This is a genomic window from Nocardia sp. NPDC058058 (genome assembly GCF_042885355.1).
Lineage (GTDB): Bacteria > Actinomycetota > Actinomycetes > Mycobacteriales > Mycobacteriaceae > Nocardia.
In genome coordinates, this window is record NZ_JBHVSA010000003.1 from 1,023,777 (window position 1) to 1,250,683 (window position 226,907).

Annotated in this window: 215 protein-coding genes, 3 tRNA genes and 1 pseudogene (2 of these 219 cut by a window edge); 116 read left to right on the top strand and 103 right to left on the bottom strand. The window is 65.7% G+C overall.

The window, feature by feature from the left end; all coding sequences use genetic code 11:
• From ACFVUS_RS28385 to ACFVUS_RS28405, 5 genes are all read right to left on the bottom strand, one after another.
• Positions 1–164: the 5' portion of a hypothetical protein gene (locus tag ACFVUS_RS28385; RefSeq protein ID WP_387772915.1), read on the bottom strand. 73 nt of this gene lie to the left of the window's left edge; the window shows 164 of its 237 coding nt (coding positions 1–164); it begins with the start codon at positions 162–164; its stop codon lies beyond the left edge, outside the window.
• Between the two features lie 90 nt (positions 165–254).
• On the bottom strand, positions 255–617 hold the full coding sequence (locus ACFVUS_RS28390; RefSeq protein WP_387772918.1) for a hypothetical protein: 363 nt from the start codon (positions 615–617) through the stop codon (positions 255–257).
• A gap of 133 nt (positions 618–750) precedes the next feature.
• Positions 751–1,317: an Imm42 family immunity protein gene (locus ACFVUS_RS28395; RefSeq protein WP_387772921.1), complete on the bottom strand. Its 567-nt coding sequence runs from the start codon at positions 1,315–1,317 to the stop codon at positions 751–753.
• Between the two features lie 422 nt (positions 1,318–1,739).
• Entirely contained in the window at positions 1,740–1,916 is a 177-nt protein-coding gene (locus ACFVUS_RS28400; RefSeq protein WP_387772924.1) for a hypothetical protein, read from the bottom strand.
• 284 nt (positions 1,917–2,200) lie between these two features.
• Positions 2,201–2,815 carry a hypothetical protein gene (locus ACFVUS_RS28405; RefSeq protein ID WP_387772927.1) on the bottom strand — a complete coding sequence of 205 codons (615 nt, stop codon included), beginning with the start codon at positions 2,813–2,815 and terminating at the stop codon, positions 2,201–2,203.
• Positions 2,816–3,261: 446 nt separating this feature from the next.
• Here ACFVUS_RS28405 and ACFVUS_RS28410 point away from each other — a divergent pair, with 446 nt between their 5' ends.
• Positions 3,262–3,576, top strand: a complete 315-nt coding sequence (locus ACFVUS_RS28410; protein WP_387772930.1) for a hypothetical protein — start codon at positions 3,262–3,264, stop codon at positions 3,574–3,576.
• Positions 3,577–3,711: 135 nt separating this feature from the next.
• On the opposite strand, the gene ACFVUS_RS28415 is transcribed toward ACFVUS_RS28410, so the two are convergent.
• A complete protein-coding gene (locus tag ACFVUS_RS28415) occupies positions 3,712–4,017 on the bottom strand; it encodes an immunity 53 family protein (protein ID WP_387772933.1) in 306 nt (101 codons plus the stop codon).
• Positions 4,018–4,395: 378 nt separating this feature from the next.
• Between ACFVUS_RS28415 and ACFVUS_RS28420 the strand changes: the two genes are divergently transcribed.
• Positions 4,396–4,920, top strand: coding sequence for an Ltp family lipoprotein (locus ACFVUS_RS28420; RefSeq protein WP_387772936.1), 525 nt, complete (start codon positions 4,396–4,398; stop codon positions 4,918–4,920).
• Between the two features lie 170 nt (positions 4,921–5,090).
• Here the strand turns inward: ACFVUS_RS28420 and ACFVUS_RS28425 are convergent, their stop codons facing one another.
• On the bottom strand, positions 5,091–5,825 hold the full coding sequence (locus ACFVUS_RS28425) for an SDR family NAD(P)-dependent oxidoreductase (protein WP_387772939.1): 735 nt from the start codon (positions 5,823–5,825) through the stop codon (positions 5,091–5,093).
• 150 nt (positions 5,826–5,975) lie between these two features.
• Here ACFVUS_RS28425 and ACFVUS_RS28430 point away from each other — a divergent pair, with 150 nt between their 5' ends.
• Together ACFVUS_RS28430 and ACFVUS_RS28435 are read left to right on the top strand one after the other, a co-directional pair.
• On the top strand, positions 5,976–6,590 hold the full coding sequence (locus ACFVUS_RS28430) for a TetR/AcrR family transcriptional regulator (protein ID WP_387772942.1): 615 nt from the start codon (positions 5,976–5,978) through the stop codon (positions 6,588–6,590).
• Between the two features lie 112 nt (positions 6,591–6,702).
• Entirely contained in the window at positions 6,703–7,596 is an 894-nt protein-coding gene (locus ACFVUS_RS28435; protein ID WP_387772945.1) for an esterase/lipase family protein, read from the top strand.
• Between the two features lie 21 nt (positions 7,597–7,617).
• On the opposite strand, the gene arr is transcribed toward ACFVUS_RS28435, so the two are convergent.
• Together arr and ACFVUS_RS28445 are read right to left on the bottom strand one after the other, a co-directional pair.
• A complete protein-coding gene (gene arr, locus ACFVUS_RS28440) occupies positions 7,618–8,031 on the bottom strand; it encodes an NAD(+)--rifampin ADP-ribosyltransferase (RefSeq protein ID WP_387772948.1) in 414 nt (137 codons plus the stop codon).
• Between the two features lie 65 nt (positions 8,032–8,096).
• Positions 8,097–8,381: a hypothetical protein gene (locus ACFVUS_RS28445; RefSeq protein ID WP_387772951.1), complete on the bottom strand. Its 285-nt coding sequence runs from the start codon at positions 8,379–8,381 to the stop codon at positions 8,097–8,099.
• A 197-nt stretch (positions 8,382–8,578) separates the two neighbouring features.
• Here ACFVUS_RS28445 and ACFVUS_RS28450 point away from each other — a divergent pair, with 197 nt between their 5' ends.
• From ACFVUS_RS28450 to ACFVUS_RS28460, 3 genes are all read left to right on the top strand, one after another.
• Positions 8,579–8,965, top strand: coding sequence for a hypothetical protein (locus tag ACFVUS_RS28450; RefSeq protein ID WP_387772954.1), 387 nt, complete (start codon positions 8,579–8,581; stop codon positions 8,963–8,965).
• 283 nt (positions 8,966–9,248) lie between these two features.
• The gene (locus ACFVUS_RS28455) at positions 9,249–9,827 is read left to right on the top strand and encodes a roadblock/LC7 domain-containing protein (RefSeq protein WP_387772957.1); all 579 of its coding nucleotides are present in this window, start codon (positions 9,249–9,251) and stop codon (positions 9,825–9,827) included.
• 31 nt (positions 9,828–9,858) lie between these two features.
• Positions 9,859–10,230: a hypothetical protein gene (locus tag ACFVUS_RS28460; RefSeq protein WP_387772960.1), complete on the top strand. Its 372-nt coding sequence runs from the start codon at positions 9,859–9,861 to the stop codon at positions 10,228–10,230.
• A gap of 36 nt (positions 10,231–10,266) precedes the next feature.
• On the opposite strand, the gene ACFVUS_RS28465 is transcribed toward ACFVUS_RS28460, so the two are convergent.
• On the bottom strand, positions 10,267–10,989 hold the full coding sequence (locus ACFVUS_RS28465; RefSeq protein WP_387772963.1) for a 3-keto-5-aminohexanoate cleavage protein: 723 nt from the start codon (positions 10,987–10,989) through the stop codon (positions 10,267–10,269).
• A gap of 287 nt (positions 10,990–11,276) precedes the next feature.
• Here ACFVUS_RS28465 and ACFVUS_RS28470 point away from each other — a divergent pair, with 287 nt between their 5' ends.
• Positions 11,277–13,313: a CocE/NonD family hydrolase gene (locus ACFVUS_RS28470; protein ID WP_387772966.1), complete on the top strand. Its 2,037-nt coding sequence runs from the start codon at positions 11,277–11,279 to the stop codon at positions 13,311–13,313.
• Positions 13,314–13,588: 275 nt separating this feature from the next.
• On the opposite strand, the gene ACFVUS_RS28475 is transcribed toward ACFVUS_RS28470, so the two are convergent.
• Positions 13,589–13,948 carry a hypothetical protein gene (locus ACFVUS_RS28475; RefSeq protein ID WP_387772969.1) on the bottom strand — a complete coding sequence of 120 codons (360 nt, stop codon included), beginning with the start codon at positions 13,946–13,948 and terminating at the stop codon, positions 13,589–13,591.
• A gap of 245 nt (positions 13,949–14,193) precedes the next feature.
• Here ACFVUS_RS28475 and ACFVUS_RS28480 point away from each other — a divergent pair, with 245 nt between their 5' ends.
• Positions 14,194–14,496, top strand: coding sequence for a hypothetical protein (locus tag ACFVUS_RS28480; protein ID WP_387772972.1), 303 nt, complete (start codon positions 14,194–14,196; stop codon positions 14,494–14,496).
• A 61-nt stretch (positions 14,497–14,557) separates the two neighbouring features.
• On the opposite strand, the gene ACFVUS_RS28485 is transcribed toward ACFVUS_RS28480, so the two are convergent.
• From ACFVUS_RS28485 to ACFVUS_RS28500, 4 genes are all read right to left on the bottom strand, one after another.
• Positions 14,558–14,968, bottom strand: a complete 411-nt coding sequence (locus ACFVUS_RS28485) for a DUF4189 domain-containing protein (protein WP_387772975.1) — start codon at positions 14,966–14,968, stop codon at positions 14,558–14,560.
• A 250-nt stretch (positions 14,969–15,218) separates the two neighbouring features.
• On the bottom strand, positions 15,219–16,244 hold the full coding sequence (locus ACFVUS_RS28490; RefSeq protein ID WP_387772977.1) for an aldo/keto reductase: 1,026 nt from the start codon (positions 16,242–16,244) through the stop codon (positions 15,219–15,221).
• Between the two features lie 46 nt (positions 16,245–16,290).
• Positions 16,291–17,634, bottom strand: a complete 1,344-nt coding sequence (locus ACFVUS_RS28495) for an FAD-binding oxidoreductase (protein WP_387772980.1) — start codon at positions 17,632–17,634, stop codon at positions 16,291–16,293.
• Between the two features lie 15 nt (positions 17,635–17,649).
• The gene (locus ACFVUS_RS28500; RefSeq protein WP_387772983.1) at positions 17,650–17,844 is read right to left on the bottom strand and encodes a hypothetical protein; all 195 of its coding nucleotides are present in this window, start codon (positions 17,842–17,844) and stop codon (positions 17,650–17,652) included.
• On the opposite strand from ACFVUS_RS28500, the gene ACFVUS_RS28505 reads away from it, so the two are divergent.
• A complete protein-coding gene (locus tag ACFVUS_RS28505; RefSeq protein ID WP_387772986.1) occupies positions 17,843–18,823 on the top strand; it encodes a helix-turn-helix domain-containing protein in 981 nt (326 codons plus the stop codon). The two genes, ACFVUS_RS28500 and ACFVUS_RS28505, sit on opposite strands and share 2 nt — an antisense overlap.
• A gap of 63 nt (positions 18,824–18,886) precedes the next feature.
• Here the strand turns inward: ACFVUS_RS28505 and ACFVUS_RS28510 are convergent, their stop codons facing one another.
• Together ACFVUS_RS28510 and ACFVUS_RS28515 are read right to left on the bottom strand one after the other, a co-directional pair.
• Positions 18,887–19,399: a nitroreductase/quinone reductase family protein gene (locus tag ACFVUS_RS28510; protein WP_387772989.1), complete on the bottom strand. Its 513-nt coding sequence runs from the start codon at positions 19,397–19,399 to the stop codon at positions 18,887–18,889.
• 158 nt (positions 19,400–19,557) lie between these two features.
• Positions 19,558–20,376, bottom strand: coding sequence for an AraC family transcriptional regulator (locus ACFVUS_RS28515; protein WP_387772992.1), 819 nt, complete (start codon positions 20,374–20,376; stop codon positions 19,558–19,560).
• Positions 20,377–20,549: 173 nt separating this feature from the next.
• On the opposite strand from ACFVUS_RS28515, the gene ACFVUS_RS28520 reads away from it, so the two are divergent.
• The 5 genes from ACFVUS_RS28520 to ACFVUS_RS28540 all read left to right on the top strand — a co-directional run bounded on the left by ACFVUS_RS28520 (position 20,550) and on the right by ACFVUS_RS28540 (position 26,448).
• Entirely contained in the window at positions 20,550–21,953 is a 1,404-nt protein-coding gene (locus tag ACFVUS_RS28520; protein ID WP_387772995.1) for an MFS transporter, read from the top strand.
• A 32-nt stretch (positions 21,954–21,985) separates the two neighbouring features.
• Positions 21,986–22,579, top strand: a complete 594-nt coding sequence (locus ACFVUS_RS28525; RefSeq protein ID WP_387772998.1) for a nuclear transport factor 2 family protein — start codon at positions 21,986–21,988, stop codon at positions 22,577–22,579.
• Between the two features lie 147 nt (positions 22,580–22,726).
• Entirely contained in the window at positions 22,727–23,368 is a 642-nt protein-coding gene (locus ACFVUS_RS28530; RefSeq protein WP_387773001.1) for a TetR/AcrR family transcriptional regulator, read from the top strand.
• A gap of 3 nt (positions 23,369–23,371) precedes the next feature.
• Positions 23,372–24,994 carry a GMC family oxidoreductase gene (locus ACFVUS_RS28535; RefSeq protein ID WP_387773004.1) on the top strand — a complete coding sequence of 541 codons (1,623 nt, stop codon included), beginning with the start codon at positions 23,372–23,374 and terminating at the stop codon, positions 24,992–24,994.
• Positions 24,991–26,448, top strand: coding sequence for a flavin-containing monooxygenase (locus tag ACFVUS_RS28540; protein WP_387773007.1), 1,458 nt, complete (start codon positions 24,991–24,993; stop codon positions 26,446–26,448). Before ACFVUS_RS28535 ends, ACFVUS_RS28540 begins: the two co-directional genes overlap by 4 nt.
• 92 nt (positions 26,449–26,540) lie before the next feature.
• Here the strand turns inward: ACFVUS_RS28540 and ACFVUS_RS28545 are convergent.
• Positions 26,541–26,613 (bottom strand) — tRNA-Arg (locus ACFVUS_RS28545).
• Positions 26,614–26,738: 125 nt separating this feature from the next.
• On the opposite strand from ACFVUS_RS28545, the gene ACFVUS_RS28550 reads away from it, so the two are divergent.
• The gene (locus tag ACFVUS_RS28550; RefSeq protein ID WP_387773009.1) at positions 26,739–27,728 is read left to right on the top strand and encodes a hypothetical protein; all 990 of its coding nucleotides are present in this window, start codon (positions 26,739–26,741) and stop codon (positions 27,726–27,728) included.
• Between the two features lie 188 nt (positions 27,729–27,916).
• Here ACFVUS_RS28550 and ACFVUS_RS28555 read toward each other — a convergent pair whose 3' ends face one another.
• Positions 27,917–28,432 carry a hypothetical protein gene (locus ACFVUS_RS28555; protein ID WP_387773012.1) on the bottom strand — a complete coding sequence of 172 codons (516 nt, stop codon included), beginning with the start codon at positions 28,430–28,432 and terminating at the stop codon, positions 27,917–27,919.
• 189 nt (positions 28,433–28,621) lie between these two features.
• Here ACFVUS_RS28555 and ACFVUS_RS28560 point away from each other — a divergent pair, with 189 nt between their 5' ends.
• Positions 28,622–29,074: a YybH family protein gene (locus tag ACFVUS_RS28560; protein ID WP_387773015.1), complete on the top strand. Its 453-nt coding sequence runs from the start codon at positions 28,622–28,624 to the stop codon at positions 29,072–29,074.
• Between the two features lie 51 nt (positions 29,075–29,125).
• On the opposite strand, the gene ACFVUS_RS28565 is transcribed toward ACFVUS_RS28560, so the two are convergent.
• Complete coding sequence (locus tag ACFVUS_RS28565; RefSeq protein ID WP_387773018.1) at positions 29,126–29,353, bottom strand: hypothetical protein; 228 nt, start codon at positions 29,351–29,353, stop codon at positions 29,126–29,128.
• 171 nt (positions 29,354–29,524) lie between these two features.
• On the opposite strand from ACFVUS_RS28565, the gene ACFVUS_RS28570 reads away from it, so the two are divergent.
• Both ACFVUS_RS28570 and ACFVUS_RS28575 read left to right on the top strand, forming a co-directional pair.
• Positions 29,525–29,932 (top strand): hypothetical protein, encoded by a 408-nt coding sequence (locus ACFVUS_RS28570; RefSeq protein WP_387773021.1) that lies wholly within the window; start codon positions 29,525–29,527, stop codon positions 29,930–29,932.
• A 254-nt stretch (positions 29,933–30,186) separates the two neighbouring features.
• A complete protein-coding gene (locus tag ACFVUS_RS28575) occupies positions 30,187–30,450 on the top strand; it encodes a hypothetical protein (RefSeq protein ID WP_387773024.1) in 264 nt (87 codons plus the stop codon).
• A 207-nt stretch (positions 30,451–30,657) separates the two neighbouring features.
• Here the strand turns inward: ACFVUS_RS28575 and ACFVUS_RS28580 are convergent, their stop codons facing one another.
• Entirely contained in the window at positions 30,658–31,296 is a 639-nt protein-coding gene (locus ACFVUS_RS28580) for an FMN-dependent NADH-azoreductase (protein ID WP_387773027.1), read from the bottom strand.
• Between the two features lie 206 nt (positions 31,297–31,502).
• Here ACFVUS_RS28580 and ACFVUS_RS28585 point away from each other — a divergent pair, with 206 nt between their 5' ends.
• Both ACFVUS_RS28585 and ACFVUS_RS28590 read left to right on the top strand, forming a co-directional pair.
• A complete protein-coding gene (locus ACFVUS_RS28585; RefSeq protein WP_387773030.1) occupies positions 31,503–31,925 on the top strand; it encodes a winged helix-turn-helix transcriptional regulator in 423 nt (140 codons plus the stop codon).
• 465 nt (positions 31,926–32,390) lie between these two features.
• Positions 32,391–32,636, top strand: coding sequence for a CsbD family protein (locus tag ACFVUS_RS28590; protein WP_387773033.1), 246 nt, complete (start codon positions 32,391–32,393; stop codon positions 32,634–32,636).
• A 90-nt stretch (positions 32,637–32,726) separates the two neighbouring features.
• Here the strand turns inward: ACFVUS_RS28590 and ACFVUS_RS28595 are convergent, their stop codons facing one another.
• Complete coding sequence (locus ACFVUS_RS28595) at positions 32,727–33,275, bottom strand: TetR/AcrR family transcriptional regulator (protein WP_387773036.1); 549 nt, start codon at positions 33,273–33,275, stop codon at positions 32,727–32,729.
• 196 nt (positions 33,276–33,471) lie between these two features.
• Here ACFVUS_RS28595 and ACFVUS_RS28600 point away from each other — a divergent pair, with 196 nt between their 5' ends.
• Positions 33,472–34,416 (top strand): SDR family oxidoreductase, encoded by a 945-nt coding sequence (locus ACFVUS_RS28600; protein WP_387773039.1) that lies wholly within the window; start codon positions 33,472–33,474, stop codon positions 34,414–34,416.
• Between the two features lie 79 nt (positions 34,417–34,495).
• Here ACFVUS_RS28600 and ACFVUS_RS28605 read toward each other — a convergent pair whose 3' ends face one another.
• The 3 genes from ACFVUS_RS28605 to ACFVUS_RS28615 all read right to left on the bottom strand — a co-directional run bounded on the left by ACFVUS_RS28605 (position 34,496) and on the right by ACFVUS_RS28615 (position 36,195).
• Positions 34,496–34,993 (bottom strand): nucleoside deaminase, encoded by a 498-nt coding sequence (locus tag ACFVUS_RS28605; RefSeq protein ID WP_387773042.1) that lies wholly within the window; start codon positions 34,991–34,993, stop codon positions 34,496–34,498.
• Between the two features lie 28 nt (positions 34,994–35,021).
• Complete coding sequence (gene cynS, locus ACFVUS_RS28610; RefSeq protein WP_387773045.1) at positions 35,022–35,492, bottom strand: cyanase; 471 nt, start codon at positions 35,490–35,492, stop codon at positions 35,022–35,024.
• A gap of 109 nt (positions 35,493–35,601) precedes the next feature.
• On the bottom strand, positions 35,602–36,195 hold the full coding sequence (locus ACFVUS_RS28615) for a carbonic anhydrase (protein WP_387773048.1): 594 nt from the start codon (positions 36,193–36,195) through the stop codon (positions 35,602–35,604).
• A gap of 133 nt (positions 36,196–36,328) precedes the next feature.
• Between ACFVUS_RS28615 and cynR the strand changes: the two genes are divergently transcribed.
• On the top strand, positions 36,329–37,231 hold the full coding sequence (gene cynR / locus ACFVUS_RS28620; RefSeq protein WP_387774735.1) for a transcriptional regulator CynR: 903 nt from the start codon (positions 36,329–36,331) through the stop codon (positions 37,229–37,231).
• Positions 37,232–37,313: 82 nt separating this feature from the next.
• On the opposite strand, the gene glsA is transcribed toward cynR, so the two are convergent.
• The 3 genes from glsA to ACFVUS_RS28635 are packed head-to-tail and all read right to left on the bottom strand — an operon-like array spanning position 37,314 to position 40,683.
• Positions 37,314–38,522 (bottom strand): glutaminase A, encoded by a 1,209-nt coding sequence (gene glsA / locus ACFVUS_RS28625; RefSeq protein ID WP_387773051.1) that lies wholly within the window; start codon positions 38,520–38,522, stop codon positions 37,314–37,316.
• The gene (locus ACFVUS_RS28630) at positions 38,522–40,030 is read right to left on the bottom strand and encodes an alanine/glycine:cation symporter family protein (protein ID WP_387773054.1); all 1,509 of its coding nucleotides are present in this window, start codon (positions 40,028–40,030) and stop codon (positions 38,522–38,524) included. The genes glsA and ACFVUS_RS28630 overlap by 1 nt, the downstream gene beginning before the upstream one ends.
• 53 nt (positions 40,031–40,083) lie before the next feature.
• The gene (locus ACFVUS_RS28635) at positions 40,084–40,683 is read right to left on the bottom strand and encodes a TetR/AcrR family transcriptional regulator (RefSeq protein ID WP_387773057.1); all 600 of its coding nucleotides are present in this window, start codon (positions 40,681–40,683) and stop codon (positions 40,084–40,086) included.
• Between the two features lie 83 nt (positions 40,684–40,766).
• Here ACFVUS_RS28635 and ACFVUS_RS28640 point away from each other — a divergent pair, with 83 nt between their 5' ends.
• Both ACFVUS_RS28640 and ACFVUS_RS28645 read left to right on the top strand, forming a co-directional pair.
• The gene (locus ACFVUS_RS28640; RefSeq protein ID WP_387773060.1) at positions 40,767–41,867 is read left to right on the top strand and encodes a Gfo/Idh/MocA family protein; all 1,101 of its coding nucleotides are present in this window, start codon (positions 40,767–40,769) and stop codon (positions 41,865–41,867) included.
• A 267-nt stretch (positions 41,868–42,134) separates the two neighbouring features.
• Positions 42,135–43,232, top strand: a complete 1,098-nt coding sequence (locus tag ACFVUS_RS28645; protein WP_387774738.1) for a DUF1254 domain-containing protein — start codon at positions 42,135–42,137, stop codon at positions 43,230–43,232.
• A 62-nt stretch (positions 43,233–43,294) separates the two neighbouring features.
• On the opposite strand, the gene ACFVUS_RS28650 is transcribed toward ACFVUS_RS28645, so the two are convergent.
• A complete protein-coding gene (locus ACFVUS_RS28650) occupies positions 43,295–44,296 on the bottom strand; it encodes an amidohydrolase family protein (RefSeq protein ID WP_387773063.1) in 1,002 nt (333 codons plus the stop codon).
• Positions 44,297–44,440: 144 nt separating this feature from the next.
• Complete coding sequence (locus tag ACFVUS_RS28655; RefSeq protein ID WP_387773066.1) at positions 44,441–45,100, bottom strand: TetR/AcrR family transcriptional regulator; 660 nt, start codon at positions 45,098–45,100, stop codon at positions 44,441–44,443.
• Between the two features lie 131 nt (positions 45,101–45,231).
• Here ACFVUS_RS28655 and ACFVUS_RS28660 point away from each other — a divergent pair, with 131 nt between their 5' ends.
• The 4 genes from ACFVUS_RS28660 (at position 45,232) to ACFVUS_RS28675 (ending at position 50,807) form a co-directional block, all read left to right on the top strand.
• Positions 45,232–46,362 (top strand): VOC family protein, encoded by a 1,131-nt coding sequence (locus ACFVUS_RS28660; protein ID WP_387773069.1) that lies wholly within the window; start codon positions 45,232–45,234, stop codon positions 46,360–46,362.
• On the top strand, positions 46,359–47,297 hold the full coding sequence (locus tag ACFVUS_RS28665; protein ID WP_387773072.1) for a fumarylacetoacetate hydrolase family protein: 939 nt from the start codon (positions 46,359–46,361) through the stop codon (positions 47,295–47,297). Before ACFVUS_RS28660 ends, ACFVUS_RS28665 begins: the two co-directional genes overlap by 4 nt.
• Entirely contained in the window at positions 47,294–49,210 is a 1,917-nt protein-coding gene (locus tag ACFVUS_RS28670; protein ID WP_387773075.1) for an acyl-CoA synthetase, read from the top strand. Before ACFVUS_RS28665 ends, ACFVUS_RS28670 begins: the two co-directional genes overlap by 4 nt.
• 82 nt (positions 49,211–49,292) lie before the next feature.
• A complete protein-coding gene (locus ACFVUS_RS28675) occupies positions 49,293–50,807 on the top strand; it encodes a bifunctional 3-(3-hydroxy-phenyl)propionate/3-hydroxycinnamic acid hydroxylase (RefSeq protein ID WP_387773078.1) in 1,515 nt (504 codons plus the stop codon).
• 28 nt (positions 50,808–50,835) lie between these two features.
• On the opposite strand, the gene ACFVUS_RS28680 is transcribed toward ACFVUS_RS28675, so the two are convergent.
• From ACFVUS_RS28680 to ACFVUS_RS28690, 3 genes are all read right to left on the bottom strand, one after another.
• Positions 50,836–51,240, bottom strand: a complete 405-nt coding sequence (locus ACFVUS_RS28680) for an ATP-binding protein (RefSeq protein WP_387773081.1) — start codon at positions 51,238–51,240, stop codon at positions 50,836–50,838.
• 35 nt (positions 51,241–51,275) lie between these two features.
• A complete protein-coding gene (locus ACFVUS_RS28685) occupies positions 51,276–51,590 on the bottom strand; it encodes an STAS domain-containing protein (protein WP_387773084.1) in 315 nt (104 codons plus the stop codon).
• A 238-nt stretch (positions 51,591–51,828) separates the two neighbouring features.
• Complete coding sequence (locus ACFVUS_RS28690; RefSeq protein ID WP_387773087.1) at positions 51,829–54,165, bottom strand: ATP-binding protein; 2,337 nt, start codon at positions 54,163–54,165, stop codon at positions 51,829–51,831.
• Positions 54,166–54,281: 116 nt separating this feature from the next.
• Between ACFVUS_RS28690 and ACFVUS_RS28695 the strand changes: the two genes are divergently transcribed.
• The 6 genes from ACFVUS_RS28695 to ACFVUS_RS28720 all read left to right on the top strand — a co-directional run bounded on the left by ACFVUS_RS28695 (position 54,282) and on the right by ACFVUS_RS28720 (position 59,991).
• Positions 54,282–56,222 (top strand): PP2C family protein-serine/threonine phosphatase, encoded by a 1,941-nt coding sequence (locus ACFVUS_RS28695; RefSeq protein WP_387773090.1) that lies wholly within the window; start codon positions 54,282–54,284, stop codon positions 56,220–56,222.
• A complete protein-coding gene (locus ACFVUS_RS28700; protein WP_387773093.1) occupies positions 56,201–56,617 on the top strand; it encodes a response regulator in 417 nt (138 codons plus the stop codon). Before ACFVUS_RS28695 ends, ACFVUS_RS28700 begins: the two co-directional genes overlap by 22 nt.
• Positions 56,618–57,085: 468 nt before the next feature.
• The gene (locus ACFVUS_RS28705; RefSeq protein ID WP_387773096.1) at positions 57,086–57,733 is read left to right on the top strand and encodes an MspA family porin; all 648 of its coding nucleotides are present in this window, start codon (positions 57,086–57,088) and stop codon (positions 57,731–57,733) included.
• Positions 57,734–57,801: 68 nt separating this feature from the next.
• A complete protein-coding gene (locus tag ACFVUS_RS28710; protein WP_387773099.1) occupies positions 57,802–58,086 on the top strand; it encodes a hypothetical protein in 285 nt (94 codons plus the stop codon).
• Positions 58,087–58,889: 803 nt separating this feature from the next.
• Positions 58,890–59,393 carry a hypothetical protein gene (locus ACFVUS_RS28715; RefSeq protein WP_387773102.1) on the top strand — a complete coding sequence of 168 codons (504 nt, stop codon included), beginning with the start codon at positions 58,890–58,892 and terminating at the stop codon, positions 59,391–59,393.
• 31 nt (positions 59,394–59,424) lie between these two features.
• Entirely contained in the window at positions 59,425–59,991 is a 567-nt protein-coding gene (locus tag ACFVUS_RS28720; protein ID WP_387773105.1) for a hypothetical protein, read from the top strand.
• A 198-nt stretch (positions 59,992–60,189) separates the two neighbouring features.
• On the opposite strand, the gene ACFVUS_RS28725 is transcribed toward ACFVUS_RS28720, so the two are convergent.
• Together ACFVUS_RS28725 and ACFVUS_RS28730 are read right to left on the bottom strand one after the other, a co-directional pair.
• On the bottom strand, positions 60,190–60,846 hold the full coding sequence (locus tag ACFVUS_RS28725; protein WP_387773108.1) for a response regulator: 657 nt from the start codon (positions 60,844–60,846) through the stop codon (positions 60,190–60,192).
• On the bottom strand, positions 60,843–61,976 hold the full coding sequence (locus tag ACFVUS_RS28730) for a sensor histidine kinase (protein ID WP_387773111.1): 1,134 nt from the start codon (positions 61,974–61,976) through the stop codon (positions 60,843–60,845). The genes ACFVUS_RS28725 and ACFVUS_RS28730 overlap by 4 nt, the downstream gene beginning before the upstream one ends.
• A 159-nt stretch (positions 61,977–62,135) precedes the next feature.
• Here ACFVUS_RS28730 and ACFVUS_RS28735 point away from each other — a divergent pair, with 159 nt between their 5' ends.
• A complete protein-coding gene (locus ACFVUS_RS28735) occupies positions 62,136–62,612 on the top strand; it encodes a DUF6326 family protein (RefSeq protein WP_387773114.1) in 477 nt (158 codons plus the stop codon).
• Positions 62,613–62,647: 35 nt separating this feature from the next.
• On the opposite strand, the gene ACFVUS_RS28740 is transcribed toward ACFVUS_RS28735, so the two are convergent.
• Positions 62,648–62,992 (bottom strand): hypothetical protein, encoded by a 345-nt coding sequence (locus ACFVUS_RS28740; protein ID WP_387773117.1) that lies wholly within the window; start codon positions 62,990–62,992, stop codon positions 62,648–62,650.
• Between the two features lie 51 nt (positions 62,993–63,043).
• On the opposite strand from ACFVUS_RS28740, the gene ACFVUS_RS28745 reads away from it, so the two are divergent.
• Positions 63,044–63,472, top strand: a complete 429-nt coding sequence (locus ACFVUS_RS28745; RefSeq protein ID WP_387773120.1) for a PucR family transcriptional regulator — start codon at positions 63,044–63,046, stop codon at positions 63,470–63,472.
• Between the two features lie 87 nt (positions 63,473–63,559).
• On the opposite strand, the gene ACFVUS_RS28750 is transcribed toward ACFVUS_RS28745, so the two are convergent.
• Entirely contained in the window at positions 63,560–64,492 is a 933-nt protein-coding gene (locus ACFVUS_RS28750; RefSeq protein WP_387773123.1) for a hypothetical protein, read from the bottom strand.
• Between the two features lie 11 nt (positions 64,493–64,503).
• Positions 64,504–64,716, bottom strand: a complete 213-nt coding sequence (locus tag ACFVUS_RS28755) for a hypothetical protein (protein ID WP_387773126.1) — start codon at positions 64,714–64,716, stop codon at positions 64,504–64,506.
• Positions 64,717–64,952: 236 nt separating this feature from the next.
• Between ACFVUS_RS28755 and ACFVUS_RS28760 the strand changes: the two genes are divergently transcribed.
• The 10 genes from ACFVUS_RS28760 to ACFVUS_RS28805 are packed head-to-tail and all read left to right on the top strand — an operon-like array spanning position 64,953 to position 74,138.
• Positions 64,953–65,642 (top strand): hypothetical protein, encoded by a 690-nt coding sequence (locus tag ACFVUS_RS28760; protein WP_387773129.1) that lies wholly within the window; start codon positions 64,953–64,955, stop codon positions 65,640–65,642.
• A gap of 30 nt (positions 65,643–65,672) precedes the next feature.
• Complete coding sequence (locus ACFVUS_RS28765) at positions 65,673–66,527, top strand: MlaE family ABC transporter permease (RefSeq protein ID WP_387773132.1); 855 nt, start codon at positions 65,673–65,675, stop codon at positions 66,525–66,527.
• Entirely contained in the window at positions 66,524–67,396 is an 873-nt protein-coding gene (locus ACFVUS_RS28770) for an MlaE family ABC transporter permease (RefSeq protein ID WP_387773135.1), read from the top strand. The genes ACFVUS_RS28765 and ACFVUS_RS28770 overlap by 4 nt, the downstream gene beginning before the upstream one ends.
• A 7-nt stretch (positions 67,397–67,403) precedes the next feature.
• Positions 67,404–68,426 carry a hypothetical protein gene (locus ACFVUS_RS28775; protein WP_387773138.1) on the top strand — a complete coding sequence of 341 codons (1,023 nt, stop codon included), beginning with the start codon at positions 67,404–67,406 and terminating at the stop codon, positions 68,424–68,426.
• Between the two features lies 1 nt (position 68,427).
• Positions 68,428–69,423, top strand: coding sequence for an MlaD family protein (locus ACFVUS_RS28780; RefSeq protein WP_387773141.1), 996 nt, complete (start codon positions 68,428–68,430; stop codon positions 69,421–69,423).
• On the top strand, positions 69,411–70,430 hold the full coding sequence (locus ACFVUS_RS28785; protein ID WP_387773144.1) for an MlaD family protein: 1,020 nt from the start codon (positions 69,411–69,413) through the stop codon (positions 70,428–70,430). The genes ACFVUS_RS28780 and ACFVUS_RS28785 overlap by 13 nt, the downstream gene beginning before the upstream one ends.
• Positions 70,430–71,464, top strand: coding sequence for an MlaD family protein (locus ACFVUS_RS28790; RefSeq protein ID WP_387773147.1), 1,035 nt, complete (start codon positions 70,430–70,432; stop codon positions 71,462–71,464). Before ACFVUS_RS28785 ends, ACFVUS_RS28790 begins: the two co-directional genes overlap by 1 nt.
• Positions 71,461–72,447 carry an MlaD family protein gene (locus ACFVUS_RS28795; RefSeq protein WP_387773150.1) on the top strand — a complete coding sequence of 329 codons (987 nt, stop codon included), beginning with the start codon at positions 71,461–71,463 and terminating at the stop codon, positions 72,445–72,447. The genes ACFVUS_RS28790 and ACFVUS_RS28795 overlap by 4 nt, the downstream gene beginning before the upstream one ends.
• Entirely contained in the window at positions 72,444–73,400 is a 957-nt protein-coding gene (locus ACFVUS_RS28800; RefSeq protein WP_387773153.1) for an MlaD family protein, read from the top strand. Before ACFVUS_RS28795 ends, ACFVUS_RS28800 begins: the two co-directional genes overlap by 4 nt.
• A 15-nt stretch (positions 73,401–73,415) precedes the next feature.
• Entirely contained in the window at positions 73,416–74,138 is a 723-nt protein-coding gene (locus ACFVUS_RS28805) for a TetR/AcrR family transcriptional regulator (RefSeq protein ID WP_387773156.1), read from the top strand.
• A gap of 67 nt (positions 74,139–74,205) precedes the next feature.
• Here the strand turns inward: ACFVUS_RS28805 and ACFVUS_RS28810 are convergent, their stop codons facing one another.
• From ACFVUS_RS28810 to ACFVUS_RS28840, 7 genes are all read right to left on the bottom strand, one after another.
• Positions 74,206–75,645 (bottom strand): cytochrome P450, encoded by a 1,440-nt coding sequence (locus ACFVUS_RS28810; protein ID WP_387773159.1) that lies wholly within the window; start codon positions 75,643–75,645, stop codon positions 74,206–74,208.
• Complete coding sequence (locus tag ACFVUS_RS28815) at positions 75,642–76,499, bottom strand: hypothetical protein (RefSeq protein ID WP_387773162.1); 858 nt, start codon at positions 76,497–76,499, stop codon at positions 75,642–75,644. Before ACFVUS_RS28815 ends, ACFVUS_RS28810 begins: the two co-directional genes overlap by 4 nt.
• A 59-nt stretch (positions 76,500–76,558) precedes the next feature.
• Positions 76,559–76,789, bottom strand: a complete 231-nt coding sequence (locus ACFVUS_RS28820; protein ID WP_387773165.1) for a ferredoxin — start codon at positions 76,787–76,789, stop codon at positions 76,559–76,561.
• 99 nt (positions 76,790–76,888) lie between these two features.
• Positions 76,889–77,113: a ferredoxin gene (locus tag ACFVUS_RS28825; protein ID WP_387773168.1), complete on the bottom strand. Its 225-nt coding sequence runs from the start codon at positions 77,111–77,113 to the stop codon at positions 76,889–76,891.
• The gene (locus ACFVUS_RS28830) at positions 77,110–78,588 is read right to left on the bottom strand and encodes a cytochrome P450 (protein ID WP_387773171.1); all 1,479 of its coding nucleotides are present in this window, start codon (positions 78,586–78,588) and stop codon (positions 77,110–77,112) included. Before ACFVUS_RS28830 ends, ACFVUS_RS28825 begins: the two co-directional genes overlap by 4 nt.
• A complete protein-coding gene (locus ACFVUS_RS28835) occupies positions 78,585–79,370 on the bottom strand; it encodes a nuclear transport factor 2 family protein (protein WP_387773174.1) in 786 nt (261 codons plus the stop codon). The genes ACFVUS_RS28830 and ACFVUS_RS28835 overlap by 4 nt, the downstream gene beginning before the upstream one ends.
• 157 nt (positions 79,371–79,527) lie before the next feature.
• Complete coding sequence (locus ACFVUS_RS28840; protein WP_387773177.1) at positions 79,528–80,895, bottom strand: ABC1 kinase family protein; 1,368 nt, start codon at positions 80,893–80,895, stop codon at positions 79,528–79,530.
• A gap of 111 nt (positions 80,896–81,006) precedes the next feature.
• Here ACFVUS_RS28840 and ACFVUS_RS28845 point away from each other — a divergent pair, with 111 nt between their 5' ends.
• Entirely contained in the window at positions 81,007–81,633 is a 627-nt protein-coding gene (locus ACFVUS_RS28845; RefSeq protein ID WP_387773180.1) for a TetR/AcrR family transcriptional regulator, read from the top strand.
• Positions 81,634–81,935: 302 nt separating this feature from the next.
• On the opposite strand, the gene ACFVUS_RS28850 is transcribed toward ACFVUS_RS28845, so the two are convergent.
• A complete protein-coding gene (locus tag ACFVUS_RS28850) occupies positions 81,936–83,132 on the bottom strand; it encodes a lipase family protein (protein WP_387773183.1) in 1,197 nt (398 codons plus the stop codon).
• Between the two features lie 840 nt (positions 83,133–83,972).
• On the opposite strand from ACFVUS_RS28850, the gene ACFVUS_RS28855 reads away from it, so the two are divergent.
• From ACFVUS_RS28855 to ACFVUS_RS28865, 3 genes are all read left to right on the top strand, one after another.
• On the top strand, positions 83,973–84,641 hold the full coding sequence (locus ACFVUS_RS28855; RefSeq protein WP_387773186.1) for a hypothetical protein: 669 nt from the start codon (positions 83,973–83,975) through the stop codon (positions 84,639–84,641).
• A 94-nt stretch (positions 84,642–84,735) separates the two neighbouring features.
• The gene (locus ACFVUS_RS28860) at positions 84,736–85,404 is read left to right on the top strand and encodes a methyltransferase domain-containing protein (protein ID WP_387773189.1); all 669 of its coding nucleotides are present in this window, start codon (positions 84,736–84,738) and stop codon (positions 85,402–85,404) included.
• A gap of 73 nt (positions 85,405–85,477) precedes the next feature.
• On the top strand, positions 85,478–85,984 hold the full coding sequence (locus ACFVUS_RS28865) for an SRPBCC family protein (protein ID WP_387773192.1): 507 nt from the start codon (positions 85,478–85,480) through the stop codon (positions 85,982–85,984).
• 602 nt (positions 85,985–86,586) lie between these two features.
• Here the strand turns inward: ACFVUS_RS28865 and ACFVUS_RS28870 are convergent.
• Positions 86,587–87,237, bottom strand: a complete 651-nt coding sequence (locus ACFVUS_RS28870) for an SDR family NAD(P)-dependent oxidoreductase (RefSeq protein ID WP_387773195.1) — start codon at positions 87,235–87,237, stop codon at positions 86,587–86,589.
• Positions 87,238–87,408: 171 nt separating this feature from the next.
• Here ACFVUS_RS28870 and ACFVUS_RS28875 point away from each other — a divergent pair, with 171 nt between their 5' ends.
• Positions 87,409–88,209, top strand: coding sequence for a helix-turn-helix transcriptional regulator (locus ACFVUS_RS28875; RefSeq protein WP_387773198.1), 801 nt, complete (start codon positions 87,409–87,411; stop codon positions 88,207–88,209).
• Positions 88,210–88,269: 60 nt separating this feature from the next.
• On the opposite strand, the gene ACFVUS_RS28880 is transcribed toward ACFVUS_RS28875, so the two are convergent.
• From ACFVUS_RS28880 to ACFVUS_RS28890, 3 genes are all read right to left on the bottom strand, one after another.
• Positions 88,270–90,303: a M13 family metallopeptidase gene (locus ACFVUS_RS28880; RefSeq protein ID WP_387773201.1), complete on the bottom strand. Its 2,034-nt coding sequence runs from the start codon at positions 90,301–90,303 to the stop codon at positions 88,270–88,272.
• A 309-nt stretch (positions 90,304–90,612) separates the two neighbouring features.
• Entirely contained in the window at positions 90,613–91,941 is a 1,329-nt protein-coding gene (locus ACFVUS_RS28885; protein WP_387773204.1) for a fatty acid desaturase family protein, read from the bottom strand.
• Positions 91,942–91,956: 15 nt separating this feature from the next.
• On the bottom strand, positions 91,957–93,054 hold the full coding sequence (locus ACFVUS_RS28890; RefSeq protein WP_387773207.1) for a ferredoxin reductase: 1,098 nt from the start codon (positions 93,052–93,054) through the stop codon (positions 91,957–91,959).
• Positions 93,055–93,869: 815 nt separating this feature from the next.
• Between ACFVUS_RS28890 and ACFVUS_RS28895 the strand changes: the two genes are divergently transcribed.
• Positions 93,870–94,277, top strand: a complete 408-nt coding sequence (locus ACFVUS_RS28895; RefSeq protein ID WP_387773210.1) for a hypothetical protein — start codon at positions 93,870–93,872, stop codon at positions 94,275–94,277.
• 75 nt (positions 94,278–94,352) lie between these two features.
• On the opposite strand, the gene ACFVUS_RS28900 is transcribed toward ACFVUS_RS28895, so the two are convergent.
• The 3 genes from ACFVUS_RS28900 to ACFVUS_RS28910 all read right to left on the bottom strand — a co-directional run bounded on the left by ACFVUS_RS28900 (position 94,353) and on the right by ACFVUS_RS28910 (position 97,599).
• Positions 94,353–94,922 (bottom strand): HAD family hydrolase, encoded by a 570-nt coding sequence (locus ACFVUS_RS28900; protein ID WP_387773213.1) that lies wholly within the window; start codon positions 94,920–94,922, stop codon positions 94,353–94,355.
• A gap of 18 nt (positions 94,923–94,940) precedes the next feature.
• Complete coding sequence (locus ACFVUS_RS28905) at positions 94,941–95,789, bottom strand: DMT family transporter (RefSeq protein ID WP_387773216.1); 849 nt, start codon at positions 95,787–95,789, stop codon at positions 94,941–94,943.
• A 211-nt stretch (positions 95,790–96,000) separates the two neighbouring features.
• Positions 96,001–97,599 (bottom strand): MFS transporter, encoded by a 1,599-nt coding sequence (locus ACFVUS_RS28910; protein ID WP_387773219.1) that lies wholly within the window; start codon positions 97,597–97,599, stop codon positions 96,001–96,003.
• A 161-nt stretch (positions 97,600–97,760) separates the two neighbouring features.
• Between ACFVUS_RS28910 and ACFVUS_RS28915 the strand changes: the two genes are divergently transcribed.
• On the top strand, positions 97,761–98,375 hold the full coding sequence (locus tag ACFVUS_RS28915) for a helix-turn-helix domain-containing protein (protein ID WP_387773222.1): 615 nt from the start codon (positions 97,761–97,763) through the stop codon (positions 98,373–98,375).
• 134 nt (positions 98,376–98,509) lie between these two features.
• On the opposite strand, the gene ACFVUS_RS28920 is transcribed toward ACFVUS_RS28915, so the two are convergent.
• The 5 genes from ACFVUS_RS28920 to ACFVUS_RS28940 all read right to left on the bottom strand — a co-directional run bounded on the left by ACFVUS_RS28920 (position 98,510) and on the right by ACFVUS_RS28940 (position 104,516).
• Entirely contained in the window at positions 98,510–99,355 is an 846-nt protein-coding gene (locus ACFVUS_RS28920; protein ID WP_387773225.1) for a hypothetical protein, read from the bottom strand.
• A 122-nt stretch (positions 99,356–99,477) separates the two neighbouring features.
• Positions 99,478–101,190: a hypothetical protein gene (locus tag ACFVUS_RS28925; protein WP_387773228.1), complete on the bottom strand. Its 1,713-nt coding sequence runs from the start codon at positions 101,188–101,190 to the stop codon at positions 99,478–99,480.
• A 229-nt stretch (positions 101,191–101,419) separates the two neighbouring features.
• A complete protein-coding gene (locus tag ACFVUS_RS28930) occupies positions 101,420–102,385 on the bottom strand; it encodes a TauD/TfdA dioxygenase family protein (protein WP_387773231.1) in 966 nt (321 codons plus the stop codon).
• A 16-nt stretch (positions 102,386–102,401) separates the two neighbouring features.
• Positions 102,402–103,580 (bottom strand): acyl-CoA dehydrogenase family protein, encoded by a 1,179-nt coding sequence (locus ACFVUS_RS28935; protein ID WP_387773234.1) that lies wholly within the window; start codon positions 103,578–103,580, stop codon positions 102,402–102,404.
• A gap of 54 nt (positions 103,581–103,634) precedes the next feature.
• The gene (locus tag ACFVUS_RS28940) at positions 103,635–104,516 is read right to left on the bottom strand and encodes a LysR family transcriptional regulator (protein WP_387773237.1); all 882 of its coding nucleotides are present in this window, start codon (positions 104,514–104,516) and stop codon (positions 103,635–103,637) included.
• Positions 104,517–104,862: 346 nt separating this feature from the next.
• Here ACFVUS_RS28940 and ACFVUS_RS28945 point away from each other — a divergent pair, with 346 nt between their 5' ends.
• From ACFVUS_RS28945 to ACFVUS_RS28955, 3 genes and pseudogenes are all read left to right on the top strand, one after another.
• On the top strand, positions 104,863–112,773 hold the full coding sequence (locus ACFVUS_RS28945) for an SDR family NAD(P)-dependent oxidoreductase (RefSeq protein WP_387773240.1): 7,911 nt from the start codon (positions 104,863–104,865) through the stop codon (positions 112,771–112,773).
• A 29-nt stretch (positions 112,774–112,802) separates the two neighbouring features.
• Positions 112,803–121,236 (top strand): annotated as a pseudogene (locus ACFVUS_RS28950) (type I polyketide synthase); the annotation flags it as partial.
• A 248-nt stretch (positions 121,237–121,484) separates the two neighbouring features.
• Positions 121,485–127,937 (top strand): type I polyketide synthase, encoded by a 6,453-nt coding sequence (locus ACFVUS_RS28955; RefSeq protein ID WP_387773243.1) that lies wholly within the window; start codon positions 121,485–121,487, stop codon positions 127,935–127,937.
• A 63-nt stretch (positions 127,938–128,000) separates the two neighbouring features.
• Here ACFVUS_RS28955 and ACFVUS_RS28960 read toward each other — a convergent pair whose 3' ends face one another.
• The 7 genes from ACFVUS_RS28960 to ACFVUS_RS28990 all read right to left on the bottom strand — a co-directional run bounded on the left by ACFVUS_RS28960 (position 128,001) and on the right by ACFVUS_RS28990 (position 135,446).
• Positions 128,001–128,426: an ester cyclase gene (locus ACFVUS_RS28960; RefSeq protein WP_387773246.1), complete on the bottom strand. Its 426-nt coding sequence runs from the start codon at positions 128,424–128,426 to the stop codon at positions 128,001–128,003.
• A gap of 51 nt (positions 128,427–128,477) precedes the next feature.
• Positions 128,478–129,245: an SDR family NAD(P)-dependent oxidoreductase gene (locus ACFVUS_RS28965; RefSeq protein ID WP_387773249.1), complete on the bottom strand. Its 768-nt coding sequence runs from the start codon at positions 129,243–129,245 to the stop codon at positions 128,478–128,480.
• Positions 129,242–131,116 carry a dipeptide ABC transporter ATP-binding protein gene (locus tag ACFVUS_RS28970; RefSeq protein WP_387773252.1) on the bottom strand — a complete coding sequence of 625 codons (1,875 nt, stop codon included), beginning with the start codon at positions 131,114–131,116 and terminating at the stop codon, positions 129,242–129,244. Before ACFVUS_RS28970 ends, ACFVUS_RS28965 begins: the two co-directional genes overlap by 4 nt.
• A complete protein-coding gene (locus ACFVUS_RS28975; RefSeq protein ID WP_387773255.1) occupies positions 131,113–131,880 on the bottom strand; it encodes an ABC transporter permease in 768 nt (255 codons plus the stop codon). The genes ACFVUS_RS28970 and ACFVUS_RS28975 overlap by 4 nt, the downstream gene beginning before the upstream one ends.
• A gap of 131 nt (positions 131,881–132,011) precedes the next feature.
• On the bottom strand, positions 132,012–133,091 hold the full coding sequence (locus tag ACFVUS_RS28980; RefSeq protein WP_387773258.1) for an ABC transporter permease: 1,080 nt from the start codon (positions 133,089–133,091) through the stop codon (positions 132,012–132,014).
• On the bottom strand, positions 133,088–134,770 hold the full coding sequence (locus ACFVUS_RS28985) for an ABC transporter substrate-binding protein (RefSeq protein ID WP_387773261.1): 1,683 nt from the start codon (positions 134,768–134,770) through the stop codon (positions 133,088–133,090). The genes ACFVUS_RS28980 and ACFVUS_RS28985 overlap by 4 nt, the downstream gene beginning before the upstream one ends.
• Before the next feature lie 181 nt (positions 134,771–134,951).
• Entirely contained in the window at positions 134,952–135,446 is a 495-nt protein-coding gene (locus ACFVUS_RS28990) for a cupin domain-containing protein (RefSeq protein WP_387773264.1), read from the bottom strand.
• A gap of 145 nt (positions 135,447–135,591) precedes the next feature.
• On the opposite strand from ACFVUS_RS28990, the gene ACFVUS_RS28995 reads away from it, so the two are divergent.
• From ACFVUS_RS28995 to ACFVUS_RS29050, 12 genes are all read left to right on the top strand, one after another.
• Positions 135,592–136,485, top strand: a complete 894-nt coding sequence (locus ACFVUS_RS28995; RefSeq protein WP_387773267.1) for a sulfurtransferase — start codon at positions 135,592–135,594, stop codon at positions 136,483–136,485.
• Positions 136,482–137,849 carry an FAD-binding oxidoreductase gene (locus ACFVUS_RS29000; RefSeq protein WP_387773270.1) on the top strand — a complete coding sequence of 456 codons (1,368 nt, stop codon included), beginning with the start codon at positions 136,482–136,484 and terminating at the stop codon, positions 137,847–137,849. Before ACFVUS_RS28995 ends, ACFVUS_RS29000 begins: the two co-directional genes overlap by 4 nt.
• Before the next feature lie 224 nt (positions 137,850–138,073).
• Positions 138,074–139,261, top strand: a complete 1,188-nt coding sequence (locus tag ACFVUS_RS29005; protein WP_387773273.1) for an LLM class flavin-dependent oxidoreductase — start codon at positions 138,074–138,076, stop codon at positions 139,259–139,261.
• Positions 139,258–140,430, top strand: a complete 1,173-nt coding sequence (locus ACFVUS_RS29010; protein ID WP_387773276.1) for an acyl-CoA dehydrogenase family protein — start codon at positions 139,258–139,260, stop codon at positions 140,428–140,430. The genes ACFVUS_RS29005 and ACFVUS_RS29010 overlap by 4 nt, the downstream gene beginning before the upstream one ends.
• Before the next feature lie 69 nt (positions 140,431–140,499).
• On the top strand, positions 140,500–142,191 hold the full coding sequence (locus ACFVUS_RS29015) for an ABC transporter substrate-binding protein (RefSeq protein WP_387773279.1): 1,692 nt from the start codon (positions 140,500–140,502) through the stop codon (positions 142,189–142,191).
• Positions 142,188–143,144 (top strand): ABC transporter permease, encoded by a 957-nt coding sequence (locus ACFVUS_RS29020; RefSeq protein ID WP_387773281.1) that lies wholly within the window; start codon positions 142,188–142,190, stop codon positions 143,142–143,144. Before ACFVUS_RS29015 ends, ACFVUS_RS29020 begins: the two co-directional genes overlap by 4 nt.
• Position 143,145: 1 nt before the next feature.
• The gene (locus ACFVUS_RS29025) at positions 143,146–144,033 is read left to right on the top strand and encodes an ABC transporter permease (RefSeq protein WP_387773284.1); all 888 of its coding nucleotides are present in this window, start codon (positions 143,146–143,148) and stop codon (positions 144,031–144,033) included.
• On the top strand, positions 144,030–145,712 hold the full coding sequence (locus ACFVUS_RS29030; protein ID WP_387773287.1) for a dipeptide ABC transporter ATP-binding protein: 1,683 nt from the start codon (positions 144,030–144,032) through the stop codon (positions 145,710–145,712). Before ACFVUS_RS29025 ends, ACFVUS_RS29030 begins: the two co-directional genes overlap by 4 nt.
• Entirely contained in the window at positions 145,709–146,446 is a 738-nt protein-coding gene (locus ACFVUS_RS29035) for a DUF1684 domain-containing protein (protein ID WP_387773290.1), read from the top strand. Before ACFVUS_RS29030 ends, ACFVUS_RS29035 begins: the two co-directional genes overlap by 4 nt.
• A complete protein-coding gene (locus ACFVUS_RS29040) occupies positions 146,443–147,465 on the top strand; it encodes a ketopantoate reductase family protein (RefSeq protein WP_387773293.1) in 1,023 nt (340 codons plus the stop codon). Before ACFVUS_RS29035 ends, ACFVUS_RS29040 begins: the two co-directional genes overlap by 4 nt.
• Before the next feature lie 174 nt (positions 147,466–147,639).
• Positions 147,640–148,380, top strand: coding sequence for an HAD family hydrolase (locus tag ACFVUS_RS29045; RefSeq protein ID WP_387773296.1), 741 nt, complete (start codon positions 147,640–147,642; stop codon positions 148,378–148,380).
• A gap of 179 nt (positions 148,381–148,559) precedes the next feature.
• Complete coding sequence (locus ACFVUS_RS29050; protein ID WP_387773299.1) at positions 148,560–149,219, top strand: sigma-70 family RNA polymerase sigma factor; 660 nt, start codon at positions 148,560–148,562, stop codon at positions 149,217–149,219.
• A 63-nt stretch (positions 149,220–149,282) separates the two neighbouring features.
• On the opposite strand, the gene ACFVUS_RS29055 is transcribed toward ACFVUS_RS29050, so the two are convergent.
• From ACFVUS_RS29055 to ACFVUS_RS29070, 4 genes are all read right to left on the bottom strand, one after another.
• Positions 149,283–150,032: a histidine phosphatase family protein gene (locus ACFVUS_RS29055; protein ID WP_387773302.1), complete on the bottom strand. Its 750-nt coding sequence runs from the start codon at positions 150,030–150,032 to the stop codon at positions 149,283–149,285.
• A 182-nt stretch (positions 150,033–150,214) separates the two neighbouring features.
• On the bottom strand, positions 150,215–151,534 hold the full coding sequence (locus ACFVUS_RS29060) for a hypothetical protein (protein ID WP_387773305.1): 1,320 nt from the start codon (positions 151,532–151,534) through the stop codon (positions 150,215–150,217).
• Positions 151,535–151,824: 290 nt separating this feature from the next.
• A complete protein-coding gene (locus ACFVUS_RS29065) occupies positions 151,825–152,466 on the bottom strand; it encodes a DUF3558 family protein (RefSeq protein ID WP_387773308.1) in 642 nt (213 codons plus the stop codon).
• Positions 152,467–152,511: 45 nt separating this feature from the next.
• The gene (locus ACFVUS_RS29070; RefSeq protein ID WP_387773311.1) at positions 152,512–152,721 is read right to left on the bottom strand and encodes a hypothetical protein; all 210 of its coding nucleotides are present in this window, start codon (positions 152,719–152,721) and stop codon (positions 152,512–152,514) included.
• A gap of 117 nt (positions 152,722–152,838) precedes the next feature.
• Between ACFVUS_RS29070 and ACFVUS_RS29075 the strand changes: the two genes are divergently transcribed.
• Positions 152,839–153,726 (top strand): LysR family transcriptional regulator, encoded by an 888-nt coding sequence (locus ACFVUS_RS29075; RefSeq protein ID WP_387773314.1) that lies wholly within the window; start codon positions 152,839–152,841, stop codon positions 153,724–153,726.
• 35 nt (positions 153,727–153,761) lie between these two features.
• Here the strand turns inward: ACFVUS_RS29075 and ACFVUS_RS29080 are convergent, their stop codons facing one another.
• On the bottom strand, positions 153,762–154,247 hold the full coding sequence (locus ACFVUS_RS29080) for a GNAT family N-acetyltransferase (RefSeq protein WP_387773317.1): 486 nt from the start codon (positions 154,245–154,247) through the stop codon (positions 153,762–153,764).
• A 376-nt stretch (positions 154,248–154,623) separates the two neighbouring features.
• Between ACFVUS_RS29080 and ACFVUS_RS29085 the strand changes: the two genes are divergently transcribed.
• The 8 genes from ACFVUS_RS29085 to ACFVUS_RS29120 are packed head-to-tail and all read left to right on the top strand — an operon-like array spanning position 154,624 to position 162,177.
• Complete coding sequence (locus ACFVUS_RS29085) at positions 154,624–155,169, top strand: MSMEG_0572/Sll0783 family nitrogen starvation response protein (RefSeq protein WP_387773320.1); 546 nt, start codon at positions 154,624–154,626, stop codon at positions 155,167–155,169.
• A gap of 7 nt (positions 155,170–155,176) precedes the next feature.
• Positions 155,177–156,235, top strand: a complete 1,059-nt coding sequence (locus tag ACFVUS_RS29090; RefSeq protein WP_387773323.1) for an MSMEG_0568 family radical SAM protein — start codon at positions 155,177–155,179, stop codon at positions 156,233–156,235.
• Position 156,236: 1 nt separating this feature from the next.
• Complete coding sequence (locus tag ACFVUS_RS29095) at positions 156,237–157,703, top strand: MSMEG_0567/sll0787 family protein (RefSeq protein ID WP_387773326.1); 1,467 nt, start codon at positions 156,237–156,239, stop codon at positions 157,701–157,703.
• The gene (locus ACFVUS_RS29100; protein ID WP_387773329.1) at positions 157,700–158,623 is read left to right on the top strand and encodes a carbon-nitrogen hydrolase family protein; all 924 of its coding nucleotides are present in this window, start codon (positions 157,700–157,702) and stop codon (positions 158,621–158,623) included. Before ACFVUS_RS29095 ends, ACFVUS_RS29100 begins: the two co-directional genes overlap by 4 nt.
• A complete protein-coding gene (locus tag ACFVUS_RS29105; protein ID WP_387773332.1) occupies positions 158,616–158,936 on the top strand; it encodes an MSMEG_0570 family nitrogen starvation response protein in 321 nt (106 codons plus the stop codon). The genes ACFVUS_RS29100 and ACFVUS_RS29105 overlap by 8 nt, the downstream gene beginning before the upstream one ends.
• Positions 158,933–160,189 (top strand): MSMEG_0569 family flavin-dependent oxidoreductase, encoded by a 1,257-nt coding sequence (locus ACFVUS_RS29110; RefSeq protein WP_387773335.1) that lies wholly within the window; start codon positions 158,933–158,935, stop codon positions 160,187–160,189. Before ACFVUS_RS29105 ends, ACFVUS_RS29110 begins: the two co-directional genes overlap by 4 nt.
• 3 nt (positions 160,190–160,192) lie before the next feature.
• Complete coding sequence (locus ACFVUS_RS29115; RefSeq protein ID WP_387773338.1) at positions 160,193–161,044, top strand: carbon-nitrogen hydrolase family protein; 852 nt, start codon at positions 160,193–160,195, stop codon at positions 161,042–161,044.
• A complete protein-coding gene (locus ACFVUS_RS29120; protein ID WP_387773341.1) occupies positions 161,044–162,177 on the top strand; it encodes an MSMEG_0565 family glycosyltransferase in 1,134 nt (377 codons plus the stop codon). Before ACFVUS_RS29115 ends, ACFVUS_RS29120 begins: the two co-directional genes overlap by 1 nt.
• A gap of 48 nt (positions 162,178–162,225) precedes the next feature.
• Here ACFVUS_RS29120 and ACFVUS_RS29125 read toward each other — a convergent pair whose 3' ends face one another.
• Positions 162,226–162,660, bottom strand: a complete 435-nt coding sequence (locus ACFVUS_RS29125) for an NUDIX domain-containing protein (RefSeq protein WP_387773344.1) — start codon at positions 162,658–162,660, stop codon at positions 162,226–162,228.
• Positions 162,661–162,853: 193 nt separating this feature from the next.
• Between ACFVUS_RS29125 and ACFVUS_RS29130 the strand changes: the two genes are divergently transcribed.
• The 3 genes from ACFVUS_RS29130 to ACFVUS_RS29140 all read left to right on the top strand — a co-directional run bounded on the left by ACFVUS_RS29130 (position 162,854) and on the right by ACFVUS_RS29140 (position 165,488).
• On the top strand, positions 162,854–163,888 hold the full coding sequence (locus tag ACFVUS_RS29130; RefSeq protein WP_387773347.1) for a Gfo/Idh/MocA family oxidoreductase: 1,035 nt from the start codon (positions 162,854–162,856) through the stop codon (positions 163,886–163,888).
• 246 nt (positions 163,889–164,134) lie between these two features.
• Positions 164,135–164,578 carry a hypothetical protein gene (locus ACFVUS_RS29135; protein WP_387773350.1) on the top strand — a complete coding sequence of 148 codons (444 nt, stop codon included), beginning with the start codon at positions 164,135–164,137 and terminating at the stop codon, positions 164,576–164,578.
• A gap of 148 nt (positions 164,579–164,726) precedes the next feature.
• A complete protein-coding gene (locus ACFVUS_RS29140; protein ID WP_387773353.1) occupies positions 164,727–165,488 on the top strand; it encodes a lysophospholipid acyltransferase family protein in 762 nt (253 codons plus the stop codon).
• 16 nt (positions 165,489–165,504) lie between these two features.
• Here ACFVUS_RS29140 and ACFVUS_RS29145 read toward each other — a convergent pair whose 3' ends face one another.
• The 3 genes from ACFVUS_RS29145 to ACFVUS_RS29155 form a co-directional block, all read right to left on the bottom strand.
• Positions 165,505–165,915: an RNHCP domain-containing protein gene (locus tag ACFVUS_RS29145; RefSeq protein ID WP_387773356.1), complete on the bottom strand. Its 411-nt coding sequence runs from the start codon at positions 165,913–165,915 to the stop codon at positions 165,505–165,507.
• Between the two features lie 9 nt (positions 165,916–165,924).
• Complete coding sequence (locus ACFVUS_RS29150) at positions 165,925–166,239, bottom strand: RNHCP domain-containing protein (protein WP_387773359.1); 315 nt, start codon at positions 166,237–166,239, stop codon at positions 165,925–165,927.
• Positions 166,240–166,560: 321 nt separating this feature from the next.
• Positions 166,561–167,259 carry a hypothetical protein gene (locus ACFVUS_RS29155; protein ID WP_387773362.1) on the bottom strand — a complete coding sequence of 233 codons (699 nt, stop codon included), beginning with the start codon at positions 167,257–167,259 and terminating at the stop codon, positions 166,561–166,563.
• A gap of 209 nt (positions 167,260–167,468) precedes the next feature.
• On the opposite strand from ACFVUS_RS29155, the gene ACFVUS_RS29160 reads away from it, so the two are divergent.
• The 11 genes from ACFVUS_RS29160 to ACFVUS_RS29210 are packed head-to-tail and all read left to right on the top strand — an operon-like array spanning position 167,469 to position 178,204.
• Positions 167,469–168,695, top strand: a complete 1,227-nt coding sequence (locus ACFVUS_RS29160; protein ID WP_387773365.1) for an ATP-grasp domain-containing protein — start codon at positions 167,469–167,471, stop codon at positions 168,693–168,695.
• Positions 168,692–169,570, top strand: coding sequence for a hypothetical protein (locus ACFVUS_RS29165; protein WP_387773368.1), 879 nt, complete (start codon positions 168,692–168,694; stop codon positions 169,568–169,570). Before ACFVUS_RS29160 ends, ACFVUS_RS29165 begins: the two co-directional genes overlap by 4 nt.
• Positions 169,558–170,616 (top strand): PLP-dependent cysteine synthase family protein, encoded by a 1,059-nt coding sequence (locus ACFVUS_RS29170; protein ID WP_387773371.1) that lies wholly within the window; start codon positions 169,558–169,560, stop codon positions 170,614–170,616. Before ACFVUS_RS29165 ends, ACFVUS_RS29170 begins: the two co-directional genes overlap by 13 nt.
• Positions 170,613–171,656 (top strand): enolase C-terminal domain-like protein, encoded by a 1,044-nt coding sequence (locus ACFVUS_RS29175; protein WP_387773374.1) that lies wholly within the window; start codon positions 170,613–170,615, stop codon positions 171,654–171,656. Before ACFVUS_RS29170 ends, ACFVUS_RS29175 begins: the two co-directional genes overlap by 4 nt.
• A complete protein-coding gene (locus ACFVUS_RS29180; RefSeq protein ID WP_387773377.1) occupies positions 171,653–172,969 on the top strand; it encodes an MFS transporter in 1,317 nt (438 codons plus the stop codon). Before ACFVUS_RS29175 ends, ACFVUS_RS29180 begins: the two co-directional genes overlap by 4 nt.
• Positions 172,966–173,811 (top strand): class I SAM-dependent methyltransferase, encoded by an 846-nt coding sequence (locus ACFVUS_RS29185; protein WP_387773380.1) that lies wholly within the window; start codon positions 172,966–172,968, stop codon positions 173,809–173,811. Before ACFVUS_RS29180 ends, ACFVUS_RS29185 begins: the two co-directional genes overlap by 4 nt.
• Positions 173,808–174,716: a hypothetical protein gene (locus ACFVUS_RS29190; protein ID WP_387773383.1), complete on the top strand. Its 909-nt coding sequence runs from the start codon at positions 173,808–173,810 to the stop codon at positions 174,714–174,716. The genes ACFVUS_RS29185 and ACFVUS_RS29190 overlap by 4 nt, the downstream gene beginning before the upstream one ends.
• Positions 174,713–175,582, top strand: coding sequence for an ABC transporter ATP-binding protein (locus ACFVUS_RS29195; RefSeq protein WP_387773386.1), 870 nt, complete (start codon positions 174,713–174,715; stop codon positions 175,580–175,582). The genes ACFVUS_RS29190 and ACFVUS_RS29195 overlap by 4 nt, the downstream gene beginning before the upstream one ends.
• On the top strand, positions 175,579–176,661 hold the full coding sequence (locus tag ACFVUS_RS29200) for a FecCD family ABC transporter permease (RefSeq protein ID WP_387773389.1): 1,083 nt from the start codon (positions 175,579–175,581) through the stop codon (positions 176,659–176,661). The genes ACFVUS_RS29195 and ACFVUS_RS29200 overlap by 4 nt, the downstream gene beginning before the upstream one ends.
• Before the next feature lie 38 nt (positions 176,662–176,699).
• A complete protein-coding gene (locus ACFVUS_RS29205; protein WP_387773392.1) occupies positions 176,700–177,680 on the top strand; it encodes an ABC transporter substrate-binding protein in 981 nt (326 codons plus the stop codon).
• Positions 177,677–178,204: a GNAT family N-acetyltransferase gene (locus ACFVUS_RS29210; protein WP_387773395.1), complete on the top strand. Its 528-nt coding sequence runs from the start codon at positions 177,677–177,679 to the stop codon at positions 178,202–178,204. Before ACFVUS_RS29205 ends, ACFVUS_RS29210 begins: the two co-directional genes overlap by 4 nt.
• A 35-nt stretch (positions 178,205–178,239) precedes the next feature.
• Here ACFVUS_RS29210 and ACFVUS_RS29215 read toward each other — a convergent pair whose 3' ends face one another.
• From ACFVUS_RS29215 to ACFVUS_RS29230, 4 genes are all read right to left on the bottom strand, one after another.
• Complete coding sequence (locus ACFVUS_RS29215; protein ID WP_387773398.1) at positions 178,240–178,926, bottom strand: MBL fold metallo-hydrolase; 687 nt, start codon at positions 178,924–178,926, stop codon at positions 178,240–178,242.
• Between the two features lie 101 nt (positions 178,927–179,027).
• A complete protein-coding gene (locus tag ACFVUS_RS29220; protein WP_387773401.1) occupies positions 179,028–179,579 on the bottom strand; it encodes a hypothetical protein in 552 nt (183 codons plus the stop codon).
• A 51-nt stretch (positions 179,580–179,630) separates the two neighbouring features.
• Complete coding sequence (locus ACFVUS_RS29225; protein WP_387773404.1) at positions 179,631–181,481, bottom strand: ABC transporter ATP-binding protein/permease; 1,851 nt, start codon at positions 181,479–181,481, stop codon at positions 179,631–179,633.
• Positions 181,482–181,662: 181 nt separating this feature from the next.
• On the bottom strand, positions 181,663–184,857 hold the full coding sequence (locus ACFVUS_RS29230; RefSeq protein ID WP_387773408.1) for a hypothetical protein: 3,195 nt from the start codon (positions 184,855–184,857) through the stop codon (positions 181,663–181,665).
• A 560-nt stretch (positions 184,858–185,417) separates the two neighbouring features.
• On the opposite strand from ACFVUS_RS29230, the gene ACFVUS_RS29235 reads away from it, so the two are divergent.
• A complete protein-coding gene (locus ACFVUS_RS29235) occupies positions 185,418–185,993 on the top strand; it encodes a hypothetical protein (RefSeq protein WP_387773411.1) in 576 nt (191 codons plus the stop codon).
• On the opposite strand, the gene ACFVUS_RS29240 is transcribed toward ACFVUS_RS29235, so the two are convergent.
• Positions 185,981–187,210, bottom strand: a complete 1,230-nt coding sequence (locus ACFVUS_RS29240; protein WP_387773414.1) for a hypothetical protein — start codon at positions 187,208–187,210, stop codon at positions 185,981–185,983. The two genes, ACFVUS_RS29235 and ACFVUS_RS29240, sit on opposite strands and share 13 nt — an antisense overlap.
• Positions 187,211–187,510: 300 nt before the next feature.
• On the opposite strand from ACFVUS_RS29240, the gene ACFVUS_RS29245 reads away from it, so the two are divergent.
• Entirely contained in the window at positions 187,511–188,035 is a 525-nt protein-coding gene (locus tag ACFVUS_RS29245) for a hypothetical protein (protein WP_387773417.1), read from the top strand.
• A 64-nt stretch (positions 188,036–188,099) separates the two neighbouring features.
• Here ACFVUS_RS29245 and ACFVUS_RS29250 read toward each other — a convergent pair whose 3' ends face one another.
• The 8 genes from ACFVUS_RS29250 to ACFVUS_RS29285 all read right to left on the bottom strand — a co-directional run bounded on the left by ACFVUS_RS29250 (position 188,100) and on the right by ACFVUS_RS29285 (position 195,228).
• Positions 188,100–188,711: a TetR/AcrR family transcriptional regulator gene (locus tag ACFVUS_RS29250; protein ID WP_387773420.1), complete on the bottom strand. Its 612-nt coding sequence runs from the start codon at positions 188,709–188,711 to the stop codon at positions 188,100–188,102.
• 93 nt (positions 188,712–188,804) lie between these two features.
• On the bottom strand, positions 188,805–189,806 hold the full coding sequence (locus ACFVUS_RS29255; protein WP_387773423.1) for an NADP-dependent oxidoreductase: 1,002 nt from the start codon (positions 189,804–189,806) through the stop codon (positions 188,805–188,807).
• A gap of 50 nt (positions 189,807–189,856) precedes the next feature.
• A complete protein-coding gene (locus tag ACFVUS_RS29260) occupies positions 189,857–191,080 on the bottom strand; it encodes an acyl-CoA dehydrogenase family protein (RefSeq protein ID WP_387773426.1) in 1,224 nt (407 codons plus the stop codon).
• Between the two features lie 2 nt (positions 191,081–191,082).
• The gene (locus tag ACFVUS_RS29265) at positions 191,083–192,117 is read right to left on the bottom strand and encodes a phosphotransferase family protein (RefSeq protein WP_387773429.1); all 1,035 of its coding nucleotides are present in this window, start codon (positions 192,115–192,117) and stop codon (positions 191,083–191,085) included.
• Positions 192,117–192,569, bottom strand: coding sequence for a MaoC family dehydratase (locus ACFVUS_RS29270; protein WP_387773432.1), 453 nt, complete (start codon positions 192,567–192,569; stop codon positions 192,117–192,119). Before ACFVUS_RS29270 ends, ACFVUS_RS29265 begins: the two co-directional genes overlap by 1 nt.
• Positions 192,570–192,589: 20 nt before the next feature.
• Positions 192,590–193,351, bottom strand: coding sequence for a 3-oxoacyl-ACP reductase FabG (fabG, locus tag ACFVUS_RS29275; protein ID WP_387773435.1), 762 nt, complete (start codon positions 193,349–193,351; stop codon positions 192,590–192,592).
• Between the two features lie 53 nt (positions 193,352–193,404).
• Positions 193,405–194,157, bottom strand: coding sequence for an SDR family oxidoreductase (locus tag ACFVUS_RS29280; RefSeq protein ID WP_387773438.1), 753 nt, complete (start codon positions 194,155–194,157; stop codon positions 193,405–193,407).
• A 246-nt stretch (positions 194,158–194,403) separates the two neighbouring features.
• Positions 194,404–195,228 carry an SDR family oxidoreductase gene (locus tag ACFVUS_RS29285; protein WP_387773441.1) on the bottom strand — a complete coding sequence of 275 codons (825 nt, stop codon included), beginning with the start codon at positions 195,226–195,228 and terminating at the stop codon, positions 194,404–194,406.
• A 236-nt stretch (positions 195,229–195,464) separates the two neighbouring features.
• Between ACFVUS_RS29285 and ACFVUS_RS29290 the strand changes: the two genes are divergently transcribed.
• A complete protein-coding gene (locus tag ACFVUS_RS29290) occupies positions 195,465–196,397 on the top strand; it encodes an alpha/beta fold hydrolase (protein WP_387773444.1) in 933 nt (310 codons plus the stop codon).
• Here ACFVUS_RS29290 and ACFVUS_RS29295 read toward each other — a convergent pair.
• Positions 196,394–197,059 carry a TetR/AcrR family transcriptional regulator gene (locus tag ACFVUS_RS29295; protein ID WP_387773447.1) on the bottom strand — a complete coding sequence of 222 codons (666 nt, stop codon included), beginning with the start codon at positions 197,057–197,059 and terminating at the stop codon, positions 196,394–196,396. The genes ACFVUS_RS29290 and ACFVUS_RS29295 overlap by 4 nt on opposite strands.
• 60 nt (positions 197,060–197,119) lie before the next feature.
• Positions 197,120–197,461: a DUF5713 family protein gene (locus ACFVUS_RS29300; RefSeq protein ID WP_387773450.1), complete on the bottom strand. Its 342-nt coding sequence runs from the start codon at positions 197,459–197,461 to the stop codon at positions 197,120–197,122.
• Positions 197,462–197,538: 77 nt separating this feature from the next.
• Here ACFVUS_RS29300 and ACFVUS_RS29305 point away from each other — a divergent pair, with 77 nt between their 5' ends.
• The 7 genes from ACFVUS_RS29305 to ACFVUS_RS29335 all read left to right on the top strand — a co-directional run bounded on the left by ACFVUS_RS29305 (position 197,539) and on the right by ACFVUS_RS29335 (position 202,965).
• The gene (locus tag ACFVUS_RS29305; protein ID WP_387773453.1) at positions 197,539–198,204 is read left to right on the top strand and encodes an alpha/beta hydrolase; all 666 of its coding nucleotides are present in this window, start codon (positions 197,539–197,541) and stop codon (positions 198,202–198,204) included.
• Positions 198,205–198,284: 80 nt separating this feature from the next.
• Positions 198,285–198,662, top strand: coding sequence for a hypothetical protein (locus tag ACFVUS_RS29310; protein ID WP_387773456.1), 378 nt, complete (start codon positions 198,285–198,287; stop codon positions 198,660–198,662).
• Positions 198,663–199,439: 777 nt separating this feature from the next.
• Positions 199,440–200,339, top strand: coding sequence for a LysR family transcriptional regulator (locus ACFVUS_RS29315; RefSeq protein ID WP_387773459.1), 900 nt, complete (start codon positions 199,440–199,442; stop codon positions 200,337–200,339).
• Positions 200,340–200,418: 79 nt separating this feature from the next.
• Positions 200,419–200,874 carry a nuclear transport factor 2 family protein gene (locus ACFVUS_RS29320; protein WP_387773462.1) on the top strand — a complete coding sequence of 152 codons (456 nt, stop codon included), beginning with the start codon at positions 200,419–200,421 and terminating at the stop codon, positions 200,872–200,874.
• Positions 200,875–201,015: 141 nt separating this feature from the next.
• A complete protein-coding gene (locus ACFVUS_RS29325) occupies positions 201,016–201,768 on the top strand; it encodes an SDR family oxidoreductase (RefSeq protein WP_387773465.1) in 753 nt (250 codons plus the stop codon).
• Positions 201,769–201,976: 208 nt separating this feature from the next.
• Positions 201,977–202,387 carry a hypothetical protein gene (locus tag ACFVUS_RS29330; RefSeq protein ID WP_387773468.1) on the top strand — a complete coding sequence of 137 codons (411 nt, stop codon included), beginning with the start codon at positions 201,977–201,979 and terminating at the stop codon, positions 202,385–202,387.
• 29 nt (positions 202,388–202,416) lie between these two features.
• Positions 202,417–202,965, top strand: a complete 549-nt coding sequence (locus tag ACFVUS_RS29335) for a ferredoxin (protein ID WP_387773470.1) — start codon at positions 202,417–202,419, stop codon at positions 202,963–202,965.
• Positions 202,966–203,000: 35 nt separating this feature from the next.
• On the opposite strand, the gene ACFVUS_RS29340 is transcribed toward ACFVUS_RS29335, so the two are convergent.
• A complete protein-coding gene (locus ACFVUS_RS29340; RefSeq protein WP_387773473.1) occupies positions 203,001–203,624 on the bottom strand; it encodes an isochorismatase family protein in 624 nt (207 codons plus the stop codon).
• 176 nt (positions 203,625–203,800) lie between these two features.
• Between ACFVUS_RS29340 and ACFVUS_RS29345 the strand changes: the two genes are divergently transcribed.
• The gene (locus ACFVUS_RS29345; protein WP_387773476.1) at positions 203,801–204,646 is read left to right on the top strand and encodes a class I SAM-dependent methyltransferase; all 846 of its coding nucleotides are present in this window, start codon (positions 203,801–203,803) and stop codon (positions 204,644–204,646) included.
• 117 nt (positions 204,647–204,763) lie between these two features.
• Here ACFVUS_RS29345 and ACFVUS_RS29350 read toward each other — a convergent pair whose 3' ends face one another.
• Positions 204,764–205,150 carry a winged helix-turn-helix transcriptional regulator gene (locus ACFVUS_RS29350; RefSeq protein ID WP_387773479.1) on the bottom strand — a complete coding sequence of 129 codons (387 nt, stop codon included), beginning with the start codon at positions 205,148–205,150 and terminating at the stop codon, positions 204,764–204,766.
• A gap of 152 nt (positions 205,151–205,302) precedes the next feature.
• Here ACFVUS_RS29350 and ACFVUS_RS29355 point away from each other — a divergent pair, with 152 nt between their 5' ends.
• The gene (locus tag ACFVUS_RS29355; protein WP_387773482.1) at positions 205,303–206,019 is read left to right on the top strand and encodes an alpha/beta fold hydrolase; all 717 of its coding nucleotides are present in this window, start codon (positions 205,303–205,305) and stop codon (positions 206,017–206,019) included.
• Positions 206,020–206,114: 95 nt separating this feature from the next.
• Here the strand turns inward: ACFVUS_RS29355 and ACFVUS_RS29360 are convergent.
• Positions 206,115–206,188: transfer RNA gene (locus ACFVUS_RS29360), tRNA-Ile, on the bottom strand.
• Positions 206,189–206,347: 159 nt separating this feature from the next.
• On the opposite strand from ACFVUS_RS29360, the gene ACFVUS_RS29365 reads away from it, so the two are divergent.
• On the top strand, positions 206,348–206,701 hold the full coding sequence (locus ACFVUS_RS29365; RefSeq protein WP_387773485.1) for a hypothetical protein: 354 nt from the start codon (positions 206,348–206,350) through the stop codon (positions 206,699–206,701).
• A gap of 102 nt (positions 206,702–206,803) precedes the next feature.
• A complete protein-coding gene (locus ACFVUS_RS29370) occupies positions 206,804–207,628 on the top strand; it encodes a hypothetical protein (protein WP_387773488.1) in 825 nt (274 codons plus the stop codon).
• Between the two features lie 86 nt (positions 207,629–207,714).
• Here the strand turns inward: ACFVUS_RS29370 and ACFVUS_RS29375 are convergent, their stop codons facing one another.
• Positions 207,715–208,308 (bottom strand): DUF1120 domain-containing protein, encoded by a 594-nt coding sequence (locus ACFVUS_RS29375; protein ID WP_387773491.1) that lies wholly within the window; start codon positions 208,306–208,308, stop codon positions 207,715–207,717.
• 190 nt (positions 208,309–208,498) lie between these two features.
• Positions 208,499–209,134 (bottom strand): TetR/AcrR family transcriptional regulator, encoded by a 636-nt coding sequence (locus tag ACFVUS_RS29380; RefSeq protein WP_387773494.1) that lies wholly within the window; start codon positions 209,132–209,134, stop codon positions 208,499–208,501.
• 137 nt (positions 209,135–209,271) lie between these two features.
• On the opposite strand from ACFVUS_RS29380, the gene ACFVUS_RS29385 reads away from it, so the two are divergent.
• Complete coding sequence (locus ACFVUS_RS29385; RefSeq protein ID WP_387773496.1) at positions 209,272–210,030, top strand: SDR family NAD(P)-dependent oxidoreductase; 759 nt, start codon at positions 209,272–209,274, stop codon at positions 210,028–210,030.
• Positions 210,031–210,084: 54 nt separating this feature from the next.
• Here ACFVUS_RS29385 and ACFVUS_RS29390 read toward each other — a convergent pair whose 3' ends face one another.
• On the bottom strand, positions 210,085–210,669 hold the full coding sequence (locus ACFVUS_RS29390) for a hypothetical protein (protein WP_387773499.1): 585 nt from the start codon (positions 210,667–210,669) through the stop codon (positions 210,085–210,087).
• A 221-nt stretch (positions 210,670–210,890) separates the two neighbouring features.
• Between ACFVUS_RS29390 and ACFVUS_RS29395 the strand changes: the two genes are divergently transcribed.
• The gene (locus ACFVUS_RS29395) at positions 210,891–211,274 is read left to right on the top strand and encodes a hypothetical protein (RefSeq protein ID WP_387773502.1); all 384 of its coding nucleotides are present in this window, start codon (positions 210,891–210,893) and stop codon (positions 211,272–211,274) included.
• A gap of 119 nt (positions 211,275–211,393) precedes the next feature.
• Here ACFVUS_RS29395 and ACFVUS_RS29400 read toward each other — a convergent pair whose 3' ends face one another.
• Entirely contained in the window at positions 211,394–212,494 is a 1,101-nt protein-coding gene (locus ACFVUS_RS29400) for a hypothetical protein (protein ID WP_387773505.1), read from the bottom strand.
• A 575-nt stretch (positions 212,495–213,069) separates the two neighbouring features.
• Between ACFVUS_RS29400 and ACFVUS_RS29405 the strand changes: the two genes are divergently transcribed.
• Complete coding sequence (locus tag ACFVUS_RS29405; protein ID WP_387773508.1) at positions 213,070–213,462, top strand: nitroreductase/quinone reductase family protein; 393 nt, start codon at positions 213,070–213,072, stop codon at positions 213,460–213,462.
• 80 nt (positions 213,463–213,542) lie between these two features.
• On the opposite strand, the gene ACFVUS_RS29410 is transcribed toward ACFVUS_RS29405, so the two are convergent.
• From ACFVUS_RS29410 to ACFVUS_RS29420, 3 genes are all read right to left on the bottom strand, one after another.
• Positions 213,543–213,929 (bottom strand): hypothetical protein, encoded by a 387-nt coding sequence (locus ACFVUS_RS29410; RefSeq protein WP_387773511.1) that lies wholly within the window; start codon positions 213,927–213,929, stop codon positions 213,543–213,545.
• Between the two features lie 147 nt (positions 213,930–214,076).
• Positions 214,077–215,024, bottom strand: a complete 948-nt coding sequence (locus ACFVUS_RS29415) for a decaprenyl-phosphate phosphoribosyltransferase (RefSeq protein ID WP_387773514.1) — start codon at positions 215,022–215,024, stop codon at positions 214,077–214,079.
• A gap of 183 nt (positions 215,025–215,207) precedes the next feature.
• Positions 215,208–216,242, bottom strand: a complete 1,035-nt coding sequence (locus ACFVUS_RS29420; RefSeq protein ID WP_387773517.1) for a YdcF family protein — start codon at positions 216,240–216,242, stop codon at positions 215,208–215,210.
• Positions 216,243–216,692: 450 nt separating this feature from the next.
• Between ACFVUS_RS29420 and ACFVUS_RS29425 the strand changes: the two genes are divergently transcribed.
• Complete coding sequence (locus ACFVUS_RS29425) at positions 216,693–217,901, top strand: FAD-dependent oxidoreductase (protein WP_387773520.1); 1,209 nt, start codon at positions 216,693–216,695, stop codon at positions 217,899–217,901.
• A 387-nt stretch (positions 217,902–218,288) separates the two neighbouring features.
• On the top strand, positions 218,289–219,125 hold the full coding sequence (locus tag ACFVUS_RS29430) for an SAM-dependent methyltransferase (RefSeq protein ID WP_387773523.1): 837 nt from the start codon (positions 218,289–218,291) through the stop codon (positions 219,123–219,125).
• Between the two features lie 6 nt (positions 219,126–219,131).
• On the opposite strand, the gene ACFVUS_RS29435 is transcribed toward ACFVUS_RS29430, so the two are convergent.
• A complete protein-coding gene (locus ACFVUS_RS29435; RefSeq protein ID WP_387773526.1) occupies positions 219,132–219,608 on the bottom strand; it encodes a MarR family winged helix-turn-helix transcriptional regulator in 477 nt (158 codons plus the stop codon).
• Positions 219,609–219,649: 41 nt separating this feature from the next.
• On the opposite strand from ACFVUS_RS29435, the gene ACFVUS_RS29440 reads away from it, so the two are divergent.
• Entirely contained in the window at positions 219,650–220,552 is a 903-nt protein-coding gene (locus ACFVUS_RS29440) for an alpha/beta hydrolase (RefSeq protein WP_387773529.1), read from the top strand.
• Positions 220,553–220,564: 12 nt separating this feature from the next.
• On the opposite strand, the gene ACFVUS_RS29445 is transcribed toward ACFVUS_RS29440, so the two are convergent.
• Positions 220,565–220,640 (bottom strand) — tRNA-Cys (locus tag ACFVUS_RS29445).
• Positions 220,641–220,728: 88 nt separating this feature from the next.
• Entirely contained in the window at positions 220,729–221,181 is a 453-nt protein-coding gene (locus ACFVUS_RS29450) for a hypothetical protein (RefSeq protein ID WP_387773532.1), read from the bottom strand.
• A gap of 189 nt (positions 221,182–221,370) precedes the next feature.
• Between ACFVUS_RS29450 and ACFVUS_RS29455 the strand changes: the two genes are divergently transcribed.
• The gene (locus ACFVUS_RS29455; protein ID WP_387773535.1) at positions 221,371–222,633 is read left to right on the top strand and encodes an erythromycin esterase family protein; all 1,263 of its coding nucleotides are present in this window, start codon (positions 221,371–221,373) and stop codon (positions 222,631–222,633) included.
• A 35-nt stretch (positions 222,634–222,668) separates the two neighbouring features.
• Here ACFVUS_RS29455 and ACFVUS_RS29460 read toward each other — a convergent pair whose 3' ends face one another.
• Complete coding sequence (locus tag ACFVUS_RS29460; RefSeq protein WP_387773537.1) at positions 222,669–223,619, bottom strand: NADP-dependent oxidoreductase; 951 nt, start codon at positions 223,617–223,619, stop codon at positions 222,669–222,671.
• A 248-nt stretch (positions 223,620–223,867) separates the two neighbouring features.
• Between ACFVUS_RS29460 and ACFVUS_RS29465 the strand changes: the two genes are divergently transcribed.
• The 3 genes from ACFVUS_RS29465 to ACFVUS_RS29475 form a co-directional block, all read left to right on the top strand.
• Positions 223,868–225,820 (top strand): hypothetical protein, encoded by a 1,953-nt coding sequence (locus tag ACFVUS_RS29465; protein ID WP_387773539.1) that lies wholly within the window; start codon positions 223,868–223,870, stop codon positions 225,818–225,820.
• Between the two features lie 90 nt (positions 225,821–225,910).
• The gene (locus ACFVUS_RS29470; RefSeq protein ID WP_387773542.1) at positions 225,911–226,837 is read left to right on the top strand and encodes a CPBP family intramembrane glutamic endopeptidase; all 927 of its coding nucleotides are present in this window, start codon (positions 225,911–225,913) and stop codon (positions 226,835–226,837) included.
• A protein-coding gene (locus ACFVUS_RS29475; RefSeq protein ID WP_387773545.1) for a sensor histidine kinase crosses the window boundary here: on the top strand, positions 226,834–226,907 show its start. It continues 1,165 nt past the right edge of the window; the window shows 74 of its 1,239 coding nt (coding positions 1–74); its start codon is at positions 226,834–226,836; the stop codon falls past the right edge of the window. Before ACFVUS_RS29470 ends, ACFVUS_RS29475 begins: the two co-directional genes overlap by 4 nt.

Genomic DNA, 226,907 nt, shown 5'->3' on the forward strand with positions numbered 1-226,907 from the left:
CTACTGTCGGTCAGGTCATACCCCGGCAGCATCACGTCCCCATACGTAATCGGGGGCGCGTTGGTCAATGCACCTCGTCGCTGCCTGCGCCGAACACTCCGGAACACCCACCAACACCCCGCCAGCACAGGGGCGATCACGGCGATCGTCAAGAGAAGTTCCATGATCATCGACCCTAACCCCGGGCTGCCAAACATCCGGAACTGCCGCATATCGTGTTGACTGAACCGGCCATGGCGATGCTCCGGGCGTGGTTAGGCGTGATCGCCCGAAAGGCGCCGTTTCAGCTCGTATAGCTGTTGCTCGTCTATTGGTAGTCGAGGATGCGAACGATATTCCGGGTCGAGGGGGACGAGTCTGACCTGATGACCCTCGTGTGTGTGGTGGACGACTTCGAACTCGGTGGTGGTGCCGGGGGCCGGCCACTGGTCCGGATTGTCAGGAAGATGGAGTACGTCGACGAACCCCCATGGCGGGTTGTTCGTGCCGAGGTCGACGAATAACCCCACCGTTCCCGGTCGGAGGATCAGCGTGACCTTGCCGGTCACGTGCTGTCCGACCGGGTAGAGCTGGCGGGCGATCTCAAGGGTAAGTTCGGTCGGGTCCTGGTCTGTCATGGTTCGGCCATTTCAACCGGCTGTCCGGTCAGCCGTCAACCAGGAGTTCCGACCCACCCGTCGAATAGGCACGAACGCACTAATCTGCCGCGACCCGCGCGCGGTGCACCGGCTGCGCCTGACGGTTTCTGGATTACTGACCGTTACGTGAAGCGAACTCGCGTTCCGCGGCTGCGATCTCGTCCAGGAACCTCTTCTGGACTCCGTCGAACTCCCCGGCCCTCAACCAGACCTCCTGAACAGGCACCCCGGACACCAGGACATCGAACTCATAGTGATCACGCGATTTCCATAACAACCGCCCACGAGTGTCGTCTTCGAACAGGAACAACCGCCACGGATCGAACTCGTACACTTGCGGTCCGACCGGAACCGACCCTACGGGCGCCCCCTCCTCGTGCATTTGCTCGAAGCTTTGTCCGCGGTCCTCATATATCGCCGCCATCACCGTGCGAAAGGCGACCTCGGCTGGCTCGTCGATCAGCTCCTCGCCCTGGCCTCCTCCCATTCGACGCAGGTGAATCTCCATGGGGACGACGGCATCGATCAGCTGGGCTTGCGGCTCGAAGATGCCGACCGACTGACCGCCGCACCACCAGCGAATGCGCCCCCACAGCCATCGGAAATAGTCCGGCTCGGACATCCTGCTGCTATCGAGCTCGAACTCAACAGCAAACCGGTCCGGATCGCCCACGATCACCGTTGACCGCCACCTTCCAGATGCTCGAATACCGCCTTCTCCTCGCGAGCCCAACAACCTCTAGGTGGGCAATGCCATTCTGCGCGATAGCAACACGGCCCGGCATATGCCACGCCAGCCACTGGCGAACGCGCTCAACTGCCGCATGGCGCGCTGACCGAACCGGCCAGTGCAGGCGGGCGAAGGTCAACGGGCCGAGCTGATCTGGTGCCGGCCGAACGCACCAACATGCCGATTACAGACTGTGGCGAGTCGCCGCGACGGGCGAAATGCGGTCGTGAGTTGGCCTCGATGGTTGGCACGGCGCACTTCGATCGACGGCTTGAGTGTCAACAGAACGGGCGAACGCTCGAGTGGATCAACTCCGAGTCCGGATGAGGAACGGTGTATTGCCCTTCGACTATCGCGCTTCGGGGATGGGATCAGATACCGAGGCTCTCACACAACACCAGCCCGTCTTCGCGATCGGACTTGAGCGCGAAACAGAGCTGCCTATCGCGCGCTCGCGGACCCGCACCCGAAAACCTGGACATCTCCTCGGACTGTGCCGCGTCCGCGGTATCGACGGTCAGGGGCGTGTAGGAGGCGTGCAGTTTCATTGCGGCTACGCCACCGAAGGTGATCTCGAGACAGCCGGGTGTGTCGAACCCGGTGCTTCGCAGAACCAGCCGCGAATGACCTGGCCCGAGACGCAGAACCACGAACTTTCGGTTGAACCGTGCGGGAAGGTCCGAGGGCGGTGAAACATGTTGCGGCACAGGCGAGCTCAATTCTCTGTGCTCTCAGTGATGGTTTCGTAGCGGTCGAGGGTCAGAGGTATCCGTTGGGCCAGCACCTCGGAGGACGACTGCCTGATTCCGCCCCACCGGCCAAGAACGCTCGACTAACGTGCACCTACGCCGATACGTTCCAGACGTTGCCGATCGCTTGGAACAGCCACCCTCGAATACAGGCCACGAACCCCCGGAGGGCGCGGTCCACGGCGTTCGCGAGTGAACAACATGTCCGTCGTCGGCCGACCCATCACCTCGGTGATCAGTTGATCTGTCCGAAGGATCATTCGACGAGTCCACACCACGCTCACCACGACAACGGTGCATCCCGACAACGCCAGGACCGCCGCAGCCCCCATCACCGCCGGCGAGCCGATCACAGCGAGAAAAACCGTCAGCGAAATAGTCACCCCGACAACGAAACCGATGAGTCGAAATATCCGATTGAACCCGGTGTTCCTGCTGCCCGCCGCCGCGGCGGCATCGCCCGCTGCCGCGACCACATACGCGAGCGCGCCCTCCTGCTCGAAGGCTGACAAACCATCGAACGCGTCCCCGACCACCAGCACGATGCGTCGTTTGCTTCGACGCAACCGCAAACCGTTCACACACCACGGCGGCACACCGCCCGACTCGACGTCGGGAGCTCGCACACCGAGCCGCGCCGCGAGTTCCTCGCTGCGACGACCAATCTCATCCACATCCACCTGCACATGATCGGCCATACGAACGCGGATCGCATACCAACGCCAAGGACCAGCCTGTTGCACCAAACAGCCGCATACCGCGCGGACCGAACGGCTCCGGCACCCCGAAAGACCAGCAGGCTGAACACCGCCCGGTCTTCGGCAGTGCACGATGACCGCCCGAGCCCGCCCCGATTTCCGGATGTCACTCCGCGTCCGCGTCACCTGCTGCCGACCGCAGTGGTCACCCGTCAGGTTGTCGATAAGCGGGCCACCGCCAAGCTGTTGGGTGCGACTGGGGTCAGCCGGGCTATCCGCCTCGGGATGATCAAACGTCCTCAACTGCCGCCGATCGTGTTGTTCGAACCGGCTAGCTCCGGAGTTGACGATCGACCGGCCGTGCAGATCCAGATCTGCAGACGTGCCTGTCCGGCAGCGCTGTCTTCCCAAAGTCACTGTCGGACCATCGCTTTAAGGTGCATGACATGTCTGTATGCGTTGTTCTCGACCTGTTCATCAAAGATGTCGCGAGTATGGATCACGCCGCAAAGCTGGTGCCGGCACTCAGAGAACTGCTCAGTCAGAAGGACATTGAGAACGAAGGGACCATCGAACCCCAGGGGGACGGAACGGTCACGATCTCGGTCGTGAGCTCACTCTTGAGCATCCGCGGCTTTTCGGAGTGGACCTCTGAGGTCGAGCAGGCCGTAGAACGGTTGGTATCGGAGCATTCTCCAGGAGCCTCAGCACACCTTTACTGGATGGATCCCGAGGACGGCCCCGAAGATCAGGAAGGCTGATCACGCGGAAAATCCGCTTCTGCCGCGCGGTTCGAGACGGCCACGCGGCAGGTCCGAAGATCAACGCGCCGAGGCGATCTCGGCCGGGCCGAACGTACTGAACAGCCGATGATCGGTACGGACGCATTCGCGCCTTCAGGCCCGCGTCGATGCCCAGGCACGAAACAGCGTGAGCGCCTCGGTCAGATTGCCTGGACCACAGGCCAGGTGGAACGTCTGCCCGGCGGTCCAGCCATGCACCCAGTCGTGCTCGCTCCGATCGATCTTCTGTCGGGGATGTTCCTGGTCTGCCAGCGGCGTTTCCCTGAGATCGATTTTGACCAGCCAGCCGGGGTTGTCGAGCGTTTCGATTCGCACACCCCATCCGTGTTCCCAGTCGCCGTCACACTGCGCGGCGTACCAGCTCTGCAGCCAGTCGAGGACATGTTCGTGCTCGGACATGGACGCCGATGCTAGTCGCGACTACGGATCGGCAAATGGCCGAGGCGTGTCCGTCGCGCCACGATCCATATCGGGCCGCTTCGTCGAAGCTAACCACTTGGCGAGACATTCGCTGCGCAGTTCGGATAGAACCGAACGGCGAAAGGTCAACCGGCCGTTCGGTTCTGAGCACATTCGCAGGCCGCCTGGTTGGGCCGAGTGCCGTGTTTCGTCGGGTCCGCGCGGGTCTCGTAGATACCCGGGGGACATGGACTGCCATCCCACCGACATCCTGTGCCTAACCGGTACCCACCGCACCTAACCGGCTAACAACACTCTGACGTCAGCAGATGGCACGACTGCACGATGCTCCACCCATCACCTGACGAATGGACACCCGTGAACACACCGACCCGCGTCGAGCCGTTCCCCGCCCCACAGCCCCGTTACCTGTCGGCCGCGGACGTGCCGAAGAAGCACAAGAAATGGGTGTGGTTGGTCGGCGCCCCGGTCGTGGCTCTAGCCCTGGTGGCACCCGCAGGGAACAGTGCTCCGGCTGCGGCCGAGGTCGCTCAGCCGGATGTCGCGGCGTCCGTATCGACGCTCGCGGTCGAATTCTCCCCGGCCAAGCAGGACATCACTTCCAGTCAGCGCAACGCCATCCGGGCTGCCCAGCAGTACCTCGATTACTCTGCCTTCTCCCGCAGCGGTCTGATTCACCAGCTCGAGTACGAGGACTTCTCCACCGCGGACGCTACGTTCGCAGTGGACAGCCTGAATGTGGACTGGAACAAGCAGGCGGCAAAGTGCGCCAAGCAGTACCTCGATTACACCTCGTTCTCTCGGTCCGGACTGATCGATCAGCTTGTGTACGAAGGCTTTACGCGCGCCCAGGCCGAGTATGGGGCCAATGCCTCCTACTGACAATCTCGTTCGGCGGTAGGCCCGGTTGCGAGAAGCGAGCACTGCGGCGCGTGGCCGGTCGCAGTGCTCGCGTGGTTTCGAAGTAATCCTTCGAAGCTGTTGCGGCGGTGTGGGTTCGGGCCACGCCGCCCGCAGCGTCCTCGAGTGTGCGTCGCCAGCTGGAAAGCGGTTCAGATCGCGGAGGTGCCGCCGTCGACGGCGAGCTCCATGCCGTTGACGAATGATGAGTCGTTCGAGGCGAGAAACAGTGCGACCGAGGCGATTTCCTCTGGCCGTCCCATCTTGCCCCGCGGAATCAAGGCTTCGAAGTGTGCCTTGGTCTGCGCGTCGAACAACTGTTCCTGGATCGGTGTGGCGATCTGGCCCGGACTCAGCACATTGACCCGAATCTGCCTGTCCTTCAACTCGTATAGCCATACGCGGGCCAGTGCGTGCAGTGCGGCTTTGCTCGCCGCGTAGACGCTGTAGTCGGGCCAGCCCTTGACCGAGGCGATCGACCCGGTCATGAAGATCGATCCGCCATCGTTGAACAGCGGCAACGCTTTCTGCACGGTGAACAACGTTCCGCGCGTGTTCAGCCCGAAAGTGGTGTCGAACTGCTCTTCGGTGATCTCGCCGAGCTTGGCTGGCACGGCCATCCCGGCGCTGGCGAACAGCACGTCGATGCTGCCATGTCCCTGTTCGACCGTCTCGAATAGACGATCCAAGTCGGCCAGGTCGGACGAATCACCTTGCACGCCGGTCACATTGCGCCCGATCCGCTCCACAGCCTCGTCCAATACCTCCTTTCGCCGGCCGGTGATGTAGACGTACGCGCCCTCCTGGACGAACAGTTCGGCGCTCGCGAGTGCCATACCGCTGGATCCGCCCGTGATTACCGCGATCTTGCCATCGAGCTTGCCCATGATCACTCCTTCACTTGCAGCGGCCGAAAATGCTGCTTCTAGCGGCGTAAACCAAACTATGTAAACGGTTCGGTGTACTTAAGCTAGCGGTTGCTCGACGGCTGCGCAAGCTAAGTACACCGACCGTTACCCACGCGGTAGTATCGAATGATGACCGAGCTGGACAAAGGCCCCCGCGGCCAACGTCGTGGAAGGGGTGCGCGCGAACGGATCCTCGACGCGGCACGAGGACTGTTTCGCGAACAAGGCATCAACAACACCGGTATGGACAAGCTGTGCGCGGTCGCCCAGGTGTCGAAACGCACTGCGTACCAACACTTCACCGGCAAAGACGAGCTGGTCACCGAGTATCTGCGCCGACTCGATCCCGACACCATGCCCGAGGTATTCGACCGCCCCGACCTCACCCCGCGCGAACGTCTGCTCGCCGCGTTCGACACGTCGCAGCTGCAACCACCGCAGGAGGTGACGCCGCTGTGTCCGTTCATCGCGGCCGCCGTCGAGATCACCGACCCGCACCACCCCGCACGTCGCCGCGCGCACGACTACAAGACTTCGGTCGCCGCCCGCTTCGCCGAAACCGCTCGCCAGGCCGGCGCCACCCACCCCGAACAACTCGGCGAACAACTGGCGCTGCTCCTGGACGGCGCCTCGGCCCGCACCCGGGCCCTCGACATCGAGACCCTCCCGACCGCCGCCGCCATCGCCGCGGTGCTCATCGACAATGCCCTGCCCGCAACGCAACCGGGAACGACCGAGGGCTGAGTACGCCGCTGCCCGACAGCAGCCAAAAGTGTGTATCGTCCTGTGCTGGTGCGGGATTCGCACTCGGTCGGGGGTCGATCACGAAGATGATGCCGAAGGGGCTGTTGCAGGCATGAGAATCGCCGCGAAATTCACGACCGCGCTGATCAGCGCGAGCATGGTCGCAATGGTGGCGGTGGGACCCGCCGCCGCCGCCCCGGACACCGGTTCCGGGGCGGCGGTTGTGCCCGCGGGCACCACGATCGAACCGTCGATCGATTGCACGCCGGACTCCGCGCACCCCCGTCCGGTCGTAGTACTACCGGGCGCGGACGGAACCACTTCCGACACCGCGACCCAATGGAACACCATGCTGACCACCGTGCGCGCCGCCGGCTACTGCGCGTTCCTGTTCCAGGGCGGAGTCATCAACGGCAACCGCTGGTCCGGCGATATTCCCAGCGCCGCACAGCAAGTCGCGGACTTCGTGACCGAGGTGCGTCAGACGACCGGGGCCGATCAGGTCGACCTCGTCGCGCACTCGGCCGGAACGATCGTCGCCAACCACTTCCTCAAAGCTCTCGGCGGTGCCCCCGTCGTCGCGCGTGCGGTGTTGCTCACCCCAGAAGCACGAGGCTGCGACGGTGCCGGGTTCCTGAGTGCGCTCGGCATCAAGAACTCACCCATCAGCCCGGTCCAGATGCTCTCCGCCCTACCGTTTCTGGGCACCGTCCTCGCGGCCATTGCCCCCGACAAGGCCAATCTCGTCCAAATGTTGCCCTCCTCACCGGTCTACCAGGCCGTCTTCAACGGCCAGATCACCCAACCGGGCGTCCACTATTCGGTGCTGTCGACCCGCAACGACGAACTCGCGACACCGGCGTCCGTGTGCACGAATCTCACCGAACCGGGTGTGAACATGAACTTCTACGAGGACTTGTTCCCGGGCGCCGCCCCGGTCGGGCACTCCACCCTGCGCTCGAGCCCCGACACCGCGAATTGGGTCGCAGAGCAACTCCAGGCCTGAACCGATGCCGGTTCCAGCCCATCAATTCAGAATCTCGCCACGCACCACGGTCGACAGGCGATCGCGCCAGGTCTGCAGCTCTTCGGGCGTGAGGCGGGTCCAGTCGGTGATCTCGCTGACGATGCGCAGCGGTGCGGTACTGCGGTACGAGCGGGTGGGGTTACCGGGGAACTTCTTGTCGGTCACGTTCGGATCGTTCTCGAATTCCCCGGTGGGCTCGACCTCGTAGACCCGGGGAGTCGCGTCACCTTCGGTCAGCTCTGCGGCGATCTCCGCGGCGAGGCCAGCCCCGTCGACACGCGCGGTGAAATAGATGTGGTTCATCACGATCTCGGGCCGGTAGTTGGATCGGCGGCCCGCGGTCAGCAATTCACCCACGCGCAGATCCGCGATCGTGCCGTGGAAGAACGGTCCATCATCGAGCTTGTCGGACACGTGAGTCCTTTCCTCTAACTGGTGGGTTGAGCGATTGTGCCGCATCTATCCGATGATGAGTCGGGTCAGGGTTCGGTCCTGCGATCAGTACGATTCGACAGCCGCTCGCTGAAAGTTTCCGCCCATGCGGCTGACTCGGACTCGTCGTCGCGCTCCGATGCGCGCTTGGCTGACTTCGCCTGACCGAGCTCGCCTGCCCGTTTCCCGCCGCCCGGGCGGGCCTGCACCGCGATGATCCGAATACACCATGAGGCGTATGCCTCCACCGACATGCCCGCGGCCTCGGCAGCATCTATCAATGTGCGCCAGTCCTCCTCGCCGACCGTCACCACAATCTCTTTGCTCACCATGGGAAGGAACGCTAGCCCCAACCATCGCCGACTCGGGTCGAAGGAGGGTGTGGCGGTGGCGATCGGCACAAATTGGGTAATTTGTCCGATACCGCCGACTCGGTTCGGCTTGTAGTTTCTGGTGGTATGCCGCGCCGATCGACAGCCCTGTTGGGCCTCACCGGTCACGGGTTCGAAGTGAGGAAAGAGAAATATCAATGCGGAGAACAGTTCTCGTCGTAATGGCGCTGGTGGCTGTCAACGGCGGGCTCACCGCGGTGGCCGGTAACGCGGGCGCGGTCGAGGATAAGGCGACCTGTGCCGCGGTCGATGCGGCGTGGACCGATTTGAATGCGCGGCTCGGAGCACTCGGCGGCAAGGGCTCGGTCGAGGACCTGCGGCCGATATATGCCGACACCGCGGCGAAACTCGATGCCGCCGCGGGCGCAGCGGACACCGGCGCGCTCAAGGATGCACTCGGTATCGCTGCGGTACAGATGAATCGACTCGCGACCGCGCGGGACCGCGACGATTTGAATCGAATGGCGCGAGATGCCGCGTTGAGCGATGCCATGGACAAGGTCGGCACACCCTGCGGATTCTGAACTTCTCGCAGCGGCCTCGCCCGTGCTGATTCCTGCTCTATCCGGGTTTGTAGCTCCGCATTCGCCATCGTCCCGCTATGCTGTAAATACGTAGCTACCGTAGCGAAAGGGTCAGTGCCCCAAAGGTACTGATCGGTTGCCGAGTTGCCTGTCTGGGTTGTCGGCATGATTGGAAGCGATGCTGTCCCCGGGTCCTGTCGGTCCCGGATTCGGAAGAACCAGTCTCCTATAACGCACGAATGGCACAGCGAGCCAAGAGGATTCGCTCTGCGGTGACACGGTTGTGGCCCGAGTCGCCCCCATCGGCACAGTGTGGTGTCCGAATGGTCGGCGTCGGTCGCGTGGCGGGGCAGATGATCCGGGCGAACAATCCAAAAGGGGTGATAGCTTGCACTCTCACCAGGCGCCGCCGAACAAAGAAATCGAAGTCCGACTATCTGAACTACGACAGTGCCTTCCGTACCTGATCGGCACGGTGGTGGCGTCGAGCGACGGCCTGCTGATCGCCAGTGATTTACCCGAGTCGATCGAGCCCACCGGTATCGCCGCCTTGGCGGCCGCGCAGCTGTCGCTGTCGCTGACATTCGTCGCGACGACCCACGGCATGGATTTGCACGAGGTGGTCATCGACAGTGGCGCCGGACATGTGGTCGTGTATTCCGCAGGTCCGACCGCGTTGCTGACCGTGCTGACCGCCGCCGACGCAGTGCTGGCCCGGGTGCACCTGGAAGCGCGTCCGGTGGCGCGAGTGATCGCGGACCTGTTGGCCCAATCCGTCGCTCCGGCCGAAACAGTGATGACCACTTCTGGATTCGCTTTGTCGTCCAACGGTTCCCGTCCGGAAGATCAGAAAACCTACTGAGCCGCAACGCAATACGTCAGAGAGGTGCGCGATGTCGAACCTGGATGTGGCATTGAAGGACATGATGAACATCGACGGTGTGCTGGGCGCAGCGGTCGTCGACGCCAGTAGCGGAATGGCCCTGGGTACGGCGGGAGGTTCTCGGACACTGGATCTTCAGATCGGCGCGGCAGGCAGCACCGAGGTGATGCGGGCCAAACTTCGCACGATCGAACAGCTGGGCCTCAATGACGGAATCGAGGACATCCTGATCACGCTCTCGGGTCAGTACCACATTCTGCGTCCCTTGGGCGCCCAGCGATCCAATGGCCTGTTCCTCTACCTGGCGCTGGACCGAGTCCGCGCCAATCTCGCTCTCGCACGCCATCATCTGCGCAAGATCGGCGATGAACTCGAGATCTGAGATTCGGTGCGATCGTGGTGTTGACAGCGCCATCGGTTATCGAGACTGGCCGATGATGTCCTCAGCGGCCCGGATCAAGCCGGCATTGCTCTCGGCGGGGGACTGGTCCGGCAGGAAAAGCACGTCCTCGAGACCGATCCGGGTATCCAGGCCCCGGGCGGCGGCCATGGCCAGGATGGTCCAGGCGGCGCTGTCCTCACCATGAAGCAGAATCGGTACGCCGGGCACCGCGGTCAAGGAGTCCAGAAGAACGGCGGCGGTCTGCCGCGCGGTGCGCGGGTCGGTGTCGGTGACTTCAGCCAATACGCGCAGTACGTGATGCGCGTGCGGCCAGTCGAGAAACCTTTGGGCGGAATCGGTTCCGGACCAGATCCCGGCCTCGATCCCAATTCCCTTGTCCAGCAGCGTCTCTGCGACCGCGACGGCACCGTCCTCGTGCCAGTTCACTGATGCGTGATCAGGCAGCACGGTCCACCCGCGCACCTGCGCGAGACGCTGCTCGGCACCCTGCGTAGTCCACGCCCCCGTTGTCACACCGACCCGGACGCCCGGCACCGCCGCACGCACGGCCGTCACTGCGGCCGCGACATGGCAGGGCTCCACGGTGTCGTACCCCGCAGAGTCCTTGGGATGCAGATGAATATCCGCGGCTCCAGCGCGAACCGCGTCCCGGGCCGCTACGGCCAGCTCGGCGGGTGTCACTGGAAGGGAGGCGCATTCGTCACGGGTTCGGACACCGTTCAGGCATACCTGCAACATGCGACCGAGTCTTTCAGATGACTGTGTCGACCCGCGCGATTCGAAGTGCCGTTGTACCGAGGGCTCGAAGATCCACGGGCAGAGCGCATCTCGACCGACAGGGCGTACTGCGATGCCGAGCCGAGGACGGTCCGGCTCGCTCGACCGACCAACAGTCTCAAACATACGCCACCGTCTGATTCGGTAGTGCATTTGATTCACAAGTGAATGAAACTGTGTTAGCGTCCGTTCCGCCACAGCGGCTCTCGGATATCGGAGCTCGCACAGCCCGTCTAGGGGGAACAAGAATGACGCGGTGGATCCGCTTGCTCCTGCGTAGTTCGATCGTGCTGCTCGCGCCGATCCTTATCGGTGCGGGGCTGGTCGTTCCGGCTCGCGCAGTGCCGGACGGTGGGGACCTGGCCGCCGCGTGGCTGGCGACTTACGAAGCGCCGCCGAAATATCCGTCGGTCTACATCGACTGGGATGTACCGATCACGATGAGTGACGGCACCGTGCTCAAGGCCAACATCTATCACCCGGCCGACGCCAACGGGCCGATAACCGAGCCGACTCCCACGACCGTCAGCATCACTCCGTACACCAAGCTGATGCAGATGCTGCTGGACTCGGCGGTCTCGATTCCGGTGCTCTACGACGCGATCGGCCAGCTGGCACGAATGCTGGACTTCTCCGCGGTCGGCCTCGGCGGGCTGACGGATATGCTCAAGATCGTGCCCGGCGGGGCCGCGCGAATGTTCGCCGGCGTGGACCGCAAGCTCATCCAGAGCGGCTACACCCAGATCGTCGTCGACGCCCGCGGCACCGGCTTCTCCCAAGGTTCGTGGACCGCCTTCAGCCCGACCGAACAGCACGATGGCACCGAAATCGTCGACTGGGCCGCGCGGCAGCCGTGGTCGACCGGCAAGATCGGTATGACCGGCTACTCCTACACCGGGATCAGCCAGCTCCAGACCGCCCAGCAGCAGCCATCGGCTTTGCGGGCATTGTTCGCGGTCAACGCGGGCAACGACCTGACTCAGGACTTCATCGCCACCGGCGGTGCGCTCGGAATGCCGTTCCTCGCCGGACTGCTGGCCGTGGTCAACGCGGCCAAATTCGTTCCCGATATGGTGGCGGTGCTCTCGGGCAAATTCGACTGGAAATGGTTCCAGGACAGAGTCAGTAGCCCCTTCAGCATGCTCGAGTTGTTCTTCGGCTACATTCTCGCGCTCAATCCCGACATGATGCCGCAGGCGACGAAGGATGTTCTCACACCATCGAGCACGCTGCGCACCGCCTGGGCGGGTGGCACCGACAAGATCCAGGCTCCGACGCTCATGGTCGGCGGCTGGCACGACCTGTTCACCTATTCGCAGGTCCGCGCGTTCAACAACATTCCGTTGCCCGCCGATCAGAAGAAGCTGATCATGGCCGACACCTATCACTTCAACGGGGGCAGTAACTTCGGCGCGCCCGGCCTGCCGCCGCGCTTGGATGTGTTGCAGCGTGCCTGGTTCGACAAATGGCTCAAGGACATCGACAACGGTATCGACACCTACGACCCGTATGTCGTGAAGCAGCAGGGCGGCGACTGGATCGGTCTACCCCAATTCCCTCGTCCCGAAGCCGAATACACGCGCATGTATCTCTCCGCGGCCCCCAGTGGGAACCCGTTCCCCGTGGTGCACGACGGCAGCCTCACCCCGGCGGTGACCGAGGACCGGACACGCCTCACCATCAGCCCCGGCATACTGCCCATCTGCTCGCGCGACGGCGCGATCATCAGCGGCGGCGCCATCGCCGCGCTGGATCTCTGCGGACGAGACAGCCGTGTCGCCGAAGCCAACGCACTCACCTTCACCAGCACCCCGGTAGCCGAACCGACGACAATATCCGGTCCGATCGCGTTGCGGCTCAACACTGTTCACGACACCAGCGACGGCGTCTGGACCGCGACAATCAACGACGTTGCCCCCGACGGCCAATCCACCGCACTCAGTACCGGCCAACTGATCGCCTCGCTGCGCAAGATCGACGACACCGCCTCCACCCGCTCACCCAACGGCGACTACACCGACCCCTATCCGGAGCTATCCCTTACCAACCGGCAACCGACCATCCCCGGCCAGCCCACGACGCTCGACATTCGCCTCAACGCTGTCGAAGCGATCCTGCAACCGGGCCACCGACTCCGCGTCGACGTCTTCGCCAGCAATTTCCCCCGCAGCCTCCCGCCCGGGCTCGTGCTCGCTGATTCCCAACTCGCACCACAACACATCCAACTCGACCCCGACGCACCGAGCTTCGTCAACGTTCCTCTCACCGGCCGACCCGGCTGGTAATCACCGACGCACGGTGTGGTGCGCGGAGTCCGCACGGCTTTGATCGTTGACCCTGACGCAGGGTCAACGATCCAACATGGTTCGTATGAATACGAAAACCACTGCGCCGCGGCACTTCACGATTCACCACGATGGTGTGACCATCTCGATGTCGCGGGGCGGCGAAGGCGCGATGGCCGGAGCTATCTCGCTCGGAGCGACTGGTCCAATCGGCTGTGCCTGGCGCGGAGCGGCCGAACATCAACCGGCAGAGCCGAATTGGGATCGGCGGAACATCAACAGCGTGGGTCTGCCACCGTGCCCATGATGAGGACGAGGAGATACCCGGCCATCATGAGCAGAATTCCGATGCTGGTCAGCCACAGTGAAGACCTGCGCGTGCGAACATGATTGGCCCACAGGGCGATCAGCAGGAACAAGCCGACAGTGAGCATTACGATGGAACCTGTGATCTGAATGCCCTCGACGACAGCGTAATCGCGATCACGTTGCCCGGAGCTGCCATGCGGACCCAGATCGCAGAAGTCACCGTTGGCCGAGGTGATCACGTATCCACCTACCGCGATTGCCGGTCCGATCAAGATCGAGCCGACAATGTAGATCACCGCGGATGGCACCGGCCAGTCTTTGATCATGGTCTCGGACTGTAATCATCGCTTGTGGGGGCGCTGCGGGGGCCTTGGGGAGATTCTGTGCCCGATACGCATCCGCTACTGCCTACCTGGCGCGCTGCCCGAACCGGCCAGTGCGGGCGGTCAAAGGTCAACGGGCCAAGCTGATCTGGTGTCGGTCGAACGCGCTGATCTGCCGGTCGATGTCCGGTCCGAGGTGCTGCCGCGACAAGATCGATCTGTCACCGCCGGGGCCTATCGTTGTCAGCGTGTCTGTGAATATCGGTGTTTGCTTCAGTGTCTACGACCTCAAAGTTGAGGACGCTGAGGTGATCTACAAATTGTTCGAAAAGGTTGTGAAGGAAACGCAATTGGAGCCCGAGGTGATCATCGCGCTTCGGGACAACGATGATGGGACTCGTGATGTTCGAGTGGTCTCCGAACAGCTAGTGGTTTTCAGCCGCTTCTACGAGTGGCGCCCGACCTTCGAGGAGTCATTGCAGCGTCAGGTGACAGAGGCCGTGCAATCCGCGAAGGTGTCCTTCGAATGGCACTACGCCGAAGAGGACTGAGGCCGAGGTCATCTAAACCTCCGGCAACGCGCCCAATGTCGAGAACTGTGCTGGACCTGGATCAAGGCTGGGTGCAGGCATGTTGGCGGTTGAACGAGCCGACGCTTCCGGTGCCGGTGGGGAGGTTGCGGGTGGCGTCCGCGTATGCCTCTCCCGGGTCTGCTCCCTTGCCGAAGCCGACGATCGGGAATCCTGCGACGATCGCGAGCGGACTCGTCACGACCGCACCGCAGCCGTTCGCGAACGTCACCATCATCCGGCAGTCGATGATGCCTTGACCCTTGCACGCTCGGTCGGCGGCTCGAATGGCGTCGGCTTCCGTCGGGTGATTGACCGAGAACGCGAAGACGTTGCCCCACGCGCTGAGGGAAACGGCGCCCCAGCTGACCGGGTCGGCGGCAGCGGGCGGTGCCGCGACAAGGGCAGCGGCGCTCACCGAGAGTGCGGCGGCCGCAAAGGATTTGATGAACATGTGGCGTGCTTCCTCTGCGCGCCGACCAGGGTGCGGCGATCGCATGGACGGTACCGCAGCGTGTTGATTCAAGATCGCCCCAAGTCTTGGGGGCATGGCAAAGACCATCATGAATTGAGGTATTGGTGACGGATCTGCCGAACCCGGTCCAGTTGTCCTTGGCTGCGGGAGCTCCCTCGTGGGCCGCGTCCTCCACCCGTGACTCGTGGTCATAGCTGTCGTGGGCGGAGAGCGTCCGGCACCCTGTGCGCTATATGGCGGGTGGGCTGAGGCGGGTGAAGTGCGGTAGGCGGTGGTAGGGCTCATGCGGGTATGAAGGGGTGGTCGCGCTTGCTTTGTCCAGGCGGGCAATCTGATTCGCGTCCAGTTCCCAGCCGACCGCGCCGAGGTTCTGTTTCAGTTGTGCTTCGTTGCGGGCTCCGACGATGACCGTCGCGACGGTGGGTCGGCGCAGTAGCCAGTTCAGGGCGATCTGCGGGACGGCTCGCCCGGTCTCCGCGGCGATCTCGTCGAGGACATCGACCACCGTGTACAGCAGCTCGTCGTTGACCAGCGGACCGGCGTCCGCGGTCTTGTGCAGGCGGCTGCCGTCCGGAAGCGGTTGTCCGCGACGGACTTTCCCGGTGAGCCGTCCCCACCCCAGTGGGCTCCACACCACCGCGCCGACGCCCTGATCGATACCCAAGGGCATCAGCTCCCACTCGTAGTCGCGGCCCACGAGCGAGTAGTACACCTGATGCGCGACATAGCGCGGCAGGTTGTGCCGGTCCGCCGCCGCGAGGGATTTCATCAGCTGCCAGCCTGCGAAGTTGGAGACGCCGACGTAGCGGATCTTGCCTGCGCGCACCAGATCGTCCAGAGTCGAAAGCACCTCCTGCACCGGGGTTCCGGCGTCGAAGGCGTGCAACTGGAACAGGTCGATATAGTCGGTGCCCAGGCGGCGCAGCGCGGACTCCACCGCGGTGATCAACCGGGACCGGCCCGAACCGGCGTCGGCGGGACCCTCGCCCGTGGGCAGGGATGCCTTGGTGGACAACAACACTCGATCGCGTCGCCCTCGAATCGCCTCGCCCAGAATCTGTTCCGCGGCACCGTCGGAGTACACATCCGCGGTGTCGAACATCGTGACGCCCGCCTCCAAGGCGATATCCACCAACCTGCGGGCAGCCTGCGCATCGGTATCACCGAACAGCTCACCGAGACCACCGAATGTGCCTGTGCCCAGGCTCAACTCCGACATGATCAGCCCCGAGGCGCCCAACCGTCGATACTCCATGACCACTCCTCCTGACTCGAACCCGTCGTATCCAGCAGTCCTGCGCTCATTTCGGCAGCGGCAACGCCGTGAACACCCCGTCGGGATCGTAGGATTCCTTGACCGCGAGCAGGCGAGAGGTGTTCTCCCCGTACGCATCCCGGGCGCGCGGATCATCCGGTTCCATGAGATTCGCCCAGCCACCTGGCAGGGCGTACGGATCCAGACGGTATCCGGTGTCGTCGACCCAGGACGACTCGGCGACGCCGTCGCCCTCGGCCCACGCGCCGATGATCTCCACGACGAGGTGATCGTCGCGGTAGGGGTAGGCCGTCTCGGTGACGGGGACGCGGGTCGCCGCGCCGTGTGCGTGGTGCACATTCAGCACGCAGGTGGCGGGCATCGCCTCCGCGGCACCGACGAAATCCTCGATGGCGGCGTCGGTCAGGCCCGGGAGCGTGCGGCTGCCGAGCCGGTAGTGCAGTCCGGCGGGGAATGCCTCGTCCAGGGCGTGGACGGTGTCGGCCAGTGCGCGCCGATCGACGTCGTCGAGCACCGGATCGCCGAGCGCGCGCACCGCGGCGATCTGCTGCAAGCCCTGCTCCGGATCGCCCGCCCACGTCGGGGCGGTGAACAGGACCAGTCCGGCGGGCGTGTGCATCGCACCGAACATCACGTCGAGAGCGTCGTCCGCCGACGCCGTCAGGTCTCGCCAGCCTCGCAGCACCGACCGCGCCTGATCCCACCCGAACGCGATAGTGCCGGTGACGACCGTGGCATGCGGATGCAGCCGCGTCCGGATCGCGGTGACGACACCGAAGTTCCCGCCCCCGCCGCGCAACGCCCAGAACAGTTCGGGCTCGTGGTGTGGATCGGCCGTGACGACCCGGCCGTCGGCGAGCACGACCTCCGCCGACAGCATGTTGTCCACCCCGAGCCCGACGAGGCCGATCAGCGTTCCGTAGCCGCCGCCGAGTGTCAATCCGGCGAATCCGACAGTGCTCACGGTGCCCACGGCCGCCGCGAAACCGTGCGGTCGCGCGGCATCGAGGACGTCGCTCACGGTCGCGCCGCCGCGCACCAGCGCCTCGTCGCCGTCGATGACGACCTCCCGCATCGTGGTCAGGTCCACCACCACCCCGCCGTCGCGGATCGAGCCACCGGCCCAGTCGTGCCCCCCGCCCCGCACGGACAGCGGCAGGTTCGCCGACTGGGCCGCGCGCACCGTCGCCTGCACATCGGCCGTGGTCTGGCAGCGAACCACCACGGCCGGGCGACTGCGGACCTGCGCGTTCCACGGCCGCACGAGACCGGTGATCGCCGCCGGATCGCTCACGACTCGGTCGGACGGAAGGTGCGAAAGCAACAGGGCGACAAAGGTTTCGATGCCGGTGCCCACGGAAGACGACATGGCGCGCGGTGCTCCTTACGACTGGATGACAATCCGTTTCCAGTATCGACCGCACCGTGCGATGCCGTCCTTGGCAGTCAGCGCGGCGCTCTTGGCAATGCGTGCGCAACCGGCCGCGGGCCACGCGGTGGGCCGCGTTTCCGCTGCGCTGATAACGTCGTCGACGTGCCGGTGTCCGCGCGCGGGGGTGATACGGGGAGGATCGGTCATGTCCGTACAGTTCCGATCTGACGACGAGCCCGCGCGAACACGCCTGGACTACTGGAAGAATGTGCTGTCCAACGCGCTGGCGCCCATCGAGGTCAGCGTCCCCGGCAATGACGTGCGCGGCCACATCCATCAGGCCGAGCTCGGACCGATCAGCGTGATGAGCTTCCATGCCTCGGCCATGCAGGTCAGCCGGACCCCCGCGCTCATCGGGCAGTCCGATCCGGACATGTGCAAGATCAATCTCTCGATCGGCGGCGAGGGGATCTTCGAGCAGGAGGGCCGCGAATCCCGGGTGCTGCCGGGCGAATTCGTGCTCATGGATCTCGCCCGCCCGAGTCATCTCGCCATCGAGCGATGGCAGCAGATCTCGATCGTCATGTTCCCCCGTCGACTGCTTCCGGTGCACCACAATCGGATTCGGGAGATCACCGCGGTCCGGTTCGCGGCGGATGATCCGTATGCCGCGCTGGTCGCGTCGCTGAGCCGGGAGCTGATCGCGCATCTCGATTCCTATGACAGCGCGACCGACGCTCGGATCGGCACCGCCTTCCTCGATCTGCTGACGCTGGCCGTCGCCTCGCGGGTGGATCGGGTCGCGACCGTGCCCGTCGAAACCCGGCAGCAGGCCATGCGGATGCGGGTGCAGGCGTTCATCGAGCAGCATCTCGGCGACCCCGACCTGTCACCCGCCACCGTCGCTGCGGCACACCACATCTCGACTCGTACGCTGCACACGCTCTTCGAGGGTGAGGACCACACTGTCGCCGCCTCGATTCGGCATCGACGCCTGGAGAACTGCCGCCGCGACCTCCTCGACTCACGCCTGCTCGACCGCCCGGTCGCCGCGATCGGCGCGCGCTGGGGATTCCGAGATGCCGCCGCGTTCAGCAGGGCATTCCGCGCGACGTACGGGGTGCCACCGAGCGAGTATCGTGCCACGCGAGCCAATTCCGGCCTCTGGGCCCAGCGCGCTCCCTGAGCGTCCCGCATCCCGCATCCCGCAGCAGATGCGGGGGAGCGGGGCGCCTCGCTTCGCGGGTGTTCAGCCCTCGCCGAGCAGGGTCAGCACGACCAAAGGAATCGGCCGGTCAACCTTGGACTGAAAGTCCGCCAGCAACGGGTTTTCCGCCAGCGCCCAGGCCGCGAACTCGTCATATTCCGAACCTTCGAGCACCGTGCCACTCGCCCGATAGGTCTTGTCCTCGAGCTCGATGGTGACCTGCGGATTCGCCTTGATGTTGTACCACCAAGCCGGGTACTTGTCCTCGATGAACGAGCTCACATACATGGTGTCGCCCCGATACAACGGACCCAGCGGAGTCGTGTGCGCCTTACCGCTTTTGGCTCCGGTGGTGGTGAGCAGGATCAGATTCCCGCCCGCATACGCACCGCCCACCTTGCCCGAGTTCTCCCGGAACTCGGTGATCACATCAGCATTCCAGTTGCCGATACTGCCGTCCTGGTCCCACGCTTGATTCCACGGCGCGTTCGGATCGTCGTAGTCGGTGATGTCGGCCTGATCGGTCTGTCCCACAGTCGATTCGGTTTCGCTCATGAGTTGAGTATGTCCGCGAATTAGGACAGCTACCGTCCTAGCTCGGCGACGATTTCGAGGCATTTCGCAGGGCAACATCCTGCGAGCCATTGAGTGTTCCGAGTCGGGCACCTGGCTTCATATGTACCGGTGCCGTCGATGATCTCGCGGCGAGGCATTCAGGACTTTCTAGCCGCAGCAAATGCGGACGGCTGGAAGGTGTTTCGCTGTCGCGCGTGCCGGAGATCGCTCTGGTAGTTGCCGGGGGTTTGGCCGATGATCGCGGTGAAGGCTTCGATGAAGCTGGTGGGATTGGCCCAGCCGCAACGCATTGCGGTGTCGGTGACCGTATGCCCGTGCCCGAGATGTACGAGGGAGTGTTGGACGCGGAGCAGGGTGCGCCATTGGTGGAAGCCCATGCCTAGTTCGTTGCGGAAGAGGCGGCTGAGGGTGCGTTCGCCGGCGCCGGCGGTGCGGCCGAGTTCGGCGAGAGTGGCTGGTTCGGCGGGGTTGGCGTGTAGGAGGGCGGTGACCGTGCGGAGTCGGTCGTCGGTGGGTTCGGGGAGGTAGAGCGACTGTTCGGGCAGGTCGGTCAGTTCATCGACGACCACCCGCAGTAGCCGGTCCGCGGCGTCGGGGTGCAGGGGGCTGCCCGCGGTCAGTTTCAGCACGGCCTCGCGGAGCAGGGCCGATACCGCGAAGACGTTCGGGTGGGTGGGCAGTGCGGAGCACAGGTCGTGGGGCACTTCGAGGATGCTGATCTCGGTGGTGCCGTAGGCGCGGTGATAGTGCTCGAAATGCGGTGGTGTCCAAGAGATTCGGTCGGTCGGTGACACCCAGGTGCCGCGTTCGGTGGTGGTGGCGAGTACGCCGCTGGCCGCGTACAGCAGTTGTCCGTGCGCGTGCGTGTGCGCGGCGACCCCTTCGCCGTGTGCGAGTGACCATCGGCCTTGGACGGGGTCGTCGCCCGACCAGTGGGTGTGGCGGCGTTCCGGCATCGATATTCAGATTACCGATTTCCGGCCCACCTGGCTGCGTGGGGAAATGTTGGCGGGAATCCGGAATCGGCTGTCCGGCAAGCGGTAGCGGGAGTGGTCCACCCAGCCCAGAGTAGTTAGGTAACCCTAATAACCGCGACGGTATCGCGGATGCTGCCGAGAGGGATAGCCGAATGTCGACTACGACGACCAGAACACCACTGAGCGCGGGGCACGGAGACGAGATACGCGTATGGCCGGTCTTGGTGCCGCTCATGCTGGGGACGCTGACATACGGCGTATTGGGATCGGTTGTGGTTCCGGCGCTGCCGCTGCTGCAACGGGACCTACACACGAACGAGAACGGCGCCACCTGGCTGTTGACGGCCTACTTCCTGGCCGCTGCGGCCGCGACGGCTGTTATCGGCCGACTCGGCGACATGTTCGGCAAGCGGCGGATGTTGTTGATCGTGCTGGCCGTGATGGCGGCGGGCGGGCTGGTCTGCGCGGTCTCGAACTCGCTCGGACTGGAGATCGCCGGGCGGGCGATGCAGGGTCTCGCGGGTGGGCTGTTCCCACTGGCGATCGGGATCATTCGCGACGAGTTCCCGCATGAGCGAGTCTCAACGGGCATCGGCGCGGTGACCGCCACGATCGGGCTGGGCTCGGTGGGCATCCTCCTGCCGGGTCTGATCATGCCGCAACTGAGCTGGCACTGGCTGTTCTGGATTCCAATGGTTTTCACGCTGATCACACTGGCCGCCACGTGGGTGCTGGTCCGGGAGTCACCGGTGCGGCCCGGCGGCCGGGTCAACTGGATCGATGCGGCGTTGATGGTCGTCGGAGTCACGGCCGTCGTGCTGGGGATCAGTGAGGGTGCGACGTGGGGCTGGTCCTCGGCGCGCACCATCGCCACGATCGCGGGAGGCGTTGTGGTGTCCGGTATTTGGGTCGTGGCCGAGGCGTCGAGCAGTAATCCGCTGATCACCATGAGGCTGATGCGTGTGCGCGGGGTGTGGACCACCAATGTCGTGGCGTTCCTGTTCGGTGCGGGCATGTACGGGGCATTCGCGATCTATCCGATTCTCGCGCAGCTGCCGGTGCATGCCGGATTCGGTTACGGCGCTTCGATTCTCGAGTGCGGCGTGTATTTCCTGCCCATGTCGATCGCCTCGATCGTGATCAGTCCGTATGCCGGGCGTCTGGCCGCGAGAATCGGAGTGAAGTCCGCGCTGATCGCCGGAACCCTGGTCACCGCAACCGGATTCGCCTATATGGCCGTGCGAAGCGATCATCCCTACGACATGATGATCAGCCTCGGCCTTATGGGCCTGGGCTTCGCCGTCGCATTTCCCACGCTGATGACCCTGATCGTGCATTCGGTGCCGGTCGAAAATGTCGCGGAGACAGCGGGTATGAACACCGTCGTCCGCATGATCGGTGGCGCGATCGGCACTCAGGTCGCGGCCACCTTGATCGCAGGTCCCGGTGATGTGCCGAACGCACACGGATTCACCGCCGCCTTCGCCACTTTGGCGGTCTTCACGGTCATGGCCGCCTTCGCCGCGGCGCTCGTGCATTCCCGGCACGCGTCCTGAACACAGCATTGGACACAAGGAGGCTGACAAGCATGCAGGACAATCGAATTGCCGACCGACAGGCGATCGGCGAACTGATGACAGGCTGGATTCATCGCGACCGACAGGACTGGGATGAGCTGGCTCGCCTATTCCACGCCGATGCCACAGTTCGGATCCTCTGGTTCTCAGGCCCGGCGCGCGACTTCATCGAAGGCTCGCGCCGCATGAGCGCCGGTCCACTGCGCAGCAAACATTTCATCGGTTCCCCGGCCATCCGCTTCGCCGGTGATCGTGCGTTCGTGGAAACCAACACGATCCTCATCGCCGATCACTTGGACGCGAATCTCGGTGCGACAGTTCACAATCGCTTCCTCGACCGCGTTGCGCGCATCGACGGCATCTGGCGCATCTGCCACCGCGATTCAATCTACGACATGGGCGGATTCGCCTACCCCTTCGGTACTTCCGGCGCCGAGCCCATCGATGCCGAAACCCTGCACCGTCACCCCCGCGAATACGCGGCGCTGGCTTACCTACTCGAACGCACCGGCCTCACGGTAACCGGCCCGTTCCCCACCCGTTTCAGCGATCAGGAACGAGACATCCTCGACGCGGGCCGAGCCTGGCTGGCCGAAAGCCCCTAGGTTCACTCGGTTCGAGAATCTCGGTGGCAAGGGACAGTCCCGGTCACCGAGATGGTTTCCGGCTGAGCTGCTCCGCTCGAATACCTATGTCCCGCAATAACCTTCGGCCTATTGACATATAGAGACCGATTGGTTGCAATCTGCTGTGTGACCGAAACCCAGCGTGTGCGCCGCACCCAAGCCGAGCGCACAGCCTCCACGAAGGCAGCATTGGTAGAAGCGACGATCGAGACCATCACCGAGATCGGCTACTACCGTGCTTCCCTCGGCGAGATCTGTACCCGGGCAGGGGTTTCCAAGGGCGGACTGTTCCGTCACTTCGACTCGCGGCTCGCGCTGGTCGTCGAAGTCGCCGAGGAGGTCGGTCGTCGACACCTCGCGGGCTTTCGCGCCCTCGGTGACGCGCCCGTCGGTGAGATGCTCGTGTTGACGCGGAACCAGTCGCGCGCGCAGATCAACGCGGTCTGGTTCGAATTGCTGATCGCCGCGCGCACGGATGCCGAGTTGCGCGAGCAGCTCACTCCGGTGGCGGCCCGGCTCTACGCCGCCGTCGACGAGCTCGCGGTGGTGCCCTCGGTGGGCGCGGGAGTCGATCCCGCGGTGCTCCGGTTGATGGGCACCTCGCTGGTGCACATGTTCGACGGCGAGGCCGTCCTGCGCGAAGTCCTGCCGCGACCCGAGCTCGAGGACGCTCGTTTGCAGGCCGCGATCGAACTGAGCAATGCCCTTGTCGCACTTCGCCGTAACTATCCGTCCGTCGCCATCGAGCGATCCGACAAGGAGAACTGACCCATGGTTCGAGAATTACCGCGCGACACATCCGCGGACTACATCGTGGTCGGCGGCGGCAGCGCCGGAGCGGCCACCGCACGCCGGATCGCCGATGCCGGTGCCGAGGTGCTGCTGCTGGAAGCGGGCGGCCGCAACGACTCTCAGCTTGTCCGGGTTCCGGGCATGGTCGGGGCGATGCACGGGGTCGGCGCGCTACAGCGCAGCGTCACCTGGCAACCGCGCACCAGCCCGCAGCCGCATGCCGCCGACCGCCGGGTATCGCAGATGCACGGACGCGGACTCGGTGGCGGCAGTGCTGTCAACGGGATGATCTGGTCCCGAGGGCATCACAAGAACTATGACGACTGGGCGGCGGCCGGTTGCGTCGGCTGGAGTCATGCGGATGTGCTGCCGATCTTCAAGCGCATGGAGGCGTTCGAGGACGGCGCGAACGACTACCGCGGCGGCTCGGGCCCGATCGGTGTCACCCGGGCGCGCGATCTCGCCGAGGTGACCGAAGCCTTCCTCGGCTCGCTCGCCACGACCGCGGGGGTTGCCCGCAACGACGATTACAACGCGGCTGAGCAGGAAGGCGTTTCGGTCGCCCAATGGAACGCGGCCGGTGGGCGTCGGCAGAGTTCGGCGGAGGCGTACCTGCGCGATGCGCCGCCGAATCTGCGGGTGCGGACGGGTGCGCAGGTCACGCGGATCCTGATCGACAAAGGCGCGGCCGTCGGCGTCGAAATCGCGACCAAGCGAGGCACGGAACGTCTTGTCGCACACCAGGAAGTCATCGTGAGCGCCGGTTCGTTCCGCACGGCTCAACTGCTCATGCTGTCGGGAATCGGACCGGCCGCACACCTGGCTGAACATGGGATCGCGGTACTCGGTGATCTGCCGGTGGGGGAGGGCCTGCAAGATCATGCCGTTGTCCCCGTGGTCTACAACGTGACCGAAGGGCCGATCCTGGGTCCGGCGAAATTCGTTGCCGCGATGGCAAAGGAGCGCATTCGGGCGAACTCGACCTTCCTGGGCGGTTCGTACATGGAGGGCATCGCGCACCTCAGGTCCGAGTTCGCCGATGGCGTGCCCGATCTGCAGTTGTTCGCGACTCCGCTCGGTCGCCGCGGCGCCGATGCCACGATCCCGGGAGTTCACCCCGATATCGACGGCGCCTGCTTCACGGTCTATCTGGTGCTGCTGTATCCGGAGAGCTCGGGCACGGTGCGGCTGGCATCGCGCGATCCGTATGCCGCGCCCGTGATCGACCCTCGCTACCTGAGCGCATCCGCGGACCTCGACGTCCTGATGTCGGGACTGGAGATTGTTCGCGAGGCGATGGCACACCCGGGGACCGCGCCCTATGTGCGCGCCGAAGTAGCCCCCGGCCGCGCCGGCACCACGCCTGCGGCCGCCCGAGAGGACGCACGCCGTCGGATCTCGAGCGTCTATCACCCGACCGGCACGTGCCGTATGGGCGTGGATGAACGAGCCGTGGTCGACCCCGATTTGAAGGTGCGCGGCATCGAGCGACTGCGCGTCGCCGACGCATCGGTGATGCCGTCCATTCCCGGTGGCAACACCAACGCGCCGTCGATGATGATCGGCGAGCGCGCCGCTCAATTGGTCCTGGAGGACGCATGACCCCCCTGTTCGAGGTTGCCGTGATCGGCGCCGGTATCTCCGGTCTCGGTACCGCGATCAAACTGCGCGAGGCGGGAATCACCGACTTCGTGGTGCTGGAGAAGGCCGACAGTGTCGGTGGCGTGTGGCGGGACAACACCTATCCGGGGTGCGCGGTCGACATCCCGTCCATCGCCTACTCGTATTCCTTTGCACCCCATGACAACTGGAGTCGAAAGTTCGCACCGCAGCCGGAGATACTGTCCTATCTGCGCGAGACCGCCGATAGCTTCGGCGTCAGCGAGCATCTACGCCTCGGAGTCGAGGTATTCGAGGCAAGCTGGGACGAACCGCAGCGATGCTGGGTGCTGGACACCAGCGACGGCGAGATCCGCGCCCGCTCACTCGTCGCCGCCGCCGGACCATGGCATGAGCCGAGCCTGCCCGACATCGACGGCCTCGACTCCTTCCCCGGGCCGGTGTTCCACACCTCGCGCTGGGATCACGAGGTCGATCTGACCGGACAGCGCGTGGCGATCGTCGGAACCGGAGCCTCGGCGATCCAGGTGGTGCCGAGCATTGCCGAACAGGTCGCCGAACTCCATGTCCTGCAACGGACTCCGCAGTGGGTGGTGCCCAAGATGGAGCCCACACCGTCCCGGCTCCTGCGCCGCCTGGGCGCGCATCGCCTGCGATGGGTGCACGAATTCAACCGTCGCCGTGAGGAATTGATCCTCGAACTCACCAATATCGCGTTCAACCATCGCTGGGGTCAGGCGGCCTTCAAGTGGCTCGGACGCCAGAACATCCACGGGGCCATCGAGGACCCCGCGTTGCGTGCGGCCCTCACACCCGAGTGGTCGGTCGGCTGCAAACGCCTGCTGATGTCGAGTGACTACTACCCGGCGCTCGCCCGCCCGAACGTCTCGGTCGTCTCGACCGGCCTGACCGCCGTTCGGGGTAATACCCTTGTCGGCGAAGACAATTCCAAAACCGAAGTCGATGTCGTGATCATGGCGACCGGATTCAAGATCCTCGATATGCCGATCGCGGGCAAGGTCAAGGGCAGTGACGGGCGCACCCTGTCCGAGCACTGGGACGGCAGCCCACAGGCCTACCTCGGGACCACGGTGCCCAGCTTCCCGAACCTCTATATCCTCTTCGGGCCTAACGTTTCTGCGGTCGCATCGGGGTTCCTGATCATCGAATCCCAACTGCAGCAAGTGATTCAAGCGCTATCTCATCTGCGCCGCAGCGGCGCGCAATCGCTGGAAGTCCGGCCACAGGTAATGCGGCAGTTCAACAACGACGTCCAAGCCGCACTGCAAAGCACGGTCTACAACTCAGGCGGATGCCGCAGCTACTACTTCGACAAGAACGGGCGCAACGGCTTCTCCTGGCCCTGGTCGGCCCGCCGCCTGCGCCGCATGACCGCACGCTTCAATCCAACGGATTACGTCGTGACGCGCGCGTAAGCGGGAAGGCCTTGCGCAGCGTTTCCGTTGCCGCACAAGCTCATCGATGGACCGGAACCGTTGATTGATCGTGGTGAGCGATGTCCTGACGGCGCCCCCGGCAGGATTCGAACCTGCGACCCACGCTTTAGAAGAGCGTCGCTCTGTCCCCTGAGCTACGAGGGCAGCCCGATCAGAAACATACCTGCTTCTCTGACGGGACGTAGTGCGACATGTCCACTCAACTATGCCGAGACAGTCGCAATGCTGCCGGGTAGCGTGACGATCCGGTTGTATTTCAGGGGAGATCAGTGCAGGCACAACGTATTACCACCGAGCGACGGGTATCAGCTCTGTCCTGGGAGGGCGACGATCTGGTCGACCCTTTCCATGGCCCGACCCGGTGGACAGCCGACGGCACCGCCGACTCGCCACAGATTTTCCGTATGTTCGGCGGGTCATTCGATCATGCGGCGTTCTCGCCATCGAGCGGATTTCAAGTCCTGTATGCCGAACGCGGCACCAAGGCCCTGTTACTGCGTGATGGGGAGTTGGTTCGTGAACTCGATCGAAGCTATTACCACGCAGAGGATTTCGACTATCCGGTCGCGCTGGGTGCGCTGCCCGATGGGCGCGAAGTCGTCGTGCATTGCCCCAACGAGTACAACGTTCTGCAGATCGAGGATGCCGAGACCGGTCAGCGGCTCACCGATGGACCCCGAACCCCGCGGGACATGTTCCACTCGCGACTCTCGATCAGTCCCGGTGGCCGATATCTCCTTGCCGCAGGCTGGGTGTGGCACCCATACGGTGTCGCGATGATTTTCGATCTGACTGCAGCGGTGCAGGACCCGGCGGTGCTCGACGGCGCGGGAATCCTGCCCGCCGACATATCCGACGCCGAGATCGAATCCGCGTGCTGGCTCGATGACGATCGTGTGGTGATCGCCGCCTCGAATGAAGATCCATTCGAGGGCGACTCCGGCAAGCTCGCGCCCGGGGAACTGGGCATCTGGTCCGCGGGCTCGGCTCGTTGGCTTCATCGCTCTCGCGTAAACCACAGGGTCGGGACAATGATCGCCTGTGGTGAACACGTCATGTCGTTGTATGGTCACCCGCGCCTGATCGATCCGATCTCGGGGCGAACGCTCATCGAATGGCCTGACGTAGACGCCGGAACCAAGGACGGTAGCTACGGGGTCAGACACATCCCCACACCGGTCGCCGCCGCACATCCGGACGGAACGCGCCTGGCCATCGCACAATCCGACCACATCGCCGTCCTCAAATGGGAGCGGTGACCCGCGATCGAGAGTGGGAACGACACGGATCGCACCTGGTGCACCGAACGTACGGAATCGCGAGGTGGCCGGTGTGACTCGACGGAAGATCAACGGGCGCTACCGATTCAGCGTCTTCCTGATGCACTGAAATGCCGATGAGCCAGCGTGAGCCGTAACTTCAAGATTGAACGAGACGATAACAGGAACTAAGTCCGGCGCAGCACAACGATGTCCCGTCCATGGCCGGCTTGCGTTGCCAGATCCACAATCAGATCCGCCTGGTGCATGTTGGTAGCCATTACTTCGTTGGAGTCGCCCCGCGTGAAGCTGATCAGCGCCAGACCGATCTCAAGGCTGCGCTGGCCGCATTCCTTGAGCAGATTGTAGGCGATATCGCCTGAGTCCCAGCCCTTCTCGATCAGGTCTGCTACGCGAGCATCGAACCAGTCCCAGCTCGGACCGTAGTCGGTGAAGCAGTGAATCAACCACTGCACTCCCTCGCGGATCCAGTCGGGGGATGCCTGCCAATCGAAGGTGACCAGGCGATTTTCGCCTGCGTCGCAGGGTTCCTGCATCTGGTCGATCAGAGCTTCCCAGCCGAGGTCGTCGCGATCTGCGCCGCCCATCCATGGGCGGTCCTTTACGTACGCATCCGGGTCGTCGATCGCGACCTGAACCGCGTCGACCAGTTGCGTTCTGTGCTCGAAGATCTCGCGAGCCATCGCGATAACCGGTGACTCGGTAGCCGATTTGAGGGTTGAGTCCGACACGAAGCCTCCGCAGCCTCACAAGTTCCACTGTGCCGCTACAGGTTACGGGCCAGGGCCGACAGCCGACAAAGTCCACATCGGGCCCTCGAGTGGATAGTGAACAGCTATGAGAGCCCTTACGGGTACACGTAGGTTGGAACCATGACTGTCGATTCATACCGGGAGCGTCCGAGAGCCGCCGTTGCAACGGATTCGGAGCGCGCGGTGGCTGCGATAACAGAGGTGTTCGGGAGTCTCGAAACCGCGCTCGTGGCAAAGGATGCCATCGCGTTCGACAGGGTCTTCACCGATGACGTGGTTTTCATCAATCCTGCGGGCTCGGTGTTTCAAGGATGGGATGAACTGCACGCCTACCACCTGGAGGCGATGCGGAACAGTCCGGACGCAGAGGCGCACTACACGATTCTGGCTGTGCGGCTTATTGGGGGTGGGCATGCGATCGTCACTGTCGAGCAGACGCTGCGGACGCCGGATTTCTCGGTAACCAACCGTGGCACATGGGTTTTCACCGAACGAGACGACTGCTGGTGGGTCTGTTCGGTACACAACACGAATGTGGCGGGCAGCGCTGTTCAGCTGGGCGCTGACCGCTAGTTTCGTTGTTGAGGGCATTTCGTAATCTGACCGAGTCGGTCAGTGACGCGGTTAGGGAGTGATCTCGATTCCAGTGGAAGACCACACTCGCCATCGGCTTGATGGCATGTAGACGATGATGCCTTCCTGACTGTGTTCCACATGAACGTCGTCGGTGAGACCGTTGGCGCCGTCGTACTCCACGATCATGTAGTCACCCGCTGCGAGTTGTCGCTCGTCGCCCTGGATCTCGAACGTCACGGTCATCGGCTGGTCGCCAGCCTGGATGCGCACCCTCATGATGCGAACCTATGGCATTGGCGGGCGAACGCCTGAGCCCAACCCCGCGCGCCCGTTTCGCCTAGCTGGAAGAAGTTCGATAGCTAGTGAAACGAATTGGCGTCCGGGAACGGTATGCCGGGCGGTCGGAACAACGGAAGAGAAAGAGCTCGCTATATGAGAAGCCGCCGCATGCTCGGTGTTGTCGCTGCCACTGCGCTGTTCACCACCGCCCTCGGGGTCAGCGCGTCGACGGCGAATGCGCGGGAACTGGCGGAAGGGGTGTCCTGCGAAGGGTTTACCTGCCGAAACGACACCGACGTCGCCTATCGCGTGGAGTCCATGGTGACCTGCTGGGCACCGACCGGCGTCCCTGCCATGTCGACGGCCGCGGCGACCACCTACGTCCGAGCTCATGACACGGCTCGGGTGATCGCGGTATGTCCCACGGTCATCATGCCCGGTGAGTTCGAGCAACAGCTGCCGATGCTGCAGCCCGACGGCGGTTTCGCGACGCAACCGCCGGTTTGGAAGCCGGGCCGGGTTGTTGCCGGCCTTCCCTACTCCGCCGATCACATCAGCGCGACCGTCGCCAAATAGTGAGACGCCAGAATGACCGGTGAATTCGGTTAGTTGCAAGATAGACCCAAACCTCTGGCGTACGAACGAGACGAGGGTCGGTGTGGGCTTTAGAACCGTGGTGATCTCTGAGGATCTGCCGTTTGCGTTGCCATCATGGTTCGTCGAGGCCCATCCCGACCTGCACTTCGGCAACGACGGGGACGGACTGCCTCGGCTGCCGATAGTTCTACGGCGCCAAGGACGATCAGCTCTTTCTCGACCTACAGCGGGCGTTGAACGAAACTTCGTCATGGAGCCACAATGTCGAGCTGATCCTGTTTCACGAGTGCGGTGGGATTACCAAGGTGATGGTCACGCGCGACCGGATACGCATGGCCGAACCCACGGGCTGGTCCGAGGTCGACGAGATCGAACACTGGTACTGCGGCTGCTCACTCGACACTCAAATCGAGCTGGGGCGCTCCGAACCCGAAGAGCGGAGCCGCTCCGAGATCGGAAAGGCCGTCGATCCAGGAGTCGGGTCGGATGAAGAGTGAGGATCCGAATGCCGAAGCTTGTCGGCAAGCCCGACAAGCGCATCAGGAAGACGTTCTCGACGTCCATACGTGAGGCCTAGGTGTCCTTCTATGCCGCTGACCGCACTGACCGAACCGGTCAGCGCGAGGCCTCGAAAGATCAACGGGCAGAGCGCTGTACGGCTACCGGTCGCCTTCGCCCGAGCAGGTTCGTCATCGAGATTGACGTTATGCGGCGCGGGCAGAGGTGACGGTTTCGGCGAGGCTGCGAGCTCGTTCGTGGGCGTCGGCTATGGATTCCTCGTGCAGAGCAAGGAGCGGGGTCAGTGCTGGGTTGTGAGGAGCCATGGTGAGCTCGGGAATTACCGTGATCACCTCCAGCCCCAGGAGCCGCCCGAGCACCGCCTCGAGCGTGGGCACCACGAAGTCCAGCCCTTCATTCGGAGTACCGGGGCCGTAGCCGCCGCCGCGCGCGGAGATCAGCACGGCCGGACGACCCGCGACGGGTGAGGCACCGGTGATGTTCAAGGTGCGGTCGACGACGATGATCTGATCCAGCCATGCCTTGAATGCCGACGGCATCGTCAGGTTGTACATCGGCACCGTGAACAAGTACGCGCTCGCACCGAGGAATTCCTCGATCAACTCGTCCTGCATCGCGGCGGCCGCGGCTTGCTCAGGGGTGTAGTCGGCAGGGTCGGTGAGACGGGCGGTGATGCCTGCGGCGCTCAGGTGCGGCACGGCGGTGGCAGCGAGGTCGCGATGGACGACGGCGCCCCGCCACTGGTCGAGAAAGGACTGCGCGACCTGGCGAGAGACCGATGCCTCACCGAGCGAGGACGAGTCGATGTGCAGCAGGTATGTCATGGGTGTGCCTTTCCGAGGGACTGCAGGGGCGGGATGCGAGGGGAAGCTGTGACCGCCGAGCCCGTACAGGCGAGATGACTGCCCAGATCTCCACCCGCATACCCCTACCTGCAATTCATACGATTTGTTCGTAGCGCCATGATGCGCCAGTATTGGAGGCGGTACAAAAGGCACTTTGGTGTGCGTGACGGAGTGGGATGGGTGCCATGCAGGACAACACCGCGATCGAGATGGCGGCCGCGAGCGGGCCGTGCGCGGGGATCCCCGCCGACCACATGGCCTTCATCCGGCAGGTGCTCGACCGGGTCGGCGACAAATGGAGCATGCTCATCGTCGCGGTGCTCCAGGACGGCCCCCTGCGCTACACCGACCTGCAGCGTCAGATCCCCGGCATCTCCCAGCGCATGCTCACCCACACCCTGCAACAGCTGAAGCAGGACGGCCTGATCACCCGGGCCGCCTACGCCGAAGTGCCACCCCGGGTGGAATACGCCCTCGCCCCGCTCGGCGTGGGCTTGCACGACATCGTCATGCAGCTCATCGGCTGGGCCGCCGACAACCACGACGAAATCCAAGCTAACCGCGCCCGCGCCGACATCCCACGCGCACGGCTGCGGTCGAGGTCGTAGCCGCCGTCGATGAGAACTGTTGGTCACTGTCATTCACGAAGCGGGGTCGGCTGTTTGCTATCGCATAACTTGATCGGAGATCACCTGCCGAAGGGGGACCGCTCTTGGGCGGAACGGCCCCCCACCGACGGCAAGGAAAGCCCGTCATGGGAATCCGGCATGCGGTTGCTGATCCCCACTCGAATAGTAGCCAGAAATGCACCAGACACTCCGATCTCTGCGCATTCCTGGCACTGACTGTCCGTCATCGTGCGCACAACGTCACCGGCCGGTCCTTTCCGGCGTGCTGTCCGGCGGTGGGCGTCGCTCGTTTCCATCGAGCGCAACCAGTGCCCCTGTGCCGAACAAGGGACGCACGGGTGTGATTGGGATCGCATGGACCGATTCCTCGGCCCGCGATTGGCATCCGTTTGGCCGGGTAGGTCTCGTTTGTCGATGTGCGGCAACATATTTCGGAGGTATGCGATGTCCGAGCACAAGAGCGGTCCCCTCGAAGCTGTTGAAGGGGTCGTCGAAGCGGTCAAAGGCAAGGTCAAGGAGGTCGCCGGCGCGGTTGTGGGGAACGACGATCTGCGCCAGGAAGGTAGCGCTCAGCAGGACAAGGCCGAGTCCCAGCGCGAGGCGGCGGCCAAGGAGGCCGAAGCCGAGAAAGCTCGCCTCGAAGCCGAGGTCAACGAGCAGCGCCAGCGCCTGTATCAGCAAGGGCAGTAACGGCCTGCGCGCCTGAGGAACTCGAACGGACCGGATGCCCGCCAGCGGGTGCCCGGTCCGTTCTCGGTATCGCACGCACGTACACGGCGATCAAGTGATCAGTCCGCGCAGGATCGTCTCGGCCATAGTGCCGCTGTCGTCGCTACCGTCTGGTTGGCCCAATCGCCGAGCCAGGGGCCCCTGCCCATACAGCAGCGCCGGTTTGGTGATTGCGAAAAAGAAGACGTGCCAAGGGATGTCGCGGATGCGCCCGGCGGCGACGAGTCGCTCGAAAACCGGCTGGACGGCCGTGGTGAACGGTGCGATCAGTGCAAACAGATAGTCCAGCCGATCCGATTCGCGGGCCGCTTCATAGTCGATCACCTGATTGAGATGGGGATGTTCGGCGCTGGCCCGGTGAAAGACGCGAACGGCCTCGGCCAACCAGTGCAGGTCGTCTTCGGGCTCGGATAGCAGTGCCGGTGCCAACTGGCCACTGAGAGCTTGGAATTCGTGATCCACGACCGACCGCCAGAAGACATCCTTGGAGCCGTATCGGTCATGGATGAATGTGTGTCCCATACCGAGTCGGTCGTTGAGCACACGGACCGAGACCGCGTCATAGCCCAGCTCCGCGAAGGCGCGCAGGCCCTTGTGCATCAATTCGGCGTGGTCCGGCGTCCGGCGTTCGCGTTTCGGCCGTCCCGGTCCCTGGCGCATGCCCTGTTCCTTCCCTGACCTGCCCCGACAGTTAAATCAGGCAGGTGCCTGATATTATAGGGTGTGTGGTCGGAAGCTGTGCCACTGCCTTTCACGACTCGACCTCGATCAGCGAGCCAACGACAGGAGTCAACCCATGGCACGCACACCCGCGGACATCACGATTCCCGACCTTTCCGGAAAGCGCGCGGTCGTCACCGGGGCCAGTGACGGTATCGGCCTCGGAATCGCCGCCAGACTGGCTGCGGCGGGAGCCGAAGTGCTACTGCCGGTGCGCAATCCGCGCAAGGGCGAGGAAGCGATCACCAAGATCAAGCAGCTGGCCCCGCACGCAGATCTCGCGTTGCACTCGCTGGACTTGTCCGCGCTGGACTCCGTCGCGGCCTTGGGCGAGACCCTGCGCAATGAGGGCCGTCCGATTCACCTGCTCATCAACAACGCGGGTGTGATGACTCCGCCCGAGCGGCAGACCACCGCCGACGGGTTCGAGCTGCAGTTCGGCACCAACCACCTCGGCCACTTCGCCCTGATCGCCCACCTGCTGCCACTGCTGCGCGCCGGGCAGGCCCGCGTGACCTCGCAGGTCAGCATCTCCGCCAATCGCGGTGCGATCAACTGGCAGGACTTGAACTGGGAACGCTCCTACAACGGCCAGAACGCCTACAGTCAGTCGAAGATCGCCCTCGGGCTCGTCGGTCTCGAGCTCGACCGTCGCAGCGCCGAAGCAGGCTGGGGCATCACGAGCAACCTCTCGCACCCCGGTGTCGCACCGACGAGTCTGCTCGCCGCGCGTCCGGAGGTCGGCCGCGATCGAGACACCGTGGGGGTGCGCCTCATCCGCGCGCTGTCCTCCCGCGGCATCCTGGTCGGAACCGTCGACACCGCGAAACTCCCTGCCCTGTATGCGGCAACCGCCCCCGACGCCCTCGGTGGCCGTCTGTACGGGCCGAGCGGACCCGGGCATCTCGGTGGCGCTCCCGCTGAACAGAAGCTGTACACGCGTCTGGCCAGTGTCGAAGCCGCACAACGCATCTGGAAGATCTCCGAAGAACTGACCAAGGTCTCCATCCCGGCTCGCTGACCGAACAGCCCGGCTGACTCTGCTCGACCACCCGGTCGTGAGCAGCCCTCTGACTGGTATTCGCCGCCTCGTGTCTATCTCAGGCGGTGAGGGCACCGGGAACGCGGCGCTGCCCGCCGTTGTGGTTCTGCCACAACCGATATACCTCGAGAGCGTCCTCGCGCGGCTCGTGGCGCATGGGTAGACGGCGCTGGTCGGGGGCCTTGGCGAATTCGGTGTAGAAGGTGTCGAGTTCGAAGTACTTGCGGTCATCGACGTAGTGCGGCTCGTAGGCCTCGCGGGTGGTCAGGAAGACCACCTCGTCGGGGGAGCAGTAGTACAGCGAGCCCAGGCACATCGGACAGGGATGGGCCAGCACGTAAATGGTTGTGCCGGTGAGATGCTCGGTGCCCAGCCGCAGGCAGGCCTGGCGGATGGCGAGGATTTCCGCGTGTGCGGTCGGGTCGCCGGACTGGGCGACGAGATTCGGGCTCTCGGCGAGGATTTCGCCGTCCTTGACGATGACGGTCGCGAACGGCCGCCCACCCGCGTCGACATTGCGGCGGGCCAGATCGATGGTGTGCTGAGCGAAGTCCATGAATGTGCTCCCGAGTGTGCCGAAGGTGTCAGAACGGTTTGGTGGGAAGGTATTTGCCGTCCAGGGTGATCACCGCGCGCTCACCGCCGTCGGGGTCGGCGACCTTGCGCACGTCGAGTTTGAAGTTGATCGCGGAGATGATGCCGTCGCCGAACTGCTCGTGGACAAGGGCTTTGAGGGTGGTGCCGTAGACCTGGAGCATCTCGTAGAAGCGGTAGATGGTCGGGTCGGTGGGCACGCGATCGGCGATCGAGCCGCGGGTCGGGATCGTCTGCAGCAGTCGCGCCGCGTCCGCGTCCAGGCCGAGCAGTTCGGTCACCGCCGTGGCCGCGTCCGCCGGCAGCGGATGCTGGCCCAGGACCGCGGCGGTCACGAATGCGACGGAAAGCCCTGCCGCATCAGCGATTTGCTGCCACGACAGATCCTTGACCATCTTGGCTTCGACAGCGGCGTTGGCCAGCAGTTGACGAGCGGTGGGATCGAACTGGGAGTGGATCATTGTCGGAACATCCTTTTCGTGGGGAGGCTGCTTCCGCAGGCGCGGAAGCATTCGGTGATGACGGTGCGCCAGGGGTGTTGGCCCCGAAAGGTGCACCGGCAGTGAGGGTTCAGGCCGCAGTTGTCGAGCCTGAATCAGTGGTGGATACGATCTCGATGTCGCCGCTGCCGATGTCGTAGACCCAGCCGCGCAGGGCGAGTCCGTGTTCGGACAGGGCGCGCGCGACAGAGGGGTGGGTTGCCAGATTCGCCAGCTGCGCACGCACGTTCTCGCGCACCAGGTTCGGCACGTCGCCGGAGGTGGCGGTACGGGCGACCGACGCGTCGGCGTGCCGCAGCCAGGCCGCGACCGCGGGTGCGCCACTCAGATCGTCGCCGTGCGCCAGCGCGGTCATCGCCCCGCAAGCGGAATGGCCACACACGATGATCTCCGATACCCCGAGCGCGGAGACCGCGTATTCGATGCTCGCGGTCACCGCGTCGGCGGCGGAATGATAGGCGGGCACCAGATTTCCGGCGCTGCGGATCACGAACAGCTCACCCGGCTGCGCGCTGGTGATCAATTCCGGGACGACGCGGGCATCGGAGCAGGTGATGAACAGGGTGTGCGGGGCGTGGTGGGTGGCCAGGTGGGCGAACAGGTCAGCCTTGGCCGGGAAGATATCGCGCTGGAAACGGGCGACGCCCTCGGCGAGATCCTGCATGGGTCACTCCCTTCGGTGCTCGCCGACCCGTGCGGGCCGGCACGACCTACTCTCCCCGACCTGCGGCTATAGAGTCCAAGACTTGATATCAATGGAATGCATTGCTGGTATCTATGATGGTGGGATGGCGACCGTGGAATTGCGACACCTGCGCTATCTGCTCGCGGTCGCCGAACACCGCAACTTCACCCGCGCCGCGGACGAATTGCACATCTCCCAGCCGACCCTGTCGCAGCAGATCAAACAGCTCGAACGCGCGGTGGGCGCCCAGCTGCTGGACCGCACCGGGCGCACGGTGCGGCTCACCGACACCGGCACCGTGTACGCCGCGCACGCGCGTCGCGCGCTGAGCGAGCTGGGTGCCGCGCAGCGTGCGGTGCGTGATGTCGGGGACCTGTCCCAGGGCCATGTGCGCCTGGGGGTCACGCCCACGTTCACCGCATACCTCGTCGGCTCGCTCGCCGCCGAACTGCACACCCGCCACCCGAACATCACCTTGCGCGTGACCGAGGATTCGCAGGACCGCATCGAGGCAGCCCTGCTCGCTGATGATCTCGACCTGGGTATCGCCTTCGCCGGACCCCATCTGCCCGGCATTTCTCCCACCGCGCTGTTCACCGAAACCCTCAGTCTCGTAGTGGGTTCCCGCACCGAACTCCCCGCGGCCGAATCCCTTCCGGTGCAGGCCCTCGGCTCCGAGCAGCTGGCGCTGCTCAGCGGTGACTTCGCCACCCGCGGGCACATCGACGACTACCTCGCCGCGCACGCTATCGCCCCACGAATCAGTGTCGAGGCCAACACTATTCAGGCGCTCACCGAAATCGTGCAACGCACCGCACTGGCTACGGTCCTACCCGACGCGATCACCCACGACCACCCGCACCTGACCCCCATCGCCCTGGATCCGCCCCTACCCACCCGCACCGTCGCGCTGCTGCACCGCGACGGCGCCTACCTCAGCGCCGCCACCCGCGCCTTCACCCGACTCACCCACGAGCTGGTCCACGCTCGTGGCTTCACCCCACCCTCGCGATGACCCTCAATCGGCAAACGGAATCGAGTACGCCGAACTGATTGCCGCGCAATATATTTGGACCGCCCCGCTAGGTTCCGTGGCGCTACGCGCCGAAGGGGTCCGATCGTTGGCTGGATGCCAGTGCATTCACCGCGATTCCGCGATCGCGCAGATCGGCGATCGTCGCGGCGACCAGTTCGGCGCCGACCGGGCGAATCGCGGTCACGTTCTCGGTGTCGAGCACGATCTCGTGCAGCGGGTAGGTGGCGGCCATTTCCTGTAGGTGCCGGGTAATGCGTTCCGCGGTAACGAAATCCACCTCGCCCTTGAGGCGGACCGACAATATGCCGGTGTCGATATCGCTGGCCGCGATCGGGGATCGCTGGTCGGCGGCGCCGGCGAAGACGTGCAGTCCGAGCCGCTCGGACATCTCGGTCAGTGCGGCCAGTCCGCGCACGCTGTTGCCCTGTTGGTCCAGGCGCGGGCTGAAGACTCCGATGCCGAACTCGCCGGGTGACACCGCGGCGATTCCGCCACCGACTCCGCTCTTGGCGGGCAGGCCCACCCGCACCATCCATTCGCCGCTGCGGTCGTACATGCCGCAGGTTGTCATGAGCGACAACGTGATTCGGGCAATATCGGCGGAGACGATGCGCCGTTTGGTGACCGGGTTGACGCCGCCGTTGGCCAGCGTCGCCGCCATCACGGCGAGGTCGGTGACGGTGACCTGTAGTGCGCACTGGCGGAAATAGATGTCCGTCGACTCCTGCGCCGATCGGCCCAGCGTGCCCTGGGACAACGTGAGATAGGCCAGCGCGCGATTACGATCGCCGGTGGCGGATTCGGAGGCGAAGACATCCTCGTCGACAGCGAGGGTGCGCCCCGCGAAACCGGATAGGGTGGTGTGAATGCGTTCGAAGCTCTCGGCGGGATCGCCCGGGACCAGCGAGGTCGTCACGATGGCTCCGGCATTGATCAGCGGGTTCGCCGGGCGACCGGTGCCTTCTTCGAGGCTGATCGCATTGAACGGTTCGCCGCTGGGTTCGAAACCGACATGGGCGGCAACGTTTTCCAGGCCTCGCTCGGCGACCGCGAGTGCGAACACGAACGGCTTGGACACCGACTGGATGGTGAACTCGTCCTCATAGGCGCCGGCCTGATAGGTGTCGCCGTGGATGCTGGTGGTGGCGACGGCGAACGCCTCCGGATCGGCGCGGGCGAGTTCGGGGATGTAGTCCGCGACCGCACCTCCGGTGTTGCCGGAGTGCCGATCGATCACGCGATTGAGTGCGGCGGTTACCGGATCGTCCATCAGCGCTCCCCGTCGGTGTGCGCGGCAGACCCTGCCGCCGTGGTGGTCCAGACCGTGGAAAGGTCGTGGGGGAGTGTCTGTTCGGTGAAGACCGGCCGTTTCCCGGCACGGTACTGGCGGTCCCAATCGTCGATCGCGGTGCGGGCGCGGGAGAACAGCAGCAGGATCGCCGCCAGGTTGATGATCGCCATCGCGGCCACCACGATATCGCCGATCGCCCACACCACGTCCAGGGCCAGCACCGCACCGATGAGGATCGCCGCCAGGATCAATGCGCGTAGCGCCAGCACCCCGCGGCCGGTCCAGCCGAACACGTTGGTGACGTTTCCCTCGCACATCGTGTAGTTCGCGATGATCGAGTTGAACCCGAACATGAACAGCGCCGCCACGATGAAAACCGTTCCGGCCGCGCCGAATTGGTTACCCGCCGCGACGCTGACCAACTGCGCCCCGTTGAGCCCGCCCTCGACGCCGGGTTGGTATGCCGCACCAGCCGCGAGCAGAACCACCAGCGCCGACAGGGTGCAGATGACATAGGTGGAGATGAACACACCGAAGGCCTGAGCCATACCCTGATCGGCGGGATGCGGCGAGGTCGCGGTGGCGGCGGCGTTGGGCGACATACCCATTCCCGCCTCATTGGAGAACAGCCCGCGCCGCACACCGGTGGTCACCGCGATGAGCATCCCGCCCGCCAATCCGGCGGCCGCCGGACCGACTCCGAACGCCGACTGCACGATGAGCTTCAGTACGTGCGGAATCCCGGAGATGTTGAGGAACAGCACCGTCAGGCCGAATACGATGTACGCCCCCGCCACCCAGGGCGCGATCGCGCCCAGGAACCGGCTGGTCCCCGCCGCGCCGCGGAAGATCACCCACGCGGTCAACGCCGCCATCGGCACCGCCACCGTGCGCGGATCGACCGACGCGACACCGCTGATGGCATCGGCGATCGTATTGGCCTGCACCATGACGAACGCGAACCCCACCGCGATCACGAACAATGCCGCGAACAGCTGCCCCAGCCGGACCGCGCCGAGCCCGCGTTCCAGATAGAACGCCGGTCCGCCGCGAAAGGACCCGTCCGGCATGGGCTGCTTGTAGATCTGCCCGAGCGTGTTCTCCACGACCGCGCACCCCATGCTCAAAACCGCCACCACCCACATCCAGAAGATCGCCCCCGGCCCGCCGACCACCAGCGCGACCGCCATCCCCGCGACATTCCCGGTCCCCGTGCGCGCGGCCAAACCCACACAGAAGGCCGCGAACCCGGAGATCCCCGTATGCGCCTGCGCCTGCTCCTGCTTGGTGAACACCCCCATCGACAGGGACAGTTGCGCGCCCGCGATGAACCGGCGCACTTGAACCGCCCTGGTTCGGATCGTGAAAACCACTCCGGTCGCGATCAGCAATGGCGCGACCACCCACAGATAGGCGATATCGGCCAATCCGATCAACCAGTCATGACGAAACCATTCGAAATCCGCCGCAACCATCCGGTTGTCCATCGACCCAGACTAGCCAGCTGTGGCAAATAATGAGCTATTTAACGAACATGTGCTCAGCGGTCGTGATTGCTCAGTCCCGCAAGGACTATGCGAAGGTTGCGGCTCCATTGGTCTGCGTCGGGCGTAAGGCCGATGGTGCCCGCGTCGGTCGAGATCCCAGCCAGCAGGAACGCCACGTCCTGCCAAACGATGTCTCGTCGCATCTGCCCGGCGGACTGTGCGCCTTCGACCAGAAGCCTTATCCGCGTGCGTATTTCGGCGAGCAGCTGATCCAGGCCCGGCATACCGGCGCCGCCCAGCGCGTCGTTGACGCCGCAGCTCTCCGCGCGCAGTCGCACATAGACCGAGGCGAATTCGGTGAATCCGTGCCAGGGGTCGGGGTCGGCGAGCGCGTTATCGGCGGTGCCGATGATCTCGTTCAGCACCTCCTCCAGCACCACCTGAAGCAGCGCTTCCCGTGAGGGGATTCGCCGATAAAAGGTGCCCTTGCCGACCCCGGCGCGCTGGGCGATCTCCTGCGCGGTCACCTCGACTCCGATCTCGGCCAAAGCTGAGCGTGCCGCGGTGATCAGGCGCTCGACATTGCGGCGCGCATCGGCGCGGGGGATCTGACCGCTCTCACTGGACAGGAGTCGGTCGACGGCACTGGTCACGTCCGCCAGCTTAGCAAGTGGACTCGCCGGGTCCGCTTAGGTATAAACGGACCTTGAGAGTCCGCTTATGTGAGGAGTGTCCAATGGATCCCATTCGAGTAGGCATCGTCGGCGCGAGCCCGGACCGCGGCTGGGCCGCGCGTGCGCATGTTCCCGCATTGCGGGCGCTCGCGGACTTCCGGATCACCGCGGTCGGCACCAGCCGCGCCGACAGTGCGCAGCGGGCACGGCAATTGTTCGGCGCGGAGCACGCGTTCACCGATCCCCGTGAGCTGGCCGAGCATCCCGAGGTCGATCTGGTGGCGATCACGGTGAAGGTGCCCGCGCATGCGGAGCTGATCCGCGCCGCCGTGGCGGCCGGAAAAGACGTCTATTGCGAATGGCCGCTCGCACTGAACCTCTCCGAGGCTCACGCGTTGACCCGACTCGCCGAGGACGCGGGGGTGCGACATGTGGTCGGTCTGCAGACCCGATACGCGCCCGCCGTCGCGCGTGCCCGTCAGCTGCTCGCGGAAGGGTTTGTGGGAGAGCCTGTTTCGGTAACGGTATATGGCGCACGGCAATTGGGTGCAGGCACAGGCGTGCCAGGTTGGGCGGCCTATACCCTCGATCGCAGCACCGGCGCGGGTGTGGTCGAGGTCTTCGGCGGCCACGCGCTCGATCTGGTCCAGTACCTGATCGGCGATGTCGTCGATGTATCGGCCCGGCTCGCCACTCCTCATCGCCAGGCGATCATCGAGGACACCGGCGAGAGGATCGAGGTCACCAGCCCGAACCATCTTCTGCTCGACGCCATTACGGCGCGGGGAATCGTGGTCTCGGCCCACATCCACGACTCCAAGGTCTCCAGCGGTCGCACCAGGATCGAGATCTCGGGCACCGCAGGAGATCTCGCGATCGTCTCCGGTGCCAACAGCCGGAGCGGTATCTCGCTGAGCGAGCTGCACCTGCTGGGTTCTCGCGGCGACGGCGACTGGGAGCCAGTGTCCGGTGCGGATTCGCCGGCGGACCTATCGCTCGGCACCGACGCCGACAACGTGGCACGGCTGTATGCGGCACTGGCACAGGATGTTCGGACCGGCACCACAGCGGTCCCGACCTTTCACGACGGAGTCCGCGTGCACCGCCTGCTCGACACCATCGCCAGCTCGGCGGACACCGGGAGACGATTGTCGGTCCCCTGAGGCCGGACCTGAGTCGTCACCGCGCGGATGATCGACCGGTTCTCTCGGGCAGACGTTCTGGATCGCCTGAAATGCCCTGTGTGACAGCCGGTATCCGCGCTGACCGACTCCCCATCGTGCGGAGTCGGTCCGATGGGGCGGAGCGGCCGAGACACGCCCTCGAATGTCACGTGTCTCATGTCTGTACTGCCTACCATCGGTGCGATAGCTGAATATTTGCCATCCCGCCGTAATTGGCGGCCCAGGAAGGAACGCTAGGTGAAACCTCTGCGATGGTGTGCGGTGCTGATCGGCGCGGCTGTGGCGAGTGCGTCGATGACCGGGTGTGGCAACGACTCGAATGAGGCGAACCGAGCCGGCACCACCGGCGGCCCGAGCGCGAGCACGTCAGCGGCACCGGTGTATCCGTTGAATCAGCCGGTCCTGGTCACTCCGGACAACTTCGCCCGGGCCGAGAGCGATCGCGAATTCGCGATCAGCGTCGGCGAGGTGGGGATCGGCAATACCCACCACATTCGCGAACCCATGCCGATCGACAATCAGACCGTGGTGCGCGCCAACCGCGACACCCTCTACTCTTCGGCGGTCGTCGATCTCGATGCCGGCCCGGTCTCGATCACCCTGCCCGATGCCGGTAAGCGGTTCATGTCGATGCAGATCATCGACGAGGACGAATACGTTCCCGAGGTCGTCTACAAGCCCGGCACCTACACCTATGACCGCGACAAGATCGGCACGCGCTACATGATGGTGGGGATCCGCACCTTCGTCGACCCGGGCAACCCGGCGGACGTGGACGCCGTGCACAAGCTCCAGGACACCGTCACCGTCAAGCAGGCCTCCAAGGGGACCTTCGAGATTCCGCAGTGGGACAAGCCCAGCCAGGACAAAGTCCGCGACGCTCTGCTCACCCTTGCCTCGACCCTGCCCGATACCAAGAACTCCTTCGGTCCCAGGGGACAGGTCGACGAGGTCCGCCACTTAATAACCTCCGCGTCGGCGTGGGGTGGCAACCCGCAGAAGGACGCGCTCTACCTCAATGTCACCCCGCCCGACCAGAGCGGGCAAGTCAACTACAAACTGAACGTGAAAGACGTTCCGGTGGACGGTTTCTGGTCGGTGAGCCTCTACAACGCCCAGGGGTACTACGAGGCCAACCCGCTCAATGCGTACTCGATCAACAATGTCACCGCCAAGAAGAGCTCCGACGGTTCGGTCGACATCCAGTTCGGCGGCTGCGACGGCCAGATCCCCAACTGCCTGCCGACCATGCCCGGCTGGAACTACATGGTCCGGCTCTACCAGCCGCACCAGAACGTCCTCGACGGCACCTGGACCTTCCCGCAGGCTCAGCCCCTCCCATGAACAACGGCTAAGCAGAGCAAGAACTCAGCGACGGTTGGCAACCGGACCCGCTGGGACCGAGCTCATGAAAACCGTTCCGCGCGAAGATGTTCGGGATTCGCGAGTCGCGGGAAGAGCCGCGACGCGTTGGCGGTGGTGAGGTCGAGCCAGGACTCAGCGGTCGAGGGTCCGGGAAACGCGGTGAACGCTGCGGTATGCAGTTCGGCGATCGGTGCGGGTGTCCACGGGTAGTCGCTGCCGTAGAGCAACTGGCTGGGGTCCACCAGCCGCAGCAGTGCCTCCAGGTGGCGGGGGAACGCGGTTCCGGCGGTGTCGTAGTGCAGGGACCGTAGCTGAGCGACCACATCGGGGGAGGTGGGGTCGCCCAGCAGGAGTCGAAAACCGTTGATGCGGTCGGCGATCACGGGCAGGGCGGCCCCGCAGTGGGGGACGATGAATTGCACTCGGGGATAGCGTTCCACGATCCCGGCCAAGATCAGGTCGGTGACTGTCCGCGTGGTGTCGAAGAGGAATTCGAGCATCGGCCGCGGTCGCCCCAGCGCGGTGTGTTCCCAGCACACCGGCGAGGTCGGGTGCAGCAGCACGGTGGTGTTGCGACGGTCGAGCTCGGCGAATACCGGTTCGAGCCGGGAGTCGCCGAGGTAGACGCCGTGTGCATTGGTCATCAGGATCACTCCGTCGGCGCGCAGAACGTCGAGGGCGTGGGCGAGTTCGGTGAGGGACCCGTCGATATCGGGCAGCGGCAGTGAAGCGAACAATCCGAACCTGCCGGGGTGCTCCCGAACCGCTTGTGCGCCTTCCTTATTGACATCGCGGGCCAGCGCACGGGCTTGCCGATCATCGCCGAAGTGGACTCCCGGTGAGGAGAGCGACAGCATCGCCGTGGCGATTCCGCTGCGATCCATCAGCGCCAGATGCGCCTCGGCCGACCAGGTCGGCCAGGCCGGCATGCCGTCGGGCAGCTCGTGCCCCGCCGCCCGCGCGCGCCGGAGGTAGGACTCGGTGAGGTAGTGGGCATGGACATCGATGAATCCGATGCTGTGCGCGGCATTGTCGTTCGGCACTGGAACTCGATCCTGTCAGAAGGTTCTCGCACACTAAGCCACTTGAACAATCGGGTCAATGATGACGATTTCTTCATTTAGGTGGGCATGACACGTCGAGTATCGGCCGGATAACTACCGGCGCAGGGGTTTTCGGTTCGTGGGCTATGCGGTCGATGCAGTGCGCGGCAGGTCGAGGGCGGGCAGCGGGCGTCGGCAGATCTCGTGGGCTTCGTCGGCGGGGAGGCCGAACATGCGCAGCAGGTCCTCGGCCACCTGATCGGTGGCCTCGGCGTCGTCGCGGTCGGGGTGGTCGTGCAGTAGCCGCCCCAGGCACAGTGTCGCGCCCGCGACGATGGTCATCGACAGTTCCGGGTCGCGGATATCGAAGCGGCCGGCTGCCGCCGCGGCCTCGAGGTCGCGCCGCGCGCGGGGGGCGAGGCCGCGATCCGAAATCGTCAGGCGCAGGCCGTCATTGAGCAGGACTTTGCTGAGGGTGGGGTGTCGGCGGTGCAGGCGGCCGGTGAGGCGGAAGCTCTGCGCGAAGACCTGGGCCGGATCCTCGATGCCCTCGCAGAGCAGGTCGAGCAAGGCGCCGTGACGGTCGAGCGCCTCCTCCACCGCGGCGTGGAACAGCTCCTCGCGATTCTGGAAGTGGTTGTAGAACGATCCCATGCCGACGTCGGCGGCCTGGGTGATCTCCAGGATGGGCACGTTGAGGTTGCCCTCGGCCAGTAGCGATTGGGCCGCGCCGACCAGTGCGGCGCGCGTGCGGGCCTTGCGGCGTTCCAGACGATTGGGTCCGGACCCGTTGCTCGCGGTCATCGATGCACCTTCCTGCTGTTCCGGCTCATCATCGTAGCCGCTCGAATCAATAGTGACGGAATCGTCAGAAGGTATTGACTGACGCGACACTCGTAAGTGACGATATCGTCAGTAATCGGAAGGAGTGGTCGATGAGCGGCCATCACGATGTGCACGCCGGTCTGCACAGCGAGCAGGGAGCGCGGACGGGTGAGCATCCGGGCCGGGCCCGAAATCCCGTGGTCAAGGTGCTGGATCTGGCCTGGCTGGAGTTCGAGAAACCCGACCTGGACCGGGCAGAGACCTTCGGCCACGCCTTCGGATTCGCAACCGCTATGCGCACGGCCGAGGAGTTGCAGCTGCGCGGGACCGACCCGGGCGGGCCGTGTGTGCTCATCCGGCGTGGTCGCTCGCGCTTCGTCGGTCCCGCCTTTCGTGCGGCCGACTCCGCCGATCTACTGCGGCTGGCGGCCGCGGCCGGCGCGCGAGCCGTGCCGCTACCGCAATCGCTGGGCGGACTGACCGTCGACCTCGTGGATCCCAGCGCGCTGCGCGTGCGAGTGGTCGCCGACACCCACGAACTGGAACCGTTGCCGACGCAGCAGCCCCACCTCTTCAACTTCGGGCACGAGGTGGACCGGGTCAACGCGACACAGCGGCCGCCGCGCGCACCCGCACGCGTGCGCAGGCTCGGACACGTGGTGATCCAGTCGACGCGATACCGGGAAACCCTCGATTGGTATCTGCGGAATCTGGGTCTGATCGTCAGCGACTTCCTCTATTACCCGGGCCAGCGCGAGCGCGGCCCGGTCATGAGTTTCATTCGCTGCGACCGCGGTTCGGTACCGGCCGACCACCACACGCTCGCGCTGACACTCGGACCGTCGAACCGATACGTGCACTCCGCGTATCAGGTCGCCGACCTGGACGCGCTCGCCGCGGGTGGTGAGTATCTGCGCGAACAGGGTTATCGCCGATCGTGGGGGATCGGCCGCCATATCCAGGGCAGCCAGATCTTCGACTACTGGCGCGATCCCGACGGGTTCATGGTCGAACACTTCAGTGACGGAGACATGTTCGACTGCACCCTCGAACCGGGCTGGGCGCCGATGAGCGCTTCCGGTCTGGCGCAATGGGGTCCGCCCGTGACCAAGGACTTCCTCGGCATCGCACCCGGCGCCGAATCGCTGCGCGAAGTGCGCTCGATCGCCGCGGCGCTGCGCGAGGACAACGAATTCGATCTCCGCCGCCTGCGCGGCCTGTTGAAAGTGGCCAGTACATGAGCACATCCATTCTTCGCACCGCCGACGCCTGGTGGGTGCGCACACCCGCCGGTGCGGCGCGCATCGATACCCCCGCGACGACCACGCGGGAACTACTCGCCGACCGTGCGGCGATCGCAGCGGCCACCTCCGGCGCGGAAACCGTGGCAGTGGAGAGCCTTTCGCTGATCTCACCGGTGACCGCGCCGTGCCGGGTGGTGGCGCAGATGACGAATTTCGCCTCCCACGTGAAGGATTCGGGCATGGACCCCGAGACGGTGCCGTTGACGTTCTTCCGCAAGGCATCCGGATCGATCAGCGGACCCCATGACGATGTCATCCGGCCCGCGCATGTACGGCTGCTCGACTACGAGGTGGAGATCGGGCTGGTGTTCGGTCGCGATATGCCTGTCGGGTCCGAAGTGTCGGCGGAGAACCTCGCGGACTACGTCGCGGGGCTGGTGATCACCAACGACGTCTCGGCACGCGATGTGCAGCTGCCGAAAACCCAGTTCTACGAAGCGAAGTCGTATCCGAGCTTCACCCCGACCGGTCCGGCGCTGGTGCTGCTGGACGCCGAGGAGCTGAAGCGTTTCGGGGATCTGCGGTTGCGGCTGTGGGTCAATGGGCAAGTCCGCCAGGACATGACGGTCGCGGACATGATCTACCGCCCGGTCGAGACACTGCGCGCGCTGTCCCGCTTCCAGCGCATGGACGCGGGGGATCTGCTGCTCACCGGAACCCCGATCGGCACCGCGCTCAGTGCCCCGCCCAAGCCGGTGGAGATCATCGGCGCGCTGCTGCCGCCGAAGATCAAGTGGAAGATGTTCTTCCAGGGCCAGGCCAAGAATCCGAAGTATCTCAAAGACGGCGACGTGGTCGAGGCCGCGATCGGTACCGATGACGGTGCCCTGGACCTGGGCCGCCAGCGGACCGTCGTGAGGTACGCCCGATGACCGGCAACCCAATGCTCGCGACCTCCGCCGAGGATGCGCTCTGGCCCCGGTACGCCGGTCCCGACGATCTGGCCGCCATCGAAGCGGTGCCGCTCGAGGCACGCGGCCTGCCCGAATCGACCTACGCCCTGCTCGTGCGCGCGGCGACGCGGTGGCCCGAGCGCACCGCGATCACCGTGCTGCCGGATGCGACGCGATGGCGAGAGCCGTTGCGGCGCAACTACTCCGAGTTGCTCGCCGACGTGCACCGGTACGCGAACCTGCTGCACGCGCTGGGTGTGCGGCGCACCGACGCGGTCGCGCTGATCGCGCCCAACTGCGCGGAGCTCATCGCGGCCACCCTCGCCGCACAGCTGGCGGGTATCGCCGCACCGATCAATGGCGGCCTGTCGCACGAGCATGTCGCCGAACTGCTGCGCCGCTCGGGTGCGCGGGTCCTGATCGCCGCCGGTCCCGAACTCGCGCCCGATATCTGGAGCGCCGCAAGCGAACTCGCGGCGCGCGGGCTGGTGGACGCCCTGCTGGTATTGCGCCCGTCGGGAGCCTCGGAGCCGCCACCGACCCTGCCGGGCATTGACGGCCTCCGGATCGGCTATCTCGATATGCTTGCCGCAGAACAGAATTCGACCCGGTACTACGGAGAATCGCCGAAAGCATCGGATCTGGCGGCGCTGTTCCACACCGGCGGTACGACCGGTGTGCCGAAGCTCGCGGCGCACCGCCACTCCGGCGAGGTCGCCAACGCCTGGATGATCGCCGCCAACTCGATGCTCGACCAGGACGCGGTGGTCTTCGCCGCGCTGCCGCTGTTCCACGTCAACGCGCTCGTGGTCACCCTGCTCGCGCCACTGTTCCGGGGCCAGTCGGTGGTGTGGGCTGGTCCACTCGGATACAGGGACCTCACGCTCTACGCGGAGTTCTGGAATATCGTGGCGCACTACCGGATTGCCGCGATGAGCGCGGTGCCAACGGTGTACGCGGTATTGGCCCAATGCCCGATCGACGCCGACATCACCAGCTTGCGCTACGCGATGGTCGGCGCGTCCCCGCTGCCGCCCGCGGTCCGCGAGAATTTTCAACAGCACACCGGGGTCACGCTGGTGGAGGGTTACGGCCTCACCGAGGCGACGTGCGCCACCGCGCGCAGCTTCCCGGACGCACCCCGGCCCGGCGCGGTGGGCCAGCGCATGCCCTATCAGCGGGTCGCGGTCATCCGCTCGGCTGACGACGAGGCGTGGGACAGACTCCCCGCCGGGGAGACAGGTGTTCTGGCCATCAGCGGCCCCACGGTCTTCGCCGGATACGTGACCGGCCGCGACCACCGCGGCCACCGCCTCGAGGCACTCGAGACCGTCGTCGACGGCTGGCTGAGCACCGGCGACCTGGCCCATATCGACCAGGACGGGTTCATCCATTTGCACGGTCGCGCAAAGGATCTCATCATTCGTGGTGGTCACAACATCGATCCCGCGAGCATCGAGGACGTGCTGCTGAGCCATCCGCAGGTCAGTGCGGCCGGGGCGGTCGGTCGTCCGGATGTGCACGCTGGTGAGGTCCCGGTCGCATATGTCGCCTTGACTCCCGATGCCGACATCGCCGAGGGCGAGTTGGTGCAATGGGCCGCCCAACGGGTGCACGAGCGTGCCGCCGCGCCCAAAACGGTCACCGTGCTGGACATGCTGCCGGTCACCGATGTGGGCAAACCGTACAAGTTGGGGCTGCGCGCGGACGCGGTTCGCCGCGAACTCCTCGACGCGCTCGCCGGGACGACCGGGGTGTCCGACATCGCGACCACGGTGGAGGACGGTGCGGTCACCGCCACCGTCACGATCGACTCCGAGGCCGTCCGCGACGGCATCGCAGCGATCTTGGGGCGCTACGCGATCTCCTCGAACATCGAGGTGCGGCAATGATTCTCGACGTTGATTCGGCGGCGGTCGAGGTTCTCGCCTCGGGTACCGGCCAGTATGCGGCCCCGTCGACGGGTACGGTCCGATGACCGCGTCGACGGTTCCGGTGGTGATCGTCGGTGCGGGCCCGTCCGGGCTCACCGCGGCCACGCTGCTGGCCCGGTACGGCATCGAATCGCTGGTGCTCGAACGCTGGGAAGGCGTCTATCCGCAGCCGCGCGCGGTCCACCTCGACGGCGAGGTCCGCCGCATCGTCGAATGTCTCGGTATCGGAGCGGGATTCGACGCGATCTCGCGCCCCGCACTGGGATTGCGTCTGGTGGATCCGCGGCACCGAGTGCTGGCGCAGTTCGATCGTGATCCGGCAGGGGACCGCAACGGATTCCCGGAGGCGAATCTGTTCGATCAGCCGGAGCTGGAGGCACTGTTGCGTGCCAATCTGGCACTGCACCGCGGAGTTTCGCTCCGCGGGGGAGTGGAGGTCACCGGGATCGCCGCGGAGACAGACTGTGTCCGAGTGGATTTCGATGATCGCGCATCCGGTGCGGCGGCGTCGGTGCGTGCGCGCTACGTGCTCGGTTGCGACGGTGCGAACAGCCTCGTGCGCTCCTCGATCGGCGCGCATATGCGGGACTTGCGATTCGAGCAGCGCTGGCTCGTGGTCGATCTGGCGACCACGGCCGATCCGGGGCACTGGGGCGGCGTGCATCAGGTGTGCGATCCGCGTCGAGCCGCGACATACATGCGGATCGGCGCGACGCGCCACCGATGGGAATTCCGGTTGGGGCCGGGCGAATCCGCCGAGGACTACCGCGACCTGGAACGACTGTGGCCGCTGCTCGCACCGTGGCTGACCGCTGCCGACCGCGAGCGTGCGGAACTGGTTCGGGTGGCGGAGTACACCTTTCGCGCGCAACTGGCCGACCGCTGGCGTGCCGGACGGGTACTGCTACTCGGCGACGCCGCCCACCTGACCCCGCCGTTCATCGGGCAGGGCATGGGCGCGGGCATGCGCGATGCCGCCAATCTCAGCTGGAAACTGGCGGGCGTACTGCGGGGCGAGCTGCCCGAAACAGTGCTCGACACCTACGAGCGGGAGCGGAAACCGCACGCGCACCTGATGATCCGACTGGCCAAGCTCACCGGCCTGACGATGTCCGCGGGTGGCGAACTGGGCAATCGACTGCGCGGCGTCCTCGCTCCACGTGTCCACCGTGTGCCCGGTCTGACCCGAACGCTGCTCAGCGGCGAGTCCCCACCGCTGCATCGCTCCGCACTGGTCACCGCATCACGCCTACGCGGTGGTCTGGCCGGCCGCCTGGCTCCGAACGAACGACTGGCCGACGGCCGCCGCCTCGACGACCTCATCTCGGGCCGCTACGCCATCCTCACCATCGTCGACCCGGCACCGGCGGATTCGGTGACCGTCGAGCAGCGCGGCGCTGTAATGGTGCGCCTCACCCCGGGCACTGCCCTGCACCGCTGGCTGCGCGCATCTCGCACCGGTGCCGTGCTCATCCGACCCGACGGCACCGTGCAGACCTGCGGAAACACGGTGTCGGACCTGTGCTCCTCGCTCCCGACTCTCACACCCCGATAGAATCGAATATTGCTGCCGTGCAACGGATTCAAGCAGGTATCGGTGCGGCGAATTCCACCACGGTGCCATCGCCGCCGGTGCGGACCTTTACCTCGGGGACCAGTGCGCGCATCAGTTGGAGACCGAGGCCGCGGGCGGTCGTGGGCGGGGAGCGGTGCACGCGCCAGGTGCCACCGTCTATGACGGTGATGCGGAGCTCTCGGTCGTCGGCGAAAGCGTGAACCCGGAGCTTGCGGCCGTCACCGTGATGGCCGTGCTCGACGGAGTTGGTGCAGGCCTCGCTGACGGCGAGCAGCACATCGTAGGCGCGGCGCTCGTCGGTGATGATGTCGCGCAGCCAGTCTCGCAGGGCGTGCCGTACTCGTTGTAGTTCCTCGTTGACGGCACGGAATTCGATGTCGAACCTTCGCGTGTCGTGATCAGAGTCGTCCATCATGTCCTCGTGGTCGGTGAAAGTGCCTACCTGGGTCAGGCCTGTCCGGCGGCCATCGCGTCGTCCAGGGAGTCGTACAGCTCGAAAACCGTTGTCAGTCCGGTGGCTTCGAGTGGGCGTCGTACCGCATAGGAAGGTACGAGTCGGAGCGGGGCGCTGGCGGAGCCGGCCGCCGTGAGCAAGACGTTCAGTCCGGTGGAGTCTAAGAATTCGATTCGGGACAGATCGATCACCAGATCTCCGGTGTACTGCGCGCGGGCGTGCTCGATAGCCTCGTGCAGGCGCGGGGCGGTGGTGAGGTCCACTTCACCGGTGGCGACCACCACGACGGCGGAGCCGGTCGACACCACGTCAACATCGAACCCACGCTGTTGGTCCGTCAATCGCACAAAAACACACCTCTCTGCATCATCCGCCGGCCCGAACCCGCTGGGCCACGCGAATCATGCGGCCGCCCCACGATTGCTGGGGTGCCCGGGTCTCCGGCTGCTAAACCGTATGCCGGAGATAACGTCGCCGACTGTTTGCTTCAATCGCCGTGCCCCTCAGCATATCCGGATGGCCCGTACGGCTACGGTCCGTATCCGTCTAGGGGCGATCGAGGTGCGAAAACCCCTGGTCCGGCTCTGCGACGAGGGTGAACCACACCGTGGTGCCCACCCCCGGAGCGGAGTCCAGCCAGAGCCTGCCGCCATGCCGGTTGACGATGCGGTCCACGATAGCCAAGCCCGCACCGTGCCCGCCGCCGTGCGTGCCGCGCGGATGCAGTCGCCGGAACAGCCGCAGCGCGTCCTGCTGATCGGTACCGGGAATCCCGATGCCGTTGTCGGCGACGAAAAAGGCGTAGACACCCGAACTCTGAGTAACCGCACCCACCGCGATCTCGCGCGGCTCCTCCTCGCGCGCATACTTGGCGGCGTTGACGAGCAGGTTGATCAACACTTCCTGGAGGCGGTCCGGATCGGCCGTCAGCATGAGGCCCGGCTCGGGCAGGGTCAGCGTGACGCGTTGCTCGTCGAGCCTGGCCCCGGCGATTTCGAGGGCTCGCTCGGTCGCCTGGCGCAGATCGATTTCTTCCCGATGCAGCTCTGCTCGCCCGAGCTGCGCGAAATGCAGCAGCGAGTTGATCAGCTCATCCATACGTTTGGCGAGTCCGCGAATGGTGTCGAGCCGACGCACCGTGACCGAGTCCAGGGTATCGGCGACGTCCTCGGTGATGAATGTCGCCGAGTTCGCGATCCCGCGCAACGGTTCCTTGAGCTCGTGCGCCGCGACGTGGGCGAAGGTGTGCAGATCATCATTGACGCGGCTCAGCTCGGCGTTGAGCGCGGCCAGGCGCGCACTCTGGCGTGCCATCACCTCGGTGACCGCATGCCCGAATTCTTCGGCCACGGCCACATCCGCAGTGGTCCAGGGCACACTGTGTCCGCGCACGATCGCGCGATACACCGCGGAAGACCCACGCGGGGTGAGTCGTTCGCCGTGCGGGCCCAGGCGTACCGGAGCCGCCGGATCCGTGGCCCAGGTGCGGGCGGTGTGCCGTTCCCTGCGCAGCCAGACGATGAGGTCGTCGGAGCCGCTCACCCCGAGTGCGAGCACGCCGCAGACCGCCGGTGCCAGCGACTCCAGCTCCGGCGCGTCCCCACCGAGAAAGTCACTGCTCCACACCCTTCCGGCGTCCAGCGAAGGCAGATGCCGGCGCAGCACGGCCAGCTCCTCGACGGTGACCAGGTCTGGCGAACCGGTCACCAGCGTCGTTTCACCGTCTGTGTACAGCGCCACGGCGTCTGCGTCGACGAGCTCGCCCAGCAGCCGCCCGTTGCCGGTGACCGAGGCGTGGATATCGGCGTCGAGAGCGGTGACCAAGCGAGACAGCGCTTGCCGGGCACGCTGGCGGGCCAGGGCGGACTCCGCGTCCTGCAACGCCGCCAGTTGCAGCGACAGCATGACTCCGAAAAGCTCACAGGCCGCGCGGATTTCGGGCGAGAGTCGCCGCGGAACCAGTCCATGACAGGCGATGAGCCCCCACAGCCTGCCCTCGCGCAACAGTGACACCGACATCGAGGAGGCCACGTCGATATTGCGCAGATACTCGAGATGGAAGCCCGATACCGTGCGCAGGGTGGAATCCGAGAGATCCAAGGGCTGCCCGGTGTGCGCCAGCACCGGCGGTATCAGCGCGGCGGTCGCGTCGTCGACGTCGCCGATGACCCGAATCCAGTTGCGCTCATAGAGTGTTCGCGCCTGCGGAGGAATGTCGGTGGCCGGAAACCACAGCCCGAGCCACGGGTCGAGCTGATCGGACACCGATTCCGCGATCACCTCGCCGGGGCCGTCGCGTCCTTCGAAACGGTAGGCCACGACCCGGTCGTATCCGGTCAGTGCTCGGATCTCGGCGACCGCGGTCGCGCACACGTCGAGCACGCCCTGCCCGCTCTGCAGCCGGGTCAGCGTGGCGCGCAGACTCGGATAGAAGCGCGAGAAGGTGAACGGGCGTCCGGTGGACGCGGGTTCGAATTCCAGGACCCGATAGTGATCGGATCGGTAGACGGTGACGTCGAATTCGGTGCCCGCAACGCTGAGCACCGTCACGCCGCGGTCACCGGTGGGCGCGGCCAGCGTCGACTCCACCGCGGCCATGCCGTCCGTGCCGATTGTCGCCTCGATCGGCGAGCCAACCAGCTCGTCGTGCGAAACACCAAGCACCGCGCCGCAATTGGCGCTGGCGACGGTGACGACACCGGTGTCGTCCACCGCGAGCAGAGCGCCATAGGACTGGATGCCGCCGAGCTGGTGGATCGGCTCGTTCAGGCATATCGACAGATCGAAACTCGGCCCGACCGCCGCCTCGGCCAGCCGCACCCGTTCCTCGGGCAGCCACCCGGCGTCGTCGCCGAGAGCCCGGTCCACAGGTGGACGATCCACAGGCATACCTCCCGGCGCAGGCGGCCCGGGACGCAAGCCGCACGATCACGATCTCGTCGCGGACCCTACAGTAGGAGCCGGGTGTCCCCGACTCCCGGAAGGGAGCGCGAGGTCGTATGCAACAGCTGCCGTGGTCGGCTCGACTGCACCAGTGGTGGTCGGCGCTGTCCGAGTTCGCGGACCCGACCGCGGAAATGCTGACCGGCCTGCGGGATCGGCCGGAGGTGGCGTCGGCCTTCATCGTCGGCGGCCCGGACGCCATGGCTCAGCTGTGGGTCGATGGTGACGGAACACACAGGCTCGCTGCGGAATCGGCCGCGCGACTGCTCGACGCGGCCGCAGACAACGAACTCGTCGAACTGCCTCCGGACCGGTTGCGGGATCTCATGGTGGGGCACGACGGTGACCGATTCGCCACGGGCGCAGCCGATTACGCCGTGCTCGCCGCCTACCGCCGGGCCGATGGCGCTGACGCGGTGATCGGGGTGATCACCGCCGCACCCATCGGGTCCGGAGTCGTCAGCGCGGTGCGACAGGTGCGCGATATCGCCGCGGCGGCCGATAGTGGGCGGGCCGAACGCGGAAAGCAGGTCTCGCGTCAGGTGCAGGACGCGATCCTGGCCGAGGCGTCACTGCGGATGAGCTCATCGCTCGACATCGATGACACACTGCGTGCCATCGTGCGCATGGTGGTGCCCGCCATCGCCGATGGCGCGGCGGTGCACATCGAGCGCAACGGCCGCATGGTGCCGGTCGCGGTGGCGCACGTCGATGCCCGCCGAGAAGCTCGGCTGGCGGAGTATCTGCGTGAAGGTCGTTGGGCGGGAAGCGTTTCGACGCACGGGCGGGAGGCCGGTGTACCGGACTCGGCGCTGCCCCGGCCCGCCGATCTCCCCTCGGACGCCAACCTGGACACCATGGCCACGATGGTGCTGCGCGCGCACGGCCGCGAGGTGGGCCTGCTGAGCGTGTTCCATCGACAGGGCTCGGCTCGGACCGTGCCGGTGGAGTTCCTGCACAACCTCGCCGGGCGGGCGGCCCTGGCCGTCGACAATGCCGCGCTGCACGATCGGCAGCGCCGCGACATGCTGCTGCTGCAACAGCATCTGCTTCCCGCGACCCTGCCCGGCGTCGACGGAATCGACATCGCGTCGTCCTATCGGGTCGCGGAGGACACGTTGGAGGTCGGCGGTGACTTCTACGGCGCGGTCCTCGCGCCCGACGCCCGCCTGCACGCACTGATCGGTGACGTGTGCGGCCGTGGCGCGGCTGCGGCAGCCTTGACCGGACTGGCTCGGCACACGGTGGAGACCCTGCTCACCGAGGGGCACACCGTCCCGCAAGCACTGCACGCGCTCAACGCGAAGATGGTGCACGAGAAGATCTCCCGCTTCCTCACCATGGCGGTGGCGAGCCTGAGCGGCGATTCGAACGGCGGAAACGAGTGCCGCGCAGAGCTTTTCGCCGCGGGCCATCCCCGGCCGATGGTGCTCCGGCGGGACGGGACGGTCGAGGAGGCCGACTGCTCCGGCAAACTCGTCGGGTATCTGCCCGAGCTCTCCCTCAAACCCACCACGGTCCGGTTGCTGCCAGGAGACAGTGTCCTGCTCTACACCGATGGTCTGTCCGAGGCGCGCGACGACGCCCGGCGGTTCTTCGAACCCGAACTCGCCGCGACGCTGACCGGTCTGCGCGCACTGCCACCCGGCGAACTGGCCACGGCCCTGACCGACGGGGTCGGCCGATTCCGCGTGCACGACGATGCGGCCGTTCTGATCCTGCGTTACCTCGGGCGGGTCGCCTTCGACGCCCGCGTCGCGACGTCCGACGCGCTCGCCATCGCGGTCGAGTCGGTCGCCGCGCTGCGAACCGGCGCGGAGAATCCCTCGCTACCAAGGGAATTCGAGGATCGGTTGCGGGAATCGCTGGCCGCGGGGATAGACACGATACATCTGCGCGTCTGCGGCGACGCCGCGTGGACACGCCTGGACATCACACCGGCCGGACCGGAAGCGGCGAAGAACGGAGCCTCGGCATGGACCGAACTGATCAGCTGATCGAGCACCCCGTGCTGCTCGTGGAAGACAGTGACGAGGACCGCGAAGCCATCGAACGCGCCCTGCACGCCTCCCATCCCCACCTACGCCTGGAATTCGTCACCGACGGCGGATCCGCACTGACCCGCCTGCGGGACCAAACTCTGCCCCGCCCGAGACTGGTATTCCTCGACCTCAACATGCCCGGCATCAGCGGATTGAGTGTGCTGCAACAGATTCGGGCCGACGCCGACCTGACCGACCTCACCGTGGTGGTCTTCACCTCCTCAACCACCGCCGAAGACATCGACCGCTGCTATTCCGCCGGCGCCGACAGCTACATCTACAAACCGGTCGACTTCGCACTGTTCCGAACCGTGCTACAGGGCGCGATGGACTATTGGACCGCCTCCTGAAGGTGCCCCCGGATCACGGCGGGTGCACGTGGGCGTAAGAGGCCCAGAGTCGCAGGGCGGCGTGGCTGAGCTGTACGTGGTCGCCGATGGCACGCAGGCTCAACTCTGGATGTTCCCGCGAAGTAGCTGAAGATGTGCAGGCAATGCTTCTCGGCCTTGATCGTGGTGGTTCACGGAAATGAACTCCAGGCCCCGCAGTGTCACTGTGTCGTGGGTCATTCAGGCCGATTCCAGACGAGAGTCTGATTCCTGACCTGTGTAAACCTCGGTATGACAGCGGGTTTACATCGTGGTGTGACAGCGGTCGGGGTTCCGTTTCCAAAGGGGTTCCAGGTGTAGTTGCCGAGTCGACGCGGGGACGAGCAGAAAAGTTCGTCCGCTCACCGCCGACTCATCGACCCCCGCTCCGAACCCGTGCAACGCCGCCGGGTTCGGGCGGGTCTCACCGAGAAGGGGGCAGGCGAGGACATGGTCACCGCACGCACCATATTCACCACCGCGTTGTTCGCCTCCGTCGCCGCGGGCACGCTCACATCGGGTGTGGGCATCGCCGGCGCCGACACCGTGCCGGACAAGAACCGCGTCGTCGACACCGACGACGGCTGGCAGCTCTCGATCACCAAGACCGCCGAGAACCTCGACCGGTATCCGAACCTGGCCTCGACCATGTTCACCCGCGAAGGATTCGTCGCACTGAAGGCCGTGGCCGAAGTGAACGGCACTGGCCGCCAACCCGTCTCGGCCGGCAGCCTCACCCTGGGATATCAAATCGGCTGCCAAGTGGACGTCTCCAGCGGCCTGACCCTAGGAATGGGCTTCTCCATCGGCCCCAACGCCTCGGTCACCATCTCCCAATTCCCAGGTGCCACGATCGGCGGCCAAGCCGCGGTCAACCCCAACATCTCCACCACCCTGCGACCCGGCTCGATCGCCACCATCGACTTCGGCACCAAACCTCTGGCCACCAACCGTGCGTCGATCACTGCCGACCAGGTCGAAGTCAAGATCGACGCCTGCATGGGACCGGTGACCCTGCGCTCCTACGCGACGGTCCGCATCTCGACTCCGACCGCCGATAACTCGGTGACCGTCTACGGCGACCCCATCTGGCTGTGAAAAATGCAGTGCCCCAAGTCTTTAGCGCCAATTGCCAGCAGCCCAAGCTCAGGAAGGCAGTACCGCTGATGAACGAGACAACTCCCGCCGTCGAGGCAGCCGCGTCACATCGCGCAGGATCGGCACCGGAACCACCGAGCCAGGCCGTCGTCGCTCTCGGTGGTCTCGCACTAGGACTGACCCTGCTGATCGTGGCGTTCGCGAAGATGGACCGGATCCCCGGCTGGGCCGACAACTACGGCGCGGTTGTGGTCTATCTGGTCTTCTTCCTCTACATGTCCGTCGCCGGGCGACTCACCTGGTGGGGTATCGACACCCTGCGAGAGCAGGTCAAGAACCTGCGGGGCCGCTGATGCGAGCCCGCCTCGCGGTGCTCGCGCTGGCCGCAGCCGCCACAGGACTCGGTATCGGCTATACGGCTCTCGCGGGCGCGCCGTCCGCCTCCGCGCAGGGGTATGTGCCATGTGCGCAGTGGCAGGCCATGCACCCCGGCTGGCCGTGCATCGATACCCCACAACCGCCGCCGGGCGGCCCACCGACGGTGTCCACCCCGCCCCCGCTGCCCTCGCAAGCCCCGGGTATACCGTCCCAACCCGGTGGTGGCGGCGGGGTCGGCGCGGGCGCGCTCACCCCGCCGCCCATCGAGCCTGGCAACGGCACACCGATCGTGCCGGTCCCGGGCGCGGAATCCCCGACCCTGCCCGGCAACCAACCCTCGGCACCGGTCGCACCGCAGCAGTTGCCGATATCGCCTGTACCGGAGACGATTCCGGCGGCCCCGCCACCCAACGATGGTCCCGCGCCCGATGCGGTACCTGGCCCGGCTCAAACTCCGGTGCCCGCGACGACAGCGCCGGTACCAGTGAACCAGGATGTTCCCGTGTCGTCAGCGCCCATATCCGATGGTGGCGATGAGCGAATCCCGTGGCTGTTGCTTGCGGGCGTCGCTGCGTTCCTCGCGCCAGTGCTGCGGCGATCTCGCTTCGGACTGTCCTCGAACATGCCTGGTGTGTCGCTTGTCAAAGATGACATACCAGCGGTACCTCCGCCCTCGGTATATGACCCGCTTCCGGGGATGGCTCCGCCAGTAACGCCTCCTCCCCCCGGCGTACCGGTGTTGACCTCCCGATTCAGTATCACCCGGTTGTATCCAGGGGTGTTTGCGCCGCTGGGTTGGTCGACGCGCAACTTCAATGACAACCCGGGAATCCCGGGTGTCTACTCGCCGGGTCGCGGTCCATTCAGCGGCTTCGCCGCTACGATTCCTCTCGATCCCGAAACCGTCGAGGCAGCTACAGGCCCGTGGTCTGGCAACGTGTTGAAACCGGATCCCATTACCGGCCAGACCGGAATCTCCATCCCCACCGGTGGTAAGGGGCCCAATGCCGAGAACAACTCTCTCGCCATCGACATCACCAAGAAGGTCCAGTTACGGATCGTGGGCCTCAAACCCATCGTGTTGTCATCGATGGATCTCAACGGCAACCCCACGCTGGCTGTCACTTACGAACCGGTGTTCCAGGTCCGCACGCTCATGTACGGCATGGGCACGATGATCGTCGGACAGCCGTCGGAGTGGGCCGACATCTCGATCGATCAGGTACAACAACTGGAAAGGATGGGAGCCATTGTCCCGGTCATCCCTCAACCCGGCCAGTAGTGTCGGAGTCCGCCCGACTCGACGCGGCCGCTTGGCGGCCGCTCTGACAGCGGTGGTCATCACGGCGCTCACAGTGGGTTGCACCTCGAACGCTGATGAATCGGCGCCGCCGACTTTGACGCAGGCCAATGCGCGTCAACGAATCGAGTCCTACATGATGGCGACGCTGAACGCATTGCCCCGAGGGGTCCGTCTCACTCTCGCTCCAGAAAGACTGGTCGAAGGCCGTTCCGCCGATCAGTTGGTACAGCCGATGGCCACAGCCCCGTGCGACGGCGATCTGAACGATACGACCGGGCCGGTGAAGGCACAGGTCGTGTATTACGTATCGGGAATCGCGTCCGGGCAGGCAGACCAATACTTCACCGACGTACGGAAGTACTGGGCCAGCCAAGGATGGAACGTCACCGAGACAGAACTCGCAGTGCAGTCGATTGCCGCCACCTCCGATGGCTATCAACTGATTGTCCGCCACGGCAACGCGACCGACGACGGGGTCGGCCCCGACGTTCTCATCCTCGGCGGAACCTCGCCCTGTTTCTCCCGCACTGCCACAGGGACTACGTCCCCACTGCCAACCGTTGTCGAACAACGCTGACATACGAGGCACGCAACCTTTCCAAAGCCACTTACTGCGACCAGCTCGGGTTCGTCGCTCGGGAAATCGATGTGTGGGAAGGGTTTTCGCTCGTTGCGGCGCTCGACAATCAAACACGGTGGTGGCATGAACCGCCGACATGCTGGGCAGGGTCGTTCTGATGATGCAGGGAGAGGTCCATCCCGAACCCGTGACGGTTCAATCGGTTCTCATGCGGCGGGTGTCGTATGCCCACATCGCGATCTCGACGCGGTTGCGGGCGCCGAGCTTGGTCAGCAACGATGCGACGTGGGTCTTAGCCGTGCTCAGGCTGATGAAGAGTTCGGTGGCGATTTCGGCGTTGGTCCGGCCTCGTGCCACCAGTGCGAGCACCTCTTCTTCCCGCTCGGTGAGCGGGTCGGTGGGCTGAAGCGGTACCAGCGGTGCTTGGTTGGCGAAGGTCTCCAGTAGTCGGCGGGTGACGTTGGGGGCGATCAATGCGTCCCCGTTGGCCGCCGCGTGGATGGCCTGCACGAGGAGTTCCGGTCCGGCGTCTTTGAGTAGGAAGCCGCGGGCGCCGACGCGTAGTGCGCCGAGCACGTATTCGTCCAGGTCGAAGGTGGTGATCACGACAACGGCCATCGGGTCCGTTACGCCCGGTCCGGCCAGGCGTCGAGTCACCTCGATGCCGTCGAGCTCGGGCATTCGGATGTCGACGAGGAGGACATCGGGACGCAGCCGGGTCGCAAGGTCAAGCGTTGCGAGCCCGTCGGCTGCCTCACCTACGACTTCGATGTCGGGTTGAGCGCCGAGGATCATCACCAGTCCGGTCCGGATCAGGTCTTGGTCGTCGGCTACGACCACACGGATACTCATGCCCGCACCGGCAGTACCGCTTCGACGACCCAACCACCCTCGGGCCCCGGCCCCGCGGTGAGCGATCCGCCGAGGAGTTGGGCGCGTTCGGCCATGCCCAGCAGACCGAACCCGGGCGACGGGACCGGCCCCGGCTCGGTCTGTCCATCGTCGCTGACGCGCAGCCTGACGGCGTCACCCTCCCGGCGGACGTCGATCCCGATGCGGGTTGCGTTCCGGGCATGCCGTACGGCGTTGGTTAGCGACTCTTGCGCGAGCCGGTAGAGCGCGGCGTCCACGGGTCGTGCCAGTCGGGTCAGCGAATCACCTAGTGAGACTTCGACATTGAGCGTCGTATCGGTGCGTGCCAGTGTGGGTAAGTCCGCGACACCCCGCTGCGGTGAGTAGGCGACGGCTTCCTCCTCGCGCAGCACCCGCACCATGGATCGCATCTCCGCCAGGGTCCTCGACGCTTCAGCTTCGATCACGGCGAGTACCTCGACAGCCTTCTCCGGCTGGACGCCGGCGACCACGCGACCGGCCTGAGCCTGCACCGCGATGGCCGAGACATGGTGCGCGACAGTGTCGTGCAGTTCGCGCGCCAGCGCCACCCGCTCCTGATTGCGGATCTCGCGCCGCTGACGATGCCAGAGGTCCGCGCGGTAACGGAACACCGTCGCGAGCGCGACGATCAGCAGTACGAGGACGCTTCCACCGAAAATGTCGGCCCCACCCGCGGAAGAGGCGTACATCCCCAGTGCGACGACAACTGCCACGAACACAATCCCCGCAACTATCTCTCGTCCCGAGCCCCACCGCACCAGGGAGTAGAGCAGGATCAGGATAGCCATCATGGAGTAGAGGCCGAGATCCCCACCGTGCGTGGTCAATTGGAGGATCGAAAGCAGTCCTGCGACACTCCACCCGACCAGAGCGGCAATCAGGGGCCGGCCTCGCCGCCAGAGCAGAGCGGGTACAAGCGCCAGGCCGAGCAACGCCACCAGGGGCCGCCAGGCCAACCCCGGCCGAACGATGCTCTCGACCGCGACCGCCACCGCGAACACACCCACCAGCAGCCAGTCGCGACGACCGATGGGTGGGGCATCAGCAGGCCGCGGCCCATGCCATATGGAGCGCCGGACAGTGATCACAGCTCCAGCTTAGAGATCGGCGCACCCGGGCGTACCAGCCGAAAGAACGAGAAACGGATCATGCCATCGGCCAGGTGAACTCCGGCCTCCGGGCGGGTGTGCCCAGCGCCGTGCTCAGCGATCGTGGACCAAACGATCCGCAACACAACGGAGCCCATGATGAGCACACCTCGAAGCAGCACCCCACTGACAGATCAGCCGATCCCGCTGCGAGCCAAGCTCGCCGCAGCGTGGACGAGCTTCATGTTCCTGTACGCATACGTCGACATTCTCAACTTCTTCACACCCGGCGCCGTCCAGGACATCCTCAACGGCAAGGTCTTCGAATTCGCTCTCTCCCAAACTTTTTCAACCACGGCACTCACCCTCATGGCCGTCCCGATCTTCATGATTCTGCTGTCGATGACGCTGCCCGCCACGATGACCCGCATCGCGAACCTCATCGTGGCGTCGCTCTACATCCCCGTCACCGTATTCAACTTGGCGGGCGCGTCATGGCTGTACTTCTACGGCCTCGGCGTCGTCCTGGAACTGATCCTTCTCGCCCTCATCCTGCGATCCGCCTGGACCTGGCCCCGCACCGCACCCTCGGCGACCGCCCCGGACGGCGGCCGGATGATCAGTGCCCACCCGTAGTGCTGATGGTGCTGGCGAACTATCGGGCGGATACGTCATCGTTCGCCAGGTCCGGTCCAGGGTTCGATGATCCTCGGAGTGCCCTCGGGTTGTGCCTCGTTTTCGAGGTAGATCGTGTACAGGCGTTTTTCGGCGAGCAGATAGACCTCTGGGCAGCCGTCGATCTCGACGGGATCCAGGTCGCCGAGGTGCGCCAGGTCGGGCACCAGCACATACGAGGGGTCATCGGTCCGCACAAGGGTTTCCAGACGTTCAACCGGGTCAATCGATGGTGCTTCAACGTAGGCAATCATCGTCAACTCAATGCCGAATCGTGTTGCGGTGTCCCAAATCTGGTGTTCGATCTCGGAACGCCGTTCACCGGCAAGGGTTTTGCTCATGTATGCGATTCCGCGCATGGTTTTCGCTCTCCAAATTGGGTAACTCGGACAGTGCTCACATTCGGACCCTGTACAAGACCGTCCGTCTCGGTCACCTCGTACAACCCCGCGGAGATCGCGTTGCTGGTCGCCCGCGCCCCCGAGCCCGGACTCGAACTCGCACACGCGATTCTCGGCCCCGTGCTCGCACTGCCCGACCCCACCGACCGTGACACGCTGCTCGATACCCTGCACCTGTGGTTCGAATGCGCGGGTTCGAGTTCGGCGGTTGCGGCCCGGCTGCACTACCACCGCAACACGATTCACCATCGGCTGCATCGCATCGAGGCACTCACCGGGCGCAGCTGCTCAGACCCGAAGGCAGCCGCCGAACTCTATCTCGCCCTGCGCATCGTGCGCCTGCTCGACACCACCCGCCGACCACAGCGGCGCACAGCGCGAGATGGGAATTTGGTCACCGGCCACGGCGGAATCCGCTGAGTCGGAAGGGGTCTGCGAATAGCGCGGACGGTGGGCACGTCACGCTGTGCACGACGCCGTCGTCACCGCCGCGTGGCAGCACGGTATTCAATCCCGGTTCGTCGGCATGTGCTGCGGCGGTTGCCCTTTCGGTACGCCGGTGCGGTGAATTCGGATGGTTCCTTCGATGGCCGCGGTGACGGACTCGAATTCTTCGCGGCGGTGTCCGTCGAGTGCGTCGGCGAACGATCGGAGTTCGGAATGAGCGCCGCGGGTAAGGCCGGTGTCGGCCAGAGTTCGCTGTCCCTCGGTGTCGAGGCTGTCGAAGAGACGGTCGGCGACCTCGGTCCGCAGGTCGGTGTCGAGGCGGGCGATCACCGACAGCGCCGCGAGGGTTTCGGATTCGGCCGCCGGGGTAAAGAGTTCGTGCAGGAGCGGGCGGCGGAGTCGGCGGAGGGTCTCGTTGAGCCAGCTGTCGGAGGTGGCGTAACCCAGCGCCTCGAGGATTGTGCCGAGGTGCTCGCCGTCCGTGCTGAGCGCCTCGATCAGTTCGGTGAACAGTTGGTCGTTGTCGACGCTGCCGAGTAGCAGGGTCACGGTTGCGAAGTCCTTGCGTGTCAGCAGAATTCGCGCCGCGGGGATCAGGAGTGGAATTTCCAAGCCGGCAGATATGCGCGGTATGACCCGGGGGTCGATGGACGGGGCGGAGTCGGCCATGTAGCCCGGGCTCAGCCTGCGCAGAATCGCATTGATTCGATGGGGGTGCGCGATACCGAGTGCTCCTGCCGCCCGCCCGGCGACCATGGGTGGCACCGCCAGTTCCGCGACTTTGGTGACCAATGCGTCGGGAACGAGCGGTGCGAGCTTCGCGACGCGGCCGAAGATCGGTGCGAGTTCATCGAACAGATAGCCGGACACGAGTTCCCGCAGCGCCTGGATCTTCTCGGCTCCCAGGTTCTCGAAGGTACTGATCTCCTCCGGAGCGATGCCCAGGGTGTGCGCGAGCAGCTGTAGCTGGACCTCGGTGATCAGAGTGTGCATTGTGTTGCGTCCTAACCGAACAGGATCTTCTTCGCCGGGATACGGATGAGGCGGGGCAGGATTCCCAGTGCTTGATCGATGGCCGCCATGGTTTCGCGGTGTTGTGAATCCCGTTGACGCCGAAGCGATGTGAGCAGCATCTCGGCCTGTTCGGGGGTGAGGCCGGTGACCACTCCGGTGTCGTCCGCGAGCAGGCGAGTCAACTCGCCGACAGGTTCGCTCATCTGTTCCAGCCTTCTTGATCTCAAATATGACAGCAGCGATTGTCATTTAATGGCTTCGGGGAACGGTCGTCAACTAGTAGCGCGGCTATGGAACCCGCGCTTCCTGCAAAAACATGCAATATCGAGACTTCCCCTAGTCAACCCGAGGTCTGGCTGTTAGCTTGGGCACACTAAATGACATGCAGTGTTGTCAGTTTTCGACCTTCGGTCGACTGGTGACCGATGGAGGGTGGACGATGTCGAAACAGGCGGCGACGGCGGAGATCGAACGTCCCGAGAACCAGGACGAAGCGAGCGAGGGGGACGTCGCCGGTTCCGAGGCGTCCGGCAAGTCCGAGGTCGGCCGCGGTCCCGCGCACCGAATGCGGCAACTGACGACCGGCGGCACGGTGTCGATTCAGCTCAGCACCATGGTGCTGCTCGGCGTGGTAGCCGTATTGCTGCTCGCCGCCGCCACACTGGGCTGGCTGGCACTCCAGCGGGGGAGCGAGCGCGATGCGGCGCGCGCGCAGGTTGCCGCGCTGCATTCGACAGCCGATGACGGCAAGCACGCCGAGCAGGTGGCGAGCGACTATTCGGTGGGCGCCGCCCAGATGGATTTCAAGGATCTCGGGTCGTGGTCGCAGCGGCTGACCGCGAATACGTCACCGCAGCTGGCGAACAAGCTCAAACAGGCGGCGTCCTCGATGGAACAGATCATCGTGCCGTTGCAGTGGGTTTCGACGCCCACCCCAATCACCGCGTCGATCCGCTCGGAGCAGAGCGGTATTTACGTCGTGACCTGCTTTGTCAGCGTCATGACCAAGAACACCCAGGCACCCGCGGGCGTCCAGTCGACCGCGACCTACACCGTCACCATCGACAAGAACGCGGGCTGGAAGATCACCGATGTCGGCGGCATCGATTCGGCGATGAGCGGCAAATAGATTCACGCACAAGGGGACGGCGTAGACCTCATGGAAGAACTCGACAGCGCATCGTCGCTCGCCAAAGTCGCCCACCTGCTCGACGTTCCGGTCGATCATGTGGTGGGTATCGGCCGCGCGAGTGCGGCAACACTGGGTAGGTCGGTCCTGCTGGGAATTTCGATGATTCGCCATCTGGTCCGAGACCTCGTCGGCCGCAGGTTTCCATTCGGCGAATTCCTGCAGCAGGCCTGGCAATTGCTGAAGGTGACAGCCGTTCCGGCGGTCCTGATGGCGATTCCGTTCGGCGCGGTCGTGTCGGTGCAGGTCGGTGGATTGGTCCACCAGGTCGGCGCGGATTCGCTCACCGGTGCGGCGAGCGGTCTGGGCATCATCCGCGAAGGCGCGCCGCTGGCGGCCGGTCTGCTGCTCGGCGGTGCCGCGGCCTCGGCGATCGCGGCCGATCTGGGGGCTCGGGCCATCCGCGAGGAACTCGATGCCATGCGGGTCATGGGAGTCGATCCGGTGCAGCGGCTATTGGTGCCGCGTTTGCTTGCCCTGCTTGCCATTTCGCCAATGCTGCTGATCGCCATCGTGACGGTGGGCGTCGGCTCCTCCTATCTCGTCGCCGTCGAACTCAACGGTGTCAGCCGAGGCAGTTTCTGGGCTTCGTTCGGCGCGTTCGCCACCACCGCTGATCTGGCGGTAGCGGTGATCAAGACGCTGGTCGCGGCCGTACTGGTGGGGATCGTCGCCGGATTGCGCGGACTGGAGACGCGCGGCGGACCGCGCGGTGTCGCGGATGCGGTGAATTCCTCTGTGGTGCTGAGCGTTACGGCGATCATCCTGGCCACGCTGTTGATCACGCAACTGCAGACCATGTTCCTGCCCAGTCAGCTCGCATGAGTACCACCGTTCCGTCCGGCTACCATGCGATGCCGCGAATCGCCCGGATCGGCCGGCGCATCACGCGCCCGAGCGCAGCCCTGTTCGCCGAAATCGGCAGGGCCGCGGTGTTCGTGGGTCACACCCTGTGGCTGCTGCCGGTCACGGTGCGCCAGTACCGTGCCCAGACCTTCCGGGTGCTGAACAATCTGGCCTGGGGCCGAGGCTCGCTCATCGTTGACGGCGGCGTCGTCACCACCATGCTGATTCTCGGTGTCGCCATCGGTGCGATGGTGTCGATCGAGGCGTTCGCCGGACTGGATCTCATCGGATTCGGCGCGCTCTCGGGCGTGGTCGGCGGGATGGCCAACATTCGTGAGATGGCCCCGATCGTGGCGGGAGTCGGTTTCGCCGCGCAGGCCGGATGCCGGATGACCGCGGAGATCGGCTCCATGCGCATCGCGGAGGAAATCGACGCGATCGAATCGCTGGGCGTGCGCACCGTGCCATTCGTGGTCGGCACCCGGCTGATCGGCGGAATGCTGTGTGTCGCACCGGCTTATCTGGTGACGCTGCTGGTCAGTTTCGTCACCTGCCGCCTGGTTGTCACGATGGTTCATTCCCAGTCCGCCGGTACCTACAACCACTACTTCGAGCAATTCCTCGACCCGGTGGACGTGATCTACTCGACGATCAAGGCGGTGCTGTTCTGTGCCGTGGTCACGTTCATCCATTGCTATTTCGGCTTTTTCGCCTCCGGCGGTCCGGCCGGTGTCGGTATCGCCAGCGGGCGCGCCATCCGCGCCAGCCTGGTGGCGATCATCATGCTCGATTTGATATTGACTGTCCTGTTGTGGGGGGTCACACCGGAATTCGTGTTCACGGGGTGAATTGACTATGTCTGAACTATTGGCCGGATCGGCACAGCGACAACGGCGAGTGCTGCTGGTGACCGGGGTGGTCACGGTGATGGTGCTGTTGATCGCGGTATTCGCCGCCGTGCGGATCAGCGGCCGCGAGCCTGAGGGCGTCCTACACCTCACGCTCCGAACCGCCTACCTCGGGCACGGCATCACCGCGGGTTCCACGGTGGTCCTGCACGGTGTCGAGGTGGGCCGGGTCGACGCGGTGCACGGCGGCCACGCGGGCGGGGTGGAGATCGGTATTCGATTGCGGCGCAATCAGATCGGTGGACTCACCGATACGGTGCGCTTCGACTACCGGCCGATGAACTATTTCGGCGTCTCCGCCCTCAACCTGCTGCCCGGCCCGGGTGGACGAGCGCTGACCGACGGTCTGCGGCTGGACCGCGCGCCCGAGGGCGACTTCACCATGGCCTCGCTGCTGAGCCGCACCTCAACGGTGGTAAACGGCGTGCTCACCGATCACATGGTCGAGGTGGTGCGGCGCATCGCCGAGTACACCGATGCGCTCGCGCCGCTGATCGAAGCCGGGTTCGCCGTGGCCGACGCCGTCGCCGAAACCCAGCGGCAGATGCCGGATGTCACACTGCGCCAGTTGAATACGCTGCTCGATCCGCTGCTGCTGTTCACCGACGATGCGATCTCGGCGGTCGAGGCGGTGCGGGAGGTGCCCAGCGCCGAGGTGGTCATCGACAATTTCGGCCCGATGAACGACACCATGCAGTTGATCGCCACCGGATTCTTCGGTCCGCTGGGAGCGCTGCTCGGTTCGCACGCCGCAGATTTCACACCGCTGACAGAGATAGTGCGCACGGTGTCGGATCTGGTCTCGGTCACCCTGCGCAAAGCGCAGCTCGGTTCCCGGCTCGATCAGGTGCTCTCCGGATTCGAATCCGCCTACACCGGAACGGATCAGGACAAATCGCTGAAACTACGCATTGTCCTGGACCAGCTGCCCGCCCTTGCCGCGGCGCTGCCACTGCCCGGAGGGAACTGATATGGGCACCACACCACGCCAAGCGCTGTGGCGGCTGCTGATCGCCGCGGCTGTCACCGCCGGGCTGTTCGTCGGCGTCGGCAATGCGCTACGCAATCCCGTACACGGTGACACCTTCCCCTACACAGCGGATTTCATCGATGTCTCGGGCCTCCGAGTCGGTTCGGACGTGCGCTTGCGGGGGGTGCAGATCGGCAAGGTGACCTCGATCGACATTCAGCGTCAAGGCGGCGGAAATATCGCCGTTGTCGGATTCGCCATGCAACAGCGCTATCGCCTGACCACAACCTCGCACCTGGCGGTGAAGTACCAGAACCTCAGCGGCGCACGCTATCTGGACTTCAACGAAGATACTCCCGGCGCGCCGGTGCGGCACGCCACCACCCAGATGACCACCTCGTCGTTCGACATCACGACGTTGTTCCACGGCCTGGAACCGGTGCTGCGCACCCTGGACCCCGGCGAGATCGACACGCTGGCCACCAACGTCTCGGCCTTCCTCGCGGGCGATGGCGCCGGTGCGACCGATCTCGTGGCAAGCGTGAAGAAGATCGCTGATTACACCGCCGACCGGCAACAGGCCGTATCCACGCTCGTGCGGAACATCGCCTCGATCTCGGACACCATGAAGGGAAAGTCGGATCGCGTGCTGGAATTCATCGAGAATTTCGACCTCGCCCTCGATAAGACGATGACCGTACTCGACCAGTTCTACGCGACCGCCACCTACGGACCGGCGTTCGTCGACGCGGTCAACCGGCTGCTGGACGGACTCGGCCTGCGCGAGGGCACGGACATGGACGCGCTGCTGAAAACCGCACTCGCGCAACTACAGGACGCTCCGCAGACTCTGCGCATGCTCCCGCCCATGCTGTCGGGGTTACAGCAGCTCACCGCGGCTAAGGTCGACACCCGCTGCACCAATGGCCCGGCGGCGTTGCCGCGAGGCGTGCAGGTGCTGCTCGCCGGTCAGCAGGTGGTGCTGTGCAACCGATAACTCGGCTGGTGCGTCGCGTGCGGGCATATCTGAGCGCCTGCGGTTCCGACCAGCGGCACGTGCTCATCGGCGTGATCGCGCTCGGGACGGCGGTGGTCGTCGCAGTCGCCGCGGGTGCGCTGTATCTGCACCCGCCGCAGCAGCGGCGAGTGGTGTTCGAAACCACCGACGCGGCTGCCCTGCGCTCTGGGGAGGAGGTGCGCGTCGCCGGAACCCCGGCGGGCAAAGTCAGCGATGTGCGGTTGCTGCCCGATCATGTCGAAGTGGTGCTGGCGGTCGACAATTCAATATTTCTGGGCGCTGAGACCGCCGTCGATATACGAATGCTGACCGCGGTCGGCGGCTACTACGTCGCGCTGGTATCCACCGGTGATGCGGCGCTGGGCAACCGGACGATTCCCGCCACTCGGGTACATCTGCCCTACCGCCTACCCGAACTGCTCGATGACGCACCGCCCAAAATCGCCGACCTCGATGCCCCCACCATCGGCGCCGACCTCGACAAGGCCGCCGCGGCGCTGGAGGCGAATCCGGGTTCGGTGAAATCCATGATCGACAGTGTGCAGGCACTCGCCGGGGTGCTCGAACACCAGCGCGACCAGGTGGGAACGAGCCTTGCGGTGACGCAAGAGTATCTGGGCAAGTTCAGCGATCAGCGCGATGTGCTGTTCACTATGCTGCGCAAGGCGGCGATCGTGCTGCGGGTCCTCGAAGACACCCACGTCGAATTCGCTTATGCCTACGACGGTTTGGCGCAGATCTTCAGCAAGGTCAAGGTGCTCACCACCTTCTACTCGAACCACCGTGACGAACTCTACGGCGCGGTGCGGCAGCTCGACGCCGCGGCGCGGAGTGTCGATACCGACCTGCCCGGCCTCATCGGCCAAGTGCAGACCTTCATCAATTACCTGCAATCGCTGCTCGGCCCCGATGGAGTCCGCCTCGCCGGCGGTGATCAGGTGCTGGCCACCGACCTGTGCGTACCGATTCCCGGAAGGAGCTGTTGATGGCGCGACGCTACCGAGGACCACTGGTGCTCACGGCCCTGGCCGCCCTCGCCCTCGCGGTCGGGCTCACCGTGGCCACCGATACGAGTTCGGGCAGCACCCGGGGGTTCTGCGCGATAATGCCGGACACCATCGGGCTGTACCCCGGCAATTTCGTTACCAGGATGGGGGTGAAAATCGGAACGGTGCAGCGGGCCGATCCGGTGGGCGCCGGGGTGAAGGTGACCTTCGCGCTCGACGATGATCAGTCGATCCACGGTCCGGTCAAGGCGGTGACGCGGTCGACCTCGATCCTGGCCGATCGCAGCTTGGAACTTGTCGGAAGCGACGGCGCCGGAACGAAGTTGGTGCCGGGAGACTGTATACCGTTGTCCAGTAACGCGACTCCGAAGAGCATCTCCGAGATCACCGCGGCTACCGCCGGTCTCATCGACGGCGTCACCCGATCCGGTGCGGGTGATACCGCGAGCCGGGCGCTGGACGGTTTCGCGAGCCAGCTGGCGGGAAATGGCGTGGCCGCCGGTGACGCGGTCGCGAGCCTCGCGCGCGCCGTCGCGGACCCGGACCATGCGACGGCGACACTCGGTCAGCTGCTCGCGGACACCGCGCCGCTGTTGGCCGCGACCCGCGCGCACTGGGATGACGTCGAATCCGCGCTGGCGGCAGCGCCACCGGGAATCGACGCGGTGGCCATGCGGGTCTTCCCCGCCATCACCAAGATCTTCGATGGTCTGCCCGGCGCCATGGATCTGTGCCTGGACCTGGCGCAGCGCTACGGAAACCTGCTGTGGCCCGGACTCGACACCGTCGCCGCGGCGTTGCACCTCGCGGCCACGGGACAGGACAGTATCGTCACACTGACCAATTCCCTTCCGGTACTGGCAGATTCGATCAGCGCGCTCACCAACGCCCGCACCGGTCAGCCGATCTCGGTCGTGGCACCGAGGTTCCGGCTGACCGCGGTGCCCGGGCAGCCGGAACTGTCGGTCACCGAGCTGCTGCAACTGGTACTCGAAGGTGGTGCACCCCAATGAGAAATATGCGCCATACCCTCGCCGTGGTCATCGCGACGGCGCTGGCCGGATGCTCGGCGAATCCAGCCGATCTGCCGATGCCGGATGATCTCATCCGGTACGGATATCCACTCACCGTCGAATTCGCCAATGCGCTGAATCTGCCTGCCGGAGCCAAGGTGTCGTTCGACGGCGCGGGCGTCGGAACAGTCCGCGGCATCGAGTTGCGTGCCGGCGTGGTGGCCGTCGAGGTGGAAATCGATGACGGTATCGCGATTCCGGCCGACAGCACCGCGACCATCACACAGGACACCGTGCTCGGCGACGCCTACATCAAGATCGACCGGCCGGGTGCGGACGCGAATAACGCCGCGCTGACACCGAATACGCGCATCAACCGCGATCACACGGTGTCGCCCGCACCGCTGGAGGACACCCTCGCGGTGCTGGCGAACTTCCTCGGCACCGGCTCGGTGCAGCGCATCGAGCAGACCATCGGAAAGATGAACGCGGCGCTGCCACCGACCGCCGACGGGGTGCGCAAGGTCGCGGGCACCCTGGCGGCCGATGTACGCGCCCTCGCCGCCGACACGAACGACCTGGACCGCATGCTGGCCAGCGCCGACGGTATCGCGCAGGCGGTGAACCGGCACGCACCCGACCTGGAGAACATCTTGTCGCCGCACGCCATGAAGCTGTGGGCCAATCTGCGGCTGCTGATCGCCAATATCGGCATCCTGCTGCCGTCGGTGGGCAGCGTCTACACCGGCGGCAATTGGCTGGTGCCGGTGATCGATTCGCTCGCGACCACCCTCGACAATGCCTCCGGCACAGGAGTGGGATTCGCGGGCACCGGTGCGAGCGTGCAGCATTTCCTGCGGACCACGCTGATGCCGTTGCTGAGCAAGCCCAGGGTCGATGTCACCTCCCTCGTCACCGCTGATGACACCGAGCAGCTCGATGCCGTCACCGCTGTACTCAGAATGCTGGGAGCCCTCCGGTGAAACTCAAGAACATGCTGTCCGTCACCGCACTGGTTGCGCTGCTCGCTTTTTCGGTCGTGGCGATCGGCAGGCAGGGTGTGCGCTGGTTGCCGCCGTCGGACCAACGCCATGCGGTGCTGTCCGTCAGCGATGCCGATGGGATCGTCGCCGGTTCCAAGCTGTTGATGCGCGGGGTCCCCATCGGTCAGGTGCGTGCGGTCGAAACCGCCGCTGACGGAGTGGAGATCGACTTCGGCTACAACGACAGCTATCGGATTCCCGCCGACAGCGACTTCCGCATAGAAAGCCTGTCCGCGCTGGGAGAGAGCTATATCGCGGTACTGCCGAAAACTGTGGCGGGACCGTACTTCGCCGACAACGAGCACATTCGCGCCCGCCGATCAACAGCGCCGCGGACCTTCGGCGACCTGTCGGCCGCACTCACCCGGATGATGAACGGCGTCGCACCGGACACCGCGAACTCCCTTGTCGGCGAACTGGACTCGGCGCTGCCCGCCGATATCGCGGTGGTGCACAACCTGTCCCGCGCCAGCGCACTGCTGGCCTCGACCCTGTTGATGAGCACCGGCTCGATCCGCGATCTGCTCGTCGACGGACAGGTGATATTGCAGCGCAGTGGCGCTGTGGGTCCCACCATCGCCGCGGTCAGCGATCCGGGGCGGATGCTGGGGGTCAATTTCGCGACCCTGGCCCAAACCGCGGTCCAAATGATGCAGACCAATGACTATCCACGGGTGGTGCAGATCGGGCCGCTGGTCCTGTTCGGCAGGCTGCAGGGCTTCGAGGACAAGGTCGGCCCCGATGTGCGCGGCCTCGCGGGTTCGGCGCTACCCGGGATCAGTGCGGCCGCGAACTCGTCCGGAACCATCGATATCAGCCGTCTGCTCGATACGGCGCTGGCCGCAGTCGCGGTGCCCGGTGCGGTCACCCTCCACGTCACCACGCCGCGATAGGGGATAATCGACCTCATGACATCGCAACCGACCCGCGCCGCCCGCCGGCCCCATCGGTTCGCGGGTATGAGTAAACAGGATCGCGTGCAGGCTCGCCGCGAGGCGTTCCTGGAGGCGGGCATTTCGGTCATCGGCGAGTCCGGGATCGCGGAGACCAAGGTTCGCGACGTGTGCCGTAGGGCGGAGCTCACCGAACGGTACTTCTACGAGAGTTTCGAGAATCTCGACACCTTCGCCAAAGCCGTCGTCGAATCGGTGGCGATGAAAGTCGCGGGACGGCTATTTCTCAAGGCGGTCGGCATCGACGAGGGTCAGGCCCGATTGCGGGCGGTGGCAAAGGAACTCGTCACGATCATGGACGAAGACCACCGGGTGGGACGCATCCTGTTCGTCGAAACCGAACGGGCCGGCGGCGCGCTGGCCAAGCTGCGCCAGCAGATGCTGTATGCCACCACCTGGCTGATGACCATGTGGCTGGAGAACCCCGAATCCAACACCACGGTCGTGGCCGCCATGCCGATGCTGACGCAATTCATGAACGGTGGCTCCGATGCCGTGGACCCGGTCATGGGCGATATCACCACCATCGCCATGGCCGGCGCCGCCGCCGAGGTGCTCATGGCATGGGTCGATGATCGACTCGACATGACCGCCGAGGAGCTGGTCGACTATCTGATCACCTTCATCGACGAAGCCGTCATCTGGCGGCGGAAGGTCACCGGCCCGGAGCGGCAATGAACAGCGCTGTGCCGGTAAACGCCGTAGGGCCGATCGTGAAAAACGATCGGCCCCAGTGGTTTCGGGATCATGCCGGGTGAGTCGCCGGCACCCGCTCGAGTGTGACCGGCAGGCCGCCCTCGATGGTGGTGGAGAAGGTGGACGCGTGCTTGGGCTTCCATCCGGGCGCGGTCTTCATCCGGTATCGCTGAAAGAACAGCGTGAGAATGAACTGTGCGTTCATATACCCGAGCTGGGACCCGATGCAGCGATGCGGACCGGTTCCGAATGGGATGAAGGCATTGACCGGGCGTGCGGCGACCACCGCGCGATCGGTGAACCGCGATGGATCGAACCTGTCCGGCTCGGGCCACCAGCGCTCGTCACGATGTAAGGCGTAGACCGAGACGCCGATAATGGTGCCGCGGGCAATGAAATGCCCGTCGATGACATCGTCGTGCAGGGCGATGCGCGGATGGAACGGATGCCCCTGCATGCGCTGACCCTCGTCGAAGCAGGCTTTGACCCATTCGAGCCGCTTCAGATCGGCGTATTCGGGCCGATCACCTTGTAACGCATCAACTTCCGCGATGAGCTGCTCGCGTGCTTCGGCATCCTCGGCGAGCAATGCCAGGGTCCAGGACACCGATGCCACCACGGTCTCGTAGCCGCCCGCGATCAGAATGGCGAGTTCGGCCACCAGATCTTTGCGGCTGATCGGCGTGCCGTCCTCATTGCGGGCGTCCAGTAGCACCTGCAACATGTCGACCTTGTCGACCGGTTGGGTCAGGCGGCGTTCGATCTGATCTTCGATCCATCGCGAGATGCGCCACCAGGCGGCAGGCAGGGTGTCCCGGCCGGGGAAGGGCACCATTTTCGGTATGGGACTGAGGAATACGGCGGCGGCGAAGGAGCTCAGCAGCAGGCGCAGATCATGGTCGAGCTGCTCGATCTCCGCGTCCGAGGGCGTGATCCCGAACATGGCGCGCATAAACGCGGGCATGGTCAGCCAGGCGATTTCGTGCTGTAGATCGATCGTGTCGCCGGAGTCGGCCCACTCGCCCCATCTGTCGATGCGGGTGGCGAATTCGTCCACGATCTCATCGGCCAGCTCGTTGAGTGAGCTGTGTTTGAACATGGGCGTGATGAGTTTGCGTCGCTGGCGAAGCGGATCGCCTTCCAGCAGCGGGATCGTGCGGCCGAGGATCCGGTGTGCGGCCGGCGCGTAATGCCCGATCATCGTGTACTTTTCGACATCGCTCATGATGTAGCGGACGAGGTCGGGAGTATTGACCACGACCATATCCAGCACCGGTGTCGGCAGCCGGAAGATATCGCCGTATTCGGCGGCGCAACCGCGCAGGTACTCGAACGGATCGCGTTTGAATTCCCGTAGTACGCCGGTCACCGGTCGGCCAACCGGTCCCGGCGGCAACATGAGATTGCGGCGTTTGGCGACGATCGACTTGCGTAGCGCGCGTACGGGATTGCGTGTCAGCGCGTACCTGTCTCGTTGTGGAGTGTTCATACGGGTGCCCCGGACTTCTGAATGGCCGGGGCGACAGCGTGTTTCGCGGGGGTGCCGGACTGGGCGGCGTCGCGCAGCCGGGTGACGGTCGGCGCGTACGCGGCGAAGACGACAGCTCCCAGATTCAGGGCCGTGGACACGATCGCCAGTGCCCACGACACCGCGGGGGACGCATTGTTGTGAATCGCGTAGTAACTCGGCAGGGTGCACAGCAGTGTGTAGGCGAGGTACACCGCCGGAGCGATGAACGGCACCACCACAATGCGCCGCCAGCCGTATAGCTGCGGCAGCATGGCCGCCATCACCCAGCCGATGAGGACGAACATGCCGCCGTTCTGCACCAGACTCGGCATCGGAATGCCAAGCACCAGTGCGTCATTGCTGTAGTAGAGCATCACACCGTAGTGGCAGCTGATCATTTCGCCGACGCACTCGGTGACGGAAATGAAAGCGGCCCAGGCGAACAGCGTTTTGGCGGGTCGGCCCTGCTTGATGATCAGGTACGCGACGATCGTCGCGGGGGCGATGCCGCCGCTGTAGGTCAGCACCACGTGCCAGGGGATCGGACGGTCCACGATGGTCACGACCGGATCGAAGACGTTCGTGAGATACGTTGTCGCACCGATGAAGTCGAGCCAGGGCTCCACATAGAACGAGAACACCACCAGTGCGCCCGCCGTGACGAGCCAGAACAGCAGCGAGGTCTCCCGGTCCTTGGCGATGACCAGTCCGGCCGCGAAGATCAGCGCACCCGCCACCGAGACGATGGCCACCCCGAGCAGCACCCAGGCCGCCACCGTCCCCGCCTCTGTGATCGGTGGCGACCCCCAGCTGCTTGCCAGCACTTGCACCATTGCAGTGTCCTTCCAGGTACTTCTGAAGATTTACAACGAAGGTTGTCTATTAGCGCGGTCTAATGAGGTGAATGCACCGCGATCGCCGCTGCCGGGCAACCCAGCTCCGCGGCATGCACGGCCTCGGCGAGCCGATCCGGAACTCCGACCGGACCGGCCGTACCGCGGGCATGATTGCGCAGTTCAACCACGTCATCGGGAAGCTCGAAAACCTCCGGTGCCATCCTCGTGCAGAACCCGGACCCCAGGCACAGCTCCTGGTCGACCTCGACAACGATGTCCCCGGCCATCTCGCGCTCCTCCGCATATCACCATCGCCGAACGCGATAATGACATCAGATGTTGTCAATTTTGGAGCGAAAGGTCAACCGTGGATTTGGTGGCGTTCTTCAGGTGATGCTGATCGCGGCGGCGGGACACTCCCATGCCGCGGATTCCAGCAGCCCGGCCTGATCGGTGGGCACCTCGATCGGTCCCGCGATCGGCAGCCCATCGGCGTCCTTGACTCCGGCGATGTCATCGTCGCCGAGAGCGAATATCGCGGGCGCGGTACGCAGGCAGTAGCGGGCCGATTGGCAGAGGGACTGGTCGATCTCGACACGTATGGTCGTCATCGGCGCTCCTTGCCGATCTTGCTGATGGTGACCGGCAGACCGCCCTCGAGAGTGATCGAGAAGGTGGAGGCGTGCTTCGGCTTCCATCCCGCCGGGGTGTGCAGCCGGTAGCGCTGAAAGATCAAGGCCAGCAGGAATTGTGCGTTCATGTAGGCCAGGCCCGAGCCGATGCAGTGGTGCGGGCCCGCGCCGAACGGAATGAACGCCGAATTCGGGCGGGGCGGGTGCGTGGGATCGGTGAAGCGGGTGGGGTCGTAACGATCCGGATCGACCCACCAGCGTGCGTCACGCTGCAGGGTATAGACGGGGACACCGACGAGGGTGCCACGCGGGATATGGAATCCGCCGATTTCGCTGTCGCGCATGGCAAGTCGCGGATTCATCGGATGGCCCTGCAGGCGCTGGCCCTCGTCGAAGCAGGCCTTGGCCCAGGTGAGCCCGCTCAGATCGTCGAGCGTGGGCACGGCATCGCCGAGTGCGTCGATCTCCTCGTAGAGGCGTTGTGCCGGTTCGGGATTCGTGCACAGGTGCGCCAGGGTATGGGAAAGCGAGGCCACCACGGTCTCGTAGCCGCCACCCATGAGCCCGATCAGTTCGACCCGCAGATCGCGACTGTTGAGACCCGTGCCGTCGTCATAGCGGCTGGCCTGGAGCAGGCCCAGCAGGTCGACGTCCTCGGTCGGCGTCGCCGTCCGCTCCGCGACCAGCCGGTTCACCAGCCGTACCAGCCGATAGGTGGCCAGCGGAAGGTTCTCGGTACCCGGAATAGGCAGTGGGCTGGGTGGATTCGCGAGCAGCACACCCGAGGCGATCGTGCGCATGATCAGGCGCATGTCCACATCGATCTGCGCGAGTTCGGCATCGGACAGGCGCGTGGAGTACATCGCGCGCAGGAAGGCGGGCAGTGTCACCTGCACGATCTCATGCTGTAGGTCCACCACCCGCCCGGTATCGGCGTAGTGATCCCAGCGCTCGATGCGGCGGGTGAACTCGTCGACGATGGTGTCGGCGATGCGCGCCAGATGCTTGCGGCCGAACATCGGCGTCAGCATGCGGCGACGCTTGCGAAATCGCTCACCCTCCATGATCGGCAGCATCGATCCGATGGTCGAGGCGAGTGGTTTCTCCAGCGGGCCGACCATGCTGTAGCGGCCATCGCGATCGTTCATGACCTGATTGACGAGATCCGGATGGTTGACCATGACCAGATTCCAGAGCGGGATCGGCACGTGGAACACATCGCCGTACTCGCGAGCCCACCCGCGCACGGATTCGAAAGGGTCCTTGCGGAATTCGCGCAGAACCCCGATGACCGGTAGTCCGGTCGGGCCGGGCAACGCCGTATCCAGGGAGCGGCCCAGAGTGCTCAGACTGCGCCTGGTGCGTGGCTTGCCGCCCGCGCGCACCTGTACGCCGGGAAAGGGTACGACGTCCGCGCCGGTCTGGGCGCCGGAGGTGTGCTGCGTCGAGGTCATGCCGATACCCCGTTACGCGTGGCCTTCTCGGTGGGAAGGCGGTGCGAGCCCTGGCGCTGATCGACCCGGGTGATGCTCGGGATGGGGAGATCGAATCGGCGGGGCTCCCGCATGCCGCCGCTGCCGGCGAGCCGCAGCAGCGGCATCAGCGCGCGGGCGGCGAGCGAGGCGGCCTTGAGTGTGCCGAGTCGAGGTGCGCGAATATTGATGGGGGAGAGCTGAATTCCCATGAACATCATGTCCCAGTCGGTATCGATATGACTGATTTTGAAGTCCTCGGTCAGCACGTAGCGGTCTACGCCGATGAAGTTCAGGCAGCGCCCGGTCGGCGGCAGCACGATATCGGTGCCCGGTAGCCGTTGGGGCCCGGTCCAGCGGGCGATGCCGCGCCACGGGATCGCCATCCGCAATTGGCCGTGTGAGGTGTCGATGTAGGGAAGTGAGCGCAGCGTGTCGTCCTGCGGGTAGAACGCCATATCCGGGAACGCTTCGAAGCAGGCGGCGCAGTTGTCGAGGGTTTCCTGCTTACCGATTCGGATGTTCTGGAAGGTGGTGCTGTCGATGAAGTCGCACTCCTCGGCCATACAGTCGGCCAGCGCCGACACGCTTTGAGTGCCCCAGGCGTCGAACCAGTTTCGGCAGAACTGCCCCAGTCCGTCCAGTGGTAGCCCGTGCGCGAGGGCTTGGCGTTCCTGCTCGTCGACCCGCTGCCAGAACTCCGGTAGCAGGGCGCGGCTTCGGTCGTGTTCGGGTGAGGGGCCGAGGTGGTGCAAGGTCTTCATGGTCAGCCTTTCGAGTTACAGTGATACAAAAGTAAGTCTCTGTAACACTGCGGTCAAGACCGTGTTGTCTCCACGCTGTTCGGTTCAGTCCTTGGCGAGGTATTTTCGAGTCGAGAGCGCGTCGAACGCCTCGGCGCGACGTAGCGCCGCCCGGCAGTCAGCGGCGCAGTTCCCAGTTACGTTGCGCGAGGCCGAGTTCGGTCACAGGCGTAGCGTCGAAAATCCACTCCTGCGCGATTGTGTGCAGATTCATCCGCGGCCGCAGGTGGGCGAGAATGGCCAGCAATTGCAACTCGGCGCGCCCGCGCAACGCGTGATCGGCCGGAAGGTTGAAGGGTCGCACCGAAACGCCCGCCGAGTCACCGGCGCGACTGATCAGCGCCATCAGCTCTTTCACATCGTCCGGTCCGATCTCCGCCTCGCGGTCGCAGAGGTACCAGCCGAATACGCGGAGAAAGGTGTCATAGGCCGCCTGCTCGGACAGCGTCGAACCGCGGGCGAAACCACGCGACTCCATGAGGTCCAGAACGCGTGTGGCATCACCGTCGATTCCAGCGCGCAGGACCGCCAATTCGGTCTCGGCGGTGCGGGTATCGATCCGTTTGCACAGACCGAAGTCCAGGAACCCGACCGCGCCGTCGTCGAGCAGCAGCATATTGCCCGGATGCGGATCGCCGCTGTAGTGGTGCAGGCGGTACGGAGTGCCGGCGTAGAACCGGAACACGATCTCCGCCACCCGATTTCGGTCGGACCGGGGTGCGGTGTAGATCTCGCGCAGGGGTCTACCGTCGAGCCATTCGGTCACCAGAACCGTTCGGCTCGAGAGTGATTCGACGACCTCCGGGATCCGGATGAAGGGATGGCCGCGGTGCGCCTCGGCCAGTAATCCGGTGTGGTCCGCCTCGATTCGATAGTCGAGTTCCTCATGGATCCGTGCCTCGAATTCGTCTGCCAGCGCCGCGGTGTCCAGAGCCGGATGGATCAACCGGTAGACACTCAGCAGGGTGCGCAGATTCTTCAGATCCGCCACCACGGCGGCCTCGATATCCGGGTATTGGATTTTCACCGCTACCCGGGCGCCGTTCGCGAGCCGCGCTCGGTACACCTGGCCGATCGAGGCCGCAGCCACCGGATCCGCGTCGAATTCGGTGAACAGCACGTGCGGCGGTGCGCCCAGTGCGCGTTCGAGTTGCCCGGACATCACACTCCACGGCACCGTGGGCGCACTGTCCTGCAAGGTCGACAACGCGGACTGGAACAGCGATCGATTCTCGGGACCGACAATGCCGATATCGACCAGCGAGAGCATTTGACCGAGCTTCATCGCGACTCCGCGCATGGTCCCCAGCGTGGCAACCAATTGCTGTGCCAGGAGCGCTCGCCGCGCGTGCGCGGCGGCCTCGGCACGCGCATCGGAACGCATCAGATCCCCGGTCTTCTGCACCGCGAGCCGTGCTGCCTGCGTACCCGCCAGACCACCCAACTGTGCGGCGCGCCCCGCGCGCGATCGAGCCATCCGTGCCATGGCCCGAGTATTGCTCGCTAACCGACCCCGCACGGGCGTTGAGACAAAAATCTCCAAGTGTCCGGAGCTATCGCTGCCCATCAGCGGTCTACCGGGCGTTAGTCTCGCTGCATGACGCACCGGGGCCTCGATATCGAGCAACTGTTCGGGACGGGGCTTGCCACTGATGCCGAGCACGGCCGACTACTCGATGCCGCTCGCGCCGAGTTCATCGAACACGGCTTCCGCCGCACCTCCGTCGGAGACATCGCTCACCGCGCCGGGGTGTCCCGACCGACCATCTACCGACGATTGGGCGATAAGGACGACATCGTGCGCCAGGTCGTGGTGCGAGAAGTGGTGTCCTTCTTCGTCTCGGTCAGCGGCCGAATCCTCACCAGAACCGCCCCGGCGGACCGCGCCGCCGAAGCGTTTGTCCTGGGAGTCCGCGAATGCCGCCGCCATCCTCTGGTGATCGCACTGCGGCAGTTCGAACCCGACACGCTCACATCGTTTTTCACCGAGAGCGCCGCGCCGATGGAGCCGATCCGCGCGGCCATCGCCATGACCATCGCCGACGATTCGCTACCCCTCGACAGTGCCTTGCGAGCCGCGGAAATGCTTGTGCGCGTCACCGCATCCCTGCTGATGGTCCCCACCGATGTCCTACCCATCGATACCGACGATCGGGCACGCTGGTTCGCGCGAACCTACTTTCCGCCGATTATCGAGGCCTCATCCCGTCCGGGACCGGAGTAGGTGACGACCGGGAAATACCCGCCAGCGGGCAATGGCTGATCCTTTCGTTCCCCGGAGATGCCGTATGGTCCTGCGGGGATCCGTGACTGGCCAGGTGTAGCTGGCTTCGGTGGACACTGATTTCTGTCCGCATGTCACAGTGCCTCGACCCCGTCTGCCCCGGTACGAGCGGGTCGAGTGCGCATTGACCAGCAGAGCGATATCTCTGTGCACGATTGCGACCTGCGCTGGGCGCGATCGGTTCGCGGAGAAGGCGGCCCGCGGGCTGTGCGCACACAACCCGCGGGGTTCGGCCACGCGTTCTACGAGAGCGAGCATCCGGGTGTGAGGGGCTCTCCGGCGAACCGATCGGCCAAGAAGTCCATTCCTCCCGGAGCCTCGGCGATTGCCGTGCCGTTATGGCCCGATGCCGATGAATGACGTGCGATCACAGTTGATTTCGAGCCGCAGTAGCGATTCAACAGCGCATCGAATCCGGCGACGGGAACAACTTCGTCGGTGGTGCTGTGGTACAGGTACAGCGGCATATCGGGGACGACGTCGCCGAGTTCCTGTTCGCGCGCCGCCGCGAGGAACATCGGCTGTGACAGCAGATCGGGTGACTTCGAGAACTCGTCGACATGCGCGGCGGAATACCGGGCCAGCATGTCGACTCCGCATGTCGTTGTCGCAGTAGCCATTTCGGCTCTTCCGCGGTCGTTGAGCATTGCCGACATCTCGAAGTTGGGGGCATTTCGCATCAACGCCAGGACAATCAGCATGCTGAGCCCCGCCTGGGTACCGCCGTCGGCGTTGCGTGCGATCCCTGCGATATCGGTCGGAATCCCGCCCGCGGTGACGCCCGCGAAGGACAGCTCCGGCGCGTAGGTACGGCGTAACTGGGCCGCCCACATCGTTGCGAAGGCGCCTCCGGAATATCCCCAGGCTCCAACAGGGCTCGCTGTGCTCAACCCGGCGGCTGAGAAGCCACGGGCGGCGCGAATACCGTCCAGCACGGCTCGACCCGAATTCACACCGTCGAAGAATCGGGACTCGGGCCCCTCGTAGTCCGGAACGACCACCGCCCAACCGCGCATCAGCGCGTCCGCTAGGAAGGGGGTATCGATCACTGTGCTCGAGATCGCCGAATCACGCCCACCGTGCAGGGCGTACGAGGGGGCGCAGTGGGTGTCCAAGCTGTCTTCGGCGATTTGATACGACAACACCGGTCGTGCGTTCGGACCTGCCCAGGGTGCTGCGGAGACCAGCACGGTGGCGACAGCGGCGACCGGCCGGTCGCCTGGACCGGTGCTGCGGTATTGCAGTTGCCACGCCGAAACCCGCAGTGGCAGACCGAACATCAATATCTCGCGCCGGTTCATTATCGCGCCGGGCGCGTAGTCCGCGACATTGGCGGGCGCCGCGTAGAACGGGTCGTTCGCGGGCAGGACGGGATCCAGCCGCGCCGTTGCCGCCCCCGCGCCCAGCGTCACCAGCAGTATGGCGCTGCCCACCAGCATCCCGGCTCGCCGCGCTGAAGCCCGGACAGATTCACGAACTCCGCTGTGGGCCAACATATTCCGGCACACAGCAGGTTATTTGACGGCGGCGTGCGCGGCCGGGTCGGCCGGTTTGGGAGGATCGTCGTGCTGGCCTTGAATGAAGCCGATAACGATGGCGGCGAGCGCGATAAGGACAACGGGCACTGAAGTGACCCCTTTCGGTCTGAGGATTGAGCGGACACTGCACAATCGAGCGCTGCCAAAACTCCGGCGGCCGAACAAGACCGGACGGTAGAGTATCGGAGCTGATGGCCCTGCGGTTTGGCCCGGAGTAATAAGAACTTTATGAGAGTGAAGTCCGATTATTCCGGTTCAGAGCCGCACCTGGTCCGGTGCGGGTGATAAAGTCCTACGCCTCGGAAGATTTGCTGTCCTTGACCCCGGCAGTCCCAACGCAATCGACGCGGCGGCGAAGGACATTATCGTGGGCATCGGAATTCACTCTCCCCAAGTGGCAAGTACCTCAGAAATCGATCCGTGGCCATCTGGGCTGCGATGCATTCGGGTACGGAACATCTGCGCGGCCCTTGATTTCTATCTCGACCTTGGTTACGAGGTCCGGATAGCCGCCGACGGATGGGTTGTACTGCGCACGGCGAAAATTCAATTCGTCCTCGTATGCGACCGCTGAGATTCGCGGCAAACTCAGAATGTTTACCCCAAAATCGAAGCCCTAAACGGGGGAACGCTCAGCACCGGAAATTTGTGGTATTTGCGCTTTTTGTCCAGTCTGTCCCGCGCCCCGGGGCGAACTACTCGTATCCGCTACACCCGATGCGAATGAAAGGTGGGGACCTGATGGTCAACTACCGCAAAATCACTGTGATCGCCGCGATTTCCGCATTCACGCTTGTGCCCTTATCCGCATGCTCCAGTGATAACTCGAGTTCTTCCAGCAGTTCATCGACTACCGCCACGGCAGCTCCGCAGCCCGTCGCGCAGATCGACACTCTGACCGGTAAGAGCACGGCCGTCGCCCTCGACAAAGGCTTCACCGACGCGCTCACCAGCTTAGGTCTGGCCCCCGGGGTCGTCGGCACCGCCGCCCTGGACAACGGATCGGTCGTCTTCCCGATAACCGGCGGTCACGTGAAGTACTACACCCCCGGCACGGTGAATCCCTATGTGCAGGGCGATATCACGCACAACGGCAGCGGCCTGTCGCTGACCGCGGGGCCGACCGCGGTGCAACTGACCAACTTCGATATCGACCCGGGCACCTCGGTGCTGTACGGCGATGTGAGCGTCAACGGCACGTTGGCCGCAACGCATGCCCTGCTGTTCAATCTCGACGGCAGCACCCTGAAGCCGCTGCAGAACGGAGCGGACAATACCGCCATCCTCCAGGGCACCCGGGTGCTCGTATCCAAGGACGCGGCCGCCCTGTTGAACAAGACGTTCAACACCGACGCGGTCAAGGCGGGCCTGCTGGTCGGAATCGCCACGATCACTCTCAACACCAAGTAGTGGCCGACCGCCGCCGCTCGGCTCTGATCGGTACGGATCTCCGAATCCGTCGCAGTTGCCTTGTGCTGCAGCATTATTCGACAAAGAGATGCTGATGCGAACCCCGGGTGCACCGCACGAGAGCGCGATCGACGCGCTGTATGAGCAGATGTCGGCGGGCATCGGCTGCTGGGCCGTCGACTCGTTCGGGCGTCGCCGCCGGCTTCCAGCCGGCCGGTGGCTCGGAGGCTCGGCCTCCACGCCCGCCGACCGATTCGCCGACGAGGTCGTGGTCGGAGCGTGCACCGAGCCGACACTCGATCTCGGATGCGGTCCCGGACGCTTCACCGCTGCCCTGACCAGACGGGGCATCCCCGCCCTTGGCGTCGACCTGTCCGCGGTGGCGGTCGAGATGACCACTCGCCGTGGTGGATTCGCGCTCCGCGGCGATGCCTTCGCGCCGCTGCCCGGCCGTGGCGGGTGGGGGCGGGTGCTGCTGGCGGACGGGAACATCGGCATCGGCGGCGATCCGGTGCGGATACTGCGCCGGGCGCGAGAACTTCTCACCCCGGCCGGACTGGTGATCGCCGAGGTCGATCCCGCACAGTCCGGGTTCCGCACCGAGCACGTGCGATGGGAGAGCGACCACATCGTCGGTGCGTGGCATTCCTGGTCGCGCGTAGGCTCCGACGCGGTCGGCGGATTCGCCGCGGCAGCCGGGCTCCGCCTGATCGATTCGATCGTAGTGAGCGGTCGGTCCTTCACCGCGATGTGCATCGCGTGATAGGCCGATCACGCCGACCCGAAGCCGCCGCGGATACCGTGGGCGTTCCGAACGACCGTATGGGAGAACGACTGTGGTAGCGCGCACGATGACCGTGTCCGAGAGCATCCTGATCCCCGCCGATCCGCTCGCTCTGTACGAACGCATCAGCGATCCGACGCAGATGGGCGGGTGGAGTCCGGAGAACCGCGGCGCGACCGTCGCCGAGCCGAGGGAATCGGCATACGTCGGGATGATGTTCGTCGGCCACAACAAGCGCGGGATCGCGCGGTGGACGACCCGCTGCACGGTGACCGCAGCCGACCCCGGCGAACGCTTCGCCTTCCGGGTGCACGCGATCGGACTTCGCACCCCATCCCTGCGTGGACCCATCGCGAACTGGGAATACCGCTTCGAACCCGAGGCGGGCGGCACCCGGGTCACCGAAACCTGGAACGACGATCGCACCGGATGGCCGGACAGCGTCGCCGCCGTGTTCGACCGGATCGTCACCAGCGGTAAGAGCTTCGCGGACTTCCAGCGCGGGAACATCCACGTCACGCTGCGTAATTTGCAGCGCATTCTGGGCGCACCTGCCTGAACCCCGCACCACACGTCACCCGCACCGGCCTTCGCAACTTGCGGGGGCCCTTCGGTCGAATACGACGTGGATCGCACCAGTCGCAACTACTGAGAGCGAATCCCAGGCCAGGGTCACGATATTCCGAGTCTTTGACAATGCGATCGACAAAGGCTGACAGTCCGTCGTTCGCTTCTGTATTCGCGAGAATCGGTCCTGTCATTTGATCCCGATGTTCATCCGGTTCTTCCGCGTGGACCCTTTCACGTTTCGGGCGTCCACACGAGTCGCAACCGGCCGGGAGCGCAACCACGCTACGGGCGCGCACATGCCGCTTCCCGCGCTGACCGAACAGACCAGCCCCGCACTGCGGGAAGATCTACGGGCGCAGCCGTCTGAGGTAGGACGCATGCTCATGCCGAATTCAGTGCGGCTGCGGATGTCGGAGGTGAAATCGCTCCGCCATGCCTGGGGCGCGCCGATATACCAACTGACAAACTTCTCTTCACCTGACAGGCCATTTCGTATCTCTGGCCGGGGCGCAAGGATTGGCCCATAGTCGCAGGTCATGTTGCAGGTCGGAATTCTGGTGCATACGACGCCCTGAACCGGCGGCAGCGGGGTCAGCGAAGGACGATCAGTGGCTGGTCGCGTTCGGTGTGCATGCGCCACAATTGCTGGGCCACCGCGTCCGGTTCGTGCTGGGCGCCGGGTCCCAGGGGGCCGACGATCGTTATTTGTGCGGCGTGCATGTCCTCGTGGGCAAGTGCGTCGTGAAGCATGCGCACGTAGGCGGACTCGGCCGCGTAGGCGATCGCCGATACCGCGCGGTCGTGGTGGGGTTCGACGGCCGCGCCGCCGGTGGTGAACAGCAGGGTGCTCTGCGGCTGGTTACGCATGTCGGGCAGGACCGTGCGCACGGCCGTGGCGGCGGCGACGAGGTTCAACGCCACCGCGTTCGCGATGTCGGCGGGCTCGGTGTCGAGCACCGGCTTGATCCACGACAGGCTCGGGCGCGGGCTGAACAGCGCCACCTGGACCGGACCGAGTCGTTCGCGCAGTGCGCCCAGGGCCGCCTCGAGTGCTCGGCGGTCGGTGATGTCGGCGGACTCGGTCGAGGTTGTGACCCCTTCGGAGCTCAGGTCTGCGGCCATCACTGCCAGGCGTTCGGCGTCCCGGGCGATCAGGCCGACGGGATGCCCCGCGCGGCCGAACCGGCGGGCCGCCGCGGCGCCCAGGCCCGGACCGGCGCCTATCACGACGAAAGCGCCCATGCCGCTGCTGCTTTCATCAGGTCCGTGCTCACGGTCAACGCTTCGTTGGATCTGTGATTCGTTCGACATGCCTTCATGGCACCAGCGGGCCCGCGACCGCGCCACACCCCCGTGAGGGTGGCTCTGGCAGGGACACCGTCGCGAACTCGACCGCCGGTAGAGTCGCCGGAGATGGCTCTTGACGACAACCAACTCGGTTCCTTCCTGCGCAGCCGCCGGGAGAAAGTCGACGCCGCCTCGGCCGGCGTCGTCCACACCGCGCGCCGCCGGGTCACCGGACTGCGCCGCGAGGAGCTGGCGCTGCTGGCCGGGGTCAGCCCCTCCTACTACACCCGCATCGAACAGGGCCGCGACCGGCACCCCTCCCGTGAGGTCCTCGAGGCGCTGGCCCGCGCGCTGCGACTGGACGACACCGAGCGGACCTACCTGTGGTCCCTCGCGTCACCACCGCTCGTTCCCACCGGCAACGACCTCGAATCCACGGTGCGACCCGGACTGCTTCGCCTGCTCGAACGCTGGAGTGACCTGCCCGCGTTCGTCGTCAACCCGGCCCGCGACGTGCTGGCCGCCACCGCGCTCGCCCCCAGGGTCAACCCGGCATGGAGCGCGGGACACAATCTGATCGAATTCACCTTCCTCGACCCGCGCGCGGCTCAGGTCTACCCCGACTGGAACGACATCAGCGGGCAAGCCGTCGCCGGCCTGCGCGCCACCGCCGGCACCCGCGCTACCGAACTCGCCCCCTTCATCGCCGACATGCGCCGACGCAGCGAAACCTTTCGCGCCCTGTGGGATTCGCACGACGTCTACGACCGCGTCACCGGCGACAAACGACTGCGCATCGAGGGCCTCGGCATCCTGCGCCTGAGCTTCGAAACACTCGCCGCCGCCGGACCCGAGGGCCACATGCTCTACATCTACTTCCCGGAATCCGGCAGCACCGACGACCGAGCACTACGCAGCCTCAACTGACCACACCCGGCCGGACCAGACTTGTCATTCCGATCGACCGGGCCGCTCGATGATTCTCCGCTACAGCGTGATTCGCTGATCCGGAGCGAGGTAGAGCTTGTCGCCCTCGCGCACCCCGAACGCGGTGTAGAACTCGGGAACATTGCGGACAATCTGGTTCACCCGGAACTCGGGCGGAGCGTGGCCGTCCGAGGCCAGCTGGTTCGCCACTACTTCGGGCCGGGACTTTCGCCGCCATGCTCTCGCATACGCCAGAAAGAACGGAACAAAGTCGGGATCGGTTATGCCCCTGAGCTGTTCGGCATGACGGAACGCGGCCAGCGCGGCGATGAGGCCGCGCAGGTCTGCGGAATTCTCGCTCAGCGTCCGCGTGCCGTCGACCCGATTCGGTGACTCCAGACCCTCGGGAATCAGGCCGTCGAACTGGGGGATCAGGCCGTGTAGCCGTCGTTCGAATTCGGTTCGGTCCGCCGGTGTCCACCATTCCCGCAGATTGCCGTCGGCGTCGTAATGCGAACCCTGGTCGTCGAAGGCGTGGCCGATCTCGTGACCGATGATCGTTCCGATCGCACCGTAGTTCACCGCGGGTTCCGCCCCGGAATCGAAGAACGGCGGCTGCAGGATTCCAGCGGGTAGCTCGAAGGCATTGGGGTGGTACATGGCCTCGGTGGTGTGGGCGTGCAACCTCCACTCCGAGGGGCGTACCGGTGTTCCTGCGAGTTCGAACAACGCTTTCCAGCCGAATCGCATCGCTGCCCGGATGCTGGCGACCAACCTCCCCGCGGTGACCGTCATACCTGAATAGTCCTGCCAGGAATCGGGGCCCCCGATCCCGACGCCCATGCGATCGAGTTTGGTCAGCGCGCTCGCCCGGGTGTCCGCCGTCATCCAGGCGGAATCGGTCAGAGCGTCCCGATGGGCCTTGCGGATACCCGTGACGATCTCCTCCACCTGTCTCTTCGTCTCCGACGAAAAATGTTGCGTGACAAAAGCTTTGCTCAGCACATCGCCGAGGTACCGCTCGACGATGGCGAACGCGAACTCCGAGCGTGTAGGCCGCTTGGTCAGTCCCGTCCGCACACTCGTGAACGCGAAGTCCGGGTCTGCGAAACCGGTGCTCAGCAAGCCCGCGAATTCACGAACCACTCCCAGCTTCAAGTACTCCCGCCACAACGGGATATCGGTGTCCATCCAGATTTTCGCCGCCGCGGTGAAATAGGACGGTTCACCGACGATGACCGCTCCGAGGCGCTCGGTGGGCGCGCCGAGTCCGGTGCGCCATGCCTCCCAGTCGAATCCCGGTGCGAGAGTGGAAAGCTCACTCCACTTGAAGCGGTTGAGAAAAGCGTTGGTATCCCTGAGTCGCACCTCGTCCCAATGTTCGGCGACGATGCGCTTCTCCAACTCGAGCACCCGGTGCGCGGCACCGGCCGGATCGGGGAACCCGGCCGCCGTGGCGAGGCTTTGCAACAGAATTCGATACGCGTCGAGTTGCGCGGTGAACTGGGGCCGCAGATACACCGAGGCGGGCAACCCGATCCCCGCCTGTCCGAGCACGACGGTATGTGTGGTGGCGTCCTGGGGGTCGGGTAGCACCAGCACACAGAACAGACTGCACGGATCCAGTACACCGCGCCGCGGAATCTGGATCGTCACCGCGCCCATCAGCCGGGCCAGATCGGATTTCGTTGCCGCACTGTCGATATCGTCGATCAGGTCCTGGATCGGAGCCAGTCCCAGCCGCTCGACGGCGGCGGTATCGAGACACGCGTCGTAGAGATCTCGCACCTTCTGCTCGTCCGATCCCGCTACCGGGTGCTCGATACCCTCGATGTATTCGCGCAGCCACGACGTATTACGGTCCTGGACTTCGGCTCCGGTGCCGTACACCGTCGCGTCCGCCTCGAGCGGATACTCCGTCAACCACTTCCCGTTGACATGGCGATACAGGTCGTCCTGCGGGCGCACCCCCGGATCCGCGCCCGACAGATCGGGCCCGCGCGGCTTCGTCCGCGAGTCACCGGAACACGCGGGTAGCAGTGCCATCGCAGCCGGCACCGTCACCAGCGCGGTCAGCAATGTCCGTCGATCCATGAGAATCCCCTCCCTAGGATCGTGCTGTCGCGCCTGCGCGCGAGAGCCGATCCCCAGAAGGTGATCATCCGAACACGCGGCTGCGCAACCTCTTACCCGATCGGTGTCGAGCACGAAGGTGATGCCGAAGGATCTGTCCTAGCGATGGCAATCGTCGCCACTACTTCCTCGAGGTTCCCGGCGTTGCCCCCGTCGCGGCCTCGCTGTATCGGTCCCCAATACCGGGGTAAGTCGGCAACCAAAGCGGAACTCCCGCAACGATTCCCGCAGCTCACCCCCCCGCCTTCGCTTTAGGATCAGAGTGCGAACTCACGCTTTGTCATCGGCCGGTATCCGGTTGCGGAAGCGGTCGGATTCGCTGAGGCCGTTCGGCGTGAACGGGTCGGTATCGCGGTGATAGGGTCCGGGTTTCGGGCGGGGTTCGCCGCCGGGGAGGGCGAGGCGAGCGATGGTGCGGTGGACCATGCCCCATTGCCGGGTGAGGGGTCCGGAGTTGTAGGGGAGTTGATAGCGTTCGCAGAGATCTTTGACGCGAGGGGCGATTTCGGCGTAGCGGCTGCTCGGCATGTCGGGGAACAGGTGGTGTTCCACCTGGTAGCCGAGGTTGCCGCTGATGATGTGGAACAGGGGGCCGCCCTCGATGTTGGCCGCGCCGACCAGTTGTCGGGCGTACCAGCCGCCGCGGGACTCGTTGTCGACCTCGTCCTGGCTGAAAGTGTAGGTCTGGTCGGGGAAGTGGCCGCAGAAGATGATGCCGTGCGCCCACACGTTGCGAATGATGTTGGCGGTGAACGTCGCGGCGACGGTGGCCAGGAAGGTGCGTTCCATTCCGGGGAGCAGTCGGTCTAGCAGATTTGCCGTCCTGCTGATGCGCCGCTTGCCGCTGATTGCCCTGAGGCCCTTGCCAATTCGTGATGTCGAGGGCTGCGACAGTCGTCCGCGAAGTACGAGTTGGGCTGCGCCGAACGCTGCCGCGCTCACCAGTGGCCAACCGAGATAGTCCTTGGTGATCTGCGCTCGCGCCTTGCCTGCAATGCCTTTCAGATCCCGCCAGACCTCAGGCATCGGTTTATCCCCGGCACGGACGGCCTCGATGTCCATGTCGTGGAACGCAACTCCCCATTCGAAGAAGGCCATGAGCAGCACGTTGTAGAACGGCTGGGCGAGGTAGAAGGGGCTCCACTGCTGGTTCGGATCGATCCGGATGATCTCGTAGCCGAGATCCTTGTCCTTGCCACGGATATTGGTGAAGGTGTGGTGAATGTAGTTGTGGGAGTGCTTCCATGCGTCCGCGGTGGAGGCGGTGTCCCAATCCCACACGGTCGAGTGGATATCGGGATCGTTCATCCAATCCCATTGGCCGTGCATGATGTTGTGGCCGATCTCCATATTCTCCAGGATCTTCGCCATGCCCAGGCAGGCGGTGCCCGCCAGCCAGGCCGGGGGGGAGACCGATCCCAGCAGTAGGGTTCGGCCGGCGACGGCGAGTTGGCGCTGGGTGGTGATCACGGATTTGATGTAGCGGCGGTCGCGGTCACCGAGGTCGGCGTAGACCTCGGCGTGGATGGCGTCGCACTCCTCGGCGAGCTGTTGCAGTTGCCGATCATTAAGGTGTGCAAGGGGATTGGGTGCTGTCATGGTCGATCCTTTCGATCAGAGTTCGATATCGATATCGCCCTCGGCGGTGTTCACGCAGATCCGCACCGCCTGGCCGGTGGGTTCGCCGATCTCCCCGGTGCGCAGATCGCGCAGCTTGCCCGAGCGCAGGACACCGGTGCAGGTATGGCAGATGCCGATCCGACAGCCGTGCCGCAGATCCAGTCCCGCCTGTTCCCCGGCGACGAGAATCGGTGTGCCGCCGTCACATTCGGCGTCGATGCCGCTGCGCCGGAAGTGCACCAGCCCGCCCTGTCCGCTGTGCTCCGCGCCGCCGATGATCGGCTGAAAGCGTTCCATATGCAGTCGGTCCGCTATGCCGTGCGCGTCCCAGTGCGCGGTGAGCGCGTCGAGCATCTCCGGCGGCCCGGAGCAGAACGCCTCGCGCTCACGCCAATCCGGGCACAGGGTGTCCAGATCGCCTGGCGTGAGTCTGCCGTGTTCGCCGGTCAGCCGAATGTCCAGCCGCAGACCCTTATGGCGTTGGTCCAGATCCCGCAGCAGCGCATCGAACATCACCTGCGTGGGCTCGTGCGCCGAATGCGCGACGACCACGTCGCCGAGCGCCCCACGCCGGTCCAAGCTACGCAGCATGCCCGCGATCGGCGTGATACCGCTTCCAGCGCTTAGGAACAGCAGTTTCGCGGGTGTCGGTTCGGGCAGCGTGAACACACCCTCGACCTCACCGAGCCGAACCACCTCGCCCGGCTCAATCTCCCGAACCAGATACGGCGATACGACCCCGCCCTCCACGACTTTCGGCGTCACCGATATCAGCCCGTCGGCCGCCTCCGGATCCGAGGTCAAAGAGTATGCGCGCCAATGGAATATGCCATCGATGAGCACACCCAGCCGCACATACTGCCCCGGCCGGTGCCCACCCCACTCGTACCCGGGTCGGATGAACACCGACGCCGCCTGCGACCCCTCCGGCACCACCTTCTCCACGCGCCCACGCAACTCCCGCGTGGTCCACAGCGGATTGATCATCTCCAGGTAATCGTCGGGCCGCAGCGGTGTGAACAGATGTCTGACAGCGCGCAGCAGCAACAGCTTCCCACGCGATACCTTCGGTCGAGCGCCCCGTTCCGCCATGTCTTGAGACGTAACACCCGTGCACTGAACTAAACACCGGTTGTGAGATCTCCCTACAAATCGCCGAAATTATTGCTGCCGATTTCAGAACGGTTGTTCACCGTCCTCGGCTCAGCCGCCAGCGCCGCACCCCTCAATCCAGTCCTTGGCTACGAAGCCCCCGGCCCGCATCCTGTGTGCAGGTATCGACCAGGCGCCAGCGGCATCGTCAACGTCGTGAAATCCACAAGTAGTCGGCGTTTGATGTTGCCCGTTCCCGCTGGCAGCGATACTGAGGTATGACCATCTGGGACAACTTGGCTCGGCTCGTCCGGGGTCGCCGATCGTCACCAAAGCACGAGACGGTGAAACCGCACACCGATGGTGTGCAGCATGGTGGATACGAACCGGGGGCGAAGAGTGCCAGCGAGGGCGACGGATCGCTGGGACAGGTAGTCGGAGGTGGGGGCGGCCCCGCCGTGGTGAACGCGGGGACCGATACCGGAGACCTGTCCGACGAAGATGGATTCGTACCGCAGCCGGGATGGAAATCGGCTGCGGCGTACGGAGATACGCGAGACAGTGCCAGGGCCGCCGCGCTCGCGCTGATCTCCTGCTCGTACGGTTACGACCTGCACACGGTGCTCTACGGAAGTGGGCATTCCGGAGGCCAGTGGCGGGCTGAGGCTTGGTACAACTGCAAGCCGCCGCCTCCGCTGCCCGTGTCCTGAGTACCCGCTCGCCGGCACAGCGCTGAGCACCGGTCGACCACGCTGTCGCCGAGTTCGGCTTATTCTCAACGGCGCAGATCGGAAATCTCGAAGGCGGTGATGGACATGACAGCCAACCTGCGCGCATGGGCCGGAGAATTTCACGACGTGCCATGGACGGAAGTCGAGCAGCAGCTCCGAGTGATGTCACTGCGCCACAGCGACTTCCAGTACCTGAGCGATATCGTCGATAGCATCCTGCTGTCCGGCCACGACCACAGACTGGCCGGACAGACCTCGATGCACGATTTGGTCGTCACCACACGACCGATCCTGAAGCCTCCCTACGAGGAAGTCGTCGTCCGAGCGCCCGGCTCACTCGAGCCGCCGCCGGCAGGCAGCGTGATGATCGACTGCCTGTCCGACACCGGTCACTCCGATCGGATCATCGCACCGGTCGGTGAAGCGGTCCCACTGTTCTGGAGATGCGTCGCAGCCGTTTTCGATATCTCCCCGACGGCGCATCGAGAGTAGACCGAGTGCTCTAGGGTGTCGCCCAAGGTGTGGTGCAGGGCGGCATGTCGGGGCGTGAGATCGGCTGCTTGATGGTCAGTGGGGCCATGTGCTGGTAAGTGACTGCGCGAGGGCCACAACAACATTCGGATTCAACATGTCGAGGATTGCGTCCGGCGAATGCTGAGCCAGCTCCTCGCGAGGGGTCCGATGGGCGACGACAATGACACCGAACCGGGCATCCCTGGCACAGGCAATGTGGTGGGGCGCATCGCCGATGACAACCGTGTGCGCCGGGGCGAGTGGCTTGCCGTATTTGCTTTTGAACCGTTCGGCCACGATCGCAGGCAGGTCGAATCGGTCTGGCGCCTCGGACCCGAAAGCGCCTATGTCGAAATCGATGTGCCGGTCCAAACCGGCGGCCCGAAGAGCAAGCTCGGCGGCGGATCGCGGATTCTCCGTCAGAATGGTCTGCACGAATCCATGCGCGTCAAGGGTTTCCAGGGTGTCCGCCGCGCCCGGGTAGGCGTGTTGATCGCGTGCCGACTGCGATTCCCCTTCCGCCGCAACGTCATCTAATTGCTGATGAAACTCTTCGACATCCTGGGCCGGAATAAGGGTGCCGTCGACCTCCCAAATGACGAGTCCCGCACGCTCCATACTCATTCCGTGCATCCTGGCAGGTTACAGCGGCACGGGTGGTTCCGGTGCCGGGTGGCGCGTGGGTATCGCGCTGATGGTCAATGCCAGCATGACCAACGCGATGCCCGCCAGTTCGAACACCGTCGGGCGTTGTGCGAGGGCGATCGCGCCGACCACCGTCGCGGTGGCCGGGAGCAGGGCGAGCAGCAGCGCGAAGCGAGCCCGGCCTACTGCGGTCAGCACTACCTGGTCGAGGGCGTACGGCACCGCGCTCGACAGGATGCCGATGCCGATGCCGAGTAGCCACGTGCGTGGGTCGGCGAAGACCGTTGCATCGGTAGCGAGTTGGGGGATGAGAACGAAGGGCGCGACGAGGATCGCGGCGACGGCCATTCCCACCGCGAGGGAGTCCTGACCGTCGCCCGCGTCGGCGACTCGTTTGCCGACCAGGATGTATCCCGCCCAGAGGACGGCCGCGGCAAGGGCGAAGGCTATGCCGACAGGTTCCACGTCGACTTGGACGCCGGCCAGCAGGACCACGCCGATGGCCACCAAAGCGACCGCGAGCAAGTCGCGCGCCCGACGCGACCCGAGCGTGGCAACGGCAACGGGGCCGAGGAATTCGATGGCGACCGCGGTGCCGAGCGGAATACGCGCGATCGCCTCGAAGAACACGATATTCATCGACAGCGTGACAATGCCGAACCCGGCCGCCACGGCGACCGTCCGCCGAGTCCAGTGAACTCGCCATGGCCGCCGCCAGGCCAGCAATGCCACGCTCGCCGCAGCGGCCCGCAACCAGGCGACGGTCGCGGGTTCGGTGGTATCGAACAAGAACACTCCGAGCGCGGCACCCGCATATTGCGAGGTCGCGCCAACGATGAACACCATCGGAACCGACCAGCGGGGAAGCGCGCGCCCCGACGACCGTTCGACTGTCGAGACCGAATTCATCCTAGGAGTAAGCCACAGCCCACCACGGAGTTCAACGAGGTTCTGGATCATGTCCGACCCGCGTTCATACCTGTCCGCACAACATGATTCGCGATGAGGTGGCGTCTGTTCGGTTGCGCCTATTTGCTTCTGCCCAGCGGGTACTGGGTCACCGGGTGGTGAGGGCCTCGGACGCTTGGACATCGTCGTGCGCTGTCGGTCGGTGGTTCTTCGGACCACGAACAACGATGTAGAGAAAGAGTGCGCCCATGAGGGCGGTGCCTGCCCACATCGCCTGCTGCCAACCCTCGACGAAGGACTGCTGGGCCGCGTGCACCAGGTCTTGAGCGCGCGAGCCTGCGCTACTTGCCGTGTCGAGCGCGTTGGCGATGCCTTCCCGTGCGGTGTCGGCGGTGTCTTGCGGGATGCCATCGAGTTTGTCGTCAATGGCGTTGCGATAGCCGGTCGCGACAAGCGCGCCCAGCAGGGCGACACCGAGCGCGGTACCGAACTCGCGAGTGACGTCATTGAGTGCCGAAGCGACGCCTTGCTTTTCGCGCGGCAGGGAACTGGTGATCGCTTCGGTGGAGGGCGTCATCGCCAGCCCCATGCCCAGGCCCATGGCTGTCATGCCGGGCAGAACGGACCAGAATCCCCCGTCGACCGAGACGATCGCGGCCATCAGCACCAGACCCGCACCGGCCAACGCGATGCCGGTGGCCATGGTCGCGCGGGAACCGATGCGTGCGGCCAAGTGCGGGGCAAGTCCGGAGGTCACCATCATCATCACCGCCATCGGCATGATCGCCGCGGTGGACAACAGTCCCGACCATCCGAGCACGGACTGGAAGAACGGGAACAGGACCACCGCGATCCCGGCTTGCACCCCGAAAAGCACAAGCAGTGTGAGGGAACCCCCGGCGAGGCCACGCTCACCGAACAGGCGCACATCCAGCAGCGATGCCTCCCGGCGGCGTAGCTCCCACGCCACGAAGGCAACCGTGGCCCCGACACCGACGCCCAGGCTGATAAGAGTCAGGGGTGCGGTCCAGCCGCGTTCGGGTCCCTCCTGCAAGACGAAGATCAGCCCGACCACCGCGACCGCGGATACCAGCGCGCCAACCGTGTCGAAGGCGTGAGCCGAGCGCTCGCGAGAGTTGGGAACCGACTTCAGCGTCATGGCCAGGGCGACGACGACCAGGACGACGGGTAGCGCGAAGAGCCAGCGCCAGTCCGCGACATCGACGAGCAGGGCCGAGAGGAACATGCCCAGGATCCCGCCGCCACCGGCGACACCGGTCCACACCCCGATTGCCTTCGCACGCTGCTCCTCTGGGAATGTGGAGGTGATAACGGCCAGGGTGATCGGCATGATCATCGCCGCCCCGACACCCGCCGCCACCCGTGCGGACAACATGACCGCCACCGACGGGGCAAGCGCCGCAACGACATTCGAGACGCCGAACACGACCAGCCCGGCGATCAACATGGGCTTGCGGCCCCAGCGGTCACCGAGCGCGCCGAGCGGCAGCAGTAGCGCGGCCAGGGCCAGGGTGTAAACGTTGATCATCCACAGGACCGTGCTCTGCGAGGCACTGAACTCCACGGCAAGGTGGGTCTGGGCGACGTTCAGCCCGGACACCGACGCGATGACGGCCATCAGCGCGATCGATACGGCGATCAGGATCGCGCGAAGTTCACGCGCACCAGGCACACCTTCCCCGCCGCCTTCGGCAGCCGAGTTCGGCGAAAGTTGGTTCGTAGTCATGGGTTTCCTCTCGGAATGAGCATGCGAAGCCAGCGCCGAAGCATCGTCGGCCGCTGAATTGATGGATCAAAGGCCCGCTGGCGGCCTCACAACCGCGCACTCGGGTCGGTGGCGTTGCCCACCATAAGCCGCTCTTGCCTCAAAGGCATACAATCTTGCCTATGACGCAAAATGATGGCGAGCTGGACAGCCTCGTGCGCAAACGCATCCGGGCTCTGCGGGTGGCGCAGGGCTGGTCGCTCGAGGAATTGGCGACCCGCGCGCACCTGAGTCAGTCCACGCTCTCGCGCATCGAGAACGGTCAACGCCGTCTCGCTCTCGATCAGCTGGTCACCCTCGCCCGCGCCCTGGGCACCTCCCTGGACCAACTGGTGGAGACCGCCGCCGACGATATCGTCACCAGCCCGATGATCGACGCCGCACACGGCCTGATGCGCTGGTCGATGAAGGCCGAACCGGGCATGAGCGTGGTCCGCCAGCGCATGACCGAACCGCCGCCGGACAACCCCGCCCGCATGCGCGCGCACCCCGGCCGCGAGTGGCTCGTCGTCCTGTCCGGGACCGCGATCCTCATGCTGGGCCACAAGCGCTTCCGCGTCGAAGCGAACCAGGCCGCGGAGTTCCCGACCATGCTCCCGCACGCCATCGGTGCCGAGGGCGGCCCCTGCGAGATCCTGGGCATCTTCGACCGCGACGCCCAACGCGGCCACAACGCGAGCGCGCCCGCTCCAGATCCTCGCGGGATTGCGGACGGTCGAACCGAGCAACTCGGCTAGCGCTTCGGTGACCAGATCGCCCCACTCACAGTGACTTTGGCGATCTCACCTTCGTCTGTTGCTCCCTCGTGCCGCAATGCCGAACCGCCGGTCCCCGCAGCACCTGCACGTAAAGCTGGTCTCAGCTATGGCGATCAGCCGTTCTTGCTATCTGGGGAGTCGACACTCGCCCGATACTCATCGAGCCTGTGTTGCAGCGCGATTCGCGCCCGCTCGCCTCCTGTAGGCGGGGTCAGCATGGCTCGTACCTGCTCGGGCGTGATGCTCGCCCGCTGGTCGGGATGGTCGACCAGAAATCGAATGGTCGCCGACAACGCGGCAGGCTCCACGGTCCACGCACTAGTCGGCACCGTCCACTGACCCCGCGGATCCTGCTGTCGCGCCCCCGATTTCGGACTCGATCTGTCGATTACCGCCCCTGGCGGACAGGTCAGGACGATCTCCATGTAGGAGCCGCTGCGCTCCACACGCTTGGTTTTCGTCCCCACATCGGTGATCGCCTCCCAGGGGAGCTCCCAGTCGAACCCGGCGTACGACACATGCAATGTGTGTTCCCCGAAGGTAATGTGCCGCTCGATCCCTGTGAGAAGAAGCAGCGTGAAGAATACGCTCGCGAACGTGAGGATGAGCCCGGCGGGTACGAACCATCGGGGTGCGTCTCCGGTTAGGCCGTACCAAAGAGTTGTGGCGCCAGCGGTTGTGAGAAGGATGAAGAATCGTCCCACCGGGGTACGCCAGGGCCGATATCGCAGGACCGCACGCCCGGCCACCACTGATACGGCGGGACGCTCGGCAGTAGAGAACATCGAAACCATTGCCAGACCGAGGGTTACGAAGAACAACCGACCGTCACCCGGCCCGCCGAACACGGCCATTGTCAAGAACGCGATCCCGGCCAGCGGATAGATCGGAGAGAACCTCCACCTGCGGCCCAGGGCCGGCTCGAATCCCACTGGCCTGTCGGACTTTCGCCGCGTCATGGACCCCTCCGCTCCTCGTCGGCGACGAGCACGATCGACCACCGACCGGCCGTAGCCGTAGATAAGGATCGTAGTGCGTTTCGTTGCGGGGCAAGCATTTCCAGTCGCCGAGCCAGGCGGTGTCAGTAGTCGGTCATCGTGTGCCGCTGCTCCCACAGCTTGGCTTTCGCGAACGCCTCATGGACGTCGTACGCCGAAATGTGCACGGACATCGACCGATCTACGCTCTGACCGGCCGCATTCGGTCTGGCCCGAACCTTGACCAGTGCTTCGGCGACCTTATGTTCCATCTGCTGCACGTACTTCGTCATATATGCCGGGTCGCCGTTGATTGCCTGCAAGAGTGGACGGTTCTGGGCCGCAGAGGCCGCATTCACGACGAATTCGCCGTCGGACAAGTACGCGGGAATCTTGTCGCCTATCGACGAGCCAGGGCCCTTGATCGCGCCGCCCGTGGCGTGCTGTTGCGGTGGCTGAAGGACCGAGGCCGGTAAGACCACGTTGCTGTGATCAGGCACGTCGTAGTGATTGTTGATGTATCTCGACGTGAGGTAGCCCGCCACGGCACCGGCGAGGAAACCGGCCGCGGTGCCGATACCGGGCAGCACCGAGCCCAGGGCCGCACCGGTTTCGGAACCGGCCAGCACTGCGGTCAGCGCCGACGTGCCGGCGAGGACGGCCCCCTGGGTCACGTTGAACGCCACCAGGGCCCCCTCTTCCCTGGCCATTGCCTTGTCGAACGAGTTGCCGTCACCGACCATATCGGAGAGCAGGCCAAGGCCCATGCCCAGTCCTCCGCTCGCGGCGGTGCCTACCGGCGTTCCCCCGACGGTCGTGCTGCCGATCTTTATCTCCTGCATCCACCCCGGAACCGGTATGTGGTTGGCTTCCAGCCGATTCCGCTCCATCGCGATCTGGGCATCGAGGACGGTACCCATGGCGCCGGGGAACGCGGCGCCGCCGACGTCCGTCGCGCCCGGCCCGCTCGCCGGTGCGGCCGAGGGCTGGACGACAGCGGAATTCGCCGGGATCTGGCCGTCTTTGGGCAACGCGACGCTCACGGAGTTACCGTTGTCGTCGAGTTGGATCAGAATCGTTCCGGGTTTGCCCGCTTCGGTGAATCTGCCCAGCGTGTTCTTGGCCGCGTTGTACTTTTCCAACCATCGTGTGCGCGACCCGTCGGTATCCATGTACGAGTAGCCGCCGGCACCGTCGTCTTCTTCCTGAGCCCAGTCGGGATGATCGGCACGCATCTGCTGAACCTGCGCCGTATAGTTCGCGATCTCGGCTTGGTCGTGTAACCGGTTGAAATAGTCTCGCGTCGCCAGTGGTAGCTGAGTGCGGTTACCCAGGCCGGAATCATGTTGAAACGTCTGCATCTTTTGCTCGGGGGTCAATTGATCCCAGAGGCGGTTGAATGCGGAGTCGTCGGTCGGCAGCTTTTGGCTGCCGCTGAGATATGGCGTCAGATCCTGTGTATTCGTGGCATACGTGGGCGACTGGCCTGGAATCACAATCGTCGTATGGGTCGTGAGCACATTGTTGTCGTTCGTGACATCGTTGTGAATGAGGGTCTTGGACGGCAGCATCGTCGTTCCGGTGGGGCTCGCATCGAGAACGCCGACGACGTCCCCGATGCCCCCGACCGGCGGTGGCGACGACTGCTGCGGTTTCTGGTCGACCTGACTCGGAACAATGGCCACGACCAGCGGGTCGACGGGTTGGCCGTTGACCGTCGGAGATCCGGCGGCGGGCGGCGTCGGACCGTCATCGTGCAGGGCCTTGAGGGCCGAGACCGGAATCGAACCAGAAGTGTCAGGAGTGGTGGGCGCCATGGGAATTCCTTCAACGAAGGCTAGGGAAGTAAAGGTTCGAGCACCCTGCCTTCGTCGTAGCGCCGAGGCAGCGGCCGTGTCGGCATTGCTGGCGGTCCGAATTCGTTCCGTCATTGCAGCGCAACATCTTTGGTATTTGCCAGCATATCCTCGGGGTTCGGTGATGTTGCGCCGCTGACCAACTTTTCTCGACACGGCGCATAATCGGTGTGTTCCGGGCCGGGGCGTATCAGACCTCGAAGAACTTCAGGCGGGGTGAGGGGAGGATGGTGCTGTAGTGGGAGGCGTCGCCCTGGAGGACTTCGCTCTGGGCTCCGGTGATGTCGACGGGGACGTCACCGGCGAGGGTGATGCGGTGTAGTTTGCGCTGTTGGTCGCCGAAGTCGGCGATTCCGTAGTGCTGGGTGGCGCGGTTGTCCCAGATTGCTACGTCGCCGAGGTGCCAGTTCCAGCGGAATGTGTTCTCCAGTTTGGTGATTCGGGCTTGGAGCAGTTGGTAGAGGGAGTGGAATTCGGGGGTGGTCAGGCCGCGGAAGCTCTTGGCGAAATGGCCCAGGAGTAGGGAGCGTTCGCCTGTTTCTGGGTGTACTCGGACGACGGGGTGCAGGGTTTGGTATTCGGTGCTGGTGAATTCGTCGTACTGCTTGCCGACGTTGGACTGGCCGGTCTGGCCGACGTAGTCGTAGAGGTTGCTGTGGGTGGCCCAGAGCTGTTCGGTCAGTGCGCGTAGCGCGGGTGGCAGTTGTTCGTAGGCGGCGACGGTGGATGCCCAGGTGGTCGCGCCGCCGTAGCTGGGGAGGATGACCGCGCGCAGGATCGAGACCTTGGGGATGCGGTCGATGAAGGTGACGTCGGTGTGCCAGCTGTTGGCGGCTCCGTCGATTGTCAGCAGTCGGGTACCGAGTGAGGTCAGGGTTGGGTGCGGTTCGGTTGGGGTGCCGAGCAATTCGGCGAACTCGTATTGCGATTCGTCGGTGAGTTGGTGCTGGCCGGTGAAGACGACCACCTTGTTGATCGCCAAGGCCAGCCGGATCGCTTCGACCTGCTCGGTGGGAAGCTCGCCGCCGAGCCGCACCCCGCCGATTCGTGCGCCGATGTGCTCACCGAGCCGCTCGACCGTGATTCCGGCGCGCTGGAAGATCGCGGCGGCTTCGGTCTCACGATCGGCCCGATTGCCGATGTGTGCCAATGTCATTGTCCGAACTCCTTTTTCACTCGCCGAGCAGGAAATTGCCGATGTACTCGCGGACGCTGTCGCTGCTGGGCGGATGGAAACTGCCCGCCCGGACGTCGCGGTACAGGCGCTCCAATTCGTTGCGGCGATGGATCGAACCGCCACCGCCGATCTCGAGCGCGAGATCCACGACGGTGCGCGCGGTACGGGTGCCGTTCTCCTTCACCGCGAACAGCGCCAGCAGCAGCCGGTCGCCGAGATCATCACCGCGGGCCAGCACCTCGGTGATGTGATCGAGGTGGGCGGTCGCCGCCTCCAGTGCCAATTCGGCTTCGGCCGCGTGGTATTGCACGAACGGCTTGCCCGCGACCGGCTTGCCGCCCAGGCTCAGCACATTCCGGGTTCGCGCCGACTCGAGCGCGACATCGACTGCGCGGCGGCCGATTCCGAGGTACACGTTGACCAGTGCCGGGATCGCCCACGGCAGGATCGAGGAGATGAACGGCCCCGGGTTCGCGCCGCGCTCGTAGCTGTCGATCACATGCTCCTGTGCGAGGAACACATCGGTGAGCACCGTGTCGTGACTGGCCGTGGCCCGCACACCGAGGGTGTCCCAGGTTTCCACCGTGCGCACGCCCTCACTGGTGCGCGGTACGAACGCGTGCAGGATGCGCGGATGCTCGGGATCGCTGTCGTCCCGGGCGTGGATGCCCAGCCAGTCCCAGGCGGGTGAGAGCGAGGTGAAGATCTTGTGCCCGTTGACGAGATAGCCGCCCTCGACCGGCACCGCGCTGGTGGTGGAATCGTCTATGGCCAAGTCGTTTCCGCGTTCACCGTGACCGGACGCGATGACCTTGCCCGCCACGACCTCGCGCGCGAGCCAATCGAGCGAGGAGTCCCCGGCGGCGATCCGATCGGCGAGCGGGCCGGTCCAGTACAGGTGCATGTTCACACCGAGCGCGGTGGCGGGCGCCCAGTACGCGAGTGCGCGCTGGGCGCGGTTGAATTCGGTGAGGGTCCACCCGAGTCCGCCGTGGCTGACCGGGATCGCCGCGCGCAGGTAGCCGATGTCGCGGAGCTCGTCCAGATCCTCGGTGAAGAACCGATTGTCGCGATCGTATTCGGGGGCGCGCCGGTGAAACCGGTGCAGCAGGGATTCGGGCAGGACGCCGGGCGTCAATACTTCCGTATCCGGTGCTACGGCGAGATCTGTCATGGGACAACTACTTTCGACGAGGTGGTGTTCGGATCAGTAAGTCGCGCAGTCGATTCAGGCGACGCCGCGCAGTCCGCCGCCGGAGATCGTGCGGTAGTGCGCGGTGATGGCCTGGACCGCGATGTTCTCGATGTGGTCCTCGAGTCCCCGCCGGGTGACCAGCCGGACATCGATCGCGCCCACTTCCGGCAGCCCGCCGATCGGGCTGAGATCACATGGCCCGGCGGACAGACAGGGCAGCAGGGCGACGCCCAGACCAGCCTTGGCCGCCGCCAGCAGGCCGTCGAGGTTGCCCGATTCGGCGGTCACCGAGACCTCGTAACCGCGCTCGCCGAGCGCCTGCACCGCGCGGCGGCGCAGGCCGCAGGGTTCGGCGAAGGCGACCAGCGAGATGGGGCCGGGCGCGGGTGGCAATTGCCAGTTCTGCGCGGCGAACCATTTCAGGTCCAGCACGCCGACCTCGGTGCCCACCGGCTCGGCGGTGTTGCCGCCGAGTACGACCACCAGGTCCAGTACGCCCTTGATGACCGCGTCGGTCAACGCTGTGGACCGGTCGATGCGAAAGTGCAGGCCCGCCTCCGGGTACGTGGTGCGCAGCACGCCGAGCAGGTCGGGAAGCAAACCGTCGGCCGCGTGTTCGGTGGAGCCGATATTGATCTGCGGGCGCGGTGATTCGGAGAAGCGGGCCAGCACCTGGTCCTGCGCGGCGAGCAGGCGTCTGGCCTCCACCACGAGGCGCTCGCCCTCGGGCGTGAAACGCGAAGTGCGGCCGTTCTTTTCGACGAGTACACACTTGAGCCTGCGCTCCAGCATTCGAATGTGCTGGCTCACGGTGGGCTGGCTCAGGTGTAACGCGTCTGCCGCGCGCCGGAAGCCGCCGGTGTCGGCGATGGTTACGAGTGTGCGCAAATGCAGCAAATCCAGCGGATCGGGCATACCGTACAGTCACCTTCGGGTTGGTCGACGCTGAAACATCATCTAACCGGAGATCGAATCGGGCTGCCGCCCTTTGAATCTCCGAGATTGCAATGAATTGCGACCATAATTCCGATAACGCCGCACGCGGGTGCGGCAATCGATCGGATTCATTGATGGCTCCATATCGGATATGCCGATCGAGCAGTGAAACCACTTGGTGCACAGTGTAATTCGACGTGCACCGCTCGATGTGACCTCTGCCACCTCCGGTTGTTGGTTCGTTAATCGGGCTCGCACAATAACTTCACGGAGCTTTCGAGCGGGGGTCGTACTCGAATTCTTCTCCGGATCAAAAGGAGATCTTGTGAACGATTTTCGGTATGGGGGATTGTCCCGCGCGGTTGCCATAGTGGGCGTCTCCTGCCGGCTTCCCGGAGCTAACAATCCCGGTGAATTCTGGAATCTCCTGAAAACGGCGGGAATTTCGCTCGGAGCGCCGACGGCCGCCCGTGCGGCGGCCGGTGGCGAGGTGGATGACCTGATCGGCGGCTTCCTGTCGCAGGTGGATCGCTTCGATGCCGCCTTCTTCGGTATCTCCCCGGTCGAGGCGCGGCTGATGGACCCGCAGCAGCGCCTGCTACTCGAATTGGCTTGGGAAGCTGCCGAAGACGCGAACATTCCCCTCTCCGATCTGCGGGAGTCTGCCACCGGCGTATTCGCCGCCGCGATGGCCGCCGACTACGCGGGGCTGGTTCACGACAGCGGTGCCGCGGGCCTCACGCGCCACACGCTCACCGGGCTGAGTCGCGGTGCGCTCGCCAACCGGCTCTCCTATGTCTTCGGCCTGCATGGCGCCAGCTTCACCGTCGACTCCGGGCAGTCTTCCGGCCTGACCGCGCTGCATCTGGCATGCACGAGTCTGGCTGCGGGGGAAACGGATTCGGCCTTCGTCGGCGCGGTGAACCTGAATCTGACCCGAGAGGGCGCGCGGATAGCCGAACGGTTCGGTGGCGTCTCCGCGTCCGGGCGCGCCTCGGTGTTCGATGCCGATCGCGACGGCTACGTGCGCGGTGAGGGTGCGGTGGTGTTGCTGCTCAAACCGCTGGATCGCGCTGTCGCGGAGCGGGATCGGATCCACGCGGTGATCCGCTCCACCGCCGTGGCCAATGACGGTGGCGGGCAATCGTTCACGGTGCCCACCGCCGCCGGGCAGTCCGCTGTCATCGGCCAGGCTCTCGAGCGGGCGGGTATCGCCCCCGAGGATGTGCAGTACGTGGAACTGCACGGCACCGGGACCCGCGCCGGTGATCCGATCGAAGCGGCGGCGCTGGCCGACACGATCGGGCGCACCCGGACGGCGGCCGAACCGCTGCTGGTCGGCTCGGTCAAGTCCAGCATCGGGCACCTCGAGGGCGCGGCGGGGCTGGTGGGCCTGTTGAAGACGGTGCTCAGCCTGCGCCATCGCGAACTTCCGGCAACCCTCGGACACGAAAACCCGGATCCCGCATTGGATCTCGAGAGCTCGCACCTGCGTGTGGTGACCAGCGGGCAGCCTTGGCCGCATCCCGAGCGCAGCCTGGTGGCCGGAGTCAGTTCCTTCGGAATGGGCGGAACCAATGCCCACGCGATTGTCGAACAGGCCCCCGACGGGACCGGCGAATGGCGCAGACGCGGCAACACCGATCAGTGCGCCGACCAAGGTGCGGTGCGGCCGTTCGTGGTCTCGGCGCGCTCGGGCCGAGCGCTGCGTGCGCAGGGCGAGCAGCTGGCCGATTTCGTGGCGGATCGAACACCTGATCTCGCGCAGCTGTCTTCGGGGCTGATCCGCGATCGGGTCGAATTCGACAGTCGCGCTGTCGTTCTGGCGCAGGACGCCGATGCTCTGGTGGCAGGCCTGCGCGCACTGTCGCAGGGGCGCACGACCCCCGGCCTGATCACGGGGTCCGGCGCACGCGGCAGCGTGGGCGTGGTGTTCGGCGGCCAAGGCTCGCAGCGTGTGGGAGCCGGACGGGAGCTGTACGAGCGATTCCCGGTATTCCGCGCGTCCTTCGACGAGTCCGTGACGCTGCTCGATCGGTATCTCGGTGCGGCGGTGGACTTCTCGATACGTGATGTGGCCTTCGGCGCACCGGGCACCGAGGAACTGATCGACCGGACGACCTACACCCAGCCGGTGATCTTCGCGGTCGAGGTCGCGCTGTACCGGCTGCTCGAATCATGGGGGATCGAGGTCGCGGCGGTAGCCGGGCACTCGATCGGCGGTGTGGTCGCCGCGCATGTGGCCGGTGCGGTGTCCCTGCCGGACGCGGCCCGCCTGGTCGCGGTGCGTGCGCGCCTGATGGGCGCGCTGCCAGTCGGTGGTGCCATGGTGGCCATCGAAGCGGAGGAGGCGGAGGTACTGGCCGCGATCGAGACCGCCGGGCTGTCGCGAGTCGTTGCGGTGGCCGCGGTGAACGGGCCACGGGCGGTGGTGATCTCGGGTTCCGACAGCGATGTCTCAGCCGTCTCCGCCGCGCTGTCCGAGTCCGGGCGGCGGGTCAAGCGCCTGGCGGTCTCGCATGCCTTCCACTCCGCAGCGATGGACCCGGTGCTCACCGAATTCGAGGCGGCAATTGCCGAACTACACTGGTCCACACCGGAACTCACTCTCGTGTCCGATGCGACGGGCGCGCCGATCGGCTCCGCGCAAGAGCTCGGCCCGGGGTACTGGTCCGGACATCTGCGTGGCACCGTCCGCTTCGCCGACGCGGTGCGCACCCTCCGATCCGAGGGCGTGGGCACCTTCCTCGAACTCGGTGCCGACGCGGTCCTGACGCCACTGGTGATCGCGGCCCTGCCCGATCCGGGCGAGTCCGTCGCTACCCCATCTCTGCGTCGTGGGCGCGACGAGGTTGCCGGTCTGCTCACTGCCGCCGCCGCGGTCCACACCAATGGCAACAGGGTGGACTGGGCCGCGCTGGTAGAACCCGCGACTCGGATCGACCTGCCCACCTATGCCTTTCAGCGTGGTCGGTTCTGGCTGGACGCGCCACTGGACCGCGCCCTGGAAACCGACCCGGCCGCACAGGCAGCTGCCGTTGGATCTCGACCTGCCGAGCAAGCGGCCGCCGTGGGGCCTGTCCCCGCCGCGCAGGCGGGTGTTGTGCGACTTACACCCGCCCGGCTGCAACTGGACCTCGCTGCCACCGTGCGCGAGGCGACCGCCTCGGTGCTGGGCTACACCGATTCGCGGCAGGTCGATACCGAGGTCACCTATCAGAACCTGGGTCTGGACTCGCTCGGGGCGCGAGAGTTGGCGGTCTTGCTGACCGGGGAGCTCGACCTCACGGTGGCTCCGACCGCCGTCTATGACTACCCGACTCCCGACGCGCTCACCACGCACCTGGCCGACCGGCTTCGTAGGCGGTCCGCACGCGATTCGTTCACCGACCGTGATGCCAATCCGGGCGGTGGTGTGGAACCTTCGGACGCTGCGGACACCAGTGGTGGGGGCAATGAGGACGCTGCCACCGCGGCTCCGGGTAAGGGCGCCGCAGGCTATGTCACTCAGCGCATCGATGCTCGAGGCACTGACGCTCGAGACGGCGGTCAGGATGGTGACACGCTAGGCACTGGCGCCGATCCCATTGCCATTGTCGCGGTGAGTGGACGGTTTCCCGGCGGGCACGCGTCCCCCGAAGCGCTCTGGGACCTGCTCGCGGCCGGCGGTGAGGCCATCGCGGACTTGCCCGCCGACCGTGGCTGGGATCTCGCCGCACTCGCGGATGTGCTCGGCGACGGGGGTGCCCGTGGTGGATTCCTCGGTGAGGCAGCCGATTTCGACGCCGAGTTCTTCGGAATCTCACCCCGCGAGGCCGTCGCGATGGATCCGCAGCAACGGCTGGTGCTGGAATCAGTGTGGGAGCTGTTCGAGCGTGCGGGCATCGTCGCGCAGTCGCTGAGCGGCACTCGCACCGCCGTGTATCTGGGTGCGAGTCCGTCGGAGTACGGTCCGCGGCTGCATGAGATCAGCGGTGCGGCAGCCGGATTCGGATTGACCGGCACCTCTCCGAGTGTGCTGTCGGGCCGGGTGGCGTACACCTTCGGGCTCGCAGGGCCCGCGTTGACCGTGGACACGGCGTGCTCCTCGTCGTTGGTGGCACTGCATCTGGCGGTGCGTGCGTTGCGCGCGGGCGAGGCCGATCTCGCGATCGCCGGTGGCGTGACGGTGATGGCGGGTCCGGGCATGTTCACCGAGTTCGCGCGACAGGGTGGCTTGGCGGCCGACGGTCGATGCAAGGCGTTCGGCGCGGCGGCTGACGGGACCGGCTGGTCCGAAGCGGTGAGTGTTGTATTGGTGGAACGGCTTTCGGACGCACGCAGGCTCGGGCACGAAGTGCTGGCCGTAGTACGCGGCACTGCCGTGAACCAGGATGGAGCCTCCAATGGCCTGACCGCGCCCAACGGCCCCGCGCAACAGCAGGTGATCCGTGCTGCGCTGGCCGACGCGGGTCTGGAACCTGCCGACGTCGATCTGATCGAGGCGCACGGCACCGGCACCGCGCTGGGCGACCCCATCGAGGCCCAGGCACTCCAGGAAACCTACGGTCGCGACCGTGCCACGCCGGTCTGGCTCGGGTCGCTCAAGTCGAACATCGGCCATACCCAAGCCGCCGCCGGTACCGCCGGAGTCGCGAAAACCATTCTGGCACTGCGGCATGAACTGATCCCCGCGACCCTGCACGCCGAACCCGCCTCCCCCTTCGTCGACTGGTTGGACGGATCGTTGCGACCCCTGCTCGAGCCGCGACCGTGGCCCCGGGGTTCACGGCCCCGGCGAGCGGCGGTCTCGTCGTTCGGGATCAGCGGCACCAACGCGCACGTGATCATCGAGGAAGCGCCCGCCGTCCCGGCCGTCGAGTCGGCTCCGATTACGCCGGGGCCTTTGCCATTTGTGCTGTCGGGACGTACTCCGGCTGCCCTACGCGCGCAGGCCGATCGCCTCAGCACGCACATATCCGGAGCCGAGCCGGTGGCGACCGCCGCGGTGGCGTCCTCGCTGATCCGGCACCGCGCCGGATTCTCCACGCGCGCCGTGGTGATCGCCGAAGATGACGCGGCGTTGCGCTCGGGCGTACGAGCGCTCGCGGACGGACTCGTCGCGGCGAACGTCATAACCGGGCCTGGTTCCTCGTCCGGTGCGGTGGGAGTGGTGTTCGGCGGACAGGGCAGTCAGCGGGCCGGAGCCGGCCGGCAGCTGGCCGAACGATTCCCGGTGTTCCGCAACGCTTTCGAGGAAGCGGTGGAACTACTGGACCGATATCTCGGTGCGACGGTCGACTTCTCGGTGCGTGAGGTCGCCTTCGGTGCGCCCGGCACCGACGGCCTCATCGACCGGACCGTCTACACCCAGTCGGTGGTATTCGCCGTAGAGATCGCGCTCTACCGCTTGTGGGAGTCCTGGGGCGTGGAAGTGGCTGCGGTTGCCGGGCATTCGATCGGCGGGGTGGTCGCCGCACACGTGGCGGGAGTGCTCTCCCTCGACGACGCGGCTCGGCTGGTCGCCGCCCGTGCGCGGCTGATGGATGGCTTGCCGTCCGGGGGTGCGATGGTGGCGGTCGAAGCGCCCGAAGCCGAGGTGCTCGCCGCGATCGCTGCTGTCACCGCTGCCGACGCTGCCACCGACGGTGAAATCACGACCGCTGCTGTCGACTCCGCGACCGCCAAGGCCACCGGCTCTCCCACCGCAGTGTCGGTCGCAGCGGTGAACGGTCCACGCGCGGTAGTGATTTCAGGGCCGTCGGAGCTGGCGTCGAGGGTCGCGGCCGAGCTGTCGGCGGCGGGGCGCCGGGTCAAGCGCCTGGCTGTCTCGCACGCTTTCCATTCCGCGGCAATGGATCCGGTCCTCGACGAGTTCCGAGCAGTGGTGTCCGAGCTGACCTTCGCCGAGGTCACCGGCCCGCGCATCGTGTCCGATCACACCGGCCGCGAGGTGACCGGTGCGGAGCTCGCCGACCCCTCCTATTGGGTCCGGCACCTGCGTGGCACGGTTCGCTTCGCCGATGCCGCAGGCACTCTGGCCGCCATTGGCATCGGGACGGTGGTCGAGCTGGGTGCGGATTCCGTTCTGGCGGCGGCCCTGTCGAGCGTCCTCGACGATGTCACCGTGGTCCCGGCGCTGCGCCGGGACCGGGACGAGGTCACCGGCGTGCTGACCGCCGCCGCGACCGTGTTCACCCGCGGCCACCACGTAGACTGGACCGCCATCGTGCCCGACTTCGGGCGGGTTGCCCTGCCCACCTATGCCTTCCAGCGTGAGCGCTACTGGATCGACACCCCGGGCAGTGCGTCTGATCAAGTGCCCGCCGAATGGATTCACCGCACGGGATGGGAGCGATTCGATCCGACCGGCGCGACACCCGATCGGGAACCGACCTGGGTACTGGTTAGCTCGGACAATGGCGCCACCGACGAGTGGGCGCGGGCACTGCGCGTGGCTCTCGGCACGGCGCGCGTCACCGAACTGTGTGTGAACCCGTCCACCACAACGAGATCCGCGCTGGAGACTGCGCTGACCGAGGTGCAGGGTGAGACCTTGGCGGTGGTGTCGCTGCTGCCGCTCACCACGCACTCCACCGGCTCCGCGCTCGACCTCGATCTCGCCGCCGCCACGGCGGCTCTGACTCAATCCGCCGCCGCCACAGCGCGAGTCACCGCCTTCGCTGTCCTGACCGGCGCGGCAGTGGCCTCCATCGACATTGATCGGGCAGCGCCCGCAGCAGGGGCCGGAACCGGTTCGGATCCCTCCGGTGCATGGCATGCCGGATTCACCACCGCCGCAGCCACGGAGGGCGGGCTCGGCACGGGTACGGTCATCGATGTTCCGGACGAACCGGACGACAAAACCGCCGAACAGGTCATCGCAGCACTTCGAAACCCGAGCGACGAACGCGAATTCGCGATCCGGGGTGATCACACCTGGGTGAAGCGAGTGCACGCGGACACTCTGCGCGCCACCGGCCGGTGGCGTCCGACCGGAACCGTCCTGATCACCGGTGGCACCGGAGCACTCGGCGCACATGTCGCGCGACGCCTCGCCCGGAACGGGGCGACCGATCTGCTGCTGGTCAGCAGACGCGGACCAGAGGCTCCCGGCGCGGCCGAACTGATCGCCGAATTGTCCGCCGCCGGTGCGCATCCCGTGATCGCCGCCTGCGATGTCAGCGACCGCGACGCGCTGGCAGCCCTGATCGCGGGCATTCCGGCCGACCGGCCGCTCACCGATGTCGTGCACACCGCCGCCGTGCTCGACGACGCGCTGGTGGAGGCCCTGGACCGCGAACGTCTCGAGCGCGTACACCGGGTCAAAGTGGCTGCGGCGCTGCACCTGCACGAGCTCACCCGGGATCTCGAACTGTCCTCGTTCGTGCTGTTCTCCTCGGTCACCGGTGTCGTTCCGGCTCCGGGACAGGCGAATTACGCGCCGGGCAACGCGGTGCTCGATGCACTGGCGGCACATCGCCGAGCACTTGGGCTGCCCGCCACATCTATCGCGTGGGGGCACTGGGCGGGTGCGGGTATCGCCGGTTCGGCGGCCGGGCAGCTGCGCCGCGGTGGACTGCGGGCGATGAATCCGGCACCGGCACTGATCGCACTCGAATACGCGGTGCTGGGCGGTGCAGGCGCTGTGATTGTCGCCGATATCGACTGGGCCGCAGCCGATCCGATTCACGCCCGGCTGCTCGCACAGGTGCTGCCGGTTGTCGAATCCGTGACCGCCGCTGACCCCACGCACGAGTTCGCGGCCCTCGACGACGCCGAACGGCAACGCCGTATCCACGCGCTGGTGCGGGAGGAGACCTCCGCCGCGCTGGGCCACGTCGACTCGAGCGTGGTCGATGACGATCGAGGACTGCGCGATCAGGGATTCACGTCCCTGTCCTCGGTCGAACTGCGAAATCGGCTGCGCCGGCGCACCGGTCTGGACCTGCCCGCCACCCTGGTCTTCGACCATCCCACGGTTTCGGCGCTGACCACATTCATTGCCGCCGAGCTGGTTCCGGCTCAGCCGCCGCGACTGGACATGCTGCTCGGTGATCTCGAACGCGTTGCGGCGGGCCTGGCGGCCGTGGATCTACCCGCCGCCGAGCGGACCGTCGCGCTCGACCGTCTCCGCCGTCTGATCGACGAATCCACTAGCAGCACAACTGAACCCGAGAGCGCCTCGGCCCTGTCCGAGTCCGCCACGGACGCCGATCTGATCGATTTCATCGGCTCCGAGCTCGGCATCTCCTGACCCGCCCGCGAAAAGTGAAAGGCACCGCTGTGAACGCAATTGACGACGCCACCGGCGACGACAAGATCCGGCACCTGCTGCGCCGGGTGAGCGAGGAACTCTACAAGACCCGCCAGCAATTGCAGGAGGTCACCGCCGCACAGCAGGAGCCGATCGCGATCGTGGCGCTCGGCTGCCGCTTCCCGGGCGGAGCCGATACCCCGGAACGATTCTGGGATCTGCTCAGCGAGGGCCGGGACGCGCTATCCGAATTCCCGGACGATCGCGGGTGGGATCTGCAGAACCTCTATCACGCCGATCCCGATCATCCCGGCACGGCCTACACCCGGCACGGTGGATTCCTCGACGGCGCAGCCGATTTCGATCCCGAATTCTTCGGCATCTCCCGGCGCGAGGCGTTGGCGATGGATCCGCAGCAGCGACTGCTGCTGCACACCACCTGGGAGGCGTTCGAACGCGCGGGCATCGATCCGCGTTCGTTGCGCGGCAGTCGCACCGGCGTCTATGTGGGCACCAACGGCCAGGATTACGTGACCGGCAGCGGCAAGGTGCCCACCGGCGTGGAGGGCTACCTGGTCACCGGTACCGCGGCCAGCGTCCTGTCCGGGCGCATCGCCTACACCCTGGGATTCGAGGGCCCCGCGCTCACCGTCGACACGGCCTGCTCGTCATCACTGGTGGCACTGCACCTGGCGGTGCGGGCGCTGCGGGCGGGTGAGGTCGATTTCGCCGTCGCGGGCGGTGCGACGATCATGTCGACCCCCGCGATCTTCATCGAGTTCTCTCGCCAGCGCGGACTATCGGTGGACGGACGCTGCAAGGCGTTCGCCGATGGCGCGGACGGCACCGGCTGGGGTGAGGGCGCGGGAGTGCTACTGGTGGAACGTCTTTCGGACGCCCGGCGGCTCGGCCATGAGGTGCTCGCGGTGATCCGGGGCAGCGCGGTCAATCAGGACGGCGCGTCCAACGGGCTGACCGCCCCCAATGGACCCGCCCAGCAGCAGGTGATCCGAGAAGCGCTCGCCGATGCCGGAGTGAGTGCGGCCGAGGTGGACGCGGTCGAAGCGCACGGAACCGGAACCGAACTCGGCGACCCGATCGAGGCGCAGGCGCTGCTGGCGACCTACGGCCGTCACCGCGCCGAACCGCTGCTGCTCGGTGCGGTGAAATCCAATATCGGCCACACCCAGGCCGCCGCGGGCGTGGCCGGGGTCATCAAGATGGTGCTGGCGCTGCGCCACGGTTCGCTGCCCGCGACCCTGCACGCGGAAAAGCCCTCCACCCTGGTGGATTGGACCGCAGGTCAGGTCGAACTGGTGACGCGGTCGCGACCCTGGCACTCCGCGGGCAGGCCGCTGCGGGCGGGCATCTCGGCGTTCGGAGTCTCCGGTACCAACGCGCACGTGATTCTGGAACAGGCCATCGATTCCAGGACCTCCGCCGAGGCGCCGGACGCTCGTCCTACCGATACCGCATCGTCGCTACCGGCGGACGGCCGGCCGGCCGATCTCGCGGCACCGCAACCCGAGCCGTTGGATGCACTGCTCTCCGACAACACAGCGCGGCGATCGGAGTCACCGGGGCCCGTGCTGCCCTTCCTGATCTCGGCAACCTCCGAGGCTGCCCTACATGCGCAAGCGGAGGCGCTGGCACGTCACCTCGCCGATGACGACGCCGCGGAGCTGAGCCCTGTCGCGTCTGCGCTGATCCGTGATCGCGTCACCTTCGGGACTCGGGCCGTAGTCGCGGCATCCGATCGCGACCGTCTGATCGCGGGTTTGTCGGCGCTGGCGAACGGGACTGCGGGGGCCGGCGTTACGGTCGGCGGGGGTGTCACCGGCGCGGTGGGCGTGGTGTTCGGTGGTCAAGGCAGCCAGCGAGCGGGCATGGGACGGCTGCTCTACCAACGGTTTCCCGCCTTCCGGGAATCCTTCGATGCGACAGTGGCCCTGCTGGACGCGCAACTCGCTGCCGCGGTGCGGTTCTCGATCAAGGATGTGGCCTTCGGCGCACCGGGTACCGAGGGGCTGATCGACGACACCACCTACACCCAGCCGGTGATCTTCGCCGTCGAGGTGGCGCTGTTCCGCCTACTCGAATCCTGGGGCATCGAGATCTCCACGGTCGCAGGACATTCCATCGGTGGTGTGGTGGCCGCGCATGTGGCGGGCGCGCTGTCGCTGACCGATGCCACCCGCTTGGTCGCCGCGCGCGGCCGATTGATGGGCGCGCTGCCTCGAGGTGGTGCGATGGTCGCGGTCGAAGCCACCGAGGCCGAGATCCGCGCGGTGATCGAGCAGGCCGGTGCGAGCGAGACGGTATCGATCGCCGCCGTGAACGGCCCCCGCGCGGTGGTGATCTCCGGTACCGAGCAGGCGGCGCTCGAGCTCGCGGCGCGCCTGTCCGGATCCGGCAGCCGGGTCAAGCGGCTGGTGGTCTCGCACGCCTTCCATTCCGCGGCAATGGATCCCGTGCTCGCGGACTTCGCGGATGTGGTGGCGCAGCTGACCGTCACCGAACCCCTGGTCTGCACTCTCGTCTCCGATGTCACCGGTGCGCCCATTACGGCAGCTGAACTGTCCGATCCTGCCTACTGGGTGCGGCATCTGCGTGGCACCGTGCGCTTCGCGGACGCGGTGACCGCGCTGCGGGCAGAAGGCGTCGGAATCATCGTCGAACTCGGCGCGGACGCGGTGCTCACTCCGATGGTGTCCGCGACACTGGCCGATGACCCCGATCCCTGGGTCGCGGTCGCCGCGGTCCGCACCGGGCGCGACGAGATCGCCACGGTGCTGTCGGCGGCGGCCACCGTGCACGCCAACGGCCGCCGGGTCGACTGGACCGCCATCGTCCCGCCGCAGCGGCGAATAGCGTTGCCGACCTACGCTTTCCGGTACGAGCGCTTCTGGGCCACCACGACCGCCGTTACCGAACCGGGCCGGGGCGCGCATCCACTGCTCGCCACCACCGTCCGGCTCGCCTCGGGTGACGGGGTCATCGCCACCGGACGGCTATCGGGCGCGGATCAGCCATGGCTGGCCGAGCATGTCGTCTCCGGGCGGATCTACGTTCCGGGGACCGCGCTGGCCGAACTGGCGGTGCATGTCGCGGACGCGGTGGGTGCCGACGCGGTCGACGAACTCGTGATCGAGACGCCGCTGGTATTGAACCCCGAGTCCGCCGTCGAGGTCCAGGTGAGCGCCCAGCGGGTCGACGAGCATCACGTTGTCGAGATCCACTCCCGTCCACCCACTGATTCGAACGCACCGTGGACCCGGCACGCTGTCGGCAGGCTCGATAGCTCGCGGACGAGTTTTGTTGCGGCGGTGCCTGACTCATGGCCGCCCGCAGGCGCCGAACCGGTCGACCTCACCGATGCCTATCAGCGGCTGCTGGCTGCGGGCTTGGACTACGGCCCCAGCTTCCGAGGCGTGCGCGCGATCTGGCAGCGCGGGCACACCCGCTACGCCGAGGTGGCATTGCCGGAGTCCGGCCTCGCGGACCCAGCAGGCTACGTCGTGCACCCCGCACTGTTCGACGCCGCACTGCACCCGGTCGCGATCACCACGCCGGATGTCGAGACACCGCGAATCCCCTTCGTGTGGAGCGGTTTCCGAGCGCACTCGGCCGGAGCTACCGCACTGCGGGTGAGCTTCACGGTAACCGCCGACGGCCTGAGCGATTTGGTCGCCACCGATCCGGCAGGTGCCCCCGTGCTCTCGGTCGACAACTTGGTCCTGCGCGCGGGCCAGGCCGGGAGCGGTCCGGCGCGCGAAGGGCTCTACGAGCCGGTGTGGGTGGAATATGCACTGCCGGAAGCGATATCGATCGACGCGCAGCGGGTGTGGGATTCCCGGGGTCTGCACAACCCCGCGCACGCGGCCCTGGCCGTACTGCGCGATCAGGACGTGGACGAGCGAATCCTGCTCACCCACAACGCCATCGCCGCCCTCCCCGGTGACCGCCCGGACTCCAGCGCCGCCCCGATCTGGGGGCTGGCGCGCGTGGCGGCCACCGAACGTGCGGGAACGATCACGGTGGTCGACATCGACGACGACGCCGCGTCCCAGCACGTCCTGCCCCGGGTGCTGACCGCGACCCGGGACGAACCGCAACTGGTGGTGCGTGCGGGCCGCGCCTACGTTCCCCGGTTGATATACGCGAACACCGTCGCCGAGCCCCAGCCCGTGCGCCCGCCCGAATCCCAGTCGGCGAGTGCGCGCGACGCCATTGAACCGCGGCCGTTTCGTGCGGGCGTCGCGACAGAACCCCACGTACCGCAGCAGGGCATCGCCGCCGAATCCGGTTCGGTGCGTACGCATGTCGCCGCTGGGCTCCGAGAGTGGAATCACGAGGGCACCGTGCTGATTACCGGTGGCACGGGCGGTCTCGGCGCGCTGCTGGCCCGGCATCTGGTGCGACGCCACGGTGTTCGGCATCTGATACTGGCCAGCCGCCGGGGAGCCGGTGCGCCCGGGGCCTCGGAGCTGGCGGCCGAGTTGCGGGGGCTGGGGGCGCGGGTGCTGGTGGTGTCGGCGGATCTGACCGACCGTGACACCGTCGCCCGAGTGCTGGCGGCGGTGACCCCGGAGCATCCGCTCACCGCCGTGGTGCATGCGGCGGGAATCGTCGACGACGGTGTGCTCGATACCGTCTCCGATGAGCGGTTCGACGCGGTGCTCGCGCCGAAACTGGTTGCGGCACAACTGCTCGACGAGCTGACCCGGGAGCTCGGGCTGGCCGCGTTCGTGCTGTATTCGTCGATAGCCGGTTTGCTGGGCACGGCCGGGCAGGGCGCCTATGCGGCCGCCAACACCGGGTTGGACGCGCTCGCCGCCCGCCGACACGCGGATGGCTTGCCCGCCGTTTCGCTGGCTTGGGGGCTGTGGGCGGAAACCAGCGGCGTGACAGCGCATCTCACGGACGCCGATCGGGCTCGACTGGCCCGCCAGGGCGTGCGTGCGCTCTCGGCCGAGCATGGACTGGATCTGTTCGACGCCGCCGTATTCCACCGCGACAGCCCGCTGCTCGTTCCCGCGCCCCTGGACCTGTCGGCGTTCGACCGACCCGGCAGCGACGTCCCGCCACTGCTGCGCGGTCTGGTGCGCACGCAGCGCCGCCGGGCGGAATCGAGCGTGCGCGAACCGGATTCGGGACTGGCTTCCGCCGTGAGTGGACGGTCCGCCGACGAGCAGCGGGCGCTACTGCTGGACGTGGTGCGCCGTGAGGCCGCGGTGGCACTCGACCACCCGGACCCCGTCGGCATCCGCGGCGATCGTGCCCTGACCGAGTTGGGACTCGACTCACTCACCGCGGTGGAGTTGCGCAACCGGCTCGCGGCCGCCACCGGATTGCGCCTGCCCGCCACGCTGACCTTCGATCACCCGACCCCGCAGGCCATTGCCGATCTGCTGTACACGCGGCTGTCCGGGGCGACCGATACCGGCCCCGCCGCCGCCCGGACGGCGGACACCGCCGAGGCGGATCCCATTGTGATCGTGGGCATGGCTCTGCGCCTGCCCGGCGGCATCGAGACACCGGACGCGCTGTGGCGGCTGCTCGACACCGGCGGGGACGCCATCGCCGAGTTCCCGGCCGACCGAGGCTGGGATCTGGAATCGCTTTACGACGCCGATCCCGAGCACCCGGGCACCTCCTACACCAGGCACGGCGGATTCCTGGTGGGCGCGGCCGATTTCGACGCGAGCCTGTTCGGGATCTCGCCGCGCGAGGCCCTGGCCACCGACCCGCAGCAGCGGCTGCTGCTCGAAACCAGTTGGGAGGCACTCGAACGCGCCGGTATCGACCCGACTTCCTTGCGCGGCAGCCGGACCGGGGTATTCGCGGGCACCATGTACCACGATTACGCCCCGCATATTCAGGACGCCCCCGCCGATCTGGAGGGCTACCTGGTCAATGGCAGCGCGGGCAGCGTCGCCAGCGGCCGCATCGCCTACACCTTCGGTTTCGAGGGGCCCGCGCTCAGCGTCGATACCGCGTGCTCCTCCTCGCTGGTGGCCCTGCATCTGGCGGCGCAGTCGCTGCGTTCGGGGGAGAGCGATCTGGCGCTGGCGGGCGGGGTGGCGATCATGGCCAGCCCGGCCACCTTCGTGGAGTTCTCGCGCCAGCGCGCACTGGCCACCGATGGACGCTGCAAGGCGTTCGCGGCCGCGGCCGACGGCACCGGCTGGGCCGAGGGCGTCAGCATGCTCGTGCTTGAAAGATTGTCCGACGCACAGCGATCCGGTCATCCGGTGCTGGCTGTGGTGCGCGGGTCGGCGGTCAACCAGGACGGTGCGTCCAGTGGCCTCACCGCGCCCAACGGCCCGGCCCAGCAGCGCGTGATCCGGCAGGCGCTGGCCAACGCCGGCCTGCGTGCGAGCGAGGTCGACGTGGTGGAGGCGCACGGAACCGGTACCAGGCTCGGCGACCCGATCGAAGCCGAGGCGATCATCGCGACCTACGGCGCCGAGCACGATCCGGATAAGCCACTGTGGCTGGGCTCGCTGAAATCGAACATCGGCCACACCCAGGCCGCCGCCGGTGGCGCGGGAATCATCAAAATGATTCTGGCACTCCGCAATCGACGACTGCCGCAAACCCTGCACATCGACGAGCCCACCTCGCATGTGGACTGGACCGCGGGGACAGTTCGGCTGCTGACCGAAGCCCGGCCCTGGGAGCCGCGGACCGAGCCGCGCCGAGCGGGCATCTCCTCGTTCGGCGTGAGCGGCACCAACGCCCACGTCATCATCGAGGAGCCGACCGCACTCGCACCGGGGGTTATCGGAAAGTCCACCGCGCTCGGAACCGGTTCCGCGACTGCGGAATCCGAGACTCCGGTGGTGTGGGCGCTGTCTGGGCACGACGCTGCCGCGTTGCGTGGCCAGGCGGTTGCGCTGGCGACGTATCTGCGGGCTCGGACCGAACTTGCCGACGTCGATATCGCACGCACGCTGTGGGATTCGCGCGCGGCGCTCGCGGAGCGGGCATTGATCGTGGGCGATGCCGACGAGCTGCGTACCGGGCTCGAGGCGCTCGCTTCGGGGTCGGCGCTGCCCGCTCATGTGGTCACCGGGACCGCCGATGTGACCGGGCGGACGGTGTTCGTATTTCCCGGGCAGGGCGGGCAGTGGCCGGGTATGGCCGCCGAGTTGTATCGCACCGCACCGGTGTTCGCGCACCGGTTGGAGGAATGCGCGCGAGCGCTGACGCCGTTCGTCGAATGGCCGGTGCTCGAGGTACTGCTCGGACGCGCCGACATCGACGCCGATCGGGTCGATGTAGTGCAACCGGCGCTGTGGGCGATCATGGTCGCGCTCGCGGAGCTGTGGACCGCACACGGTGTGCGGCCGGACGCGGTGGTCGGCCATTCGCAGGGCGAGATCGCCGCGGCCGTGGTCGCGGGAGCCCTCTCGCTCGAAGATGGCGCGCGGGTGGTCGCGTTGCGCAGCAAGGCGATTGCGGCGCACGCCGGGCACGGTGCGATGGCGGCGGTCTCGTTGCCTGCGGCAGCCGCCTCCGAACTGGTCGCAGAGTTCGACGGACGGATTTCGGTGGCCGTGGTGAATTCGCCCACGTCGGTGGTGCTCTCCGGTGCGGTGGATGCCATCGAGGAGCTGCTGGCCCGGTTGGACGCGGAGGGAGTGCGCAATCGGCGGGTGGCGGTCGACTACGCCTCACACTCGGCGCAGATGGATGACCTGCGCGCGACCTTGAACGCCGAACTGGAGCCGGTGCGGCCGAGAGCCGCGACCGTCCCGGTGCTGTCGACCGTGTCGGCGGACTGGCTCGACGGTACCGAGCTGACCGGGGAGTACTGGTTCGAGAACCTGCGCGGCACAGTGCGATTCGAAGAAGTCACCCGAGTGCTCATGGCACACGGGTACCGGGCCTTCGTGGAGATCGGCCCGCACCCGGTGCTGTCGTCGGTGCTCGAGGAGACCATCGCCGATACGGACACGACCGCCACGGTCGTGGTGGGCACGCTGCGCCGCGATGAGGGCGGTCCGCAGCGTGTCGCGCTCTCGGTGGCCACGGCGGTCAGCCGTGGGCTGGCCGTTGACGGTGAGGCACTGCTGCGCAACCGTGGCCATCGAATCGACCTGCCCACCTATGCGTTCCAGCGCAGCCGGTACTGGATCGACGCGGACCGTTCAGCCTCGCGCCGAGGCGACCGACCCGGCCGTGCACCGAGCGAGATCGCCGACATCACGAGTCCCGTTGTGCTGGATCGGTTCTCCGGTCTCGATGCGACCGAGCGGCGCGGTGCGGTACTGGAACTGGTGCGCGCCGAAACCGCCGCGGTGCTCAAACACGGCAGTGCCGCCGATGTCCCGGCCACGCGCGCGTTCCGTGAACTTGGCCTGGATTCCCTGACAGCGGTGGATCTGCGCAACCGATTGCGGTCCGCGACCGGACTCGCGCTACCCGCGACGCTCATCTTCGACCATCCCGCGCCCGCGGCGGTCGCCGACTTCATCGCGTCCGCGCTGCCCAGCGCGGACGGTGCGGATCGCGGCGCGATCGATGCCGATGACGCCTTGCGCGCGCTCGAGGAACTACTGACCGGCGGCGCGGCCGACAGCGACGCGGTCGCCGAGCGGCTGCGCGCGCTCGCCGATCGCCTGGCAGCGCCCGGGGAAGAGCTCGACCTCGACTCCGCCTCCGATGACGAACTATTCGACCTGGTAGACAGGAACTGACGCACGATGGCCACCGAAGCCAAACTCCGTGAATATCTCAAACGTTCCATCGCCAAGGAACAGCGGCTGCAACAGCGCCTCGACGAGATCGAGGCCCGCTCCCGCGAACCGATCGCCATCGTGAGCACCGCGTGCCTGCTCCCGGGCGGAGTGTCCTCGCCCGAGCAGCTCTGGGAATTGGTGACGGGCGGCGGCGACGCGGTCGGGGCATTCCCCGCCGATCGCGGCTGGGACCTGGAGGCGCTCTACGATCCGGATCCGGACGTGCCCGGTACCTCCTATGCCAGGCAAGGCGGATTCCTCACCGGCGCAGCCGAATTCGACCCGGACTTCTTCGGCATCTCGCACCGCGAGGCACTGTCGATGGACCCGCAGCAGCGACTGCTACTGCGCGTGACCTGGGAGGCGTTCGAACGCGCGGGCCTGGACCCGCACGCGTTCAAGGGCAGTCGCACCGGTGTATATGCCGGACTCGCCGGCCACGACTACGGTTCGCGCCTGGACCCGGTGCCCGAGGATCTCGAGGGCTACCTCGCGATCAACAACCTCGGCAGTGTGGTGTCGGGCCGGATCGCCTACACCTTCGGTTTCGCGGGCCCGGCCGTCACCGTCGATACGGCCTGCTCGTCCTCACTGGTGGCGCTGCATCTCGCGGTGCGGGCGCTGCGGGCGGGCGAGATCGATCTCGCGGTCGCGGGTGGTGCATCGGTGATGTCCACCCCGATCGGATTCACCGAATTCTCCCGCCAGCGCGGGCTGGCCCAGGACGGCCGTTGCAAGGCGTTCTCCGATGATGCCGACGGCACCGGCTGGTCCGAAGGCGTGGGAATCGTACTGCTGGAACGGCTTTCCGAGGCCCGCCGCAACGGCCACCAGGTGCTGGCGGTGGTGCGCGGCACCGCGATCAACCAGGACGGCGCGTCCAACGGTCTGACCGCGCCCAACGGGCCCGCGCAGCAGCGCGTGATCCGCGAGGCGCTCGCCGATGCCGGACTGGGTGTCGGCGATGTCGACGCGGTCGAAGCGCACGGCACCGGTACGGTGCTCGGCGACCCCATCGAGGCGCAGGCCATCCTGGCGACCTACGGATCACGCACCACCGGTGAGCCACTGTGGTTGGGTTCCCTGAAATCCAATATCGGCCACGCACAGGCGGCGGCGGGTGTGGCGGGCGTGATCAAGCTCGTGGAAGCCATCCGGCACGCCCACCTTCCCGAAACCTTGCATCTGGGAACGCCGTCCACTCTCGTGGACTGGCAATCGGGCCGCGTCGAACTGCTGTCGCGGGCACGCGAGTGGCCCGAGACCGGCCGGGCCCGGCGCGCGGGAGTCTCCGCGTTCGGGGTCTCGGGCACGAACGCACACGTGATCGTCGAGCAAGCGGTGGACGAGCCGCAGTACGACGCGGATGGGACCGCACCGGAACCGGAAACCGCACCGGAACCGGGAACCGCGCCGCCGACCGCCGGACAGCTGCCGTTCGTGGTCTCGGGCCATGGAGTTGACGGGCTGCGCGCTCAGGCGGCGCAGCTCGCCGAATTCGCTTCGGCCACAACCGTCGAACCCGCCTCGATTGCTTCGGCTTTGGTTCGAGACCGGGTCTCACATGACACCCGCGCGGTCATCGTCGCGATCGACCGAGACGAGCTGGTCGCGGCCCTGGACGCGGTGGCGCAGGGACGTATCAGCCCCGCCGCGGCATTCGCCACGGACGCGACCGGGGGAGTCGGCGTCGTGTTCGCCGGTCAGGGCAGCCAGCGCGCCGGTGCGGGAACCGCGCTGTACGAACGCTTTCCGGTATTCGCGGCGGCATTCGATGCGGCGAGCGGTGCGCTGGACCGTTACCTCGGTGCGGCCGTGGAACATTCGGTGCGCGATGTCGCCTTCGGCGCACCGGGCACCGCGGGTCTGATCGATTCGACTCTCTACACCCAGCCGGTGATCTTCGCTTTCGAGACCGCCCTGTACCGGCTGCTCGTGTCATGGGGTATCGAGATAGGCACTGTCGCAGGGCATTCCATCGGCGGGATCGTGGCCGCGCACGCGGCCGGGGCGCTCTCGCTCGAGGATTCCGCGCGGCTGGTCGCCGCCCGTGCGCGATTGATGGGCGCGTTGCCCGCAGGTGGCGCCATGGTCGCGATCGAGGCGACCGAGGCCGAGGTGCGCGCGGTCATCGATACGGTCGCCGCCCGCGCGAGCAGCGTCGTACACACCGGTGACAGTGTCGCTGTGGCGCTGGAGAATTCGCCTCGGGTGTCGATCGCGGCGGTCAACGGACCGAATGCGACGGTGGTGTCCGGGGCCGAAGACGCGGTCGTGGCGGTCGCCGCCGAGCTCACCGGATCGGGGCGGCGGGTCAAGCGGTTGGCGGTATCGCACGCCTTCCACTCACCGCTCATGGAACCCGTGCTCGACGAATTCGCCAGTGTGGTAGCCGAACTCGATTTCGCCGAGCCCGACGGCGTCACCTTGGTATCGGACAGCACCGGCGCGGTGCTCGGTCGTGCGGAGCTGGCCGATCCCGACTACTGGGTCCGGCATCTGCGCGGCACCGTGCGATTCGCCGATGCCGTGCGCACGGTGCGCGCGCAGGGTGTCGGCCTCATCCTCGAGATCGGGGCCGATGCGGTACTCGCACCGATGATTTCGGCGACCTTGGCCGAGGAGCAGGTGGCGGTGACGGCGCTGGTGCGTGGCGGCCGCCCCGAGGTCGCCACCGTGCTGAGCGCCGCCGGGGTCGCCCACGCCCACGGCCACCGGGTCGACTGGTCTGCCATCGTGCCGCCCGCCGCCCGTATCACTCTGCCCACCTACGCTTTCCAACAGCAGCGCTTCTGGGCCGAACCGGTCACCAGGGCACGGAGCGGCGCAAGCGCCGGTGCGACGGCCCTGGACCATCCGCTGCTATCGGCAGCGATCGCGGCAGCCGAGGGCGATCGTCTACTGCTCACCGGGCAGCTGTCCTTGCGCACTCATCCGTGGTTGGCCGACCATGCGGTCCTGGGCACGGTCATCGTGCCCGGAACCGCGCTACTCGAGCTGGTAGCGCGTGCCGGTGAGGAAGTAGAGCTGCCCGCGATCGAAGAACTGATCGTGGAGTCGCCACTTGTGCTGGGCGACAATGCCGTAGACCTCCAGGTGTCGGTCAGCGCAAATGGGGACCGCACCTCCTCGGTCGCGATCCACTCGCGGCCGGTGGGCGGTGCCGGTGACGCCTGGACCAGACACGCCACCGCCGTGGTCGGTCCCGAAACCGATACGAGCACTGTGGATTTGGGCGCGTGGCCGCCGCCGGGAGCCGACCCTGTCGACGTGACGGGCATCTATCCCACGCTGTTGGAAACCGGTCTGGCCTACGGTCCCGCGTTCCAGGGACTGCGCCGCGCCTGGGAGCGCGAGGGTGAGCTCTTCGTCGAGGTGGAACTACCCGAGGCGGCAGCGGCGTCTGCCGAAGATTTCGCCGTCCACCCCGCACTTCTCGACGCCGCCGTGCACCTACCCGCACTACGGGCGCTGGCCGACGTGCCACCCGGTCAAAACCGGCTCCCCTTCGCCTGGAATGGAGTCCGGATCTTCGCCGGTGGTGCTGTGGCGCTACGCGTCCGCATTGCCTCGACCGGCGCGGACACCGTTTCCATCGATGCCGCCGACCCGACCGGTGCGCCCGTACTCAGCATCGACGGCCTCGTTGCGCGCCGAGTATCAACCGCGCAACTGCGCTCGGCCCGTGCGGAATTGCGCGACACTCTGTTCGAGGTCACCTGGACCGAACTCACAGCCTCCGCAGCACCCGGCCACTGGCTGGTGCTCGATGGCGGTACCCACTCCCTCTCGGTACTCGACGCCCTGCGCGCAGGCGGCCACCGCGCCGATCTCGCCGATCGTGGAACCGCCGGTCAGTCCGTTGGGGGTGAATCCGGCGGCAGTCCGCGATCCCGGGACGGCTTGTCGTCCGAGATCGGCACTGTCGCACGCGAGTCCACCGCCGGAGCCGCGGTAGTCGCTGCTGCCGACATCGATTCGCTGCTTCCGGTGCTGCGGCGTTGGCTCGCCGATCCCGAAAACCTCACCGTGCCGCTCGTCGTGCTCACTCGTGGCGCGGTCTCCGTGTCGGAGACCGACGCACCCGACTCGGCCGCCGCCGCGGTGTGGGGTCTGGTCCGATCTGTGCAAGCCGAACATCCGGATCGATTGCTGCTCAGCGATATCGACGACGCACCCGAGTCCTGGGCCGCGCTGGCCGCGATCCTGACCGTGGCGGGCGAGGGGGATTCCCAGACCGCGATTCGTAGCGGGCGGCTCTCGGTGCCCCGGCTGCGGCGCTGGGATCCGCTTGCCGCCGACGAGATTTCGAGCTGGGACACCACGGGCACCACCTTGATTACCGGTGGTCTCGGTGGCCTCGGTGCGGAGGTCGCGCGCCATCTGGTCACCACACACGGCGTGCGGTCGGTGGTGCTGGCAGGCCGTCGCGGCGCTGCCACCGTGGGCGCGGAGGAACTGGTCGCCGAACTCGAATCCAGCGGTGCCACAGTCACTCTCGCAGCAGTTGACGCATCCGACGGCTCGGCGCTGGAAGCGGTGTTGGCGGCCCTCCCTGGGGATCGACCCTTGACCACCGTCATCCACGCGGCGGGCCTGGTCGACGACGGACTGTTCGAAACCATCACCCCCGAGCGAATCGCCGCGGTTGCCGCTCCCAAGAGCGGCGGCGCCCGCGTCCTCGACGAGTTGACCCGCACGATCCCGACCGTGACCCGATTCGTGCTCTTCTCCTCGGTGTCGGCGCAACTCGGCGGCCCCGGCCAGACGGCCTACACTGCCGCAAACGCCGAGCTGGATGCCATTGCCGCGCAACGACGTTTTGTCGGCCTACCCGCGGTATCCATTTCGTGGGGCCTATGGGAGCGCACGAGTGGTACGACAGCGGCACTCTCGGCCGCCGACCGCGCGCGCATAGCCAGGAACGGGCTCCGCGCGCTGCCCACCCCGACCGCGCTGGCGCTGCTCGACGCGGCTGCGGGCCGCCCCGCGGTGAGCGCGGCAGGCAACCCCACCCAAGAGGCCGCGGTCGACCTTGCGGAAAGTGTTGCGGGCAAAGAGCTGACGAGCGGTGCGACGGATGCGGCTGTGCGCCACCCCGCCGTGGTGGTCGCGGCCGGGTTCGACGGGCGGGCGCTGGCTCGGCGGACGGATGCGCTGCCGCCGGTGTTGCGGTCGCTGGTGCCGGTGCGGCGGCGCAGTGCGGCACGCGATGCGGACTCGGGTTCGGCGTTGCGGGCTATCGCGATGCTCGAGGGTGAGGCTCGGGCGAGGGCGCTGCTCGCTTTGGTGCGCACCGAAGTCGGTGTGGCGCTCGCTCATCCGTCTCCGGAGTCCATCGCGGGAGATCGGGCGCTGGTCGAGCTCGGGCTGGATTCGCTCAGTGCGGTGGAATTGCGTAATGGCTTGGGTCGGGTGACCGGGCTGCGGTTGCCCGCGACGCTCACCTTCGACTATCCGACTCCGCAGGCCATTGCCGAGTTCGTCGGCGAGCAGATCGGGGCCGACCTGGAATCGGCTCCGGCGACTGCCGCCCCCGGGGGTGGGTTGTCCGCGATCCACCGCGCGATGCATGATGCCGGAAAGCATTTCGAGGCCGCGCAACTGCTCATTGCCGCATCGCACGCGCGCACGACCTTCAGCGTGGACGAGCGCGCACGACATGCGCTGGCACCCATACGGCTCGCCGAAGGGCCGGGGGAGACCGTGGTGGTGGCCTTCCCCGCGGTGAGTGCGATCTCCGGTCCGCACGAATACTCGCGGGTGGCACAGGAATTGCGCGGGGAGCGCGATGTATACGTGGTGCCCGCCCCCGGATTCACCGCTGGCAGCGATGAGCTGCCGGATTCGGTCGACACTCTGGTGCAACTCGGCGTGGAGGCGCTCATCGAGGTGGTGGGGGATCGTCCGTTCGTGGTGCTGGGCCGCTCGATGGGTGGCTGTGTCGCGCACGCGGTAACCGCCGCACTCGAATCGGAGGGGCGTGCGCCGCGCGGGCTGCTGCTGGTGGACAGCTATCCCGTCGAGGCGGCGCTGGAACCCGGCATGGAGTGGTGGACCGGGGCCATGATCGGGGGCATGCTCGCGCGCGTCGACCGGTTCGATTTGGCGGTGCAGGACGAGCGGCTCACCACCATGGGCACCTACAACAGGGTGTTTCTGGACTGGCGCGCCGCCCCGGTGCGCACGCCGATTCACCTGCTGCGCTCGGAGACTCCCTTGCCGGGCACCCGCACGGACGGGCCCCGGGATTGGCGCGCGTTCTGGCCGGTACCGCACAGCACCACCGACATTCCGGGCGACCATTTCACGGTGCTCGAGGAGGACGCGACCTCGACCGCGCTCGCCCTGCGGACGTGGATCGAGAACCTGGAACGCGAGGTCGCGGTGCAGGACAGTCCGGCCGCCCAGGTGTAATGCCACGTTGAAACGCGAAGCCCGGCACGGAAATCCGTGCCGGGCTTCGCTGTATCGAAAAGCTCAGCGGGCGAGCTGGGCGACAATGCCGTACCGGTCCGGCAGCACCCCGTATTCGACGATGCGCCCGTCCCGGAAGCGAATGGTGCTGATGCTGACCCCGGTGAACCGGCGACCCGCGCCGCTGTCCGGCACACCGAAGATCTCACCGCGCTGCACGCCGTCGATGGTCCAGTACACAACCACCCGATCGTCCTCGGCGATCAGATCGTCGACCGTGGCGGTCACGCCCTCGACATTCTCGCGCAGCCAGGTGATGTGCTCGACGAATCCGGACCGGCCCTTGATGTTCCCGGCCGGGACCGCGCTGTCACGGCCGTCCTCGGCGATGATCTCGTCGAGCACCTCGAGCTTGCCCTGGGACACCACCTCGTCATAGAACCGCCGGGCGGCGGCCTTGTTGGCCTCGATGGCAGAGATCGTGGTCATCATGTGCTCCTTCGTGAGGGTGATGGATCTATCGGAAATCGGTCTGGCAGATCAGAAGCCCTGGCCGGGTAGCGGCAGAATGCCGAGGTTGGCATCGAGACCGCCGTCCACGACCAGGGTGGTGCCGGTGATGTAGCCCGCCGCGGGCGAGGCCAGGAACCAGATGGCTTCGGCCTGTTCCACGGGTTCGGCGAAGCGGCCCAGCGGAATCCGGCGTTCGATGGCCGCCAGCAGCGTCGGATCCCGATGCACATTCGCGGTGATGCCGGTCCGCGTCAGGCCGGGTGCGAGCGCATTGATCCGCACGCCCTGTGCGGCATAGTCGATCGCGAACGCGCGCACCAGGTTGATCAGCGCGCCCTTCGACGCGTTGTAGGCCCAGTTGCCCGGATCGCCGCGCAGGCCCGCCACCGAGGCGGTGAAGATCGCCGATCCGCCACTCTGGCGCAGGGCCGGAATCGCCGCGCGCAGACCATGAATCGGCCCCCGCAGATTGACCCCGAAGATGCGGTCGGCCGCATCGACAGCGCCGGGCGTCTCCAACGGCGGCGTGCCGCCGGTCCCGGCGTTGAGCACCACGGTGTCGATCCGGCCGAACCGGTCCAGGGCAGTGCGCACCGCTTCCAGATTCGCCGCTTCGGCGGACACGTCACCGGTCAGGGTCACCGGATCGCCGGACAGCGCGGCGAGGCCGCGCTCGTCGACGTCCACGGCGACCACTCGGTGTCCGCGCTCGGCGAACAATTCCGCGGTGGCGCGGCCGATGCCGGACGCGGCACCGGTGACGATCGCGACCCGGGGGTCGTCGGTCGATGTCATGCGATTCCTTTCGAGAGTGAGTGTTCGGGCGGAGACTGTGCAGGTTCGTGGGTCGCCTCAGAGTTGAGGTCGCGGTCGCGACCGGAGGAGCGGTCTGACGCCGTAGCCGGGCCCGGCGGTCGCGGGACAGCCGCGAGTAACTCGCGGGTGTAGTCGTGCTGTGGATCGGCGAAAACCGCTGCCGTATCACCGATCTCGACGATGCGTCCGTGCTGGATGACCGCGACTCGCTGGCACAGCCTGCGCACCACCGCCAGATCGTGGGAGATGAGCAGCAGCGCGGCTCCGCTGTCGCGCCGCACCCGATCGAACAGATCCAGGATCTGGGCCTGGATGGTGATGTCGAGCGCGGATACCGGTTCATCGGCGACGATGAGATCCGGTGCGGCGGCGAGTGCTCGCGCGATGGCCACCCGCTGGCGTTGCCCGCCGGACAGGCGCGCGGGACGGGCGTCGCGCAGCGCGCGCGGCAATCCGACGTCGGCGAGCAGTTCGTCGACGCGCTCGGCGCGGGCGGCCCGTGACCCGATACGCGCGAGCGCCTCACCGATGATTGCCGCGACCGAGTGCCGGGGGTCGAAGGCGCTCAACGGATCCTGGTCGATGAGCTGCACGCGATGCCGGCGTGGTCGGCGTTCGCGTTCGCGCAGACCTGACCAGGGCGCGCCGTCGAGCAGCACCTCGCCGCTGTCGGGTGTCAGATGCGCGAGCGCCAACCGGGCCAAGGTGCTCTTGCCGGAACCGGATTCGCCGACCACACCCAGCGCCTGCCCGGGATTCAAGGTGAACGACACCGGTTCCAGCCCCACGGTGCGGTCACCACCGGGCAACCGAAAGCGCTTGCTCGCGCCCCGGAACTCCAGCAGCGGAACCTTATTCACCGGGACGACCGGTTCGGGCGGCGCGGACACCGGCGTCACCGGGGCCGTGGCCAGGCCCGGACGCAGACAGCGGACCGTGCGTCCGTCGGCCAGCGCGACCGGCTCGGGAATCCCCGCGCGGCAGTCGGCGTCGGCGAGTGGGCAGCGCGGTGCGAACGGGCATCCGATCTCGGCCGGTGCCGCCCAGCGCGGTGCGGCGGAGGCCAGCACCGGTCCGTCCAGTCGCGGTGCGGCGGAGAGTAATTCGTTGGTGTAGGGATGCGCGGGCGCACCCAGCACCACCTCGGCGGGTCCCCGCTCGACAATGATTCCGGCGTACATGACCGCGACCGTGTCCGCCGACTCGGCGACCACCGCCAGATCGTGGCTGATCAGCAGCACCGCGGTCCCGGCCGCGCGCAGATCCCGCAGCAACGTCAGAATCTGCTGCTGCACAACGACATCCAGCGCCGTGGTGGGCTCATCCGCGATCAGCAGTTCCGGTCCCGCCGCCAGCGCCGACGCGATCAGCGCCCGTTGGCGCAGACCGCCGGACAGCTCGTGCGGATACTGCCGCCAGCGCCGCTCCGGATCATCGATGCCCGCTCGCCGCAGCAGCCCGAACACCGCGTCGTCGAGTTCGTCGGCATTGGCGAGCCGGTGGATTTCGAGCGGTTCGGCGACCTCATAGCCGATGCGGCGCAACGGATCCAGTGAGGTCAGCGCGTCCTGCAAGACGAAACCCACACGGCGGCCCCGGATTCGACGCCAGCGTGCGTTGCCGGCGCGGCGCAGGTCGTCCGTGCCGAGGGTCAGCTCGCTCGCGCGCACCCGGGCATCGACTCCGGCCAGCCCGACCAATGCCCGTGCGGTCACACTCTTGCCGGACCCGGATTCGCCTACCAGCGCCACACATTGGCCCCGGTCGACGTCGAGATCGACGGACCGCACCGCGACTGTGTCACCGAACGTCACCGACAGCGCCCGCACCGATAACAGCCGTTCGCTCATCGAGCGACTCCCTCCACGCGTTCGCGCAGGGCGCGACCGGCCACACTGATCGACATCACGGTGAGGGTGACCGCCAGCCCCGGGAACAACGCCAGCGTCCACGAGGCGCTCAGATAGTTCCGGGATTGCGCGAGCATCGCGCCCCATTCCGGTGTCGCGGTATCGGGTCCAAGTCCCAGGAAACTCAGCGAGGAGCCGATAATGATCGCGGTGCCGATATTGATCACCACCAGCACACTCAGCGGCAGCAGCACATTGGGCACGATGTGACGCACGGTGACCCGCCACGGTGTGATGCCCAGATCCAATGCCGCACGGACATAAGCCAATCGGCGTACCTGATGGGTGCGAATCCGCACCAGCCGGGCGAAACCCGGAGTCAGCGCGATGGTGATGGCCAGCACCACATTGCCGGTTCCCGGACCCAGAACCGCCACCACGAGCAGTGCCATCAGAATGGTCGGAAACGCCAGCAGCACATCGGCGACCCGCATGCCGATCTGATCGGCGACCGGTCCGCCCAGCGCCGCGGCCAATCCCCAGAGCGTGCCCGCGGCCGTCGCGAGCAATGTCGACCCGATCCCGACCAGCAGTGAGGCGCGCGCTCCGTAGACGACGCGCGCGTATTCATCGCGACCCAGCCAGTCGGTGCCGAAAACATGTGTGCCGCTTGGGGCCTGGAGTGCGATGCCGGGGTCGATGGCCTCCGGTGAGCCCGCCAACAGGTGAGGTGCGATAACCGCGATTGCGGCCAGCGCCAGCACGATCGCAGTGCCCGCTCTCCCCGGTCGCAGCCAGTAACGTCGGTTCCGCAGACGATTCAGCGTCGTCCGAAACCAATGTCGCAGCGGCCGAGGCCGGTCCGATGTCTCCCGCGTCCGTGTCGATGGCGCGTTCACCGAGCCACCTCCCGAATCCGGGGATCCACCAGCCGGTAAAGCTGGTCGAGCACGATCGAGATCACCGCGAACGCCGCGGCGGTCAGCACCACCGTGCCGGTCACCACCGGATAGTCGCGGCCGCGCACCGCGGTTACCAGCAACTGGCCCAAACCCTTTCGCGCGAAGACCGTTTCGACCACGACCACACCGCCGAGCAGATTCCCCAGCATCCAGCCCGAGAGCGTCAGCACCGGAGCGGCCGCATGTCGCAACGCGTGCCCGGCTCGCACCCGGAGTTCGGTCGCGCCGCGCGCTCGTACGGTGACCGCGAACGGTTGCTCGAGCGCCTGCTCCAGCCCGTCTCGGGTGACCTGTGACAGCACCCCGGCCACAGCAACGGCGAGCGTCAGCCACGGCAGCACCAGTCCGCGCAGCCCGGTCGCGCCGACCACCGGGAACACCTGCCAATGGAACGAGAACAGTGCCAGCAGCACGAACCCCACCCAATAGGTGGGCATGGACAGCGCGGTGAACTCGACCGTCCGCGCCACAGCCCGCGAGCGCGGCCGCTGAGCGGTGAACATCGCCACCGCAACGGACACCGCGAGCCCGAGCACCAGCCCACCGACCGCGAGTTCAACAGTGGGCCACAGTTGCTCGGCAATGAGTGCGCGCACCGGACGATGCTGCTGATACGAAGTTCCGAGATCCCCATGCGCCAGACGCCCGAGGAACCTGGCGTACTGCACATGGACCGGCGAATCCAGCCCGTACTCCGACCGGATCTGCGCAAGCACCTGCGGCGAACTGGTCGCCGCCACCCCACCCGCGATCGCCCGCGCCGGATCCCCCGGAATAGCTTGCAGCCCAACAAAAGTAAGTGTGGCGGCCGCCCAGATCACCAACACTGCGAGAGCAAGGCGTCCGACGAGCCACCGTACGGGTTGCGGCAACCGCCGCAGCGCGTCTGGCAGCCACCGCGATGGTCGAATCAGCCGTCGTGAGTTGTCGGGAGTCAGCCGCGCCAGTCGGGACAGCTGCTGAGAGGGTTCAGGTGCCGACCCCGGCTGTGGAGTGCCGGGCGATTGCGTCACGCCGCGAGCCAGGCGTCGTAGAACCGTGGGTAGGTCTGGGCGTCGAAGGTCAACTCGCGCACCGACTTCGCGTATCCGGTCAGGCTTACCGGGGTGTAGATCGGGATGATGTATGCCTGGGAGAGCACTTCGTGCTGGACCGAGGAGTAGTTTCCGGCGGCCTGCTTGGGGTCGGTGGTGGCCGCGGCGCCGGTCACCCAGGAGTCGAGCTGCGGCGAATTGACCAGTGCCACATTGCCGCCCGCCTTGGCGTAGGTATTGGCGGAGAAGAACGCGAATCGCAGTACGTCGGGCGTGGGCCGGGCGAAGCTGACATCCACCAGGTCATAGCCGCCGCCGATGAGGTACTTGTCGACGTAGGTGCCGGTGTCGACGGTGGGCCGCTGGATATCGATGCCCACCGTGCGCGCCTGGGCGCGGATGCCGTCCGCCACCACATCGCGTTGTTCCCGGGTGCCGTCGGGCCAGTACGGCCAGATCAGCGACAGCCGCGCGCCGTCCTTGACCCGGAAGCCGTCGGAATCGGTGTGATTCCATCCGGCTTGATCGAGCAGCCGCTTGGCATTGTCGGGGTCGAAGGCAGTCAGGTCCTTGCGCGCCGAGGCGTCATATCCGGCGGTCACCTCGCTGATCGCGTTGTCCGCCACCGGATAGTGGCCGAAGTAGATGTTCTTCACCAGCTTCGCTACATCGACCGATGCGGTCAGCGCCCGGCGCACCAGCGGATCGGCCAGCGGCCCACGCGACTGATTGAGATACACGTTGTAGTTCAGGCCGGGCGTCTCGTCCGAGTGCAGCGTGAAGTTCTCGCGTTTGGCCAGATCGTCCGCCGAGACCGGCGGCACGCCACCGATGGCCTGCACCTGACCGCTGGTCAGCGCGCCGTAGCGGGTGGCGTCCTCATTGATGAACTGGAACACCAGTTTGCCCAGACGCGCCGCACCGGAATGGGCATTGCCCGGGGCGGGCCAGCGGTAGGCGTCGAACCGGGTCAGCGTTTCGGCCTTGCCCTGCTCCCAGCTCTCATAGGCGAAGGGACCGGTGCCGACCGGGCGATAGGTCTGATCCGCCAGCGCCTTGGGGCTCTGGATGCCCAGACTCGGTGTCGACAGTGCCTGTAGGAACGGTGTGAACGGTTGTTTGAGAACGACTTCCACGGTGAGCGGATCGATGACCCGTGTCTCCTGATAGGCGCTGATCAGCGATGCCGCATACGCGGACTTCGTCTTCGGATCCACGATGTGATCGAGACTGGCTCGCACCGCGTCGGCGGTGAACGGCGTGCCGTCGTGGAAGGTCACCCCCGCGCGGAGAGCGAACCGATAGGTCTTGCCGTCCGGCGAGATTGTCCACGAATCCGCCAGCCATTTACCGAAGGAATCCGGACCGGTCTGCGCCACCAGCGAATCGAAGATATTGCGATTGACCAGACTGGTCACCGCGGTCGCCGCGACCGCCGGATCGAGCGAGACCTGGGTGCCCGCCACCGCGTAGACCAGCGTGCCGTTCTCGGTGATCGGCCCGGCGTCGTCGGCATCGCTGCCCGACAGCCCGGCAACCACGCCCGCCGCGACGGCAACCCCGACCGCGACGGCCGCTGCGATCCAGAGGGTGCGCCGTCGCCGCGAACGGATCAGGGGTCGTGCGGCCGGACGATCGGCCTCTTCATGAGTAGACATGTCACCCGTTCGTCGAAGTGTGAGTTCGGCCGGAACCGACACCCCGCCGACCGATGAAAACTCAACCCGCCGAACGTGTTTGGGTCAATCATTTGCGATCACGTGAATTCAATTCGATCGATCGAATTCGATTATCGAAAGAGATCGGAAGTTCTGATCGGAGCGCGTGACCTTTCGACGATCAAGGGTGCGGATGAATCGGATCCACCCAATGCACGGTCTCGGGCGCTTCGACCGGCTCGATATCGAGATTCACCACCACCGCTTCGCTGTCACTACGCACCAGCACGCACTCGAGCGGTTCATCGGTGCTGGCGTTGATCTCCTGATGCGGGACATACGGCGGGACGAAGATGAAGTCGCCCGGCCCGGCCTCGGCGACGAACTCCAGCTGATTTCCCCACCGCATGCGAGCGCGCCCGCGCACCACATAGATGACGCTCTCGAGCGCACCGTGGTGGTGAGCACCGGTTTTGGCGTCCGGATGGATGGTGACCGTGCCCGCCCAGATCTGCTGTGCACCCACCCGGGCGGCGTTGATCGCCGCCGCACGGTCCATACCCGGGGTCTGCGCCGTATTGGAGTCGAGTTGTCCCGATCGAATGACCCGGACTCCGTGATCGCGCCATTCGCTCGGTGTCGCTTCCGAATTATCTTGCTGCCCAATTGTTGTCATGGTCGCTCCCGCACTCCCGGACTGATGTGGTCGGCGATCGTACGCTCGCTCGTGCACCGCGCGCAGACGTTGGGATTGCCCTGATTCCAAGACTTCACCGCGCCACCGGGGTCGGGTTTGCTCGTCCTCGGAGAGGAGTTCTGTCATGACGATCCGAAGTAGCGCACTGCGCGCGAGCATTCTCATCACCGCCGACGAGCTGGCCGAGCGAGTGCGTGCCGGGGAACCGCCGACCCTGCTCGATGTGCGCTGGCAGCTCGATCGCCCGGACGGGCGTGCGGACTACGCGCTCGGCCACATTCCCGGTGCGGTGTACGCCGATCTCGAGAGCGAGCTGACCGACCATTCGATCACCGGGCGCGGCCGCCATCCGCTGCCCTCGGGCGCGGCACTACAGGCCGCCGCGCGTGCCTGGGGTGTGCGCTCCGGGGTTTCGATTGTGCTGTACGACAACTGGAATCGTGCCGGTTCGGCACGCGCGTGGTGGGTGCTGCGCGCGGCGGGAATCCACGATGTGCGCATTCTCGACGGCGGCCTGAGCGCGTGGACCGCGTCGGGGCGCGCACTCGATACCGGTGCGGTGGTGTCGGTCCCCGGCGATATCGTCGTCGAACGCGAGGATCTCTACGACGGCGAGCTGGCCACCCTGACCGCCTCCGAGGCCGGAGAGGTTCCCGAGCGCGGTGTGCTGATCGACGCGCGAGCTCCCGAGCGGTTCCGCGGCGAGTCCGAACCGCTGGACCCGGTGGCCGGTCACATTCCGGGGGCGCGCAATGTGCCCAGCGGATCGCTGCTCGACGAGCGTGGATTCTTCCGGGAGACAGCGGAATTGGAGCAGCGATTCGCCGGCGCGGGCATCTCGAATGCCCCGGTGGTCGGGGTGTACTGCGGATCCGGCGTGACCGCGGCCGTCGATATCGCCGCGCTGGCCGTTCTCGGTATCGACGCGGCGCTGTTCCCGGGCTCCTGGTCGCAATGGAGTTCGGATCCCGCCCTGCCCGTCGCCACCGGCGCGACCGAATCCGAAGCCACGCGGTGAGTCCGGATCCGGTGACGCTGTCGGCTACCGGGGCGGCGCTGTTCTCCGGAACCGTGCTGGCCGGGCCGGATATCGCCGACACCTACCGGGTGGACAGGTCCGGGTATGAGCCCTCGGGAACGCCGGAGCTGGTGGTGATCGCCGCCGATGTCGATGATGTGCGGCGTGCGGTCACTTACGCTGCCGAACAGGGACTTTCGGTGGTGGTCCGGGGCGCCGGCAGCGGGCTGGCCGGTGGCGCGAGCGCGGGGCGGGGTGCGCTGGTGCTCGATGTCAGCGCACTGCGCCGGATTCTCGAGATTTCGCCGGTCGACGAGCTGGCCGTGGTGCAGGCCGGAGTGAGCGCGGCCACGCTCGACGCCGAAGCCGCCAAGCACGGGCTGCGATACGCGCCCGACCCGGCGAGCGTTGCCATCTCGACCATCGGGGGGAACATCGCCACGAACGCCGGTGGACTGCGATGTGTCAAATACGGCGTGACCCGGGACGCGGTGCTCGGGCTCAGTGTCGTACTGGCGGACGGAACGCTCGTCCAGACCGGCCGTCGCACGGCGAAAGGCGTTGCGGGACTCGACCTTACCGGGCTCTTCACCGGCTCCGAAGGAACCCTGGGCGTCATCGTCGAGGCGGTGCTGCGGTTGCAGCCCATTCCGGTCGACACCGTCACCATCGCCGCATATTTCGACGACGTCGATCAGGCCGCTGCCGCGGCGGCGGGAGTGCTGGCGGCACGGGTACGTCCCGCCATGCTGGAACTGCTCGACGCGGCGTCGCTGCATGAGGCGCAGGACCTGCTCGGCGTGCGAGGGCACGCGGCCGGTTCCTTCCTGGTGGCGCAGACCGACGGATTCGGCTCCCGAGCGGAAGCCGATCTGATCGTGGATGTGCTGCGGCAGTTCACCTCTCGCATCGAGGTCGGCGGCGATCCCGACGCGGCGAGCCAACTGCTCGCGGTCCGCCGGGCGGCGCTGCCCGCACTCGAGCGGCACGGTCGGGCGCTCATCGAGGATATCGCCGTCCCCCGGTCACGGATCGCCGACGCGGTGCGCCGTATCAGCGCGATCGCCGCCGAATTCGACAGCCGGATATATACGTTCGGCCATGCCGGAGACGGAAATCTACACCCGATAATCGTGGTGCCCGACGGCGATTTCGCGGCACGCGCCCGGGCCGAGTCGGCCGCCGACGAAATATTCGCCGCAGCCTTGGAATTGGGTGGCACCATCACCGGCGAACACGGCGTCGGGGTGCTCAAACGCAAGTGGCTCGAGCGTGAGCAGGGAGCCGATGCGCTGCGGGTGCAGCACGCCATCCGGCGGGCGCTGGACCCGGCGGGAATCTTCAACCCGGGCAAAGCCTACTGACCAGGAAGACGCGCTGAGCGATCGACTCGGTGCGCGCTGCCGAACGGTCTATTCGGTAATTCGGGTAGCTTTTCGATCCGCGAGATTCGAATGCGGCGAACGCATTTCGACTATCGGTCGCGATCGGCTATCCGAATTGAATTCGCTGAAGAGAACTCTGTTTCCGCCGGCGTTGTCTCCCTAGCATGACGAATTATCGAGTGTTGTTCGCCGAGAGGAACCCTATGACTGCCGATCCGGAATCGAACGCGGTGCCCGGAACCGCCGCGACCGAGGTGGAATTCATCAGCCTCACGCACACCAATGCCTCGACCGAATTGGAGCCGATACCGTCCCGGGGGATCGACCTGCCGTTCGTGCGGCGGTACGTGCGAGCGCTGGAGGACGGCGGATTCGATGCCACCTTGCTGCCGTACGGCTCCGCGGGCGCGGATTCGTTCGTGCTCGCCTCGGCGGTGGGCCAGCTGAGCGCACGGATCAAGCCGATTGTCGCGGTCCGCCCGAACACGGTGTTCCCCACGGTCGCGGCGCAACAGCTCGCGACGCTGGATCAGTTGACCGAGGGTCGCGCGCTGGTGCATCTGATCTCCGGGGGTAATGACGCCGAACAGGCCCGGCAGGGCGACTACGCGACCAAGGATGAAAGATACGCGCGCACCAGCGAATTCATCGATGTGCTGCGCCGGTCGTGGACCGAGACGCAACCGTTCTCCCACGTGGGCGAACACTATCGATTCGACGACTTCGGGCCGGGTTTCCCGCCGTACGCCGACTCGATTCCGATCTCGATCGGCGGCCAATCCGATGCCGCGTTCGACATCGGTGGCGCCAAGGCTGACATCTTTTCGTTCTGGGGAGAACCGTTGGCGGACATCGCATCCCAGATCGCCCGGGTGCACGGCATCGCCGCCGCGGCCGGTCGCACCGCTCGCCCGCGCATCTGGGTGACCTTCCGCCCCATTGTCGACCGCACCGATGAGCTGGCCTGGGCCAAGGCGTACGACTACGTCGAGCGCATCACACAGACTTTCGAGCGTGGTGCGTACCGCAAGGTGAGCGCGGCCGAACCACAGAACGTCGGCTCCCAGCGGGCGCTGGAATTCGCCCGCCGCCAAGAGGTTTACGACCGCGCGCTCTGGACCAGGACGGCCGCGGCCACGAATGGTGCGGGTGCCTCGACGGCATTGGTCGGCAGCCCCGAGACGGTGGCCGCCGCGATCCTGGATTACATCGATCTCGGCGCGAGCCTGGTCTCCATCCGTGGATACGACACGCTCAACGACGTCATCGACTATGGGCGGTACGTTCTGCCACTGGTCCGGCAGGAGCTCGAACACCGCGCCGCGACCGGTCAGCGCGGCAGGCTGCAAGCCGACTACCCGGGCGCGCTGGCCACGGTGGGCCGCTCATGACCGCCACCGCCGGTCCCGTGCTGACCGTGCCCGACACCTCACCGGCCGCTCTGGCCGCCCTGACCTCTGAAATCGCTTCTACCGCAGCGTCATACGATCGCAGCGGGGATATTCCCGAGGCGGGGCTGCTCGCGGTGCATCGCGGCGGGTATCTCACGGCCACGGTATCCACGAGGTACGGCGGACCGCAGCTGGATCACGCAGAGGTGGCGCGGCTGCTGGTGGCGATCGGCGAGGGTGATCCGTCGGTGGCCCTGATCGTCGCCAATACCTTGGCGGCGCACCTCGCACAGGCCACGGCCGGGAACTGGCCGGAACAGCTGTACCGCGCGGTGCTGGATCGCTCGAGCGAGCAGCCGATCCTGATCAACGCGATCCGTGCCGAGCCCGAATTGGGTGCGCCCGCGCGTGGCGGTCTGCCCGCGACCCTCGCCCGTCGCACCGCCGATGGCTGGATCCTCAACGGCCGCAAAAGTTTCGCCACCGGCGGCACCGCACTGTCCTACCACCTGGTGTGGGTGGTGACCGATGAATCCCCGGCCCGTGTGGGACATCTGATCGTCCCCGCCGACGCCGACGGCATCACCTGGCACCACACCTGGGATCATCTGGGCCTGCGCGCCTCCAACACCCATGACGTCAGCTACACCGATGTTCGAGTGCCCCTGGAGAACTTCTCGGAGATCCCCTTCCAGGACGGCGTTTACCGAGATCCTGCGGCCGCGTCGGGTCCGGCCTCGTTCGGGCATGCGGCGCTGTACGTCGGCGTGGCGCGGGCAGCACGATCGGCCTTCGCCGAGTACGCCCGTACTCGCGTGCCGACCGCGCTCGGTAAACCGATCGCCCAGACCGAGCGGATTCAATCGGTCGCCGGTGAGATCGAGGCCCAGATCGTGCAGGCTGAAACCCTGCTGTACGGCACGCTACATCGCCTCGAGGTCGGCGAAAACGATGTGGCACAGCGGCTATCGGTGGTCAAAGTACTCATCGCACGATCGGTGGTCGCGGCGGTGCAGACCGCGGTCGCCGCGTTGGGCAATGCCGCGCTGACGCGGCACAACCCGCTCGAACGTCATCTGCGCGATGTGCTCTGTGTGCGCGTGCATCCTCCGCAGGAGGACACCGCAGTACTGAGCGCCGGTCGTGCGGTGCTGCTGCCGCACACCTGATTCGCCACCGCGCCACCACCTGTCGACAGCCCCGTGCCCGGGGCCCACACCCGAGGAACACACCCAGCGATGATGACCACCACGCGGCCCGCGCGCAGTCCGCGAACATTCGGAAAGTTCGGTGTCGCAGCGGCTGTCGCGGCACTGACCCTGTTCACCGGTGCCTGCGGCGGCACCACCGACGCGGCCAGCGGCCCGTCCGGAGAAGGCCGCGAACCGGTTCGGGGCGGCACCCTGAATCTGGCGTTCTTCCCGGACAATGTGGCCTTCGCCTGCATCGACCCATTCCAGACCTACTGGATCGAACACCGCTCGCTCATCCGGAATTTCGCCGATTCGCTCACCGATCAGAACCCGGAGACCGGCGCGATTGTGCCATGGCTGGCGACCGCGTGGCAGATCAGTCCCGACGGGCTGGACTACACCTTCACCCTGCGCGACGGTGTCACCTTCGCAGACGGCGCGCCGCTGGACGCCGCGGCGGTGAAGACCAATTTCGACGGATTCGCCGATCTCGCTCGCACCTCGGGCGGCACCGCCTACGGCGCGAGCTACATCGTTGGGCTCGAGTCGACGCAGGTGGTCGACGCCAAGACGGTCCGGTTCCACTTCTCCAAGCCGAATTCCTCATTCCTGCAAGCGACCTCGACCACCAACCTGGCGCTGCTGTCACCGGCCTCGTTCCAGAAGACCGCACAGCAGCGCTGCCTCGGCGACGTCGTCGGGTCCGGACAGTTCACGCTCGACAACTACACCCCGAACCAGGGAGTGACGCTGAGCCGCCGCACCGGCTACCACTGGCCCTCGCCGTTGAACAAGAACACCGGCGACGCCTACCTGGACAAGGTCAAGGTCAGCTACGTCGCCGAGGACGGCGTGCGCACCGGCAACCTGGTCAGCGGACAGATCGACATCGCCTGGCCGCGCAACCCGTTCACCGTCGAGGACCGGACCCTGATCGGCCGCTCCGGCGCGTACCTGCGTTCGCGCCCGCTGCCGGGTGTCTCCTACACGCTGTACCCCAACGTATCCGAGGGGCACCCGCTGGCCGATGACCAGATCCGCCAGGCGCTCTACCACGCCATCGACCTGAAGACCTTCGCCGCGACCATCTTCGGTGCGGACTACCCGGTGGTCGGCGGGCCGTTCGACAGCACCACCCCGTATTACGCCGCTCAGAGCGCCAAGCTCACCTACGACCCGGCGCAGGCCGGACGCATTCTGGACGCTGCGGGGTGGAAGATCGCCCCGGGAGACCAGTACCGCTCCAAGGACGGCAAGCGACTCACCCTGGTGCAGCCGCTGAGCGCTGCCAGTGTGGGAGCCGAGCTGATCCAGGATCAGTTGCGCCAGAGCGGGATCGAGCTCCAACTCAAGACCGTCACCGCCGCCGAGCGCCCCGCGGTCATCGCCAACGGCCAGTACGACCTCGTCGAGGGATACTTCACCCGCGCGGATCCCGGTGCACTGCAATTCATTCTGGTCGAAGCGCTGGCCAATTCGAAGGCGCTGGCGCGCAATGCCCAGAAGCCCGCCGCGGCCGCACAGATCGCCGATCTGTTCACCCGCGCGGTGCAGTCCACCGATGCGACGGCACGCGAGCAGATCTACACCGAGCTGCAGCGCACGCTGATCGACAATGGCATCACCTTCCCGCTGTCGGAGCGGGTGCAATACGCGGGAATCCGTAACCGGGTCAACGGCTTCCGCTTCACCGCGGAGAGCTTCATCGATCTGCACGATGTCTGGATCCAGCCGTGATCCGCTATATCGCCGGGCGCGTGGTGCAGGCGGTAGGTGTGCTCTGGGCGGCGTTCACCCTCACCTTCGTCGTGCTCTACCTGCTGCCGAGTGATCCGGTGTCGATTCAGCTCAGCGCCGCCGGAATCGAAACCGATTCCCTCACACCGGCGCAGCTGGCGGCCGCCAAGGCGAAATATGGACTCGACCGACCGGTCGCGGACCAGTACTTCTCCGCACTGATCGGCGCGCTGCACGGCGACTTCGGCACCTCGATCGCCAAACAGGTGCCGGTGAGCCACCTGCTCACCGAAAGGCTCGGCGGCACAATGACATTGAGCCTGATCGCCGGTATGCTCGCGATCGTCCTCGGTGCCGGTGTCGCGTATCTGGCCGCGTTCGTGCGCATCGGGCCAGTGCGAATTCTGCTGGACCGCGCACCGGCGCTGGGAGTCGCGGTCCCGTCATTCCTGGTGGGGCTCGGACTCATTCAGTATTTCTCGTTCGATCTGGGCTGGCTGCCCTCGTCGGGCTCGGGCGGCTGGAAGTACCTGGTCTTGCCGGTGATCACCATGGCGTTGCCGGGGGCGTCGCAGCTGGCGCAGGTGCTCAGTCGCAGCTTCCACGACACGCTGCGCGAGCCGTATATCGTGACCGCCCGCGCCAAGGGCCTCTCCCGCGGGGCCGTGCAGTTGCGGCACGCCTTCCGCAATGCGGCGCTGCCGGCGCTGACCATTGTCGGAGTTCTGGTGGGGCTCACCGTCACCAGCGCGATCGTGGTCGAAACCGTGTTCAACCGCAACGGTATCGGCCGTCTCGCCCAGGAATCCGTGCTCGCCAAGGATGTTCCGGTGGTGCAGGCGATCGTCGTGATCGCGGCGGCGGGGTTCGTGCTCATCAATCTGATCGTCGATCTGCTGTATCCGCTGCTGGATCCACGCATCGCCCATCCCGCGAGCACGGAGGTCAAGTGAGATGGTGCAGACGCTGACAACCACCGAGGCCGTCGTCGAGGTGCTGAGCGAACCGTACGCGAACACCCGCCGGACCGGTTCGCGGCTGCTGCGATTGGCCCGCCGACCCGGGTTCGTGCTGGCGAGTCTGCTGGTCGCCTTCGTGATCGTCGCGGCGTTCGCGCCCACGCTGTTCACCGATTACGCGCCATACGCCACCGCGCCGGCCGAGCGATTGCGCCCGCCCAGCGGCGCCCACCTGTTCGGTACCGACGATGTCGGGCGCGATCTGTGGACCCGCACCCTCTACGGTGCGGACCTCACGGTGAAGGCCGCCCTCATCGCCATTGCCATCGGGCTCGGCGCGGGACTGGTGCTGGGCGTGCTGTCCGGATTCCTCGGGGGCGTGCTCGACGCGCTGATCATGCGAGTGGTCGATGTGCAGCTGGCGATTCCGGGTCTGCTGCTGGCCCTGTCGATCGTCACCGCCCTGGGATTCGGCACCATCCCCGTCGCCATCGCGGTCGGTGTCGGAACGGTGCCCGGCTTCGCGCGCACCACGCGTGCGGAGGTGCTGCGGGTGAAGACACTGCCCTACGTGGAGGCCGCGCGGTCCGGCGGCGGATCGTGGCCGCGCGTGCTGATCCGGCACGTACTGCCCAATTCGTGGGGTCCGGTGCTGGCGCTGGCGGTGCTGGATTTCGGGACCGCGATCATCGCGGTGGCGGCCTTGAGTTTCCTCGGTTTCGGGGCGGCACCGCCGCGGGCCGAATGGGGGTCGCTGGTGTCGAGCGGACGCAATTTCCTGGTGACCGCGCCCTGGGTGTCGCTGCTGCCGGGTGCGATGGTCGCGCTGACGGTGCTGGCGCTCAACCACATCGCGCATACGCTGCGGGAGGTACGTCGATGACGGCGTCCACGACCATCGTCCGCACCGGCTCGCCGATCGTCGAAATCTCCGGTCTCTCAGCGGGTTACCTGACCGGTGGCACCGTGGTGACGGCCGTGCATGATGTTTCGCTGGCGGTGCGACCCGGCGAAATCGTGGCGCTGGTCGGCGAATCCGGCTCCGGCAAGTCCACCACCGCGCACGCGGTGATCGGGTTGCTGTCCGACAACGCGCGGATCACCGGCGGCTCGATTCGAGTCGAGGGTGTCGAGATCGTCGGAGCTCGCGAGAAGACAATCCGATCCCTGCGTGGATCGACAGTCGGCCTGATCCCACAGGACCCGATGGTCGGGTTGAACCCGACCCAGCAGATCGGAACCCAGGTCGCGGAGGCCGTGCGGCTGCGCGGCATACGCGGTCCCGCAGTGCATGCCGAAGTTCTCGAGGTGCTGCGCACCGCCGGGCTCGACGCCGCCGACCAGCACGTGCACCGCTATCCGCACGAGCTGTCCGGCGGACAACGCCAGCGGGTGCTGATCGCGATCGCCCTGGCCGGGCGGCCCGAGCTGATCATCGCCGACGAACCGACCAGCGCGCTGGATGTGACCGTGCAGGCCCGCATTCTCGATCACCTCGAGTCGCTGGTGCGTGAGAGCGGTATCGCTCTGCTCATCATCACCCACGACCTCGCCGTGGCGGCCGACCGCGCCGATCGGGTGATCGTGATGCGGCAGGGCCGAATCGTCGAATCCGGAACGCCCGCAGAGATTCTCGTCGCCCCCGCGGATACCTACACCCGGCGGCTGATCGCGGCCGCACCGGCACTCGCGAACGGCGGCGTACTGGAACCGCGCTTCCGGGAGAGCGGTCAGGACCGGTCCGACCATGCGGCCATTCTCGAAATAGACGCTGTGACAAAGGAATTCCGGGGGCGGAAGGGCCGGGCGGTGGTCGCGCTGAACGATGTATCAGTGCGGGTCGCCGCCGGTCGCACCCACGCGGTGGTCGGCGAATCCGGATCCGGAAAGTCCACGCTGCTGCGCATCGCGATGGGCCTCGAGACCCCGACCGCCGGAACGGTGCGCTTCGATGGCACCGAGACGTCCGGACTCTCCTGGCGGCGGCAACGCCCGCTGCGCCGCCGGTTCCAACTGGTGCATCAGAACCCCTATGCCGCACTGGATCCGCGATTCACGGTGCGCGAGAGCATTGTCGAACCCCTGGTGTCGTTCCGGCTCGGCAGCCGCGCCGAACGACACGCCCGCGTCGGCGAACTCCTGGACGCGGTGGCACTGCCGCGCACCGCCCTGGATCGCCTGCCCGAGGAGCTCTCCGGTGGCCAACGCCAGCGGGTTGCCATCGCGCGGGCCCTCTCGTTGCGGCCGGATCTGGTGCTGTTGGACGAACCGGTGTCCGCACTGGACGTATCGGTCCAGGAGCAGATTCTCGATCTGCTGCTGGATCTGCAACAGCGATTCGGCCTGGCGTACCTGTTCGTATCCCACGACCTCGCGGTGGTGGCCAAGATCGCGCACACGGTATCGGTGCTCGACAGCGGCACGGTTGTCGAATCCGGTTCGATCGCAGACGTTTTCGGGAATCCGCAGGATTCCCGCACCGAGCGGCTGATCGCCGCGATTCCCGGACGCCGAGCGCGGTCCAGCCGGGAACCATCCACCCTCGAAAGGCATTCTCGATGACAACGGCAACCGATACCTGGGTGTCCGATTGGCAGCGCTGGCACGCCGAGCGCGAAACGCTCGCCACCGACGCGCACGGCCTGGCGGCCGCGACCGGAACCCATTGGCTCAGCGATATCCCGCTGCGCATCGACGGCGTTCCCGGCGAGTGGGTCGCGGCCGACGGGCGCGCCATCGGCGATGGCTCCGGCTTTCATCTCGAACTCGTACCCGGTGATCGGGCGCCCAGCGGAGATCTGCTGCTGCAACCGCTGATTCGGGCCGGTGAGATCGCCCTGCGGGTATTCGACCCGAACGCGTCGACCCGCACGGGTCTGGAAGGGATCGACGCATTCACCCCGGATCGGGCGTGGGTGTTCGACGGTGTCGCCGAAACCGGCTCCGCGCCACTGCTACTCGACCACATCGACGGCTTCGTCAGCACCAATACCGGTGTGCGCGTGCGCATCACCGTCGACGGCCGGGAGCTTGTGCTGTCGGGCGCGGGCGCCCCGAACGGGGACATTCAGCTCACCTTCGCCGATACCACCAACGGCAGCCAGACCCAGCGCTTCCGATTTCTCACCATCCCCGCTCCGGACAGTCAGGGCCGTGTTGTCGTGGACTTCAATCGTGCCTACCTGCCGCCGTGCACCTTCTCCGACCACTACCTGTGCCCGCTGCCGCCGCCGGAGAACCGTCTCGATTTCCCGGTGCGCGCCGGTGAGACCTTCCTGCGCCGGGCGGATCGATGACCCGATATGTGATTGTCGGCGCGGGCGCGGTCGGGGTCTCCCTGGCCGTCGAACTCGGAGATCGCGGCCACGACGTAGTACTGGTGGCCCGCGGCGCGACACTGAAATATCTTGCGGCACAACCGCTGTCGTACCACTCGCATGCTGGGCCTCGGGAGGTCCGGCTCCCGGCCGTGGCGCTGGACTCCGATCTGGGCCTCCGGACCGGTGACATCGTCGTGCTGGCCGTCAAATCCCAGGACCTGCCGACCGTCGCACCCGCCCTCACATGGCGCGAGGTGACCGATGAACAGGGCACCGTCCGGGGCATCGCCGCGAATCTGGTCCCGGTGGTCACCGTGCAGAACGGCTTGGACGCCGAACGCACCACTGCCCGCTGGTTCGACACCGTGCTGGGCGCGGTCTTTCTCATCTCCGCCCAGCACACCCGCACCGGTGAGGTCCGCGTCGGTGGACACCCCTACATAGGCGGTGCCATCGCCGGTATCGCCAGCACGCTCACACCCGAATTCGCCGAGCAGGCCCTGAAAGTCGTCACCACGGACCTGCACGACGCGAACTTCCTCATCAAGCAGGTCACCGACATCCGCTCCTATAAGGCCGCGAAGATAGTTCACAGCGTGCGAAACGGGGTCGAAGTCCTGGCCGGTGACAGACAAACGAAAGACGCTGTCGGCCAAGCCCTCTCGGCAGAGGCCCGATCCGTCCTCACCGCCGTTGGATTCGACCCCGCGGACACCGCCGCCTTGATCCTGGATCCGGCCCAGGGTCACTTCAGTGAGCGATCCGGCGTAACCGCCGGACGGCAATCCACCTGGCAGAGCTTCGCCCGCGGCACCCCCACCAACGAAGTCGACTACCTCAACGGCGAAATCTCCCTCCTCGCTCGCCTGCACGGCATCCCCGCCCCACTCAACACCCGCTTACAACAACTTCTGGGCCGCGCCACCCACGCGGGCGGTGGCCTCGACCTACCGGGTCTGGACACTCTCGCCGAACTCCTGGCCCCTGAGGATTAGTCGCGCTCAGCGTGCGCCGGGCGATGGCAGTCGTGCAGTTGCGGTCGTCCCGGAAGAGGTTTCGGAATCGCTTGTCGGGCCGGATCGCTATCGTTCACGGGTATCGGGGGCTTCGCTCCTCCGTGGTACCGGCCGACTCCGTGCCGGTAGTACGCGATCGGTGAGGTGCGCGATATGGCTCGTCCCCAAGGTTGGCGGCCTCGTCTCGTGGCTCTGGATATCGACGGCACGATCTGCGCCGAGGATGGGGATCCGCTCTTGGCGCACACCATGATCAGTCCCGGTGTTCGTACAGCTGTGGCGGCAGTGGCGCACTCCGGTACTCACGTGGTCCTGTGCACTGGTCGGCCCGTGCGGTCGGTGCGTCCGTTTCTGAGCGAACTCGGATTGTCGAGCGGCGTAGCGATCTGCTCGAATGGCGCGATCCGGCTCGACGCCGCCACCGGTGAGATTCTCGACCGAATCGTGTTCGACCCGGCTGAACCAGTGGCCTTGTTCCGCCGGTTGCTCCCCGGCGCGGTGTTCACCGCCGAGGACGACGGCGTCGGTGATCGCACCACCCGGCTGGCCGTGCACTGGCCGGGTCGAACCGGTGCTGACCTGGCCGCCGCGTTGTCCGTCGCGTCGATGCCATGGATCGAATGCTCGATCAGCCTGGACACGCCGTGGCTGGTGGCTACCGCGGCCGGGGTGACGAAGGCGTCGGCGTTGGAGAAGCTGAGGGTCGAACTCGGTGTCGCACAGGGTGAAACCCTCGCGGTCGGTGATGGCGTCAACGATCTGCACATGCTCGCCTGGGCCGCCCACGGGGTGGCCATGGGGCAAGCCCCGGACGTCGTTCGTGCCGCGGCCGACGAAGTCTGTCTACCCGTTGTCGAGGATGGGCTGGCGACCCTGCTGGCACGCTGGTTCTGACCTCAACGCCACAGGTTCTGGACAGGCGACCTGCTCGAGAACTCGCTTTGCTACCAAACCGGGCATCCCGCGGTGTCGAACTCGCCTATAGACACGACCGAGAGCACCGACGGTTGCTTCGCTGGAAGGGCGGGTGGCCTACCAATGTCCCAGTGGCCTGCCGCTGGGGAGGAACGCAGGTGATCGTGACATATGAGGCCCCTCCCAGTGCCCTGCAACTGCTTGATCCATCCGAAGCCGTGACGTCGATCAGCGAGGTCTATTCCCCTGACGTGCGGTCATCCGCCGAAACTGCTGAGTTATGCGTTGAGTTATTGGCGGGCATCTCCTCGCGGGACCGCGATGCGTTCACTCAGCTCTACCGAATGACCAGTCATCGAGTCTTCGGGGTCGCGCTGCGCATGTTGCGCAACCGCGCGGCAGCAGAGGAGGTGACGCAGGAGGTCTACCTACAAGTCTGGTCATCACCGACGCGATATGACTCGCGGCTGGCCTCACCGATCGGATGGCTGATCGTGCTGACCCGAAGACGTGCCATCGACCGAATACGAAGTGACCGTGCGGCTTTCGAACGCGATGTGCGCTACGGCGAGATGCAGCGAAGTATCGACCGCGACTTCGTTTTCGAAGCGGTTCAGGAGCGTGACGAGCGCCGCGCGGTGTTGCGCGGACTCGGCCTCCTGACCGAATTACAGCGTGAGAGCATCGAATTGGCGTATTTCGGCGGGCTCACCTACAGCGAGCTGGCCGACCGGCTCGACATTCCGCTCGCCACCGTGAAAAGCCGGATCCGCGATGGATTGAACCGCCTTCGATCCGCCTTCGCGATGGGACTCTGAGCTGAGATACGGGTGCGCCCCCGTGTCACCGACTCGGTGACACCGGGGCGCGGAAGGCTTGGATCAGCCGAGGTCGGGGTTGCCGACCCACTCGATGATCGTCCAGCCCTTCTGCGGGCTGCCCTTGAGAACCACGCGGCCGCCGTTACGCATCGGATCGGTGCCGAGCTTGCTCTTATCGGCGTTGCTGGCGTTCATCATGGACCAGAACATGATGGTGCCGCCGTGCGAGAAGATCACCGGGTTGGCGCAGTTACGACGCTGCACATCGAGCAGGGCCTGATCGAAGCGGTCGTCGAATTCCTTGCCGTCGATCGAGCCGGGAATCCGTGCGCTGGTGTCGCCAGAAATCCACTTGATCGGCGCCTGGAGGTACCCGGCCATGGCCTGGGCCTCCGGGGTGCCCTCGTACTGGCCCGCCTCGATCTCCCGGAAGCCGGGCTGCACGTTGACGCTCAGGTGCTTCTTGGCGACGGTCGGTGCCGCGGTCTGCTCGGTGCGCACCATATTGGACGCGAAGGCGCAGTCGAACTTCTTGTCGTTCAGCACGGTGGCCAGGTTGTCCGCCTGGGTCCGGCCGCGCGCGGACAGGTCGGGTCCGGGCACCTTGGTGTCGATCAGGCCCGAGGTGTTGCCGAGGGACTCGGCGTGGCGCACCAGGGTGATGGTCATTTCGCTGGCGCCGCCGCTGCCGGAGCTACTGCCTGAGCTGCCGAAATCGGGGCCTGCGGTTGCGATGCCGGTGGTGGCGGTGGCGGCCGCGACCGCGGTCGCCAGCACCGCGAGGGACAATCGAAGAGATCGGATGCGCATGGGTGGGAAGGCCTTTCATCGTGGCGAAAGCCACTTCAGTTCTGCCGAAAACCGGACATTTGGGGTGTCGCGTCTCACAGAAGCAGCTCTTGCCCGAATCAAATACCGGAGATCCCATTCATCGGGATCCTCGGCAACCAGACCCATGCGCCGTCGCTACCATCGGTAGCAGAGGCATCCGTTCACCAGCGGGCGTAATCGGTATCCATCCGGGAGACCTTGATGGTCCCGTAGGTTGTCGTCCCATCGGCGTGCCGCTGTTTCACCGACACCTCCCCGCCGTCCGTCAGATCGATCCAACGGTTCTCCGTTGTCCCGCTGAAGGATTGATTCTGATAGATGCCCGACTCGGCGAATACATAGCCGTACCGCGGGGCGTTGTCGAACGCGCCATTGCATACCTGGATGCCGGCCTCGGGGAAGGTGATCGATCCGTCGCGACTGCCCGGCCCCTGCACGCGTGCGGCGTTCACCAGCTCGGTCGCGACCCTGCCCGCCTCGATCTTGCCCGCGGTGACGGTTGATTCACCGCCGGAGTTGTTCGAGACCAGTATTCCGCTCGCCCCGAAAGCGATTGCGCCCGTGGCCGCCCATGGCCCGGTGACCTTTTGGGTGGTCACCAGCGCGGCCCCGACCTTGGCCGCGGTGAGCTCGCCATCGGATCCGACCGGATCGGCGACCCGCACCCCGGCTGAGGTGAACTCGAGTCTGCCTGTCCCCGGCAACCCATGGACGCGGGCGGTCCGGATCCCGCTCCCGAAGGTCGGTTCGGCCACCTGGACGGTGGTGGTCAGGAAGTATTGCCGCGTGGTGGCGGGATCGGTGGCGATCAGGGTGTAGGTGGCGTCGCGTTTCGGGCCGGTCTTGGGGTCGGGCCGCCACTCGCCCGTGGCGGTGACCGATGCCAGGGTGCCGTCCGGCAATCCGATCGTGTAGGCGAGATCGTCGGGTCCGTCCCAACGCAATACGATGGCGTCGCCGTCGTCCACCATGGCCTGATCGGGACGGAAGTTGCTGGGCGCGACGAACTTCGGCGCGGTCTTCACCAGGGGCACCGAGGTGACGCTGCTGCTCGGGTTGGCATTCTGTGCTCTGCTGGCGGACTCGCGCACGCTCAGCACAGCCAGCCCGGCGGTTTCGGCGACGGGGACATCCTCCAACTTCAGCACCAGGTTATCGCCGGGAGCGAAACGAACCTTGCCCGGGGAGCCTTTGGAGATCTGGAAAGTTCCTGCGGCGGCTTGGATTTGAACACTCAGCGACTGCACTCCCGATTGAGCGCCGTGAAACTCGGCGCTGGCCGTGACCAGGCTGATGTCCGGCGTCAGGTGGTCGGCGCCATTGCCGATGGGCACCTTCACCTCATTCCTGGACCAATGGGCTGCGGTGCTGCCGGAATTGGTGACCAGCAGATACACCGTCCCAAAGGAACTGGGCTGCCCCGCCTTCGACGCCTCCAGGGCCGCGGGGTCGGTGAGCACGGTGTAGGTCAGCAGAGTCATGGTCTCTCATCCTTGCGCCGGAGGGTCGGCGCGGGCCGTGGACCCACGCGCGATCGAGGGCCCGCGCGCGACGACGCGACGGGGCCGGACGGGGACAAGCGGTGACGCCGATGTCATCCGAAATCGCTTGGGCCCCAACAGAGCACCCTTCGATTCTGACCCATCCGACCCTCGGAGCGCGGCGATTCGACAAGACGATCATCAGCCGCATCGAGCTGAAATGTGCTGGGGTAAGCGAGCTTTCCCGCAACTCTCCCGGACTTTGGTTTACGAAGCCGGACGCTGTCCGATCAGGGGAGATTCTTGGTGAGGGCGGCGCTGGCTTTCTGGACCGCGTGGCAGGGGTCGCCTGACGCGGTGGAACCCCCGAGGAACCGCAGGGTGAGCACGGCGGTACCGAATTGAGCCACCGAGGCGGTGATGCAGCCGATCTTGTTGCTGTCCTGCACCGAGCGGAACACCGCGAAGTCGTGCCCGTAGTACGTCGACCGCCGCAGATCGGTGTAGGTGCCCGGTGCCAGCACGGTGTCCAGCGAATCGGCCGAGGCCACCGCGACGAGATCGAAGCTGCCGTCGGCGGCCATCCACTTGCAGGCCGGATACTTCGAGGTGGTGACCCGCTGCTTACCGGTAGCGCTCAAACCGGCAGCGCTGAGCTCGGATTCGGAGAACCCACACGGATCCCAGCCCGAAGCCGCGGGGGTGGCCGGTGTCGTGGCGACCGGGCTTGCGGTGGTGGTCGGATCGTCCCGGGTGGGCGGCGTGGCGGTTGGCTCACCGCCGGTTCCGGCGGTCGTCGGAGCCACAGTGGTGACCGTCGCCGCCGCTGTGCCGGAGGTCGGCTGGGTGCTCACGGTCGTGGACCCGCACCCCGTGAGCAATGCCGCGACAGCCCACACTGCCATCGCCGACCCGGCGCGCCTGCTGATCATTCTCGAAATCCCCTACCGTCGAACGTATTCCGCTGATTGGTGCACTCAGAACGAGCAGTCGGTGGCCCGACCTGCCCAGCCGCCCTTCAGGAATCGGATGATCGCGCAGAACGCGTCCTCGGACGAACCCGCCACCGGCGCGCCGACCTGACTCGACACCGCGACCTCGGTCGCCGAAACAGGCTGTGCCACCGCGGAACCCGCAGAGCCGATGAGACCGGCGGTGATGGCGGAGATGACGATGAGCTGCTTCATCGGGAATCCTCTTCTGACGACGATGTGACATCTCATCGTTGTTTCGCCGGTGGGACCGATCAAGCGGCCATCGCGAAACGGACGATAAGTTCGGCTAATTAATAGAAAGGATGGGGTGTGGAGCTCCGCGACATAGAGATCTTCCTGACGCTCGCCGAGGAGCTGCATTTCGGACGCACCGCCGAACGATTGCACCTGACCTCGCCGCGGGTCAGCCAGTCGATCAAAGCCCAGGAACGCGCCATCGGCACCGCGCTCTTCACGCGAACGAGCCGGGTGGTGCGATTGACCCGCGCGGGCGAGCAGCTGCGCGACGGTCTGCGGCCGGTCTACGAGAACCTGAACGAGGTTCTGGCCGAAGCGAAGCGGGCCGCTCGCGAGGAACACGCGGCACTGCGCGTGGGCGTGATCGCCTCCAACGCCCACGATATGCGGCCGTTCTTCGATACGTTCACCACCCGGCATCAATCCTGGCGGCTCGACGTGCGGCACAATCCGTTCGTCGACGCCTTCGGCCCCCTGCGCCGCGGCGAGATCGACGTGCTGATCTCCTGGCTCCCGGTGGAAGAGCCCGATCTCACCGTCGGACCCGTTGTCTTCACCGAAGACCGCGTACTCGCGGTCGCGGCCGATCACACACTGACCCAACGGGATTCGGTCTCACTAGAGGTACTGGGCGACTTCAGCGTAGCCACCGGCCCCGATCAACCCGGCTACTGGCAGGACGCATTCCACCCGTTCGCCACACCGCGCGGCCGCCGCGTAGAACGTGACGGCCAGGTCACCAATATGGACGAACTGTCGACACTGATCAGCCAGGGCCGCTCGGTGAACCTGCTCGGTGAGCACGCTGCCCGCTTCCACGCCCGCCCCGACCTGACGTACGTCCCGGTCTCCGACGCCCCACGTTTGCAGTGGGCGATGATCTGGGCCGCAGGCCGCGACACCGAACCGATCCGGGCACTGGCCCGGGTCGTCAAGGACCTGGGCACCCGCGCGATCTGAGCCCGATGGGAATCGCCGCATGGACGGCGAGGGGATCAGATATGCAGCGCCATCAACAGGTCGTCTACGAACTTCTCTTCGAGGTAGTACTCGTTGCGGAGTGTGCCTTCGAGTGTGAAACCCATTCTGGCATAGAGGCGTTGGGCTGCCAGGTTGGTCGATAAGACACGCAGGGTCAGGCGGGAGGCGTGCTGGCGGCGGGACTCGGTGACCGCTGCGGTGATCAGCGCGGTGGCAATTCCTTGGTGTCGAGCGGATTCGTCGACCGCGAGGCCCTGGATTTGGCGGACGTGGGCGCAGCTGTCGACGGGGATCGGTTGTACCAGGCGTAAGTAGGCGACAACACGGTCATCGAGTTCGGCGATGAGGTAGTCCGCGGGGCGGCTGGCTTCGTGGAAGAACGGCTCGCCGGCGGGTGGCTGGGGTGTGATCTCGGTGGCCGGGGACCAGGTACGCCGCACGAGCTCCGATAGTGCGGGCTCGTCCGCGGTGATGGCCGTGCGGATCCTCACGTCGCTCATGTCGTCCAGTCTTACCGCACCCGTGTGTGATTGCGTGCCCCACGGTTTCCGGTGTGTTACGGCAGGCGGTTTTAGTCGATGGCGGTATTTAACACAGTCGGAGGAAATGCGAGGAAGCGATTACCCCGCACGGGGTCGATGTAATGGGACTGCGCATTCACAGATTGTCAATGTGGCTTAAAAGGGCTGGTGCGCAACCAGTTTCGACATCGATCGCGATCCCGCCTCCGTGAGCTTCTCGACATCGGCAAATGTTCCGGATGTAACCATTCCGAAATCGACCGGACGTCAACTGGTTTCACCGATGAAAGTGCCCACACCGAACCGCGCCGGTTCGCCTCGCTCATCGGTCCACGCGAATTCCAGGGAGAACCTCATGTCCGAACTGACCCAGTCCACGGTCGATATCGACAAGGCGATCGAGGAGAACATCGCCGCGTCGCTGGCGGAGATTCCGCATCCGGCATTGCCGAAGGGGACCAATATCTACGGGTCCACCAAGATCTTCCCCGACTACCGGGCCGAGGTCGGGGAAACGTATTTCACGCTGGTGCACGGGATCGCGCACGAGTCGTCGGTGAGCTTCGTGGCGATCCTGCAAGCCACCCGGGCGCTGCGTAAGGGATTCGAGTCGGCCATCTACTTCTATGGCCCCGGCGCGATCAATGCCATTGCCACGCGCGGCTTTCCGACCACGGGCGATAGCGGGTTCCCGGGGGAGCAGAACATCAATGACGCGCTCTCGACCTTCATCAAGGAGGGCGGGAAGGTATTCGCGTGCCGGTTCGGGCTGGCGCTGCACGGTGCGCGCGAAGAGGATCTGATCGAAGGCGTCATTCCCGCGCATCCGCTCGATGTGCAGGACGCGCTGATCCACTACGCCCGCAAGGGCGCCATCATCAACTCGACCTACCAGCTGTAGGCCTGCCATGACCGAGGTATCCACTCGAGTAGACCTGGCGCTGCTCGGAATTCGCGTCGATGTGCCGGTGCAGCGCCGTTCCGGTGCCGGTCCCAGCGATGACGGTCATGTCCTGATCGGGGGTGCCGGCGCTGCCATCCCCATCCGGCGCGCGAGTCCATACAGCGTGCGCGGGAATCGGCTCCTATTCGAAGGCACCGATCTGGGGGTGACGGTCGAGCCGGTGCAGCGGCCCCGCTTCTACGATCTGGTGACGGCGGACGGGATTTCGTACGAGAAGATCGCCAAACTACATGGCGCGGATGTGCTCGCCACGACGGTGGTGCAGACGTGCATTCGCTACGGCGAGGACCAGCGCTGCCGCTTCTGCGCCATCGAAGCCTCGCTCGAGGCAGGGTCAACGATCGCGGTGAAACGACCCGAGCAGCTCGCAGAGGTCGCCGCGGCCGCGGTTCGGTTGGACGGGGTACGGCAGATGGTGATGACCACCGGTACCTCCGCCGGAAAAGACCGTGGTGCAAGGCATTTGACTCGATGCGTGCGCGCGGTCAAACAAGCTGTGCCGGAGCTACCGATCCAGGTGCAGTGTGAGCCCCCGGCCGAACTGTCGACGCTGAGCGAGTTGCACGCGTCCGGTGCCGATTCGATCGGCATTCACGTGGAGTCACTCGATGATCGAGTGCGAGCACGCTGGATGCCGGGCAAATCGACTGTGCCGCTGAGTGAATACCGCGCGGCATGGACCGAAGCGGTGCGAGTCTTCGGCCGCAACCAAGTCTCGACCTATCTGCTTGTCGGTCTCGGTGAGGATCCCGACGAATTGGTCTCCGGTGCAACCGAACTCATCGATATGGGCGTCTATCCATTCATCGTTCCATTCCGGCCGCTGGCGGGAACCCTCGCGGTCGATATCGATCACGCCAGCGCACCCGACCCCGAGTACCTGGAATCGATCACCCGCCGGGTCGCGCACGAATTGCAGCGCGCCGGAATGCTCGGCGCCGCACAGAAAGCCGGATGCGCGGCCTGCGGAGCGTGCTCGGTCCTGCAGAGCGCCGGGGGCTGAGATGGCTACTTCCCAGCGCGAGGCAACCCCGCGATCGTGGCTGGACTCTCAGTCCGGCGAGGCGCGGAATCCGGGCATCGGAGCGTGTGTGCTGTCCGGGAATCCGGCCGGGCACGGCGACGGGCTCGTGATTCGCGAGGCCGAGTTGAGCGATCTGCGCGCCTATCGGCGGCTGCGCCGAGAGAACTTCGTCATCGATCAGGGCCTGTTCACCGGCAGCGATGCCGATGATCTCGACGATGACCCGCGCACCCGAGTACTGGTCGCCACCGCACCCGACGGCACGGTGCTCGGTGGCGTGCGCCTGGCCCCTGCCACACCTGCCGATATCGGCTGGTGGACCGGCAGTCGTCTGGTCGTCGACCAAGCGCTGCGTACACACCGCATCGGCAAAGCCCTCGTACGTGCGGCATGCGCGTACGCCGAGACCAACAACGTGTTGCGCTTCGAAGCCACCGTGCAGGCCCGCCATGCCGCGATGTTCACCGATCTGGGCTGGACGCCGATCGGACCGAGCAGCCTGGGTGGTGTACCGCATGTAGGTATGCGGTGGCCTATCGATCGCATCCAGCGTTTGGCCGACGCCACCAAATCCATGCTCGGACCGGCGCTCGCGGCATTGGATGTGCATCCGATGGCATTGGGCGGCAGCGGGTTTCGCGGCGACGACGCCGCACCGGTGCCGGGCGGCGATCTGCTCGCGGCGTGCGACGCCATCGTGCCCTCGATGGTCGAACGCGATCCGGAGTGGGCGGGCTGGTGCGCGGTGCTGGTCAACCTCAACGATCTGGCCGCGATGGGTGCCGAACCTGTCGCGATGCTCGACGCGGTCGCCGCCCCCACCCGCTCACTGCTGACCCGGATCCTGCGCGGACTGGGCAAGGCCAGTGCGATCTGGCAGGTGCCCATCCTGGGCGGGCACACCCAGCTCGGGGTTCCGGCGGCGCTGTCGGTCACCGCGCTGGGCCGCACCGATCGCCCGGTCACCAGCGGTGGCGGCCGGGTAGGGGACCAGCTCGCGCTTACCGCCGATCTCGACGGCGGGTGGCGCACCGGATACCACGGGCGGCAATGGGATTCGTCTTCACATCGGTCGGGCGAGGAGCTGCGCGCCTTGGGCCGCGTCGTCGCCGAGCGCCGTCCACACGCTGCCAAGGACGTGAGCATGGCCGGTATCGCGGGCACCGCCGGAATGCTCGCCGAATCCAGCGGCGTCGGTGTCGAGATCGATCTGGCGCGCCTGCCCAAACCCGAGAACGCCGCAATGGCCGACTGGCTCACCTGTTTTCCCGGTTTCGCCATGCTGACCGCCGATCGCCCCGGCACCCCCGCCAGCTCTGCCGCGAGCCCGGCGACCTCGGCGATCTGCGGCGAACTGACCACCACCCCCGGCGTCCGGCTGCGCTGGCCGGACGGCATCACGACCACCGCGGTGACGGGATCCGTTACCGGATTGGGGATCTCATGAACGACCTGACCATCTCCGTGGCGGCCGCCGAATTCGGCCGCGATATGGAGAACTGCTACCGCACCATCGGCACCCTCATCGACACCGCCCGCGCGCGCGGGAGCCGATTGCTGGTGCTGCCCGAAGCCTGCCTGGGCGGCTACCTACCGAGCCTGGGCGGCGGCGAGGAAACCGAGGAAGCCCGAGCCCGCCGAATGCGCAGTCTGCCACCGGCTCTCACCCTCGATGGACCGGAGCTGCGCACGGTCGCGGCCATGGCCGGAGATCTGGTGGTGACACTCGGATTCTGTGAAGCCGACGGCGAGGACCGCTACAACGCCGCTGTCACCCTGACCGGGGACGGAATCCTGGGTTCCTATCGCAAAGTTCACCAGCCACTCGGCGAAAACCTCTGCTACGCAGCCGGGTTCGAATACCGCGCTTTCGACACTCCGGTCGGCCGGATGGGTATGCAAATCTGCTACGACAAAGCCTTCCCCGAGGCCGCGCGGGCGTTGGCCCTGGACGGTGCGCAGATCATCACCTCGCTCTCGGCCTGGCCCACCGCCCGCACCGGAGCCGCCGACCGGCTCGAAGACGACCGCTGGACACAGCGTTTCGACATCTTCGACCGCGCTCGCGCCGTGGAGAACCAGGTGGTGTGGGTCGCCTCCAATCAGGCCGGAACCTTCGGATCGCTGCGCTTCGTATGCAGCGCCAAAATCGTCGGCCCGGGCGGCGATGTGCTCGCCACCACCGGAACCAGCGCCGGACTGGCTACTGCCACAGTGGATCTGGACCACGTGCTGGCGCTCGCCCGCGACGGCGGCATGTACAACCTGCGCGACCGCCGCCCCGAGCTCTATCACAGTGTCACCCAGCGCTACGGCGTTGTCGGACAACCGGATCGGCCTGCGGGATTGGTGGTCGAACATGCCTGAGATGCATTTCCAGGTGCGCTGGCCGGACGGGGCAGTTCAGAACTGCTACTCACCCTCGCTGGTCATTCACGACCATCTCGAGGTCGGCATCGATTATCCGGTCGAAGAATTCCTCGCCCACGTCCGGACCGCGCTCGCGATCGCCTCCGAGCGAGTGCGCGCCAAGTACGGATTCTCGTGCACCTCCGCGGCGGCCACCCTCGAAGCCATCGAAACCACTGCCGCGCAGGCACTCTCGTCCAGTGGAACCGTGCGGGTGCTGTCGATGACACCGCCGTCGGTGGCCGCCGCGACACCGAAAGGCCGGTCATGACAACCTATTCCACCGAGCATCACGATGTGATCGTGATCGGCGGCGGCCAAGCGGGCCTGTCGATCAGCTGGCACCTCACGCGCGGAGGCGTCGATCACGTGGTGCTCGAGCGCGACACCATCGCCCACGAATGGTCCGACACCCGCTGGGACAACTTCACTCTCGTCACCCCGAACTGGCAGTGCGTGCTGCCCGGCTACCGGTACGACGGTCCCGACCCGCACGGGTTCATGGCGCGCGATGAGGTCTACGCCTGGCTGCTCGGCTATGCGCAAACCTTCGACCCACCCGTGCGCGAAGGCGTGCAGGTGAACGACCTCACGGTGTCGCCCACCGGCGGATTCGCACTCGGCACAAGTGTGGGGCCGATGCACGCCGATCAGGTGGTGGTCGCGGTCGGCGGCTACCATATCCCCACCATTCCGCGCTTCGCCGAGAAGCTCCCCGCCTGGATCACCCAGCTGCATTCGGCGGAGTACCGCAATGCCGACGACCTGCCCGAGGGCGCGGTATTGGTCGTGGGTACCGGGCAATCGGGTGCCCAGATCGCCGAGGACCTGCATCTGGCGGGGCGGCAGGTGCACCTGGCGGTCGGCAACGCTCCCCGGGTCGCACGCTTCTACCGCGGCCGCGATTGCGTGGCATGGCTGCACGATATGGGCCACTACGACATACCGATTCAGGATCAGCCCGGCGGTCTGGGGAAGCGGGAGAATACCAATCACTACGTCACCGGCCGGGACGGCGGCCGGGACATCGACCTGCGTGCGTTCGCACGGCAAGGAATGGGCCTGTACGGACGACTGGTCGATATCAACAGCGGCACAGCATATTTCGACTCATCGCTGGCCGCATCCCTCGACAGCGCCGACGCGGTCGCCGAGAGCATCAAGGACTCCATCGACGCCTACATCGCCCGCGAGCACCTCACCGCGCCGACCGAACCCCGCTACACCCCGGTGTGGCAACCCGACTCCGGGGCAACCGAACTCGACCTCGCCGCCCACGGCATCACCTCGGTGCTGTGGTCCGTCGGATTCCGCACCGACTACCGATGGCTACGCGCGGGCGTATTCGACGGCGAAGGGCACCCCTGCCACAACCGCGGCGTGACAACCACATCCGGCCTGTACTTCCTGGGCCTGCCGTGGCTGCACACCTGGGGCTCGGGCCGGTTCGCGGCGATCGCCCGCGACGCGGAATACCTCGCCGACCGCATTACCGTCGGGGTCCACGCCTCAGCGGTGGCGTAGCCGATGCCGGTCACGCGAATCGCCGCTGTCGCAGCACATTTCGGCGCTGACATCGGGCGGGCGCTGGAGAAGATCGCCGGAATCATCGAGCGCCTGGCAGCCGACGGCGTGCAACTGCTGGTGCTGCCCGATGCGAGCCTGGGCGGCTACATCGGCGATCTACGCAACCCCGACCCCGCCACCGGCCCCGAAGCGATCGACGGCGACGGCCCGGAAATCCGGCTACTGAGCCGCTTGGCCGGGGACATGGTCGTATGCGTCGGCTACGCCGAACACGCGGACGGCCTGCGCTACAACTCCGCGGTCTGCCTCAGTGGTGACGGCGTGCTGGGCCGCCACCGCAAGGTGCATCAACCTGCGGGAGAGCACCTCGCTTACGCTGCGGGACAAGGCTTCTCCGCGTTCGACACGCCGCTGGGCCGCATGGGCATGCTCATCGACTACGACAAAACCTTCCCCGAATCCGCCCGCGAACTGGCCCTCGGCGGCGCACACACGATCGCGGCCCTGTCGGCTTGGCCCGCCAGCACCACCGACCGCGCCTCCCGCATGCCCAACGACCGTCAATCGCGCCTGTTCGACCTCTACGACCAAGCCCGCGCCGCGGAAAACCAAATCGTGCTCGCTTCCTCCAATCAAACCGGCACCACCGGCAGCCTCCGCTTCCTGGGTCAAGCCAAAATCGTCGGCCCCGGCGGAGATATCCTCGCCAAAACCTGGACCAAAGGCGGCCTTGCGGTAGCCGATATCGACATCGCCACCGAGGTCCAACGCGCCCGCCGCGTCCTGCACCACCTCACCGAACGCCGCACCGACACCTACGTCAACCTCCTGCACGACAAAGGATTTGAGTGATGCGTATCGCCCTGCTGACCTACTCCACCAAGCCCCGCGGCGGCGTCGTGCACACCCTCAACCTCGCCGAAGCCCTCGCCGGCCAAGGAGCCGAGGTCACGGTCTGGACCCTGGGCCGAGGCGGCGACCAAGCATTCTTCCGCCCCGTCGACCCAGCCGTGCGTGTGCGCGTCGTCCCCTTCACCGCGCTCGACGGCGAAAACGTCGGCACCAGAATCCTGCGCTCGATCGAGACTCTCCGAACCGCTTTCACCCCAACCGATTTCGATATCGTTCACGCCCAAGACTGCATCAGCGCCAACGCCGTAGGCCCCTGCATCCGCACCATCCACCACCTCGACAGCTTCACCACCCCCGAACTCGCCCGCTGCCACGAAGCCGCCATCACCACCCCCTACGCCCACATCTGCGTCTCGACCGCCGTCGCCGAGGAAGTCCACACCGGCTGGGGCCTGACCCCCACCGTCATCCCCAACGGCGTCGAATACAACCGCTTCGCCGCCGCCGCGAGCACCGACCCAGCCGCAACCGCACGCCGATCCACCTGGCGCACCCGCCTGGGCCGCTACGTGCTCGCGGTAGGAGGCATCGAACCCCGCAAAGGCAGTCTCGATCTGCTCGAGGCGTTCGCACTACTACACCGCGATCACCCCGATCTGCGCCTGGTCATCGCGGGCGGAGAAACCCTCTTCGACTACTGCGACTACCGAACCCAATTCGACACCCGTGCAACAGAACTCGGCATCGACGTCACTCTGCTGGGCACAGTCGATCACGCCGACCTACCCGCCCTGATCGCAGCAGCCCAGGTCCTCCCGTTCTTCTCCACCAAGGAAGGTTTCGGCCTCGCGGCCATGGAGGCGTTGGCAGCAGGCGTCCCCGTCGTAGCCCGCGACCTACCCGTCCTGCGCGAGGTCTTCCAAAACGCCGTCCATTACGCACATTCCCCGACCGAGATGGCCGCACGCCTGCGAGAGGCGTTGCCCCACAACCCACAACGCGCCACCACAGGTCGCACCCTGGCCGCACAATTCCGATGGGATCGCGCCGCCCGCGCACACCTCGACTTCTACGCCGGCACTGTCGCGGCGGATCGTCAACCGACATCGGTATCCGGCCACGGAGCCGCGTGATCGCTTCTTTCGCTCACCGCTCTACGGTCCGGATCAGGCATCGATCGCTCAGGCGAACAGTCGGCCGATCAGCGCACCCTGCCCCGATTGCAAGACGTGTGCGGCTTCCAACGGAATCCAGAAGCATTCCAGCCGTGTCGGCTCGCCCACACCATCGTGGTCCTCCCGGCTATTCCACCGCTCCGGTGTGTCACCACCAATCTCGAGCTCGAAAATATGCCGATGCTGGATCTCGAAACGGTAAGGGCTGATGTCATAGATGTCCTCGCCAAGCTTGCGCACAATCGTGAACTCGCTGAACCCGGTCTCTTCCCGCGCCTCCCGCAGAACGGCCTCCTCGGGCGTCTCCCCGGCCTCCACACTCCCCGCCGGCACTTGGACGCCGACTTCCTCCCACGAGTGGTCGAGGTGACGAAACACAAGCAGTCGTCCGTCGCGAACGATATATGCCAAAACCTTTTCCTTGGACACCTTTTCGGGCATCGGACGAGTAGCCCTTCCTGATGGGGTGAGTCCGACATCAGCCTAGCCGTCCATGCACGTCAGAGATTGATTGCCGCCGGGAACTACACTCGGGCTCACGAAATCCAGTTGGCGTTGCATGTGCGAATCACAGTTCCCGGCGTAGCCATCCCGCGGCTGCGGAAGCCGGACCATCGGTGCAAGGGAGAGCGAGATGCCGGAACTTCGAGTGGCGCTGGTGGGCTTCGGGCTTGCCGGGTCGGTGTTTCATGCACCGCTGATCGCCGCCGAACCACGTATGCGCTTGGATGTGGTGGTCACTTCATCAGCTGAACGCGCTGAACAGGCGCGGCAGGAACATCCGGGAGTAAGGGTCCTTGCCACGCCCCCGGAGTTGTTCGCTGATCCGTCCGGGATCGATCTGGTGGTGATCGCGACTCCCAATCGCAGCCATGCTTCGCTTGCGCTGGAGGCGATCGAGGCTGGGATACCGGTTGTGGTGGACAAGCCACTCACCGTCACCTCTGCTGAGGCTGAGCAGGTCATTGCCGCTGCCGAGGGGCGTGGAGTGGCTTTGTCGGTGTTTCAGAACCGGCGATGGGATGGCGATTTCCGCACGGTCCAAAGCTTGATCGAGAAGGGCCGTTTGGGGGAGGTGCAGCGGTTCGAGTCGCGAATGGAGCGGTGGCGGCCCGTCGGCAAAGGTGGGTGGCGCGAGCTCGGGGGAGCTGCTGATGGCGCGGGATATCTCTATGACCTCGGCAGTCACCTTGTCGATCAGGCGTTGATTCTGTTCGGACCGGTTGTCGATGTCTATTGCGAACGTGACCGTCGGCGTGCGGGAGTGGAAGCCGACGATGATGCGTTTCTCGCGCTCACTCATGAGTCGGGTGTCCGGTCTCATTTGTGGATGAGTGCGGTGTCGGCACAGATCGGCCCGCGGTTCCGTGTTTTGGGATCGGAAAGCGCCTTCGTTATCGATGGTCTCGATCCACAGGAAGCGGATCTGCGCGCCGGTCGTCGCCCGGGAGACGGGCAAAGCTGGGGCACGGTCGAATCCGATCGCTGGGGCCTATTGGGGACCGAGGGCGATACCGATCGAATTCCCACCGAGCCCGGCGATTATCCCGCGTTCTACCGGGCAATGGCCGCTGCCTTGCTCGATGGCACGCCAGTCCCGGTTGATCCACACGACGCGCTCGAGACGCTCAGGATATTGGAGCGGGGAGCTATGAGCGCGCAGCGGTAGCGCTCGGCGCACCTGATCGAACGTCCGGGAATCGAACTCGACACGGTCAGTTCAGCTTTGACTCACGCCAATGTAATTTCATTTGCAAGATCGCTGTTAACCAGGCTGAATGCCTATGTTGTGCTCTGGTTTGCGGTGTGTCAAGATCGTCGGCACCGGCTTCGGGGGGAAGTTCGTCGGAGGCAGTCGGCAATCCGCGTTGCGCACCCGTTTTGACTCGCCGCCAACATATTTCAAGGAGCCGCCATGGGAGCGCTACTTCTCAGCAGGGACGTGCCGGGAACTCTCGAATCCCTGTTCAACACCATCGTCGCGCCGACCACCTGGGACCACTGGTTCGGCATGCATCATGACTTCGTCGGCACGCCGCCCGAGCGGCTGGTCGAAGGGTCCGTCGTAGTGGCCGAGGTGCTGCTGCACGGAATGCTCGAAGAAGTCGAGTGGACGGTCACCCGGCTTGACGAGCCCTACCGAATCGCGTTGCGTGGCAAGGGAAGAACCGGCATCCAGTACGACCTGACCTACTGGCTGCAAAGCACGGACGCGGGCAGCAATATCACCGCGGGCTTCACCTTCTCCGGACCGCTGATCACCAATCAGGTGACCGAGAACCTGGAACAGCACGGCTATCAGCAACTCGACAACACCCTCGGCCAGCTCGCCGAACTCGCCTGCGCGCTACACGAATAGGCCGAGGCCGCCAACCGCGGCCGCTCACATCGATCCCAACGCCGTGATCGGTGAGAGCGTTAGCCCGAAATCACACCTGCGCGGAGCGTGAGCTGTCGACTGCTGCGGGGGTCGCGGGCACAATATTTGCTGGCTATACGCTATCTCTATGGAACCGCCCGAGGTCACCCTCGAGAACTTCGACGCCGTGTACGACTACTACCGCGATCATCGGCAGAATCTGCTGAAGGCGAAGGCGGCGTACTGGTTGCTCGGTCGTCGGTTTCGGCCGCGGGTGAACTACGCGCCTGGTGCGCGGAAAGCATTGCGGGACTTCGTCTCCGACGGTCGTCCACTGCTCATATCCATCAACCATCTGTCGGAGAACGACCCCTATACGGTGAGCGCGGCGGCGTGGCGCAGTCCATTGCGGCCCGTCATCGGGCACACCAGGGTGCTGGCCAAACACGAGGTATTCGCCAACCCGAAACTGCGGAACACGCTCGACATGATGGGTGGCCTGCCGGTTTTCCGCAGCAAGGATCACGGAACCGACCCGGTCGACGCTGCTTCGGAGCGATTGATCGACACCTGTGCGGTTGTCATGGCACGCGGCGACAGCATCGCACTGTTCCCCGAGGGCACCTGCAACACCGTCGACCACACACGGGTGCTCGAGCTCGGCGGCGGCATCGGGCATATCGTCCGGCGCGCCCGCGAACTCGGTGCGGACCCGGTGCTGGTCAGCCTCGGACTCAGCTACGGCCCGCGCCCGGATCCCGCAGCCGAACTGAGCAAGGCCGATGTCCGATCGGCCAGCTTCTACTTCGGGATGCCGCTCGCCGAACTGCCGTCCCAACCCGCCGACATCACGCGTACTGCCCGCGCCGAGCTGCAAGCAGCGCTAGACGGAGCGGTCGCCGGTTACTGAGCGACCGCCCCGAATCTCACAGCGACCGCAGTACCCGCCGGCCCATTCGTGGATCGGCCAAGGGGCGCACCGCGATTCGCATCAACGCCAGTGCATTGTCGTCCCCGGCAATGCGGTTCATTTTCAATGTCCCGCACGCCAGACACTGATGCACCAGCGACCATTCGCCGTTGTCGCGGACGGTCATGCTGACCGCCCGCATGCGGGCGCGGCACGATTCGGCCCGGTCGCCCGGTACCCGGTCCACATGCCGACTGGTCAAACAGTGCGGGCAGTGGTTGCGATGTCCGGTCCCCGGAGCGGTGATCGGGACATCGAGCCGACAGCCCACGCATCGGAACGAATCACCGGATTCCCCACCGGGGCCGTGCAATACGGATTTCCCGCGTTGCCGGCGATGGGCAATCGCGTTGTTCTTTCGTGGCATGTCCGGCTCCTAGAGATCGCCGAACACTTCGAGCGGGAACGGTGGTTCGGCAAGCGGACGCACGGCCAATCGCATGAGGATCAGCTGATTGTCGTCACCGCACACCGTGTGCAGCGCCAGTTCGTGGCAGCGCGTGCAGCGATGCACGATGCCCCATTCGCCGTTGCGCGACACCGCGATCGACAGCGGAGCCATCCGCCCCTGACATTCGGAGACGCCACCTTCGACCTGGTCGACGGTGTGCCGCGAATGCAGACAGCTGGGGCAGTGATTGCGCCGCTCGCCGTCGGGCCCGAGTAGAGCCACGGTGAGACTGCAACGCATACAGGAAAAGGTCCCGGTCCGCAGTGCGGGACTGGGGTCATGATGGGTAAAGGTGTTGTCGGACAACTCGGTTCACTCCTAGGCCGAGAGCATGAAAGCTGGCAGCGGGAGTAGGCCGAGAGCGCCTCGATGACGCTAGCGACTATCGGCAGATGTGGTGCGGGCAGCGATCGCTCGAGCCGGAGCCACACCGCGAGGCGCTCTCGGCGCATTCCGGGTCATCAAAACACCCTCTTCCACAGACGATTCGTACGCGCCCGAGTGGCGCGGCGGCAACGGTAACAGCGGCCCCACGGCGGCCGCCATCGATTTATCGCGTGACTACTTCCCCTGGAGTGGGGAGGTGATCGTGGTGAAGTATTGCGCCGCGCCCAGAATCGCGGCGGGCGCGGTGATGAACAGCTGCCCGGCGAGCGTGCCGAGGAAACCGATCGCCGCGGTGCCCGCGATGCAGCCGACCACCGCGCCCGGCAGCGCGCCGAACATGGCGGTGAGTGCGCCGGTGAGGGTCGCCCCGGCCGCACCGCCGATCAGGCATCCGACGGCAGCGCCGCCGATGCCGCCGACCAAAGTGCCGATGGTCGCGCCCAAACTGATGGTGCTGGTCATGCGGCTCCACGCCGCCTGTTCGCGTTCGTATTCCGTGCGCCACGGGGCGGAGTTCTCGAACGGCAGCGCCACCGGCCGGTAGACCGCGTGCGCGAGATCGAATCGGGGCGTCAGCGTCGCGGTGCGGTCCTCGATCCGCGCGGTGATGGGAAACACGAAATCGTCTACGCGGAAGGCGAGTTCGGTGCCGCCCAGGATGGTGCCGTCCGCCGCCACGATCTTGAAGGTGTGGTCATCGGCGACCAGCGATCCGGCGTCGGTGCGGATCACCGTGCTGGTCGGGTCGACGGTGGCGGTGTAGTTCAGCGCCGGTTCCGGGCTCGCCGGGGTGGCCGTGGCGGTGGCGCTGGTGACGCACGCGGCTGCGAGCAGCAGTGCGACAGATAGTGCGGGACGGTGGGTGAACCCCATGAATGGACCTCGAATTCCTCATCAGGTGTTGCGGATTGCGCACGGGCGATGTCATCGGTTCGGGCTGGGGAGCCCTGCCGCCGGACCCGGCGGTGGGTGAGCCTACGGGTTTACAACGTTAATGACAATCGTTATCGTTAGCGCTCGTCAAGCGGAACGAGGGAGGCCGAGTGGGACATCTGCTGATGATCGAGAGTTGGGTCGGTTCGATGAGTACCCTGCTGCCACAGGCGATTCGGGAGCGTGGGGATCGATTCAGCTTCCTGACCCGCGACCTGGGGCACTATCTGCGGGCGGGGTCGTCCACCGGGCATCCACTGCTCGGGGCGGCCAATATCGTGACCGCCGAGACCAATGACGAGGCGGGGCTGTTGCCCTGGCTCGGGCGGTTGCACGAGGTGTTCGAATTCGACGGGGTAGCGACCTCGTGCGATTACTACCTGCCGACGGTGGCGGCGGTGGCGGCCGAACTGGGATTGCCGGGACCGAGCCGTGCGGCGGTCGCGGCGGCGTGTGACAAGGCGAGCACTCGCCGAATCTGTAGCGCCGCAGGGGTTCCCGGCCCGGAATTCGCGATTGCCGCGCAGGTCGCCGACCTGATCGCCGCTGCCGAGCGAATCGGATATCCGGTGGTGGTGAAACCGCTCGACCTGTGCGGCGGCATGTTCGTGCGGCGCGTGAACGACGCCGAGGAGTTGCGTGCGGCCGCCGCCGATATCGCCGGATTCCCGGTGAACGCGCGCGGCCAGGCGCGCGCGGCCGAGATGCTGGTCGAGGAGTGTCTCAACGGTCCCGAATTCAGTGTGGAGACAGTCACTTTCGGCGGGAACACCACCGTGATCGGAATCACGGACAAGCAGGTGATCGGCGCGCCATGGTTCATCGAGGCCGGGCATATGTTCCCCGCGGCGCTGGAACCTGAGCTGGAGACACGGATCGCCGAGGTCGCCTGCGCGGCCATTGCCGCTCTGGGGCTGGACAATACGGTGGCGCACACCGAGATCAAGCTGACCGCGAGTGGACCGCGACTGGTAGAGGTGAATCCTCGCCCGGCGGGCAATCGGATCACCGAGCTGGTGCGTCGGGTGACCGGAATCGATCTGGCGGCGGTCTGCGCGGATCTGGCGCTGGGCCGCGAACCGGATCTCCGCACTACCTCGACCGGAGTCGCCAGCGCGGCAATAGCTTTCCTCGTACCGCAGGAGAGCGGTGTGCTCGCGGATATCACCGGGGCCGAGGACTGGCCGCTCGACACCCGAATCGTGGACTACGACGTGGCGGCCTCGGGCAAACGGGTGCAGGCCGCGCAGAACAACAACGGGTACCTCGCCCACGTCATGGTCGTCGATGAGAAGTTCGGTGCCGCAGGCGATTCGGCCCGTGCACTCATCGAATCGCTACGCGTCGGCTTCGACCGAGCCGGTGTGCCCGGATGACCGCCGGCACAACCGCACCGGTGAGCGGTGACGAGCGCACCCGGCCGCATTCGATCGCAGAGTTGCGATCCTGGGTCCGAGCGGGGCGAATCGGTCCCGATCCCGCCGAGGTGCGGGTGGCGAGCGCCTTCCTTACCCAGCACAGCACCCGCCATGCCGGGCGAAATCAGCAGTACCGCAATGAGATTCTGAGCTTGCGCGTCGGAGCCGGAGTCGGATCGTGTGCCTTCGAACCTGACGCCCGCGCTGATCACTCGGGCGCGGTCGACGCCTGCGTTGGGGCGAGTATCGCCGAACTGCTGGACCACCCGCTGGGCACGGTGCGCATTGCCGCGCTGGACGCCTACCTCGCCCATGCCCGCCCACATCCCGACGCCGGAGCCGTGCGCGGTGCACCGATCGTGGTGGCGGGGGAGTCATCGCTGGCGAAGTCGCACATCCGGGCCGCCGGAGTGATCGACCTCCTGCCCGAGGGTACCGGCACCGTCCTGGTGATCGGTGTGGTGAATTCGCTACTGGCACAGCTGCGTGAGCGCGCCATCGGCTACATCCCGTGCGACCTGGCGGGCGGTGTCACCGAATGGAATGAGCCGGTGCGCACCGGCATCGCCGCGGTCACCGAACCCTATGACGCACTGCTGGTCACCGGAATGTGCCTGGGCAATGACAGTTTCGACGGTCTACTGGAACAGGCACGGCGAGAGCGTATTCCGCTGGTGATGTTCGCCCAGACCGGCAGCTCGGTGCTGCCGTGGTTCCTCGGCGAACCGGGCCTGAGGGCCGTGGCGGCCGAGCCGTACCCCTTCTTCTCCCTCGATGGCGGTCCCAGCACGCACTACCACTATCGATCCGAGGAGTTTCCTTGTCGCGGATAGAGTTCGGCAATCCCGGGCTACTGCACCTGGTCGGCGGCACTCCGCTCGCGTGGATACCCGCCGACGACGGCCGCACCGGATTTCACGCCAAGATCGAGTCCGCCGGAATCGGCGGGATGAAGGCCCGCGCGGCAATGGCGCTGCTGACCGGAGCGGCAGCGCGGGGTGAGCTGGTTCCCGGTGCCACGGTGGTCGAATCCACCAGCGGCACCATGGGTATCGGGCTGGCACTGGCGGCCCGCGCGCTCGGGCACCCGGTCATCCTGGTGGTGGACGACGAACTGGAGCGCGATATGCGCGCCCTGTTCACCGCTCTCGGCGTCCGCCTGGACGTGGTCGAAAACCAGCATCCCGAGGGCGGTTGGCAGCAGGCGCGATTGGACCGCCTGGCGGATATTCTCGCTGCGACGCCCGGCGCGTACTGGCCCGACCAGTACAACAATCCCGACAATGCCTCCGGCTACGCGGGCATGGCCCGCGAGATCATCGAACAGATCGACCGGGTCGACGTCCTGGTCGCGACCGTCGGCTCCGGCGGTCACTGCGCGGGACTGACCCGCGTGCTGCGGCGCCAATGGCCGGGATTGCGGGTGATCGGGGTCGACTCGGTCGGATCACGCATCTTTGGCCAGCCCGCCCGCCAGCGTCACATGCGCGGCTTGGGCAGCAGCATCCTGCCGCGCAATGTGAGGTACCCCGATTACGACGAAGTCCACTGGGTGGGTCCGGCCGAAGCGGTCGCCTCCTGCCGCGCCGTCGCGGCCCGCACCACGCTGGCGGGCGGCTGGAGTACCGGCGCGGCGGCCCTGGTCGCCGGATGGGCCGCGCGGCGCGAGCCCGGAGCCCGGGTGCTGACGGTCTTTCCGGACGGCCCGCATCGCTATCTGCGCACCATCTACGACGACGAATGGTGCACGACGCGTGGGCTACTCACGCCCGGCGTGACTCGCCCGGTGGAGATCGCGCACCCCGACGGCGTCGAAGTCGACGGGTGGGCGCGCTGTCGTGTGGTCCGCGATCCGGCCGGGGCGCGGGTGCCGGTATGAGGCTGGACCACAGTGTCACCCGGTTGACATTGGCTGAGCCATTGCGAATCTCCCGCGCGTCGATGAGTGAGCGGGACGCGGTGTGGGTGACCATGTCGCACGGCGATATTCGCGGGTTGGGTGAAGTTGTGACGAGCCCGCGACTCGGGCTCGACGTTCCGGCGATCGAGCGTGCGCTGGTGACTGCGGCCGCGTGGCTCGAGGACACCTCGCACCCTCGCGAATTGCGAGAACGGTTGCCCGAGTTGCGCAATCGGCTGGCACACGCCTTGCCGGTGGCCGCCGCGATCGACTCCGCTGTGCACGATTGGCTCGCCCTCGAGGCCGGGGTATCACTGCATGAACTACTGGGAATGCCGGTGTGGGACCGCGTTCCGACCGCGTACACCATCGGCATAGTCCCGGCCGAGGCTGCGGCCCGGTCCGCGGAGCGGGTGACGCGGCGGGGCTTCACCACCCTGAAGGTGAAACTCGGCGCGTCCGACCCGCGCGACGATATCGAGCGCGTGCGAGCCATCCGAGGCGCTGCACCGGTGGCCGAGCTGCTGCTGGACCCGAATGGCGCGTGGGACACCGGAACCGCGATTGCAGTGCTGTGTGAGCTCGAGGAATTCGATATCGCCGCAGTCGAACAGCCGGTGCCCGCCGGTGATCCCGAAACCCTTGTAGCAGTGGCGAAGTCGGTGCCCTTGCCGATCATCGCGGACGAAGACGCCGCAACCCTGGCCGATCTCGATGCTCTGCCCGAGGGCCTGGGAGGCATCAATATCAAGCTCGCCGAATGCGGCGGCTTGGATGCGGCGCTGGCCATGATCGACTGGGCGCGGCGGCACGGGGTCGCAGTGATGCTCGGCTGCCAGGTATCGACGTCCGCGAGTATCGCGGCGGCCGCACATCTGTCCGGCGCGGCCCGGTGGGTGGATCTGGATGGGCACCTGCTGCTGTGCCACGACCCCTGGGAAGGGCTCGGCGGGATCGACTCCCGATTGTGCCGCCCGGCCGCACCCGGACTCGGCGTGCGACTTCGAGGCGAATCGTGACCACCCTGCGCCTGTTCCGGTCCTTCCCGCTCTCGGTGCGGCTGCTGCTGGTGAACCAGCTGGCCGGGAATATCGGCTTCTACATGCTCATGCCATTCCTGGCCGGATACCTGCTCACCGATGTGCGGCTGTCGGCCGCTGTGGTCGGGGTGGTGCTGGGGGTGCGAAATCTCAGCCAGCAGGGCCTTTTCCTGGTGGGCGGGGCGATCTCGGATCGGCTGGGCGCGCGCGGGGTGATCATCGTGGGCGCGGGTATTCGCGCGATCGGCTTCGCGCTGTTCGCCATCGGCGGATCGCTGGCGATGGTGCTGCTCGCCTCGGTGCTGACCGGATTCGCCGGGGCGCTGTTCAACCCGGCAGTGCGCGCCTATATCGCTCGTGACAGCGCCGAACGCTCCGCGTCGGCGTTCGCACTGTTCAACGTGTTCGGCAATGTGGGTTCAGCGGTCGGGCCACTGGCCGGAACGGTGCTGGTGGCCATGGGATTCCGGCTCACCGCCGGGGTCTCGGCCGCGATCTTCCTGGCACTCACCGTGGCACAGCTGATTCTGCTGCCGGCACGGCCGGTGCCCCGGGCCGAGCACGGGGTACTGCGGGATATGCGAAACCTGCTGTCCCACCGCGTCTTCTGGGCTTTCGCGGCGGCGCTGGCGGGCATGTTCGCCTTGCAGAGCCAGAGCTACTTCCTGCTCACCTTGCAGGCACAGCGTGTAGCCGGTCCGTACGGGACCGGTGCGGTTGCGGCGCTGTTCCTGGTCGACACCGCGGTGATTCTGCTGTGGCAGGTCGGGATCACCCAGCGGATGGCGCGGGGTGATCGTGGGCCCGCCATGGCAGCGGGCTTGGCCATCATGGGTGCCGCGTTCGTAATTCCCCCGCTGGGCGCGCTTTTCATCGAATCCGAGGGTGGAGACGGAGTGCCGGCCGTCGCACTGCGGATGGTCCCCATCCTCGGGGCAGTCGTAGTGCTCACCGTCGGCGTGATGATCGTGCAGCCCTTCGTCAATGAGCTGATCGCTGCCTTCGGTGGCGAACGGCTGACCGGAACCTATTTCGGCGCTTTCTATCTCGTATCCGGGGTCTACACCGTGGTGTTGACCTCGCTGGCCGGTGTGGCGGTGGATCGCGGCGGCGGACCGCTCGCGTGGGCTCCCGCGCTCCTGTGCGCGGGGGCCGGGGGAATGGCCGCCCTCGCGGTGACCGTCCTGTATCGCGGCGGTCATATGCCCGGCCCGATTATCGAAAACGACCCCACCACGGCCAGTTCCGCTGTCGCAGCGCACCCCGAAACCGAAAGTCGAGAACCCCGATGACCAGTCCCACTGCGGGACCGGTGTTCGCCACCGAGAACCTGCTCACCGACAATCCCGCGCTGTACGAGCGGACCTTCCCCGATACCGGCGAGCGCAATGCCCGCTTCGTCCACGACCTGGTGACCGAATTCGGCAGTGCCCCCGGCGATACCGCACCGCGACTGCTGGATGTCGGTTCGGGTACCGGGCGTGACGCCGCGCACCTGGCAACACTGGGCTACGCCGTGTCCGCCGTGGATATCTCACCGCGCATGGTCGCCTACGCCCGCGCGAAATATCCGAACGTCGCCTTCGAGGTCGGTGATGCGCGCCTGGTCGAGGCACCCGAACCGGTCGACGTGGTCACCTGTCTGGGCAGCACACTGCTGCACCTGCACTCCACCGCGGATGTGGTTGCCGCCCTGCATCGTTTCGCGTCATGCCTGCGGCCCGGCGGGCTGCTGGTCATGGAAATGCGCAATGGCGCGTTCCTGCTCACCGATCGCGGACGGCGCGAGCTGCTCGATGAGGTATCCGTGCGCGAAATCGATTGGGAAGGTGTGGCATACACCTCGCGCACCACGCTGTCGCTGGACCTTCCCGCGCAGCTGCTGCGGCGGCGACGGGAATGGACCTGGGCGGGTGGCGGACCGATAGCGCAGGACACCGCGTGGCGGCTGCTGTTCCCCGAGGAGCTGCGATACCTGCTGCGCAGCGCCGGATTCGAGCCGCTCGCACTCTTCGACGAGCCCGGACCGCTCACCGATCCAGCGTGGCCCGCCGATGGCGTACGGTCCACCGCGCTGACCGGTGATCGCCTGCATGTGGTGGCGCGCCGCCCGGACCGGTCCGGGACGCGGTGAACGGACTACGCCGCGCCGGAGTCGGCAGCGCCTTCGGCAGCTGCGGTGAACTGCTCCAGGGGGTGACCGCCGCCGATAATCGCGATTTCCTGGTGACACTGCCCATTCGCCAGGGCTCGGTCGCAGTATTCGAACCCCTTGCCGCCCAAGGTGATATCGACACCATCCCGCCGCACAAGGTCAAGTCCCGCGCTCTGGCCGAGCTCATGCTCGAGCGTGCGGGCGGCCCGCGTGGCGGGCGGCTCACCATCATCAGCGAACTCGCCGAGGGTAAGGGCCTGGCCAGCTCGACGGCCGATCTGGTTGCCACCGCGCGCGCCATCGCCGATGCGCAGGGCCGTCGCATCCACGCCGCCGAGATCGAGGATCTCCTGCGCGATATCGAACCTTCGGACGGTGTCATGTATCCGGGTGCGGTGGCTTTCTACCACCGGGAGGTGCGCCTGCTCGCCAGGTTGGCGCAGCTGCCGCGACTGACCATCGTGCTCGCCGACGAGGGCGGACAGCTCGACACCGTGGAATTCAACCGGCACGAAAAGCCTTTCACCGCAGCCGATAAGCGGGAGTACACCCGGCTGCTCACCGGACTCACCGACGCCGTCGCGCGCCGCGATCACCGAGGAATCGGCGAAATCGCCACCCGCAGTGCGCTCATGAACTCGGTGCTGCGCGAACGCCCGCATCTGGACTCGGCCCGCTCTGCGGCGCGCCGCATGGGCGCTCTCGGGGTGGTGATCGCGCACAGCGGCACCACCACCGGCATTCTGCTCGCCGACGACGATCCGGACTATCGAGGGAAAGTCGCCGAAGCGCAACGCATTTCGTCGGACTTCGCGACGCAGGTGAGCATCCACCGCAGCTGGCGTCCAGCCCCACCGGATTGGCAGGGGGTGCTCGCGCGATGATCAGCGCACAAGAGGTGAGCTTCGGGTACGGCGGAGAGTTAGTGGTCTCCGGTGCCGGGTTGATCGCCGAGACCGGCTCCACGGTCGGGCTGATCGGCCCCAACGGCTCGGGCAAGTCGACCCTGCTGAGGGTGATTCATCATGCGCTGCGGCCGCGCACCGGGACGGTCCTGATCGACGATATCGCCGTATCGGATTTGCGCGGAAGACAATTGGCCGCACGGCTGGCCGTCGTCACCCAGGAGAATCCCACCCACACTCCGCTCACCGTGACCGATATGGTCATGCTGGGCCGAGCGCCGTGGGCCGGGCCGGTGCGCGGGTACTCCCGCGCCGACCACGTGATCGCCGCGGCGGCACTGCGCCGCGTCGGTGCGCGCGAGCTGGCCGAGCGCGCGTACTCCACGCTGTCCGGCGGTGAACGCCAGAGGGTGCTCATCGCCCGCGCTCTGGCGCAGCAGGCCGACCACCTGCTGCTGGATGAACCCACCAATCACCTTGACATCCACTATCAGCACGAATTGCTCAGTCTGCTCGGCGAACTCGCGGTCACCACGGTGATCGTCCTGCACGATCTGAACCTGGCCGCTCGATACTGCGACCGCATCGTGCTGCTCGCCGCCGGGCAGGTCGTGGCATCGGGAACCGTCGATGAGGTGCTGACTCCGGAGGTGCTCGAACCCGTGTACCGGGTCCGTATCCACCGCTCGTCGGCCTTCGGTGCGACCCAACTGCTGTTCGGGCCAAGAAGCCGGTCTGCGCCGAGTGAGCACGGTCCGGGCGTTCCAATGCCTGCACAGGAGCGCGATGCCGAAGCCGACCCGGAGAAGACCGGTGACCGTGCGGAAACGGCAGTGCTGCAATGACATTGACGCATGTGATGGAGGCCGCTCCGGAGCCCGATGATCTCGGGCATGCCCGGCGACGCTGGACGACGGCGGCGTGGATCGTCGGACTGACGGCAGCGCTGGTGGCGGTGGTGGTGTGCGCGTGTGGCATCGGTCCGGTGGGAGTGCCGCCGGGGACGGTCGCGCGCATAATCGGGCATCACACGTTCGGCGTTCCCGCACTGCGGGATTGGACCGCGGCTCAGGACGCCATCGTCTGGCGGGTCCGGGTGCCCCGAGTGCTGTTGGGTGCGCTGGTCGGGGCCGGGCTGGCCGTGAGTGGCGCGGTATTGCAGACCGTAGTGCGCAATGTGCTTGCCGACCCGCACATTCTGGGTGTCACGTCCGGTGCGTCGACCGGTGCGGCGCTGTCGCTGCTGTTCGGTGTGGGCGCGGGCGGGCTGCTGTCCGGGAGTGCGTTCGCCGGGGCACTGTGCGCCACCGGACTACTGTTCGCGGTGGCCCGCAGCAATGGGCAGTTGACATCGCTGCGGTTGTTGCTGGGCGGGGTCACCATCGGCTACATCTTCTCGGCTGCGACCAGCTTTCTGATCTTCGCCTCCGATTCGCCCGAAGGCGCTCGGGCCGTGCTGTTCTGGCTACTCGGATCACTCGGATCGGCGGCCTGGCCCGCGGTCGCGACCACGGCTGCGGCGGTGACCGGATGCACCGTGGTGCTGTTCCTGATGGCCACCAGATTCGACGCGCTCGCCGTCGGTGACGACACCGCGCGCACCCTCGGCTTCGCACCGATTCGGTGGCGGGTGGCGGCGCTGGCGGTGGTATCGCTGTGCATCGGCGCGGTGGTCGCCGTCGCCGGAGCCGTAGGTTTCGTCGGCCTGATCGTCCCGCATGCGGCACGGCTGGTGGCCGGCAGCGCACACCGTCGACTGATTCCGGTGTCCGCACTCCTCGGCGCGATCTTCCTGGTGATCGCCGACATCGTGGCTCGAACCGCGTTCGCGCCCAGGGAATTACCGCTCGGCATCGTCACGGCGGTTGTCGGCGCGCCACTACTGCTCGTGCTCGTACGCCGCTTTCGCGAGCCGAGCGCTTGAACTATTTCGACCGATCCAACCGATAGGGACCCCTGAACATGTCCGTCTCCACCCTGCTCGCTCGGGCCTTCCCCGCTGTTCCGGTAGCCGTCACCGTGGTCATCGCCTTGACCTCTTGCGGCGCACTGGATTCCGTGGATGCCACGCCTACCGACGGCGCGTTCCCGCTCACCATTTCCAGTTGCGGCCGGGACGTACGCTTCGAACGCCCGCCCACCCGGGTGGTGACCGTAGGATCGGTCGCCGCGCCGCTCATCGCCGCCGCCGGGGCCGCGGACCGCGTCGTGACCCGAACCTTCGAAACCGCGCCCTTCCCCGGCGAGTACGCGGACGCCTTGCAGCACGCCGAAATGATAACGCCCTCAGCCGATCTCGCCCGCGAACAGATCATCGCCCGCAGCCCCGACGTAGTGGTGAGCTTCGAAGGCGCGGCCGTCAAACCCGAAGACCTCTCCACCGCGGGCATTCCGCTGCTGATCACTCGCGGCTACTGCAAGAACGCCGCAGGCACCTATGAGGATGTTTTCGCCGACATCGAGTTGTACGGAAAGCTTTTCGGTACCGAGAAACAGGCGAATGACACTGTCGCCGCCTTGCGTGCACGCGTCGCGGCGGTATCGGATAAGCACCGACCGGGAGCACCGACCCGTCCCGCCGCCGCCCTCATCCTGTCCCGTGACGGCTCCACCCTCAGCGCCTACGGCAGCACCAGCACCGTGCACACCCAAATGGGAATCCTGGGCCTGGACAACATCTTCGGCGACGTCGCCAAACGCAACTTCGAAGCCAACACCGAAACCCTCATCGCCCGCAACCCCGACGTCCTCATCGTCCTGACCCAGGGCGACCAAACCCCCGACTCCGTACGCCAAGCTCTGCGTAACCGCCCAGAACTGTCCTCGCTCACCGCGATTCGCGATGACCACCTGATCGCTGTCCCCTTCGGCTACACCGGCCCCGGCCCGGTAGCCGTCCAGGGCCTCGAGGTCCTCTCGACCAAACTGGGAGCCCTCCGATGACCGACTACCTCCTCCGCGCCGCCTTGCCCGAGGACCTCCCCGGCGCCCGCAGCGTCATGCTCGACACCTTCTACACCGACCTCGGCTACGGCTACCTCCCCGCCCACCACGACGACGTCATCAACCCCGCCCGCGCCTACCTCTCCCACCCCCACCAGCGCCTATGGATAGCCCGCCACCCCAACGACGGCGTCATCGCCACCACCGCCATCCGCGCCCGAGGCCCCCAAACCCCACCCCACCCCGCCTGGCTCACCGCCCACTTCCCCGACCACACCACCGCCCAACTCTTCCGCGTCTACGTCCGCCCCGCCCACCGCCGCCACGGCCTAGCCACCACCCTCGTCCATATGGCCATCGAATTCGCCCGCCGCACACCAACGTTCGAGCGCCTCTACCTACACACCGACGCGAGCGTCCCAGGCGCACTAGCCTTCTGGAAATCCCTGGGCACCGTCATCCACGACGACCGCGCCCCTGACCGCCGATTCCAAACCGTTCATCTCGAGATCCCGCTGCGTTGACAGGATCGCCAGAGCGGCGACGAGCGACAGAGTTCCTACTCCCGGCCCTGCCAGGCGCGCAGGGCCGCACCGGTGAGCTCACTACCGTGGCCGACGCAGACGACATCGACGTCGAGTTCGGCGAGTCGGCGTGCGGCCGCCTCGACGGCTGCACTGTCGAGGTTGAACACACCCGGCATGGTGAGACCGCGCACGTTGGCAAGCGTGTCCCCGGTGAACAGCACGCGGTGTTGCGGTAGGTGGAGTGCCAGGCTGCCTGCGGTATGGCCGGGGACCGCCAGAACCTCAGCGCCACCGCCGAATTCGAGCACCTCACCGCTGCGCAGCTCGCGGTGTACCGGGGCCGGGCGCGGACTCGGTCCCAGCTCGAGAGCCTCGGCGATCGGAAGTTCCCACTCACGCAGCACCGGAGCAGGCTGCGGGCGGTCGCCCCGCACGATGTCGGCGTCGGCATGATGTGCCCAGATCTCGGCTCCCCATTCGGCGAGATCGGCCGCCGAGCCGATGTGATCGTCATGGGCATGGGTGAGAATCACCCGCCGCACCTGCTCACGAGTGAATCCCAAACTCCCAAGCCCTTTTTCGATCTCATCCGCCGACCCCGGCAGCCCGGTGTCGATCAGAGTCAGCACACCGCCGTCATTCCACACATAGACATTGAGGTCGTTGACCTGGGAAAACCGAAAGGCCGTCAGCTGCGGCAGTAGGGAAACGATCTCCATGTACCGGACCCTACCGAGCATCACCGGCCCCTCCCACCCGATCTGCTCTGAGCAGATAACCGCGCTCGGCCACCAGGCGAGCATCGCCTAGGTCGCGCTCGTCAGTACGACAACGCGGCCGAAATGACCGTTACGAGGAGCACGCTGATTGCCAGCAGCAACAGCCAGGTTGCCTGGCGAAGTCTGCGGTATCGGAAGAGGTGGAGGTGGGAGTGACGCCAGAGTTCATCCAAAGCTCCGCGGAGCTGCTGCTCGGGCGATTGGTCGACCATCGCGGCTCGGAACCCCTCAAAGGTCGGCCACTCTCGACTGATACGAGACAGGCTGTATAACGTTGAGGCGGCGGTGCGTGGTTGGCTGAACCGTCGTTCGGAACTTCGCAGCATTACCAGTGCTTGCGTCGCGCAGACGACGGAGCCTCCGACCAGGACGAGCGCACCGAGCGCAGGCGCGAATACCCAAATGCTCAGCGGTCGTGTGCCTTTCAGTGAAAAGGCAAGCGCTGTCCCAGCGATGACAAGGGTGTTCGCGCTCAGAATGGCTCCCGCGCGCGTGGAGACCGCAGCCCGTTGTGCGTCCTCTCGCGCGAGGTGCCAGTGGACAGCTTCGATACTCAAGCCCCGGTTATTACCGTTGTGGCTCAATGGATTCACGATTCGATTGTCTCGCGGTCGAGTTCCCTTTCGGCGCGAGGTCAGTGCGAATCATTTCGTGAGTGAGGGTCGGTACGACCACTCGCCGCCGCTGGTGAGTTCGAGGGTGGCGGTGTGGTGTTGGTCGACGGTGCGGCGGTGAGCGGTGCTGATCAGGATGAGGTTGGGGAGTTCGGTGCGGATCAGGGAGTAGAGGGCGAATTCCAGTCCTTCGTCTACCGCGGAGGTTGCCTCGTCCAGGAACGCGACCGACGGGCGGATGAGGAGGATCCGGGCGAAGGCCAGGCGCTGCTGTTCCCCGGTGGACAGGATGGTTGCCCAGTCGGCTTGGTCGTCCAGCCGATCGGCGAGGTGGCCGAGCTGCACTTTGGTCAGCACAGACTGCAGCTCGGGGTCCGTGGCGGTGGTTGGTGGGGCGGGATAGGTGAGAGCCGCGCGTAGGTCGCCCAGCGGGAGGTACGGCAGTTGGGAGATGAACAAGGTGCCGGGGGTGTCGGGGCGGCCGACGACACCATCTGCGTAGGGCCACATTTCGGCGATCGCGCGCAACAGGGTTGTCTTACCGGTGCCGGAGAGTCCGCGCACGACCACCGCATCGCCCGCTTGCAGCAGCAGGTTCAGATCCTGGACCAGGATCCCGCCGTCGGGTCGATAGACGTGCACCGCGCTGAGCTCCACCGACTGATCGAGCGCACGCACCCCAATCCGAGGTAGTTCGCGGGATTGCTCGCTCGCCTCGAGCAGTCCCTCGAGCCGCAGTAGCGTCGCCCGGAACGCGGCGAAGCTGCTGTAGTTGTTGCGGAAGAAGGACAGTGAGCCCTGGATCTGCCCGAATGCCGTACCGGTTTGCTGGACATCGCCGAGAGTTAGCCTGCCGGAGAAGAATTGGGAGGCCTGTAGGAGCCACGGCAGTACCGAGGCTGTCTCGGTGGCGGCTTGATTCCAGCCGATGAACCGGGTGGTGAAGTACACCAGACGGCGATAGACACGCAGCACCTCGGCGAAAAGCGCCCGCAGGGAACGCCTTTCGGTCTCCTCGCCTCGATAGAACGCGACCCGCTCGGCATTGTCGCGCAACCGGACCAGCGCATAGCGGAAGTTCGCTGTCGCAGCTTGATAATCGAATCCGAGCTGGATCAGCGGGCGACCGATCCGGAACGCGATCGATGTCGCCACCAACACGTAGGCGAAGACCAGAAACACCATGGCCCTGGGAATTTCGAAGCCCGCGATACTCAGCGGCTGGGACAGATCCCACAGAATTCGAGTGAACGACACCACCGACACCACCGCCGTGACCGCCCCCAGCGACAACGACCGCGCCCCGGAGATCATGTCCCCGACATCCTGCTGAATACGCTGATCAGGGTTGTCGATCGGCTCGTCGATGAACCGCCCCCGGTAGTAGGCCTGCTGATCGATCCAAGCCCCGGACATGCGCTCGGTCAACCAATCACGCCACCCGATCTCGAATATCTGCCCGAGATAGAAGTCCAGCTGCGTCCGCACCACCTCGATCACCGCGAGCACAGCGAACACCATCAACGAATGCCAAAACGCGCGTTCGGCGGTGTCCAGCGCCCCGCCGTCTCCGCCCCCAATCGCTGCAGCCGCGTTTTGAAGCGACGAGAACATATCGTTGCCCTGATAGGACAGCAACACCTTCACCCGAACCGACAACACCGCACTCAACAGCAGCACACCTATGAACGGCAGACTCCGCACCGCTGCCCCGCCGGTGAAGTAGTCACCGGTGACACCGCGAAAATGCCTGCCCCACTGCGTCATCCGCAGCAGCACCGACGCAACCATCAGGAACACGACCCCCGTGATCGCGACCGTGATCAACAGCCATTGCGCCGAAGTGACCATCTCGTCGCTCCAGTCGCGCGACGCGTTCACAGCGGCCTCCGATCGCATCCAGGCAAATCCCAAGACAGTCGAGAATCCGCCCGCAGGCGTGAGCGAAGCCAACAATAGCCGCTACCAGCAGAAATGCGCCCGAACCTGGAACGCGGCCAGCGCCGCGATTCCGATTCGGACGTGTCACGTAGCGTGAGCTAGCATCCGAAATCGATGCCCGTCACGGGAATTTCCGATAGATCGCATTCTTCACCTCGATGGGACAGTCGGAGCGGGCGGCCAGCGCACGGCTGCGAACTCCCAACGAGCCGGTCTCCTTAACCATGAAGCACTCGGCGATGGCGGCTTTGTTGGCGTCGGAAATGTCCGGCCACAACCTCTCGAGCACGCTCAGCAGCCGTGGATCTCGCTCGGAGACGACGATGAGGAGGTGCGCCAGCACCCGCTCAGTGCGCCCGGCGATTCTGCCGATATCGACGGTCTGCAGCAGTTCGGTGACCAGTCGCTCGAGTTGCTCGTTGGTGAGGTGGCGCACGCCCAGAGCGCTGACCGACCGCTTGTATTGATTGAACAGAGCGGGCAGATCCGATCGCCGCGGGGATGGGCTCTCCGGTGACAACCGAGACTCGACTTCATGTCGAAACGCGTCGATGATCTGGAGCACCGTCGAATCGGGCAGGCCTACGGTCCGTTCCAGATCGGTGAGCAGATCCAGCAGCGCACCAACAGTCTGTGGATCGTCGCGTGTCAGTGCGTTGGTGAGCCGCCGCACCACCAGCTCGGTGTGCCTGCCGGAGAGCGGACGGATTGGGTGCAGCGTGTGCAATTGTGTGGCGATAACCCGCACCGCGTTCGCGTGCGGTGACTCCAAAAGTTTTGCCATCCAATCAATTTCGGACTCCGAGAGGGTCGTTTCGGCTCTCGCGGCTGCGGAGGTGACTACGCCGTTGGCAGCCGCGGTGGCACCCTTCACACCCCCCGCTCGGATCTCGGCGGCCGCTCGCTCGCGCGCGGTATCGGAATAGGCCGCGACCAGGCCGTCCAGACGGGCTCGCCGCCACCGATCCTCAGGATCGCCGCCGCCGACGAGTGGTCGTAGATCGTCCGCGATTCGGCTGAGCACCGAATCCGGCAGCGCGTTCATGAAAGTGTCTACGGCACTCCGGATTACGCTGTGTGCATGGCTGTCGGCGGCTGCCCGGTCGCGCAGTTCGGCAATGCGTTGGAGCAGCAGCGGAATCTCCGAGTCCGATACTTTGATCATGGTCGGGCGTACTCGCCGCTCGTCGTAGGTCAGCCAGTGGCCGAGCAGTGTGAGAGCGGTGGCGCGTTCGGTGGAGGTGAGTCGGTCGGCAATGAAGTTGAGCACGGTGCAGGCCAGACCCACTTGTGCTCCATCGAGTTTGGCATCGAGATGTAGAACAGCGTCCACCACGAGGTCTTGATGGTGCTCGGCGATGAACTTCGCGACGTTGGTGTACCGATCAGTGACAGCTTTGCCCGCACCGAAGAAGGTATCGACAACCTCCGTGGCGATCACGGGATCCGCGCACATCCCGGAGACGACCCGAACTTGGCAGGCATCCCACCGTTCCTTCAGCCGCAGGTCCAGGAACGCCTTCCAGGACTGCCAGCCGAGTGTGTCGCGCAAATCAGTATCGGACCAATTACGCGCGACCAGCCCGACCAGATGATCGACCGCGCCGGACGGGCACGCGTGCTGGACTGCGACGGCCAACAGGCTTTCGTCGTGCCCGCGATCTCGCGGCAGGGCGGCGATGGCGGCGAGGATGCGTGCGCGAGTGGCTTCGGGCAGCAAGGTGTATCGATCGATCAGGACGCGGAGCGAATCGTCTCCGATGGCACCTGCCAGTACGTCCGAGACGAAACGCGAAAGTACAGAGGATCGCGCTCCTTTGTCGGCGCCTCCACTCGCGTCCAATAGTCCGTCCAACGCCTTTGCCAGCCCGTGGGCTTGTTCCGCCGGATCCATTCGCCGATACAGCGTCGATGCTGTCCTTCCCGCGGCATGTACCAAGGAGTCGGCGGGTGCCGCCTGGTCGCGCGTAGTTTCTCCGGACAAACAGTCGACGACGACGGCGAGTGCCGCGGCTGCGCATTTCGAAGTCGCGGAGGCCAGTACGTCGACACAGTCGAGCAGGAGCGGCCGTGAGGTCACCCCGATACGCGAATGGACCTGTGCGACGAGCTCGGGCGAGCCGCGATTGAAGGCACCGGCGAAATGCAACCGCACGCCTTCGACCGTCGTGTCGGGTATTCCGGTCGCCAATTCGGCGTAGCGGTGGTCGGTGCACTCGAGCATCACCATGTGCCGCGCCACCGCCGAGAACGCGGATACCCCGGATCCGGTCAGTGCATCGTGCAACCGGCGGAGATCGTCAGGTGATCCGGCCCGAGCCAGATGCCGTGCGATGGCGAACTCGGCGTAGGTTTGGTGAAAGAACCCGAGGCGCCCGCCTACCGAGGTCACCACGCCTGCGCTCGACAGCCGTTGCAGCGGCCTACCGCGGGAGACGGCATCGGGCCCGATCTCCACAGCGAGCCGCGACCCGCTTGCCATCCACATCTGCGCCGCGATCGCCTCCGCCACTGCCTCCTGTGCTCGGGCGCCAGCGGTACGACGGCCCCGCCGGTCCTCGGCGATCACGCGGTCCCAGTATTGGTTGTACAACTTGGTCACCGTGAGGTGCTCCGGTATCGTCCCGGTCTTTGCGTAGATCTCACAGGCCATAGCCAAGCGCAGCGGGGAGGCGCAGATTTCCAAAATGCCCGCTGGACTTTGCGAACCGATCAGGCTCTCGACGAACGACCGCCCGAGTTCGGCGGGAACATCCGCCGCGCCCACATAGGCTTGCGCCCACGCCTCGATGTCTGATCGGTCGAGAGTCGGCATGGGATACAGGGTTTCGACCGTAGCCCGCTCGTTCTTGAGGTAGTCGTTCCATTCCTGCTCACGGCATGTCCACCCCAGCCGTGTCAATCTCGCCAGCTGTGCGAGCAGATCGGCGACGTGGTCGGCGTTGTCCTCCCGCACGACGAGATCGACCGTATCGACGAGGACGAGGGGCCGCTCGGCGGGCGGAACATTGGCGAGAAGTTCGGTGAGCGAATATGTTTCGAGTCGATTCGCTCCCACGCTATCGCGGGCGCCGAGCGCTACGGCGCCTAGTTCGCGATCGATATCGGCGTAGGTGTCGAGCTGTGCGGAAACAGGGATGCGGCTGCACGGCAGGAACCACGTGGAGCTGTTGCCGTGTCCGGCGGCGCGGTAGTCGAACAGCTGACCCAAAAGCACGCTCTTGCCGAGGCCGCCCTCGCCGACCAAGGCAAGTGGACTACGGACTTCATCCGGCTCACAACGCAGCTTTTCCGAGAACTGCCCGAGGCGATCCACGCTCGGGATGATGTCCGGCCGCGCGGTCGTCCGATTCACCTCGTTGGCGCGGATCACTCTGGTGCGCAGCCGACTCCATTCGGATCCGTCGTCCTCGCGCTCATCCGGCGGCTCAGGAGTGGCGGGCGACCGGTCCTGGAATGCCGCGCCGCGCCGCGCCGTCCGATTGCCGGTCTTCCGCACGCGGCTCGTGGTCGCCTTCCCGGGATCCCTGAGGTAAGCCGCGTCGATCGCGCCTTCGGCGTATTCGTGGCATGCACAGCCGACTATCTCGCGAAGCGCCTGAACCTGTTGTTTGGCCGGAGTACGTGATCCCTTGCGCCATGCACTGATCGAGGTGTCACTGCCGATGCCCGTACGATCGAGCAGCTCCGCGGCGATCTCATCGTAGGTCCGGCTACGGCGGTGCTGTTCGAGATAGTGACGAACGAGCTCGACGACCGACTGTCGATGTGTCAAACGCGAACCTCCGAGCCTCGGCTCGCGACCCTGGAAACCGAGGGTCGGATGTAGTATCTAAGTGCGGAATCTGCGCATGTAGAACATCTTTGGGGTGGTGGATGACTGTCATCGTAACGGCAGTGACGGCCTTGATTTCCGCCGGTCTCGGCGGCTGGATCACGCTCCGGGCGCAGGACCGCCTTTGGCGTCGTGATCGCCAACGGCAGTGGCGCGATATTCGTCTGGCCGCGTACACGGACCATGTCAACGCGGTTCGTGCATACGTCGGTTATGTCCTGATACCGACCACGACGATCACCATCGTGATGCGTCCTATCGAGCCCCACGATCCCATGCCGTTCTTCGATGCGTCCGGTGCCGTCTACCGAGAACGTTTGGACGCCACCAAGACCACGCTGCGCTTGACCGCTGACCGCTCCGACACCGTGCGGGCGGCGAACTCGATGGTACGTAGCGCCCGGGCGCTGGCAGCCGCCCGTGCGTCGCATGGCCTGGATTCCATCCCGAGCGAGCGGTTCACCGAACTCTGGACCGCGGAAAGGGAATTCGTCCTTCATGCCCGCGCCGAACTGGGTCTGGCAAACGATTTCGAAATCGGTGATCGGCCCGCGCGAGCCATCGCAGCCGGTGATAGATCGGCCGCAGCGCTGGCGGCATGGGTTCATGAGGAGTGATCTCGACTCTGCAGAGATCGGATGACACTGGGCGCGAACACTGTACGCCGAACATGGGCGAAATCGTGCCGCAGAAGTGTGGAGGGCCGCCGCGTGGCTTCGTACCGCAGGCGTTCGGAGATCTTGCGCTGAAATTCATCGATAACCGCGGCGATGCCGAGTTCATCCCACAGCGTCGTGGGCCGCGGAAACAGCATTGTTTGGTAGAACCCCGGGAAGTAGCTGTCGAATTGGTCGAGGTGATACACGCGTGGCGCGATCAACCAACCACCTTCCACCTCGTCGGCGTCGAGTGGACTCGCGTCGCGTCGGCCACTGAAGTCGAACACTTCATCCTGCCGGGTGGCTTGCGTCTGTCGATAGTCCCGGACCGTCCGGCGAACGCCCATCAGTTCGCGCAACAGTCGGGGAGTCCCGGACACGAGAATGCGTTCCAGCACAGGCAGACTCATGATGTGGAGGCTGAGCTGATACTCGACCGGCGCGACCGTGATCGGTAGCACCGCATCCGGTGTTGTGTCCGACCACAGCCGAAACTTGTGGCTGAAGACAGTTTTTCCGTCATCGAAGTCCCTGCGGAACAACCGTGTTCGGTCATCGAAACGATCGACTTCCGCGGCGGTGAGGCCCGGGACGGCGGCGATTCCGGTCGTGATCCGGTCCAGGATTTCGGAGTCCTGAGCGATCACAAGGCAATCCAGGTCCGAGGCCGATGTGCCGAGCCTGTTGCCGCGGACGTTGTGGTACCGCCCGTAGCTCACCGACCCGATGAGCAGACCCGACGTCCCGGTGCCACGCAGCGCCATGCACAGCTGCCGCGCGTCACGAACGCGCCTGCATGTTTCGACTATGGCTTCATAGGGTGACGGACGACGGCGTCCTTCGGCCACTGTGTCGCGCCCGAATCTGTCGTCGTCATAGTGCTTGCGGCGCAACGCGTCATCAATGAACTCCGCGCATTCGACATCGCCGAGGACAGCCAGGGCATGGAGGGCAAGATCTGCTTCCCGGTCGGTGTAACTGGTCGCGATCTGCTCGACGGCATCGGAGAACGCGTCCCTCAGCTCCGCCGGGGTCGTCCCACCGCTGTCCGCGATCCGGATCTGCTGTTCGAACAGGGCACGGACTCGACTCCAGTCGGCACGCCGATCGGCCTCCGGCAGGATGTCCGAGATCGACAGCACGCCGTTCGGGTCGGCGCCGTAAGTCCACTGCATACGGGAAACCTTTGCCGCCCCAGGCGCATCCCGCACCGACCCCGCATCCCCGCAGCGGCCGTTTGAAGCTGTATTTGCAGGTAGATGGGTCGCCGTCCCGATCCCGCGAGCGGGATCGGGACTATATGCGGGATCGCCGGGGAGGGTCGTAACCGCACCGATCGAGTGGTCACCGCCCGCCGTCGCACCTTCCGGCATCTCCTGCTCCTCCGCTCGTTCGGGGTGTAGAACCACCGTGCACGTGCGGCTCGGCCCGGCTTCGGGCACTACCAGGACACTTCTGGGGCAAAATCGGGAACCGTGGCATCGAGCGACGTGGCGGACATGAGAACCCGCATCATCAACGAGCTCACGCTGCTACGTCGCCGCGGGATGACGCGCCTGCGTGTGACTCCGGTGCCCACGATCGCCGATGTGTCCCGAGTTGTGCTGGGCAGTGATGAACCCGCGGCCATTGAACGGTTGTTACGCCAGGCAATCGACGGATTGGGCGGTGGTCAATTCGGCCGAGCCGGTCTGTTGCTGTTCGGGCCGAGCCCGGGCACGCGCGGCCGCAAACCCAAGGAACTCAGGGAGATGGCCGCGCTGGAACTGGAGCTTCAGCCCGACACTTTCCGCAAGGGGCGCGAGCTCAGGATTCTCGAACAGATCGCCGAGCAAATGATCGGACTTGTTGTGCTGCAACGGGTGACGATGCCATCGGAACCGGCGGAGGACCGTCGAGCCCGGCTCGAGCGTCTTGCGGCGGAGATCGCGGCACTCCCCGCCGCCGACCTCGGCCCGCTTGTCCAATTGCTCAGGTCACGACTCGGAGTTCCGGATTGATCGCGTGTTCATGTGCGGCGTCAATTCTCGAGACCCTCATTGAGCCACGTTGACTACAGCAGGTTCATCGCTGGTTCGGGGGCCGAGCGCCGACGATGCGCAGGGCGAGGTCCACGTAGTAGTCGCCGAGGTCCTCGGGGGTCCAGGGGCCGTTGTCGTGATACCAGCGGGCGATGTCGATGCCGAGCGACAGGATGGCGACCGTGGCCATATGCGGGTTGGGATTGTCGAAAGAGCCGTCGGCTACGCCGGTTTCGATCACGGTGCGGACTTCGGTGTCGATTGCGTGCCGGATGTCTTTGATCTCGCGCTGATGCTCGGGGGAGAGGGCGGCGAGTTCGTAGTTGATGACGCGGGCGACGGTGTGGGCGCGGGCGTGGTGGATGGCGAAGTCCCGCATGAGGGCGATGAGCTGTTCGGTTGGGTCCTCGGATGAGGCGATCGCCGTCCGTACGCGCTCGAGCGTGTGCAGGTGGCCGCTATGCGAAATCTGGTAGAGGAGTTCCTCTTTGGAGCGGTGGTGGACGTAGATCGCGGCGGTGCTCAGGCCCGCGATCGAGGTGACGTCGCGGGTGGTGGAGCCGTGGAAGCCGCGTTCGGCGAAGGCGATTACGGCGGCGTCGAGCAGCCGGGCGCGGGTGTCGTCCGCGCGCGAGCGGTCGGCTGGTTCGGTCACCTGGCCAGTCTCCCATCGGTCGGATCGTGACATGTCAGGCGGGATGTGTGCGGGGAGCGTCCCCCGGCGTGGTAGGCGGGGGACGCTGCCGGATCAGAGCGCCAGGACGAGCTTGCCGGTGTTCGCGCCCGTGAACAGCATGTTCAGGGTGTCACCGAACTGGGCGACACCGCCTTCGACGACGTGTTCGCGGCTCTTGATGCGGCCCTCGGCGATCCATTGCGCCAGTTGCGCACCGGCTTCGGGGTAGCGGTCGGCGTAGTCGAAGACCACGAAACCGATCATGGACGCGCGGAAGACCAGCAGGGACATGTAGCGGGACGGCCCGGGCGGGGGCTTCTGCTCGTTGTAGGCCGAGATCGCACCGCACAACACCACGCGTGCCCCGCGGCGCAGGTTCGCCAGCGCGGCGTCGAGGATCTCACCACCCACATTGTCGAAGTAGATGTCGATGCCCTTGGGAGCGACTTCGCGGATCTGCCGCAGCACATTTCCCGCGCGGTAGTCGATGGCGGCGTCGAAACCCAGTTCCTCGGTGAGCATTCGGCACTTCTCCGGACCGCCCGCGATCCCGATCACGGTGGCGCCCTTGGCCTTCGCGATCTGACCGGCTACGCTGCCGACCGCGCCCGCGGCCGCCGATACCAGCACGGTGTCGCCCTCTTTCAGCTTGCCGACCTCGAGCAGGCCGAAATACGCTGTCATACCGGGCATTCCGAGCGTGCCAAGCCAGGTGGGACCCGAGGCCACGTTCAGATCGACCTTTTGCACGCCCCGGCCGTCGCTGATGGCGTACTCGGTGACCCCGAACGTGCCGCTGACCGTATCGCCGACCGCGAAGTCCGGATGCGTGGACTCGACGACCGTGGCGATGTCGAGGGAGCGCATCACCTCACCGATACCGACGGGCGGCAGGTAGGAGCGGACGTCATTGAGCCAGCCGCGCATGGCCGGATCCAGTGAGATGAAGGAGATCTTCACCAGAATCTGGCCCGACTCGAGCGCGGGCAGTTCGGTCGTGGTCACATTCCAGGTGTCCGCGGTGGACAGCCCGGTCGGCCGTTCGGCCAGCAGTACCTGCTGGGTTTTCGTCATGCGGGACTCCTTCTCCAATAGGTCGAATAAGTCGAATTCACTTGGGCCCCTCAGCCTTTCCGGCCCCAGGACGGATCGCGGCGACGCAGTTCGCGCTGGGCGATGGTGCGCTTGTGCACCTCGTCCGGCCCATCCGCCAGCCGCAGCGTCCGCACATGCGCGTACATGGCGGCCAGCGGGAAGTCCCCGGACACGCCACCGCCACCGTGCACCTGAATGGCCCGGTCGATCACCTTGAGCGCCATCTCCGGAGCGGCGACCTTGATGGCAGCGATCTCGGTGCGCGCGTTCTTGTTTCCGACGGTGTCCATCAGATACGCGGCCTTGAGCGTGAGCAGCCGCACCATCTCGATCTCTATCCGGGACTCGGCGATCCAGTCCTGGATATTGGCCCGATCCGCCACCGGCGCACCGAAAGTCGTGCGGGACTGCGCCCGATCGATCATCAGGTCCAGCGCCCGCTCGGCCATGCCGATGGCCCGCATGCAGTGATGGATGCGGCCCGGTCCCAGCCGTGCCTGGCTGATCATGAACCCGTCACCTTCCCCGGCCAGCAACGCTGTGCGCGGAACCCGGACATTGTCGAACACGACCTCGGCGTGCCCTTCGCGATCCTGGTAGCCGAAGACGGTCAGCCCGCGCACCACGGTCACCCCGGGAGTATCGATCGGCACCACCATCATGGACTGCTGGCGATGCGTCGCCGCCTCGACATCAGTCTTGCCCATCACAATGAGCACCTTGCAATTGCGGTGTAATGCGTTGGAGGTCCACCACTTACGGCCGTTGAGCACGTAATCGTCACCATCGCGATCCATCCGCAATTGGATGTTCGTGGCATCGGAACTCGCGACCGCCGGTTCGGTCATGGCGAACGCGGAGCGGATATCCCCGGCGAGCAGGGGAGCAAGCCACTCGCGCCGATGCTCCTCGGTGCCGAACAGCGTCAGCACCTCCATATTCCCGGTATCGGGCGCACTGCAATTGGTGGCCTCGGGCGCGAGATGCGCACTGCGGCCCATGATCTCGGCGAGCGGTGCGTATTCGGAATTGGTCAGTCCCGCACCGAGTTCGGGATGCGGATGGAACAGATTCCACAGCCCGCGCTTGCGTGCCTCGGTCTTGAGCTCCTCGAGGATCGGCGGATGATAGTGCGGGTCACCGGATTCGGCCATCTGCGCTTCGAAGACGGGTTCTGCGGGATACACGTGCTCGTCCATGAAGGCGAGCAGGTCATCGCGGTAGCGCACGGCCTTGTCCGAAAGCTCGAACATCTCTACTCCTGATCCTGTTGGAGGGCGGCGATTCCGGCGCGCAGCAGCGGATCCACCATGTCGCCCATGGTGTCGAAACCCGCGCCCACGGTCTGGCCGTGAATGAAGCGGTAATAGATGCCCTCGGCGATCACCGCGAGCTTGAACGAGGCCAAGGCGACATAGAACCCGATATGGGTCAGATCCAGGCCTGCGCGATGAGCATAGCGATCCAGCATCTCCGATTCGCCCAGGAAGCCCTGCGCCGCGGCCACATCGGTCACGCCGGGGATATGGTGCGTGCCCATCCGCTGGTACACCAGCAGCAGGCCGATATCGGTGAGCGGATCACCCAGGGTCGCCATTTCCCAATCAAGCACTGCCGCAACACGATCGCTCGCATCGACCAGCACATTATCCAGTCGGTAGTCCCCGTGCACTATGCGTGAAGCAGATTGCGGCGGTACGGATTTGGCCAGCAGCTCATGCAATTCGGTGGCGGCGGGCAGCTCCCGGGAGTACGAGGCGTCGAGCTGCTTCTTCCAGCGCCGCACCTGCCGCTCCAGGAAACCCTCGGGCCGCCCGAAGTCACCGAGCCCGACCGTAACCGGATCGACCGAATGCAACGCGGCGAGGGTATCGATCAATCCGGCCGAGATCGCAGCCGTACGCTCCGGGCCCAGTGCTTCGAGCTCACGCGCGCGTCGGTACGGCGTCCCGGCCACCAGCTCCATCAAATAGAAAGGCGCACCGATGATTTCGGTGTCCTCGCACAGCGCGTAGGTATCGGGCACCGGAACATCGGTATCGGCCAGCGCGCTGATCACCCGATGTTCGCGGGTCATATCGTGCGCGGTTGCCAGCACATGGCCCAGCGGCGGGCGGCGCAGCACGAATGACGTTGTGCCAGAAGTGATCGCATAGGTGAGATTGGATTTCCCACCGGCGATCAACTCCCCGCGCAACGGCCCCTGCGCCAGTTCCGGCCGATGCGCGGCCAGCCAGTCGGCGAGCCGATCGAGATCCAGTCCCGGCAAAGCGGTGTCGGCTGAACTCATCACGGCACCAGCACCGCGACGCTCTCGACCACGCAGGCCGGTTTGCTCACGCCCTCGATCTCCACGGTCACCTTGCTCACGGCCTGGAACCCCAGGCTCGCCGGGGTGAGCGAGATCAGCTCGATGCCCGCGCGCACCCGGGAACCCACCGGGACCGGGGCGGGAAACCGAACCTTGTTGGCGCCGTAGTTGACTCCCATTGACAGACCCTCGACGGTGTAGACCTCCCCGGCCAGCATCGGCAGCAGCGACAGCGTCAGGAAACCGTGTGCCACCGTGGTGCCGAACGGTCCCGCCGCCGCTCGCTCCGGGTCGACGTGGATCCACTGGTGGTCCCCGGTCGCGTCGGCGAACAGGTTGATCCGCTCCTGGGTGATGGTGTGCCAGTCGCTGTACCCGAGATGGGTGCCGACCGCCTTCTCCAATTCACCCAGGCCATCGAAAGTCTTCATCGCTCGAGGTCCTTCCGTATTCAGTTCTTGGGTCCGCCGGCCACGTAGATCACCTGACCGGAAACGAATCCCGCGCCTTCGCTCACGAAAAACGATGCGGTGTGCGCGATGTCGTCCGGCTGTCCGGCGCGCGCGACCGGAATCGTCGCCACCACAGCCTTTTTGAAGTCCTCGAACGGCACGCCCACACGCGCGGCGGTGGCCGCGGTCATATCGGTCTCGATGAAACCGGGTGCGATGGCGTTCGCGGTGACGCCGAACTTGCCCAGCTCGAACGCCAGGGTCTTGGTGAATCCCTGCAAACCCGCCTTGGCCGCAGCGTAATTCGCCTGCCCGCGGTTGCCGAGCGCCGAGGTGCTCGACAGGTTGACGATGCGTCCCCACTTCTGCTCGATCATGTGGGCCTGCACCGCGCGCGACATCAGGAACGACCCCCGCAGGTGCACGTTCATGACGGTGTCCCAGTCGTCGACGGACATCTTGAAAAGCAGATTGTCGCGCAGCACGCCCGCGTTGTTGACCAGAACGGTCGGCGCGCCCAGTTCGGTGGCCACACGCTCCACGGCCTGTGCGACCGCGGTCTCGTCCGAGACGTCCGCGCCGACGGCGAGTGCGCGCCCACCGGCGGCGACGATCTCGTCCACGACTGTCTTGCAAGCGTTTTCGTCCAGATCCAGGACGGCCACCGCCAGTCCGTCATCGGCCAGGCGGCGGGCGACGGCCGCGCCGATACCGCGGGCCGCGCCCGTGACGATCGCGATCCGCTGGGGCTCAGTGCTCATGGTGTTCTCTCCTCGAGTGAGTGTTCCGGGGGAAAGTGAGTGTTCAGGGGGTGTTAGACGCCGCCGGTCAGCGTGACGCCGCCGTCGACGACCACCAGCTGTCCGGTCAGCCAGCTCGCGTCCTGCGAGAGCAGGAACGCCACCACGCCGCCGATGTCCTCGGGTACGCCGAGCCGCTTGAGCGGATAGTTCGCCGCCACCTCGGCTTCGTGGCCTTCATAGAGCGCGCTGGCGAATTTGGTCTTGACCACCGCCGGGGCGACCGCGTTGACCCGGATATCGGGACCGAGTTCGACCGCGAGCTCCTGGGTGATGTGGATGAGCATCGCCTTGCTCGCGCCGTAGAACCCGATGCCCGGTGCGGGTTTGGTGCCCGCCACCGAGGAGATGTTCACGATCGCGCCGCCGTGCTCATGCATCCAGCCCTTGTAGATCTGCTGCACCCAGGACAGCGCGGCCAGGCAGTTCACCTCGACGATCTTGCGGGCCGCGGCCAGATCCAGGTCGACCATCGGCCCGAAGACCGGATTGATGCCGGTGTTGTTGACCAGCAGATCGGCGCTGCCGAAGGTTTCGATGGCGCGCGCGACGGTCTCGGCCTGATGCGCGGCGTCATCGGCCTTGCCCGCGACGGCCAGCGCGTGCGCCGGTCCACCGAGGGCCGCGACCGCCTCATCGAGCGCCTCCTGCTTGCGCGCGGTGATCACGACCTTCGCGCCCTCATCCACCAGCCGCTGCGCGATACCGAGGCCGATGCCCCGGCTCGCGCCGGTGACGATCGCCGTCTTGCCGTCGAATCTGTTCACAGAGTGGTCCTTTCGGAGTTCGGGCGATCCGGACCGGGTGGTCGCGCACCCGGCGCGCGTCGAGGGAGCGACCCGCGCCGGGGCCACTTACTAAGCGCTTGGTAAGTCATGGCCACCATGCGTGACGCAGGCCTCACGGGTCAAGGGTGTGCGGTGCGGACGGGTCTGTGACTCGCGACACATGGTTGCCAGCGTAGCGCGCTCACCAGCGGTGATATCCGGGATGTCGAATCCGGATTCAGGTTCTCAGGAAGTCGCGCTATCCAGCAGGCGCTGCTGATACTGCCGCATTCCGGACAGCCAGCGGTCATAGTCCGCGCCCTTGCGGCGGTACATGTCCAGCACCTCGGGATGCGGCAGGATCAGGAAGCGCTCATCGTCGATCGCGGCCAGCACGATCTCGGCGACCTCGTCCGGGGTCAGTACCGCACCGGCCGAGGTCACCGCGCGGGTCGCGGCCGCACCGAGCGCATCGCCGGAGTTCTCGCCCGCGCGCAGCAGCGGGGTCTCCACACCCATCGGGCACAGGCAACTCACCCGGACGCCGCGATCGCCGTAGGTCACCGACAGCCATTCGGCGAATCCGACCGCCGCGTGTTTGGTGACCGAGTATGCGGCGGAACCGATTTGGGTGAGCAGACCGGCTGCGGACGCGGTGCTGACGAAGTAGCCCTCGCCGCGTTCGAGCCAGCCCGGCAGCAGTAGCCGCGCCGCGCGCACGTGGGCTTGGAGGTTGACGTCGATGGTGGTCGCCCACGCCAGGTCGTCGTCACCGATGCCGACGGGTCCGGCTACTCCGGCGTTGGCGAAATACAGGTCGACCGGGCCGAATTCGGTCTCGGCACGGGTGATCAGCGCCTGGATCTGCGCGATATCGGAGACATCCGCGCCGACCGCGACGGCGGTTCCCGGGTGGTCCTGGTTGATCGCGGCGGCGACGCCCGCCGCGGCATCGGCATCGAGATCGGCGACCACCACCCGTGCCCCTTCGCGCACCAATCGTGCCGCCAGCGCACCGCCGATACCGCCGCCGCCACCGGTAACCACCGCGATCTTTCCCGCGACCTGCACGAGTACTCCTTGTCGAGTCGGAAGCTCGAATCCGGTGCCCGGATTCTGATGATCTCGCCTGTCTACTCGCCCGTGCGCCCGCATTCAAGGGTCTCAGGACGGGGGAGTAGGAGTCTCTCGCAGTGAAAGCGTTGCTGCACAACGCTATTCATCTCGTAGTTGAACTCGGCGTCAGTTTTGCATACCGTGTGTTCCACTCCGGACCGGTAGCTCAGCATGCGAGATGAAGGACAACCGTGACCGCACGAGATCTACGGCAGGACTGGCAACGACTCGGCAGCGCCCAGGTGGCGGCCAATGGCATCGAACTGCGGGTCGTCGAGCACGGCGACGGTGCTCCGGTGGTGTTCTGCCACGGTTTCCCCGAGCTCGGATTCTCCTGGCGGCATCAGGTTTTCGCGCTCGCCGACGCGGGTTTCCACACGCTCACCCCCGATATGCGCGGCTATGGCGGCAGCTCTCGGCCCGAGCGGATCGAGGACTACGACATTCTGACTGTGTGCGCGGATCTGGTCGGGCTGCTCGATGCCCGCGGGATCGAGGACGCGATCTTCATCGGCCACGACTGGGGTGCGTCGGTGGTCTGGCAGCTGGCGCGCGAATACCCGGAGCGGGTGCGCGCGGTCGCCGGGTTGAGCGTCCCGGCTACGCCGCGCTCGTCTCGGCCGCCGGTGCCGATTCTGCGTTCGCGGCTCGGCGACGATTTCTACATGGTGTGGTTCCAGGAGCCCGGGGTCGCGGACAAGGTGCTGGCCTCGGACGTGCGGCGCACCCTGCTGCAAGACGAGGTGCTCAGCGCGCGGAGCTTCCTCGATACCGAATCCGCCGAACCGCCGTTGCCGCCGTGGCTCACCCCGGACGAATTCGATTACTACGTAGAGACTTTCACCGCGACGGGCTTCACCGGCGGGCTCAATTACTATCGCAATCTCGACCGTAGCTGGGAACGCACCGAGCATCTCGCCGATACCAAAATCACTCAGCCGTCCCTGTTCATCGCGGGCTCGGCCGATCCGGTCATTCAATTCACGCCGCTGGCGAAAATGCCTGCGGTGCTTACGGATCTGCGCGGTTCGATCATTCTCGACGGCGCGGGACACTGGATTCAGCAGCAGCGTCCGACCGAAGTCAACGCGGCTCTGATCGATTTCGCCCGCGAAATCGGCTAAACGGAGCCGTCGTTCCCGGGGGTCAACTGCAAGCCGTTGATCCACAGCTGGGTCAACGTCGCCACCAGCTTCTCGAACGAAATCCGTTGATTCTGAACGAAAACCGTATACGCCATCCGGCTCACCATCGCCGACAGCGCATGCGCGGTAATGGTCGGATCCAGCTCCGCGCTCGCCTGCCCCGACTCCTGTAGCGCGCGAATCATCCGGGCATTGCGCTGCACGAACGCCTTACCCCGCTCCACCCGCATCCGCCGGAAATTCTCATCGACATGCGCGACCTGCTCGAACAACGCCATCAACCGGGCATTGCGCTTGTACGACAGCAGATAATCCCGATTCGCCATCTCGATCAGCGTCCGAGCATCGGTCACCCCGCTGCGCTCCCGCAAATGCGGATGCAACATCTCATCCTGCACCTGCTCCACCAACGCCGCGAAAATCTCTTCCTTACTGTCGAAATAGGTATAGAACGACCCCGAAGCCATCCCCGCCGCCTTGGAGATATCCGAAATCCGGGCATCGAGATACCCATCCCGCTCGAACACCTCTCGAGCCGCGACAATAAGCGCCTCCCGAGTCCGCACCCCCCGCCGAGTCCGCGGCACACCCCGCCCGGATTCCCCTTCGACAGCAACGGATTCGGCCACCAACCAGCTCACAACCTGTCAATCAACGGACGATTATCGAGGTGGCAACCGTATCACCGGACCGGATCCCGCTCACCAGTCTCGGGTGGCGATCAGTTTCTCCGCATCGGCGTCGGTGAAACTGTAGGCGGCCGCGATGAACGAGAAGTCCTCGGCGATCTCCTCCCGCGCGACCGTCTCGATCTCGCTGCCGGCCGCCTCGAACTCCGCTTCCAGGACGTTGAATTCTTCGGTCGCGGCCTGGGTGAGCTCGTACAAAGCCGCCAGATCCGAAGGGTTTTCGGCCTCGATTCGCTCGCATAGGCGTTGCAGGATCGCGGTGCCCTTGTCGAGAACGTGATCGGGGAAGTACGGGTCCGCGTACAGCGGTTGCAGGAACATGCGGGTCGCCACCTGGTTGTTCGTGATCGCCATGGCGCTCCATCCATGAGAGGTGATGTGTGTGTTGATCATGCAGCAGCCCACCGACATTCCGGAGGTAGTGTGCGTAAGTGACCGACGTGATCATCCTGCACGGGGCCTGGCATCAGCCCGCCCACTACGCCGCGCTCGCCGATCTACTGCGTTCCCGGAACCTGTCCGTTCAGGTGCCCGACCTCTATGAACTGTCACTGGCCGAAAGCACCGAAAAGGTCGAGGCCATCGTCGCCGAGGCATCGAAACCGCCTGTGGTGGTGGGGCATTCGTTCGGAGGCGTCACCGCGGGAACCGTGCGCGGCGCATCCGCATTGGTCTTTCTCAACAGCTGGATCCTCGACGTCGGCGAATCACCCGCCGAGCTGCTCGCCCAGGCGCCAGGCGAGCCCGGTGAGGGCCTACTCGCCGCACCGGATGCAGAAGGCCGACTCCGCCTCGACCCGGCTGACGCCCGCGCGAAGCTCTACGGCGACCTCGACGACTCGACAGCGACCCGTGCACTCGACTTGCTCCGCCCCGAACCGCCCTCGATCTTCGCCGCCACCCCCACGCACGTGAGCTGGCACGACACCCCTTCGATTTACCTACGCGGCCAACAGGATCGGACTATCGCCACACCCCTGCCGGACCGCTTCGCCACCCGTTGCTCGCGCACCGAGACCTGGGACACCAGCCACTCGCCGTACCTCAGCCACCCCGTCGCCGTAGCCGACCTCATCGAGCGATCGGGTGCCTCATAGGTCGGATCGATCCGTAGTATCCCTGGAACGTGTTTCATCGTGAACGAGTTGGGGGTGGGACGGTGAATCTGTTCCAGCAGATGGAGATTGACAGCGCGATCGGCGAACTCGCGGTCGAGCTATTGGATGCGAACGCCACCGGAGCGAGGCTGCTGTTCCGGCCCGAACAGACACCCGAAGGCGAATCCCTCGGAATCGGTTTCTCGTCCGACGTCCGGGACGACCTCGAGTTGTCGGAGGACCTCTACGCGGCCATCGTGCAGCTGGTCGGGATGCACAAGGAGTCGGGGACCGGGTTGATCGGCGCGGTCTACGAGTTCGAGAAGAACCCTGACGACAGTTGGGGAATGGGGCAGCAGTACGAATACGGCGAGCCCGATCCGCACTTCTTCGCGGCCCGCGCGCAGGGCGCTAAGGCCGGCCGAAGGGGTGGCTGGCGGCGCTGGTTCGGGCGGTAACCTCGGCAATGCGGGTCGTGTAATCAGCGCGCGCGAAGGCCGTCGAGGATGAGCGTGACGACCGCCGCAGCGTCGGCTTATCAGCTTCCACCGACAGCCATCCACGGCAGAGGCCGCGGTCAGTCCCCAACACCCGACGATCTCGTCGCCGTCGTTGGCGAGGCGGCGGCGAAGTTCGACGAGGCGCGGTTCGTAGGTTCGGCGACCGCCACTTGTTATGCCGACTCGTCGTAGTAAGGGACTGTCCGATGTCGTTTCGGAACTTAGGATTTCGGATGGCCGTTCATTTCGGGGCATGTGCGCTCTCCACAGTCCTATCGAAGGCGGCGGTCAAGGTCGGCACCAGCAGGTAGACCACGATTGGGACCACGATGACGGTGAGTAACAGCGTGCGCAGGGGCAGCGGTGTGTGGGCAGTAGCGGGTCCAATTAGCGCAAGCGTGATCGTGATGGTCGGGTAAACCGCACTCCAGGTAATGAGCGCTCGCCGGTGGATCGACGACCGATCCGCAACCATTTCTCTGCCATAGCGCCGATGTCGCGAAGCATCTGAGTGCATATCCCCTCCGAGCCAATTGGTGATGAGTCGTGCGATGTGGGGGTCGGCACCCACCTCTGATTCTCCGTCCCGATCCGGATGAGCCGGAGAAGCGAGGTGGGTTGCCGCCCTGGGCCCGAAAAGATCATCAGCTACCTGTGCGTGGTCGGTCAATCCTCGGTTTACCTTGGCAATCCCCAAGATTCAGCTTTCAGCGGGCACACATTACGGTGAGTTTCGTGCGGATAACCTTCGACGACCTCAGGGTATTTGTGGCGGTCTGTCAGGCTGGCAACCTCAGTGCTGTCGCCCGCGACCTAGCGTGTAGCCAGCCTGCAGTAAGCCAACACGTCAAGCGGCTCGAACAAGCAACGGGCGTGCGTCTGCTCGAGCGCGGACCCGATGGTGTGACCCCCACTTCGGAAGGGCTTGTGCTGTACGCGGCAGCGCGGGATGGCATTGTCGGGGTGGACCAGGCATTACGCCAGCTCGGTGAGATGGCCCGCGGCCAAGTTGGTTGCGTCCGCATCACAACTGGCGCGACAACCATCCGGAATTTCATGTCCGAAGCCGTCGTCGATTTCCGCCAACGCCATCCCCACGCGAGACTCGATTTCCGCACGATCATCTCCAGCCGGCGATGCTTCGAGTCCCTCGCCGAGGGCGTGGTTGACCTGGCGTGGGTAACCATCGCCGATTCGATTCCCGGCATCGAACAACGCCCAGTTGTGGAACTGCCTTGGGTGCTGGCCATCCGAGACGACGACCCCTTGGCTGACCGGTCCTCGATCACACCAGCCGATCTCACCGAGATCCGACACATCCAACTTCCGGACAACGCCGTATCCCGCATCCATCTCGACACCGCACTGAACCGACTCGGAATCCAACTGGCGCCCGAAAGCGGTGTCGCAGACTGGAACACCGCGGTCCTGCTCGCTGAGCTCGGGGCGGGCCATGCCATCGTTCCCTGCCTCCCCTACGATTCCGCCGCCGCCGCGAACCGACCGATTCGATTTCAGCCCTTGCCATTCCTTCCACCCCTGACGGTCGGATGGGCTGCCCGCCGCTGGGAAACACTCAGCCCGCTGGCAGGAAGCTTCGCCGACATGGTCGAAGAACGATGCCGAAACCGATGAGAACGCGCCAGGCTGGCGTGCGCGGTGCATTACCTCGTGGGTAATCGACTATGCGCGCCGCGGCGAACAGGATTGTGGCATGAACGAAGTCGGAACAAGCGCCACCCGTACGGTCGTCGAAGAGCTGCTGCGTCGAATCGGTGCCGGTGATTCGGATGCGACGGCCGCGATGTATGCCCCGGTCAGTGATTGGAAACTGAATTGGCCTGAGCATGAGCACGATCGAGCGGCGACCCCGTGGATTCGTCCCCGCGCCACCCGCGCCGACGCCGCCGCGCATTACGACCAGATCGCTCGGCATCATGTGCCTGAACACGCCGCGACCACGGTCGAGCGGATTCTGATCGATGGCCCGGACGCGGTGGTGCTGGGGGAGATTCGCCAGACGGCACGCCCTACCGCGCGTGCGTACCGTTCCCGATTCGCTCTGCACCTCACCGTCGAGGACGGGCTCATCACCCGCCACCATGTCTACGAGGACAGCCTCGCCGTTGCCCAGGCATTCGACGAAGATCCTCAACCCGAGCACCGCTGATCGAACGCCGCGCAAGACCGCAGAGCGCGCGAACGAGGAAGATCAACACAAGGGTGTTGCCGCGCACGAGCGGATCCAGCATGGGAACGTACCTTCTGATATTGAGCGAGGGCATGCTGTCGAGTTGATGTGGAGGTCGTAGTGGCCGAACGATTTGCCGGCAAGGTGTGCGTCGTCAACGGTGCCGCCAGCCTTATCGGCCGCGCCGTTGCCGACCGCTTCGCGAGTGAGGGCGCGCTGGTCGTCGGCGTCGACAAACTTGCTCACTCGGTCGGCGCGCAGGCGGTGCAGGCCGACCTCACCTACGAATCCGCGGTCGAGGCGTTGTACCGGGACGTTGTTCGCGACCACGGTCGCCTGGATGTCATTTACAACAACATGGGCTTGATGGACCGCGGTGATCGGTCGATATTGGAGATGAGCCTGCAAACCTGGCGTGACGCGCAGGATGCGAATCTGACCAGTATCTTCCTGTCCTGCAAGCACGGAATCCCGCACCTGTTGAACACCGAACCGTCCGGTGGATCGGTGATCAACTCCGCGTCGTTCCTAGCTGCTGTCGGGTCAGCGACCGCGCCGATGGCGTACGCGGCGGCCAAAGCGGCAGTGGTGCAATTGAGCCGAGACCTCGGCGTTCATCTCGCCCGCAGCGGAGTGCGGGTCAATGCCGTGCTGTTCGGGCCGATCGAGACCCCTGCGCAGCGCGAGATCCTGCAACGCAATCCGAGTGTGCTGGCGAAGCGCCTGGTGCACTGGCCGATGGGGCGCTTCGGCACGCTCGACGAGGCCGCCGGCACCATCGCATTTCTGGCCAGTGACGATGCCGGCTTCATCACCGGCGCCGCCATCCCGCTCGACGGCGGTATCACCGAGGCTTTCACTGTGCCGGAATAGATGTGGTCATCGCCGAACGTTCTCGAATTCGTGATCAACGAAAGCCGAGCGGGTGAGCAGTGCCAGCGAGTCCGACGCACTGGATCCCGGCGGCGTGGTGACGACCATGATCGACTGCTGGGGTGAGCGTGCGGGGATCTGCGTGCTACGAGGTAGCCCGCGAATCTGGTAGGACCGTAACGACAAACGCCGGATCTACACTCACACCGTGGATAGGGAAATCGGTGCTGTCTGGGAGTTACGGCGGCAGGGAACGGTTCTCGCGCGAATCACGGTCACCGGTGAGGACGAGCGGGCACTGGTTGGAACTTTTGCCGCCGAGCCCGAGTTCAGTGAGGTGGCGCCACTGTTTCTGGCCCAATGTGCGCTCGGTTCGTTGAGCGAGCCCGAGATCACCGACACCCTCGTGCGCGTGTGGGAGGGGCTGTACGACAGCATCTGTCAGTCGATGGTTCTCGTCGGTCCCTCCGGTCCATTGGAAGGGTTCGAGCTCAACATTTACGACACCGACGGTGAGCTGCCGCAGCCAGGGCGAGAAGCCGTTGCCCAGTTCGATTGGGGCTACCGTGACCATTTCGCGTGGATAGCTGAGCGGCGGAACCGTTTTCGCCGCAACTAGCCCGTCGTGCAATAGGGGATGCTGGTGTTGTGAGCGACCTACCGCGACGCTGGGATCCGATGTCATCGGTGCACCGCGATCTCAACGATTCCGTCTACCACGGTGACAAGTGGCAGGATCGGCACTGGATGAACGTGCCAGGTCCCTTCTACACGGCGCAGACCGATACATGTTGGACGGGAAGGCTTCACGCGCCACGCAACGTGCTCTACGGCGGCGAGTACTACAACGAATTCGTGTATCGCCAGCCGACCTCGCCCGCCGAGGTCGAATACCTGCTGGCGGCAGCGGACGACGATCCGTTCGATGGCTACGCCTGTGACGGGGACTCGCGCTGGACTCCCGCGGCTGTTCGTGCGTGGTGGAGCGGCCGCGACAAAGTCGCCGAGCACCTTGCGCAGTTGCTCACCGAGTACACCAAGGAAGGTGCTAGCGCATCGAGAAGCGAAGCGGCAGAGGGTGTCCGAGACTTCTTCGCTTACCTGACGACTGACCTCGAAACCGATCTGAGGGAGTACGTATTCAGGTTGGAGAACGATCGATACCCGGCTGCCGACGACGAGCTGCCGAATCTGTAAAAAGGAGCATGCGGTGCGTGAGGTCGGCCGCCGACTCAGCTTGTGGTCAAATCGGCCGTAGGGATGATCTGTCCGGTGGATCGGGCAATTTGCCTCAGCGCCAGCTCGTGCAGGACAGCGTTGTAGTCGGCTACCGCGTCGGAAACGACGAAGAGCTGAAGATCCCGCGCCAGGGCGTCGAAGCTGGTTGCGACGATCCCTTGAGACGCGAAGACGCCGCAAACGACAAGCTGGTCCTTGCCCTGTCGGGTTAGTTCGACGGCGAGATCGGTGGCATAGAACGCACTGAGGGATCGCTTGCGAATCCACGGCACAGCGGGCTCGTCCATGCCGTCCAAACACGACTGCGCCGCTTCAGCCGCGCTCGGCCCCTGCCCCCACAGCGACCCGCCTAGCCCGCGCTGCCGCACCACCGCCGCCGGTCGTGGTGCCGAAGCGATGACCGGCATGCTCTGACCGAACGCCCAATCCACAAGCGTTCGGCACTGGTCTACGACTGCCGAGCGAGTCTGTTCGGCGAGCACGCCCGTGTAGTACGGGAGAAGATCATGCACCAGAACCGCACAACGATCAGCCTCGAACTCCCAGCCCAATCCATCACGGAAGTTGGCGAACCCCGCAGGGTCATAGGGCGTGACATCGGCATCGAAAGTGACCACGCCGTTGATCTTTCACCATCAATATCCAGAAGGCCCGATGCGGCAAGACCCTGCAGCTCGTGGTAGCCGGGCCATCTGGCTATGGCCGTCACGGCATTTCGGGCGCATCCTGTGAAAAGCACAGAGTCGACGAGCGCGGTTGGCATGCTGAGTTCTGGCCGATGGGGGAGGAATACATGGAAAGCGCGCCGAGCAGGACGGCGATGTTCGCGGCCGTGTCGCGTGGATTGTTTCGCCTGGAGACGGCATCGCCGTGGGTACTGGACGATGCGCTGGCCTTGGTGCTGGTCGGCCCGGTCTGGCAGCAGTTGCGAAACCGATTCGATCCGATGTTCCCCCGTCAGGTCCTTCTCGAATCCCGTGCGGCTGTCTGCACCCGCAGCCGGTACGCCGAGGACCGGCTGGCCGCTGGCGCTTTCACCCAGTACGTGATTCTCGGTGCGGGACTTGACTCTTTCGCGTGGCGGCGGCCGGACCTGCTCGGCTCACTGAAGCTGTTCGAGGTCGATCACCCTGCCTCCCAGGCATGGAAGCTCGAGCGGATCAAGGAGCTCGGGCTGCCGCGCAGTGACTCACAGGTGTTCGTGCCGACTGATTTTGAGGTCGACTCGATTCGAGATGTCTTGGGCCCAGCGGGATTCGACTGGACACAGCCGGCCCTGTTCAGCTGGACAGGCGTCGCCCCCTATCTGACGGCACAGGCGATCGAATCGGCATTGCGCACGATCGCGGCGGCTGCCCCAGGGTCCGAGGTGGTGTTCTCCTACCGCGCCGAGGACAGTGTGCTCGACGACGTGGGAATCGAATTCGCCCGTATCTACACGCCGATCGCGGCTTCTGTAGGCGAGCCTCTCCAGCCCGGCTGGCCCGTATCGGAGATTGACGAGCTGATTAGCCGATGCGGGCTGAAGGTCATGGACCACCCCACGCGTGCGGACCTCGAGCAGCGCTACTTCGCCGACCGCGCAGATGGCCTGCGCCCCTACACCTTCGAGACCCTGGTAGCCGCACGAGTCATCTGAGTGTGCACAGGCCACGTCGGTCACGGCCCCGCGCGCGAATCTTGCTCTGGCGCGGCCGTTCTCACGCATTCACAGGTCGCGACGATCGTGTCCTGCAACCAGGTCTCCACCGTGAGGCTAGGTGTCGGCTTCGGTGCGGTTGTCGAATTGTGCACGGGCGGTATCGATGTCGGGCACGTGCGCGATGCTCCATTCCAGCAGCGGTAATGTCGCGGTGCGCAGGCTCATGCCCATCGGGGTGAGTGCGTAGCTGACGTGGGGTGGCATGATGTTTCGCACGGTGCGGGTCAGGATGCCGTCGCGTTCCAGGGCGCGCAGGGTGACGGTGAGCATGCGTTGACTGATGCCGTCGATATCGCGTTTGAGTTCGGTGAAGCGACGAGATCCCTGGCTGAGGTGGCGTACGACCAGTAGCGACCATTTGTCGCCGACGATGTCGAGGACTTCCCGTGTCCGGCACGCGTCGGCCGCGCTCGGGGGCAACTCGCCGGGCTCGACGTGCATGGTTACCTCCTGGGAACCGAGGCACACGAATGTGCCGTATTGCCCGATTCGGATCGAGCGCACCACACTTGCTGTGGTTCCTGAAGTGTACCGAGGCATTAAAAGTAACCAGCTGGGCTGGGTGCCGCGGCACAGATCGACAAGGGGTGAACATGTCTGTATTTCTGCTGGTCCACGGCGCTTGGCACAGTGGCCGATGCTGGGATCGAGTGGTCCCGCTACTGGAGACGGCCGGGCATCGGGTGTACGCGCCCTCGCTGAGCGGCTACGGCGACAAGGCTCATCTGCTCGGACCGGGTGTGGGTCTGGACACCCACGTCGCCGACATCATCGAGCTGATCAAGGACGAGGACCTCACCGACGTCGTCCTGGTGGGGCACAGCTATGCGGGCCTGGTCATCTCCTCGGTGGCCAATGAGATTCCGCAACGGATCGCGCACCTGGTCTATCTCGACGCGATGGTCCCGCGCGACGGCGAGACCGCCGTCGATGTCCAACCGATCACTCAGCACCTGATCGACGCCGCCGCCGACTGGCGCATCCCGCCGCTGACCGAATTGCCGGCGCCGTTGGGCCTGTTCGGAGTCACCGACCCGGCCGACATCACGTGGCTGCGTACGATGCTGTCGGATCATCCGGTGCGCTGCCTGCAGCAACCTGTCCACCTCGACAACCCGTCGGCAGATGCCGTGGCGCGCACACACATTCACTGCGTCGGCGCGAAACCGCAGGGCATCGCCCGCCGACCGGTCGCGGCGATCCAGCCCAACGGTTCTCCCGCACGGGTCCGAGAGTTGCCGACCGGGCACGATTGCATGATCACCATGCCCGTCGAACTCAGCGAACTGCTCCTGGAAGCTGCCAGCTAAAACACATCGACCTCTAGGGTCCGTGCATCGTATTGTGTTCGTTCCGATGTGATGAGCGGAATCGCTTGGTATGCAGCGCATTCCGTTCGCCTGAGTACCCCCGGCGGGGCTTGAACCCACGACCTTGACGTTATAAGCGTCCTGCTCTAACCGGCTGAGCTACGGGGGCATGTGCACGACGAAGCCCCGGGGCGGCTGACCCCGGGGCTAGGTATGCACTGACCCAGCAGTTCGAGCATGAGGGTAAGTATGGCATCGGCCAGTGGCCTGGGCCAGTGGTTCGGCCTCCGGTGATAGGTTGAGGCGGAGCGGAATTGGGGGCATACAAGTGAGCGCGAGTATCGTCGGAACATTGCGGAAATATTGGTTCTTCTACGCCGTGTATGTGATTCTCACCGGCGGGCTGGTTTTGTGGGGAGTCGCCGGGCTGCTCAATGGCACGGTGACTTGCCATAACTGGAATATCTTCGTGCTCGACTTCTCCGAGTACGACATGTCACCGGATCAGACCGACGCGATATGCAATCCCGGCACCAAGAATGGTGGCGGACTCGCAAAGACGAAGTTGGGCAATGACATCTTCGACTGGATCAAGATCGGCGTCGGAGTTTTCATGCTCTACATCGGTGGCAGCAGCTTTATGAGCCTGGCCCGCGAGCGCGCGGAGAAATCGTCCAACTGAGTGCGCGCTCCCGTGGCACCGTCCCGGTCAAAGTGCCCACATCCGTGCGGATTCCGGCGCAAACTGATTGTGTCCCTTGATGAATCGGCACTGGAGCACGCCATGCTCGTTCTTACGGATCAGACCAAATCCGGCAGTACGGAAACCTTTCCGCAGAAGGACTTCATCGAGGGGGCGAAGATCCTGGCGGACAGGGTCGATCCGCCCACCAAATCGGCTGGGACGCTACACAAGTTGCTCACGGTCGTGGTCCAGGTCGCCATCGAAGACACCGAGAACACCTTCACCGAACAAGACGTCGCCTATGCCTACCGCAAATTGGTCCGGCTGGCCCAAGCGCGGGTGCTGAAATGGCAAGCCGACGCCGCCACGTGTGAGAAGTTCTTGGCGGACAAGGAGAATGGCCAGCGAGCGGGCTGGCTGAGCAAGGTCCAGCGGGACCAGGACAAGCGGCTCGGCACCCTCGAAACGAGCGATTTCGTGGTGTTCACCCGCGGCACCGACCCGACGCAGGCCCTCAACATCATGACCTACGAGACCTTCGGCGGCGTGTGGCCCGGCCCGCAGCGCACCGACAAGCCGACCGAGGACCAGGCGGGCGTGCAAACCGGTTACGGCATCAAGATGACGAGTCAGGGACGGCTCGAGGAGTGGTCGCTGGGCACCCTGGACGGATTCTCGACCGGCGGGTACATGCTCATCGCGGCCGCGAAACCGACTGCGGTGCGGTTGCCTCCGGTGAAGGTACGCGGTGCCGGCGAAAGCGGTGTCACCGGATTCGCCGACCAACGCCTGCTCGGCGTCGCGATCCTGAAGGCCGGACCCAAATCCACCGCCGATCCACTGGAACGGGCAATCGAAGGTCTGATGAAACAGGGACAGGACAACGCGGCGAGCGCCTTACGCGACGCCATCCTGCATCGCTGACGGTGCCCCGAGCGGAGCTCGTTCCGGCAACCTTGAAATGCCGAGGCCATCAAACGCGGATCGCGACCGATGCGAGATCTGTTGTCCTACAGGTATTTGAGCTCCAGGGTGGCCGAGCCGTCGATGGCGATTTCGTCGGTCAGGGTCAGGCCACTGGTCGGGGGAAAGAATGCGCTCACATCGAGATCCATGGTCAATTCCCGGACTTGCAGCGGTTGGTTGGCCGCTGTGATGGAGGCAAACGCGATCTGGATACCAGGCATCCAGAGGTCATTGTGGTACCAGGTCGCACCCTCGTCGGTGGAGCCGATCGGTTGCACCGGCACGCCATCGGCGATGGCGTTGCGCAGCGCGATGGCGTACCAGCCCCATGATCGGGTGTCCTCGGTCCGCCCCAAACCGAAGGCATCCGCCCGTGTGGCCGAACTCGCTCGTTGGTCGAGGGCTTGCAACGCATAGAGATTCGAGGCGTCGCAGGTAATCGAGAGCTGCACCGTCTGCGTGCCGACGTTCGTCTCTCGTTCCGAGTTCAAATCCGCAGCGGAAATCTTGCCGAAGTCGACCACTCCGCCGCCGGACAGGCTGGGTTCGCAGGCGCTCGGCGTGATCAAGCCAGTGACCGATAAGTCGACGGAGGTTGCCCGGCTGGTAGTCAGGAGACTGACGGTTACGGTAGTCATAGGGCAGAGCTCCTTCGATTGACCGAAGGCCAACAGTAGCAACGTATTACGTGTTCAGTGCCGAGATCCGTGACTGCCGGTTTCCACACGCCAGAAGAGATTGCACGACAATGCCGTATGCCCTGCTGTGACTAGTGGTAATCGGATCGGCCCTCCAATTCTGTTGCGGGCGTGAGAATTCCGGTTCGAATCAGGCGGGTCGATTGGTGGCGTAGCGGGCGAGCATCGTCTCTACCGCCTGCTCGACGGCGTAGCGGATGTCAGACGCTGCGGGGTTCCAGTCGGTGAGCAGCATGCGGGGCCACAGGACGTAGTTGGCGATCATCCCGAGGAACTGGTTGGCGGCGCTCTCGGCGTCCAGGACGTCGGCATTACCAGCCTCGTGTTCCGACTCGAGGTAGTGCTGGACCGAGGTGAAGTAGGGCAGCTTGCCGAGCTGGAACTGGATCCGTCCCAGTTCGGGGAAGCGGGGCAGTTCGGCGATGACGATGCGGAACAGGGCTGTCATACCGGGTCGGCCCATCAGGTCGGCGTAGCGGTGGCCGATGGTGCTCAGGCCGGAACGCAGGTCGCCGGTCCGAGGTTGTGCGACAGAGCCTGCGGCGTCGCGCTGCCAGGACTCGGTGACGATGGCCTCGAAAAGTGCTGCCTTGGTGGGGAATTGCTTGAACAGGGTGGACTTCGAGACTGCCGCCTCTTCGGCGATGCGGGCGAGGGAGGTGCCGTCGTAACCGCGGTTCAGGAAGACGTCCGTGGCTGCCGAGATGATCGCCTCGCGCTTTTGCTGGGCGAGGCGGCGGTGATGGGTGGAGAGCTCTGCTGCCATGCGTGCAGTATGCCCTAGCTCCGAGGCGAGTCACTTGACTCGCCTTCTTTGGCGTGCCTACAGTGCGATGGAAAGGCGAGTCGATCGACTCGCATCTGGTTGCGGCGCTCGAGTGCCGTGCGATGAGGGAGCAGTTGATGACAGTCGACAGGATCGCTTTGGTGACCGGCGCGAACCGTGGCCTGGGCCGGAGTACGGCTCTTGCGCTGGCAGCGCGCGGGGTGCGGGTCGTGGTCACCCATCGCGGTGATGCGGCCGGGGCCGAGGAGACGGCTCAGCAAGTGCACGCCGCAGGCGGGACTGCCGCTGTCGTACGTCTCGACATCAGCGACGTTTCCTCTTTCGGAGCCTTCACGTCCGAGCTGAACGGATTGCTCCAGCGCTGGGGGGCTTCGCGGCTCGATATCGTGGTCAACAACGCGGGCGTGGGTGTCTTCGGACCGCTGGAAGCTGTCACCGTCGACGACTTCGACACGGTGTTCGGCACGAACGTGCGGGGCACGTTCTTCCTCATCCAATCGCTTGTGCCGTTGCTGGCGCAGGGTGCAAGCGTCATCAACGTCTCGTCGTCGTTGACTCGCCACACCAGTCCCGCGACCTCGGTCTACTCAGCTTCGAAAGCCGCCATCGAGGCCCTGAGTCGCACTCTTGCAACAGAACTCGGCCCCCGCGGCATCCGGATCAACTCCATTGCCCCGGGGCCGACCGCCACCGACTTCAACGGCGGTGCCATGCGCGATGACGCCGAGATGCGCCAAGGTCTGGCCGGGCAGACCGCGCTCGGCCGCGTCGGCGAACCCGAGGAGATCGGTGACGCTATCGCCACGCTGGCGTCGCAGGGCCTGCGCTGGATGACCGCCCAGCGCGTCGAGGTTTCCGGGGGCGCGCTCCTCTGAATGTCCGGCCGTCCGGTTCGCGCTCGCGAGCCCAGCTGGTGCTGGGCAGAGTCGTCACCGTCGATCTTCGAGCCCGGAGCGCGAGACAGGTCGGGCTACGGCAGCGGCCGCAAAAGGTCCGGTGTTCGTCGCCATGAATCCTGGGAGTTGGCTCGGGTGGAACGGCGGACCGCCGGGCACGAAGGCGACATCGTCCAGATAGCAGTAATACACGGTGTTCCACACGTGCCAGTTGGCCTGCCGCCGCGGTAGATCGGCCTTGAACTGCTTCGCTTGGATGACGTCGGCAACCGTAATGAGTGTTCCGATTGCCAGCGGCCAGCCCGTCATGCAAAGTGGCGCAAAGATACTCGCCGAGATCGACGCGCCCGTCGAAGACATGATCACGGAACAGAACAGGTGCAGGAATAGACCGAAGATCAGCAGCGCGATGCCCTTGCCCAGGCTCCCGTGATTCGGCTGAAGCGCCTGCGGCGAAAGCTGTTTCGCCAACGTTGACTGATTGACCGTCGTAGTCCTGCGCCGACGCCCCTCGTCGTAGGCGTACCCCCGCGCGTGCGACGTTCCCGCGGCGTAGATCGCCGATGCCTTCTGACACTGACTGTTTCGCCCGCAAACCGGGCAGACCCCCTCGTACATGGCCTCAGCGTAGCTGCGCGCCGTCGATGATCAGACCGACGGCGGCGTGACCGAACCCTCGAGATTTCCTGGTCGTGCCCTTCGGCGGCGAATCCAACTCGGACATACCACCATCGACTACTGCCGATTACGCGGTCTCGCGACGTCTCCGAGCTAGCTGTAGCTTCCTCTTGGCTATCGTCGCTATTGTGGTGAAAAGCCGAGCAGAACGAGGTTCTGACGTGGACGAATCGGATTACACGAGACGAGTGCGGGCGAAGCTTCCGCCGGAGGCGGCGCATATCCCGATCTGGGATCCGACAGTCCCGCACGACCGGCCCGACGTTCCGGTCTGGCGATACCGCTCGATCGCCAGTGGCACCGATTTGATTCAGCTGTACACGGCCCGGTTCGGGCTGGAGTTGTTCGGCGAGCCCGGGGTCACAACAGCGGCATCGGTGATCGAGCTGGCAGAGTTGGCCGCCGCCGATCCCGAGCGAGTGGTCGACATGTTCGAGGCCGCCCACCAAGGCGGAGCGTTGACATGGGATCCGCAGCGCCTCATGCATGTCGAAACGCGCCGAGGCTGGATGGGTGAGTACCGCGATCACCTGCGAGTTAACTGACTGCAATCGCACGCTCGTGTCGCGACCCGAGCGTCGGTCGGCCGTTCAATCTGGTTGGCTTTCAGCGCTTCCCGGTGCACTCATTCGCCGATGGGCGTGCCAACAACGCAGGGGACGGGTCAGGTGCGCTGTTCGAGTTCGGTCTCCTCTTGTTCGGCAGAGGTTATGGGCATCGCCGTGCTCGCCACCCTGCCCGATGCCGTGACCTTGTGGCCGTGGGTTCTGGCCCAGGCTCTGATCGCGTCGCTCTGCTTTCGATTCATACGCGACGTCCATCGGCCGATTCGGACGCTTTCAACGCCCACTTTCGGTCCCGTGAGAAGCTGTGAGAGCTGTTCGAACTGGGGCGGTGTCACGAAGGTCAGGTAGTAGTGTTGGCCGGAATCCAATGCTGCCAAGACGGTTCCGAGGTCGAAGGCGCGGTCGCCGATCTCTTCGAGGAACGCCTGGAGGTAACCGACGCGATCATCCTGGGCATGTTTGGTCTCGAAAGCGGTGACCCAATCCCATTGCAGCGCAGTGGGATAGGAGTTCAGCGATGCCAATTGCTCTCGGATGGACTCGGGGTCGGCCTCGCGGGAGATGACAACCATGCCCGCGGTGGCGTGCGGGGATTCGTCATCGTGCAACGATTCGATCGTTCCGGTGGTCAGCAGTGCCCGTCGTTGCGCCATGACAGCTCGCACCACAGGCTCGAAATCCGTTTGCTGACAAGCATATTCGTGCCAGTAGGCCGCGACGTGCGAGGTTTGGCGCACGACGCGGTCCGGCTCGGGCGGGGCAGGCCAGAATTGCAGGAGGTACCGGTCCAGCACCGGCTCGCCGTCGAGTCGGACGTCCTTCTCCCGCGCCTGGTCCATACCCTGCGCGCAGTACCGCACCCGATAGTCGAGCCCTTGCCGCAAGTCCAATTCCCAGGAGTTCTCCCCTGCCCACTGCACCAGGAAACTTTGATCCGGGATGGGGTAGAAGGAAACCTCCACCACGTCTTCCCATTCCGGATCCAGTGGGGGCGCCTGGTCGTGTACTTCGACGGTGAAGCCGACCTTCCCGCTGTGCAGTCCGGTATGCAGGAAAAGCTCGCCGGGTACCGTCGCGCCGCACAACCCTGCCCTCTGCCCAGCGAATGCATCATGCATGCGCGAGTTGACGCCGCCTACGACACTCTCGACATAGATCTGACTGTAGGAGACACCGACTTCACGCTCGAACCTGAACACGTCACACCATCCTGGCCGAGGGAAACTCGCCATCTCCCAGCAGCGTCATCGGCCGTGCAGGACCAGACGACGAGGCGACGATGCTCACAGGGAGATCAGGGTGATGCGATCCAGTTCGGGAACGGGTCATGCGGGCAGCGTAGAGAAGCCCACTGACACAAACCGCGGGCACGGCAGGTATCCGGAGTTTCGGTGGCTCTGAGCCCTCAATCTCTGGGCCGGACCGGGCACACACCCTCCATGCCGCAGTGCTGACAGGACCTAACAGCTGGCCTGCCGAAGACCTTGGCGGAGGCTGCGGTGGCGGGCCTGGCCCCGCGACGAGTTGGGTGAACTCGGCTATGAGAGTCATGAGCTACGCGCTCTGCGTGACAGCGCCGCGGCATTGCACTGATCGGCTTGGCGATCTCGAATCGTGGAAGTTGGCACGGTGAAGTGGTCGCAATCGAACTCGATGCCAACGAGATGCGGCGAATAGCCAACTGGCCGTGCTGATCTGGGCGTCGAGGACGCTTGGGTGTGACGTCGTGGTGAAATTCATTGGCGAGGCACTGACTGTTCAATAAGATCAGGGCGTGACCAAGCTGCGGGACCTGCAACACCGAGTGGTGACGACAGGGCAACGATATATCGGTAACCCGATCCTGGGTCGGCTTCCGATTCAGACCCTGCTCGAGACAACAGGGCGCAAGAGCGGTCAGCCGCGGATTACGCCGATCGGTGGTCGCCGGAGCGGTGACTCGTTCTGGCTTGTTTCCGAGTTCGGTGAGAAGTCTCAGTACATTCGAAACATCCAGGCGGACAGTCGTGTTCGGTTGCGTATTCGTGGGCGGTGGTACTCCGGCACGGCTCACCTGGTGCATGGCGACGATCCGCGAGCTCGGCTGCGTGAACTGCTGCGGGCCAACAGTGCGGTGGTACGAGCGGTTGGTACTGAACTGCTGACCGTTCGCATCGACTTGGACTGAGCTGTCGACAGACCGTCTGGCATAGACCACGGGCGAGAGTGGGTCCTACCTGTCGCCCGTGGCCACGAGAACGTCTGGGATCAGCTGACGAGGCAGGAGCTGCCGAGGTTGGTGCCGGTGCCGACTTCGATTGTCGCCCACTGGGATCCGTTGTAGGACCAGGCCTGGACGTAGTGGGTGCCCGTGGCCGTCGGGGTCCAGGTCGCGGTGCTCGTGCCGGTGGCGTCGAGGGCGAACTGCTGGGGGCTGAAGGTGGAGGCGGCGCTGTCGTAGAGCCAGATGGACTCGCTCGCGCTGCCCTTGACGGTGACCTTGTAGGAGCAGCCGGTGCCGTATTTGCCTCCGCTGGTGGAGGTTACGGTCACGCTGGTGACGTAGGCCGAGGCCGCCGGTGCGGTGGACAGTAGCGCCGCTGCCGATGCCGCGACCGCTGTGGCGATGAACGCCAATCGCCGAGACTTGAACATTGCCGATCATCTCCCTGTGGACAGACGTATGTGCGCGTGGGAACCGTGCGCGCTCAACAGTATCGGCACTCCCCGAATGCGACACGCCAGTATTTCGAATTCGATTCGAACCTCGACCGCGTGCCGCGCCCGGACCGTGGACCCCGCTCAGGTGAGGTAGACGGCCACGCCGATTGTCACCGCACCCGCCAGCGTCAGCAGCTGCAAGGTGCGGTCGCCCAACATCAACTCTTCGGGTTCACCGGCCCCGGCCCCGTCGATGTCGACCGCGTATCGCAGGATGGCGATTGTGAAGGGCACCATCGAGATCGCGAACCACGGGTTGTCCTGGTGATCGGCCTCGAACGCCCACAGCCCGTAGAACACCACGACCGCCGTGCCTGACATGGTCCACACGAAACGCAGATAGGTGGGCGTGTAGTACTGCAACGACTTTCGGATCTTGGCGCCGGTGTCGAGCGCGATCTTCAACTCGGCGTAGCGCTTACCCGCGGCCATGAACAGCGAGCCGAAGGCCGCGATCAGCAAGAACCATTGCGACAGATTGATATCGGCCGCCGCGCCACCGGCGATCGCGCGCAACAGGAAGCCCGACGACACAATGCAGACATCAAGCACCGCTTGATGTTTGAGCCCGAAGCAGTACGCGAGTTGGATGCCGACGTAGACCGTCATCACCACGGCCAGCTGCCACGTCGCCAGGAACGAGAGCAGAATCGAGGCGGTCAGTAGCACCACCGATAGCGCGTAGGCCAGATTCACCGGAACCACACCGGCGGCGATCGGCCGGTAGCGCTTGGTCGGATGTGCCCGGTCCGCCTCGATGTCGAGGGAATCGTTGATCAGGTAGATGCCCGACGCCGCCAGGCAGAACACCACGAACGCGATACCGATGTGCAGGTCGCGGGTGAGGTCGGAGATGGCGAAGGTATCGGTCCCCGGAATCGTCCCCGCGGCCAGCGGCGCGGCCAGCACCAGGATGTTCTTTATCCACTGGCGTGGCCGCACAGCTTTCACCAGTCCGCCGACCAGGGTCTTGGGCGGTCCGGTGAGGACCGCCTCATCGAGTTCGACGATGGTCGGCTCTTCGCTCATCACAACGCGACTGCTTCCTGTGGAGACTGACGAATCTCTTTCGGCGGCTGGGACTGTGCTACGACTGCGCGCGTTTGTGACGACCACAACACCGCCCCCCCCCCCGAAATACCAAACACCAGCCAGCCGGTCTCGGTCAATCTATCGGCAAGATCCGGTTGCGGCGAGATGAGCGGGTGCGGATCAGAGGGGCGGGAGTGCGGCTTCGGCGGCTACCGCGGTGAACGCGGCGACGGTGAGTGCCGCGGTGGTGAGGTGCGTGCGGCGGTAGTGGGTGGTCAGCACCGCGACGAACTCACGAAGGAAAGCGGCCGGGATGAAATATCCGGCGGTGTGGGAGCCGACCACCTGTGCGTTGATTCCGGCGCGCCGGGTCAGTGCCGCAGTACGGAGTACGTGGAAGCTGCTGGTGACGACCGTCATTCGAATCCTATCGGCCGGTATGCCGCGAATGTCGAGCTGGCGCAGGCAGTTCCGGATGTTCTCCTCGGTATTGCGTGAATAGCGTTCGCGCACAATGGCATGCGCCGGAATGCCGTGGTCCATGAGGTGCCGGGCCATGGCGTCGGCTTCGCAGGTGCCCTCGTCGCCGCCCTGACCACCGCAGGTGACGATCACCGGTTGCGGGCACTCCGCCGACGCGGCGTGGTAGGCGGTGATTCCGCGGTCGAGGCGGCCGGCGAGCAGGGGAGTGACCGACCTGCCGTTGAGCCCGCAACCGAGGATGACGATCGCGTCGGCGTCGGTTCGCACGGGAAGAGTGCCGTAGAGCAAGGCGTACCCGCCGAACGCGATGAGGTGCAGCACAAGATAACCGCCGGTAGCGCATACGAGCACGGCCAGCGCGGTGAGTTGCACCGGCGCGGGCACGGCGATCGAGATCACGGCGATCACGACGCCCATCGTCATCAGTCCCGCACCAACCGCGACCGGGGAAAGCGTGGTCAGTGACCGTCCTTCACGCCGCACCACGATGAACCCGTTCGCCACCAGGCCAATACCGATGCCGCACAACACGAACGCGGTGACGCCCGCCATCTGTGGCACCGTCATCCTGATCGCGGTGAGGTCGCCGATCAGGGCAGCCGATCCAGCCGCGAGTAGCAGTGCCGCGGCCAGCAGCACCCAGCCCGTCGACAGTCGGCGGGGTTCACGCTTCACCCGAAAAGCCCCGAGGGCCACCAAGAACAAGCCGATGGACAGCAACGCTGCGGTCATCATCAGTCCTCCCAGTTCGTTGTCAATGCGGAACCACAACATCGGTGCCTGTCACCGACGCAGGGTCGATTTCCCCGCTTCTTCGCGGATAAACCCCACTGTTCTTGGAGGGCAATAATCGGGCAAAGCGGGCTACGGGGGCTCCGTCCGATGAGCCTTTCCGTCGAGACTCTTTACGGCAGTGCGGAATTCGCTCTCGATCAGATGCACCCCCGTTTCGGTTTGCGTGTCGCTCGGTGTCGATGACGGCGAAAAATATTGCAGCGCTTCGAGTTCGACTACATGGATGACCATGGCCGGGAGTCATCGGCCGACTTCGGCGGCGTGAATACCCGTCCAAACATGAGTCAACTATTAGTTGACGATTCGCCCTGAGTCAACTACTAGTTGACGCAAGGTGATCGCTCACGACTGTCGTTCGCCGACATCACATCGAACCGAGGAGTCGCAATGGAAGCCGTCGAAAGCGCTGCGCGCCAGCATGCCGAGTCACCGGGCAGGCGGGCGACGGTTGTCGGTGCGGGGATCGCCGGGTTGGCCGCCGCGCTGCGATTGCGTCAGCAGGGCTGGGACATTGTCGTGATCGAACACGCGCCGAGCCGCCGCAGCAGCGGCTACCTGGTGAATCTGCACGGACCCGGATATGCCGCAGCCGAGCGGCTCGGGCTGCTACCGGCGTTGACCCCGCGCGATATCGGATTCTTCACTTCGGTTCTCGTGCACGCCGACGGCCGGGAGAAGCTCACGATTCCCGCCGCCTTCACCGAGGCCGCTGTCGGGGGTCGGGCATTGAGCTTGTTCCGCGGCGATTTGGAGTCGGCGCTCTACGACGCCGTCGCCGAATTCGCCGATATCCGTTTCAGTACCACGGTGCGTGCCATTGCCCAGACCCCCGGGGAAGTCGACGTCACCCTCAGTGACGACACCCACCTGCGCACCGACCTCCTCGTCGGCGCGGATGGCGTGCACTCTCGGGTTCGAGAGCTCGTATTCGGTTCCGAGCCAGAGTATTTCGTGGACCTGGGCCATATGGTCGGCGCGTTCCCGCTGGAAACGCCACCCGCCCACATGCCCGATGGCGTCGGCACCACCTACATCGGTCCCGGCCGCACCGCCGCGGTGATGAACCTGGGACCGGAAAGGTCCTCGGCGTTCTTCGCCTACCGCTGCCCCGACTCGGATGCCGACCTCGCTCTAGGTGCCGCGCCCGCCCTCGCTCGAGCGTTCGGGGATCTCGGCGGCGGTGTCGCCGACGCACTCGGCCAGCTCGACGCCGACCCCGGCATCGCCTATTTCGACTCGGTCGGCCAGATCGTGATGGACCGCTGGAGCCGGGGCCGAGTCGTCCTGCTCGGCGACGCGGCGTGGTGCGTAACGGTTTTCGCCGGTTACGGCGCGGCTTTGGCTCTGGATGGAGCAGACCAGCTCGGCTCAGCGCTCGCCGCACACGGTGACGACATTCCCGCCGCCCTCGACGCCTGGGAAACGGCATTGCGGCCGGAGGTGATCAAGCGACAAGCGTTGGCGCGCAGAGGAATCAGCCGATTCGCCCCGCCGTCCCGCACCCATGTCTGGGCAGGCGAGATGATGCTCCGCGCAATCCAGCTCCCCGGCATTCGCGGTCTGGTCCGACGCTCCATCCAACGCGCCAACAACTAGCCGCCGAGTCGCCTGCGGACATCTGTGACTCGGCTGGGGCCTCGCGGCTCGGCTGCGGGATTTTGGGTTCTGGATCGAGCATCGACGTGCGATTGTCATGGCGCTGGAAGAGGGGCGTTCGCAAATAGGGACCGACCAGTCGCCTCGCAATATTCACCCGGAAGGCAACGGGCAGAGATCATCTCGAATCGCCGGAGATAGTGACATCGGCGTAAGATTTTTGTACCGGGCGATCGCCCAGGATCGGTCCCTCACCAGGTCGGATACGCTCCCAGCAGCCTCACCGCAGATCCAAAGCTATTGGTGATCAACGCATTCGCGCGAAATTCGCCACCGGGCTGTTACATACTTGTGGCGAACTGGACACATGACACTCAGGAGTCTGCGATGCCCGAGTCCGACTACCCGAGCTCGGTGCCGGTAGGGGTGGACACCACCCGTGCCAGCATCGCGCGGGTTTACGATGCCTTCCTGCACGGGAAGGACAACTTCGAGGTCGATCGGGAGGTGCTCGCGCGGGTGCAATCCGTTGCGCCGCAGGCCACCGACCTGGCCTGGGCAAATCGTGACTTCTTGATTCGGGTGTGCCGCTTCCTGGTTCGCAATGCGGGGATCGATCAGTTCCTGGATCTGGGGTCGGGGTTGCCGACGGCGGAGAACACCCATCAGGTGGTGCAGCGCGTCAATCCCGATGCGCGCGTGGTGTATGTGGACAACGATCCGATGGTGCTCGCGCACGGGCGGGCGTTGCTGGCCGAGAACAACAAGGCCACGATTTCCACCGCCGATATCTTCCAGCCGCTGGAAGTGCTCAAACATCCTTCGGTGCTGGAGCATTTGGATTTCACCCGTCCGCTGGCATTGCTACAGGTGGGGACGCTGCACCATTACCTCGGCACGGATTCGGCCGAGCTGATGCAGACCTATATCGACGCGCTGCCGTCCGGATCGTTCGTGGCGATCTCGCACTTCTACGATCCGCAGGATCCGGACGAGCCCGAGCTCAGCGAGCTGGCGGTGAACATGGAGGACAAGTTCATTCACAGCCCGATGGGCAGCGGTCGATTCCGCACCCGCGCGGAAATCCAGGCCATGTTCGGTGATCTGGAGATGATCGAACCCGGACTGGTGCTGTGTGATGACTGGTGGCAGGACGGTCCGCGGCTGAGCATGCTCAGCGCGGTGCGGCACTGCATCGTCGGCGGGGTCGGGCGCAAGCGGTAACCGCGATCAGCCCGCGGGCGTGCCGATTCCGGCACGCTCGAGTACGTCGCGCAGTTGCGAAAGAGACTGCGCGACAGTCGATAGCGATGAGCTCGGCAGGTTTCCGCCGAGCAATTCGGCCAGACATTCGGTGAAGGTGTCGTCCGTCGACCGCACCAGGCGCAGGCCGTCCTCGGTCAGCGCCAGCAGTGACGACCTGCGATCCGCCGGATTCGGTTGGCGCGCAACCCATCCCTGCTGCTCCAGGCGGTCGATGCCCTTGCTGATCGCTCCGACGCCCGCGGCGAATTCGGTCGCGAGGTCGGCAACCCTGGCGCCGGGGTGATCGCGCAGGAAGCGCAGGAATTCCAGCTGCGAGGTGACGATCCCGTGCCGCTGACGCAGGCGATCGTTGAGGGCGTTGTACAGCCGGGTCTCGCACCGGACGAGGTCGGAGAACAGTTTCGGCAGGTCAACGGCCTCTCCCGCGGATGTATATTCCATGGCATATAGTGTACTGGAAGCTACTTCCTGGGAAGGTGCATATGAGTCGAGAGCAACGCGCGAGGATCGACGCACTGCTGCGTCAGCCGCCACCGGCCGGGCCCCGATCGGTCGAGGACATCCGCGCGGGATTCCGGGCGCTGATGGCTCAGATGAATGTGCCGAGCGAGATACGCACGCGCACCACAACACTCGGTACCCGGCCCGCCGTGCTCGTCGAACCGGCCGAGGCCTCACGCCCCGGGACGATCCTGTACTTCCACGGCGGCGGTTTCGTCATGGGCTCACCCGAAACCGCGATGTCACTGACCGCGAACCTGGTGACCCGCACCGGATTTCGAGCGATCTCGGTGGACTATCGACTCGCGCCCGAACATCCGTTCCCGGCCGCGATCCAGGACACCCTCGCCGCGTATCGTGCCCTGCTCGACCGCGGTGAGGATGCCTCGGCGATCGCATTCGCCGGTGACTCCGCGGGCGGGGGACTGGCGGTAACCACTTGCCTGGCGGCTCGTGACGCCGGATTGCCGCTGCCCGCGGCGATTGTGGCGTTCTCACCCGGCCTGGATGCGACCCACACCGGCGAAAGCATGCGCACCAAAGTGGGCATCGACCCGCTGTTCAGCCACGAAAGCCTCGCTTACACCGGCGGGATGTACCTCGCGGGCCAAGACCCACGCCAACCCCTGCTCAGCCCGGCCACTCTTGCCGACCTCGAGGGCTTCCCTCCGATACTGCTGCAAGCGGGCACCAACGAAATGCTGCTGGACGACTCCACCCGACTGGCCGCGCGCGCGCAAGCCGCCGGAGTGGATGTCATCCTCGACATCACCGCCGACGTACCCCACGTCTTCCAATCCTTCACCGGCACACTGGATGAAGCCGACCAGGCCCTCGATCGCGCGGCGCTCTTCCTTCGCCAGCACCTGCGCGGCGTTGGATAGTTGCCAAGTATTTGGTCGCGAAGACGGGAATCGAACCCGCGCCTTCCCGTCTGTGCGAATGGTGCTCTACCAACTGAGCTACTTCGCGCCCGCGGATCAGCTTAAGGTCTGAGAATTGTTGCCGCAAGCGAGTTTCCGGTGGCGGCTCCGACTGCCGCAACGGATTGTGACGATCGCTAGCTGGACCCGGTGCTGGATCCGCCGGTGAGCTTGCAGACCTGGGCGGCCGCCGAGCCCGACAGTAGCGCCGATTCCGAGCAGATGGTGAAAACCGTTGTGCGCGTGGAGGTGCCCTGGCTCACGACGATCGTGTAGGTACCGGCCTGTTTCGGGATCCACGTGAATCGCGCCTGAAAAGTGGTGCCATCTCCGCCGGTGGTGTACGGCACGGTCTGGTTGAACGGCGCGCCGTTGAGGGTCATCGTGACCGGGCTCGCCTTGTCCGCACCCGAGGTGAGGGCGACGACGGTGCATCCCGCGCCCACGAGCCCGCAGTAGTCCCCGTCCATCAATTGGATCACCTTGACGCTGTCGATTTGCGCGTTCGCGGTGGGGGCGAACGAGATCGGCAGGGCGCAGGCCGCGACGGCGAGGAGGCTGTTTCGCACAGCCCGGCTGGTGTTGATCATGCGCCGGATCGTATGTGACCGACATTCGTTTCACAGTCGTTCGAGCGCCCCTGAAACCCGGGTCTGGCGCTCGGAAACGGCGATGGCAAATCACAGTGGGGGACACGCGAATCGGGATACCGTGAGGTCCAACCCGTTGTATGAATCAAGATTTTATGGCTGCGGAGACCTGCCAATACGGTCGGATTCATGCAACGGAATCTGGATTGGCTTCGCGACAGTGCCACACCGCTGACGACTCTCGACCCCGATGCACCGCTCGATGATCTGGAACCGCTGCGCGAGATCATCGGCGCGGCTCGCGTGATCGCGATCGGCGAAAACTCGCACTTCATCACCGAATTCGCGCAGATGCGCGAGCGCGTGCTGCGCTTTCTTGTCGAACGTTGCGGCTTCACCGTGCTGGCGTTCGAATACGGCTTCAGCGAGGGTTTCCCCCTTGATGCCTGGGTGCAAGGCGCCGGCGGCGATGCGGAATTGGCGACTCATCTCGCGGGGACGATCCCCGTGGGAGTCGGCGAGCCGTTGCGCTGGATCCGCGAGCACAACACATCGGCAGCTTCGCCGGTGCGCTTTACGGGTATCGATATCCCCGCGGCCGGTGGGTCTTTGCTGCCCTCGCTGGGCCCGGTCGCCGACTATGTGCGCGAGGTTGATCCGGCGACCCTGCCCGAGATCGAGAAGGCGACGCGGATTGCCACCTCGTTCGCCGGTGCTTCGGCGGCCACGGCGGCACCGGCGTGGACCCGCCTGCCGACCGCCGAGCAGGACGCGCTCACCGCGATCCTGGCTCGCCTGCTCATTCGCTTCCGTGCGGTCGAATCGCTGTACGTCGCTCGCGGCGATCAGCGCGGCTATGACATCGCCCTGCGTCACCTCGAAGCCGCCGCAGCGGGCGACTACACCTTCCGTGCCATGGCCGATCTCTTCGCCGGAACCGGGCTCGCCGCAGACACTTCGGCGCGTGACAGCTTCATGGCCGATTCGGTGCTGTGGCAGCTGGAGCGCTCCGCACCCGGAACCCGGGTCGTCCTGGTCGCCCATAACGCCCACATCCAGAAGGAGCCCGTCTCCTTCGACGGGCACCTGGCCGGATTCCCCATGGGGTACTACCTGCACCGCGCCCTGGGTGCGGACTACTTCGCCCTCGGCCTGACCAGTACCGAGGGACATACCGCCGATATGCGCCCCGACGAGGGCGCACCCTTCGGCTTCACCGTCGAACCAACACCGCTGCAACGGCCCGAAAAGGGCAGCATCGAAGCGGCATTCGCCGACGCGAACCTCGGACCCTGCCTCGCCGATCTGCGCCGCGCCCGCCGCGATGTCACCGGCCCCGGCCCCGACCGCACTCGACTACAGAGCACCTACCTCCATATCCCGGTGCTGGACGCGTTCGATGCCGTAGTCGACACCGCGACCTCCACGGTGGTCGATGACGCCCGGCAGTGACCGCATGCTCGGTGACGCGGGTGCCCGCGCCGAGATCAGAGATCGATCACGACCTTGCCGCGAACATGCCGGTCCGCTTGGAGTTCGACTGCCTCACGGATGCTTTCGACGGGGAACGTCGCCGCGATGGGTACCCGCAGCCGACCCTCGGCGATGAGTCGCGCGATGTTCTCCAGCGCTCCGGGCGCGGCGTTGGCTCCGTTGGCGGCCGGAATCCCGTCGATCACGGTCGCGATGGTGCAGATTCGATTGTCCGGAACCCCGAGTTCGCGGGCGGCGTGCACCGTATCCGTGCCGTGCAGATCCAATGCCGCTGTGACGGTGCCGATTTCGCGGACGCGGTCGGTCAGTCCGGTGCCGTACGCGACCGGTTCGGCGCCGAGGTCACGCAGATATTCCGCCGTCGACGGCGAGCCGGTCCCGATGACTCGCGCGCCCGCGATTCGCGCCAACTGCACGGCGAACACCCCGACCCCGCCGCCCGCGCCCCCGATCAGCACCGTGTCCTGCGGACCGAGATCGAGCACATCGAGAGCCGCCGAAGCGGTACTGCCCGCGATCGACAATGTGGCGGCGGTGCGGTCATCCACCTCGTCCGGAGTGTGGTGGGCGACGCCACTCACGATATTCCCGTCCGCATCGACCACGACGAAGTCGGCGATCGCCCGGGACAGCGCCGTCCCGAACACCCGATCACCAACCGCGTAACCGCTTACCCCCGTGCCGATTTGATCGACAACCCCCGCGTAATCGGTCCCGAACCCGACCGGCAGACTCAGCCCGAACCGCGCCGCGGTCTCAGCGTCCGCGGTCATGACCCAATCCATCGGATTCAACCCGGCCGCCGTGACCCGAACCCGGACCTGCCCATCGCCCGCCTGCGGTTCGGGCACCTCCTGAACAGTCAATACCTCAGGGCCACCGAATGATTCGAGCCGCACCGCCCTGCTCGCATCGCCGCGGCGTCCACCGTTATGCTGCTGCATCGCTGCCGTCTCCTCGCGTTCGTGGAGTCCATGGATCTGAGCATTTCCGGCATCGATCATCGCAGGATCGCGCACCCGGCCCCGAACGACACGGCGCATCGGTCAGCTCGCTCCAAGTTCTGGCTGAACAGTGGTTCGACGGCCCTCGCGCTCGGCGAATCCATGCCGAAGGCCGTGTCGGTCCGCTGTGACATCATCGCTTCCCGTGTCGCCGCCGAGACGGCGGCAGCACGCCGGAAAGGGAATCAGTGGACCCCAGTTATCGAATCTTGGAGGCGCTCAGCGGCGTTGCCATCGCTCCCTCCACCGGGCGTGGCCACGGCGGGATGCTGACGGCGATCCGCACCGTATCGGATGCGCTGCACACCGGCTCCATTCCGGAAGTGGCCGAATGGAATCCGCACTCGCTGGGTAGCTTTCGCTGGGCGGCATTGATCGGGCGCGTCGAGATCGCGGCCGTGCGGGCAATCGCGCCGATTACCACGGATCTCGACCGCAGCGGTCTATTGCCCCTGCTCGAGACCTGGGCGGAAACGACATTCGCCGATCGGACGGCGGAGTTGCGGGTGGGCACTGTCGCGGCACGGGACGTCGTGGCTGGGAGCGCGGGTGGATACAGCGTGCGACTGGACCCACGCGATTCGGGAACTTGGCTCTTCGTCGACCGCCGGACCGGCGAACCCGGCCCGCCGCCCCTGGGAGTGATTGGTCTGGTCGCTCCCCGGGCACTGCGCTGGGGCGACGCCGAGCAGTTGCGCACGCTACTCTCGCTGATCGATGAGCACGGGCCGGTCACCGAAGATTCCGGTGCTGTCGAACTCCTCAGTCGCAGAACCGGTTTGACATCGCGTGCGGCGAGACTCGCCCTGTGGGGCCATATCGGGACCGCGCCCCAGCACAAACACAAATATGTTGTGCGGGGGATGACCCAGGCCGAGGCGTACGACGCCGTATCGGATCTCTCGGAATTGCATGGCCGCGCGCTCACCGCCATCCCGTCCCGCTACACCGGAGTATTGCCCCCGGACCCGGCCGAACTCTGGAAACCCCACGGGTTACGAGACCTCGCCGACCGGTTGGCCGATGCCTGGATCGAACAGTGCGGTCGACAACGGGTGCTCCCGGAATCCACGTGCGGGGCAGCGGTATCCGTGACAGCCGCCTTGCACGCTCCCGGGGGCGGTCAATGGGGCACCGCGCCGACCCGGCTCTGCCGGATTCTCGCGGCTCCCGACGAGGTCGCGGCCTTGACCGTCGATGTGCGCACCGCACCCGATTTCAGTACCGATCACGGCAAGCTCGTCACGACCACCGACGACGTGATCTACAACGACCTGATTCGGCTGTGGCGGCCGTTGATCACCATGTGTCGCTGGGCATACGGCAATCTCCCGGCCGGTGATCCGGTCCGCGCCGGGATTCCACGCACCCTCGAGCTCTTGCGCGCGCGTATGCGTAACGAGGACCTGCTGATCCGGGCGAATGGGATGGACATCGAACGGATCGAGAAACTGCGTTATGCCGCAATGGAGTCGGGTAGCCCGGACCCGCTGTGCGACGGGCTCTACGACGACGGAGCGCTGGTGGCCTGGCCGTTTCGAGACGCGTGGGTGAGCTTTTGGAATCTTACCTATCGGCCCGGGCGCCTGGCCGAATTCGATGACCCGCTGACCGTGCTCGACCCGAGGACGGGACGCCCGGCACGCGAGTTCCTGGGATGGTTGTTCGGAGGCGACGCCGACCAGCTGATCGCCCGCTGCGCGCCGAAGGCTCTTCCCGCGGACGGCTACGAAGCGGATCCGACTCTCAGTGCGCCACAACTGGTTTCCACCGTGAGCGAATCCTTCGACATCGATTCCGACGCCGCCGCGCTCTACCTCCAGATTCTGGCGCTGCCCGCGCCCACCGATCGCAATGTGCGCACCTGGAACCGGTGGAAACCCGCGCGACATCGGCAAGCCGTGGCGGTGCTGCTCGCCGCCGGACTCGTCGTTGAGGACACCGGTCGCCGGGCGGGACGGACTATATTCCTACCCGGGCGGTGGACCGCGAAACCTGGCATCGAGGCGTGGAAGCGTCCGCTCTATCTCCCTGTGCACCAACTCAATCTGAGCGGGCCCACCCATCCGATCCCATGGGTTGCGATGCCCGCGCTGTTCGACCAGGCGTGGCAACGTGCGCTGCGGGTGAGCATGACGTAGGTGTTGCGGGTTGTCGGGTAGCGCATGCGCTACCCGACAACGGGCGCACAGGCCAATGTTCAGCGCCGAGTTGGCGATGAAGCTCGAAGCATGATCGAACATTCTCCGAGTGCGGGTATTCAGCCCGCTTCCGCTCGAACCGTCCACCCGGGAGCGGCGGCAGCCGCCGAGCCGTCAGCGTTCCGCCGCCGTGGTGTGTCGTGGTTCCTGTTCCTGGCGTTCGCCGGGGCGTGGTTGCCGTGGCTCGGCGTGCGTCTGGCGGGCGGATCGATGGATGATCCGGTCACACAGCTCGTCACCGCCGCGTTTGTTCCGGCACTGGCGGCGTGTGTGGTTCGGCGCTGGATTACTCGGCAGGGGTTCGCGAACTCCGGTCTGCGGCTTGATCTTCGGAGGGTATGGCGCCACGTGGTGTTGGCGATCACGCTGCCGTGGGGTGCGCTGGCGGTAGCGGTGAGCGTCGCGGTCACCGTGGGCTGGTCACCGTCCGATCTGGACATGGACGGTGCGGCATGGCTGTATCTGCTTGCGGGTCCGCTGATTTGCGTTGTGATGGCCCCGTTCTTCTGGGGCGAGGAGTACGGCTGGACCGCCTATCTGCGTGATCGGCTTGTCCCGGGGCGGCCGGTGGCGACGACATTTCTAACCGGCCTGATCTGGGGTGTGTGGCATTGGCCGCTCCCGTGGGTCGGGTACTTCGGCGGCAACACCGATGTGCTGGAGGCGGTGTGGGCCATGTTGCTGTGGCTGCCGTTGAGCGTCCTGCTCGAATTCGTCATCGGATGGCTGTGGTCCGAGACGCGATCGGTGTGGCCCGGCGCGATGCTGCACGCCGGCAGCAATTTCGTCATCTCGCAGGGCCTGCACCTGATCCTCGGTGATTCCTTCGGCACCAACGGTTTGCTGCTGTTGCTGTGCGCCGGACTGACCCCGTTCGTCATCGCGATCATTGCCAGCGGGCACACTGGGCGAGTGTCCAGCAACCAGTGCCATGCCGATCGGGGCCTCCGGTCGTGACTGTTCCCGCACGCGACGGGGTCTCGTCGGTGGCCACGGCCATGCTCACCGGACCGCGCTATCTGCTCAC

Excerpts from the sequence above, each read along its gene's own strand:
- ACFVUS_RS28390 (WP_387772918.1), bottom strand. The coding sequence starts at position 617 with ATGACAGACCAGGACCCGACCGAACTTACCCTTGAGATCGCCCGCCAG.
- ACFVUS_RS28400 (WP_387772924.1), bottom strand. The coding sequence starts at position 1,916 with ATGAAACTGCACGCCTCCTACACGCCCCTGACCGTCGATACCGCGGAC.
- ACFVUS_RS28405 (WP_387772927.1), bottom strand. The coding sequence starts at position 2,815 with ATGGCCGATCATGTGCAGGTGGATGTGGATGAGATTGGTCGTCGCAGC.
- ACFVUS_RS28410 (WP_387772930.1), top strand. The coding sequence starts at position 3,262 with ATGTCTGTATGCGTTGTTCTCGACCTGTTCATCAAAGATGTCGCGAGT.
- ACFVUS_RS28415 (WP_387772933.1), bottom strand. The coding sequence starts at position 4,017 with ATGTCCGAGCACGAACATGTCCTCGACTGGCTGCAGAGCTGGTACGCC.
- ACFVUS_RS28425 (WP_387772939.1), bottom strand. The coding sequence starts at position 5,825 with ATGGGCAAGCTCGATGGCAAGATCGCGGTAATCACGGGCGGATCCAGC.
- ACFVUS_RS28430 (WP_387772942.1), top strand. The coding sequence starts at position 5,976 with ATGACCGAGCTGGACAAAGGCCCCCGCGGCCAACGTCGTGGAAGGGGT.
- ACFVUS_RS28435 (WP_387772945.1), top strand. The coding sequence starts at position 6,703 with ATGAGAATCGCCGCGAAATTCACGACCGCGCTGATCAGCGCGAGCATG.
- ACFVUS_RS28445 (WP_387772951.1), bottom strand. The coding sequence starts at position 8,381 with ATGGTGAGCAAAGAGATTGTGGTGACGGTCGGCGAGGAGGACTGGCGC.
- ACFVUS_RS28450 (WP_387772954.1), top strand. The coding sequence starts at position 8,579 with ATGCGGAGAACAGTTCTCGTCGTAATGGCGCTGGTGGCTGTCAACGGC.
- ACFVUS_RS28460 (WP_387772960.1), top strand. The coding sequence starts at position 9,859 with ATGTCGAACCTGGATGTGGCATTGAAGGACATGATGAACATCGACGGT.
- ACFVUS_RS28465 (WP_387772963.1), bottom strand. The coding sequence starts at position 10,989 with ATGTTGCAGGTATGCCTGAACGGTGTCCGAACCCGTGACGAATGCGCC.
- ACFVUS_RS28470 (WP_387772966.1), top strand. The coding sequence starts at position 11,277 with ATGACGCGGTGGATCCGCTTGCTCCTGCGTAGTTCGATCGTGCTGCTC.
- ACFVUS_RS28475 (WP_387772969.1), bottom strand. The coding sequence starts at position 13,948 with ATGATCAAAGACTGGCCGGTGCCATCCGCGGTGATCTACATTGTCGGC.
- ACFVUS_RS28485 (WP_387772975.1), bottom strand. The coding sequence starts at position 14,968 with ATGTTCATCAAATCCTTTGCGGCCGCCGCACTCTCGGTGAGCGCCGCT.
- ACFVUS_RS28490 (WP_387772977.1), bottom strand. The coding sequence starts at position 16,244 with ATGGAGTATCGACGGTTGGGCGCCTCGGGGCTGATCATGTCGGAGTTG.
- ACFVUS_RS28495 (WP_387772980.1), bottom strand. The coding sequence starts at position 17,634 with ATGTCGTCTTCCGTGGGCACCGGCATCGAAACCTTTGTCGCCCTGTTG.
- ACFVUS_RS28505 (WP_387772986.1), top strand. The coding sequence starts at position 17,843 with ATGTCCGTACAGTTCCGATCTGACGACGAGCCCGCGCGAACACGCCTG.
- ACFVUS_RS28500 (WP_387772983.1), bottom strand. The coding sequence starts at position 17,844 with ATGACCGATCCTCCCCGTATCACCCCCGCGCGCGGACACCGGCACGTC.
- ACFVUS_RS28510 (WP_387772989.1), bottom strand. The coding sequence starts at position 19,399 with ATGAGCGAAACCGAATCGACTGTGGGACAGACCGATCAGGCCGACATC.
- ACFVUS_RS28515 (WP_387772992.1), bottom strand. The coding sequence starts at position 20,376 with ATGCCGGAACGCCGCCACACCCACTGGTCGGGCGACGACCCCGTCCAA.
- ACFVUS_RS28520 (WP_387772995.1), top strand. The coding sequence starts at position 20,550 with ATGTCGACTACGACGACCAGAACACCACTGAGCGCGGGGCACGGAGAC.
- ACFVUS_RS28525 (WP_387772998.1), top strand. The coding sequence starts at position 21,986 with ATGCAGGACAATCGAATTGCCGACCGACAGGCGATCGGCGAACTGATG.
- ACFVUS_RS28535 (WP_387773004.1), top strand. The coding sequence starts at position 23,372 with ATGGTTCGAGAATTACCGCGCGACACATCCGCGGACTACATCGTGGTC.
- ACFVUS_RS28540 (WP_387773007.1), top strand. The coding sequence starts at position 24,991 with ATGACCCCCCTGTTCGAGGTTGCCGTGATCGGCGCCGGTATCTCCGGT.
- ACFVUS_RS28555 (WP_387773012.1), bottom strand. The coding sequence starts at position 28,432 with ATGGCTCGCGAGATCTTCGAGCACAGAACGCAACTGGTCGACGCGGTT.
- ACFVUS_RS28560 (WP_387773015.1), top strand. The coding sequence starts at position 28,622 with ATGACTGTCGATTCATACCGGGAGCGTCCGAGAGCCGCCGTTGCAACG.
- ACFVUS_RS28565 (WP_387773018.1), bottom strand. The coding sequence starts at position 29,353 with ATGAGGGTGCGCATCCAGGCTGGCGACCAGCCGATGACCGTGACGTTC.
- ACFVUS_RS28570 (WP_387773021.1), top strand. The coding sequence starts at position 29,525 with ATGCTCGGTGTTGTCGCTGCCACTGCGCTGTTCACCACCGCCCTCGGG.
- ACFVUS_RS28580 (WP_387773027.1), bottom strand. The coding sequence starts at position 31,296 with ATGACATACCTGCTGCACATCGACTCGTCCTCGCTCGGTGAGGCATCG.
- ACFVUS_RS28585 (WP_387773030.1), top strand. The coding sequence starts at position 31,503 with ATGCAGGACAACACCGCGATCGAGATGGCGGCCGCGAGCGGGCCGTGC.
- ACFVUS_RS28590 (WP_387773033.1), top strand. The coding sequence starts at position 32,391 with ATGTCCGAGCACAAGAGCGGTCCCCTCGAAGCTGTTGAAGGGGTCGTC.
- ACFVUS_RS28595 (WP_387773036.1), bottom strand. The coding sequence starts at position 33,275 with ATGCACAAGGGCCTGCGCGCCTTCGCGGAGCTGGGCTATGACGCGGTC.
- ACFVUS_RS28600 (WP_387773039.1), top strand. The coding sequence starts at position 33,472 with ATGGCACGCACACCCGCGGACATCACGATTCCCGACCTTTCCGGAAAG.
- ACFVUS_RS28605 (WP_387773042.1), bottom strand. The coding sequence starts at position 34,993 with ATGGACTTCGCTCAGCACACCATCGATCTGGCCCGCCGCAATGTCGAC.
- cynS (WP_387773045.1), bottom strand. The coding sequence starts at position 35,492 with ATGATCCACTCCCAGTTCGATCCCACCGCTCGTCAACTGCTGGCCAAC.
- ACFVUS_RS28615 (WP_387773048.1), bottom strand. The coding sequence starts at position 36,195 with ATGCAGGATCTCGCCGAGGGCGTCGCCCGTTTCCAGCGCGATATCTTC.
- glsA (WP_387773051.1), bottom strand. The coding sequence starts at position 38,522 with ATGGACGATCCGGTAACCGCCGCACTCAATCGCGTGATCGATCGGCAC.
- ACFVUS_RS28630 (WP_387773054.1), bottom strand. The coding sequence starts at position 40,030 with ATGGACAACCGGATGGTTGCGGCGGATTTCGAATGGTTTCGTCATGAC.
- ACFVUS_RS28640 (WP_387773060.1), top strand. The coding sequence starts at position 40,767 with ATGGATCCCATTCGAGTAGGCATCGTCGGCGCGAGCCCGGACCGCGGC.
- ACFVUS_RS28655 (WP_387773066.1), bottom strand. The coding sequence starts at position 45,100 with ATGACCGCGAGCAACGGGTCCGGACCCAATCGTCTGGAACGCCGCAAG.
- ACFVUS_RS28660 (WP_387773069.1), top strand. The coding sequence starts at position 45,232 with ATGAGCGGCCATCACGATGTGCACGCCGGTCTGCACAGCGAGCAGGGA.
- ACFVUS_RS28665 (WP_387773072.1), top strand. The coding sequence starts at position 46,359 with ATGAGCACATCCATTCTTCGCACCGCCGACGCCTGGTGGGTGCGCACA.
- ACFVUS_RS28670 (WP_387773075.1), top strand. The coding sequence starts at position 47,294 with ATGACCGGCAACCCAATGCTCGCGACCTCCGCCGAGGATGCGCTCTGG.
- ACFVUS_RS28675 (WP_387773078.1), top strand. The coding sequence starts at position 49,293 with ATGACCGCGTCGACGGTTCCGGTGGTGATCGTCGGTGCGGGCCCGTCC.
- ACFVUS_RS28680 (WP_387773081.1), bottom strand. The coding sequence starts at position 51,240 with ATGGACGACTCTGATCACGACACGCGAAGGTTCGACATCGAATTCCGT.
- ACFVUS_RS28695 (WP_387773090.1), top strand. The coding sequence starts at position 54,282 with ATGCAACAGCTGCCGTGGTCGGCTCGACTGCACCAGTGGTGGTCGGCG.
- ACFVUS_RS28700 (WP_387773093.1), top strand. The coding sequence starts at position 56,201 with ATGGACCGAACTGATCAGCTGATCGAGCACCCCGTGCTGCTCGTGGAA.
- ACFVUS_RS28705 (WP_387773096.1), top strand. The coding sequence starts at position 57,086 with ATGGTCACCGCACGCACCATATTCACCACCGCGTTGTTCGCCTCCGTC.
- ACFVUS_RS28710 (WP_387773099.1), top strand. The coding sequence starts at position 57,802 with ATGAACGAGACAACTCCCGCCGTCGAGGCAGCCGCGTCACATCGCGCA.
- ACFVUS_RS28725 (WP_387773108.1), bottom strand. The coding sequence starts at position 60,846 with ATGAGTATCCGTGTGGTCGTAGCCGACGACCAAGACCTGATCCGGACC.
- ACFVUS_RS28735 (WP_387773114.1), top strand. The coding sequence starts at position 62,136 with ATGAGCACACCTCGAAGCAGCACCCCACTGACAGATCAGCCGATCCCG.
- ACFVUS_RS28740 (WP_387773117.1), bottom strand. The coding sequence starts at position 62,992 with ATGAGCAAAACCCTTGCCGGTGAACGGCGTTCCGAGATCGAACACCAG.
- ACFVUS_RS28750 (WP_387773123.1), bottom strand. The coding sequence starts at position 64,492 with ATGCACACTCTGATCACCGAGGTCCAGCTACAGCTGCTCGCGCACACC.
- ACFVUS_RS28755 (WP_387773126.1), bottom strand. The coding sequence starts at position 64,716 with ATGAGCGAACCTGTCGGCGAGTTGACTCGCCTGCTCGCGGACGACACC.
- ACFVUS_RS28760 (WP_387773129.1), top strand. The coding sequence starts at position 64,953 with ATGTCGAAACAGGCGGCGACGGCGGAGATCGAACGTCCCGAGAACCAG.
- ACFVUS_RS28765 (WP_387773132.1), top strand. The coding sequence starts at position 65,673 with ATGGAAGAACTCGACAGCGCATCGTCGCTCGCCAAAGTCGCCCACCTG.
- ACFVUS_RS28770 (WP_387773135.1), top strand. The coding sequence starts at position 66,524 with ATGAGTACCACCGTTCCGTCCGGCTACCATGCGATGCCGCGAATCGCC.
- ACFVUS_RS28775 (WP_387773138.1), top strand. The coding sequence starts at position 67,404 with ATGTCTGAACTATTGGCCGGATCGGCACAGCGACAACGGCGAGTGCTG.
- ACFVUS_RS28780 (WP_387773141.1), top strand. The coding sequence starts at position 68,428 with ATGGGCACCACACCACGCCAAGCGCTGTGGCGGCTGCTGATCGCCGCG.
- ACFVUS_RS28790 (WP_387773147.1), top strand. The coding sequence starts at position 70,430 with ATGGCGCGACGCTACCGAGGACCACTGGTGCTCACGGCCCTGGCCGCC.
- ACFVUS_RS28795 (WP_387773150.1), top strand. The coding sequence starts at position 71,461 with ATGAGAAATATGCGCCATACCCTCGCCGTGGTCATCGCGACGGCGCTG.
- ACFVUS_RS28805 (WP_387773156.1), top strand. The coding sequence starts at position 73,416 with ATGACATCGCAACCGACCCGCGCCGCCCGCCGGCCCCATCGGTTCGCG.
- ACFVUS_RS28810 (WP_387773159.1), bottom strand. The coding sequence starts at position 75,645 with ATGAACACTCCACAACGAGACAGGTACGCGCTGACACGCAATCCCGTA.
- ACFVUS_RS28815 (WP_387773162.1), bottom strand. The coding sequence starts at position 76,499 with ATGGTGCAAGTGCTGGCAAGCAGCTGGGGGTCGCCACCGATCACAGAG.
- ACFVUS_RS28820 (WP_387773165.1), bottom strand. The coding sequence starts at position 76,789 with ATGGCCGGGGACATCGTTGTCGAGGTCGACCAGGAGCTGTGCCTGGGG.
- ACFVUS_RS28825 (WP_387773168.1), bottom strand. The coding sequence starts at position 77,113 with ATGACGACCATACGTGTCGAGATCGACCAGTCCCTCTGCCAATCGGCC.
- ACFVUS_RS28830 (WP_387773171.1), bottom strand. The coding sequence starts at position 78,588 with ATGACCTCGACGCAGCACACCTCCGGCGCCCAGACCGGCGCGGACGTC.
- ACFVUS_RS28835 (WP_387773174.1), bottom strand. The coding sequence starts at position 79,370 with ATGAAGACCTTGCACCACCTCGGCCCCTCACCCGAACACGACCGAAGC.
- ACFVUS_RS28840 (WP_387773177.1), bottom strand. The coding sequence starts at position 80,895 with ATGGCACGGATGGCTCGATCGCGCGCGGGGCGCGCCGCACAGTTGGGT.
- ACFVUS_RS28845 (WP_387773180.1), top strand. The coding sequence starts at position 81,007 with ATGACGCACCGGGGCCTCGATATCGAGCAACTGTTCGGGACGGGGCTT.
- ACFVUS_RS28850 (WP_387773183.1), bottom strand. The coding sequence starts at position 83,132 with ATGCTGGTGGGCAGCGCCATACTGCTGGTGACGCTGGGCGCGGGGGCG.
- ACFVUS_RS28855 (WP_387773186.1), top strand. The coding sequence starts at position 83,973 with ATGGTCAACTACCGCAAAATCACTGTGATCGCCGCGATTTCCGCATTC.
- ACFVUS_RS28860 (WP_387773189.1), top strand. The coding sequence starts at position 84,736 with ATGCGAACCCCGGGTGCACCGCACGAGAGCGCGATCGACGCGCTGTAT.
- ACFVUS_RS28870 (WP_387773195.1), bottom strand. The coding sequence starts at position 87,237 with ATGGGCGCTTTCGTCGTGATAGGCGCCGGTCCGGGCCTGGGCGCCGCG.
- ACFVUS_RS28875 (WP_387773198.1), top strand. The coding sequence starts at position 87,409 with ATGGCTCTTGACGACAACCAACTCGGTTCCTTCCTGCGCAGCCGCCGG.
- ACFVUS_RS28880 (WP_387773201.1), bottom strand. The coding sequence starts at position 90,303 with ATGGATCGACGGACATTGCTGACCGCGCTGGTGACGGTGCCGGCTGCG.
- ACFVUS_RS28885 (WP_387773204.1), bottom strand. The coding sequence starts at position 91,941 with ATGACAGCACCCAATCCCCTTGCACACCTTAATGATCGGCAACTGCAA.
- ACFVUS_RS28890 (WP_387773207.1), bottom strand. The coding sequence starts at position 93,054 with ATGGCGGAACGGGGCGCTCGACCGAAGGTATCGCGTGGGAAGCTGTTG.
- ACFVUS_RS28895 (WP_387773210.1), top strand. The coding sequence starts at position 93,870 with ATGACAGCCAACCTGCGCGCATGGGCCGGAGAATTTCACGACGTGCCA.
- ACFVUS_RS28900 (WP_387773213.1), bottom strand. The coding sequence starts at position 94,922 with ATGAGTATGGAGCGTGCGGGACTCGTCATTTGGGAGGTCGACGGCACC.
- ACFVUS_RS28905 (WP_387773216.1), bottom strand. The coding sequence starts at position 95,789 with ATGGTGTTCATCGTTGGCGCGACCTCGCAATATGCGGGTGCCGCGCTC.
- ACFVUS_RS28910 (WP_387773219.1), bottom strand. The coding sequence starts at position 97,599 with ATGACTACGAACCAACTTTCGCCGAACTCGGCTGCCGAAGGCGGCGGG.
- ACFVUS_RS28915 (WP_387773222.1), top strand. The coding sequence starts at position 97,761 with ATGACGCAAAATGATGGCGAGCTGGACAGCCTCGTGCGCAAACGCATC.
- ACFVUS_RS28920 (WP_387773225.1), bottom strand. The coding sequence starts at position 99,355 with ATGACGCGGCGAAAGTCCGACAGGCCAGTGGGATTCGAGCCGGCCCTG.
- ACFVUS_RS28925 (WP_387773228.1), bottom strand. The coding sequence starts at position 101,190 with ATGGCGCCCACCACTCCTGACACTTCTGGTTCGATTCCGGTCTCGGCC.
- ACFVUS_RS28930 (WP_387773231.1), bottom strand. The coding sequence starts at position 102,385 with ATGACATTGGCACACATCGGCAATCGGGCCGATCGTGAGACCGAAGCC.
- ACFVUS_RS28935 (WP_387773234.1), bottom strand. The coding sequence starts at position 103,580 with ATGACAGATCTCGCCGTAGCACCGGATACGGAAGTATTGACGCCCGGC.
- ACFVUS_RS28940 (WP_387773237.1), bottom strand. The coding sequence starts at position 104,516 with ATGCCCGATCCGCTGGATTTGCTGCATTTGCGCACACTCGTAACCATC.
- ACFVUS_RS28955 (WP_387773243.1), top strand. The coding sequence starts at position 121,485 with ATGGCCACCGAAGCCAAACTCCGTGAATATCTCAAACGTTCCATCGCC.
- ACFVUS_RS28960 (WP_387773246.1), bottom strand. The coding sequence starts at position 128,426 with ATGACCACGATCTCTGCCATCGAGGCCAACAAGGCCGCCGCCCGGCGG.
- ACFVUS_RS28965 (WP_387773249.1), bottom strand. The coding sequence starts at position 129,245 with ATGACATCGACCGACGACCCCCGGGTCGCGATCGTCACCGGTGCCGCG.
- ACFVUS_RS28970 (WP_387773252.1), bottom strand. The coding sequence starts at position 131,116 with ATGAGCGAACGGCTGTTATCGGTGCGGGCGCTGTCGGTGACGTTCGGT.
- ACFVUS_RS28985 (WP_387773261.1), bottom strand. The coding sequence starts at position 134,770 with ATGTCTACTCATGAAGAGGCCGATCGTCCGGCCGCACGACCCCTGATC.
- ACFVUS_RS28990 (WP_387773264.1), bottom strand. The coding sequence starts at position 135,446 with ATGACAACAATTGGGCAGCAAGATAATTCGGAAGCGACACCGAGCGAA.
- ACFVUS_RS28995 (WP_387773267.1), top strand. The coding sequence starts at position 135,592 with ATGACGATCCGAAGTAGCGCACTGCGCGCGAGCATTCTCATCACCGCC.
- ACFVUS_RS29005 (WP_387773273.1), top strand. The coding sequence starts at position 138,074 with ATGACTGCCGATCCGGAATCGAACGCGGTGCCCGGAACCGCCGCGACC.
- ACFVUS_RS29010 (WP_387773276.1), top strand. The coding sequence starts at position 139,258 with ATGACCGCCACCGCCGGTCCCGTGCTGACCGTGCCCGACACCTCACCG.
- ACFVUS_RS29015 (WP_387773279.1), top strand. The coding sequence starts at position 140,500 with ATGATGACCACCACGCGGCCCGCGCGCAGTCCGCGAACATTCGGAAAG.
- ACFVUS_RS29025 (WP_387773284.1), top strand. The coding sequence starts at position 143,146 with ATGGTGCAGACGCTGACAACCACCGAGGCCGTCGTCGAGGTGCTGAGC.
- ACFVUS_RS29030 (WP_387773287.1), top strand. The coding sequence starts at position 144,030 with ATGACGGCGTCCACGACCATCGTCCGCACCGGCTCGCCGATCGTCGAA.
- ACFVUS_RS29035 (WP_387773290.1), top strand. The coding sequence starts at position 145,709 with ATGACAACGGCAACCGATACCTGGGTGTCCGATTGGCAGCGCTGGCAC.
- ACFVUS_RS29040 (WP_387773293.1), top strand. The coding sequence starts at position 146,443 with ATGACCCGATATGTGATTGTCGGCGCGGGCGCGGTCGGGGTCTCCCTG.
- ACFVUS_RS29045 (WP_387773296.1), top strand. The coding sequence starts at position 147,640 with ATGGCTCGTCCCCAAGGTTGGCGGCCTCGTCTCGTGGCTCTGGATATC.
- ACFVUS_RS29055 (WP_387773302.1), bottom strand. The coding sequence starts at position 150,032 with ATGCGCATCCGATCTCTTCGATTGTCCCTCGCGGTGCTGGCGACCGCG.
- ACFVUS_RS29060 (WP_387773305.1), bottom strand. The coding sequence starts at position 151,534 with ATGACTCTGCTGACCTACACCGTGCTCACCGACCCCGCGGCCCTGGAG.
- ACFVUS_RS29065 (WP_387773308.1), bottom strand. The coding sequence starts at position 152,466 with ATGATCAGCAGGCGCGCCGGGTCGGCGATGGCAGTGTGGGCTGTCGCG.
- ACFVUS_RS29070 (WP_387773311.1), bottom strand. The coding sequence starts at position 152,721 with ATGAAGCAGCTCATCGTCATCTCCGCCATCACCGCCGGTCTCATCGGC.
- ACFVUS_RS29080 (WP_387773317.1), bottom strand. The coding sequence starts at position 154,247 with ATGAGCGACGTGAGGATCCGCACGGCCATCACCGCGGACGAGCCCGCA.
- ACFVUS_RS29085 (WP_387773320.1), top strand. The coding sequence starts at position 154,624 with ATGTCCGAACTGACCCAGTCCACGGTCGATATCGACAAGGCGATCGAG.
- ACFVUS_RS29090 (WP_387773323.1), top strand. The coding sequence starts at position 155,177 with ATGACCGAGGTATCCACTCGAGTAGACCTGGCGCTGCTCGGAATTCGC.
- ACFVUS_RS29095 (WP_387773326.1), top strand. The coding sequence starts at position 156,237 with ATGGCTACTTCCCAGCGCGAGGCAACCCCGCGATCGTGGCTGGACTCT.
- ACFVUS_RS29100 (WP_387773329.1), top strand. The coding sequence starts at position 157,700 with ATGAACGACCTGACCATCTCCGTGGCGGCCGCCGAATTCGGCCGCGAT.
- ACFVUS_RS29105 (WP_387773332.1), top strand. The coding sequence starts at position 158,616 with ATGCCTGAGATGCATTTCCAGGTGCGCTGGCCGGACGGGGCAGTTCAG.
- ACFVUS_RS29110 (WP_387773335.1), top strand. The coding sequence starts at position 158,933 with ATGACAACCTATTCCACCGAGCATCACGATGTGATCGTGATCGGCGGC.
- ACFVUS_RS29115 (WP_387773338.1), top strand. The coding sequence starts at position 160,193 with ATGCCGGTCACGCGAATCGCCGCTGTCGCAGCACATTTCGGCGCTGAC.
- ACFVUS_RS29120 (WP_387773341.1), top strand. The coding sequence starts at position 161,044 with ATGCGTATCGCCCTGCTGACCTACTCCACCAAGCCCCGCGGCGGCGTC.
- ACFVUS_RS29125 (WP_387773344.1), bottom strand. The coding sequence starts at position 162,660 with ATGCCCGAAAAGGTGTCCAAGGAAAAGGTTTTGGCATATATCGTTCGC.
- ACFVUS_RS29130 (WP_387773347.1), top strand. The coding sequence starts at position 162,854 with ATGCCGGAACTTCGAGTGGCGCTGGTGGGCTTCGGGCTTGCCGGGTCG.
- ACFVUS_RS29135 (WP_387773350.1), top strand. The coding sequence starts at position 164,135 with ATGGGAGCGCTACTTCTCAGCAGGGACGTGCCGGGAACTCTCGAATCC.
- ACFVUS_RS29140 (WP_387773353.1), top strand. The coding sequence starts at position 164,727 with ATGGAACCGCCCGAGGTCACCCTCGAGAACTTCGACGCCGTGTACGAC.
- ACFVUS_RS29145 (WP_387773356.1), bottom strand. The coding sequence starts at position 165,915 with ATGCCACGAAAGAACAACGCGATTGCCCATCGCCGGCAACGCGGGAAA.
- ACFVUS_RS29150 (WP_387773359.1), bottom strand. The coding sequence starts at position 166,239 with ATGCGTTGCAGTCTCACCGTGGCTCTACTCGGGCCCGACGGCGAGCGG.
- ACFVUS_RS29155 (WP_387773362.1), bottom strand. The coding sequence starts at position 167,259 with ATGGGGTTCACCCACCGTCCCGCACTATCTGTCGCACTGCTGCTCGCA.
- ACFVUS_RS29160 (WP_387773365.1), top strand. The coding sequence starts at position 167,469 with ATGAGTACCCTGCTGCCACAGGCGATTCGGGAGCGTGGGGATCGATTC.
- ACFVUS_RS29165 (WP_387773368.1), top strand. The coding sequence starts at position 168,692 with ATGACCGCCGGCACAACCGCACCGGTGAGCGGTGACGAGCGCACCCGG.
- ACFVUS_RS29175 (WP_387773374.1), top strand. The coding sequence starts at position 170,613 with ATGAGGCTGGACCACAGTGTCACCCGGTTGACATTGGCTGAGCCATTG.
- ACFVUS_RS29185 (WP_387773380.1), top strand. The coding sequence starts at position 172,966 with ATGACCAGTCCCACTGCGGGACCGGTGTTCGCCACCGAGAACCTGCTC.
- ACFVUS_RS29195 (WP_387773386.1), top strand. The coding sequence starts at position 174,713 with ATGATCAGCGCACAAGAGGTGAGCTTCGGGTACGGCGGAGAGTTAGTG.
- ACFVUS_RS29200 (WP_387773389.1), top strand. The coding sequence starts at position 175,579 with ATGACATTGACGCATGTGATGGAGGCCGCTCCGGAGCCCGATGATCTC.
- ACFVUS_RS29205 (WP_387773392.1), top strand. The coding sequence starts at position 176,700 with ATGTCCGTCTCCACCCTGCTCGCTCGGGCCTTCCCCGCTGTTCCGGTA.
- ACFVUS_RS29210 (WP_387773395.1), top strand. The coding sequence starts at position 177,677 with ATGACCGACTACCTCCTCCGCGCCGCCTTGCCCGAGGACCTCCCCGGC.
- ACFVUS_RS29215 (WP_387773398.1), bottom strand. The coding sequence starts at position 178,926 with ATGGAGATCGTTTCCCTACTGCCGCAGCTGACGGCCTTTCGGTTTTCC.
- ACFVUS_RS29235 (WP_387773411.1), top strand. The coding sequence starts at position 185,418 with ATGACTGTCATCGTAACGGCAGTGACGGCCTTGATTTCCGCCGGTCTC.
- ACFVUS_RS29240 (WP_387773414.1), bottom strand. The coding sequence starts at position 187,210 with ATGCAGTGGACTTACGGCGCCGACCCGAACGGCGTGCTGTCGATCTCG.
- ACFVUS_RS29255 (WP_387773423.1), bottom strand. The coding sequence starts at position 189,806 with ATGACGAAAACCCAGCAGGTACTGCTGGCCGAACGGCCGACCGGGCTG.
- ACFVUS_RS29260 (WP_387773426.1), bottom strand. The coding sequence starts at position 191,080 with ATGTTCGAGCTTTCGGACAAGGCCGTGCGCTACCGCGATGACCTGCTC.
- ACFVUS_RS29265 (WP_387773429.1), bottom strand. The coding sequence starts at position 192,117 with ATGAGTTCAGCCGACACCGCTTTGCCGGGACTGGATCTCGATCGGCTC.
- ACFVUS_RS29270 (WP_387773432.1), bottom strand. The coding sequence starts at position 192,569 with ATGAAGACTTTCGATGGCCTGGGTGAATTGGAGAAGGCGGTCGGCACC.
- fabG (WP_387773435.1), bottom strand. The coding sequence starts at position 193,351 with ATGAGCACTGAGCCCCAGCGGATCGCGATCGTCACGGGCGCGGCCCGC.
- ACFVUS_RS29300 (WP_387773450.1), bottom strand. The coding sequence starts at position 197,461 with ATGGCGATCACGAACAACCAGGTGGCGACCCGCATGTTCCTGCAACCG.
- ACFVUS_RS29310 (WP_387773456.1), top strand. The coding sequence starts at position 198,285 with ATGGAGATTGACAGCGCGATCGGCGAACTCGCGGTCGAGCTATTGGAT.
- ACFVUS_RS29320 (WP_387773462.1), top strand. The coding sequence starts at position 200,419 with ATGAACGAAGTCGGAACAAGCGCCACCCGTACGGTCGTCGAAGAGCTG.
- ACFVUS_RS29345 (WP_387773476.1), top strand. The coding sequence starts at position 203,801 with ATGGAAAGCGCGCCGAGCAGGACGGCGATGTTCGCGGCCGTGTCGCGT.
- ACFVUS_RS29350 (WP_387773479.1), bottom strand. The coding sequence starts at position 205,150 with ATGCACGTCGAGCCCGGCGAGTTGCCCCCGAGCGCGGCCGACGCGTGC.
- ACFVUS_RS29355 (WP_387773482.1), top strand. The coding sequence starts at position 205,303 with ATGTCTGTATTTCTGCTGGTCCACGGCGCTTGGCACAGTGGCCGATGC.
- ACFVUS_RS29370 (WP_387773488.1), top strand. The coding sequence starts at position 206,804 with ATGCTCGTTCTTACGGATCAGACCAAATCCGGCAGTACGGAAACCTTT.
- ACFVUS_RS29375 (WP_387773491.1), bottom strand. The coding sequence starts at position 208,308 with ATGACTACCGTAACCGTCAGTCTCCTGACTACCAGCCGGGCAACCTCC.
- ACFVUS_RS29380 (WP_387773494.1), bottom strand. The coding sequence starts at position 209,134 with ATGGCAGCAGAGCTCTCCACCCATCACCGCCGCCTCGCCCAGCAAAAG.
- ACFVUS_RS29385 (WP_387773496.1), top strand. The coding sequence starts at position 209,272 with ATGACAGTCGACAGGATCGCTTTGGTGACCGGCGCGAACCGTGGCCTG.
- ACFVUS_RS29390 (WP_387773499.1), bottom strand. The coding sequence starts at position 210,669 with ATGTACGAGGGGGTCTGCCCGGTTTGCGGGCGAAACAGTCAGTGTCAG.
- ACFVUS_RS29410 (WP_387773511.1), bottom strand. The coding sequence starts at position 213,929 with ATGTTCAAGTCTCGGCGATTGGCGTTCATCGCCACAGCGGTCGCGGCA.
- ACFVUS_RS29415 (WP_387773514.1), bottom strand. The coding sequence starts at position 215,024 with ATGAGCGAAGAGCCGACCATCGTCGAACTCGATGAGGCGGTCCTCACC.
- ACFVUS_RS29420 (WP_387773517.1), bottom strand. The coding sequence starts at position 216,242 with ATGACCGCAGCGTTGCTGTCCATCGGCTTGTTCTTGGTGGCCCTCGGG.
- ACFVUS_RS29425 (WP_387773520.1), top strand. The coding sequence starts at position 216,693 with ATGGAAGCCGTCGAAAGCGCTGCGCGCCAGCATGCCGAGTCACCGGGC.
- ACFVUS_RS29430 (WP_387773523.1), top strand. The coding sequence starts at position 218,289 with ATGCCCGAGTCCGACTACCCGAGCTCGGTGCCGGTAGGGGTGGACACC.
- ACFVUS_RS29435 (WP_387773526.1), bottom strand. The coding sequence starts at position 219,608 with ATGGAATATACATCCGCGGGAGAGGCCGTTGACCTGCCGAAACTGTTC.
- ACFVUS_RS29440 (WP_387773529.1), top strand. The coding sequence starts at position 219,650 with ATGAGTCGAGAGCAACGCGCGAGGATCGACGCACTGCTGCGTCAGCCG.
- ACFVUS_RS29450 (WP_387773532.1), bottom strand. The coding sequence starts at position 221,181 with ATGATCAACACCAGCCGGGCTGTGCGAAACAGCCTCCTCGCCGTCGCG.
- ACFVUS_RS29455 (WP_387773535.1), top strand. The coding sequence starts at position 221,371 with ATGCAACGGAATCTGGATTGGCTTCGCGACAGTGCCACACCGCTGACG.
- ACFVUS_RS29460 (WP_387773537.1), bottom strand. The coding sequence starts at position 223,619 with ATGCAGCAGCATAACGGTGGACGCCGCGGCGATGCGAGCAGGGCGGTG.
- ACFVUS_RS29470 (WP_387773542.1), top strand. The coding sequence starts at position 225,911 with ATGATCGAACATTCTCCGAGTGCGGGTATTCAGCCCGCTTCCGCTCGA.